Genomic DNA, 230,686 nt, shown 5'->3' with positions numbered 1-230,686 from the left:
GTACTCCATTCAAATCAACAACTCTAATTAGATCTGATGTATTCTCTGCTATAAGTCGATACTTCTCTTCACTAGCTTTTAAAGCCTCTTCTACTCGTTTTCGCTCTGTAATATCCACACAAGATGCAATGACCTCAACTATTTGTCCACCTTTTCGAATAGGTCGTAATGACGCTAAATAGTGAAGACCATTATATTCCATTTCAAAAACAACCTCTTCTTCCCCATTGAAAGCTCTTCGATAATAACTTGTGATCTCTTCAGCCACTTCAACACTTAAAACTTCAAAGTGGTCCTTCCCGAGAATTTGTTCTGGTACGAATCCTAATCGATACAGTAATTCGCCATCACACAAAGTATGGATATACCTTCCGTCCTGCTCCTTGACTTTTAACGTCATACCTTGCTGCTGACGTATAGTGTCATGCAGTTCTTGTTGCGCTATCCTAAACGCTTCTTCCATCCACTTTTGTTCCCTTATTTCTTGTGGAACTCCAAGTTGGTCGACTAGTTGCTCAAGTTCAGCAAACTTCTTCTCAATCTCTTCTATTGGCACAGGTTTACTGAATAAGTAGCCTTGTGCTTTATTACATAGATGCTGTTGTAAGAATATAAGCTGTTCTTTTGTTTCAACACCTTCAGCAATGACTTCTAGTTTAAGTTGGTGTGCCATCGCAATAATGGTTTCTACAATAGTAGAATCATTTACATCTTCTAAACAATCTCGAACGAAGGATTGGTCAATTTTCACAATATCGATTGGGAATTTTTTCAAGTAATAAAGCGAACTATAACCCGTCCCGAAATCATCTAAACTAATTGTTACTCCTAGCTTTTTCAGCTCAGACACTATCTTGAGCGCATGATGTGTATCAATCATCATACTTTCGGTAATCTCAAGCTCCAAAAATGCTGGAGGTAAACCAGTTTCATTTAGTATATGGCTAACCATTTTAATTAAATTGGGCTGATAAAACTGCCTTACTGAAAGGTTAACAGATACAACAGGTGTCATAATACCTTTATCATGTAAGGCCTTCATCTGAGTACACGCTTGTCTTAATGCCCATTCCCCAATTGGAACGATCATACCGGTTTCTTCTGCCAAAGGAATAAAGCGTGCGGGGGAAATTAATCCTTTATCAGGATGTTGCCAGCGAATTAGAGCTTCTAGTCCAGATAGTTCACCTGATTGGATATCGACCTTTGGCTGGTAATATAAAACAAATTCTTCATGTTCAATTGCTTTTCGAAGATCCGCTTCCATAGTGAATACTTCATTTGTGATTTCAGCTGATTTATTTTCATAGAATTGGATATTATTATTTCCTAATTGTTTTGCTTGGTGCATAGCTATGTCAGCATTTTTCAGTAAGGTTTCACTATTACCTCCATCCTGAGGATATAAACTTATTCCAATACTTGGGGTTATAAATAACTCATAACCTTTTAAGTTGATTCCCACATTTAAACAATCTAGAATTTTTCCACTTGTATTCAAAGCGCCCTCAGCATTTTTGTTCGGAAGGAGAAATATAAATTCATCACCGCCAAGCCTTGCTATACAATCATCAGTGCCAATGCAGTCTAGCAATTTATTTGAAACTTCTTTTAACAACAGATCACCAATATCGTGACCAAGCGTATCATTAATCAATTTAAATCGGTCTAAATTAAGGTATAAAACAGCTGCAGTCTCTACATTTTGATTTGTTATAGCCTTATTAAAATTAGAAATAAAGTTGAACCGATTTGGTAAACCAGTCAAGACATCATGGTATGCCAAATATTTAGCCTTCTCTTCGGCAAGTTTTTGTTCCGTAATATCAATAGCGCTACCAATTACAGCTGGCATACCTTTATACATAGTTTTTGAGGCATGCACGTCCAAATGCATAATGCTTTTATCTTTTTTGATTACGCGATATTGGAAACGATTACCTTTCAGCTTACCCATTAGCCTTTTTTGAAGATTTTCTTTTACCAACGGTAGGTCTTCTGGAAAAATATGAACAGCAACCTCAGTATTGATCAATTCTTCTTTTGTATAACCAGAGAAGTTTATTAATTGTGGATTCACATAAACGAATTTTCCATCCTGAATAATATAAATACCTATTAAAGAATCTTCCACTAAAATACGATATTTAAATTCTGCTTCAACTAAAGCCATTTGGTCATTTTTATAACTCGTAATATCTTTACAAATTCCATAAACCCCGATAATTTCTTTATCTACTATCATCGGGATAAGGGTTACATCTAATTCGATTCGATTACCAAATTTACTTATAAAGGCCGTTTCAAAGTTTGTGGCTTGACCACTTAATGTTTTTCGGAAATTTTCCATAGCCTTTTCTACTTGATCAGAAACAAGTAAGGGGGCAAAAGGGCGATGTAATATTTCCTCAAGTTCGTACCCATATGACTCCACAATTTTATTTGTGTTCAAAAAATTACCTTCAGTATCAAAGGTTAAAACAAGTCCAGGATTATGCTGATAAAGCGGTAGATAATACTGGTCATGAATTTTTTGTTTTTGCCTTTGAATATAATATTTACTTTCTTGATGGCTTATAAGTGTGAATACACATAAAATAATAAGAGTTGCAACACCAATACCAAATCCTAACATCAACATATCCACGCTAATTTCTAACGTTGTTTTCTCCTCTTGAGGAAATGTATTTAGTGACAAATACATATGGGTAATGTAAAATCCAACAACTCCTAATCCCATAACTATTGCACTACTAAGCAAATACATCCTACTATGTCTACTATTAAATAGGTCTTTTCGCTGATCACGTTCAAATGCAACGTAAAGAGTAATCATTGGTATACTTATTAAAAATATGACCAAGTACATATTAAATGTATCCCTGAATCCCATAAAGCCACCGTCCATTATTATTATCTTGTTTTAAGTCTTAACAAAAATATTTTTCTTCTCATCCCAATATAAAATGATCAGTCCTTAACAACAATGATCACTTATTGGAAATAACAAAACTATTGAAATAGGTAAAATTGACTATCCTGTACGCCAACCAACTTTATGAATTACATTAAAGTGAACGAAATTCGGAAGATGATGTTTTCTTCTTTAAATTTACAGATAATTAATTTTTTATAGGTTATGATATATTGTGAATGATTTAGGAAGAAAAAGTTATCCCCTTCTATTCCCATTAACAGCTTTTATCCCAATTCAGGAATAATTTCCTATTCCAAAATATATATCATTTTTAGCTTGTAAGCATGAAATAAACCTATATTAAAAGCAATGGAATTAATAGTGAATTTACTAATACTTACCTACTTAAACACTGAGTTAACATTATACAATTCTAAATTATTAAGGAGAATTCGCATGAACGATTACAAACTTGTTTTTCTAGATATAGACGGAACAATCTTAAAAGCGAACCATACCATTGAGGTTTCGACTAAGAATGCTATTTCACAATTACAAGAGAAAGGTATCGAAGTTGTTTTAGCTACCGGTCGTCCTTTACATAATATTAAAGACCTTGCAAATGAATTATCGATTACATCTTTTATTTCATATAACGGGGCACATGGTATTTATCAAGGCGAAGAAATCTATCGAGAGCCTGTCGATCATAAAGATATTGAAAAGTTTGTTGAGATTGCAAACGCCCATAATCATGAACTGGTGCTATATTCTGATAAAGAAAATTTATTTACTTCTTTGGAAACCGATTTAGTACAACAATTTATCAAAACGTTTGAAATGAACCTAAATCAGATTTTTACTTTCGCTAATATCCATAGTATCTTAGGCTTAACTATTATCACATCGGAAGATAAAGCAGATACGTATTATCAAGATTTTGAAGGAATTCATTATTCAAATGTGAATGTTACTGGCTTAAAAAATTGCTTAGATGTCATCAGGGATAATGTAAATAAAGGTATAGCCGTTCAAAAGCTAATTGAAAGGTTAGGCTACTCAAAAGAAAACACCATTGCTTTTGGAGATGGGATGAACGATAAAGAAATGCTAAGTGCTGTTGGAGAGGGTATTGCGATGGGCAACGCACATCCAGATTTATTTCAATACGCAAAGCATGTAACAACGGATGTTGAGAACTCAGGTATTTATAATGGGTTAAAAATATTAGGTTTGGTTGATTAATCAAACTTCGCGATGCATGAAAACTAATTGGCTGACAGCACTTCCTAAAATAATAATAGGTGCCCTCAATACACAACATGGAGAGGGCACCTTTATTGATAATTTTAGCGAATTCGTAAGCCTGAATCTTTATCAAAAAAATGAGCTTTATTCAAATCTAAATTTATAGGAATACTTTCGCCAACAAGAACGTCTTCATTGGCGCTAACCTTTGCAGTAAATGTTTGACCACCCAACTTCAAATATAAAAGTGTTTCACTGCCCATTAATTCAGCTACATCTACTGTAGCATGGATGACATCCAAACTATGCTTACTATTATCTTCATATATTCTATGTACATTTTCAGGACGGATTCCTATAACAATTTCACAGTTCTTATAACCATTTCCTTTTAAAGTAAAGAGCTTTTCTTTCGGTATTACAATTTCAACATCACCAATTTTAAACTTCCCTTCTTGAACAATACCGGTTAAAAAATTCATGGCAGGAGTTCCAATAAAGCCGCCGACAAACATATTTTCCGGATTATTATATACCTCTTTAGGTGTTCCTACTTGTTGAATAACACCATCCTTCATTACAACAATCCGCGTAGCCATCGTAATAGCCTCAGTCTGATCATGAGTAACATAAATCGTTGTCGTTTGCAGGCTCTGGTGTAGCTTGATAATTTCAGCTCGCATTTGTGTACGAAGCTGCGCATCTAGATTAGATAATGGCTCATCCATTAAAAAAATTTTGGCATCCCTGATGATCGCACGTCCTAAGGCAACCCTCTGCCTTTGTCCACCAGATAATGCTTTCGGTTTTCGATATAAATACTCTTCCAATCCTAGCATTGTCGCGGCAGCTTGAACTTTGTTTTTGATTACATCCTTAGGAACTTTCTTAAGCTTTAATCCGAATGCCATGTTATCAAACACATTCATATGTGGATATAAAGCATAATTTTGAAATACCATAGCTATATCACGGTCTTTTGGAGATACGTCATTTACTCGTATTCCTTCTATATATAAATCCCCCTTCGAGATGTCTTCAAGCCCTGCAATCATTCGCAATGTCGTTGATTTGCCACATCCTGAAGGCCCAACAAATACAACGAACTCCTTCTCTTTAATATGTAAATTAAAATCATTTACAGAAGCCTTATTGCTGTCATAATACTTAAATACATGCTCCAACTTAAGTTCGCCCATGATTATCCTCCTCCATAGATAGGTATGTACAATCATTCAGTGGAAATGATCAGGTTATTCCCGAATCATTTCCACTTCCCGTTATCGTATTAATTGATTTGCTTCCTTCGCTGCACCATTTAAAGCTTCCTCGACTGACTTTTGCAGTGTAAGTGCAGCCTGAATATTATCTTGAACAATCTTGTAAATACGTGTTCCACCTTCACCAGGATAGTTATACCATGGGACCATATCATCAACCTGTGTATAAGTTGTGTAGGCTACCGGATTTTCTTCCTTTAAATACTTTCCTAATAGCTCATCCTTTTCTATCGCACTTTGACGTACAGCCATATAACCGATTCCTTCTGAGATTATCGTCGTTCCTTTAGGAGAAGTTGCAAACTTAATAAAATCCCATGCAGCTTCTTCTTGTTCTGTGTTAGATTCAATCATGTAAATGGCATTTCCCCCAGCAGGTACTTTACGGGGATGTGTGCCATCAACCGGGAATGGGGCTGTTCCAATTTCAAAATCACTTTCTGCCTGAAGTTGACGTAGTGAAGCTGTTGTATTTACGTACACGCCTAGCTTTCCGCTTGTAAAGCTTTGCACGGCTTGTTGATTATCAACGTTTGGCATTGTTTGATCAACATTAATTAAATCAACCCAATATTGTAATGATTGTTTACCCGCAACATTGTTAAAAGCTACCTGTGTTTCATCAACCGCAATCATTTGTCCGCCTAATGTCTCCGTCATCGCTTGGAATAACCAATTTCCTGTAATGCTATAGTTAAAATAAATTCCTTTTTGGTCTCCATTGGTTAATAATTTAGCGACTTCACGCCATTCATCAAATGTCTTTGGAGGATTTTCTGGATCTAAACCTGCCTGTTCAAAAAGATCTTTATTGTAATAAACAACCGGTGTACTCACTACAAATGGAAGTCCGTAAATACTCCCATCTGCTACTTCACCCATTCCTTTACCTAGTTCAAGCATTTTGGGAAAGAAGTCAGATAGATCCATATTCTCTTTATCTATGAACGTTTGTAATGGAACAATAGGCATATTTTTAATCATATAATTTGTATATGTAAACCCTGATAATACTAAGTCTGGCAATTGGTTTGAAGTCGCTAAAATCTGAAGCTTTTCCAGTATTCCTTCATATGATCCTTGAACAAAGACCGGTTTGACATGCACTTTATCCTGACTTTCGTTGTATTCTGTAACTAAACGATCTACTGCTTCTCCTGCACTTCCTCCCCAAATGTGCATAAATTCAATTTCAATAGGATCTCCATTTGAATTTTCGGATGGAGTGACTGGCTCTGATGAACTGGATATATTTGAACAACCTAGTGAAAATAATAAGAATAGAATAGCTATACAAGTTAATAACTTACGTTTCATGTTTTCTCCTCCTAATAGATAGCTAAATGATTTAGCCTTTAAGACCTGTATTCGTGAATCCTTCAACAAACTTTTTTTGACACATAAAATATAAAGCTAGTACTGGAATTGTAGATAATGTTGCTACTGCCATAGTTGGTACAGTTTCAAGCACGCCTTCATTTTGAAATTGAACAAGCGCAACGGGTAATGTAAACTTATTTTCATCCATCAATATCAGTAGCGGCCAATAAAATTCATTCCAATTATTCACAAATAATATTATGCTTAACGCAGTAAGTGCTGGTATTGAGGCTGGCAAATATATATACCATAAAATCCTTAAAGGCCCACAACCATCGACCTCAGCTGCCTCAGCTAAACTTTTGGGTACTCCTAAAAAGAACTGCCTTAGAAGAAAAATAGCATAGCCACTTGCTAAAAACGGAACAATCACACCTGTTAATGTATTCACCCAATTAAACATATTAACTGTAATATATGTAGGCACCATCATAGCTTGGTGAGGGATGATCATCGTGGCTAGCACTAAATAAAATAGCCAATCACGTCCTGGAAATTCGAACCTTGAAAAAACATACGCAGCAAAAAAAGCTAATACAACCTGACCTAATGTCTGTAAAGATGTGATCAATACGCTATTTGTTAACCACATAAGAAATGGTGTATGTTCAAACACTTGGGCATAACCTTCAATCGAGAAGGGTACAGGTAAGAACCACCAATTACTATAAATCTCGTTAGACGGTTTAAAGGAAACACTGATCATCCAAAAAATTGGCAATAGTGCTATACAAGTAAACAATATTAGAAATCCGTGCAGAATGAATGAATGTGTAGGGTCTTTTACTATAATCTTCACTAATTGCACCCCTTTTAAGAATAATGTACCTTTGAATCAATCAATCTTATTTGGATAACAGCAATTACTAGAACGATAATAAAAAGAATCATAGAGAGTGCACTTGCCCTCCCAATATCGAAAAATTGAAAGGCTTCTTGCCATACTTGGTAGATCAATACATTTGTTGCATTATTGGGACCACCGCTCGTCATAATATGAACCGTTGCGAATACCTGAAAAGAATTAATAATACTAACAACAAGTACAAACATATTTACCGGAGAAAGTTGTGGTAACGTTATTGAAATAAACTTCTTCCATGAGCCTGCACCATCGATTTCGGCAGCTTCATACAGTTGCGTATCAATCCCTTTCAAACCTGCTATATATAAAACCATGTTATAACCCACCGCTTTCCAAACACCAACAATCATTAAACTCCACAATGCCCATTTGGGGTCATTCAACCAGTTTGGGCCCGTTAATCCGATCATACTTAAATAATTATTAATAAGGCCCGTATCGGGATTCATAAGTAGCATCCACACTATACTAGTTACTGCAATTGAAGCAACAACAGGTATAAATAATAGAAAGCGATAAATTTCACGAATGCGCCGACCTGTACTTTCTATTAATACTGCTAATCCAATCGCAATGATCATCGATAATGGCACGGTACCAAATACATATAACATCGTATTTTTTAAGGCCATCCAAAAGACATCATCAGTCAATAAACTAGAGTAATTAAAGAATCCAACAAACTCTTTAGTTGGACTTACCAGATTCCATTGCATAAAACTTAAATACAATGAAAAGAAAAAAGGAAAAACGAAAAAGATAGCTAAAATCACGAGTGTAGGAGATAGCATGGCATACGGCCAAATATATTTCTTTAGATTTAAAAATTTTAATATGCGCCTATTAACCTTTTGCCTCTCTCTTACCTGTACATTCGTAACTGCAGTACGCATTTAGAGTAACCCCCTAATTTATTTGATATTAGAGAAACACACGTAATTTGCCCGTAATGGCAAATTACGAAGTACCTAAAGGGATGCCCAAGGCCCTCTTTTCTTATACTTTAATCCTTTAGGAAGTTAAACTTTATTAAAGTATAGAAGAAATAATTCCTCAATACTCTTCAATATAAAATCAGGCTTTATATGAATATTTATATTAACCTTTTCATTTTGAATCCAAGCGGTTTTTATCCCCATACTGTTTCCGCCCACAATATCTGTATTCAAATTATCACCCACCATTAACATCTCATGAGCATGAGCTCCACTCCGTCTTAAGGCTTCCTCAAACAAATACGGTGCGGGTTTTCCTATATAAGGGACTTTTATATCAAACATACTCTCTACAGATGCAACTAGGGAGCCAGTTTCAGGTACCATTTCTTTAGCATCATTAAAGTGATAACCATCCGGGTTGGTGCTGATAATAAGTGCCCCATTACTAATTTCTAAAGCTATTTTCCTTAACTTTTCATAGTCAAAAGATATATCCCTCCCAACAATAACTGCGTCTGCCTTTTGATGGTGATCTAGTGATAAAACATTATGCCCGCTCGTTCGGACCTGTTTTTTTAACGCATCACTTCCAAAGACTTTAACAGCTAAACTCCCAAATTGATTTTTTAACAATCTACCTATTAGATCAGTTGTGCAAATCATTTCATTTTCATTTGCTTTTATGCCAAGTTGAAATAATTTATCAACGATTTCAGGAGCTGTTTCAGTAGAATTATTTGTAACAAATAATATGACTTTATTATCAGCTCTCAAAGTTGCAAGAAGTTCAGCTGCCCCTTCCGCAGGACGCTTACCAAAGTATAAACAACCATCTAAATCAAAAAGAAATACTTTTATCTCTTTTAAATTTGGAACCATCAGTGTATCCACTATTATCCTCCTTCCATCCTTTTGATTTTAAGCTGTGCTCTAACAAGCTAGTGGATCATCCTTATCTCTTTAAATAATGCCTCAATCACCTGTCCATCAGCATTTTCCAATTCAACATCTAATAACTTTGCAATAGTTGGTGCAATATCCACTACGTTCATTTCAGGTATAATATGATTTGAATGAAAAGATTTTCCTACAGCTATAAACATCGCCTTTAATTGTTGGTGTGAAGGTAGATAGCCATGCATACCTTTAATTTTCGACTCATTTACTATGACTTCATTTCCACTATCTTCGAAATGGACAAAACAATCCAACTCACATTCGAGCACAAAATCTGGCCGCTGATTATCATGTTCACCCAGCCCAGGCAATCCTAATTCAGCAAAGCGATCAATTTCATAGACATCACGAATTCCATCTGTATCATTCAGTAAATTCCGAACAACTACTCTTAATCGCTCTCGTTCTATGTTGTCTTTTTCTAAAAGATACACATAGCTAGAACCTCCATTTGATACAGCCAAAACTTTACTATTAGAAGGATTTTGAGAATCATACAAACCATTTAGTTTAAATAGTACATTTGGATATAATGTACGTTTTGTATCAACAAATCCATGATCAGAGCAAATGAACAAATGGCTATCTTCCCATAGTCCCTCAGATTGTAAAGTCTCAATCAGGTCCCCAATTCTTTCATCTATATATTCCAATGCCCAATAAACCTCTTTTGATTTGGTTCCGTAGTCATGCTGAAAGCTATCAGGCAATAAATAGTGCAGCATAATAAAATTAGCTTGTCGCTTTTGGATTAAATACTTAGTGATTTCTGTTGTAAGCCAGTCTTGCATCTGTCCCCGTGAATGATCTGTGCTCCATGAACCATACTGATCTACCGGAAACCCCGCATCTTTTAATTCATTCCAAAATGGTTGAGAAGAATATTTCTCAAATAAATCTTGTTCATAAAACTCTGGAATATTGAAATCAATTGATTTTGCTCCCCTTGTAACAGGCCAACAGATTGATGCCGTTTTATAACCAAGCCTTTTAGCTGCATCATAAATAGTTTCTCCAATAAGAACATCCTCTTTGTCCCACATGCGGTCTCCAAAATATTCACCTATTTGCTTTATGTCCTTTCGCACAACACGATTCCCAAGAACACCATGTTTATTTGGATATTTACCTGTTACCATACTTGTATGAATAGCCCATGTAGCTGTCGGAAAAATACTATTCATTCCTTGCGCAACGGTTCCGCTTTCTATTAATTTTCTCAGGTTTTTCATTTTTACCTTTGGATCTTCAAGATAGTAGTTTGCCAGTCCATCGATGCTTAACAAAATAATAGTTGATTGATTTTGTGATAACATGTAAATTCCTCCTAAAAGGTTTATTAGTTTTAGTAAAAAAAAGGGAGAGAACACATTGAATAACAATAGACATAGTTAAATACACTTCTATCCTATTGTTGATTCAGAGCGTTCTCTCCCTCTCGTCACTCTATCAACAGTTGATTGTTTATTAGATTCAATAAAAAGTTCATCAAATGTCAAATCCCATAAATCTTTTTCACTGACTGACAGTGATGTGGCCCCTGCTTGCAAGCTATCAGAAACCTCTGCTTTTGACTGAATTAAGCCGCTTGCAATCACCGGGATATTTTCATTTACCATCGAAAACTCTCTCGTTGCTTTTGATAAAATACCTGGCATGATTTCAATACCGTCTGGTTGAATATTTGCAACCATCTCTTTCCCTTTATATAAAGCATTTGAATCTAAAACAAATAAATGTAAAATACCATACAAGTTTGCTTTTTTAGCTTCACGAACAAGATGGCTTTTAGGAGTTATTATTCCATCAACACCAATATATTCAGACACAAATTCAATAACTTCTTTGTCTACACTTGATAGGCCTTTGATAAGATCAAGATGAACAAACGCTCCTTTATTGGATGCTTTGGCAAGTTTGACTGACTTGATTACTTCCTGAACATTTCCACCCATAAAGAAAATGTTATCCACATTGCTTTTGATTGCTGTTTCTACTTCTTTAGGATCTCTTAATGCAGCGATAATAGGTTTCTTTCCAATTTTATGTAGTAGTGTCACTCAGTGTCCCCTTTCATTTATTTGATATGTCTATCATAAATAACGATTTTTAATTCCATATTAATCTAATGTAAATAATTGCTAAGTAAATATTAGGGCTACTTTACAAACCTCAGGAAACTAGCTTTATAAAAAAAACGCCCAATCCCAGTTTTTAGGGATTGAGCGTTTCCGTTTCGATTGTAACTCGTAAAAGTTCCTATTAATGACATCTACTTGTTTCTAGCAAAAGATAATAAAACAAAATGGTAATGAGAAATATTAGTTATTTAATCCATTCATTTAAAATATTAATAGTTAAATCTACTTTTGCTTGTTTAAACATATATGGGATATCCAAACGCTCGCGATGAAGCAGTAACATCCGTTTTCCCCATTCACAATCTGAAGAGGATTTCCAATGAACACATGCTCGAAGTCGATTAAGAATAATATCTTCGATTGCTATAACGTACACCTTTAAATCTTTTTCAAGAGAAAGCTCAATAACCCTTTCTTCATCTGCATCTCTTAAAATATCATTAGGAATTTCGATACTTACCGACAAGTCCTCATGATACCAATGTCTTCCTACCTTCGTGAAACCCAATTCTAACAATAGTGCGTTAGCAACCTCTCGATCACTTAGGATTAAGTCGATATCTGTTGTCGTATAATCACTTCGAGTATAGATTTCAACAGCTAATCCTCCTACCACAATAGGACGTAATCGTCTTTCTTCTAATAAATATGTTAAAATGGCTGTTACTTTTAACATCTTTTCAAATTGATTTCTAGACTGAAGTTGTTGTAATTGTTCCTTCGCCTTTTCAATCAAGCTCATAGTACCACACTCGATCTGATAGATATTTTATTTTCCCCTCTTGCTCTGCTTTTTCCCATTTCTTTTTACACAAAATATCTAAGATTTTTATTTCATCAGGATCCCTGGGTCTTGTTCGAAAATTACGATGGTTAGCTTTTTCTTGAAGTAATCGACGTTCTACTTCAGGCTTTTTTGATTGAATCCATACATTTAAATCAGAGAAGTCAATCTGCTTCACGATACACCATCCTTTCCAAATCTTAACTATATTTTAGCATTTTTGCTAAGCCTTCGCACTTTTGATTACCTTTGTTGGTTTGAATCAATTAATTGGGCTTACTTTCTTCTGATGGTCTAGAACCTCTTACAGGTAACTCCAATCCAAGTTCAGCCATTTGTTCTTGAGCTTGTTCTTTAGTTATAGTCCCTGCTCTTTCTTGTTCCATAATAGCTTGTACTTTTACCATTGTTTCTTCATCTAAATTACCAATCATACCCGCCGGATTTCCTCTTTCAGGTTGAGTTTGCCCTTCCCTCATCAATAGTATTTCGAAGCAAGCCTGCCCAATTTCCACCAATCTTTCGCTTATTAATCGGTATTCTTGCTAATAATACCGTGGTCCAAAGACACGAAATGAATCCACTTCAACTGTAATAAAATTCTTCTTTCTATTATCCTTCTATATGTTATTATTTAATAGGTTATTTTTATCAGGAGGAAAACTTCATGTATGATATCAAAATAATTAATTCCTTTATAAAGAAACAAAAGGTGATGAGAGAATCTTCCACATGTGATTTTGACCTTCATTTTGACCAATTAATTTCTCTATTAAAAGAAAAAAGTGGAAATCATGTATCACATCTCATCTTCTTACGGGATAAAGAAATTTTTTGGACAAAACAACGAGATGTTTTTCTAGTTTATAAACGAATTGCAAATAAATTAGTTGTATTAGGTGATCCAATTGGGGAAGAAACTAAAATAAAAGATTCTATAAAGGAATTTTTTGAATTCAGTAAAAGCAAGGGACTTAAACCTGTTTTCTATCAAATTAGCCCACGTTATATGCAATATTATCATGATTCAGGTTATAGATTCGTCAAGTTAGGGGAAGAAGGGTTAGTTGATCTAAACCAATTTTCTTTAGAAGGCAAACAAGGAGCAAAATTGCGGACCAGATTTAATAAATTTGCTCGTAATTCATATAAATTCAGCGTATTACATCCACCTTATTCGAAAGAGTTACTTTCCGTGTTAAAACTTATCTCCGATTCATGGTTAGGAGAACAGAAGGAGAAAGGATTTTCAGTCGTATCTTTTAGTAAACAATATGTATCCCGATTCCCTATAGCACTTTTACATGACCCCGACGGGAACGTAATTGCCTTTGCAACATTAGCAACAGATTACAAAAATACAATTAGCATTGACCTGATGAGAAAGTCCTCAGAAAGTCCTCATGGAACAATGGATGTCTTATTTATTCATATCTTTAAATGGGCAAAAGATAACGGTTATCATACCTGTAGCTTAGGGATGACCCCACTTGCAAATGTCGGGAATTGCAAGCATTCATTTACAAGTGAAAAACTTATTCGCTTGGCCTATCTCTACGGCAATACATTGTATAATTTTAAAGGCCTTAAAAAGTTTAAAAATAAATTTACATCGAACTGGGAGCCTAAGTATTTAGCATACAAAAGAACTCTATTGCCGATTACTTTTTTACAATTACTTCTGCTGATTAATAGTAAACAAACTACTAAAAACAAAGGTTCTTTACCTTCTTAAGGAAAGCACCTTTGTTTTTTTTCATTTACTAGCCCTTATTTTGTTTTGTCAATTCTCGGCGATCACTTGCTTTTGGCGGCTCTTCTAACCATCCCATATCGATCATAAGATTTGCTCCATCTTCAGCATATTTTGCAAGTTCAGCAGTAAGTGTCACATATTTAAAAGCAAGGTCTCTTCTTGACGTAACACTTAAAGCAGTGCCATAAAAGGCGACAGCAATTTGCGTTGACAATTGTACTTGATACATCAGTAACTTATCAGAGAAAGGTGATGTAGTTGAATTGGTAACTTGTGATTGCCATGACATTGGGGAATTAAGCTTTTCTTCACGGAATATATCATCAAAGTTCTCGAGATGTTTATTCGAAATCTCAATTCCTCTATTTATATATTTACGTATCTTATCCGATTCAGCAACCTGACTAAAGCCAACCTTCAAAGCTACATGTAGATGCATTTTATTCATATTAAAAGTTATATCGCCAATTTCCATAGCTGTTAATGGACGCCGTTGTCCAAACCATCCTGTTAGAAAACTTTGGTGTTTTACAAATTCTGCAGAAGTAGGGGGCGTGAGGACTGGGGGCCGTGAAAACAGACCCTTTGACAATAACGTTTCCATTGTTTTTTCAAATAGATTCGTAACTTCAGCATTACATGTTATGTAATATTTTCTTAAATCCGAGCGAATTGATGTACTAAGTGATAGTGCATAGGCGGTAATTCCTTGTAATGACATAATATACATATAGTACAAGTAAAAAGGATCCTGAAAAAGACGCGGTGCTTTTATATTCACATCTTGGTCAGAAAAGCCATATGGAATAGGAAAGTTTTCACCCATAAAGAAATCCTTAATTTGTTGAATATGTCGCTCTGAATAGCCTAAAGCTTTTATGTATATGTCTTTGATTTCGTGATCTTCAATATGTTCGAGTACATATTTTATAAAGCAAATTGACATTGAATCAAACAAATATTGCGTCCAAAGACTCGATATTTCTGGTGCTGTTAATTTGATGCTTTCTTTATCCATAGCCCTCCTCCTTCTACTTAAATATTCCCTTTTCCTTAATTACCTATTCTTGTTTAAAAAATAATGTTCGCTAACAGTATATTAATTAATATTGATATACATGATGTAAAGCGCTTGATCATTTCTTTCGACAATAATCAAGCGCTTTATTATTGGAATCAATGCATCTATTTGAACAAAAAATTCTTTAGGTATTACTCTGTTAAATGAGCCGTTATGATATATCGTTTAGGAGCTGGCCCGATAAAATTGAAGGGATAACAGGTCACGAGTGTAAGCGTGGCTTCGTTTGTTGGCACAATTATTGTTCGATCATTTTCATCGACTATTTGTTGTTTACTAATCTTATAGGTATAAACTCCAGTAATTGTCTCTACTTTTATCAAATCTCCATTATTCAATTGGTTTAGATTTTGAAAAACTCCATCACGATGTCCAGCTAATACAGAATTATCCTTCATTCCTGGTAAGACACTTCCAATATAATGCCCAACACCACGGGATAATTGTTCTTCATTTGTACCTTCAATGATTGGAAATTCTTCTGATAATTTTGGGAAGATTATTTTGCCTACAACCTCGCCTTGTTTTGGCGTGTTAGATTGTATCGCATTATTTTCCCTCTCATCATCAACGCCTGCGGCACTAGCATGAGAGGGTATTATTGATATACTTGCAACTTTTTCATTCCACTCTTTAAGTGAATGCTCTATTTTTTGGTCTGATAAAAAAATTTGTGTAATCGAAAAAAATATTAAAGACAAAGATAAGAAACACAAGACACTACATAAAACAATCATTATTTTTTTCATATATGCACCTATACTCTTACCTTGAAAGTTTCAGTTTTAAAATCACTAGTATAGAGACTATCAACAAAATACCGCCAATTACTAATAAGTTATACCAAACGCTTGCTGTATCTGGTAGTTCACCGCCGCTAATTGTAGCTGTTGGACTATTGTTTTCGTTGGTTTCAGTTTGTTCAACTTTCGAGCTAGCATTATGAATACCTATAGTTTCATCATTTACGGAATCTTTGCTTGTACTTTGACTGTCATTGACCTGAACTAATCCTTGAGAATCGCTTGTTTTCGCAGTTGAACTTGTTGCTACGCCTGCTGTTATTGTCGACTTATTCTCCTCTTTCGTTTCTATTTTAGTAGTTATGTTGGTAGTTGATTGAGAATTATCTTTAACAGCAGTTGTTGTTCTATTTTTCTCTACTTCTATTGTTGTTTTATTTCCATTGGATTTATCCTTCTTAATTTCATTAGTTTTCTTTGCTTTTACACTATCCTTATCTATTTCTTGTTTTATAGATTTAGCTTTCGTAACGCTCTGGTCAACTTTATCTGCTACTTCGATCCAATAATTGATCGTTCCATTCCCTTCGACACCGGCATAATTAATAGCAGGACTATACACATGTGTTGAACCATCGTTAAAAGTAACAATAATTTTTGAAATATCCGGTTTTACAATGTCGGCTGGCTTTTTAATACTGTATAGTTTCTTATTCTTTGTTTCAAGTACAATCGTTGAGTCAAGATGTTCAATCGAAACAGATGAAATGTTAGCTGTATCTCCTTTAACATGAACATGTACACTAGTATTCTTTGCAACTACATTATCCTGAAAAAGAAAACTCCCGATTATACTAAAAATTAATGTTAATGATGTGAGTACGAATACAAATTTAGATTTAGTCAAAAATTTCCCCTCCTCACATTTTCATATTCACACTTATACTTTATGAAAATAATTGTCGGAGATTGTTTGTCCTTTCTGCAATTGAGAATTCAGTAATAGGAAACCTTAGGCATCAGGAACCCTAATGGTTCAATTGTTATGTAGGATTTTAGACACTAATGAATACTTTTAGTAATAAGGTAGGAGCCGGTGGTCCTATTTTCGACAGAAGTTGCATAACTTGGACCCTTTCCTGGGGTTATCTAGTAAGAAACCACCCAGTACTAGATTAAGCCCATACTGGAACTCTTTAAGTGGGCAAACCATATTATAATCAAACTTAATTTTTAGGAGGAATTAGTTGATGAAAAAAAAATTAGTTAAAGGAGTCGAAAAACTTTTGCAAGATCGAATTAATAAGATCCTCCAAAATAAAGAAATTGAAAACTACGACAAACTTCCAGGATTAGTTGAGTCATTAAAACTTATTAAAGACAATGCTAAGGAGTGATTAAGTAATATTAATCACTCCTATGTAATAAAATAGAAAACTCACTTATTAAATTTTTAAGCAGCGACTTGATATAAATAAATTTTCCACGCTGAGTCTCCATGTTCAAAGGCTTTCAATAACAGTAGGTTGTTTGATTGCGCATTTTCAATTGGTACAGAAGAAATTATAAACTTTCCTCCCATTTGTTTAAATACATTTGTATTTAATTGCAAATTTTTAATAACTTTGTTCGAGTCTTTTCTGAAGTCATATTTTTTACCGAGCTCATCAACAAATATATAGCAGCGGCTTCCCCATTCATCAAAATATTCCTGAAGTTGGTGATTTTTAGCTAATTCTTTTTCAATAATTTTTCGAAATTTATACTTGTATGAAAGTGGATAAAAATTATTATATGTATCGATTGTGAAAAAGCCATTATATTGGGCGATGGCAGGATGAAGTCCAATACTTGCAACCCGATAGGAATGCTGCGGCAGATTGATATAGTCCCGTATTTCTGTAAACTGTTCTGTTGCATAATATTCTTTAAAGGATGGCGTCCCTAACACTCGAAAAACAAATTCCTCATTGCACAGAAAAAGAATGACAACCTGGGCAATTATCAATCCTTTTACTAATCGATGCCATCTATGTCTATGATGCCAAAGGATTAAACAAGACAATGCAAAAATTAAATAAATTACAAGCGGTCTTAAAAAGTGAAAGCGTGCAAAATTGAATGTAACCGCAATATCGAATGTTTCCTTGACTGGAATCCATATTTTATTAAACCAAAAAGCGTACCATGCAGATAGAACTAAGTTGATCAGCATTAAACTAATAAAAATTCTATGTCTCCTCCAACGTTTGGTCCATAATACAATCCAAAGCGCTACAAAGGATAGCGGCAAAATGACAAACGTATGTACAGTCATAACATGATGATGCCCGAGAACATAATTTTTAAATGTAAGACGCAGCGAACGCCAAAACTCGTGCCTTGATGAAATAAATTCACTTCGCTGGGTAGGCTCATGCGGAATAATTAAAGAATAAAACAAGCGATAGTCGACCACAAAAAAGACGGCGGTCATAAAAATAATACTACCTAGAAACACTAGGTTTATATCCCGTTTGACTATAATATCACGAATCCATAAGATACTTACCATAACAAGGAAAAAGACGAAGCCAAGAACAATGCTTGAATAGATGGGCAACAATCCTAATGTTAACCAGTCTTTCCATGAATGATTCCTTGCCCTGATGTTCAAAAATGCCCATAAAGCAAGAGGATGTCCAAGTGTACTTAACATCCCTGACGGCCAAAATGGGGTAAGCGCAAAGGCTAATGCTACTCCAATTCGAATAAAGTAGGCGCTGTTATCTTTTATAAAATGATCCCTTAATAATAAATACATTCCTAAAAATGCAAATACTCGGGTAATTGTTTGACTTATTGCATAAGCCAGCATCGATGGAAACCATACATGCAGCCAAACAATCCCCGTATATTCAGAACCATAAGCACCTCTCGATAATTGGCCATTGATGATCTGTTGAACAGTTGCATCTAAACCTCCAAATAATTCTCCACTGTTAACTAGAACCTTATACCAAGCAATATTCGAATCCAAATTATCGTGGTCCCGAATATGGGCGTTCTCTCCTAATATATACAAGGGTGATAGATATACAATAATTAATAGTACAGCATATATTAAGTGCAGCCTTTCTTTTGATGCTTGCATTCCTTTAATCAAGTTTAAACCCCTATCTTTTCAAGATTAGTAAAATAATTAATACTACTGAGGAATTAATTTAATAAATTAACGTTAAAAGCCAATCCTTAATATCTACAATGCGTAGATGTTTAGGCTGTGATTCTGTTCCACAGATAATCATTGATACTAAAGAATCTTGCTTGTGTAAGCCGCCATGACTAGCGCCTGCTACATGTTTAGGCGAACCTTCCCCTATAAATTCATAGCCACGATTGGCGCTTACCATAATAAAATCACCACTGTGTGATAAAAATGGAGCATATAATCGTGCTAACGCGTCAGGATAATTTCCATACTTTATATTATTATTAACAATCTCCAGATCTAATATTTCAAAGTTCCCTTCCACATGCCACGACTTTCCATATTCATCCATATATTTTCCTTCGGGATAAAAATGTAGTTCTCCGTCATTGATTCCAGATATGACCGTAACCGTTTCTCGATTTTTTTGAGCAATTACATCAATTCTTTTATCTGTTCTCATAATCTGAACTATATCAGTTAATGGCACCTTTTCTGGATTTAGCGTATAAATATATGACATTCTTTGATTAACACCTAAAACAATTTCATCCTCAGCCTTTATGCCCTTGCTTAACTTTACTATTCGATACTGATTTAATAGTTTCCTTAAATCTATTAATGTTTCATTCCGATCTGCATCAGTCCATGCTTGCCCGTTATCTCCAAGAATAATCCAGATGTTATCATTAAGCGCTGATTCCCATGAATTAAACTGATTTAGTATGTTCTGTAATTCTTCATCAACCTTTTGAACACCTTTAACATCTTTTCTTCCATGTTTATGTACACTTTGGTCCAGATCCGGAAAATAAGCTATTGTAAAAGCAGGTAACTTGTTTTCCCTAATTAAATACGACATTTCATTTGATGTAAATTTATCGTTGAATCCATATCTTTGCCAAAAAAATGCTTTCTTTTTATTCGGATTTAAATGGTGCATGCGTCCATAGGAAAATAAATCCGGCGAATAGGAGTCCATTTCTCTTTTTAAACCTGTTATCAATGATAATAGGAATGGTATCTTCAATCGGCAAGGATTATTTCCCCGATAAAGTAATGCGTTTATGGTGGCAGTTTGAATCCCTTTTTCATTTAAAGTTTCATGAATGGTTTTATGCTGCTTACTTAAATGCTCATGATTTAGATTATAAAAAATATCTTTCATCGATTGCTTCAGACCTAATTTATAAAGCTCTCTAACATGACTTCCATAATTCACAATCCGATTTTCAGCTTGGTTATACCAAACAAGCCCAGGAATTTTGTGCTGATCACAAGCAACACCCGTTAACAATGTACTATCCACATTAACAGACATGGTTGGAAAAGGACTAATTAAATTAGAAATATAACACCCTTTTTCTATAAAAAATTGAAGAGCAGGTGCTTTTCCTTCCTTTACAGCAGCTTGTAATGAAGAATCCATGAGGGTATCCACTATAAGCATAATAACCTTTTTTTTTAGAGAGTCAGTTGACTTCATTTCTATTTCTCCTTTGATGTGATCAGATTACATATAGAAAGTGTTTGAAATAAGGTTTATTCTTAGTCTCTATTAGCATTGACTCTTAACCATTCTTTTTCGCATTCATAGAGATAATCCCACTTCTTTTGCCATATCCAATCAAAAATTGTGGTAACTTCTTTCATATATTTATAGCGAAGTAAAAACTGTACTATATTTATAACATCCGAATCCTCTGCTGTTGCTGGTTCAACATTTCGTTTTGTTTTAAGAATGGTTTTCAACCGCTCGAAAAGTACCTCTATTATGCTCTCATCTCCATGTTTAAGAAGTGCATCCAGTGCATTTAATTTCACTTCTCGAGATCTATCCTTTAGGCATGCAATATAGGTAGGCAGAAACTCTTTTCCTCCCAATTCCTTTGCTGTTGCAATCGCAGAGGCTCTTACCTCTCCTTTATCATGTTGGAGATATTCCCCAATTACATCTAATACTTTTGCGGAACGGATCTTCCTTAATGAGCTTAAAAGGTGGCATATTTCATATTGGTCCTTTACATCTGCTAATTTATGAATTAAAAGGTCTTCTACCTCCTGTTTTGGATAATTTCCAAGCATTTTTATAACCATGTCCCTTACCTGCCATCTTATGTCATCGGATAACCTTAGAATTATGTCAAGCTTAGGTGTATATTGATTTCTATCAAGATATAGTAGTAAGCAATCCCCTAGTATATATTTATCAGATTCTTTGTCCAATCGATCTGCAAAGTACTCAAATATTTCACGTATTTCAGTATTTATCGCAAGCTTTTCAAGAATATGATAAGCCTTTCTCCTTATATCTTTTTCTTTTGTTTTACTAGAAGAATGTTGTTCAATGATGTTCTTTAAGGGTTGAATATATTTCGCATCTGCTAATTTTTCAGCTTCCTTATAGGCGCTATTAGCTATAACATACATAGAACCGTTAACATCAGGAACATATTCAAGTGTATCGTCAAGCATTCTTTGAATTAAATCTAATAAATACTTTTGTGTGTCCATATGACCTCCAGTTTCCATTCATGCTTAATATAAAGTGTTCCCGTAACACCCGTTAGTCTTACACTTACCTAGTAATAAATTTGTTTTTAATCTTTACAAAAATTAATTGCAGGAGTAATATAACATTTGTTAATTGAATAAAATTGTTTTCTACTATCGCTGAATTCTTTAAAAGAAGCGGAGGAACCATATTTGTAACAGTATTGTTACTTGGGGTGAATCCTTTTTAGGTAGGGCTACTCTCATAGCCCGAATCCGACAGCTAACTTCGTAAGCGTTTTGAGAGAGGATGATGAAAACTTGTAATCGACATCGACTACAGGGGAATTCTGCCTCTGTAGTTTTTTGTATTCTTTTTTATAAAAGGTTAGAAAGGGATTTTGAGAGATGGATAAAAAACAATTTGCTGTGATTGGCTTAGGGCGTTTTGGTGGGAATCTTTGTAAAGAATTTTATAAGTCTGGCTTAGAAGTATTAGCTATTGATAATGATGGAGATAGAGTAGCGGATTATTTAGAATTCAGTACACATGCCGTTCAAGCTGATACGACAGATGAAACGGTAGTGAGAGATTTAGGATTAAGGAATTTTGACTATGTCATTGTTGCAATAGGAGAAAATATTCAAGCAAGTATTTTAACAACACTATTATTGAAAGAAATAGGAGTAGAACGAGTTTGGGTAAAGGCCCAAAATGACTATCATCAAAAGGTGCTTGAAAAAATTGGCGCAGATCGCATTATTCATCCCGAACGTGATATCGCTAAGAGAATTGCTCATCATATTGTATCTGAAAAAATCATTGATTTTATTGAACTATCCGATGAATATAGCATTGTTGAAATCATTGCGTCAGGTAAAGTCGATCAAAAAACACTTCTAGATTTAGATATAAGAGCTAAGTATGGGTGTACAGTTGTTGCTATTAAAAGAGCACATGATATAACCGTTTCACCAGCGGCAAATATGGTAATTAACCAAGATGATATTCTTGTAGTTGCAGGACATAACAGAGATATAGAACGTTTTGAGCGTGAAGGAATCTAAAATGAAAGATCGAATTATAAAATTAAGTCCGCCACAAGTATTACTTTTTGTCTTTTTAATAGGCATAATCATAGGTACTATATTACTTAAGTTGCCTTTTTCAACAACAGATTCTATTTCTTTGTTAGATGCGCTGTTTACTGCGACTTCTGCTATGACAGTAACTGGCTTAGCCGTAGTTGACACTGGGACTGCATTTACAACATTTGGACAGGTGGTAATTATGGTACTAATTCAAACTGGCGGACTCGGAATTATGTCCTTTGCAATTCTTGTATTTATAGCACTTGGTCGTAAAATTGGGTTTAAACAACGAATCCTTGTCCAACAAGCTCTAAATCAAACGTCTATTGGCGGTGTTATTAAATTAGTACAAAAACTATTTATATTCTCGATTATCATCGAAAGTATTGCGGTTTGCTTATTAGCAATAAGATGGGTACCAGCGTTAGGATGGAAGGAAGGAATTTTTGCCAGTGTTTTTCATTCTATATCTGCCTTTAATAATGCAGGATTTTCGATCTGGTCAGATAGTTTAATGGGCTACGTAGGAGACCCTCTCGTAAATATCATTATAAGTTCCTTATTTATTATAGGCGGTCTTGGATTTACAGTACTAGCCGATCTTTGGAGTAGCAAAAAATTTCAAAGACTATCTTTACATTCTAAAATAATGATTGTGGGGACGTTTTCATTAAATTTATTATCTTTTTTTTTAGTATTTTGGTTTGAGTATAACAACCCTAATACTTTAGGTAAGCTGCCTTTCTTAGATAAAGTTTGGGGAGCATATTTTCAGGCCGTTACAACGAGAACAGCCGGTTTTAATTCCGTGGATATAGGCAGTCTAGAAGAATCAACAATATTTCTTATGTTAATCCTAATGTTCATAGGTGCTGGAAGTGCATCGACAGCGGGTGGAATAAAACTAACTACGTTTATAGCTATGTTTCTATCTGTTCTTACCTTTGTTAAAGGTAAAGAAGATGTTACGATCTTTAGAAGAACTTTAAATCCAGTAATTATTGTCCGTTGTTTAGCTATAACTATGATTAGTATTTCCATTGTTTTTATAGGTATTTTCGTTCTAGAATTTTCTCAAAGTTCCCCATTTCTGCCAATAGTTTTTGAAGTGATATCTGCATTTGGAACAGTCGGTTTATCAATGGGGCTTACAGCAGATTTAACGTCAATTGGTAAAGAAGTTATTATTATCATTATGTTTATTGGTAAAATCGGTCCATTAACATTAGCCTTTTCATTAACGAAACAAGAACGTACAGCCATTAGATATCCTAAAGAAGAAATTCTTACTGGTTGATATATGTAACACGTTTTTAGGGGAGAAATATAATTATTGATAAACTTATTAAAAGGCCAAATCTATACAAGGTTTGGTCCTTTTCCTTTTTTTTGAATAACAGTGATATTTTGCACCGATTCGCACTTGTTCTTGTGGGTTTATCTGGACATGTCAGAATTCTACCTAGATTCTGACTCATTTTTGAAATTTTCGCTTGCTCCTATCCGAATTCAACCTGTATTCTGACTCGTTCTACTCTTTTTATCGCATTACTGTCAGAATCGAACCCGGATTCTGACTCATTTTTGAAATTTTCGCCTGCTCCTGTCCGAATTTGATCTGTATTCTGACTCGTTTTACTCTTTTTCTCGCGGTCCTGTCAGAATCTAACCTGTATTCTGACTCGTTTTACTCTTTTTCTCGCGTTCCTGTCAGAATCTAACCTGTATTCTGACTCGTTCTACTCTTTTTCTCGTGTTCCTGTCAGAATTTAACCTGTATTCTGACTCATTTTTGAAATTTTCGCCTGCTCCTGTCCGAATTTGATCTGTATTCTGACTCGTTTTACTCTTTTTCTCGCGTTCCTGTCAGAATCTAACCTGTATTCTGACTCGTTCTACTCTTTTTCTCGTGTTCCTGTCAGAATCTAACCCGTATTCTGACTCATTTTTAAAATTTTCGCCTGCTCCTGTCCGAATTTGATCTGTATTCTGACTCGTTTTACTCTTTTTCTCGCGTTCCTGTCAGAATCCAACCCGTATTCTGACTCGTTCTACTCTTTTTCTTGCGTTCCTGTCAGAATCTAACCTGTATTCTGACTCGTTCTACTCTTTTTCTCGCGGTCCTGTCAGAATCTAACCTGTATTCTGACTCGTTCTACTCTTTTTCTCGCGGTCCTGTCAGAATCTAACCTGTATTCTGACTCGTTCTACTCTTTTTCTCACGTTCCTGTCAGAATCAAACCCGTATTCTGACTCGTTCTACTCTTTTTCTCACGTTCCTGTCAGAATTTAACCTGTATTCTGACTCGTTCTACTCTTTTTCTCGCGGTCCTGTCAGAATCTAACCTGTATTCTGACTCGTTCTACTCTTTTTCTCACGTTCCTGTCAGAATCCAACCCGTATTCTGACTCATTTTTGAAATTTTCGCCTGCTCCTGTCCGAATTTGATCTGTATTCTGACTCGTTCTACTCTTTTTCTTGCGTTCCTGTCAGAATCTAACCTGTATTCTGACTCGTTTTACTCTTTTTCTCGCGTTCCTGTCAGAATCCAACCCCTATTCTGACTCGTTCTACTCTTTTTCTCGCGTTCCTGTCAGAATCCTACCTGTATTCTGACTCGTTCTACACCTTTTCTCGCGTTCCTATCAGAATCAATCCTGAATTCTGCTACGACTCTTTAATTTTACCCTTCTTTACGACTTTGTGTTGGAACCCAACTTCTTAAAACCGCTTCATCTAGAACTTTTTCAATTAATATCAGAACATCTTCTGGAATATCAACTCCATCCCAATGTAATCCTCTTTTAACACATATATCTTTTAAACGAACTTGAATAGACTCTTCTGTACTGCGTACATTTGTAAGTCCTAAAATATAGTCGACTGAAACCCCATATAGCTTAGAAAAGCCTTTGAGTTTTTCCAGTGGAGGTTGCCGGTATCTCGATTCATATGATGCATAACTAGACTTTTTGATTCCAACCTTTTTACCAACTTCCTCCATCGTATAACCATGTTCAATTCTTAATTCTCTCAAGCGATTGGCGTACATGATCAAACCTCCTTATGCCTTTTTTTCAGTTAATTTGTTAATCATACATAAGGTCTCAACCTGATATTGAGCAACCTTCTGTTGCACAAGCTGAATCTCTTCCTCAGTAACTTGCTTATTATACTTATGATATATAGCGAATGTTCCAAACACATCTTTGTCTCTAAAGAAAGGAACCGACCAACCGGTTTGAAAGCCCCAGCCCATTACATAATCACGTAAAGGCTCCCAAAGATAACTAGTTTCTATATCAGTTACAACCACCTTTTGTTGATATACCGCATTTCCGCATGAACCGCAGTTTTCATTAAAAGCATTACTATAGTTGATGTCATGAAAAAAATTAAAAAAATCCGCCGGAATGCTCGGTGCCGCACCATGATATATTTTGTTTTCATTATAATTATAAAATAGCACCGTCACAAAACTATCTGGGATTAGGCTTTCTAAGTCTAAACATAATTTTCCTAGCATCATTTTTGTTTCAATTACAAGATACTCTTCTTCAGTTATCACATTATTTAAAAGTGCAGAAAGATGTACACGAATATTATTTTCCTTTTTAGCTAAACGAGGATTTATTTTCTTTAATAAATCTTTTACTTTCTTATTTGTGGCGTACTCCTTCATATAAACCACAACATCTGTTCTTTGCATCAAAGGCCTCCGGATAAAATTGTTTACTATCAGTATCGACAGACAATGCTTTGCACAAACAATTACAGATGATATCTTCGTATTTTCCTTTAAAATACCTTATAAAACAAAAAGTTAAATTTTTGTTCGCGGATAGCGTATTAAAAAAGTCAATTTGCGCATGATATGATTGTGCAAGAAATTCAGAAACATTCCCCAATACCCCACCGTTAGGGTAACTGTATTTCTTCCACACCAAGGAGGTCCTCCCTTCTTAATGTTTTTTGTTTACGTTTTTTGTTTTACAACTGTCATGGTTTTCGCAAAAGTCTTACACCACTAATACAGCGGTGTAAGGCTTTTTGCTTTAACACCGGCCACAGACCACCAATTCAAGGATCTTTCCTTCACTTTGTAGAAACACAATTCCCCCCCCTCCCATACTAAAATGATACTATTAAATTTTTTCCATCTCAGTAAAGGATATACTCTACTTAATGTATAGAAACCATTCAATTTAATAAACTAAGTGCTGCTTGGTTATCGGTATACTTTCAAATGTTCAGGATAAACTATTAAAAAATTTGGAAAAGGAATGTTGAGCCTTTGACTAACAATACATCACCAAACCTAACATCATCCGAAATGGGCAAACTATGGGCCATTTATATCGGAAACACAATGTCAACATGTATCCTTAGTTATTATTTAAGATGTGTCGAAGACCAGGACATAAAAAAAGTTCTTGAGAATGCTCTGCAGCTAAGTGAGAAATTTGTAAAATCAATAAAAGAGATGTTTATCAAAGAAGGTTTTCCAATTCCAGCTGGTTTTAGTGAACATGATGTAAACTTAAATGCTCCAAAACTTTTTTCAGATGAATTTTATCTTCATTATTTGAAGTATCTTGGAAAAGCTGGTATGAGTATTTATTCTGTTGCGGTTCCATTGGTAACTAGAGAAGATGTAAAGAAATTCTTTGTAGATGTTGTTCAAGCTACAGTACAGCTCTTAAATGATGTAAATGAGACTTTAGACCAAAAAGGTTATTTAATGAAATCTCCGCCTATACCTATACCCGAAAAAGTAAAGTTTGTCCAAAAACAAAGTTATTTAAATGGATTTTTTGGAAATGTTAGACCACTGCATGGTCTCGAAATTGCGCATCTTCATGACAATATTGAAAATGATTCAACAAGCAAAGCGTTGCTAATTGCTTTCAGTCAGACGGCTAAAGATGAAAAAGTAAAACAGTACTTTATTAGAGGAAAGGAACTTACCCATAAGCATGTAGAAATATGCTCACAGCATCTTCATAAAGAAAATTTACCTTCACATCCATTGCTTGATCATTTAGTAAGTACTTCGACAGAAGCACCTTTTTCAGATAAATTAATGCTATATCATAAGATAGATATGTTTTCGATGAAAATAAGATCTTATGCGAATGGTATGTCCTTAAATGGGCGCCGTGATATTAGTGCTATGTATATTCGTTTCTTAACAGATGTTGGTCTCTATCTCGAAGATGGAATGAATATAGGTATTGATCATGGCTGGATGGAGCAGCCTCCAGAAGCCGCCGATAGAGATCGTCTTACTTCAAAGTAAATATCTCACAAAGCAAGCCACTTTACCTCCTAAAGATGGATTAATGGAGGTGAGTGGCTTTTTTTATGCAAAAAATCCATAATACCCCAAAATTAAATAGGTATATACTACTATTAATCCTAAATTATTATTGTTAAAATAATACTATAGTAGGTAATTTTACTTACTATCGCAAAAAGGGGGACATGGTTATGTCAATAAAAAAAGGGATAAAACTAAATTTTGCGATAGGCTTACTAGTAGTGTTTATTACCTGCAGCACGACGATTATAAATTGGTATTTATCGGTTCAAGCGCTAAAAAGTAATTTAACTGAAAATCATCTTGAAAGTAACTATCGTTACGCAAAGAAAGTATCATTAAGTACTAGTGATTTACTTTATGATATGCAACAAAACCTTAGCACTTTAGCGCGAATAATTTGGGAACGGGAATTTAGTCAGTCTGATTTGGATGATTGGAAGTCTGCCAATAGCAGCTATTTTAATTCGATATTTACAACTGATACTAATGGTGTCGTTCAATTAATGAGTCCTCAGGCAGTGCCTAATAATCCAGGTGGGGTAAGACCTGGTACGAAAATCACCTCGGATTTAATGAAACAGGCTCTTAAAAATAAGAAATCTTTTATATCAGATCCATATTTAGCACAAACAGGAAACTTAGTTGTACTTATTTCTTTCCCTATATTTGATACGAGTGGCAACTATAAAGGTGTTGTAGATGGAACGATCTATCTTGAAAGCAATAATTCACTTAAAAGAATTCTTGAGAATCACGACTTTTTAGATGAATCCTCTGTTTTTGTAGTTGATCGATTAGGGCGGATCATTTACCATCCGGATTCTAGTCGAATTAATGAGTCGATTGCTTACCACCCACTTGTAAAAAGCGTAATGCAGGGTGAAAACGGTGCAGCACAAATTATCAATAGTAGAGGGCATGAATATTTCTCTGGATATGCATATGTAGAGCAAACAGGCTGGGGCATTATTGCCCAAACGCCAACTTCAGTGATAGAAACTCCTCTTCGCAGCCTAACACACAATATCATTGCTCAGTCGCTTCCATTATTATTGTTAATTTTGATACTTGCTTGGTTATTTACAAATAATCTTTCTAAGCCGATTAATACGTTAGCACGATTTTCAGAAGAAGCCATATTATCTAAAAAAGAAGCTCAGTCGATTCATCGCCTAGAATTAAAATCGTATATATATGAGGTTCGACAACTATGTCACCATATACAAAGGCACTTTCAGCTATTAACCAATCAAATTCATCAAGATGGTCTTACAGGATTATCTAACCGTAGAGCCTTTGATTTAGAAATAAAAAAGTGGGCCCTTAATCAACAACCATTTTCTTTAATTATGCTTGATATAGATCACTTTAAAAATGTCAATGATCAATATGGCCACCTAGTCGGTGATGATGTATTAAGATTTCTTGCAAATAAAATGGTAGAAGTAACGAGGGAAGAAGACTTATGTTACCGATATGGCGGTGAAGAGTTTGCAATTCTCCTAAAAACTAATGATGTTAAAGATGCTTTCATTTTAGCAGAACGATTGCGAACAACCATTGCTCAAACACCAAGCCCGTCTGGGCAATATATCACTGTTTCATTAGGAATTTCATGTTATCAAGTACAAGATGAGTCACCACAATCTGTCATTAGTAGAGCGGATTCCGCACTCTATCTATCTAAGAATGGCGGAAGGAATAAAACTACCATATATGAATAAACAACAAACAACCTGTATCGGATTGTATAACTAAGTCCAGTACAGGTTGTTTATTTAATTAATCTGGTTTCAGCGTTAATTACTTAGTACAAAGTTTTCCGAGAACAACGTCTCTTTTTCTAGCTGCAATTGTTGTAGGCGTTCAATTTCAGCTCTTCTTTGTTCCTCAAAGAGTTTCAATCGTTCCGCACGAAGGTCATTTTCACGAATCGCTGCTGTTATAATTGGTGTTAAAACATATGCGTCCTTTAAAGCACAATTAATTCCAATTGCAGCAGTAGGGGTCATTGTATGTGCGGCATCCCCTATTAGTACTAATCCATCTTTAACCCATGTCTCAGAAAGCGAGCTATGAACTTTAAGTAAGACAAAATCTTCCCAAGTATGAAGATGCTGCAAAACGATCTTTCTCAAATGCGGACAGAGCTCTAACAATGGTGTTAGAAATTCTAATAATGCAGTCTTTCGTAGTGATGGAAAGGATCCTTCCTCAATATTCCATCCTATTTGAATATATCCGCCTGTTTGGGTAAATAAAGCAAGCTGATGACCATTAACAAGCAACATTCTCGTAGTCGGCTCCCAATTTGATGGGGCTGGTATTTTTGCCCATAATACATCATATCCATGACTTTTTTGTACCACAGGGATTTCTGCAAGCTTTCTAACAGTGGAATATCGACCATCTGCACCCACTATTATGGAGCAGGTTATGACAAATTCCTCTCCATCCTTTTTCGCTTTAATACCTGTATAGCGCCCTTCCACATCTTGGATCAAATTTATCACAGCTGCGTTAAAGATATGTTGGTAATTGTTATACCGCTCTGATTCTTCAATTAAAACATTTAGAAGGTGAGGCTGTGGAACATGGATGCCTACATGATCATCGGGAAAAGTTGGTTTGATCGTTTTTACAATCTCATTTCCAACAAAGTATTCAAGCTTTTCCATTTTAAGAAGGCCATGTTCCTCAACCTTTTCGTACAAGCCATGTTCTTTTAGTAGGTCCTCTGTTTCCGAATTAATATGTTCGCCTCTAAATTCTCGATCATTTCTAGACGCACGTTCAATAATAATTGTAGATATTCCGTTCTTAGCTAGTAAATAACCAAGAAAAGCCCCAGCTGGCCCACCTCCAACAATACATACATTCGTTTTATATTTCATTATCCATACCTTCTTTTTCAACTAGGTGCTATTATACTTTGCATTTTCAAACAGTCTAGATTTTCTGGTCTAATTCTTACGCCTTAGTCTACTGGACAAGTTCCTTCATCCTCAAGGTGACCAGATTTGTTTATTTTCGTTTGTAAATACTTTTGGTTATATTCGGAAACATCACCCCATAGTGGCTGTCTTCCAGATAATTCTAATCCTGCACTTTTTAATGCACTTAATTTTTTAGGATTATTTGTCATAAGTGTAACAGGTTTTGAACGCAATGCCTTTAGAACTAACATTGCATCATCATAATTTCTAGCATCATCTACAAATCCAAGACCTTGATTTGCTTCAACGGTATCATAGCCGTTTTCCTGAAGAACATATGCCATCGCTTTACTAAATAGCCCAATTCCTCTTCCTTCATGGTTAGCCAAATAAAATAAAGCACCTGTACCGTGTTCAGTAATCATCTTCATTGACTGTTTTAATTGATAACCACAGTCACATCGCTTACTACCAAATATATCTCCAGTATGGCAGATTGAATGCATTCTGATAATTGCATCCTCAGCATATTCAAAATCTCCATACACTAAGACGCTTGATTGTTGGTATTCCGCTAAGTTAACTGATGATAATTTTTCAATAATCTTTTCAAAATCCTCTGTCACTTCGTTACAGTTTAGCCAGCAATACCATTTAAAAACAACCGTTTCGTCAAACAAATTAACGGGAAGACGAATTGGACCAACTAAGTAAATTGCACCTTTCCCTGTTTTAATTAATTGTATTTTATCCTCTAGAACAGAGAGAACTTTAGAATCTAATTTCGTCTGATACATAGCGCACTCCTTTTTTTTATTAGTTTTTACTATACGTTCAATTACATGCGACGATAAAGCTTTGTAATATTTTACTTATATAACAATTGCTCGTGCTTTCTTTATTAATATTTATCAGAATAATTGTAATCCACAGTATGTTTCCCTATATGAATAATTGTATTATAAATGTTAACAAGTTCATAGTAGTTTGTTCAAGAAAAAAGTATTACATTATACTAAAAAAAGTGAAAGGCATTGTTACCCTTCACTTTGGTATTTCTATTTATTTTACATCATATCCTTGATCATCGATTGTTTCTTTAATTTTATCAAGAGAAACCTTTGATTCGTCATATGATACTGTTACTGTTTTAGCTCCTAAGTCAACCTTTGCTACAACGCCAATTTCCTTTAAAGATGACTCAACTGCATTTACACAATGTCCACAAGACATGCCTTCTACTGTTAATGTTTCAGTTTTCATGATAACCTCTCCAATCTTTTTATTAAAATTTTATATATAAAAGGTCAAAGGAGGATACTCCCCCATCCTATTATATTTTAGCTTTTTGTAATCGTAATGCATTTAATACAACCGATACAGAGCTTAATGCCATAGCTGCACCCGCAACCCATGGTGCCAATAAACCAATTGCTGCAACTGGAATTCCCAAGGAATTATACGCAAGGGCCCAAAATAAATTTTGCTTAATATTTTTCATTGTTTTTCGACTCATTAAAATAGCATCAGGAATGCTTTCTAAGTCGCCGCGCATCAATGTAACATCAGCTGCTTCCATTGCAACATCTGTACCTGTTCCAATTGCCATTCCAATATCTGCAGTTGCTAATGCAGGTGCATCATTAATTCCATCGCCGACCATCGCCACTTTTTTACCCGCTTGTTGAAGTTTTTTCACTTCTTCAGCTTTACCTTCAGGAAGAATTTCTGCCCGGACATGTTCGATTCCAACTTGACTCGCAATCGCTTTGGCCGTGCGCTCGTTATCACCAGTAATCATAATAACCTCAATGCCCGTATCTTTCAGACGAGCAACGGCCGCTTTAGATGTCTCTTTAATCGTATCTGCTACTGCAACCATACCTGCATATGCGCCATCAATGGCAACTAACATGGCTGTTTTTCCATTGGATTCTAGTTGATTCATTTTTTCATCAATAGTTCCAATATGAATGTCTTGTTGAGCCATTAAGCGTCGTGTCCCAATATACAATTCTTTACCATCAACAACTGCACGGATACCATAACCGGGTATAGTCTCAAATTGATATGTTCTACTTAACTGGATGCCTTTTTCTTTTATACCCGCTACAATGGCTTCAGCAAGTGGATGTTCTGAGTTGTTTTCAGCACTACCAACTAGTGTTAAAAACTCCATTTCATCAAAATTGTCAATAATAACATCTGTTAATTCTGGTTTTCCCTTTGTAACAGTCCCTGTTTTGTCAAGGATGATCGCATCGATTTTGTGTGTTCCTTCTAGGTGTTCTCCTCCTTTAAAAAGGATCCCTAATTCAGCAGCACGACCAGATCCAGCCATTATAGAAGTTGGCGTAGCTAAACCAAGCGCACAAGGACAGGCGATGACTAATACTGCGATTAGTTTCTCCAAAGAATTAGCAAAGTCACCTGGGGTTACCCACAAGAACCAAACTAGAAATACGATTACTGCAATCCCAACAACAATTGGTACAAATACCCCTGAAATTTTGTCCGCCACCCGTTGAATCGGTGCCTTTGAGCCTTGCGCATCCTCAACCACTTTAATGATTTGCGCAAGCGCTGTTTCCTTGCCAATTTTAGTTGCTTTAACTTTCAATAATCCATTTTTATTAATGGTTGCCCCAAACACGCTATCACCTATTGTTTTATCTACAGGAATGCTTTCACCGGTCAGCATCGATTCATCGATTGTAGATTCACCTTCAATGACTTCACCATCAACTGGAATTTTTTCGCCTGGTTTAACGATTACAATATCACTTACTATCACTTCTTCAATTGCAATTGTCATTTCTTGACCATCTCGAATAACTGTGGCTGTTTTGGCCTGAAGACCCATTAATGTTTTAATGGCTTCAGACGTGCGGCCTTTTGCAAGTACCTCGAACAGCTTACCAAGTAAAATTAGCGTAATCAAAACTGCACTAGTTTCGTAGTATAACTCAACCATATGGTGTTCATTACCTATCGCCACCAGCGTTTGATACAAGCTATAGAAATAAGCTGCAGATGTTCCCAATGCAACAAGTACATCCATATTGGCACTTCCATTTTTAAGTGCTTTATATGCACCTACATAAAACTGTTTTCCTATATAAAATTGTACTGGAGTGGCTAATGCAAATTGAAACCACGGATCCATAAATATATCAGGAACCCAGATGAATGATGTAAACGTAAAGTGTGTAACCATCGCCCATAATAGTGGGAGTGATAATACAGCTGATAGAATAAACTTCTTCTTTTGCTTACTGATCTCTTTAGTACGGTGATCTGAGTCATTATTTGTATCGTCAGTCTTTATAGCTGCATCATATCCAAGTGCCCTAACCTTTTTTATTATGTCCTCAACAGAAACTTCTCCTGAAGCGTATTCAACATGTGCTGTTTCAAGTGCTAAAATCACAGTTGCATTTGACACACCGCTTAATTTATTTAAACCCTTTTCAATGCGAGCCGAACAGGCTGCACATGTCATCCCCGTAATGATGAAATCAGTTGATTCCTTTACCGTTCCATACCCTAGCTTTTCGATCTTTTCTTCCATTGCAGCAATATTCGTTAGCTCTGGATCAAAGGTTACCGTTGCTCTTTCTAATGCAAAGTTTACGTTTGCCTCTTGAATGCCTTCCATTTTACTAAGTCCTTTTTCAACGCGGTTAGCACAAGCTGCACATGTCATCCCAGTTATTTGAATCGTTGATTGCTTAGCTTGAGACATGAATGTTCACCTCAATTTAGTTTTTCTATTTACCATGATTTTCAATAGACTTTACAAATTACTATACCCACCTATCCTATAATAGATATTAAAAAAGTTGAGCATATTTTTTTAACCTATATATGCCCTATTATATGATGATTTATTTTTTCATCAATTTTGTAATAGTAGTTAATAATTCATCTATAACTTCATCTTCACCAGCCTGAATGCGCTCAATTACACAGCTTTTCATATGGCCTTCAAGTAGCATTTTCCCTACACCATTAAGTGCTGATTGAACGGCAGCTATTTGATTTAAAACATCATCACAATAAACATCCTTTTCAATCATGCCTTTAATACCGCGAATTTGACCTTCAATACGATTAAGACGAGTAACTAAGTTCTTTTTTGTTTTATCTGAATGATGACTATGTCTTTCGTTACAGCACGTTTCATTTTCACACTCGACATTTGTTTCATTGAAAGGGTCCAAATTAATCATCTCCTTTTTCATATTTTGATAATAGCATACCCTACTACCCTATATCAAGCCCGTTTTTGTGATAATTCTTAAAGCTGCAAAAAAACCAGCTCAACTCGCAAATAAAACTTTATAACATGCAAATATATTTACAAAATCTGAAAATAAAATTGAAATAGTTCAGATTCATTATAATTAAAAAAGTACCTGAGTTCCATAGCGTATAAAATTGACGCTACAGTACTCAGGTACTTAAATTCTTCATTCAATAACTTTAACTAGTATAATTCAAAGCAATTTGACATAGCAATTCTGTTGCAATTGGCAATGATTTTTCTTCAAAATCAAACTTAGGGTGATGATGAGGAAAAATCGATTTATCCATTGGCGCCGCACCTACAAAGCAAAAAGAGCCTGGCACTTTCTCTAAATAATACGCGAAGTCCTCGCCAGCCATATTAGGTGGCATGATGTACGTATTTTCTTCACCAAATACAGATTTAGCAGCTTCCATAAATGTTAGCGCCTCATTCTTGTGATTAATTAGCGGTGGATAGCCGCGCTCATAGCGGACATCAACATCAGCACCATTTAAGTCAGTGATTGAGTGTGCCAATTTTTCAAGATCTATTTGTAGCTGATCCCGAACTTGAGGCGCAAAACTTCTTGCTGTTCCTTCAATCACAGCTTTATCAGCAATTACATTAAATGCAGTCCCTGAATGTAACTTCCCGAACGTTAGGACACCAGATTCTATAGGATCTATTTTACGGCTTACAATTTGTTGCGCAAGCGTTACGAGCTGTGATGCAATGACAAGTGAATCAACCGTTTTATGTGGCAGTCCACCATGTCCACCTTTTCCGTTAATTTCAATTGTGAATTTATCTGATGCAGCCATCATTGGACCCAATGTAGTATGAAACGTACCTGTTGGCAGCTCAGACCATAGATGAAGTCCATAAATTACATCAACTCCTGCTAATGCCCCAGCTTCTATCATTCCTTTTGCTCCACCTGGAGTCAATTCTTCTCCTGGTTGGAATATAAAGCGAATTTTCCCTTTTATTTTATCTTTACGTTTCGATAAAATCTCGACCGCCCCCATGAGTGCAGCCATATGACCGTCATGTCCACAGGCATGCATCACACCGTTATGTTTAGATGCAAACGGAAGATTCGTTTGTTCAACGATTGGTAAGGCATCCATATCAGCTCTTAAAGCAACTGTTGGGCCAGGAAAATTCCCCTCTAAATCTGCTATGATACCGTAGCCAAATACATTTTCAGTCACTTTTAAGCCACGTTCTTTTAAAAAAGCTGCTATCAATTTAGAAGTATGCTTTTCTTCAAAGGATAACTCCGGATATTGATGGAACTCTCTTCTCCACTTAATTAGTTGTTCAGTTATTTGTTCACATGCTTCTTTTAACATGCCAATCTCCATCTCCTATGTGTATATAATCTCTATTTAGCAGATTGGTAGATGATTTCTCCGTCTACAAAAGTTACTAATGCTTGGCCATTTTTCATAATTGGATCATTGTCCCAAATTACGATATCTGCATCCTTGCCCACTTCAATTGAACCAATGCGATTTTGCAATCCTAAGTTTGTAGCAGGATTAATTGTTAGGCTTCTCCATGCTATTTCTTCACTTAGACCTGCTTTTACTGCTTTATTAGCCGAAGTAAGTAAATCTTGAATTGGGATAACTGGATGATCGGTTATCATCGCAAAATCAATTCCCTCTTCTGCCATGACACGATATGTTTCCCAGCTGCTATCTTTTAGCTCTACTTTACTTTTACTTGACAGTGTAGGCCCAACTGATACAAGAACACCGGCATCTGCGAGGTATTTTGCAACTTTACGACCGTCAGTCGCGTGTTCAATGCTTAAATTAAGATCAAACTCTTTCGCAATACGAACTGCTGTCATAATATCATCTGCACGATGTGCATGGGCACGTACTGGAATTTCCTTTTTTAATGCAAGCGCTAATGCTTCCATTCGCAAATCAAAGTCACACTTACCATTTTCTCGTTTTTCAATATATGTTCTTGCTTTTGAAAATTGCTCACGTAATAATGCAGCAACACCCATTCTTGTTTGCGGCGCTCTGCCATTTTTTCCATGGAATTTCTTTGGATTTTCACCAAGGGCAATCTTTAAGCCAGATGGATTACGAATAATTAATTCTTCAACGGTGCGATTTGGTTTAACTTTTATACATGCCATTAAACCACCGATTACATTTGCGCTTCCTGGCATCACTTGCACAGAGGTAATTCCAGCTTGGACGGCATCATGAAATCCGCGATCGTATGGATTAATTCCATCGATGGCTCTCATATGTGGGGTAACAGATTCGGAAGACTCATTATAATCGTCCCCTTCCCAGCCAATCCCTTCTTCATCAATGCCAAGGTGTGTATGGGCATCAATGATACCTGGTGTCACAAGCCGACCACCTCCATCGATTACCTTATACGAGTCAAGAGGTTCTTGACACTCTTTTTGCTTTCCAACGAAAGCTATTTTGCCGTCTTTTATTAGAACGATTCCATTTTCAATAACAGAACCTGAAATTGTAAGTATTTTTGCATTCGTAATTGCGTACATATAATCCATTCCTTGTTATTTATTTTCAGTCGAACCTTCTAAGTATTCATAGACCTGACATGCAAGCTGTATATTAAACCAATCATCATGATTATCAAACGAGACTGCTAATATCTCTTGGATTCTATTTATACGATAATAGAGTGTGTTATAATGAATATTTAATTCTGCCGTTAGTTTATTGATTTCTTTATCAAACTTTACATACATAATCAATGTTTCTAAAAGCGTACTTTTTTTACGCTGATCATAGTTTATTAATGGTCCTAGTATATCCATTAAAAAGAAACGCAGCTCCTCACGGTCGTGCTGGAGAAAGAATCGATATACCCCCATTTCTGCATAACTAAGAACACCTCTATCCCGCGTGCTATCTAAAACCTTTAAACATTGTTCTGCATCCGTATATGATTTTTTGAAGTTTAATAATCCTTTATGAACACGCCCTATCCCGATTTGTACTTTTTCAGGCAACTTTTCTAATTTAGGCAACAAGTCTTTAATGATTTTTCTAGCATCGCTTTTTGGCTTTTTGGCAGAGAATGATACAATGCCAACAACCATCGAACCACGTTGAAACACTAACCCTGGTAAGCTATGCTCTGTTAATATATTTTCTAAGTGGTCAACCCATCTTTGCCGTTCCATTCCAACGATATAGGGTGTGTGACTGGCTCCACGTCCCCCTGATTTTCGTTGACATAGTATGACCGTATAATAATCATCAGGCTTAAGCCCTAAATTTTTGGCTTGCTCATATAACTGAACATTCGTGTGCCCTGAAAGAACTTCTTCAAAAAACTCACCCTTAATCCGCTCTTGCACTTCACGGATGGCTTCTTGTTTAGTCCACTCTAAAGCTAAAACAGTTGCGCCATATTCAAACAAAACACTATTACTGCCTAGTAATTCTTCACTGTCAGTCCAAATTAATAAAAAACCTAATATTGTTTCAGCACCTACAATCGGAAACACGATAAGCATTTCTTTTTCCGTTAAATCTATCTTTTGCCACTTTTTTGTGCTTAACAATTTTTTGATAGCAGGATGTTTAAAAAAATTGGTTGGGGGACGTCGCCGTTTCTGTTCAACTTGATCTGAAACATAAAGCGGTTTTAATAAGCTATCATAAATGGCAAAAGGAACTTCAACCATAGCATCTAACGTTTTAACGATCGCTTCAATCCCCTCACCTTGTGCTGCAATATTCGTCAGACGGTTATGAAGGTCAGTTGTACGTTGTAGTTGTTCATGCTCATGTCGTAAAGCTACATGTGTTAACTGTAGTTCTTCACGGTATTTACGTTCTTTTTGAAAAAGTTCAGACTGCATAATTGCAACTGCCACATGATCAGCAAGCGCTTCTAGAATCTGCAGATCTTCGTTCGTAAATTTCGCTTGTTTAGTAAAGCTATCTATAGTTAAAACCCCGATAACTTCTTCTTTAAAGATTAGCGGGGCGGACATCATGCTATTTGGGAATTCACCCAGCATTGTAGAATTAATATAATGGCTAAAGTTTTGGCTAGACATATTGGCCATCTCATCAGAAATTTTCTTTTTATCGTTGATCATGATTGATTTTCTACTACTAAATACTTTACCAGTGACACCTTCACCTGGTACAAGCCGGGTTCTCTTATAGCTTTCTTCTTTAAAGCCCACTGCAGATTTGACAAGCAGCTTATTAATTTTTTTGTCATATAAAAATAGAAATCCCGTATCAGCGTTAGGGATTGTTTTGACAGCAGATTCTATGATTATTTTTAAAATATCTTCATTTTGTAAGGATGAGGCAATCGTATGTGCAACATCCATTAGCAAATGCAGTGATTTTTCACGCTGAATATTTTTTTCTAATTCAACCAAAGTATTTATCCATGGATACCATTCATTTAGGTAATGAAAAGTCTCATAGCGATTTATTTTTGTTTTACCGTGCAAAGCAATAACAAAATCATGAACTTTGAAGAGATGGGAGTTTTCTAATTGAAGTTCTTTTTTGTCTTTCTGAAAAAAATGAACAACGTCCTGATATATATCAGGACAGCCGTTCCATTCAGAGATACATGAAATTGTTTCATCCTCATTTAACCATATCGATATCCCATCTTGATTAAATTTTGTTGCTATAGAAGCTAGTGCTGTTTCTTTCATTCATACACCTCTGAAGAAAACCTAATTTTACGTTGGTGTTACGTTTTACATTCGAATGAATTATAATTTATTGCCTTCTTTTACAGCGTCTACCCACTCATGATAACGATCAATTAAAATATGTTTATTCTTCTCATAGATTCTTCTTAATTCTCCAATAGGATTATCATGATCATCCACGCGAAAATCCACATAGGGAAAACCGTCTATTGCCTCAACTTTTATAACAGCCGATTGCTTTCCGCGCTTATCACCACCGGCTGCTTGTCCTGCTTCCAATGCGGCTAAAAGTCGATTTTCTAACAATCCTTCTGTAAATTCAAACGTTTCTAACATTGCTTCCAATACAGCAGGACTTGTTAGAAGATTGCCTTGTACAGAGCAATTTCTCCCGATAATATGACCTTTGTATTCATCATTTTCGATTCCAGTGTATGCGGCTGTATTTCCATAATAATCAAGGACTGCAATTTGCCTTAACTCCCTACCCGGATCATTCAGCATGAGTCTATTTAACGTTTCATTAGCAGTTTTCCCTGACTTTAGCAATTGTAATCCTTTCTTTCCTAACATTGGATTTACCCAACCTTGAGTTACGATAATTCCAACATCCGCTTCTATATGCGGCGAATGCGCACCTACTCCCGGAAAACAGGTTGCAACTGCTGCACCTAAGTGGCCTGTATCTGGACAACGGGCGATAATTGAAAAAGTGTTTAATTTCATCAATACATCCCCCTCCTTATACTTCATGACATGCGACAAAATGACCTGGTTGCACTTCACGGAAAGCTGGTACTTCTTGTTTACACTTTTCTGTTGCAATTGGACAACGTGTGTGGAAACGACAGCCAGATGGCGGATTAACCGGACTAGGAATTTCACCTTTTAATGGAATTCGTTCACTTTTTCGCGTTGGATCTGGAACAGGAATAGCCGATAACAAAGCTTTTGTATACGGATGAAGTGGATTATCATACAGTTCATCGCTTTCAGCTAACTCGACCATTTGACCAAGATACATAACCCCAACACGATCACTTATATATTGAACAACGCTTAAGTCATGAGCAATGAATAGATACGTAAATCCGTATTTTTCTTGCAGATCAACCATTAAGTTAATAATTTGAGCTTGAATGGACACGTCAAGTGCAGCAACTGGCTCATCTGCAACGATAAATTTTGGATTTAAAGCTAATGCACGCGCAATTCCGATCCGCTGACGTTGCCCTCCAGAAAACTCATGTGGAAAGCGCTCCATATAGCTTTCAGGTATTCCAACTGCATTTAACAGCTCTTTAATTTTTTCAAGTCGATTTTCTTTATATAAACCATGCGTCTTCATTGGCTCCTCAATAAGCTCTTTAACCGTCATACGAGGATTTAATGATGCATATGGATCTTGGAAAACCATTTGAAAGTCTTTACGAGAATTTTTCAATTCTGCTTTAGATAAAGACATTAAGTCTTTACCATCAAAGTATACCTTTCCTTCTGATGCATCTAATAAGCGCAGCAATAAACGACCAGTTGTAGATTTACCACAACCCGACTCACCAACAATCCCTAACGTTTCCCCTTCATATATGGAAAAGTTTAAGCCATCAACCGCTTGAACAACTGCTTTATTACGAGAAAGAAAGCCGTTAGAAAGTGTAAAGTGCTTTTTTAAGTTTTCGATTCGTACTAATTCTTTTGTACTCATACAACTTCCTCCACTTCTTCTTCTTCAAGCCAGCATGCTACATGATGATTTTTAAAGCTGCTTTCAATTAGTTCAGGTTGCTTTTCGCGACATTTACTCATAACAAACGGACAACGATCTGCAAAGCGACACCCTTGAGGTAAGTTATGAAGGTTTGGCGGTTGTCCTTCAATCGGCGTTAATCTTTCTCTTGAACCCGGTTTTGGTAAAGAAGCAAGCAAACCTTTTGTATATGGGTGCTGTGGATTTGCAAATAACTCTTCAACAGATGCTTTCTCTACAATTTTTCCAGCATACATAACCGCAACAGTATCACAAAGCTCAGCAACAACACCTAAATCGTGGGTAATCATAACGATAGCTGCGTTCGTTTCATCGCGTAAGTCGCGGATTAAATCTAATACTTGTGCTTGAATCGTTACATCAAGAGCTGTTGTTGGTTCATCACATATTAACAAATCAGGATTACCAGCCAGTGACATTGCAATGACACCACGTTGGCGCATCCCACCACTAAATTGATGAGGATATTGCGTTGCACGTGATTCCGGTGATGGAATACCAACCTTCTTAATCATTTCAATTGCTCGTTTCCAAGCGGATTTTTTATCAGCTTTGTCATGGATTCTTGGAACTTCAGCAATTTGCGCCCCAACTGTGTAAACAGGGTTCAATGATGTCATAGGATCCTGAAAAATCATTGATATATTTTTACCGCGCAGCTCTCGCATTTCAGATTCGGACTTGTCTAGTAAATTATCACCTTTATATAGAACTTCACCGCTAATGATTTCGCTTTTCTTCTGTCCAATTAACCGCATGATAGATTGTGATGTTACACTTTTCCCACAACCTGACTCGCCCACTATTGCAAGAATTTCACCTTTTTTCACATCAAAATCAACACCATCAACTGCTTTAACTAAACCGTTTCTCGTATTAAAATAGGTTTTTAAATTTTTTACCTCAAGTACTTTTTGTTCCATTAGATTAACCTCCTTTCAAATCATGCTTAAGCTGATTCATTCTTTAATCTTGGATCAAGTGCATCACGAACTCCGTCTCCTAACACATTAAAACTGAAAACAGCTAACGTAATCGCAATTCCTGGGAATACCGCTGACCACCAAGCCATTTCCATCCAATCCTTCGCCTCACTTAACATAATTCCCCATGAAGGTGTATCAGGTGAAACGCCTAATCCTAAGAAACTTAGCGCTGCTTCAGAAAGAATCGCAAACGCAAAAGATAAAGTTACCTGGACAATAATAGGAGCTAGTGTATTTGGAAGGATATGACGTAACATGATTTTTATATTACTAACGCCCATTGACCGAGCTGCTTCTATATATAAGGAATCTTTAATTTGAAGAACCGAGCCCCTGGCAATCCGTGCAAATGTTGGTGTATACACGATACCAATTGCTATCATTAAGTTTGTTAAGCTAGGTCCTAAAATCGCCATGATTACTAATGCTAGTAAGATATCAGGAAAAGCAAACATTACATCAGTGATTCTTGAGAGTAATCCATCCACCCATCTTCCGTAATAGGCAGCAACGATACCAATAATCACACCGCAAATTAATGAAATCCCAACAGAAATTAAACCTACTTTTAATGAAATTTGAGTTCCATAAATAATTCTACTAAATATATCCCTTCCAAATTGATCCGTGCCAAACAGATGCTCACCGGAAGGTGCGCTTAACATTTGACCAGGATTCATCTCATAAGGATCATATGGTGAAACAAACGGAGCAGTTAGCGACAAAACGATAAATGTCATAATGACAATAAAGCCGAATAAAGCTAGCTTATTTTTTCGAAATCGAAACCATACCTCGCCCACTTTATACATCTCCTTTCAACTTAGGTACCGTAGTTGGACCATATACCAATAATTTTTAACTATGCTAATAGATTCTTAGATTAATAGCGAATTTTCGGATCTAAGAGTCCATAAATAATATCAACGAGTAGATTTATAACAACAAAAGCCCCAGCAATAAATAAAATTGTACCTTGTAGCAATGCATAATCACGGTTAGTGATAGCTTGTAGTGCTAATTGGCCAATCCCTGGCAGGGAATAGATTTGTTCTATAACAACCGATCCACCTAAAAGGTAACCTGTCTGAATACCCAATACAGTTACGACAGGAATTAAAGCATTTTTTAGTGCATGTTTCCAAATAAGCGCACCCTTTGAAACACCTTTAGCTCTTGCCATTTTGATATACTCCTGGCCAATAACTTCTAGCATTGATGATCTCGTCATTCTCATCGCAACAGCAGCAACAGTAGTTCCCATTGCAATACTTGGTAACACCATTGTTTTTAAGTTTTCAATCAGGCCTTCTGATAGAGGTACAAATCCCCCAGAAGGAACCCAGCCTAATCCTAAAGAAAATAATAAAATCATCAATGTTCCAAACCAAAAGTTAGGAACTGAGATCCCAAGGATACCAATAAAACTTGATGAATAGTCAATTCCACTACCTCTACGAACAGCAGCTAAAATGCCTAGTGGAATTGCCAATACGACGGCAAAAAGAACACTTAAGACCGTTAACTCTAATGTTACCGGTAATCTTTGAATGATTGCAGTTAGCACCGGTTGATTCGTAAAGTTTGAGTAACCAAAATCACCTGTTATTACATTACCAATCCAAATTCCATACTGAACGATGACTGGTTGATCTAATCCAAGCTGTGCACGTAAAATAGCCGCTTGCTCTTCGTTATAGTTAGAACCAAGCATAGCAGTTACTGTATCACCTGGTACGACTCGAACTAAGAAGAAAGCAAGTATGGAAATTCCGAAAAGCACCGGAATTGAAACTAGGATTCTTTTTAACACATACATTACCATTCTAGTAGTCCCCCCATTCAATGAAGTTTATAATAAGAAATAAAAGGATAAAATTTAGGATAAAATTGGAGAATTGTAATTGAAATGAAACGAAACTAGCTGTTGAGCTAGTTTCGTTATGTTATTATTGTTGTTTCCATGTATCTTCAAGTGAAATTGTAGATACTGTTGGATTTACATCAAATCCTTGTACTGATTCAACCATTGCTGATGTTTGTGGGTTAGCATATAAGAATACCATTGGTGCATCTTCAGCAATAATTGTTTGAGCTTTTTTATAAATTTCAGCTCGTTCGTTTTGATCCATTGTTGTACGGCCTTGATCTAATAACGCATCAAGCTCTTTATTTGAATAGCCTTGTTGATTATAAAGCTTGTCAGTGTAGAAAATGTTGTATAAGAACTCATCTGGATCTACAAATCCTACCCAACCAACTACAGCCATTTCAAAATCTTTCTTTCCTAACGCTTCGAAAAATACACTTTTTTCTTGTGATAATAATTCAACGTTAATTCCTACTTCTTCTAATTGCTGTTTAATTACTTGTCCTGCTTGAACTTGTGGTTTGTTTGGACTAGTTTTCAATGTTAGACTTAATCCATTTTCGTAACCAGCTTCTTTAAGAAGTGCCTTAGCCTTTTCTAAATCACGATTCGGATAAACAGCTTCTTCATTATGCGCCCAATGTCCCGGTGGGATCGGACCATTTGTTAATACCGAAGCTTGTCCAAATTTAATTACATTATTTAACGCTTCGCGATCAATTGCCCATGCAATTGCTTGACGAACTTTCTTATCTGCCAATGGACCTTCAGTTACATTTAAACCAAGGTATTCCCAATATGTTCCTGTCACTGATTCAACCTTTAATCCCTCTTCTTTACCTAAAAGCGCTACATCTTTAGGTGATACTTGAAGGACGATATCAATTTCCTTATTTCTTAAAGCAGTTGTTCTAGATGTTTCATCTGGAATAGAGCGCCATACCACTTTATCAAGATACGGCTTACCTTCCTTAAAGTAATTTTCATTTTTCTCAAGTGTTAATGCTTGGTCCTTTTTCCATTCAACTAGCTTAAATGGTCCACTACCAGCATCAGCATTATCAAGACTTCCACCGTTTTCTTCAACAACCGTTTGATTTACGATAGCATTAACGGGATAAGCTAAAAACGTTAACAACGGTGCAACAGGCTCTGATAAATTAAACACCACTGTATTAGGTGCTGGTGTCTCAATAGACTCAATTGATGCAAATTGTGCTGCACGAACTTCTTTATCAATAATTCGTTCAATTGAATACTTTACATCTTCAGACGTTAACTCATCTCCATTGTGGAACAGCACGCCTTCATGTAAATTGAATGTGTAAACTTTCCCATCTTCAGAAATAGTGTAATCCTTTACAAGATCACCTTCTAGTTCACCATATGTTCCATTTTTATAACGAAATAATGTATTGTACATATTTTCAATATAACGCATTGACGCAGCATCTGTTACCACGTGTGGATCTAGACTTTGCCCATCTGATAAATCTGCTAGTGTTAATGTACCGCCATATTGTGGTTCACCACTAGGTGCGCTTTCATTTGCATTAGTTTTTGTCTCTTCATTGGCATTTTCAGTTGAATTAGTGCCACAAGCTCCCAATATTAATACAAAAGCAAGAGACGTCAGCATTAATAGTTTCTTCAAAATGTTTCCCCCTTTTGTCAATTTTTGTCAGAATCTTATAGTAATTGTACTTTTATTATAGTTTGAACATATTATGACAAACTATGTGGAGATTCACAGACTTTTTATTCACAAATTGTGAGGAATCACAAAATATTTATTGTAGAATAAATGGGTCAAAGTTCCCCTTCTGTTCTGAGGAAAGTGAGGAATAACATGATAATGAGGGAGATTGGCTTTGTTGTTTCTTTTCAACAACTAGATCTGAATACTGACAGTTTGATTGGATTGTAGGTTTTCACGATTTACTTTGCAAGCAAAGTTTGTGGTTATATACATAAAGAGAAATATGATTTGAAAATTTATATTATTTTTCCTCTTTAGTGTAATATTATGAATGAAAGTTCCGTAATGTATCATAGTGGAAATTCCTATTATATATTTTTCATTGAAATCACGATTCGTATATTTTTTCTTCAACTATCTCTTGGATAGGATCCTGAAATTATACTTCTAAATGATGTATCTAAAAGGTGCAATAATCGGTGTATTACAATTTAATGCAGCGGTAATTAGCACTTTTTTTATTACATTAAATTATCTCGTAATATATCATTTTTAATATTTCCATTCATTTGTATTTTTGCTACAATTTATAAGTTATTAATAGGTAAATTTTAATGACTCTAATGAAGATACACTAGGAGGTAAAAGCGATTATGTTTGACCAATTGTACAACATATTGTTTGTTCTGATCCAATTGGTAGTTGGGATTATCGGTATATACCAAATCGTCTTAGGCTTTGCTGGCCTATATAAAAAGAAAGAAATGAATCCTCCTTCACCTAGCAAATCTTTCGCTGTTGTAGTTGCGGCACATAATGAGGAATCGGTGATAGAGCCTTTGTTGAAAAATTTAAAACAGCTGGACTATCCTGCGCATCTTTACGACATTTTTGTTATTTGTGATAACTGTACTGATAAAACGGCCGACATTGTGAGAAAGCACGGACTTAATCCAATGGAGCGTACAGACCTCGTAAATAAAGGGAAGGGGCATGCAATTGAGTGGATGCTTACGAATCTATGGAAAAAAGAACGTTCCTATGATGCAGTTATTATTTTTGACGCAGATAATCTAGTAAGTCTCAATTATCTAGCTGAAATGAATCGTAAATTACTCCAAGGCCATAAAATCATACAAGGATTCCTAGAAACTAAAAATCCTTATGATTCATGGGTATCGATTTCATATGCGATTGGTTATTGGTATATCAATCGTGCCTGGCAGTTGGCGCGCTATAATCTTGGCATGGCAAATATCTTGGGTGGTACCGGCATGTGCTTTGACGCCAAATTATTAAAAGAAATGGGGTGGAATTCCCACTCCTTAACTGAGGATGTAGAATTCACAGCCCGAAGTATTATTAATGGCATATACCCTACATGGGCTAATGAAGCCATTATATATGATGAAAAGCCAGTTACCTTAATGAGTTCCTATCATCAACGAATACGATGGATGCGCGGTCATATCGATTGTGCCAATCGATATATGTGGCCGCTAATCAAAGTGGCTTTTAAAAAAAGAAGTTTAAAAATATTCGATGCAGCCCTATATATGTTCCAGCCATTCCGACTTTTAATGGTTGTCTCCATATCGTTGTTGCTTTCGTTACATCTCGCAACATCGGTGTTCGAGCAGCTTGGTGTTTATCAGATTGTTCCTTTCTGGGTCTTCTGGGCTTACCATATAATCGTCTATCTTCAAATCCCTCTAATAATGGCACTAGAGAAGAAGAAGTGGAAGGCTTTTTTAGGCTTGCTCATATTTCCTATTTTCCAATTAACTTGGTTCCCGATTACATTAATAGCACTTCTAACTACAAGAAATAAATCTTGGAACCACACAATTCATACCCGCTCAATACAGATTGAAGACGTTACACGACCGTAATTAATACTTTGGGGGAATCATGCTTTGAAATCTGCAAATTCACTTTATACGATCCTGAACAAACATAAATTATTTAATAATCTAACAGATGATGAGTTAGCCATACTATCTTCAATAGCTGAGATAATAGAATATAATGAACAAACTGATTTTATTAAAGAGGGAGAGTTGGATAAGAGCGTTTATTTAATAGAAGAGGGTAGTGCCGACGTTCTAAAAATCAGCGAAGAAACCGGAGAAATTTACTCACTCGGTGTATTGCAAGCAGGAGATTGCGCTGGTGAAATGGCATTGATCGCAGGGTCCACCGGTCGAACTGCAACTGTTAGAGCTCGTGAAAAATCATTGATCGTTAAAATTGACTTTGATCAACTGATTGAGAGAAAGGAAAACGAATCCCTTTATATTAAGCTGTTAAGTAATATCTCAAAGGATCTTTCGAATAAATTAAATTCAACAAATCAACTCACTATTAATACGCTAAAAAAGGAACTGGAAACGAGTAAAGCACGAATCGCTATGGGGATGTTTACTGTCTACATACTTTTTATCCTTAGCATTTATACATTATCTTTTCGTTTTCTCGTTGATTTAGTTATTAAGTGGGGATCTGCTTGGATCTCTGTTACTATTCTTGCCATTTTTGCATCTGTAATGTTTATTCTTATTCTTAGAAGTGGTTATCCACTACGCACTTTTGGTCTAACCCTTGCAAACTGGAAAAAGGTACTACTAGAATCCTTTATTTTAACAATTCCACTTCTAATCGGTATCGCCATCGCCAAATGGATCATATTGCAACATCATCCTAACATCAATGATTCAGTTTTTCGGATTGTGTCAATGGTGAAAGAAGGAGGTATTGATTCGAGAATCCTGATCTATGGATCTGCTTATGCTTTGTTTTGTCCAATCCAGGAATTTATAACCCGCAGTGGCATACAATCTGCTCTGCAGAATTTCCTGCCCCCGTCTAAAAAACGGGTTTGGATCGCGATTATTTTATCTAATCTTCTTTTTTCAATGGCACATGCCCATGTTAACTTAACTTTCGCATTATTAACTTTTATCCCTGGATTGTTTTGGGGCTGGATGTATGCACGGCAACAATCTCTATTAGGCGCAGCCTTTTCCCACGTATTAGTTGGCGTGTGGATTTTCTTTATTATAGGTATCGATAAAATTTGGAATGCTTTATTTTAATAATGACAAAGGCGGCCTTCATCATTGGATGAAGGCTTTTGTTTACTTTTTAATACTCTTCATTCCGCAGTTGAAGAGATTTTGCAATAATTTTGACCTACGTAAAACCCTTCATTCCGCTGATGAAGAGGTTTCAACTCCATTTTGTACCGTGGAAAACCCTTCATTCGCGCGATGAAGAGGTAATTTTCCCAATTTGTACTGCGGAAAACCCTTCATAGCAGCGATGAAGAGGTTTCTCCTCCATTTTGGACTGCAGAAAACCCTTCATTCCGCTGATGAAGAGGTTTCAACTCCATTTTGGACTACAGAAAACCCTTCATCGCAGCGATGAAGAGGTTTCTCCTCCATTTTATACTGTGGAAAACCCTTCATTCCGCTGATGAAGAGATTTCTCCTCCATTTTATACTGTGGAAAACCCTTCATTCCGCTGATGAAGAGGTTTCTCCTCCATTTTGGACTGTGGAAAACCCTTCATTCCGCTGATGAAGAGGTTTCAACTCCATTTTGTACCGTGGAAAACCCTTCATTCCTGCGATAAAGAGCTTTCGCCTTCCATTTCAACTCCTAATTATCCTTCATTCCCACAATGAAGAATTACAATCTCATAAAAATACCTAACTCAAGCAGAAACGCCTGATCACGATACTATCGGGATCAGGCGTTTTATATTTTTAAAATGATTAGATAATACGAGTTGTAACGATACCCTCGATTTGATTGATTTTTTCTTCTAAACCAGGAATTACATCGCCGTTTACTTTGTTATCAATATCAATTAATGTATATGCGTAATCTCCACGGCTTCTATTTACCATGTCTGCGATGTTCAAGTTATAGTTTGATAATGCAGAGGTAATTTGACCAACCATGTTCGGTACATTTTTGTGGAACGCAGCCACTCGACGTTTTCCAGTATACTCTAAAAATGCATTCGGGAAATTCACTGAGTTTTTAATGTTTCCTGTTTCTAAAAATTCCTTTACTTGGCGTGAAGCCATAATTGCACAGTTTTCTTCAGATTCTACTGTAGATGCACCAAGATGTGGAATTGGAACTGCATTCTTCATTTTTAATACATTTTCATTTGGGAAATCAGTTATATACTTACCCACTTTACCACTTTCAAGTGCAGCTGCCATATCTTCTTCATTTACAAGGCCTCCACGAGAGAAGTTTAGGATATGAACGCCATCCTTCATGATGCTGAATGAATCTTTATTAAACATACCTTTTGTATCATCCGTTAATGGTACATGTACAGTAATATAATCAGAGTTAGCAAATAATTGTTCAAGTGTCATTGCGCGTTGTACATTACGTGATAAATTCCAAGCTGTATCAACTGAAATGAACGGGTCAAAACCGATTACATCCATATCTAGATCAAGTGCATCATTTGCTACAAGGGCACCAATCGCACCTAAGCCAATAACACCTAATGTTTTACCTTTAATTTCTTTACCAACGAATTGTTTCTTACCTGCTTCTACAAGCTTAGGAATTTCTTCGCCTTGTCCTTCTAAACTCTTTGTCCAAGCAATACCAGCAAAAACGTTACGAGATGAAGCCATTAATGACGTTAATACAATTTCTTTTACAGCGTTAGCATTAGCACCAGGAGTATTAAAAACAACAATTCCTTGTTCTGTGCATTTTTCAACGGGAATATTATTAACACCAGCTCCTGCACGTGCGATTGCTTTTAAATTACTGCCAAGTTCCATTGAGTGCATGTTAAAGCTACGAACAACTATTGCATCAGGATTTTCACTGTCGTTATCAATAGCAAAGTTACCTTTACTGAAAACATTTAGCCCACTTTCAGCAATATTATTTAAGGTTTTAATTGTTTTAACATTATCTACAGCTACTGTGCTCATTATAATTTCTCCTCTTTCCTATTTTTGATGGTGTTCATATCTAAAAAAATAATAACTTCAAGCAAGAGAACATCGAACATTTTTATATTAGTTTACTATAAAAATGGAGTCTATAGTAGATTTCCTATAGCAACCTCTGCTCGGAAACATAAAAAGGCAAGGGGATCTTCCCTTACCTATGCCCAGGCGAACGGCTTCGAAACTATGTGCTCCCTCACGGTTCCCCGTTTTTTCGCCAGTTACACATAGCCTTTTTCTTTGCTTTTATTTTAACAAGGTTTTCGACAAGATTCAACCTTCATTTTAAGATTATTCATATAATTTATCTAAATAGAGTTTTACTAGTAAAATTTTTTCTAGACTATCACGTTCCACTTTCCTCTTAACCTTGTTTATCGTTTACCTCCCTTTACTGAAAGGCTCTTTTCAACGCATCCGTATATTGGTCAACAGCTCGTTGACTTACTTCTGCATCAGGCACCATACATTCAAATGCATGAAAACAACCGGGATAGAGATGGAACTCGGTAGGGACACCCGCTTGACTTAATTTTTTTACAAAATCCAGTGTATCATCGCGGAATAAGTCCAATGTACCAATGCAAGTATAGGTTGGTGGCAAGCCTGATAAATCTTCGGCAGAACTAGGTACCGCATATTGGGTAACTTGTTCCCCAGTTAGGTCACCAAGATAAAATTTCCAAGCTCTTTCATTTAATTCCCGGTTCCAAATCCTTTTATCAGTAATTTCAAAGCTTGATGGTGTATTATGTAAGTTATTTATCATGGGGTATAGCGGCATCTGGAAGATAATTGGATACTGATTACGTTCTCTATTTAGTAATGAAAGTGCCAGGGTAAGTCCTCCACCTGCACTAGCGCCAGCAACAGCTATCCTCGTAACATCAACACTTAATTCTTTAGCATTACTAAACAACCATTCTAACGCAGCATAACAATCTTCTAATGCAGCCGGATATGGATGCTCCGGTGCTAAGCGATAATCAACAGATACGACTAAACAATTTGCTTTTTCCACAAACTGCTGACAAAGGTTATCATCCATTTCAGGTGCGCCATATATATAACCACCACCGTGAATCCAGAGTAATCCTGGCGTTCCATCTTTTTTAATAGCCGGCTCATAAATTTTAATTCGGATACTAGTTTCAGCCTTTTCCACGTTAATATAACGTTCTTTAATTAATACCTTTGAATTAGATACAGCTTTTTGCTTTTCATATTGCATGGAAAGAAATCTTCTTCTTTCTACAATATCTTCATCTGCTGTTCTAGTTTTAGGCAACTTTAAAAAGAACTCTTTTAATTCGGGATTTATTTTTTTCTCCATATGTCAAATAAGCCTCCATATTTATTAGCTGACCTTAGTATGACTTATTTTAATTCATTTTTAAACTTTTTTGTAAAATGGATACTTCAAATTAACTGTAGGCTAATATTTAAATTTATAGAAGGATTATCGGGAGTAACTGTCTAATTTAAAATATGGTAGGAATCCCCATAAAAACTCCCTGCCGAGAAGGAGATGGAGCTATCGTGGCGAAAGAGGCACGAATTGGTAAATCAGATTTGATTGTAAATCCTATTGGACTTGGAACCAATGCTGTTGGAGGGCATAATCTTTATCCAAACCTAGATGAAGAAGTAGGTAAAGATTTAGTACGTACCGCTTTAGATCATGGTATTAACTTATTGGATACCGCTTATATGTACGGTCCTAAACGCTCAGAAGAATTAATCGGTGAAGTGCTAAAAGAAAGAGGAAATCGTTCAGAAGCTGTCATTGCAACAAAAGGGGCTCACAAATTCGTTGGTAATGAGGTTTTGATAGATAACTCACCTGCTTTTTTAAAGCAAGCAGTTGAGGATAGCTTAAAAAGACTTCAAACTGATTATATTGACTTATTTTATATTCACTTTCCAGACAAAGATACGCCAAAAGCAGAGGCTGTTGGTGCTTTAAAAGAACTTAAGGATGAAGGAAAAATCCGAGCTATTGGTGTCTCAAACTTTTCCCTTGAACAATTGAAAGATGCAAACAAAGATGGCTATGTTGATGTTTTTCAAGGAAATTATAACTTACTAGAAAGAGACGCGGAAAAAGAATTACTTCCATATACAGCGGCAAATGGTATTTCATTTATTCCTTATTTCCCGCTTGCATCTGGACTGCTAGCTGGTAAATATAACAAAGACACGACATTCAATGATTCACGTGCAAAAAAGCCACACTTTCAAGGTGAAACATTTTTACGGAACCTTGAAAAAGTGGAACAATTGCGTAAAATTGCAAATGAAAATAACATTGACATAGCAAATATTGTACTTGCTTGGTATTTAACGCGCGATGAAATTGATATTTTAATACCAGGAGCTAAACGCGCTGATCAAGTACTCGCAAATTTAAAAACATTAAATGTCCAACTGACAGCTGAACAAGTTACAGAAATTGATCTTATTTTTAGTTAATTCGTTAATTGCCTGCCAGCACATCGCTCGAGCACACTGCTCTCTGGCAGGCATTAAAATAAACCTATTCGATTAGGCTATAATCACTTTAATATGTCGTCGCTGAATAAAACTTAAACGTACAACAAAGCCGATTGCAGCACTAGTTAGGCCAATTGTTATCCCAACCCAATATCCAAATGCACCCAACTCCGTGTATGTCGATAACATATACCCAACTGGCAATCCAATACCCCAATATGAAACAAGGGCTGTAATAAAAGGAATAGTTACATCTTTATAACCTCGTAACACGCCCTGAAGAGAGGCCTGTGTAGCATCGGAAAGCTGATAAATAATTGCAAATATAATAAACTTCATTGTCATTTCCACTACTTCATGATTATCAGTGTACAAATAAGCAATATGTTCCCTATAAAAATAAAGAAAAACCGATGATATGGCCAAAACTAGAATAGCAGAAGACACACCTAATAGGCTGTATTGTTTTGCATCCTCGTAATTTTTAGCTCCTACCTCATATCCAACTAAAATAGTCAATGCCATTGAAATACTTAGTGGCACCATAAAGATTAGCGAGGTAAAATTTAAAGCTGCTTGGTGGGCTGCAACGGTAACTGTATCAAACATAGAACCGATTAACAAAGTAACAGCTGAAAAGATACTGGCCTCAAAAAAAATGGAAAGACCCATTGGAACACCAATCGCAAGCTGTTCTTTCCACGCTTGCATGCTCGGTTTACACCAATGAACAAATAACTTATATGATTGCACTCCTTTTATATTAAAGGTCATCCAAATGCTTATCAATAATAACAACCAGTAAGTGATTGCTGTCGCATAACCGGCTCCAATACCTCCAAGCTCAGGTAAACCGAATTTTCCAAAGATAAGACCATAATTCAACACAATGTTGATCGGTACTGCCACAATCGTAATGACCATTGTTATTCGTGTCTTGCCTTGAGCATCAAAGAAGTATCTTAGAACATTAGCTGCAAACAATGGAATAATTCCAAAAGATAAGCCAATTAAATAGTGTTTAGCAATATGATGAACTGCAGGTTCAAGTTCCATAAACGTTAATATTGGCTCCAAACTAATTGCACCAATACCTATAACTAAACAAGCGATCAGCACCGAAAGGTATAAACCTTGCGTCACTGTTTGGGAAATTTTGTCTCGCTGTCCTTCGCCGATATACTGTGCAACAATTGGGGTCACTGCCAGTAAAATGCCGTTAATCCCTGTGAAAACAGGAAACCATAGACTAGAGCCAATGGCAACTCCTGCCAAATCGTCAGTCCCTGCTCGCCCGGACATCATCGTATCAAATAAATTCATTGCATAAAGTCCCATTTGAGTTACCAAAATTGGCCACAATATTATAAAGAATAAGCCTGTCTTTTTCTTAAATGTTTTGGCGTGGTGCATATATTTCCTCCGAGTTTTCTATTATGTGAGTATGCGTCTATTTTATTATGATATAAGGAAGGATGTTGTAGTAAAGTTTAAGTTATTTATTCGCAAGAAAATATAATACCACAAAAAGGTGACTTTCTAATAGTTAAACGTAAATAGAGGTATAAAAAAAGACCTTGTAATTATTTTTTAACAATTACAAGGTCTCTACACTTTTATTTTTTTCATACTCTTATACCCTTTCATCTGACTCTTTTGAATTACAAACGTTTAGCTGTGCACGTTGAAAATGATTAAATTGCTTAAATAATGAAGTAAGATACTTTTTTAATTCAAAACGATTATCTTTAACGAAATCCTCCAAGTGAACCTTCTTGTTGCTCATTGTCTCCCTCCTTATTAATAATTTTTATATAACTGTTCTAAATTTATATTATTTAATACTTTTCAGATGAAAGGGCTTACAAACCCTTTCGTTGATTTCATTTTACTATAAAATGGGAATTAAGTGGTACCTTTTTATAATAATTCTTAAACAATTTTTTAACCTCTTTTTACAATAGTATGAAATTGATACAGATTTGGGAAATGAAATTTATTTTAGGTTAGCAAATTTAGGCAAATAATATCGATATATCTGTTAATACTAACAATACCTAAATATATATAACTGAGAGGATATTTTTATGGATGATAAGACAAAAGTTCGTTTAACAGCTGCGGAAATGTCTAGTCTATGGTCGCAATATATAAATGATACATTAGCAGTATGTATGAATACATACTTTCTAGAACAAGTTGAAGACGAAGAGATACGCCCAATAATTGAATTTACTTTAAAAACTGCGAAAGACAATTTATCTATAATGGAAGAGATTTTTAATAAAGATGAATTCCCAACGCCGATTGGCTTTACAGATCAAGACATAGATCCAAAAGCACCGAGATTATTTTCTGATAGCTTTATGTTAATGTATTTACGACATATGTCCATACTTGCTTTGGGAGCAAATACCGCAGCATTAGGAACTGTTACACGACCAGATGTTGTTTCATTTCATAAACGTGTTTTAAATGCAGCAGTTGACCTACAGGATAAAACACGTGAGTTAATGTTAAAGCAAGGTACTTATATGAGACCGCCATTTATAACAATTCCCGATAAAGTAGACTTTGTAGAAAAACAGCATTTTTTAGTTGGCTTTTTTGGTAAGAAGAGGGCTGTTACATCTGTAGAAATCACGCATTTGTTTTTAAATGTTCAAGCAAATGCTATCGGAAAAGCAATTATAACAGGGTTTGCACAAGTGGCCCGTGATGAGGAAGTTAAAGAATATTTAATGCGCGGGAAAAAACTTTCTCAAAAGTATGTTGACTTATTTTCAGACCTACTATTTAAAGAGGACCTACCTGCGCCAATGAGCTGGGATTCAGCCATAACCGATACAACAACGCAAATTTTTTCAGATAAATTGATTATGTTTCACATTTCAGCGATGATTGCCGCTGGAATTGGAAACTTTGGAATGGCCTTGGCCGCAAGCCCTCGAAGAGATTTAGGTTTAAAATATGCATCTTTAATACCAGAAATATCTCTATATGCGGAAGATGGTGCAAACATCATGATTAAGCACGGCTGGTTGGAGGAGCCACCACAAGCAGACGATAGAGATAATTTAATAAAAGAAACGCATTGAAATTTAAGGAGACGCCTGTTTTGTTTATTACAGGTGTCTCCTCTTCTAATATTACTTATTATGCATCAGCTCTTAAGAGATGTAATTTTGTCCATAAATTCTCGCGCTACATTTTGAACTGAGCTATAATCACCCTCTGTAACACCTTTCGTTAGCGCACTACCGATTCCTACGGCAAAAGCTCCATTCTCTATCCACTTTGAAAGATTGTCCAAACTTACACCTCCAGATGGCATTAATTGAACATGCGGAATAGGTCCTTTAACGTCTTTAATAAAGCCAGGTCCTAGAAGGCTACCAGGGAACAATTTCACAACATCTACACCGTACTTTAAGGCCTCCATAATATCTGTAACATCGCTGCATCCAGGTAAATATGGAATGGCATAGCGATTACACATCAGAGCAATAGCTTTGTCAAAGTGTGGACTTACAACGTAGCGAGCACCTTTCATGATTGCAATTCTTGCTGTTTCTTCATCTAAAACTGTTCCAGCACCGATAATCATCTCGCTGTTGCCAGAACGAGTTAGCTCAGCAATCGCATCTTCTGCACCAGGAGTAGAAAATGTGATTTCTAGTGAACGTATTCCACCTTTAAATGCTTCCTTAGATATCTCAACTGCATCCTCTTTATTTTTGCCGCGGATTACGGCAACTAAATAGCCTTTATGCATTTCATTAAGTATTTCGTATTTTTGTAACATACCTTTCACCTCATATGTATCAAAATAAAACTGCTTTTTCGATCAGAAAACGTCCTGCTAATACAATTATGTTTTATGATATTTAGGATGTATTGAACCTGCTAAAATATACTAGATCGCATATTTATTTTATCCCCTAAGCATACTAGTATACTAACATACAAGATTTTCTTGTACAAATAATTTTCTGTGCAAAATAAAAGATGCCTGCACGTTGTATGCAAACACCCGATAATATACAAATACTATTATTTTAATTCTCTTTTAGCATCCTCTTCTTTTTCTTCATGCAAATAATCTACATATTCATCTGATAATTCACCTAAATGAATCATCTCTTCACCTTCAAGAATCATTTCCTCTAACTCATACATCCATTTCGGTAGAGTGAAATCTATAAGTAGCTCTCCAGATTTACTATAGATGCTAATAAAAAGATTTTTTGGCAGCTTTTCCATCTTCAGAAGTTCTTTCAATGTGATCTCTTTATTATCCGTACTATATTTAACTTGAATCTCGTATAGCTCCTCCGATTCAGTCAATATTTGTACTAACTCATCTAATTCCTCATCACTTAGATCTGCGGTATTTGATATATCTGAAAATTGTTCAAGGCGATAATCAAGCATTTCCATTTGATCTAGTTGATTTTTGTTATTCTCTTCAACCTGCGTTAAATATTCGAAGAACCGCTCCGTTTCTTCCTCGGTTAGACCCATTTCAGCTAATTCATTTTCAATTTCAGCCATATATTCATCATGGTTCACATAAAAATCCACAGCCGCTTCTAAATCCTCAATGAATTTATATTCAGCTAATGAATCACCAAAATGATCTAATAGCTCTTTTAATTCAGACTCAGTCATATTATATCGGTTTAACATATCTTGTAAATTTTGAGCAGTAATAGGCGTTCCAAGTATCCATTTTAAGTCTTCAACTGACTCAAATTCCTCCAAAGGTATCTCATAAAAATCTAAATACTCAAGCAGTTCTTGTTTTGTCCAACCAATTTCTGCTAAGTATTGGTTTAGCTCCTGTTCAGGAGGAGCAGCAGTAGCTATAGAAACATTCGATAGGTATAAAGCAAGTAACAAAATAAGCCCAAACTTCAAGAACTTCATTCATTAACCTCCTTCTGTATTGTTTGTATTATATTATCAACAGTAATGTTCCCTATAAGCTGAATGGCAAGTAGTGAAAGTAACTACCTTAACAGGCACAAACTCCCTTCATTAGAAACGTTTGAGGTATGTGGGAGGTTTTTAAGAGCTAGTAGTAATATTTTTTGGCTTTATTCGTTTTTTTGTGACCGTTAGACTACTTTTTTGGCGTTTGCGGGCACGATTAGTGACTATTCGTTACCGCTTGTCTGCTTTTTTGGCGTTTGCGGGCACGATTAGTGACTATTCGTTACCGCTTGTCTGCTTTTTTGGCGTTTGCGGGCACGATTAGTGACTATTCGTTACCGCTTGTCTGCTTTTTTGGCGTTTTCGGGCACGATTTGATGCTATTCGTTTCCGCTAGCTTGCCTTTTCGACGTTTGCGGGCACGATTTGATGCTATTCAGTACTACTTGCTTGCCTTTTTGGCGTTTGCGGGCACGATTTGATGCTATTCGTTTCCGCTAACCTACTTTTTTTACGGTTTCGGGCACGATTAGACTCTATTCGTTACCGCTAACCTACTTTTTTGGCTTTTACGGGCACGATTAAACGCTATTCGGTACCACTAGCTTGCCTTTTTGGCGTTTTCGGGCACGATTAAACGCTATTTGTTACCGCTTGACTGTTTTTTTGGCGTTTCCGGGCACGATTTGATGCTATTCGTTTCCGCTAGCTTGCCTTTTCGACGTTTTCGGGCACGATTAGACGCTATTTGTTACCGCTTGACTGTTTTTTTGGCGTTTTCGGGCACGATTTGATGCTATTCGTTACCACTAGACAACCTTTTTGGCATTTGCGGGCACGATTAGTCGCTATTCGTTACCACTTGACTGCATTTTTTGCGTTTAGGGGCACAATTACTGTATCCCCTAACGTTTTTCCATGTTCGCAGGCATAATTTGATTCTATTCGTTACCGCTTGCTTACCTTTTCGACGTTTTCGGGCACGATTTGACGCTATTCGGTACCGCTAACCTACTTTTTTGGCATTTTCGGGCACGATTAGACTCTTTTCGGTACCGCTAACCTACTTTGTCGACGTTTGCGGGCACGATTAAACGCTATTCGGTACCGCTAGCTTGCCTTTTTGGCATTTGCGGGCACGATTTGACGCTATTCGGTACCACTAGACAACCTTTTTGACATTTGCGGGCACGATTAGTGACTATTCGTTACCACTTGCTGCATTTTTTGCGTTTAGGGGCACAATTACTGTATCCCCTAACGTTTTTCCATGTTCGCAGGCATAATTTGATTCTATTCGTTACCGCTTGCTTACCTTTTCGACGTTTGCGGGCACGATTAGTCGCTATTCGTTACCACTTGACTGCATTTTTTGCGTTTAGGGGCACAATTACTGTATCCCCTAACGTTTTTCCATGTTCGCAGGCATAATTTGATTCTATTCGTTACCGCTTGCTTACCTTTTCGACGTTTGCGGGCACGATTTGACGCTATTCGGTACCGCTAACCTACTTTTTTGGCATTTTCGGGCACGATTAGACTCTTTTCGGTACCGCTAACCTACTTTGTCGACGTTTGCGGGCACGATTAGATGCTATTCGTTACCACTAGACAACCTTTTTGGCATTTACGGGCACGATTAGGCCATTCTATATGGTTTTCCCATGTCCGCCGATCACGATAAATCTTTATCATTGCAGTATCTAATAGTTTACTTTTCTGACATCCTCTTAGAAAAACCCCACAAAAAAGCTGAACTTCACTAATGTGAAATCCAGCTCCTCCAAATAGCTAATTAAATTTGAGATTGCAGTTGACTTTGGATGTTAGAGTCGTTACGAATTGTTGCCTGTGCTGCAGCAAGTCGAGCCAATGGCACACGGTATGGTGAGCAACTTACATAATCTAATCCTGTATTGTAGCAGAACTCAATCGAGCTTTTCTCGCCTCCATGTTCGCCGCAAATACCTGTTTTTAACTTTGGATTTGTTTGACGGCCAAGCTTTACTCCTGTTTCAACAAGTTTACCTACACCTTCCTGATCCAGAACTACAAATGGATTTTCTGGCAATATCTTTTTCTCAATATATGCCTGCAGGAACTTGCCTTCCGCATCATCACGGCTAAATCCAAATGTTGTTTGTGTTAAGTCATTCGTACCAAATGAGAAGAAATCTGCTTCTTCAGCAATTTGATCGGCAGTTAAAGCAGCTCTCGGAATCTCTATCATCGTCCCGATTAAATAATCGAATTCCATGCCGGTTTCTTCTTGAACTTGAGCAGATGCATCAATAACAAGTTGACGCATTTGTTTCAATTCATTGACATGACCAACAAGTGGAATCATAATTTCCGGCTTAACTTCTAAACCTTTTTTAGATAACTCAGAAATCGCATAGAAAATAGCCTTTGCCTGCATTTCATATATTTCTGGGTGAATCATTCCTAGACGGCAACCGCGATGTCCTAACATTGGATTAAACTCATCTAACTGACGAACTTGCTTTAGTAGACGTTCTTTTTCTGTTAATTCTTCAGAATTTGGTGCAGTTAGTTGAAGTTTTGTGACTTCCACTAGCAACTCTTCCTTATCTGGTAAGAATTCATGTAGTGGTGGATCTAGTAATCTAATCGTAACTGGCAAGCCTTGCATCGCCTCAAATATACCTTCAAAATCACCCTGTTGCATCGGTAACAGCTTATCTAATGCAGATTTACGCTCTTCATATGTTTCAGCTAAAATCATACTTTGGACAATAGGAATTCGCTTAGCATCCATAAACATATGCTCTGTACGGCATAACCCAATACCACCGGCACCAAATTCAAATGCCTTTTGTGAATCTTCTGGATTGTCGGCATTTGCACGGACCCCAATTTTTCTAATTTCATCTGCCCATTGCAATAACAATTGGAATTCATCTGATAGCTGTGGATCAATCATCGGAATTTCACCAAGCATGATTTCACCAGTACCACCATCAATCGTAATAATGTCACCGTGCTGAACTACTGTATTTCCAACACTAAATTGCTTAGCTTTTAAATCAATTTTTAAAGTTTCACAGCCACAAATACATGCTTTTCCCATACCTCTTGCAACAACAGCTGCGTGGCTGGTCATCCCACCACGGCTTGTTACAACTGCTTGGGCAGCTACAATTCCGTGAATATCATCAGGCGTTGTTTCTGGGCGTACCAAAATAACCTTTTTACCTTCGTTTCCTAAAACTTCAGCCTCATCTGCATCAAATACAACTCGACCAGTTGCAGCCCCAGGTGATGCAGGTAGTCCTTTAGCGAGTTGCTTACGTTCAAATGTATCATCAATTCGGCGATGAAGCAGTTGGTTTAACTGGTCAGGATCAACGCGCAGGATTGCAGTGTTTTTATCAATGATGCCTTCTTGTACCATTTCTACTGCGATACGAATAGCTGCTTGGGCTGTTCTTTTACCTGTTCGTGTTTGTAAAATAAACAAGTTTCCGCGTTCAACCGTAAATTCAATATCCTGCATATCTTTATAATGCTGCTCAAGGCGCTGGCATGTATCTGTAAATTGCTTGAATACTTCAGGCATTTCTGCTTGTAGTGTATGGATTGGTTGTGGTGTACGAATCCCCGCCACCACATCTTCTCCTTGAGCATTAATTAAATATTCACCATAAAGAACAGACTCACCTGTCGATGGGTTACGAGTAAAAGCAACACCTGTTCCAGAATCATTACCCATGTTACCAAACACCATGCTTTGAATATTAACTGCTGTTCCAAGGTGATCTGGAATTTTATTCAAACGGCGATAAACGATGGCACGCTGATTATTCCATGAGTTAAAAACAGCATTAATAGATAGGAAAAGTTGTGCTTTTGGATCTTGCGGGAAGTCTTTTTTAGTACGCTTTTTGACGATATTCTTATAGCCTTTAATAACTTCCTTCCAGTCTTCAGCGGTTAATTCCGGGTCTGACGAATAGCCTTTTTCCTCACGGTATTCCTCTAAGAGCTGTTCGAAGAAATACGTATCCACCTCTAGCACTACATCAGAAAACATTTGGATGAATCTTCGGTATGAATCATATGCGAAGCGTGGATTATTCGTTAACTTAGCCATTCCCTCAACAGTTTCATCGTTCATTCCTAGATTAAGAACAGTATCCATCATCCCTGGCATTGAAAATACTGCACCTGATCGAACTGAAACAAGCAACGGATTCGCTGGGTCACCGAGACGTTTACCTGTTTTTTCTTGAAGAGTTGATAATGCTTGTAAAATTTGATCTTGAATTTCAACAGAAATCGTTTTTCCCGATTCATAATAAGCATTACATGCTTCAGTTGAAATCGTAAATCCAAATGGAACTGGCAAACCTATTTTTGTCATTTCAGCTAAATTTGCACCTTTTCCACCTAATAACTCCTTCATCTCACTGTTTCCTTCATTAAACAGGTATACAAACTTCTTCATCATCAAGAACCCCTCTCTTTTTTCAAGATATCTAATATATAGTCGGCTGTTTCTTCTACTGCCTTGTCGGATACATTGATGATCGGACAGCCAATCCGTTTCATGATTTTTTCAGCGTAATCTAATTCCTCAAGAATACGCTCAAAGCTGGCATAATTTGCTTCTGATGCTAAACCTAAATTCTTTAGACGTTCTTTTCGAATGACATTTAGCTTATCTGGGGAAATAATCAGCCCCACACACCTGTTTCTTGGGATTTTATATAATTCATCAGGTGGCGAAACTTCTGGTACCAATGGGACATTTGCCACTTTATAACGCTTATGTGCTAGATACATAGAAAGTGGAGTTTTAGATGTTCTGGATACACCAACTAACACAATGTCAGCTCGCAGAAGTCCGCGTGGATCTCTGCCATCATCATATTTTACTGCGAATTCAATCGCTTCTATTTTTCTAAAATACTCTTCATCCAGCTGTCTCATCATCTTTGGTTGATAATTTGGTACTTTGTTAAACGTTTTCATAAAAGCTTCTATTAGAGGGTTTAATAAATCAACTACTGTAATATTTTCTTCTTTTGCTCGTCTATCTAAGTATTCCTTTAGTTTAGGCACAACAATTGTATACGCAATAATCGATGGAGTTTGTTTAGCCATCAGTAATAAGTCTTCAATATCATCAAAGTCTTCTACGTAAGCATTTCGTTTCGTTTCAACATATCCAGTATTAAACTGGGTAGCAACTGCTTTTACAACAAGGTCAGCTGTTTCACCAACTGAATCGGACACCACATAAACTATTTCTCTTTCTTCCAACTCGCTCTCACTTCCAATCGTCAATTCTCACCCATCTCAACAAATGCACGTGAAATAGTCGTTTTTGTGACTCTGCCAATCACCTTATAGGCATGATCTTTTGGATCAATATCTTCAACTACTGGTAAAGAATCAATATGATACTCAATCATTCTTTTGGCTGCTTCAAACAGCGTGTCTTCAGGTCTAATCGTAATGATATTTGGCATTCTTGTCATAATCACACTAACAGGTAATTCTTGAAGATTCTGATTCCCCATAGATGCTCTAAGTAAGTCTTTTCTAGAAATAACTCCTGCAAGGTAACCTTTTTCGTCAACTGCATATAAAGTTCCAACATCCACCAAAAAAATCTGAACAATTGCATCGTAAACAGACGCAGATTTTTTTATGACGATTGGGTGTGCTTTATATTCACTGACTAGTTGCTTAGAAATCCAATCAGTCACCTGCTCAAATTCTGCGCCCTTATAATAATAACCAACTCGCGGCCTAGCTTCGAGATTTCCGACCATTGTTAAAATTGCTAAATCGGGACGAAGTGTAGCTCTTGTTAATGAAAGCTTTTCGGCGATGTCTTTACCAGGAATGGGGCCTTCTTTTTTCACAATTTGCAGTATTTCCTCTTGCCGTTTTGTTAGTTTAATAGTTTCCACCACCTCTACTAAAAGATCAATAATGTGTTATATTAATAGTCCTAATTTTTAAATATGTTATACTTATTAATATATAGTATATTATATTTAAATTCAATCCATTAAAATCCCATAATTTTAAAATTTTGTGACAATATTCAAATTTTTTAAAATTTCATTGTCCTTATATGCTAAAAGGGGTTAAATGAGGATACACTCAGTGTAAAAAAGGTGCCTGTCCATAGATGAAACATCTAACGAACTGGGCACCTGATAATATGCATATATTTTATTTCAACAATTGATTCACTTTGTTGATTACTTGCTTAATTTGAGATTCTGAGACATCATAATGTGTTGTAAATCGAACAGTAAAAGGTCCAAATGAAACGGCCAAAATATCATTGCTTTTTAACAGCTCTATAAATTGCTGTGATGATAAGCCCGTATTTTCAGTATTTACCAACACGATATTAGTTTCCACGACATTTTCTAGTCGTAATCCGTTAATTTGTTGTAGACCGTCAGAGAGGAGCTTAGCATTTTGATGATCCTCAGTTAAGCGATCGGTCATTGTTCGTAACGCTACAAGACCTGGAGCGGCAATTATTCCAACCTGCCTTAAACCACCCCCAAGACGTTTTCGCCACTTGCGAGCTTTTTTGATAAAAGTTTCAGAGCCAGCAATGATCGAGCCAACCGGAGCTCCTAATCCTTTAGATAGGCAAAATTGAACTGTATCTGTATAAGCTGCAAATTCCCTTACATTTATTCCAGTTGCTGCTGCCGCATTAAATAAACGAGCTCCATCTAAATGGATAGGAATATTCTGCTTTGACGCAACAGCATGTACTTCCTTCATGTTTGCTAACGGAACAACGGCACCGCCCGCACGATTATGCGTATTCTCAATGCAAATAAGTCCTGTTTCTGGAACATGGATATCACTACTATCACGAATCGCAGCTTCTATATCCCTAGGATCCATCGCACCACGTTCCCCTTTTATTGTCCGTGGCTGTACACCTGCAAAAGCAGAAATAGCTGCACCCTCATAATAAAAGATATGTGATTCTGCCTCTAAAATTATTTCTTGCCCTGATTGACAATGAGTTAGGACAGCAATTTGATTTCCTTGTGTTCCACTTGGTACAAACATAGCTGCCTCTTTACCAAGGATGGTCGCAGCTTCTTTTTCCAAAGTCAACACTGTAGGATCTTCATTATAAACATCATCACCCACTTCTGCTTCAAACGCAGCTTTTCTCATTTCTAGTGTCGGTTTTGTAACTGTATCACTTCTTAAGTCGATCATAGTATCCTCTCCGTTTAGCTAGATTTTAGTGTGTAAAAATTTCCGTCACTATGGCTATGGTTGGTAATTAAAATAGCTGTGCAGCAGGCAACAATACTTTTGTCGGAGTTCAAAACATGTACTTTGTTTCACTATATATTATTCTAGTATACTGTAAATCCCTAACAGATCGAATTATAGTAGTACTTTACAAGAATTGCAATATATATTCACTAAGATTGCTAGTATTAAAACAAAACTCGACAAGTGCCAGGCACTTGTCGAGTTTTAGGGTTTGTTAAAATCTATGATTACATACTTTTATGGAATATTTCTAATACCGTTCTTAAGTCCGCTGCTGGTATTTGACCTGGCGCGGATGCAGCTTTACCAGCACCAAAAGTGAAAGCAGAGCCAAACAGTTCGCCAGCCAATCGGCTAATAACGCCCGTACCACCCATTGACATTGTAATAATCGGTACATCAGGATACTTTAGTTTCATACTATTTGTTGCGTCCAATAACGTAAGGACATCAGCAACAGATGTTGGCATAACAGCTATTTTCGGAATATGGGCACCATATTCATGCATTTTGATTAAACGGCTTACAATTTCTTCTTTTGGAGGTGTTTTTGCAAAATCATGATTAGACATAATAACAAAAACACCATGCTCCTTTGCGGTTGCAACGAGTTTCGTTACTATTTCCTCAGTATTAAACAGCTCCACGTCCACTAAGTCAATGTTTTGTGTACTGATCGCCATTTCATTTAACTGTGTATAGTAAGCATGGCTGATTTCTTTGTTTCCACCTTCCTTGTGGGTTCTAAATGTAAAAAGAATCAGCGTCTTGGTCAAGATGTTTCTTATTTTTTTTAGAGTTATTTGAACTGCATCTAAATCCTCAACATGCTCATACGTATCTACACGCCATTCAACAACATCAGGATTTAAATCATTCACGATCTTAGCTTCCTCAAACAGATCCGATGCTGTTTTGCCTACTAGAGGAACGATGACCTTAGGGATACCTTTTCCAATTGTTAAATTTTTTATTGTTAATGTACTCATATACACCTTCATCCTTTTACTTTTAATAAAAATAACCGCAGCAATTTTTTACTTATGTAAATACATCCTTATGAATATACCGTTCCGATTGAGTTTGTATAAAACTACCCCACATTAATGTTTAGAAACCTTCCTTCAATCATGCAGCTCCCATGCTAATTTCAAAGAGTCTACAATATAGTCAGCGATTTCTTCAACCTCGAGATTGTCCATGCTAACCTTGGAATGGTGTAGTGAATATATTTCCTGCCTTTTATTAAAGAGCTCAAGTATATCATCTAAACTACGTCCCTGCAGCACTGGACGACTATCAATAATTAAACTAATTCTATCCTTCCATGATTCCCATGATAAATCTAAAAAGAAAACAATACAGTTTTGTAAACAAGCATGTCTTATTTCCTCTTGTAGAAATGCGCCGCCACCAACTGAAATAATGCCCAACTTTTTCTTAGATAACGATATAATCAGTTCTTTTTCCTTTTCTCTAAATGCTTTTTCGCCAATTTGCTTAAAAATTTCTGTAGTAGGCATGTTATATTCATTTTCAATCACTTCATCAATATCTATTAAATCACGATACAGTTTTTTAGCAACGACTTTACCGATCGTCGTTTTCCCAGCACCCATAAATCCTATAAATACAATACTCTTTTCTCTTAAAGAAACTTCGCGGTTAAACATTTGTGTCCCTCCCACTTCGGCTACATCATTTATTAATCAGCAACGAAGATTATATATAATTGTTACATTATTTCTGAAGTTAAAAGTTAATAAAGCGCAACAAAAGAGTTTACTATGTAGCCATGGCTAGAAAAAATCATCTAACTTTTTGTTCTATAGCTAAAAAATTATTTCTTAATACACTATTCTTTTCATTATATATCTCCTCGTTTACGTATTAAAGCAATAAATATATTTTATATAGGTATTAAATAATACGAATGATGCCCTTAAAAGTCAAAAATCCTACCAAACTAAATCTGGAATTTGTAACTGTAATCTGAAGAGCCTATTCCTTTTATTAGTACCAATAAATAGCAAATAGTCAACCCTATAAATAAACATTATATATGAATGAACAGAAGTCCTAAGGGCAAACTATTTTTGATAATTTAAACAAAGGAGTTAATGCAAAATGACTCAATCTAAACGACAAGCAGAACGCCAATGGACTAAGAGAAAACAAGCTCAAAATCCGCATGGCAAAGTAAAATCGTTTGAACAATTAGCCAATGAAACAGGCAATAACAACTCCAATCAATAAGTAAAAGGACCGAGGGTAATCGGTCCTTTTTATATTAAACTTCATTGTATTTAATTATGCTAGCGCTACTTTATTAATTCTGTAGCTTGAACCTACATGGTTTTCTGGTAATGCAGCTGTTTTACCAAATAACTTCTCACGATACGTACCTTCTTGGTAATCAGATTGCGTTAACCCTCTTTCTTGCAATATTGGAACAACTAATTCAATAAAGTCTTTCATAGTACCAGGCGCAAGAGCATAGGCAATATTAAAGCCATCAATACCTGTTACCTCAATCCAGCGCTCCATTTCATCTGCGATTTGCTCAGGTGTTCCAATTGAAACAGGACCAAAACCCCCAACACCTGTAGCAATTGCAAGCTCACGAACCGTCCATTTTTTATTTGGACTTGCCTTAGTATAGCCTTCAAGAATGGACTGCATAGCTTGCGTTTCAATATATTTTAGCTCTTGGTCAGGATCATATTGTGAGAAATCAATTCCAGTCCAGCCGCCTAATAATGAAAGAGCCCCTTCATAACTAATATATTGTGTTAACTCCTCATACTTTGCTTGAGCTTCTTCTTCTGTTTTACCGACAATTGGTGTAAATACTGAGAATATTTTAATATCTTCATGGCTGCGCCCTTCCTTATCGGCATCGTCCCTGATCTTCGATACACAGCCCGCCACAATTTCCGGCGTTAATCCTGCAATAAACATACACTCTGCATGCTTAGCTGCAAAAGCTCGGCCTTTTGTAGATGCACCAGCTTGGAATAATACTGGCGTTCTTTGCGGAGAAGGCTCACAAAGATGTCTGCCTTGAACATTAAAATATTTCCCTTTATGATCAATAGCATGAACCTTACTAGGATCAGTAAACACTCGCTTTTCCTTATCTCTTACCGCTGCTCCATCTTCCCAGCTGCCTTCCCACAGCTTATAACAAACCTCTAAATACTCATCCGCAATATTATAGCGCTCGTCATGAGCAATTTGATTTTCTAAGCCAAAAGCTTTCGCCGCACTGTTTAAATATGAGGTTACAATATTCCAAGATACACGACCTTTTGTAATATGATCTAATGTAGACATTCTCCGAGCAAGCTGATATGGATGATCATATGTTACCGCAGCAGTAACCCCAAAGCCTAAATGCTTGGTTGCATGCGACATTGCTGAAATAATTAACATAGGATCATTAACCGGAACTTGCACAGCGTTTTCAATTGCCGCATCTGGTTTACCCTCAAATACATCGTAAATTCCCACGACATCAGCTAAAAATAGTCCATCGATTTTACCCTTTTCCAATAACTGTGCTAATTCCACCCAGTATTCAATGTCATTGTAACGCTGCGATTCATCCTCAGGATGAGCCCACAAACCCGGAGATTGATGACCAACACAATTCATGTCAAATGCATTTAAATAAATACGTTTACCCATTTCATTTTCCTCCTCATTATTTCACATTTTTCAAATAGGAATAGTTGGTTATATAAAAATACAAGCTTTCTTCTTTGACGTTTCTTATCTAAAGCATTTCTGTCATGTATTGTGGAGAAATAAAAAAGCCCCTTCCCTCAAAAACGAGAGAAGAGACTTAGTATCCTAAAAATAAAAGTCCATTCTTCTCATCTTCGGAATTTACAACATTCCTCTGAAATTGGCACCGTGCAAATTGATTGTCGGTTGCCGAGGTTTCGTAGGGTCAGTCCCTCCACCTCTCTTGATAAGAAACAACATTGATTAAGTTTTATGATTATTAAATTACTATAAAAAATTACCAGTGTCAATTGTTTTTTTATAATTTTCATAAAATTCATTTTACTTCAAGAACTTCATTCATCGATAACGACGGTATTAGCAGATCCAATGCGTTTTTTACCCCGATAGGCTAGGCGCAGGAGCTGGACAAATACTCACATAATCTGCCTACCGCTTTAAAAAGTTCAGGATAACCATACCATTTCTAGATTTATAGCTTTATCATCCTGTACTTTCTTCTACAGTGTCCGTTTCCATACTGTATTTTTTTTCTTGTAGTAGTTTTTTTAAATGAGCTTTATTTTTTCTAGAAGAAAGAATATATAGCAAATCTCCTGCCTCAATAGTCGTGTTCCCTTTTGGTGTAATAAGCTGATTATTTCTAATGATTGCATTTACTAAGGAACCTTCTGGAAAAGGAATTTCTAACAATGTCTTGCCTACTATTGCATGGTCTTCCATCATTTCATACTCAAGCATTTCAGCATCGGCCTTACCAAGAGATACGAGCTCTAAAGAATGCATTGGTGTAGCTTTTTCTGGACCTGTTAAGCCAAGCCTTTTTGCTAAATAGGTAATGGTAGAACCGTGGATTAAACAGCTTGTTAATACAACGAAAAATACTACATTAAAAATTAGATTACTTCCTTCCACATTAGCTAAAAGCGGATAGGTTGCAAGTACAATCGGCACAGCTCCTTTTAAGCCGGCCCAAGATAGAAAGACTCGCTCTTTATTAGTATATTTCATCTTAATCGTTGATAAATAAACTGCAATTGGTCTAGCAATTACCATTAAAATAAACGACATCAATAAACCCTTTGTCAGAATATCAACAGTCAACAATTCAGATGGAAATACTAATAAGCCTAAGATCACGAACATTAATATTTGCATCATCCATCCTAAGCCTTCCGAAAACCGGAAGATAGATTGCCTAAAGGCGATTTCCTCTGCATTCCCAATAATTATGCCTGCAATATAAACAGCTAGAAGTCCACTGCCATTTAAGAAAGCTGTAAATCCATAGGTTAGAAGAGCAAACGCAGTGGCAAATACAGGGTAAAGTCCACTTGAATCTAGATTTATACGATTTAAGGAAAAAATGGCCAATCTACCAAAAAAGACACCTAACACTAGGCCGACAATCATCTGTACAAAAAACGTGCCAACCATACTTAAAATACTTGCACTTGGATTTGTAATTAATTCAATTGTTGCAACAGTCAAAAGCACTGCCATCGGGTCGTTTGAACCGGACTCCGCCTCTAAGGTAGCAGCAAGACGTGGCTTGATATTTTGGCCTTTTAAAACAGCAAATACAGCGGCGGCATCAGTAGAGCCCACGATTGCGCCGAAGAGGATTGATTCAAGCCAACCAATATCAAGAATGAATCTAGCGGCAACTGCAACAATTCCTGACGTCAATAGTACGCCAAATGTAGCTAAAGAAAGGGAGGGAACGATAACAGGGCGAACATTTTTCCAGGTGGTCTGCAAGCCGCCTTCAAACAAAATGATAACAAGTGCAGTAATACCAATCATCTGGGCAAGCTGCGCATTATCAAAATATATAATGCCAAGAACATCGCTTCCCATAATGATCCCAACCATCATAAAGAGAATAAGGGATGGGACTCCTAAACGCGACGAAAATTTGGTTGTTAATACACCAACGATAAAAAATGTTGCAGCAAGCAAAATAAATGAGTCTGTTTGGGACATAGAATCAACTCTCTTTCTTTATAGATTTACATCAAGAATAATGGTTTGCAAATGCTTTTCTCCTTGCAAACCAATGTAGTGAATTGTTTCGGAAGGGCTTGAATGCTGTAATCTTTTTTGAATTAATGAAATGGCTATTCCTTTACAATAAGCATGATAGCCGAATGTTTTCCGGAGCGTGTGTGTACCAATTGAACCTTCGATATCTGCTTGTTTTGCAGCTTCATTAATAATTCGGTAGGCCTGTTGTCTTGTGATCGGTTCATTCGTTTTTCTAGACTTAAAAAGGTAATCATCTATGGTAAGACAGCTATCTTGAATCAAGTTTTGGATAGCCTTACGAACATTTTCATTCAAATAAACAGGTGGACTATGATGAATGGTGGATAAAATAAAAGGAGAAATACCACCTGTTTCCGACATGACATCTTTAACATGTATATTTAGCAATTCTTGAAGGCGAATTCCGGTATTAATTCCAAGTAAAAATAAACAATAATCTCTAGATGAACGACTAGATAAATAGTTCTTCATCTCTCTGAGCTGTTTGAAATCCTTAATAGCTTCAACGGTTTTCATCCAATACCCTCCTATGTTACATAACATTATTATATCACAGTATTATGTAACATTGGAATTTTAAATCAAATATTTTTTGAATCTTTTCATAATGTAAAAGGTTGGGAGGAGCTTACATGGGAATACCTGAAATAGCCGCTTAGGTTTAACGATCTAACAACTAGATCAAATAATTTATGATGATAATTTGATTATAATGAGGATCGGGACCTGAGCCTGTTATTACACTAATTAATTTTCCATGAATCCTATCATTTATAAAATAAAAACAGCCCCGTCTACCATAAGTAGCTGGAGCTGCTGTTATTAATGTTAATGCTGTTTTTTATTTTGCTTGATTACTTCTTCGGCACGAGCGCGCAACTCATAATACTCTTCGATCATTTCATGAATTTTTGAAAAGAATTTTCTCATCAAAAAACCCTTCTTTCATTGATTATTAACCTAATTCTGCTCCTTTTGTAATATTTTTACTAATCCCCTAAATGAACAAGAAAACGGAAACAATCCGCAAGAAAGCGCATATCATTGCCAGTTATCTTGTAATTTCATAATTTTTCTCTTTATTAATAGGATTTTCATTTTACTTATGTAAATTAACTACTTAGCAAAGAAATTTTATGAACTTATAAATGCCGATAAGTTTGCAAACACTTATATTTGTAAATCCTTCCACATAGTTGTGCATTTCATATCGTTACCAATTGAAAAAAGGTGTGTAAACATGATTAATATTATCGCTATTGATGAAAACAGGAGAGTTATTGAGGGTGTTTCACTTGCAGACTTATATTCGGATGGGACTATCTGGTTTTGGGTTGATTTTAGCACGCCTACTCCAGAGGAACTTATGGTAATGTCCGATTTTTTTGAATTCCATCCTCTTGCGATTGACGATTGTATCCACCGATTACAAAGGCCGAAACTAGATTATTATGATGATTATACTTTTTTTGTCACTCATTCAATTAAAACAGACTTTACTAAACGGGAAATTAACTTTTTTATGGGAGAGAATTCTATTATTTCTTTTCATCACGAGGAATCGAAGGAAATCGATCTTGTTTGGGATCGTTTAAAATCAACAAAGAAAATAGACCAGTGGGACCACTACTATACGTTTTATCAGATATTAGATAAGATTGTCGACGATTATTTTCCAATCATATACGAGATGGAGGATAAGCTTAATCAATTTGAGGATAATCCTAATAATAAACCAATGGAAATCCTGTTAGACGAGCTATTTGATATTCGCAGCCAATTGTTAACATTAAGACATACAGTAAACCCCATGCGCGACTTGCTATACAGAATGTTAAACTCCCATCATTTACAAGGTATCCTTAATCGCAAAGTATATTTTGCAGATATCTACGATCATCTCCTAAAACTATCTGAAATGGTCGAATCAAATCGTGAAATCACAATGGATATAAGAGACAGCTATATTTCCCTAACGTCACATAAAACAAACAAAATCATGCAAGTTCTTACAATTATCACATCTATCTTTGCGCCACTAACTTTCATAGCAGGCATATACGGAATGAATTTTGAATACATGCCTGAGCTAACTTGGAGGTATGGCTATTTTATAGCACTTGCTATAATGGGGGTTCTCAGCATATCCATGTATATGTGGTTCAAAAAAATGGGCTGGTTTAACTAAAGGCGGAAGTCGATTGGTCAGCCCTGAATGGAAAATGTTCTTTCGGAGGATATGAGGTGTTTTTCCTCATTATCCTACGAAAGGTTATTTTTCCCGAAGGGCTATCGACTGGAGCTAGATAAACTAGAAATGCGGAAGCGCCTTGGTCAGCCCCGACAGGCAAGCATTGCCTACTAATTTGCGTCTTTTAAAGCTATCTTCCTTTTACATGCTGGACTAGTATTACAAGTAAAACGGCAGTCTTTATTCAGGCTGCCTAGTTTAAATGTTTTTCTTTTTCCCCTAAGCCTACCACCGTACTTCTTCCGAAGAACCATCTGAAGAATAAAGGAACTATAAATAAAATAAAAAGGATACGAAAAAGCTGATAAGCCGTTACAATTGATACATCAGCATTAACTGCATGAGCTGTTACCCCCATCTCAGGTAAACCACCTGGTGCTATACTTAAAAAGGCTGTGCTAAGGCTCATAGGATGAATCAAGGTCAAAATATATGAAACAACAAAAGAAAAAAATACAATGATGACACCAGCTACTATTGAATATGGTAGCAGAGCTTTCCAATTACCAAGTGCGTGAAACTTAATACCTAACCCTAAATAAACGCCCATACAAAATTGCGCAAGAATAATCATTGTTTGTGGAAGGTGGGGTGGATTCCAGCCAGTTACAGTTAATATCGCTGATGTAAGTAATGGTCCAACAATCCATGGGGTCGGAAATTTAAATTTCACAGCTAAACTAGCGACAATTAACAAAATAATAAGAACTAACATACCATTTGCTAATGTTAGCTGCGTAAAGCTCCCTGATTCTATAGGCTTTGTAACCTGAACGATTTCATTACCTGCACTATGAAAGACAATCGTCGGCACCAAAAAAATGACAGCTAACATCCGAATCGTTTGCATAAAAGTAACAATTGTCTGATCGGCTCCCTTTATTTCTTCACTTAATAACACCATTTGCGTTAAACCACCCGGTGTTGTTCCCATTACACTGCTAGGCAAGTTAATATCCGTAATTTTTGCGACAAAAAAAGCTACTGCTAAACACAAACCAATCATTGCTACGGTTGAAAGGAACATAGATGGTAATTGCGTTATAATTCTCCTCCCACTTTCTACTGTAAAAGATAATCCCATACTATAGCCTAAAAGTAATTGTCCTGAATTCCTGAAACTTATCGGCCAATTTAAGCTGCGTTTTGTAAACGTTTGGTATAACAATACACTAGTCAATGGACCAAGCATCCACGCTAGCGGAAGATCTAGTAAGTTAAACACTACTCCTCCTACGATCCCGATAAATATCGTTTCTATGATTGAAGCGATTGTCACAACAGTTTTCCCAACTTTTTCATTTCCAAAGTCGAACACACATAACCCTTCCTTCTGTGTACACGATACAGCCACTTTAAAAAACAAGTAACTGTATCTATAGGCAACAAATCCTTATTCACTACTTTTGATAGATTACAAACGTACTATACGGTTATAGCGTAAACTATTATCTGAAAGCTGTAAATGATTCGGCATTACTTCTTTGTTTGTATATTTTAGCTGTAAAACATATAATTTCAATGTTTCCATTGGTATAATAGTTATGGGAAATAGTAGATTTAATACAATATAGGCCCAAATAAGGAAAGGGGTGGGAGTACATGAACACAAACTTCTCATTCATCAAAGGAATACTCGTTGGTGTGATTGGTACAACAATACTCATTTCATCCATATCATCTGTAGATGCGGTTACTCCTTACTATAAAAGCATTAAAGCGCTTGTTTCTTCTATTAATATAGTAGTTGATGGACATAAAATCGAGCAAAACGTACAACCTTTACTCATTGATAATACAACTTATTTACCATTACGGGCAATTGGAGAAACTTTGAGTAAGGAAGTTAGCTGGGATGAATCAACTAATACTATTTTTATAGGTAATCAGGAAGAAGGCTCCTACCGGCCATCGATAGGTTTATCACAATTAAAACCTCTTCATGGCGAAACCTATTTAAATGTGGGCTATGGTGGAGAAAGCTACTTAAGATCACCTAAAGATGGGGGCAGAATCACTTTATTCAAACAAAACTATTATCCAGCCGATACTATTGCCTTTCTTAATAGCAGCTCAGTCACTTATCATTTATTTGATAATAAATATAATCGTATTTATGGCTTGGCTGGCGTTGATGACTCTAACAACAATGATCAAGGTGTTGGAATCATAAGATTTTATGGTGATGGAATTGAAATTGCTAGTATTAAAACTGGAACCAAAAAAGCCCCGCCAGTTCCATTTGACATTGATATTAGCGGTATTGAAAAGCTTGAAATTAAAAATATAAAGGCAGAAGGTACGGCATCTAGAGTAGCCTTGGTTGAAGTTATCTTAGATGCTGTTCAAAACTAAGTGGAATCAAAGAAATTAACAATTATGCATTTCGCACAAACTTAGAGAGGAGTTTTTCAACATGTTGAGAAAAATATTGGTCATACTATGCTTTTCGATGATGTTATTACCTATCATTGGAAATGCTGAAGCCCTTTACAATCAGGAGGACGGCCATCATTACTTTTTTGATAAATCTAGTGGCTTTTATATTCGCTTAGATACTCCAAGCCAAAATAATATTAGTACAAACTTTTTGGAGGAAGTAAAATTCACCGTTCTTTGGTACAATCGCGAAAATAGTAAACCTAATTTCGGCTATAACGGTATAGCTTATGGAGTAATGGATGTAAGTTATGCAGGTAAAAGTCCATACTTAAAAATCACAAGGGAACGATATAATCATGTATATACCATCCATGACCTTGATACACAATTAACTAAAACAACAACAGGTTACAAAATCCCAATTGAAATTAAAAACTATGACCCTAAAGATAAGTCAATTCAAAACTTTAAAGGGGAAAGTGGCAAGATTGATATTGAATTAAACTACTTTAATGTTGATCACTCGAACGCTAAGTATTATGTTAATTTTAAAGATGGAGCAGATATGAAAATGTTTGGGGACAAGCTTATGCTGCGTTTTCCAAAAAACAGTTATATTGCTGATAATAGCTTAATAGCACCTATCATGCTTGATCAAAGACTAATCGTTAATGTTAATGAAAAGCCACAACCATCCAATGAGTATGTTTTTCTCAGTCAGCAATTTACCATCGATGATTCGAATGGAAGTTTATTTGCTCAACCTAGTACGTGGGGAGATATAACAATAGCGTATGATGGCGTGGTACCAAAAGCAATGGAAGGCTATAATCTTACTGTTCTAAAAAATAATTACGGTGCTTGGACACCCATTGGTGGAGTTGTAAATAGCGCAAACAAAACTGTTACAGCTGCCTTAGATGGATTTGGTACATATGCAATTGGGCTTGTATATAAAGACTATGGTTTAAAGCAGCATCCCGCTAAGAAGGAAATACTGGGGCTTGCTTATAAAGGCATTATCAAACCCGACGTTAACCAAAGCGACAAAGCTCTATTAACCAAATTAGACAAGCCGATCGACCGATTTACATTTACTGTTTTATTATCTAGAGCATTAGGTTTTCAACCACTGGATTATACAGGTGTATTTTCTGATATACAAGAACTGAACTATAGCCAGGATGAATTAGGTTACTTAATGGCAGGTGTAATGAACGGACTTGTTTACGGAAAGGAGTCTAGTATTCCTGGTTATTTGGTAATGGATCCAACTAAACAGTTAACTCGTGAAGAGGCAGTAGCATTTTTAGCACGTGGTATTGAATTAGGCTCTACTGCTACCGATACTAAAAAGAAGAAAATTGTTAAGAAAAAGAAAAATGAAGTGGAACTAACGCCTAAGCAGCAATTACAACAAATTTATAAAGATGGTAATGCTATATCAGATTGGGCTGCAACCGCCGTACTTGCTGTTACAAATGAGAAGATTCTAGATTCGACAACTCGTTTCAATCCAAAAGGGAAGCTTACAAACGCTGAAGCGATGACCATGATTTATAACTTAATGGCAGCTAAAAATTTAAAATAGCTTTGGAAAGAGGGATTAAGCATTGTTGCTAATCTCTCTTTTTTATTTTTCAGAATTTTATCAGTTTATAGCATCTATTTTCTTTAACCACGGTGGAAATTATGTAAAATTTATCAATTTCTTGGTGTTTTTTGTTGGAAAATGAAACCAAATCTAGTAGAATGACGTCTGTATAGTGTTGGCTTTTAAATCTATTAATTTATTTTAAGGAGGAAATAGTAATATGCGATTTATCAAGAAACCAATTGCTGCTTTGTCAGCTGGAGTTCTTATCTCTGGTATTTTATTTACACATAGTGTGGATGCATCACAAGCAAGAAAATCCTTAGATGCCCATTATAACAATATTAAGATCATGAATAATAATCAACTCGTAAGTGTCGAGCCTAGTGATGAACCGTTTATCGTAAATGGAACCACGTTTATTCCACTTCGAATGATGGGGGAACTTTTTAATAAGAGTGTAATTTGGGATGGTGTTACACAAACAATTAAAATTGCAGATAACTCTACCCCGATCAGTCAAGCTACTATTGATTCGTTAAAAGCGCAAATCTCTGCAAAGGATGCACAAATTTTAAAGCTTCAAACCGAGCTTAATAATTTAAAAGGAAAAGAAGTTGATCTAGGTGATCTAGAAGATCAACTAAATGATGATTATGGAGATTATGATGATATTGACGATGTTGAGATCTTTTTAGCAGGTGATGAGGATTTAATTGATATTCGAATTGATGTTGATTCTCGTGATTGGGATGATTTATCTGATAGCGAAAAAGAAGATTTTCTTCAGGAAATCGTCGATGATATTTTAGATGATTATGAGGATGCTGAAATTGAAGGCACTATTAAGGATGGCTATAATTCTGATACACTTGCAACCTTCGAATCTAATTCAGATGGCGACATTGAGTTTGAAAACACCGGAGTTGATTTAGATGACTTAGAGGATCAGTTAAATGATGACTATGAAGATTTCCGCGACTTAGATGATGTCGCCATCTCATTAAGCGGTGATGAAGAAGATATTGATATCACTATTGAGGTAGATAAAGCAGATTGGGACACGTTAGATGAGGATGAAAAGCTAGATTTCCTTCAAGATATTGTTGATGATATGTTAGACGAATTTGAGGATGCATTCATTGATGGAAGAATTAATGACAGTGATAACGCCAGTCGCTTAGATACATTTTATGCTGACGGCGAAGACGATGGAGATGTAACGATTGATTAATAGTTTATATTTATAAACCCACCTAAGTTGGTGGGTTTTATTTTATATGAAAAATTTTCTTGTAAATATAGCAGTTAGCTCATACTATTAATTTGAAGTGAATACTATATTTGAATGGGGATGCAAATATGCTTATTAAGTCTCGCTACGAACCAAAGGAACTAAAGATTCTAAGAGCTTTAAAGAATCGAATGGATTTATCAGCATCTGACTTAAATTATTACCAAAACCTCGACAAAGGCTTTAAAGGTGAATTGGCATTTGATGAAAGATTGAAGAATCTTTCCGATGACTGGCTGATTTTAAATGATTTACTACTTGAACAAAACAAAACCCACTTTCAGGTCGACACATTATTGATTTCGCAGGACACGAACTATTTGTTTGAAATCAAATACTTTGACGTAGACCTTTATATCGAAGATGATCGTTGGTATACTGTAGCCACAACTGAAATCAAAAATCCGATCAACCAATTGAGCCGCACTGAGTCGTTATTGCGTCGCCAATTACAAAACTTAGGGCTGCACGCCCCTATTGAGTCGTACGTTGTCTTAATGAATCCGGAGTCCTATATATACAAAGCCCCTCGTAACTTACCAATTATTTTCCCTGCACATCTAGGTCGTTTATTGAACAAGCTACACACGAAATCTTCAAAGCTAAACGCTAAACATTTAAAATTAGCAAACCAACTTGTATCTCTTCACATAAAAGAATCACTTTATACTAACATACCGCCCTATACTTATGAGCAACTAGAGAAAGGAATATCTTGCTTGTCTTGTGACTCGTTTAAGCTCACCGTAGTAGATGAAAAGCTACTATGCAATGTATGTGGCAACAAAGAATTAGTAACACCAGCAATTTTACGAAATGTTGAGGAATTTCAGTACCTATTCCCTGATAGAAAAATTACCACAAACACAATACACGAATGGTGCAAGGTAATTGGTTCAAAGAAGACGATTCGTAGGGTCCTAGCCAATAATTTTAAGCTATTGAATAAAGGACGTTCTTCTTATTATGTCAAGATGTAGCGAGCGATAAAATCCTGTAAGTTATAAACTACGGCACATATATATTAATATAGTATTTGTTAGCGCTTGGGTTTACGTACTGATGGGCACGATTAGTTGCTTTTCGTTACCTTCGTACCTTGATTTTCGCTCTGACGGGCACGATTAGTTGCTTTTCGTTACCTTCACGCCTGGATTTTCGCTCTGATGGGCACGATTAGATGTTTTTCGTTTCCGGCGTGCCTGGATTTTCGCTCTGACGGGCACGATTAGCTGCTATTCGTTACCTTCGTGCCTTGATTTTCGCTCTGACGGGCACGATTAGATGTTTTTCGTTACCTTCGTGCCTTGATTTTCGCTCTGACGGGCACGATTAGATGTTTTTCGTTACCTTCGTGCCTTGATTTTCGCTCTGACGGGCATAATTAGCTGCTATTCGTTACCTTCGTGCCTTGATTTTCGCTCTGACGGGCACGATTAGATGTTTTTCGTTACCTTCACGACTGGGTTTTCGCTCTGACAGGCACAATTAGCTGTTATTCGTTACCTTCGTGCCTTGATTTTCGCTCTGACGGGCACGATTAGATGTTTTTCGTTACCTTCATTAGATGTTTTTCGTTACCTTCACGACTGGGTTTTCGCTCTGACAGGCACAATTAGGTGTTATTCGTTACCTTCGTGCCTTGATTTTCGCTCTGACGGGCACGATTAGATGTTTTTCGTTACCTTCGTGCCTTGATTTTCGCTCTGACGGGCACGATTAGATGTTATTCGTTACCTTCGTGCCTTGATTTTCGCTCTGACGGGCATAATTAGCTGCTATTCGTTACCTTCGTGCCTTGATTTTCGCTCTGACGGGCACGATTAGATGTTATTCGTTACCTTCGTACCTTGATTTTCGCTCTGACGGGCACGATTAAATGTTATTCGTTACCTTCGTACCTTGATTTTCGCTCTGACGGGCACGATTAGATGTTTTTCGTTACCTTCGTGCCTTGATTTTCGCTCTGACGGGCATGATTAGCTGCTATTCGTTACCTTCGTGCCTTGATTTTCGCTCTGACGGGCACGATTAGATGTTTTTCGTTACCGGCGCGCCTTGATTTTCACTCTGACGGGCACAATTAGCTGCTTTTCATTACCGCTACTGCTAGATTTTCGTGTGCATGGGCACGATTAGACACTGAACCCATCGTTATTATTAGTTAATGGAAAGTCTTTACTTTTTTCGTTACCTTCACGCCTTGATTTTCACTCTGACGGGCATGATTAGCTGCTTTTCATTACCGCTACTGCTAGATTTTCGTGTGCATGGGCACGATTAGACACTGACCCCATCGTTATCATTAGTTAATGGGAAATCTTTGCTTTTTTCGCTACCGTTACGCCTTGATTTTCGCTCTAACGGGCACGATTAGATGATTTTCTTTACCTTACGCCTAGATTTTCGCTCTGACGGGGCATAATAGAAACCAAAAAAAGAAGCTGCCCCCACAGCTTCTCACCAAAACCCAAAACCCAATTCCCACATACTCTCTTTAATGCTAGCACTTAACTTCTGCATTTTTACGAACATAGAAATACCAACAAACTACTAAACTCACAGCATAATAAGCTAAGAATAAATATAAAGCCAAATGTCCACTTCCTGTTGTGTCAATTGACCAACCGAAAATTTTCGGAATTAAGAATGCACCATACGCTGCAATGGCTGCAATAAATCCTAATACTGGCGCAGACAGCTTGGCCTTTTCTCCAGTAAAGATAAATGGTACCATTTGGAATGTTGAACCATTCGCGATACCAGTTGCTAAGAACACGATGATAAACATTAACAAGAATCCTACAAAACTTCCGGCATTCAAGAAGAAGATTACACCGATAGTTGCAGCTATCATTAATACTGTTGAGTAAAATGTTACTTTTGCGCCACTGCCGATTTTATCTGATAAAAAGCCACCTACTGGTCTGAAAGATGCACCGATTAATGGCCCAAGGAACGCTAAAGCTGCGCCGCCACTCTCAGGAAATGATGCATTGATTAATAACGGAAAGGCTGCTGCATAACCAATAAATGAACCAAAACACATTGTGTAAAGCCATGCCATAATCCACATATGCTTTTCTTTGAATATTGCAGATTGTTCTTTAAACGATTGCTTAGCTCCTGGTAGATTATCCATTCCGAAAAACGCAACCACCGTTAAAATAATGATCGGTACAACCCATACAAATGCTGCATTTTGAATAAATACTTCTGAGCCATTTGCCATTTGTTGTGAACCGCCAGTCATCATACCTAACCATGGTACGGTGATAATAACTGGTGTTACGAATTGGACAATACTTACACCTAAATTTCCAAGTCCACCGTTGATGCCGTTAGCTGTCCCTTTTTCTTTTTTAGGAAAAAATGGACTAATGTTTGCCATTGAAGAAGAGAAATTACCTCCACCAATACCACAAAGTGCAGCTAAAATTGCCATTGTCATAAAAGATGTTTCTGGGTTTTGTACGGCGATACCAATTCCGATTGCTGGAACTAATAAAAATCCAGTACTAATAACTGTCCAGTTACGACCACCGATCATCCCAGGCATAAATGTAAAGAATATTCTTGCTGTTGCCCCCACTAAACCTGGTAATGCAGCTAACGTAAATAATTCGTCTTTTGAAAAATTAAACCCAACATCATTTAAGCGTACAGCCACGACTGACCATATTTGCCAGATGATAAACGCAAGCATTAATGCAAATACTGAAATCCATAAGTTGCGTTTTGCATGTCTTTTTCCTTCTGTTTCCCAAAAATGCGTATCTTCAGGATTCCATTGTGTAATACGTGCCATCGTTGAAACCTCCAATTAACTAAATCTATTTTTTTAAATAACTTTTCACTTATTTGCTGTTTTTCTATATGATTAGGTTAAGGGAATTTAAAAGTTAAAGGTGTGACAATGTTCACATATAATTTGAATAAAAAGTGACAAAATAAAATGAAGAAATAAATAGGAGGTCAATTACTTGCTAAGTACTGATATAACAACGTTTAAGCCATTAGATCAGATAGATTTAAGTTCAAAAAATATACATAAATCCGACAAAAAGTATTCAATTTTAGACGACAAGACTCAAAAAACGATCGGTTCAATTACGATGGATCATGAAGATTCTAAAATAAAATTCGAATACGGTGGAAACCTCACCATGGATCAATATGAGATTATCCACAATAGTATTTTATATGTTAACGAGTTAGTTGAAGGAAAGATCGATGATTCTAACAGTTTGTTAGGATACTTAGAGAATGGTGAAGGAGCTTATGTCGTTACGAATTGGAATGAGTGGTATACCTTTTTACATAAAGCCAAATTTAAAACGATGGAAGGTCAAAAAGTAAAGGTTTTAGATGAGGATGGTGTAGAGATTGGCACTGGTTTATTAATGGATTATAAATTAGCTAGCGATAGCAGTGATTCATTTATTGTTACAGAATGCACACTCATTACAACTGATGGTGAAGAAACCTTTTCTACAACAACAGGCTTTAAAGTCATCGCCGCAAAAGATTGGTAAGTCTATTTATGCGTTACTAACTACTATTTAAAATTAATTATCGGCTCTCCTCCACTGTGTGGGAGAGTCTTTAAATTGGAAAACAACGAGTGTACTAATGCTTAATAGCCAACATGTGCACATCTACCATGTAATAATTGCTCTTTTTTTCAACATCAAAATAAACAAAAAACCGCACCCTATTGTTAGCCGTAACTAATTATAGAGTGCAGTTTGCCTGTTACTTACTATATTCTTTTTTTCTCCAGCCAAAATAGACAATTAACGAAATGAAAACTGAGACCATTGCAACTGCTGTATTTCGATAGACAATATGATATTCCTGACCATAATAAGCCTCAATCGTCTGATGCAGCATTAAAACATTTACTGCTAATGTAAGGAAAATTAAAACCCAATAAATCCGTCGTTTATCCATGGCGAATCTTCCTTCCGATTGCGTAGATCGTATCATTTTCAACTTCTAATTCGATTAGTGGAAGTTCACGTTGTGGAGGTCCTGCTACAGGGTGGCCTGTTGCTATGCTGAAATAGCCTTTATGACATGGACACAAAAGAATTTCTTCTTCTTTTTCATAAAAAACAGGACACTGTAGATGTGTACATTTATTATTATATGCTTTAATATCGCCATCTTTAGTGTGCACTAAAATAGCTTGATCATGTTCTGTCGGGTAGTTAAAATTAATCGAACTTCCCTTCGGAATATCGGCTAATTTCGCCACCTCAAATTTTTCAGCTGCTTCTTCCCCCTGTTTTGACATTGATTTAATTGTAAATGGTAATGTTGCTAAACCTAATGTAACTGAAGCACCTACTGCGGTTTTTAAAAACGCACGTCTATTATATGTTAAATCATCATCACGATTTAAATTATCAACAAGGTTAATCATATCGTCATCGGTATTTTTTTTATTACGACCTAATTTCTTTTCCTCTGACATCCCATGCACCCCTCTCTATAAATCTAAAAACTCAATTTTCTTCTATAAATAATGTTTGCTCAGCCAATTGTAATTAAAAGGAAGACAAAGCCGAACTATGTCCTCCTTAATCTGGCAGCAAATAATTAATCTGTATAAACTCCAAAGAATTCAGGTACATAATCCCACTTGTTGCCTTCTTTCGGTTTCTTACCTTCTACTAAATTCATTTGTGTACGTCTACGGCGTAATAATTGCATTTCTTCAAAGTCAATAAAACGAATCGCATCACTCGGACATACAGATGCACACATCGGTGCTATATCATGCTTAGAACGGTCATAACACATATCACACTTGTACATTTTATTCTCTTCAAAGTCGAACTTCGGTATTCCAAATGGACATCCAAATGTACAATTTCGGCAGCCGATACACTTTTCTTCCATTGCCGAAAGAACAACGCCTTCTTCTGTAATTTGGATCGCATTTGCAGGACAAACTCGAGCACATGCTGGATCCTTACATTGCATACATAACATTGGAAACGTTTGACGGCTTTCCATAAAATCAACATATTCAACATAGTTACGTTCTTTCGCATCATGTCCACCACACTCACGGCAAGCCGCTTGACATGAACGACACCCGATACAACGTTCAAATTCAAGATACATAATCTTATTCATAACTTCCCACTCCCTTTTTCATTCTTTCCGCACAAATCATTTCTACGCTTTAGATAATTTCACCGCACAAACTTTAAACTCTGGCATTCTAGATGTTGGATCTAATGCCGGGTTTGTTAATTGGTTAACTGATAATTCTTTTCCCCAGTGATACGGAACAAATACAGTATCATTACGGATTGCTTTTGTATGACGAACATCTAATGTCATTGATGACCGACGAGTTGTTAACTTCACTTTATCGCCATTTTGTAAATTATATTGACTTGCTAATTCCGGATGCATTTCAGCATATGGTGTTGGACATTGCTCCATTAAAAATCCCACACGACGAGTTTGATTACCAGATAAGTAATGGAACACGACGCGACCTGTTGTTAAAACATGTGGGAAATCCGGTGAAGGCATTTCCGCAGGTTCATTCCAATCCACAACAGCTAAATTTGCCTTTCCATCCGGCGTTGCAAACTTCTCTTTATACATCGTTGGTGTTCCTGGATGGTCTTCAGATGGACATGGCCAGAAAACACCATCTTCTTTATCAATACGCTCCCATGTGATACCCGAATAATCCGCTTTACCACCCTTTGAAGCGATTCGTAACTCTTCAAAAATTTCACTTGCATCATTATATTGGAAGTGCTTGCCTTTACCCATGCGTTCGGCAATCAAACTTAAAATTTTCCAATCTGGTTTCGATTCACCGATTGATTCTTTAACTTTGCGAATGCGGATAACTCGACCTTCTGTATTTGTAGTTGTGCCATCATCCTCAGCCCATGTTGATGCTGGTAACACAACATCTGCAAACTCAGCTGTTTCCGAAAGGAAGAAATCACTGACTACTAAGAAATCAAGTTTCTTAAAGCCTGCCCAAATATGTTCAACATTTGGTGCTGATACTGCAGGGTTACTACAAATCACATGCATCGCACGAATATTGCCCTCTTGAATTTCATCAAACATTTCATAAGCTGATACACCAGGCTGCGGCATATCCTTTGGATCGATTCCCCATACACCTGAAATATATTTAACAGCTTCAGGATCAGTAAGCTTACGATAGCCTGGAAGTAAATCAGATTTTTGACCATGTTCACGTCCACCTTGGCCGTTACCTTGACCAGTGAAAGTTGAAACACCTGATGCAAACTTACCAATTTGACCACGTAATAAAGCCATTGAAGTATAAAGTGCTACATTATCCACACCTTTTGTTTGCTGCTCAACACCACGAGCGAACATTACAACTGACTTTTGAGCCATGCCGTAAATATGTGCAGCCTTAATAATTTTATCAACCGAAACACCAGTAATCGCTGATGTATAATCTGGTGTAAATTTTTCTACATTTTGCTTTAGCTCTTCATAGTTGTTACAACGATTTTGAACATATTCTTCATCAACATAACCATCTTGAATTAAAATGTTCATGATTCCGTTCGCTAGTGCAGAATCCGTACCCGGAATTAAATCTAGATGCACATCTGCAATACGTGCAGTAGGCGTTTCGCGTGGATCCGCAACAATTAACTTTGCACCTTTGTCTTTTGCACGCCAAAACCATTGAATACTTGTTGGATGACATTCTGCTGTATTCGTACCAGCCATAAAGAAACAGTCTGAATGTTCTAGCTCCGGATACGGTAATGTTGAACCTCGGTCCATTCCTAACGTCTTATTAAAACCACCCGCTGCTGAACTCATACAAAAACGTCCATTATAATCAATATAGCGAGTTCCTAATGCAACACGTGCGTATTTTCCAACAAGATAGCACTTTTCGTTTGTCATCGATACACCGCCAAAAACAGACAATGCATCTTTGCCGTGTTCAGCTTGAATTCTTTTAAAGTTCTTTTCAATTAAATCAAGCGCTTCTTCCCAGCTCGATTCAACGAATTTACCATTCTTTTTGATTAATGGACGAAGAATACGGTCTTCGTGATCAACAGTTTGATAGGCTGTCACACCTTTTGGGCACATTTTACCCATTGTAACCGGCCAGTCGTAACGCGGTTCCACACCGACAACTTTGCCTGTTTTTTCATTTAAACGTATATGCATTCCGCATTGCATACCACAATAACAGCAATGCGTAGTGATTAATTTTTCGCCTGGATTTAATAGGTTTTTTACACCTGGTTTAACAAGATATTTACTCACGATATTCCCTCCTAGTTTTCTTTACCACTAGTTACTAATTGTTTCTTTACATGTTCTGGTAGGTTATAGTAATCATCTGAACGTTTTTTACCAAATCCGGATAAATGAATTCCATTATTTGTTTGAACTGGATTGAACGGATTTCCTAATGGAGATTCCATATTTAGCTGTTTCATAACACGAATGCGGCGACGGCATGGTAAGCAATAATCAGCAAGATAGCTTCCATCTTCAAGCTGTAAATCAAAAGCTTGCGCGCCTAAAATTTCTTTAACATCCTCTATTTGATCATCACTGCTGTATGTTGTTCCACATTTTTTACAAGGTCTTGTATCCACCTGTAACTCCTCTTGATAGTTCATTGGAACTGCTGTTGCCAGCGGGCGAATCGGTAAGTGGAACAGTTTCCCAAACGGAAAGTATACTAACAAAATAACTACTGTAATTTGATGAATTTGTGTTAAATAAGGGTGCAGCCAGCCATCTAAAAACGTGTAGGATACTGTTAAAAATAAACCAGTTGCAGTTACAGCTAATAGTAGGTATAACGGAAACAAATCAAATTCTGCTCGTTCTGTTACTTTCGTATCTTGTGATGTAATTCTTCTAAACAACGCCATGCAAACGCCGATTAACACCATGATTGCAGTAATGTTTAAACCGTTGTAAACCATTTCTGCAAAAAATCCATGTGCAGGCATTGTAATCGTTGGAACGCTCATCACCACGATGGCATACGTAGAGGGATCCACAAGTTTAAAATGGAACCAACCAAATGTAAGTCCAAATGTTATGACGAAAGATCCAATACATCCCCAAGCAATTAAAAAGTGCTGTAGGCCACGATATATACCGCGTTTAAAAATAAACTTTTGTAAGAAAATATTTTCGAAAGCTGTTTTAGCAATAGATTTGAAATTACGTTTTTGTCTTGATTTTGTCTTTAAGTTTTTGAAACTACGTTTAACAACCTGGTGGGTTGCCGGACGTATAAGCCAAGACCCTAGTCGTACTGTCAATCCAATCGCAAATATAAAGGAAGAAATCATGTATCCTAATAACGCCATGTCGATGTGTAGAAACTGCGAAGTAGCAATATACATTGATAAAAACAATACCACTACTACAAAGAACGAATACATGCTAACTTTTGAATAAAAAGTTCGTTCCAGTGCTTTCACTATTTATCACTCCTATAATCAAAATTAAATCATTCAAGGTCTGTTTAAATTCAATATGTCTAATGTAGTTGATGTTGGTTTCTCAGTCTGTGAACATAGTCACAATGTATTTCTTTCAAGCAACTCCTTTTTCGGTTAACAACATTACCAAGTTGTTTATGTACTTATGGTAACTGAGGTTCACAATTATGAATGTGATAGTTGTCACACTTAAAGGCCATATACTGTACATGTCAAAATTTGTTCACATTTTGACATTTTAAAATGATTCAATTTCTAACCCCACCCTTGCTCATCGTTGTTATACTTATCGTAAAAAAGATTTATTTAGTTTCCTGTTAACTTCATCACTATTTAATGAAAAGACAAATTTTTGTCATAATTTGTTCGTGTGCTGGATTACTACAACTTCACAAAACTATTCATTACTTTCAAGAGATAAAAAAAATGGCTAAATCCAATTTGGATTTAGCCATTTTTTTTGGTAGGTAGTTTACTTTTCTCTTTGTTTAAGTAACATGATCTCTTCTTCTAGTTTTGCAATCCTTTTAAGTTGGGTGTCGAGTCTGCTAGAAAGTGTCTGGATATCATCAGGTACGTAATGTTTATCCGCTTTATGATTATTTTCTTCAATTCGATATAAAATTTCCTTAATATCAGTTAAATCAATTTGGTTTACGCTTACATGGTGTTCGATGCTATCCATTTTTTCTAATCTTGCTAAGCGGCGTTCAATGGAATCAAGTTTAGCTATGAGATTTGTATTTAAATCATTTAAAAAGGTATGTATCGAGTTCATTGAAGTATCCATTTCGTACCTCTCTCTTTTGTTAATGTGATTGCTAGAAATAGGATGTAAAAGTTCACTTGTTTTAGACAATGGTTTATATTCTATTCAAAAGTCCCCATTTCTAGCGTTCCACAAATTTTGCTCATTTAATACAATAGGTTAAGAATCATCATAGTTTGAGCTTATTATTCTTCAGGCAAATTGAATTTTTCATAATATATGATGGTATCCCTGGCTAATAACTTTTTAGGCTGCGGCGGGGTATCTTGATAACCTAAACCCAAAATAGCAACGATTCTTCGGTCACTTGGAATAGAAAGCTCAGCTCTAACATAATCTTCTCGTTTCTTTGACTCCACAGGATCTTCTGAATGATAAATAGCTCCGAACCCAACACCTAATCCAGATTCAACTGCTTGTAACCAAATAAAACCGCTTGCAATTGATGCATCCTGTAACCAATATTTACTTACGTCTGGTCGACCAGTAATAACAATAGCTGCTTGAGATGTCGTCAACCAAGGCACATAAGGTGTAGAATTCGACAATGATAATAATTTTTCCTTAGCGGTGACTACTATAAATTCTCGTGATGGTAAATTATTCCCTGAAGGTGCCAAATAAGCAGACTGTAACAACTTTTCTAAAATGTCTGTTTGAATCTTTTTGTCAGTAAAGCTCGTGATTTCTCTTCTTTCTTCAATGGCTTTGAATACATCCATAAAAGATACCTCCTTCTAAATGATGACATTATAACACATTAAACCGACTTGTTTAGTTGTACTAATCTACTTCTATGAATTTTTTTAAAAAAATTTTGACAGTTTAGTGAACTTTTTGTTACAAATTTAAGAACATTTTGGTATTATTAATGTAAGATAGTTATTAAATCAAAAGGTGGCGTTTTCAAATGGAATATTTACAATATTTATTACCAACAACTTGGACTGGCGTTACATTTTTTGTTAGTTATCTTGCTTTAGCTGTGTTTATTAATATCAAACTTAATAATGCTATGAAAAAGGAACAAACAGCCGAGTAAAGCTAAAATATAGTCGGAATAATTCTCACTTTTTTATATAAAAATCTGCTTACCTCTACCATTTTGTCGAACATACATGTAACCATATTTAGATACCTTCTCAACGAGATATACATTATTGTTATCTTGACTCACATATTTTCCAAACTCAATTCAATAATACTTCTGCACTAAAAGAGCAATAAAGTTAGGTTTCTCAAAATTAGCAACAATATCAAACCCCGGATACATCAAATTATCATCAATTTGGTGTAATTCCATGTCATCTCCCCCTTTCCGGTTATTATATCTGAATTTTCCAACAATATATATGATCGTTATCACGCTTTAAAAAATTTTCAATATCGGGCATAGTCAATAAAAGACAGTTTCACACCCCTTACTGTTTCCCATATGATTTATTTCACAGACAACGTTTTACACGATAATTTAAAATGTTGTGAAAAAGGGAAAAGGTGAGATTAAATGAATACCTCTAAAAGAAATACGGTTTACGGAGCAGATCTAGTTGTTCGATCACTAGAAAGTTTGGGTTATAGAACCATTTTTGGATGTCATGGAGAAACATTACTCCCCGTTCTTGATGTCCTGAACGACTACCCCCATCAACGCTATTTGCAAATGCAACATGAACAAGCTGCTGTCCATGCTGCAGATGGCTTTGCGCGAGCATCTGGTAAACCAGGGGTTGCTTTATTAAATACTGGCGCTGGACTAACTAATGCTTTAACTGGAATAGCAACAGCATATAGTGATTCCGTTCCATTAGTTATAATCGTTGCTCAACTCAACAGAGACAAAATTGGTAAGGATGCTTTCCAAGAGGTAGATATCGCTGGTGTAACAATGCCAATCGTAAAACATAGTTTTAAAGTTAATTCAACTTCTGATATTTATGAAATGATCATGCAAGCTTCAACAATTTCAATGGAAGGTCGACGTGGGCCAGTATTAGTAGAAATATCACTAGATTTCTTGACAGAAAAAGTGGACAATCCGGCTTTTTTCACTAGAAAAGCAACTTTACCAGTAAATGCAGGTAAACCATTACCCTTAAATTCTATTAAAGCAGCTCGAAAAATGATTGAAGTAGCGAGAAAACCTGTATTATTTATTGGGGGAGGTGCAATTCTATCGGAAGCATCAGATTTATTACGTGAATTAGTTCAAACCACAGAAATACCAGTTGTTAGTTCGTTAATGGGCATCGGTGCTTTCGATGGAAATAATCCACTTTATCTTGGTATGGTAGGAATGCATGGAACTTTTGCAGCAAACAAAGCTGTTCATCAAAGTGATTTACTAATTTGTTTAGGGGTCCGATTTAGTGATCGCGTCACAGGAAAAATTAGTGGATTCTCACCAAAATCCATAAAGATTCATGTTGACATAGATGCTTCTGAAATTAATAAAATTATTGCTGTAGATTTACCGATAGTTGGCGATGTACGTTCCTTTTTAGAGAGTATTTTAGATACCCTAGATGTATATACTGTAAAATCTAATGTTGCTGATTGGAAAAACGAAACTACTCAATGGAAACGTACTGTTCCTAGATTCGAGCATTCCAATAGTATCTTGTCTCCACAAGAGGTCATCCAAATGCTAGATCACTATTCTAGCAACAACACAATAGTCGTTACTGATGTGGGCCAACATCAAATCTTCACTGCACATAATTTTAAATTTTCAAAACCACGTACCTTCCTTTCTTCTGGTGGGCTAGGAACAATGGGCTATGGATTACCAGCAGCAATTGGAGCAGCTGTCGCTATGCCGAATCATCAAGTTATCTGTGTTACAGGGGATGGCAGTTTTCAAATGAATTTGCAGGAACTAGCAACGGCAGTGAATAACAACCTTTCTTTAAAAATTGCTGTTTTAAATAATGGCTACTTAGGAATGGTTCGACAATGGCAAGAGCTGTTTTATGATCGTCGTTATTCCTCAGTAAAAATCGGCTCACCTGATTTTGCTAAATTAGCTGAAGCATATGGTGCCAAAGGGATTAAAGTAACCTCAAAAGAACAGGCAGAGCAAATTATACCAGAAGCAATACAACATCAAGGGCCAGTTTTAATGGAATTTAATGTGGTCGAAGAGGAAAACGTATATCCGATGGTTCCCCCCGGTCAAAGCAATCACCAAGTATTGCTATCGAGGTAGGTAGAAAAGCGGAAACAAGGCTATCTGTTAGATACACAGACAGCCTTGTTTTTTCAGTTAAGCAATTTTTCCTTTTTGAATTCCTTTTTTTCTTTTTGGCCGACAAGGATGGCATATAGAATAATAGAAATAACCGTAACAGGCACCATAGTCATGAACATAGAACGATAGCCTATAAGCGGTACTAAATAACCAAGTAAGAATGGGCCTGCCCCCAAACCTAGATCAAACAAAATAAAATAGGTTGTAGTAGCATGTCCTAGACGATTAGGTTCAATATCTTTAATTGCTAATGCTTGAGCAATAGAGTTAAAATTCCCGTAACCAAGTCCAATAAGAGACGCAGACAATAAGAACACGAAACTACTCGAAGCTTTGCTGAATAGTAACATGCCAACCGCTAAAAGCACCAACGCAGGATAGACAACAATATTCGCACCACTTCGATCCATAAGAGGTCCAGTAAATGGTCTAGATACTAAAATAAATATTGCATAGATAAAGAAGAATAAACTCCCTGCTTCTACTAAATCAATTTCTTTGCTATAAAATGATAAAAATGACATAACGCCTGAATATACAAACCCTATAATTAGAGCGATAAATGATATGGGTATAGACTTTGGCTCTATATAATTGTTAATTGAAAAACCTGATTTAAGTCCTTCATAATTTGATTCTTTTTTTCGATCATGATCGGCTATTTTTAACAACATGGACGTCGCTATACAAATAGCTAGAAGTCCCGTATTAAATATGAAAATGATTTTAAAATCATCGGATACTTGCGTTAATAAAATACCAATAAATGGCCCAACTGCCGAAGCAAGCACAAGACTCATACTAAAATACCCTATACCTTCTCCACGTCTCGACTTTGGGATTATTTGAGCCACAACCGTACCAGTAGCCGTGCTTATGACCCCTACAGAAAATCCATGCAGTAAACGAATGATCATTAATAAAGACAAGTTCCCTGCAATAAAATACGATAGAGTGGTTATACTAAAAAAAACTAAACCAACGAAGAATGTTTTTTTCGTTCCAATTGAGGTCATGATCCGTCCTGTTACTAATCGACCAAGAAGAGTACCAATAATAAAAATACTTGCAACTAAACCAGCTGTACTCGTTGATGCACCAAACTCAATAACAGCATATTCAGCAATTGTTACGATTAATAAATAAAAAATTAAGATAATTAAAAAATTAACAGCTGAGACAATAATAAAATTTTTAGTCCAAAGTGGTTCTTTCCCTAAATTTTCCATAATATCCCCTTAATCGCTTTAGTTTTCCTCATTTGGTTCGGCACAAAATATTTTGCAGAAAAACTAATAGTTTGTATCTAAACTGAAAATATATCTTCCACTTTGAGTTAGATATCTGCCACTTTAGGATTATATCGACCCTTTATCAATATATATCATCCATTTCTTTCACATATCAGCAACTAGGAATGATTCCAAGTCCAACCATATTTTAAATAAAATTAAGACCAACCTCACAATGTGCACAATAATAATACTATACTACACTACTCACAAAGCAATGAAACGCTCAGATTAATCCAAGCGTTTACTTGGCTTATTAGTATGCATGAAATTCACTTAATTTCGTTTTAAAAAATATCATCATATTTTACACTTAAGGTGCGAGTCCTTTTTTTAATATATTTAATTCGACCTTATATATTTCGACAGCTTCTTGATCTGAAAGATTTTTAGCAAACTTCTCAATTAAATTTCTAAATGTAACGGCTGTTATTATTTGCATGATATGAAATAATTCCGTATGATTGGTAAAATTTAATTTACTTCTATCTAACATTCCGACCATCTCGTTAAAGCTTTTACTATAGGCCTGTTCACTAAAAATCCCCGAAAATGTATTTTCAACCTTATGTGTCATATTTAAAAAAGCATTTCTCAAAAAATTCAAATGGCACTCTTTCTTAATAATTAATAGGTAAAATTCAACCAATGCATTAAATAAATCGCCATTATGGCTCTCTAAGATTGAGATAAATTGATTATTTTGTTCTGCTACATAATCTTTTAGTAAAAAGAAAAAGGCATCCTCTTTATCCTCGAAATATTGATAAAAGCTGCCTCGAGGAATGCCCGCTGTTTTTACAATATTAGCAATTGAAGCTTCAAATAAAGGGACCCTTGAAAACTCTTCTTTAATAGCCGCCATTAATGTTTGCTTTTTATTTTCATGTAAATTGTAAAAGGTTTCCTTCGGCATGATTCAATCGCCCCCTCATTCCACACACCATAACAGTAAAAGTCCATCAACCAACAATTATCATTATCTAAATTGCTCTTTCTTCCTCCAAAAACTTAACCAAATGTTGAATTGCCAACAACGGCTGGTCTTTAACTAGTGAGATATACCTCATTTTTGTCGTTTCGGTCACAAGGTCACTTCTTCTCATTCGTTCAATAATAAAATTAGTACTCAAATTTATAACCTCTTTTTGTTTAAACTTTGCCTCTTTCGAGAATGCCATTCCAACTGCACCAATTAAAGCGTACATAAATATAGATAGCCTCATACCTTCAAGTGTTGGGCTCACAAAAAGTAAAATAAATAAATTTACTACCGATATCGAAATCAACAGAATTGACCAGATGGCATACCTTGACGCTTTTTTCAAAAAGGGAGAAACCATTTGCTCAAGCTTTTCTAATTCTCTCATTACAAAAGATGGCATATCAGCTTTATATAACATCATACTTTCTCCTTCCTATTGGTAAGTCGAATTTATAAAGTTTTTAAATTAACGAGGTCTCGTCATTAGAATTAACTGCTTTATCTTAATTGCGGGGCGTTTACACAAAGTTGCATTTACACCGCGTAACTGTAAATCACACACCAGTTTCTTTAGTTTTTGTTGATACCGATTATTATTATTCATAGGTAAAACCCTCCACTATGACATCATGTCATCTCAATCTACCTTTAGTGTAAGTGACACGGTGTCATATGTCAATCTCATTCAAGATTCGAAGTTATAGTTTACCTGTGATTGAAATCACGAAATTTTCTAAAAAAACAGTCTATAATATCCTTAATAAAAGTTACATAAAGGAGGAGAATTTCATGATTGATTCCTTTATTCGAAAAATATCAATCCTAAAAGGAGTTAAGGAAGAACACTATCAATACATCGAGAAGTTTATAAAAATTGAAACGTATTCTAAAAATCAGCATATATTTTATGAACATGAACAAGCAAAAGCAATCTACTTTGTGAAAACAGGAATTGTTAAATTAAAAAAAATGAATCCTCAAGGAAAGGAAGTTGTTGTTTGTATTAAGCGAAGTGAAGAAGTGTTTGCGGAGGCATCTTTATTTTGTTCTGGGGACATTCATTATCCTGCAACTGCCCAGATGTTAACAGATGGTGAAGTTGCATTCATTTCTACAGCCGCACTAGAAGAAATTATTTTAGATAGCCGTGAACTATCTGCTGAGATGATACGAATGATGAGCTTAAAGCTGCGGGAATTTACAGAAACATTGAAAGATATGACTTTGCTAGATGTATACGGCAAAACAGTTAAAACGCTTGAAAGACTAGGTAAAGAGTATGGAAAGCATTCAAACTGTGCTGTTCAAATTGAAATACCATTAAGTATTCAAGAACTTGCTAATATTATTGGCTCTTCTAGAGAAACAGTTAGTCGGGTGGTTTCTAAATTAAAAGATGATGATATTATCCTTGTAAGTGAAAAAATAATTAGCATTAACAATTGGTGTCATTTCTGTACGATGTCAAGTAAACTTTAGTTTACCATATTATACAGCACTTAATGGTAGTGCATATTTCAAACCATAATCTTAGAAACAAAAAAGCCCTTTCTAAGAACGTAAAAGAAGGGCTTTAATCCTTTATTTAGTTAAGGCCTTTAAGTCTTCCATGATTGACTCATAAGGAACACTTAACCCATTGTAACTTTTAACAATCGTACCTTCCGCATCAATAAGATATATACCAGTAGCATGTATAAACTGATCGGTGCCTTCTTCTTGTTCAGCTAGTGTTTTGAATGACTTAGCAATTCTTTTAATCTCTGTTTCATCATAACCGGTCAACATATTCCAATTGCTATGATCCACATTAAATTTCGTAGCATATTCTGTCAGAGCTTCTGGCGTGTCTCTTTCTGGATCTACACTAAATGAAACTAATTGCACATCTAGTTCCTCATTTTTAATTTCTGTTTGTAACTTTGACATATTGGCCGTCATTGGCGGACATACAGTTTCACAATTCGTAAAGATAAAGTTAGCTAACCAAACCTTTCCTTGCAGATCATCCGAAGAAAATTGTTCATTATCTTGATTTATAAATGAGAACTCCGGTGCTGGCCAGTCATACTCTGCATCGAATTGGGATTGTGAGCATGCTGATATGATGATCAGCATTACACTCATGATTGCAATTAAGGCAGTTTTTTTACTCTTGTTCATTTTATCACTCCAAGATTTATATCTATTTGCTAACATGCAGACTAGCCCAATTATAACTGATTATTAATTTTTATGTCTAACGTACTTACTTGAGAAACTAATAGCTCCTCATACTTTTTCTGAGCAAGCATGTTAACTTCTTTACTTTCTGCGTTAGGATTTTCTTTTTTAACATTATTTAGTACATCTTGTTGGACCTTTGAAGATAGCACAATTAGCTCATATTGCTGTTCCTGCGTTGACCAAAATTTCTCTTCACCATATTCTTTAATCATAGCAGACGCTGCCGGACTTTGCTCGTAAGTTGCTCGAACTTTGTCGATTTCAGCCTGAATTTCTTCTTTTGTTACGGTATGTCCTTTTTCTTCAGATAATAGGGCAATTGCACGTAGACGAATGATTTGGGTAATTAAAGTATTTGGATGTTTCGTTGCTTCTTCTTGTGCATCCCAATATTTCATCGCTTCTTCTAACTCTGCGCCTTTATAATTTTGCTTATCTTTTTCTCGGTACATTTCTATTTGCAGTTTGTTGATAAACTGATAGAAGTCCAAATCCGATTGGACTATTTCATCTCCGTTTATCGTAGCTAAAACACCGCCACCTAAATCCGCAGCCGTTATTTTAGTACCTTCAACAGCTGTAAAATCAATTACTTTCTCTGCATCAATGCCCTCACCAGAGACAGTTACAATCGCCTGCCATTCGCCTGCCATCGGCAGTTCTACATCGGCACTATATATTCCTTTGCCTTCTTCTTCAAGATTGATCTCAATTGAACCATGATCCATCTTCGCCATTTCAAATAATACTGATACATTTACTCCCTCAACAGCTTCTTCCCCATTTGTAATTGCGAATGATACTTTGGACGTTTGGCCTTGTGCATACGTTGGTTCTTCTACTATTTGTACATTTATATTGCCTGATCCAGCACTGCAGCCTGTAAGGATAATTATTCCTATCAACATCATTAGAATTTTTTTCATCATCTTAATGCACCTTCTTTTATGATCTGATTTTCAAAGTCTTCCATTGTATATTTAGATATTTGCCCATCTTTTAAATACGCAACATGTGAACAAACTTGTTTAATTTCTTCGATATGATGAGATGATAATAGAATTGTTTTTCCTTTTAATAACTTAAGTATCGATAAAATTTCAATTCTACCAACTGGATCTAGTCCACTTGTAGGTTCATCCAAAATTAAAATGTCTGTATCAAAATATAGCATGACACCTAAGCCCAATCGCTGGAGCATTCCTTTTGAATATCCTTTGACTTGCTGGTCCTTGTCTTCATATAATCCTACCAATTTAAGTTTTTCAGCAATCTTTTCTTCATCTGGTTCTTTATCCGTTAATGATGCAAAAAAGCGGATATTTTCCTCACCTGTAAGATGTGGATATAGCTGAAATTTTTCAGGTAAATACGACACGACCTTTTTCCATCCAGATTTCTTTACATGTATTTCATTTAATTGAATACTTCCTGTTTTTAGTGGCAACAAGTCTAGCATTAAATGAATTAATGTTGATTTACCAGCACCATTACGTCCCACTAGAGCACATAATTCATTTTTCTCTACTAATAAATTTACATTATTTAATACATTTTTTTTATTATAGAAGTGGGTAACATTTTCAATTTTAATCATGCTCGTTCCCCCTTGTTACCAAAATAAACAGCAATTTCAAATGAAAGAATTACCCATACAATGACATCAATTGCTAGAAATACTGTCGGTGATGCCCAAACCATTTTATCCATCAACCGGGATAAATGATCCATTGATACAACACCTAATGATGTGTCTAAATAAAACGGAATTGTTTGTAGTGGATCTAGAAAGAAAATCATTGAAAATGCTCTTATATTTTCATAGGATACGCTAGGTAAAATATAAAGAAAGAATAGATCCAATAAGAATACAAAGAAAAACCAAATGAAAATATTAGCACCAATTAATTGCATTCTCGTATTACAAATACTCCCTAGTGATAACCCTATTTGATTAAAAATAATAATAAGTACAAAAACAGTGGATAAAAAGGCGATAAATTGGCCTACATTAAACTGGAAGAAAAATTTCATCAAAACTGCTAGCAAAAAATACCATGATCCAAAAACAGCTAAGGTAATCGCTTGAATTGCAATGCTTTTTTTAAATAAAAAGCTGCGATAGGATTCACGTTTTGTAATTAAAATCATTAATGTTTTTAATTCTTTTTCTTGAATAATCGAAAAGGATGCTATAAATAAACTTAGCAATGGGAAAATGTACATATTCATCTCGTATAGTGACAGCAATAGGACTGGAAAGCCTTGCTCTGATGGCAATGTACGAGTTTGTAATACTAATAGCAATGAAATTAACACAACCATTGCAAGCGAAAGCCATATACCTTTTCCTCTTGACTGCTCGATCCATTCCTTCCATACGTAATTCATCATGTTCTTCTCCTTTTCAAGCTAATAAATCCTAGAATAAGTAGTAGTACTACCGGAACTAGCAATTTGCTAAAGTTGTATGTTTCCTTTTTCTTTACAAGCGGGAATTCATCAATAAACATCGCTTGATCATTATTTAGAAGTTCATTCATTTTTTCATAAATACGAATGGCAGGACTATCTAAAAATAAAAAAGCTAATTCGTTTTCTTCTACTAATTGATATAACGACGATTTATGTTCAATCGGGTAATCACCAATTCCATTTTGATCTAAATCTAAAACTGGTACTGTATGACCCCAATCGTTTCCACGCCCATTTTCATTCCACTTACTTTTATCCTTACCACCTAGTGTTAAAACACCAGCAATGTTATTCGAAAATTTATTTTCCGTAAATAACTGATCCGCTGAAGATGCCCAAATCTCAACACCAATTTGATTTTGGAGAAAATCATTTTCAGTAATGGTATTCCGTTGCGATTGATCAATGAAAATCCCACGTTGATTTTGAAAAAATAAATTCTCGCTTACGGTGCTATCATCGGCTGCTTGTAGCAGCAAGCCATAAGAACGGGTTCCTTGATTTAAAGTAAACTCATTGTTTTTCATAATAGTTCGTCTGGAGTGCATAATAGCTGCACCGCCAATGTTAAAGGTAAATACATTTTGATAAAATTGATTATCATCTGAATACATATAATGAAGACCATATCTAGTATGGCTAATCTTATTTTCAATTGTTTCATTTTCATTCGAATAGTCAAAAAAGATTCCATCACGAGTACCAGTTATCTCATTTTTTTCTAAAATGTTATGATTTGAATAATATAAGTGTAAGCCGTTACCTTGACCACCAATTTCTCCTTTTTTCAAACCTCTAACATGAACATTACTTACCTTATTATGGTGTGCTTGGCTTAAGTAAACACCATGAAAGCTTTCTGTAATCACAATATTACGTATCACGTTATGGTCAGCCATTATTTTGATGGCGGCATATTCTTCACCTGAATTTCTGTCATAACCACTGTGTGTAACTGTTAAATTCTCTAGATGAACATTAGGTGATTGAATAGCAATAACATTACTATTTCCATCACCCTTAATGACTGTATCTTCTTGACCGATAATTGTAATCGGTTTTGTAATAATTACATTTCCCTCATATGTTCCATTATTTAATTGCAGCGTGCCATTTTCAGGTGTTTTCTCAACTAGCTTTTGCAAGTCTTCTTCAGCACTAACACTGTCAGCTGCAAATAAGAGAAAAACACCTATCAATAAGGTGCTTATTCTTATTATCATCGTGTTCTTTCCTTCCAGATTGGAATTATTAATAGTAGAAATACAATACCTAATAAAAACGAACCATACGTAAAATAACTATTAGTCAGAAAGTTCGCTAGTGTGTTTTCACCAATAATCGGTGGAATAAACGGATCCACCTCAATAGGTGCTTGTGGACTTAAATCTGTACCATAATCTTTTAACCAACGATGAATATCATAAATCCCAACGATTCCACCAACCACAAACATACTGACCAAACCGTATAACACCTTTTTATTACGCATTAAGGCAACAACCACAATAAGTATAGCCATAAAGCCAATAATATATGGTAAATAGGATAATTCCGGAAAGCTTTCTTCACTAAATGGTTTCATACCAATATAATGATTTAATCCATTTATAATTGAAATCTCACCTTCCATCTTATATGGATAGACGATAATGTTTAAGCCTTCTGGATATTGCGGTGCAAAAAATTCCATTCCCCACCAAGGTAAAAAAATTGAAACTACAAGCAAAGCAGCTGCAGTTAATAAAATAGCAATTGACGTTCCTGATAGCTTTTTGCTCATGCCACTCACCCCTTAATTAATCAAAGAGAAGGGAGCCATCTACTGCTCCCAGTCTCTCAACTAGTTGTTTAGTGCTTAATTCTTTGGTTTTACTAATAGATATCCTGACATTTCTTGGTGTAATGCAGAACAGAAGTTTGTGCAATATAATGGCCACGTACCAGCTTTATCAGCTGTAAATGTAATTGTTTCTGTTTGACCTGGTTGTACCTCAAAGTTTAAGTTATGTTGGTTAATCGCAAAACCGTGTGTAATGTCTTCATCGAAATCAATATTTGTTAAATGAATCGTAACTTTATCGCCTTCGTTAACTTCAATTACATCTGGACGATCTGATTTTGAATCAAAGATAAATTTCGAACGCATTGCGATACCGTAAACAGTTACTTCATTACCATTACGTTCAATACGTGTTTGATCTTGACTGTAAACTGCATGTGGATTAGATTCATCTTTTTCATAAACTTCAAATGTTTTGATTTTATCTGCTTTAATCATTTGAGCATAGTGTGGCTCTGGATTTACTGGAGCGGACATAATAACTTCCATCTTTTCTCCACTTAAATCAATTAACTGCATTGCTTCTGGATGTGACGGACCAACAGATAAGAATAAGTCTTTTGCAATCTTGTTTAATGCGATGATATATTTTCCATCTGGTGATGCTGAGTCACCTTCAGCAGCAACTGAGTGACCTGGTGAATATTGAACAGGTACACGATCTAACGTTTCGCCTGTATTTGGATCCCATTTAACGATTTCAGAAGAAATGAACATTGTTGTATAAGCCATGCCTTGATCGTCAAATTGAGTGTGTAATGGTCCAAGTGCATTTTCAGGGTTAACTTCACGTTCTACTATTGAATCGTAATTGATAACTGGCATACCATATTTTTCGCCAGCGAAATCACCATTTTCAATAGCTTGGAATGCTTTTTCAAAAGAAAACACTGTCATAGCTGGTGCTAATTTACCTGAGGCAATAAAGCGTGTACCATCTGGAGTTACGTCAACACCATGTGGTGATTTTGCTACAGGCACTAGATATAATCCACCTTTATGTTTTTCAGGGAAGATGATCTTTTCACCATTTATTTCTTCATATTGTCCTTCAGCTACCATTTTTTCAAGCTCTTTCCAGTTGAATAAAACGATATAGTCACGGTCTGCTTGAGACGCGTTAATTTCAAGATTAGTTGTTCCTTCTTCAGTGTTGTAAGTTGTGATTACACCCCAACCATGTGAAGGGCCTTTACCAGCATCTGATAAATCATAGCTCCATGGTGGAAGAGCTACTTGCCAAGACACACCTAACTTTTCAGCTTCTTCATCAAATTGTACAGCGCTCATTACTCCATAGTATTTTGAGCTATATTCATCTAGTGAAGCATACTCACTTCCTAATGGTACTGAGAAACGAGTTGGTAAGAACATATACTCTGTGTTTTCAGTTACGAACATCGCGCAGTGCGGACCACTTGTGTTCGGAACCTCTAGAATATCTTTAACTTGGAAGTTTTCTAAATCCATTACGGCTGCACGGCTGTTCGCTACGTCAGTTGCAAACATCCATTTACCATCATATTCACCTTTTGTTTCAGAGAAAGCTGGGTGGTGAAGATCTCCCCATGTGTAGTCGCCCATTAATTCCTTTGAATGCTCTGACCAACCGTAACCTGTTGCTGAGTCTTGTGAGAAGACTGGAACAGTACGGATATGTCTCATTGACGGTACACCATAAATGAACATTTGACCTGAGTGACCACCTGATGCAAATAAGTAGTACTCATCAAGTTCACCTGTTGGAACATAAACCTTTTCTGCATTTGTACTAGCTGGTGATGACGTACTTGCGGTTGTTCTCGGGCCAATGTCGTTCCCTGCAAAGAATACTGTCGATGCAACAACACCTGCTACAAGCCCTGTTAAAGCTGGGACTAACCCTTTCTTCATGTAAAGCACCTCCTATTTTTCACTCGCAATTTTTAATGCTTCTACTATTGATGTAACTTCTTCATCTGTAAGTGGGTTTCCACTGATTACACTAGACATAACTGCTGAAGTTGGTTCTTTTAAAAACTCATCAATTGGTTTGCCATGTTTACCTTCTACATTGTTAAAAGCCTGTGATAAGTCAGGACCTGTTGCCCCACCTTGTAAGCCAAGATTTTCAACTGCGTGACATGCTAGACAGCCTTTGTCAGTAATAATTTGAGCTTCTGCAGAAACGGTTTTCGGTTCTTCAGTAGTTGCACTTTCTTGTGGAGTTGTTGTATCAGTTTCAATTTCAGTAGCTTCAGGTGCAGGTGATGCAACATCAGCGGTATTACTATATTGGAAGAACACATATCCCCCACCGAAACCTACTAATAAAAATACTAAAAAGATAATGACCGAGTTTTTCATTTCGCATTGCCCCCCTTTCAAACATTGTTATGTTAGTAAAACTTGCTACACCCATATAGTAATCGGTCGTCAAATGTTTAGGGTGTGATATACCTCACACATAATTAGCTATTCACAAATTCAACACAATTAGGTCAAATATCAGTCACAATTAGCACGAATGTTTGCTTGCTTATTCAGGTGTGATCTTACTCACACCTGAACTATGATTTACAATACTTGAATAGTTTTAATTAACATCAATTCCGTTAAAAGCTTCTCAAACAAATAGAGTATGGACGTACTAACTTTAATTATTAGAGGAATTCTGACTTCTTTCTTGCAATACAACCGGTTCCTGTCAGAATCCTTGGTTGATTCTGACTCGATCTCCCAAAAACGACTTGAGCTGCTCAAAATTGAACAGCAATTAAAAAAGCACGATAAAAAAAGACCAAATCATACTCGATTTGATCTGCCAAAACACTTAATTAATTTACCGTCCTCTTTTCTGTCGTAACTTGAACATGTATTTTTGTTCGATTCGAAAAAACACTGTGCAAAATCATACCTGTAATAACTATGAATAACCCAGCCAACGACAGCATACTAGGAATGGACCCACCTAAAAATATTATTTCTCCTAGTACAGAAAAAATAACAGAACCCGATAGTGTAGCATCTACAGCAGCCATATGTTTATTATTATTCCGCGCCAAGTCGGTTGCATAGAAAAACAGAACGGTTGCTATGACCCCTGCAGTAATAGCCAATATTAATGTTTGAATAACCTGACTTAACACAGGGGTGCCATGAGCCATATAGCCAAATGCGGACACGATTATCCAAAAAGGAAAACTAGCTATTGTCATGCCTAAAACTCGTTGAAAAGTATCCAGACGTCCATCGCAAATTTCCATCATCTTCCTGTTCCCTAGAGGATATGCAAAAGCAGCGAATACTATGGGCAATGAGATTAACAGCATTGAGTTCATATTAGCCATTGATGCTTGCTGCGCTTGCAAAATAATCACGCCTAATAATATGACTGATGAAAATAATAAGCCTCTTACAGGGATTTCTCCCTGTACAAATCTTGGGCCTTTTTCCGTTTCAACTCTAGTCTTTAAAAAAGGAACAAGTAATGAACCAGCAATAATTGTTATTTGCCATGTTCCAGACACAAGCCAACCAGGTCCATACGCTGCTGCAAATGTTATTGGAGTATAAAATAATCCAAATCCTACAGTACTCCATAGTAACCATTGAGTCGGCCTTTCCTTCATTTCTTTGAACAATGGCTTTAAATTCCCCCTAAACCACACGATAAGTAATAAAAAGGGAACCATAAAAATAAAGCGTAGTGAAGCACTCCATAGCCAACTTCCACCTTCTAGCTCCATTGCTCGATTAATAATAAAAGTTGATGAAAAAAAGAACGAAGCCACTATTCCAATTAATATTGCCTTCAATTTGCCCTCCTTCTATACTGAATGTTCCAACATTTCAGAATTTATACGTATATTATAACGGATTGAAACGATTCAATCTAGAAAATTAACAATTAAGAACACCTTTAACTACTATTTATAATTAAAAGAACCTTTCTTTGATACACCCTTGATCATAGTAGTGCCTCTATTAGATAACGCACTATGTAATATCATCCCTATGACCACTAATGATAGTCCAACCAATGATACATTGCTTGGAATCGCTGCGCTTAAGAAAATCATTTCTCCCAAAACGGAAAATATCACCGATCCTGACTGAGTTGATTCAACAGCAGCCATTTGTTTAGTGCTATTCCGAGCAAGGTCGGTTGCATAGAAAAATAGAACTGTAGCAATAACACCTGCACAAATCGCTACTAATAAAGATTGTGTTAACTGGCTTTTAGATGGTGCACCATGTGCTAAATAGCCAAACACTGATACAAACAACCAAAAAGGCATGCTTGCGATGGTCATGCCTAGCACACGCTGAAACGTATCAAGACGTCCATCACAAATTTGCATCATCTTCCGATTTCCCAACGGGTAAGCAAAAGCAGCTATAATAACGGGCAAAGCTCCTAATAGCATCGTGTTAATATTTACAGTTGATGCTTGCTGCACTTGTAGGATAATGACACCTACTAAAATTACTGATGAGAACACTAGACCTTTTACAGGGATTTCTCCCTTTATTAAGATAGGACCCTTTTCTGTTTCTACTTTAGTTTTTAAAAAAGGGACTAGCAATGAGCCAGCAATAATCGTTGTTTGCCATGTACCTGACACAAGCCAGCCAGGTCCATAGGCTGCAGCAAATGTTATCGGGGTATAAAATAAACCAAACCCAACAGAACTCCATAATAACCATTGAAACGGCCTTGCCCTCATTTCTTTGAGCAAAGACTTGAAATTACCTCTAAAGAACACGACAACCATTAAAAATGGAATCATAAAAATATAACGGAGTGAAGCGCTCCATAACCAACTTCCACCCCCAAGCTCCATTGACCTGTTGATAATAAAAGTCGATGCAAAAAAAAATGAAGCAACCACTCCAATAAATATAGCTTTCAAGATAACCTCTCCTGTTCCCGTAAAATTCCAATTATTTCGAATACACTTGACTATTATAAAACACTTACATTTGTCCTGTATACAAACTATTTTCGAGATATAACAAAAGAACCTTTCCAACGTAGAGCCCGCGTTAGAAAGGTTCTTCATTTATCTATTCATCTGAGTCTTCACCTAGAACTGCTTCTGCTATGTTAACAGCATGGTCGCCAATTCTTTCCAAATTACTAATTATATCCACAAATACAATACCTGCAGTACCCTGACATATTCCTTCATTTAGACGAATAATATGCTTTTTCCGAAGATTGCGTTCCATTTTATCAATTTCAACTTCTTTTTGAATAACATCTTGTGCTAATGTCATATCTTGTTTTTCAAGAGATAGCATTGCCTCTTTTACAGTCGCAATCGTTAATTCAAACATTTCCTCTAAATCTGTAATTGCTTGATCTGTCAATTTAACTTTATTCGCAATCTGATAATCTACTAATTCGATTATATTTTCAAAGTGATCTCCAATTCTCTCGATATCATTGACTGTATTCATTAAAATAGAATGCACTTCTGAATCTTGTGCGGTAATGTCTCCACTTGATGCGACATCAATTAAATACTGCGTAATTTTACGGTCTAAATTATTAATCGCTTGTTCATACTGTAAGCCTAATTCAGAATGTACTGGGAGTTTAGTATTCAAGTACTTATGTGACTCTTCTAAACCTTTAATTGAAAACTCACCCATTCGAAGCAATTCCTTTTTCGCATTAGCTAATGCTATCGACGGTGATTGTTCAATAAACAATGGATCCAATCCTTTTGTATTATATTCAACTGTTATCTCCTGACCTGGAATTAACTTTGTAACGATTAAGGCAAGCACCGCAATAAATGGAGCCTGAATGATTGTATTCGTAACGTTGAAAATACCATGTGCGAAGGCAATTGTCATTTCTTCGTTTAAATTCATATTCGCTTGTAGTGCGGCAATTAATTTCGTAAAGAGTCCTAAAATGATCAAGAAAATTGTTGTTCCAACTAAGTTGAAAATAACATGTGTTAAAGCCGCACGCCTAGCTGCAACTGAAGCACCTAAAGATGCTAAAACAGCTGTGATGGTTGTTCCAATATTATCCCCGAATAATACTGGTAGCGCTGCTTTTAAGTCAATTGCACCTTGCGCAAATAATTCCTGAAGTATACCAATAGTTGCACTTGAGCTCTGTACGATTACTGTAAAAACAGTACCAATTACCACCCCTAAAATTGGGTTGTCACTCATGCTAACTGTTAAATCATGAAAAGCTTGTAATGAACGCAACGGTTTCATTCCGGCACCCATTAATTCTAAGCCGTAGAATAGTGCCCCAAAACCAAAGAATAATTGACCTGCATAATTGGCTTTTTTATGTTTAAAGAAAAAGATTAAAAATGCACCTATAGCTATAATCGGTAGAGAATATGCGCCTACGTCAAATCCTATAATAAATGCCGTTACTGTTGTACCAATATTGGCCCCCATAATAACCCCAATGGCTTGTTTTAGGGTCATAAAGCCGGCATTAACTAAACCAACCGTTAGTACAGTTGTACCTGAACTTGATTGAATTAAAATGGTTACGATAATTCCTGCTAGTATTCCCATTATCGGATTAGTAGTAAATTTGTCTAAAATATCTCTAAGTCTATTTCCGGCAAGCTTTTGAAGACCATCGCCCATAAATTTTATACCGAATAAGAATATACCTAGACCACCTAGAAACTCAAATATCATACTCTGTACATCGAGTTCCACTTTTCCAACCCCTTTAAATTCTTAGTTTTTAATTATTACTATTCTATTCACCGCCTACAAGATTCGACATGTAGACACGCCTATCATAGTATGTAAGAAGATTAAGATATTGTAAATAAGTTGCGATTAAAATTTACACTAAATTTACAATTCGTTTTTTTAATATTACTAGCACAAACTTCAAAAAAAAATCGCCTGTTCACCTTACTTTAAAAGGAAACAGACGATTTAACGGTTTAAAACATATAATCGAAATAGCTCATTGACATCACTTTTCATGTATTCTCTCCTAAGATACTTGACTTAATTTCTCAATTTGCTCACTTGTTAGTTGCTCAAGAAATTGTTTAAAATCAATAACTCTATCAATTTCATACCTTTCACAATTTTTTAGATAGTTATTATATGCTTGTTGGTACATTTCCATTATATCTCCCCCCTATTAGTCCTCACCACTGTATTATAACAGATATATCGGTAATTCGTATTATATAACAGTATATTGTGTTGCGCAACAGATTTTTAGAAATTTTTCAACCTCATGTTTATGAACATCGCACCTGTAAATAATGATAATATCCCGCATTTAATACGGAGGTAAACATGCGACTTTATTTTAGTGCGATATATACAAGTTTTCTACGGTCACATATGATCATTCGCTTACTCACTGTTATATTCGTTGTAGCTATTATTATGGGAATTGCCATACATTTCGTAGAACCTGAGGAGTTTCCAACTATCTTCGATGGATTATGGTGGGTCATTGTAACAACATCAACAGTTGGATACGGTGATTTTGTTCCAACGACCACTATTGGGAGACTAATGGCTATTCTGTTAATTTTTATTGGAGCAGGTTTGGTTACTTTTTATATGGTTACCCTTTCTACAGCAGTAGTAAATATTTTTAGCGGTTTAAAAGAAGGCAGTGCAGCATATAAGGGAGAAAAACATCTCGTTATTGTCGGCTGGAATGAAAAATCCAGAAATACAATCAATCAAATTATATCATTAGAACCTTCAACACATATCGTACTTATTGATGGTACACTCGAAGAACACCCATTAAATAATAAAAATATTTATTTTATTAAAGGAGACTCTTCTCTTGATGAAACCTTAAAAAAAGCAAATATAATGGATGCTGAAACTGTTTTAATAACAGCGGATGCAAATCGAAATGAGCATGAAGCGGATATGCAATCCATATTAACATTGCTAGCAATTAAAGGATTTAATCCGACTGTTTACTGCATTATTGAAATTTTGACTCCACACCAAGTTAATAACGCCAAACGAGCTGGAGCAGATGAGTTAATTGAAACATACCTATTATCTAGTTATCTTATGATCGATAGTCTACAATCACACGGAATCTCAGATGTCGTATTTTCATTATTGAATTACATTAAAGGTAGTAAGATAAAATTAATGGAAGTTCCAAATAATCTAGTTAACAAAACCTTTGCAGAATGTGCCCATACATTAATAGATGACTATGACCGGTTACTTATCGGTATTAAAAGAGGAGAAGAAGCCTTTATTCATCCTCCTCCCGCTCGTACAATTACAGAAAATGATTTATTATTAGTTATTGTCCCTTAGCGGAGTATATCTTCTAATTCATTCACAAGAGACTTTCCCATATCAACAAGTTCAGGTGGATATTCTGCATCAGGATCTTGAGGTTCTTGAAATTGGTCGGTCGTACCAGAAAAAACGCCTGTTCCTGCGTGATCATCCAAACCTTCTTGATAATTATGTGAAAGTAAAAACGGTTGTCGCAGCTTTACTGTTGTTCCATTAGAATCTAATTGTCCATCAACGGCTTCAAATGGAACTCTTAAATACTGATAACTTCCATGATCATCGGCAATTTTATAATCAAAATAACCATGATCATAATCCCAATTACCACCGATAACATATCCTAGCGGTTTTAGCTTTGATTCAAGGTCAATTAGTTGAAATGTACGATTTTCTATAGAAGATGAAATTGGTATCATCTAGCTCACAACCCCTTTAAATATTATCATTCATTTATTTAATAGGTTGTCCAAGCTCGATCATTATCATTCGATTAGAAAAACACGTCATTCGCCCACAATATCAAATGGCGATGTCCCAGGAGATGACCAATAGGACCTCTTTTCTTATACTTTAATTCTTTACTAATGGTAAACTTTACTAAGAATGTGCAAGAAATATTACTAAACTGGTGCAAGCAAAAAAGCATTCAAACGCCATATGGTATTTGAATGCTTTTTTCATTATAATCTTTTTTCTAATGCTTCTTTTTCTTTTTCGAATCCTGGTTTCCCTAGCAATGCAAACATATTTTTCTTATATGCTTCCACCCCTGGTTGATCAAATGGGTTAACTCCCAATAAATAACCACTCATTGCACATGCTTTTTCAAAAAAGTATACGAGATATCCAAAAGTATAAGCACTTAACTCTGGTATATTTACAATTAAGTTTGGAACATTCCCGTCTGTATGGGCAAGCATGGTTCCTTGAAATGCTTTTTTATTAACAAAATCCATTGTCTTTCCCGCTAAATAATTAAGTCCATCTAAGTCGTTTGCTTCTTTCTCAATCGTAATTTCATATTTAGGTTTTTCAACATTAATAATAGTTTCAAATAAATCACGACGACCCTCTTGAACATATTGACCTAATGAGTGAAGATCGGTTGAGAAGTTTGCAGATGCTGGAAAGATCCCCTTTTGATCCTTTCCTTCACTTTCCCCAAATAACTGTTTCCACCATTCAGAGAAATATTGAAGTGCTGGCTCATAATTGATTAACATTTCGATCGTTTTACCTTTATTGTATAAAATGTTTCGAACAGCCGCATATTGATACGCAGGATTTTCTACTAATTCAGACTTGCTAAAATCGTCCTGTGCCTCGCGTGCTCCGCTCATCATTTCTTCAATATTTACACCACTAACGGCAATTGGCAACAGTCCAACTGCAGTTAATACTGAATAACGGCCCCCAACATCATCGGGTACAACAAACGTTTCATAGCCTTCTTCAGTCGCTAAAGTTTTCAATGCACCTTTTTCACGATCTGTCGTTGCATAAATTCGCTTTCTCGCTTCTTCAACACCATATTTTTCTTCTAGATGCTTTTTAAAGATCCGGAAAGCAATCGCCGGCTCAGTTGTTGTTCCTGATTTAGAAATAACATTTACCGAAATATCCTTCCCTTCTAGTAAATCAAATAGTTCTTGAACATATGTAGAACTTATATGATGACCCACAAAAAACACTTGTGGCGTTCCTTGCCGTTTTTCTTTAGATATGGCATTGTAGAAAGAATGGTTTAACATCTCGATAGCCGCCCGTGCTCCTAAGTATGAGCCACCAATACCAATGACAAGCAGTACATCTGAATCTGCTTTGATTTTGCTTGCGGCTTTTTGAATGCGGGCAAACTCTTCCTTATCATAATTTGTAGGCAATTCAACCCAGCCTAAATAATCGTTACCTGCACCCGTCTTTTCATGTATTGAATGATGTGCGCACTTAACAAAATCACTTAAGTAATTTAATTCATCCTCATTAAAAAAAGTTAGAGCCTTTGAATAATCAAAACTAATATGTGCCATAACCAGCCTCCATTTTTATTTAGAAAAACACGCTATTTCCTGATGAAATTCTGATGTTTTTGTTTCACATATTTCTTCACCTTATAAAGACATTTTCAGAATTTCCAATACGTCGTGCTTATTCAATTTCTTAATAGTTCCAAACTCTCCATTTGCCATAGCCTTATCTGCCATTAAATCTAATTGTGAATCATCAATGTTATAATCTGCTAATCTCGAAGGAGCTCCTATTGAGGACCAAAATACGCGAAGCTTTTCAATTCCTTCTAGCGCAATGTCACGATCTTCTTTCCCTGTTGGATTTACATCAAAAACTCTAATGGCCAGCTGTTTAAACTTCTTCACGTGCTGTTCTAAAACATGAATCATCCAATTGGGCTGTAAAATGGCTAATCCACCTGCATGCGGAATATCATAAACAGCAGAAACTGCATGTTCAATATTATGTGTGGCCCAGTCACCGCGAGATCCCATTGATAATGAGCCATTTAAAGCTATCGTTCCTGCATATAAAATTGTTTCTCGTAATTCGTAATTGTTCAGATCATTTATTAATTTTGGCGCTGTCTCCATTACCGTTTTTAAAACAGACTCACACATACGATCCTGCAATGGTGTGTTTTCTGTTTTATGAAAATATTGTTCTAAAACATGTGACATCATATCTACGATGCCATAAACGGTTTGATTTTGGGGAACAGAATATGTAAACTCTGGATCTAATATAGAAAACTTAGGATATACGGCAGGGCTACCCCATCCATACTTTTCCTTTGTCTCCATGTTAGTTATAACTGATCCTGCATTCATTTCAGAACCTGTCGCCGCTAATGTTAACACTGTGCCAATTGGTAAAGCATCAGTTGCTACTGCCTTTTTCGTAATTACATCCCAAATATCAACGTCAAGCTTTGCACCAGCTGCAACAGCTTTTGAACAGTCAATTACACTTCCACCGCCTACAGCTAAAACAATCTCAATTGATTCTTTTTTACAAATTTCAATTCCCTTATGTACAGTTGACAATCGCGGATTAGGTTCGACTCCTGATAGCTCATAAATCTCAACATTAATTTCTTTAAGGAGCGAGGTCACTTGGTCATAAAGACCCGATTTCTTAATACTGCCCCCACCATACACTAACAATAGTTTTGTACCAAATTTAGGTACCTCTTCCTTTAGCGCCTGTAATTGTCCTTTTCCGAAAATTAACCGAGTTGGGTTTTGAAAAATAAATGAATCCAACAAATACACTTCCTTTTCTAAGATGTAAGCGTAGTGCATGTTTTTCCACCATTACATAATAATACCAAATGATATTTTATAATCATAGTCAACCATAACAACGTTATTTCACTAAAAAACGAGAAATTACGCGAATAATTGACAGCTTTTTTAGTATTCCAAGAAAAGCGTAAAATAAAAGGGATAGTGGAAATCTTAATATATATATGTACTTGTTCATTTGTTCATTTTTATTTAAGATACTTCTTAATTGTTATAATATGTTGATTCATTAAATAATTTGTTGATAAGTTTTTGTGCTAATCTTAAAAAGTTCTTTGGAATAATTTTTTTCCTAAAAAAAAGAAGAAACCCCGTCGAGTTTCTTCTATCGCTATTTACTTCTTTAATAGTTTTTCACGATCTGATGATTGTTTAATCCAATCTTCAAGCTTGTCTTTAAGTGTATTGAAACCTGAAGTAGCTGCTGTGTCCACTTGTTGTTGTGGTTGCTTTTTAGCTTGTGGACGTGCTTTTCTTTCCTTCTTTGGTTGTTGAGCTGGTACTTCAGTTTGTTCCGGTGCCTCTTGAGTTGCTTTAATAGAAAGACTAATTTTACCTGCCGCTTCGTCAACAGATAGAACTTTTACACTAACTTCGTCTCCCACTGCTAAATGCTCGCTCACGTCCTTTACATAGCCATGGGTAATTTCTGAGATGTGAACTAATCCTTGTGTATTTTCATCTAAAGCTACAAAAGCTCCATATGGTTGAATTCCGGTAACTTTACCAGTTAACTCTTGACCGATTGTGTATTTTTCTGACATGGAAACACTCCTAATTTATTCATTTTATGTGCGCATTGTAGAAGTATACCACAAAGTACTTTCATTATCAAAGCTTGGTTTTCCATAACACCTATATTTTATACAACTTGCCTCACATTTATTAGGTAAAGAATTGTTATTGTTGGAAATATTTCAGCTATTTTAACAGTAAACTGAAAGATTTTGGGGTAATTATTTGTTCTCATTTATATTAAGTAACCAACGGACAAAAAAATATGGAATAGTGTTGTTAAACACAAATAGGGCAACCTAATGTTATTCATTTATAAGGAATTGTATATCTATTACCGGAAAATCACACCAACTATGGAAGTTTCACTTTATCAGAAAATTATACAAATATATCTTTCATATTTCGACAAAATACTCTATTATATTTAAATGGAAAGGAGTCGAATGCTTATATGGAAAAACGTGACCAATGGTCATCAAAGCTTGGCTTTATCTTAGCGGCTGCAGGGTCAGCGATAGGATTAGGAGCCATCTGGAAATTCCCTTATATGACTGGTACGAACGGAGGAGGAATCTTCTTACTCCTTTTTATATTATTTACGATCATTCTTGGAGCTCCATTATTATTTGCGGAATTTATTATTGGTAGAAATACTCAAAAGGATGCAATCACTGCTTATAAAAAGCTTGCACCTGGAACAGCTTGGCACTGGATCGGAATATTAGGTGTCGTCGCGTCATTTGTACTACTATCTTTTTACAGCGTTGTTGGTGGTTGGATTATATCCTATACAGTCCGGGGCATACTCGGTATGACAAGTGGCCTTACAAATGAACAATATGGTGAGCTTTTTGGACAGATCATTTCTAATCCGTTTGAAGTAATGATTACACAAATGATCTTTTTAATTATTACGATTCTAGTTGTTCAAGGCGGTATTAAAAATGGAATCGAAAAAGCAAATAATTATATGATGCCTGCTTTATTTATCTTATTTATTATTCTTGTTATTCGCTCGTTAACTCTTGAAGGAGCGATGGAAGGAGTAAAGTTCTTCCTAAAACCAGAATGGACTGAAATAACGTCAGAAACGTTAATAATGGCATTAGGACAATCCTTTTTCGCATTAAGTATTGGGATTTCTGTAATGGTAACTTACAGCTCTTACCTTTCAAAAAAGGAGAGTCTCCCACGCTCTGTTAGTTCGATTGTTAGTTTAAACATTTTCATTTCATTATTAGCTGGCTTAGCCATCTTCCCAGCAGTTTTTGCACTTGGTTTTGAACCTAATAGTGGACCCGCTTTAATCTTTATCATTTTCCCTGCGGTTTTTGAACATATCGCATACGGCCATATTTTCTTTGTCGCATTTATGATCCTAATGTTGTTTGCAACATTAACTTCTGCTTTCTCGATGATTGAAATTGTGATTGCAACCATCTCTAAAAATCAACCTGAGAAACGCAAAAAAATTGCATGGATATCTGGAATCTTGATATTCATCGTTGGTATTCCGTCCGCATTGTCCTATGGTATTTTAGCTGATTATAAACCGTTAATGAACAGAACTATTTTTGATTTAGCAGATTACTTTGTAAGTAATATTGCACTGCCTGGCGGTTCTTTACTCATTGCCTTATTTATAGGACTAAAAATACCGAAACAAATTCTTAAAGAGGAATTTTTACGATCAACTTCTGTAAGTGCAAAAGTGTTTACACTATGGTATTGGTCGATTCGTTTTATTGTTCCTATTGGAATAATCATTGTATTTCTACATGCTTTAGGATTGCTAAGTGTTTAATCAGCACAAGCACCGGCAAGACATATCCTGTTGAAGGATGAGCATGTTATAACAACATATAAATTAACTATAAGAGGATTATGAGACTTAATTTAAGTTCTAATAATCCTCTTTATTATGCCATTGAGCAAACCCAATTCTTCTCCCCCTTCTACATTCCCCTAATTATTTACTAGGCTTTTACTAAATAAATTTACCCGTATGGAATTTTCTTCTTCTTTTTACAGATAATAAAATGAATAAACTTACTTGAAAGAGGAAAAAGATGGTGAAAAAGTTTCGGTATACTAAAAAAATTGAGTTATTCAGAAAAAATGCCGCTCAAAATAAGCAAGCTGCTCCAAATTCTAATACTGTCGAACAGCTTCCTACAACACAAGATCATAATCTTATTGATAAAAATTTAAACTATAATATAAATACTCTTAAAAGCATATTAGGCAAAAGTGATGATGTGAAGTATAGAGAAATTGAATTTGTATCAACAAAAAAAGTTAATGTCTTTATTTGTTTTATTGATGGGCTTGTTAGTGAGGCTTATATTAATTTACATGTAGTAAAGTCATTAATGGAACCCGATTTCACGGTAATGTCCAATAGGTATTCCTTTGCTGAAACCGAGGACTTTCTAACAATTCTAAAAAAGAGGATATTAAGCACATCTAGTATTAAGGAAGAACGGAAAATAGATGCGGTTACAGAAAGTATTTTAATGGGCGAAACACTTGTTTTAATAGAGGGATATGATACCGCACTACTTGTAAGTACCCAAGGATATGAAGCTAGAAATGTTGAGGAACCGGATACAGAATCAAGCGTTAGAGGGCCACGAGAAGGTTTTAATGAAATTTTAAAGGTAAACACTTCTTTAATTCGTAGAAAAATCAATAATCCGAATTTAATCTTTGAGGGTATGAAACTAGGGAAACAAACAAAAACGAATATTCGAATTGGCTATATAAATGGTATTGCAAATCCCAAAGTAGTAGATGAAGTAAAAAAACGATTAAACGCAATTGATACAGATATTATTTTAGAATCAGGCTATATCGAACAATTTATTGAAGATCATCCTTATTCTATTTTTCCAACAGTAGCGAATAGTGAAAAACCTGATAAAATAGCTGGTAAGTTGCTAGAAGGAAGAGTTGCCGTATTTTGTGATGGCACACCATTTGTATTAACCGTTCCGCATGTTTTCGTTGAAAATCTTCAGGTTGGCGAAGATTACTATTCACGGCCATATTTATCATCACTCATAAGGCTATTACGCTTACTATCATTATTTTTAACTGTTGCAACCCCTGCAATATATATAGCCCTGACAACCTTCCATCATGAAATGGTACCTGCTCTCCTACTTACAACAATGGCCGCAGCGGAAGAAAAAGTACCGTTTCCAACATTTATTGAAGCAATGCTAATGGCCATTGTCTTTGAAATTCTTCGCGAGGCGGGGGTTAGGATGCCACGGCCAGTTGGAGCAGCAATTAGTATTGTTGGAGCATTAGTAATAGGCGAGGCAGCAGTGCAAGCTGGATTTGTCAGTGCACCGATGGTAATCGTGGTAGCTCTTACTGGGATTTGTGGTTTCGTTGTTCCATCATTAAATGATGCCAATATACTATCACGCTTTCTACTTATGATCTTAGCAGGTGCATTAGGTTTATATGGAATATTAATGGGATTTTTAATGTTGTTAGGACATATGTGTTCTTTACGTTCATTTGGTACTCCCTATTTATCTCCACAAGCTCCCATTATCTGGAGTGAATGGAAGGACTCTTTGATTCGGATGCCCTTATGGTTCCATAAATCCAGACCCCAGACGATAACGTGGAAAAAGTCAAAAAAACAAAATTTACAAAATAAGCCTACTAAACCTACTACTGAAGGGGATGGGCAAATTTGAGACGGACTATATTCGTTATCCTATGTATACTTTTATTATCTGGATGTTGGGATAGAAAAGAACTAAATCAAATTGGAATTGTGGCAGCGATCGGTATTGATAAAGATCAGGATACGGGAGATTTTTTATTTACTTCGCAAGTTTTAAAACCTGCTGCTGAAAGCACACAAACACCTAGTCCCGATAAGCCATTTTTACTTGTATCTACAACTGGAAAGACAATTTTTGAAGCGATAAGAAAAACTAATCAAATTGTCGATCGGCGCGGATTTTATGCTCATAATAAAGTGATTATCATTAGCGAGGAATTGGCAAAAGAAGGACTGCTGCCAATTTTGGATTCTTTTCAAAGAGGAAAAGAAATAAGAGGATATGTTTGGATTGGTATTACGAAAGATACAAGTGCAAGAAAAATATTAGAAACTAAAACTATGGGAGTATCCCGCATTCCAGCTAACTTTTTAAAAAATGTATTTGAAAACACGCCGCATCATTTAAACTCTACCTCCATCAATATGCTTTCGTATTATAAAGATTCTTTAGCAGAGGGAATTGATCCTGTAGCTGGTGTTTTAAATATTGAAGACAATGAAAACAGTTCACAGAAAAAAAACGTAAAGCTTTCTGGTGGCGCTGTATTTAAAGGAGATAAATTAGTAGGGTTTTTGAATGATAGTGAAACAAGAGGGTATAGATGGGTAAAAGGTGATATTGAGACCGGTGCAATTTCCCTTCCATCACTATTACATGAGAACAAGTACGCAACGGTAGAAGTAACAAAAATGGATGCCACCATTAAACCTGAAGTAAACGGTGAGCGAATTTCCTTTACAATTGATATCACACAAGAAGGATTACTAACAGAACAACAGGCAACCGAAACCTTTGAAAGCTCAAAACAATTAGTAGATTATCTGGATGCACTTGAAAAAGAAAATAAAAAAATCATCGAAGAAGAAATTAATAAGGCAATCAATAAAGCCCAATCACTTCAAGCCGACATATTTGGATTTGGTACAACATTAAATAAAGAGGATCCTGATACATGGAATCGTGTAAAAGAGGACTGGTCAGAAAGATTTGCTGAGGTACCCTATTCCTTAAATGTGAATGTAAATATAACAAGTTCAGGCTTAATGAAAGGACCGTTTAAACCAGAGGAATAAACGGTCTTTACCGTTTCATGATTGAAACAATCAAACGGAAGAATATTACAAATACTAATATCAAAACATAAGTGCCACCGCCTAGAAGCATAACGCCTGAATGAATATCTTCTCTAAATATTGTCTGTATGTTTTGCATTTGAATTCTCCTTTTGAGGATAACCCCAATGTCTCTTTCTTTTAATATATATAAGGATTAAAAGCAGAATGGGTATAAATGAATATAATAATATAGTATACATATCTATATCGCCTTTCCAATGTTTATAATCTAGCCCTGGAAATCGGTAGCTAACGTATAAAGGAAACAGCATTCCTGTAACGATCATAATTTTTTTAGAACTTTTAGTATTCAATAGCCAGGTTATCGCTAGAACAAATCCATAAAAATGGATAGACATTTTATAGAAACCACCAATAAACATAATTAATACAGCGATCATATCTAAATTTGTAATAATATCCGCTATATTTATTGAAAGTATGGTTTCTAACAATGGAATTTCGGCGTTTCCAGCAAGATTTACACCTAATACAGCAATGATCGCAATCAACGTTAAAATAATAGCTAATGTGGATAGAACTAACGCTGAAAATGCTACTTTTTTTATTACTTGTGGTTGCTCTACATAGTGCCAATACATTAGAAATACGAGCATCTCTCCATAAGGAAAAGCAATTACTCGATATAATTCCGATATGACCGGAGATAAACCATGACCTAGTACTGGAAGCAGTTCACTAAGATTAAAGTTACCTGAGATAAGCGTGATAATATAGATGGCTGCTAAGAAAATTAAAAAAACCGGAAATAAAATCTCTGCAGTACGAGCAAAAACTTCAAATCCTAAATTAAGAATATAGATAGCAGCTATGATATATAAATACAAGATAACTAAAAGTGGAGTCTTCGGCAGCGCTGTCACTTTGATTAAATGACCAAATTCGTAAAAATTATGGCTAGCACCACTTAAAAAATAAAGTCCAAATAAAAGCAGCAACGGTGCCGCTAATCTTTTTCCTAGAACCTGATTTAAAATTTCAGCAAAGTTCTGATTTGGGTAATACTTAGAAACTTGTGTATATACCCATAAGAGGAGTCCTCCTACAAATGAAGAAACTAACACAACAATCCATGCATCTTGTTTCGCTCCAATCCCTAAAGCAAATAGAGTTGTACTCCCAATTTCAAATAACATAATTAGTGAAAATAATTGGATTTTAGTAATACGAACCATACTGTTGAAATCCACCTTCTATTTCTAGATGTAACGAAATAATAGAAAGAAAATAAAGACTATTTTCGATACTACTAAATACGACTTGATTCGTTATTCTTTTCATAATCTCAATAGCATTTTAGCCACAACATAAAGATAATAATCTCTTGTAATGAACTACATAAGAAAAAAGACCTAGAAAATTAATCCCAACTTAACAAAAAGGACATTACATAAACTAAACATGTAATGTCCTTGCTAATATAATATTATTTATTTTAAAACCACTGTGTATGGAATGTTCCTTCTTTGTCTACACGTTCATATGTGTGCGCACCAAAGTAATCTCTTTGTGCTTGTAAAAGGTTAGCTGGTAAACGTTCTGAACGATAGCTATCAAAGTAAGATAATGCACTTGCCAAGCCTGGTACAGGTATACCATGGTTAACAGCAACATTCAAAACTTTACGAAGTGATTCTTGATATTCTGTAACGATATCTTTAAAGTATGGATCTAATAATAAATTGGCAAGCTGTGGATCTTTGTCATATGCTTCTTTGATTTTTTGTAAAAATTGTGCACGGATAATGCATCCACCTCTGAAAATCATCGCGATATTCCCGTATTTTAGATCCCAGTTATATTCTTCAGAGGCAGCTCGCATTTGCGCAAAACCTTGTGCATACGAACAAATTTTACTCATATAAAGTGCTTTCCGAATAGCTTCAATTAACTCGGATTTATCGCCCTCGTATCCGTTAGTTGATGGACCTGTTAAAATTTTGCTTGCACGAACTCTTTCATCTTTCATTGCTGAAATAAATCTTGCAAATACAGATTCTGTAATAATCGGAAGTGGTACACCTAAATCTAATGCACTTTGACTTGTCCATTTTCCCGTACCTTTTTGTCCGGCCGTATCTAAAATGACATCTACCATTGGCTTACCAGTTTCATCGTCTGTTTTTGTAAAGATATCTGCTGTAATTTCAATTAAATAACTGTCTAACTCGCCTTTGTTCCACTCAGAAAATACTGAATGTAACTCATTCGCATCTAAACCAAGAACATTTGCCATAATTGAATATGCCTCACAAATTAATTGCATATCACCATATTCAATTCCGTTATGGACCATTTTTACATAGTGACCCGCGCCATCCGGTCCAATATATGTTGTACAAGGCTCGTTATCAACCTTTGCAGAAATCGCTTCGAAAATTGGACGTACAAACTCATAAGCTTCTTCTTGGCCACCTGGCATTATCGATGGTCCTTTTAAAGCACCTTCTTCACCACCAGAAACCCCTGTTCCGATAAAATGAAGGCCCTTTTCCGCTAATTCCTTACTCCGTCTCATTGTATCTACAAAATAGGCGTTCCCGCCATCAATTAAAATATCACCTTTATCTAATAGAGGTACAAGTTGCTCAATCGTAGCATCAGTTGGTACACCCGCTTTGACCATGATCATAATTTTTCGCGGTGACTCTAATGATTGAACAAATTCCTCTAGGCTATATGTATCCTTTACGTTCTTTCCACTTGCTTCAGCCATCATTTCTTTCGTTTTTTCAGGTGAGCGGTTATATACGGCAACTGAATAGCCTCTGCTCTCCATATTTAAAGCAAGGTTTTTACCCATTACTGCTAATCCTACTACCCCGATTTGTTGTTGTTTCATATGTAGCTACATCCTTTCAATAAATATCATATTTGTTATCTTTACCATAAAATATAAATCAATGCTATTAAAGAAATAAGGAATTCCTCATTGAAACGTATAAAGGCCATATACATATTTAGTTTACACATATCTACCATTTATTAACGACCCTTTATTATACTTTAAGTATGTTTAACTTCACTAAAGAATTAAAGTATAAGAAAAGAGGGCCTTGGTCATCCCTTTAAGGACATCGTAATTTGCCATTACGGGCACACGTGTTTTTTAATGAATTTTTATTTCTCAAGCACCACATTATTAATAAAAAAAATTTCATAGAACGGTAAAATGAATGGGATGCCATGAAGACACCCCATGTTAATACTTCTTAGTATGCAAACCCCATAAACATATTATCATACATTAATCTGTAATTGTTCAATAAAATGTTTCATTCGCTTGATCGCTTCTTGGAGCTGCTCAATTGATGAAGCATATGAACAGCGGATATGTCCTTCACCGCTTGCTCCAAAAACGTTACCAGGCACTACCGCAACCTTTTCTTCTTTTAAAAGATTCTCAGCAAATTCTTCCGACGTCATACCTGTTCTTTTAATGGAAGGAAATGCATAAAAAGCTCCGCCCGGCATATAACAATCTAAACCGATTTCATTTAGTGATTTAACAAAATAATTTCGGCGGCGATTATAGCTTTTTTTCATGTCAGCCACATCTTGCATGCCGTTTTTCAACCCTTCAATCGCACCATATTGCGCCATTGTTGGAGCACACATCATTGTATGCTGATGAATTTTTAACATCGCTTGGATAAACTCTTTAGGACCAACAGCGAAACCTAGTCGCCAGCCTGTCATTGCAAAGCCTTTAGAAAAACCATTGATTACAATCGTTCTTTCGTGCATTCTATCAATCTTCGCGAAACTCGTATAATCTTGGTCATAGCATAGTTCTGCATAGATTTCATCAGAAATAACAAGAAGATCATACTTTTCAACGATTTCCGCTATTTTTTCGAGCTCTTCTTTTACAAGAACTGAACCTGTTGGATTATTTGGTGTACAAATCAAGATCGCTTTTGTACGTGGCGTTATAACAGCCTCAATTTGTTCAGGCTGCAGTTTAAATTCATCCTGACTTGATGTTTGAACCGAAACTGGAACTCCACCAGCTAGCTTAACTATCGATTCATACGCAACGAAACATGGTTCAACAATAATGACCTCGTCACCAGGATTAAGAATCGCACGGAAAGTAATATCTAATGCTTGGCTTGCACCAACTGTTACGATCACTTCCTCTTTTGGACTATACTTAACACCAAATTTGTTAACCATATACCTTGAAATTTCTTCACGTAATTCTAATAGTCCTGCATTTGCTGTATAAGCCGTATAACCTTCCTCTAATGAAAGAATACTTGCCTCACGAATGGACCACGATGTCACAAAGTCTGGTTCACCTACGCCTAAAGAAATAACACCTTCCATACCGGCAGCTAAATCGAAAAAGCGGCGAATTCCTGATGGTTTTAAATCGATTACTGTATCGGAAAGATAGTGGTGCTTACTCATGGTGTCACCACAATTCGACGATCCTTCTCGTCGTCACCAAAAATTGTTCCATCATGCTTATACTTTTTCATTATGAAGTGAGTAGTTGTCGATATAACAGAATCTAATGTAGATAATTTTTCAGAGACGAAACGCGAAACCTCATGTATACTTCTACCCTCAATAACGATTGATAAGTCATATGCACCTGACATTAAGTAGACAGACTTCACTTCTTCGAATCGATAAATACGTTTAGCAATATCATCAAAACCAACGTCCCGTTTCGGGGTTACCTTTACATCGATCATCGCTGTTACACCAGGGTCCTTGTTAACTTTATTCCAATCAACAATTGTTAAATAATTTAAGATGATGTTGTCATCCTCGAGTTTCTTGATAATCGTTTCCGTTTCTTGAACTGTTATGTCTAGCATTTTAGCTAAATCTTCTATCGGTAAACGACCATTCTTTTCAAGAATCTCTAGAATTTCAATTTCTTTTTCACCCACTGCTATTTCACGCCCCTCAAGAATCGTTTTTGTTTTTAGACCCATTATAACAGATACAAGCAATTTTTAGCGGTAATTTATTTTAAAGTTAATAAAATTTAAATAGGTTTAACTATACCGCTATTTTAACCTAATTGTTCGATTATCTTTCAGGATATCTTTAAAAAGGTTAACCAAGTCTAACTCGTTGTCAAACGTTCAGATACCGTAAAAATCATACTCCTTTACGATATGCAATTTTAGAAATATGGTTGCCTGTATACCGTACTACGCCAATTATAGCAGATGATGTGAGATTTTATTCCTAATGAGGGGGATCGGATCAATCCATAGAAACTAATAACTGACTGAACCTAACACCGCTAACGGAAAAAAGCTTGAGGAATGACCTCAAGCAAGGTAAGCATGAATATCCTCTGTTATCATCGGCGAAAACCCTAATGTTTAGATTATCCGAACGTTTTCAATTGTAACAATAATGTTTCCTTATCTTCTTCACTCAAGTTTTGTTCTGCTAGAGGAAAAATAACAGCCTCTTCTTTTCGAAAATGCTCGACGATCGTAAAATAAGCAACTTCCAAACAAGATAATAAAGACAGGGCTTCTATTGGGCTAAGCGGATGAGTTCGATTTTCTACTGTTTCAATAAACTGTCTTATTGAACGTTTTGCATTTTTATGTTCGTAATCCATCACCATAATCATACCCGAATCATCCTGTAAATACCGATTGAGCAACGGATAAAGGAAATGATCTTCACGATATGTGTGGGGCTTTAACTCACTTAAAAACGACACAACAGACTTATACAATTGATAATATTTTTTATTCCAGTTTTGATCGACAAGACAATTTTGTTGCAGCTCAACAACTAAATCATAAATACCCTGAACCTGCTTTAATAATGGTTCATGCTCAGCTTTTAATTGTTGAATTGGCACAGATAATTTTATATTTTGATTGTCACCACCATATTGCGAAGAGGTACCAAAATCTTTAACCTTTTCCATATTTCCATCCCCTTTTCCTCACATAACATATAACTGCAACCTAATGGATAGTATAAGAATACTCTCATTTAATAAAAATCAAAATGAACTTTGTCACATGCAAACCATTTGATTCTGAAGATTGGTTGAATGTTTAATAAAGCCACAACATCATGTGAAAGGTTGAGATAGCACAAGTGGTTACAAAACAAAATGCATTTCTGACCGTAGAAAACATCGACATTTACTATGAGCTAATTGTAAATAAGCAAGCCCAAAACTCTAGCTTTACTATCGTTTTACTTCATGGTTCCCTTTCCTCAACATTTTGTTATCGAAAATTAATCCCTTATTTTGAGAAAGACTATAACATTGTCAATATTGATTTACCGCCTTTTGGGAAGAGCGAGAAATCGAGAACATTTAAATATACATATAAAAACTTAGCAATGCTTGTTATAGAATCTGTAAAAAAACTGGGTTTTACAAGCTGTATTGTTGTTGGACATTCGATGGGTGGACAAATAGCATTAATGGCTGGACAAAAGGAACAACAGCTAGTTAAAGGAATCGTGTTATTAAGCAGCTCTGGGTACATGCCGAGGTTTAAAAAAAGCTTTATTTTAGCAACGTATATTCCCTTCTTTTCATTCGCCATCAAGCGCTATTTAGAGAGACAGGGCGTTGCAAGCAACTTGTTAAAAGTCGTCCATGATCAAAAAATGATTGATGATGAAATGATTAAAGGCTATGAAGAGCCTTTTCATGATCGAAAAATATTTTTTCCATTATTAAGATTAATACGATACCGCGAAGGTGATCTTACCCCCGAAGAATTAAAACAAATTCATACCCCTACGTTATTAATATGGGGAAAGCACGATCGAATTGTTCCTGTTCGAATTGGCAAGCAACTCCACGAAGACCTACCAAATTCTAAATTTATTGTATACGAAAAAACAGGCCACCTTGTTCCAGAAGAGCGACCTGATTTAGTATACCGGGATATTCAAGTGTTTTTAGAAAGTCTTCCAGCATTAATCTAATTTGGACAACGTAATGAACACCGTTGTCCCCTTTCCTTTTACATACATAAGCGCAAACCAAGAATTGCATCAAACTCTTTTTTGAAGCAAAAAAATAGAAGCGCACTGTTATAATAAGAGTCGCTTCTACCTATACCGCATATGGAATTGTTTCTTTTAGAGCCAATACCTTTTTTGCAACTTCCTGACATTCAGCAAAAGGAATCAATTGTTCAAATGAAAACTCATAAATAAATTGAATTCGCTTTGCTAAGTATTTTAGATCGTTAATTTCATGGACTGCTTGGATAACATCAACCACTTCAACTTCATATGAGCCAGAGCCATAGCCTAATGGATCCCAGTCATTAATCACTTCTCTGATTTTTTCATTTAACATTTTTGATCCTTCCATCCCCATCACCTTATATGAGTGTTGACATATTTGACTACAATACTGCTTTTATACTTCTATTTTAAGCGCAATAAGTTCAAGTAACACACTCAGATTCTTACAGATTTACGACAATAATTAAAGCGATTTAATGTCTTTATATTAAACTTTAAGTTTTAGTAACAAACACACAGTGCTAACGCACTAAAGTATTTTACCACAAAAAAGCGATTTTACATATAGGCAAAATCGCTATTTCTTGAAATATTTGTAAATAACCTTTTTATTCTTTCACGACAACTTCATTAATTAAAACCGGCTCAACAGGAGCACTTGTAACAGAATCTACCTCAACACTCGCAATTTTATCAACAACATCCATACCCTCTATTACTTGTCCAAATACAGTATGTTTTTGATCAAGCCATGGTGTTCCGCCCAATTCTTTATACTTTTCGATAGCGTTAGGTGGGAAACCAGCCTGTTGCATTTGATTAACTAATTCCTCGTCCACGACTTTAGCCTGAACGATGAAAAATTGACTACCATTTGTGTTCGGTCCGCTATTCGCCATTGATAATGCACCACGGAAGTTAAAAAGTTCTGTAGAAAACTCATCTTCAAACGGTTCTCCCCAAATACTTTCACCACCTGTTCCGTTCCCACTCGGGTCACCACCTTGAATCATAAAATCACTGATTACTCGATGAAAAGTTAAACCGTTATAGTAGCCATTTTTACTATGTGTTAAAAAGTTTTCAACCGCTTTTGGAGCATGATCTGGAAATAGTTTAATAACAATATCCCCTAAACTAGTTTTCATTGTCACGATAGAATCCCCTTCTGCTGCTGGCTCCAATTGTGGTAGATTAACTTCTTGACCTTGATTTTGATTCTCTTGATTTTGAGTTTCCTCTTGATTTTCTGTAGACTCGCCATTATCCGTATCCGCTGGAGCTTCATTACCACCACAAGCCCCCAATAGTAATATCCCGAAAACTACTAACAAGCTAATCAATGATTTTTTCATTTATATCTACCTTTCATCTCAAATTTCTCTTTTGTCCTTTATCTATGATAAAATTTTTTACATAGGAATGTCAAAGTTAGATGTGAATTTTTTACAAAGGAGAGTCAAAATATGTCTAATGAGTTTCAATTAGGTCAAATTGTAACCGGGATATATAAAACCGGAAAGTATATTGGAGAAATTACAGCTATAAAACCTCAGCTCTATACAATTCGCGTCAAAGCAGTTCTTAAACATCCGCAACAAGGTGATTTACATGCACCAAAAGAAGCGGATGTCCTATTTTTTCATGAAAGACGTGCTTTAGCTTTAAATGAACAAACGAATATTCCAAAAACACAGGTAAGAGAATATACAGAAGATGTCCCAGACTATACCGAATCTCTAAGGATAGCAATCAGTGAACAAAAACAAAAACTCCAAAGTGAAAAATCAGATTGGGCTAATAAATCAATTGAAATTCTTGAAAAGCTTGAGCTTGATTATTTTAAATAAGCTCTTATATACATGAAATTTTGGGCCATCGAATATGTCTTTAGAGACGCATCGCGATGGCCCAATATTTTCAACTATACGTTGGGTTAATATAAGAATTTGCCCAACTTTTATAATCATATCATCTTAGACATCGTTCACTGAAATCATTTTTTTCATGAATAATTCAACATAATCCCCATTTTTCATCACTTTTACTTCATCCATAATATGTTTAATTAACTGTAATCCGCGACCTCTATTGCCGTGATTCAGTTCTTTTGGTTCCTCGGCAATGGGAAATATTTCACCTTTATGTTTTATACAAATATCTAGTAATTCAGAAGTTAAACTCCACCTTACCTGAAACACATCTTGATCAGTTTTTTGACAATACTCATAGGCATTCATGCAAGCCTCTTCGATCACAAGCTTTAAAAATAGCGTCTCTTCATTTCGAAACCCCATATTTCTAGCGATATTTTCAGTTAGTTCAATAACTTGAAAAATATCCATCTCTCTTTTAACTAGGAAACTAGATTGATTATCGGATAGTTTCATGGAATAAGCACTCCTTATTAAGAAAAAAGTAAATCAATAGCAGCAAATCCTATCATTATTTGTTTTTATTACAAGAACTATAACTATAAAGGTGCTTAAGCCCGGTGCAAAACAGACTATAAATAGAACCACACCTAAGGCATATCCTAAAGATAAATATGTATATAAATATATAAAATATAAATTCCCCTTCTCCACATAGAAGGGGAATTCTTATTAAGCAGTTAATGAAACACGTTTAGATTTTTCAAGAAACTTTTGAGCTTCATTATCTGTAGGAAAGATTCGAATAATTGAATCAAAACGAACGATATCAAATATTTCTTTCATTGATTTTTGTATATGGGAGATTACAATTTGTTTTTCCAATCTTGCTGCTTCCTTCACTGCATCTGCAATCACTCCGAGTCCACGGCTATTCATATATGAAACACGATCTAGATTTAAGATAATACCACTAGCATTCGATTCCAATAGATTTTGAATAGCTAATTCGAAAGCTTTTACATTTACAATTGATATATTATCATCCCATATTAAAGTTTGAACCAAAACTAAATTCCCCCTTCACCTGCATTAATACAATAATATTTATTCAATATTATTATTATTCAATTATTAATCATCTATGACTACCCCTATTCCTTCGTAAAATTCATACAAATACTGACAGTTTTTTTTAATATGTATTTAATTTTATTTTTGATGATTTGCAAAAATTCCACAATAACACTCAGTATACCGGTGTTTCTTAAACACTAAGGTAGGTTTGAAGAAGGTTTATTTTTTAAATAAATTGTCGAAATTTTGCTTATATGTGAACAGGATAATTTCTCACTTAACCTTAAATTTCTTGTTTATGCAGAGTAAATCGTTCGCAAATTTTCTTCAAGACAAATCCAACTATTATTCCCGGAATTAAAAAGAGCATGGGTAACCAAACGGGCCCCAATAAAACATCAAATATCGTTATTTTTGTAGAATAAAAAACTCCTACTGTGACTGAATAAGCTGAAAATACAAAAGGAAAAAATGCCCACGGCGATAGCGGTTCATCGGAAGCAAATCGGTAAGCATCCCAAATGGCAAACATATAAATACAAGGATAAAATAATAACCACTGAAAATTGGTAACAAGAATAGCCTGGTCAATTTCGCCCAAAAAACTAAATCGAATAGCGCTATTAAAATTACTCATAACATTAACGATAATTTCCAATATAATAAATACAGTTCCTTTAAAGAGATGACTATTTAGATATTGACCAAATCCAGGAAAAGCAATACTCCAAAATAAGACCTCAAAGCGCTTAAATTTTTTCATACGTACCCCTCGTACCATGTTATATAATAATAATCTTTTTCTAATTCACACATTGTTATACCTAGATAATAATTTTTGTTTTATTTTCACATCAGACTTAATACCCAAATAATAAATAGTTTTTCAGTATGGATTTAATACTTTTTTATGGACAAACTAAATTTAGAAATTAAGTATATTTCGAGGTGATAGTGAATGGATTTAAAAAAAGAGGATATTTCCTATTCTATCGTTGGAACAAATATAGATGATGTCAAGCGAGAGAATGCCCAATCCGGGCTTTCATATAATGAAGTAAAAGCTCTATTAGCACAGCAAGGCGGCTTTAACACTAAGATATATTCAGACACTAATGTGGACGAGATCCGTAAACAACTAAATAACAATAACAAGTAGCCAAACCGGGTAATATGTAAAAAGAGCTTGGAATGTAGCTTCCAAGCTCAATATCTATTAGAAATTTTATTGGACCACAAAATCCATTTTTACATTGTCCTTAAGCTGCTTACCTTTTACAGACTTGATATTTTTTATATATAGGGTATATGTTTGCCCTGATACGTATGTTTGCAAAGGTTTAATACTAATCTTTTTAGCATCGGCACCTAAAGATAATTCTACTGCTACATCCTTCTTAGTAGAATCTTGTATATAGATGTTTGTAGACTGAATAGAACTAGCAGCAATCTCCGTATCTAACTCTACATTCCAAACTTTGTCTTTCGCAACTTTTTGAGCTGTGTTCCATTCTTTCCACTTTTCAGTTACTGGAGCATTAGTTTCTGATTTACTCAAATAACTTCCCGCTACATATCCTTTTGTTCCATCTGATAACTGTACCGGATACCATGTAAAATGGTTAGCTGGATTCACCACATCATATACAAAAGAACCAGTTACTATCCCGGTCTCATTTTGTTTTACAGTCTTTACAATTGAACTCGATGTAGTTGGTTGCTGACGCACCTTCACATCTGCTCGATTGAAATAAACTTCTTCATTTTGTTTGAAAAAATATTTACTAGTATGCAATGGTCCGTTCGTTAGATTAAAAAACATCGTTGCAAACTGTATATTTTGAACATCTTCAGTATTATAAACAAAATCGGTAGATTTAAATGAACTAGGTGCTATATCTAGTAAACTTTTAGCCCTGATAATTTGCATAACTTGCTCTTGGTAGGCATCTTCATTTCGCTTACCACTTGCTTGATAAACTGGGCTATTAACAGGCTTAATGCCATTATAAGCCATAATTGCAAAGTACCAGTTTTCAATAATATGTCTTGAGCCATTATTAATGGTAGGTAAGTCTTTGCGAGCAAAACTATTATTTAAGTTTTGAACCCCCGCTTCAATGTTATAAAGCAAATCGCTTTCAAGCCTTTCCACATCTAAACCTGTTGTTAGCGTTACTTGCATAATCCCGATGCCGCCATCATCACTAATAAGTGGAACCTCTTGACTAGTATAATGTTGCCAGCCACTTTCCTGTTCAGCTATCGCTTTAACTATTTCCGGTGGTACATCATAAGATAATGCCACTTCTGTTAACAAACAATTAATAGTTTGGGGTGAAGGATTCACTCCCTGCTCCGGTACATATCCACATTTAGTAGCTATTGATGTTTCAGCATATGTATGAATAGGATTAAAATTTACCGGAAGTAAAATTACAAATGCCACAACAGTAGCCATCCATGATTTAGACAAACACTTCAAGGTATTCCCTCCTCTAAATTCTTTCACTCTACTAGTCTACCATATTGTTTACTATTAATAATACTTTAAACCATAATTAAGATAAGAACATTAAAAAACGAATAATTAAAGAAAATGCATTTATCTTAAAAATTCTATCCACATTTTAATACATCTTAAGTAATAAAGGTATTATTTTTATATTGACGTAGACTAACAGCGTTGACTATACTCAATAAAGACGAATGGATATCTATTATTCTTTTAATAATGTTCGTGATTACACTAAAACGAATCTAGGAGGAAATATAATGTATGGAGCTCCGCTTTCTCAAAACTCAAAAAAATTAATGTTATTAGGGTCAGGGGAACTAGGAAAAGAAGTCATCATTGAAGCCCAAAGATTAGGTGTCGAAACGATTGCTGTTGATCGCTATGAACACGCACCTGCTATGCAAGTAGCACATCGTTCTTATGTAATTGATATGCAGGATCCTAGTCAGCTTTCAAAAGTTGTTTATCAAGAAAAACCTGATTTGATCGTTCCCGAAATTGAAGCGATTGCAACTTCTGCTTTAATTCAATTAGAACAGGAAGGTTTCAATGTTATTCCGACCGCCAATGCAACCCGTTTAACAATGGATCGTGAAGGCATACGTCGACTAGCGTACGAGGAACTTAATGTGCCAACAGCACAATATGAATTTGCAGATACGCTTGACGAGTTAAAACAAGCTGTAGAGAAAATAGGCACACCTTGTGTAATTAAGCCATTAATGAGTTCTTCTGGAAAAGGTCAAAGTGTTTGCAAAACACCAAATGATATTGAAGCAAGTTGGACATACGCTATGGAAGGTAGCCGCGGTAAAAGTACGCGAGTAATTGTGGAAGAATTTATTAAATTTGACTCTGAAATTACTTTATTAACAGTTCGGTCTATTTCTGGCACAAGCTTTTGTGCGCCAATTGGTCATGTTCAAAAAGATGGTGATTATATCGAATCATGGCAGCCGCATTTTATGAGTGAAACACAATTACTTCAAGCGCAAAAAATTGCTAAAACAGTCACCGATGCACTTGGCGGTTATGGAGTATTTGGAGTCGAGCTATTCCTTTGTGAAGACGGCGTTTACTTCAGTGAAGTGTCACCACGTCCACATGATACAGGTATGGTAACACTTGTTACTCAAGATTTATCAGAATTTGCATTACACGTAAGGGCGATTCTCGGCTTTCCAATTCCATCTATTAATCTGCTTACACACGGAGCTTCACATACATTAAAAGCTACAGATGAAACATCTGAATTTATCCTAACTGGAATTGACAAGGCACTTGCCCTACCAAATACACATGTACGAGTATTTGGTAAACCTGAAACAAAAAAAGGCCGAAGAATGGCCGTTGCATTAAGCACAGCCAAAACAGTCGACGAAGCGCGTAAACTCGCAGAACAAGGCGCACAATGTTTACAAATTCAACAACTTAGCACAATAAATTAGAAATGCGAATGCGCCTGTATTTTCCCTAAAGGCAGCCCACGTCCTGTGGGCAACGGGAAAATCCTCGCCATCCTGGCTCTTCCCGCAGGAAAGCATCGGCTAAAACCGAGACATCCTGTCGCAACGCCGATACTAGCACGTCCTGTGTCTCTTTGACCCCGAGGAGCTGGCGCTGAAGCTAGACAATCACATACAATTTTTACCTTTTAAAAAAACAATCAGATATAATACTTGTATTTATTAACCAGATTGCTATATAGTTAAAGAAAGTAAATAAAATTCCTTCGGGGTCGGGTGAAATTCCCAATCGGCGGTGATGTAGTAGGTAATGTACATACTAACAAGCCCGCGAGCCTTTTTAGGCAGGATCTGGTGTGAATCCAGAGCCGACAGTTACAGTCTGGATGGTAGAAGGAGCGAGTGGTTGATTGAACATATCTTTATGTTCATTTTTAACCGTTTATTTGTTGTACTTAATTTGTACATCTGCTTTCATTTATCAAAGACCCGAGGAATATTTCCTTGGGTCTTTTTATTTATTCGTTAATAGATAGAATTGTTTTCACTACATGTCTAATATTGAAAAGGTGATGTAATGACAGACGAACAGTATATGCGACTTGCGATTGAACTTGCAGCTAATACAAAAGGACAAACAAGTCCAAATCCATTAGTTGGTGCTGTAGTTGTGAAGAATAACCAAATTGTAGGCATGGGGGCGCACTTAAAGGCTGGTGAACCACATGCTGAAGTACACGCTATTCATATGGCCGGCGAAAAGGCAAAAAATGCAACGATTTATGTAACATTAGAGCCATGTAGTCATCATGGCCGGACACCCCCATGCGCTGACCTATTAATTAAAAACGAAGTAAGTCGAGTTGTAATTGCCTCAACAGACCCGAACCCTCTTGTTGCTGGCAAGGGTATTAAAAAATTAAGAGATGCAGGAATTGAAGTTGATGTTGGCGTACTTAAAGAAGAAGCGGAAGCGCTGAACGAAGTCTTTTTTCATTATATTTCAACTCGTACACCATATGTAACCCTTAAATCGGCAACAACCCTCGATGGGAAAATTGCTACGGTTACAGGTGAGAGCAAATGGATTACTAGCGAAGAAGCTAGATTGGATGTTCATAAATATCGACATCGTCATGATGCAATCTTGGTCGGGGTCAATACGGTCATTAAAGACAATCCTCAACTTACAACAAGATTACCATTAGGTGGTAAAAACCCGATAAGAATCGTTCTAGATACCAACCTAAGGATTCCAGAACATGCTGCATTGCTAAATGATGGTTGTGCACCCACATGGGTTGTCAGTGGAAAAAATGCACCTTTAGAAAAAATACAGCTATTAAAAGAAAAAAATATTGAGATGATCCAGCTACCAACTGAGAAAATCAACATTCCATCTTTCCTAAAAGCCATAGCTGAAAAAGGAATTTCCTCACTGTATGTAGAAGGCGGAGCAGAAATTAACGGCAGTTTCATTAAAGAAAAAGCTGTTAATCAAGTTATTACGTATATCGCTCCAAAAATAATCGGCGGAACAGCCGCACCTACCTCTATCGGTGGTGAGGGATTTGAAAATTTAAGTGATAGTTTGCAGCTTGTTATCAAATCAGTAGAACAAATTGGGCCTGACATTAAAATTATCTCGGTACCAGTTAAGGAGGCATAACTATTGTTCACGGGAATTATTGAAGAAAAGGGTACTGTTAAATCAATCGTGCAATCTGGTGAGGCAATTGTCATGACAATTGCTGCTCCAAAAATATTACAAGACGTTCACCTAGGAGACAGCATTGCAGTTAATGGAGTTTGTCTGACTGTAACTTCTTATGACTCGCAAGTGTTTTCTGTAGACATCATGCCTGAAACTGTCCGTGCAACTTCACTTAAAGATCTTAAAATGGGATCAAAAGTAAATCTTGAAAGAGCAATGGCCGCCAATGGGCGCTTTGGTGGTCACATTGTTTCAGGCCACGTGGACGGGATTGGTACCATCATTAAAAAGCAACCCGTATCAAATGCTGTATATTATGAAATTGAAGTGGATAAGAGCTTACTCCGCTATATGCTATATAAAGGGTCCGTTACTGTTGACGGAACAAGCTTAACCATTTTTGGACTAACCGAAAATTCATTTACATTATCTTTAATTCCACATACATTATCTGAAACAATTATTGGTGATAAATCTCGAGGTGACATTGTTAATATTGAATGTGATATTTTGGGGAAATATATAGAAAAGTTCATCTCTAAAGGAAATTTACAAGGTACAGAAACAAAAATTACAAACTCATTCCTTGAAGAGCACGGTTATAAGTAGAAATACGAAAGCGCCTTGGGCAGCCTTATTCGATTTTCGATTAGTTGGATATAAATACACTGAATGAATAAAAATATAAAATAGCATTGCCGGGAGGATGAAATCATGTTTGATCCAATTGAAGAAGCCATATATGAGCTTATGCAAGGGAACGTGGTCATTGTTTGCGATGATGAAGACCGTGAAAACGAAGGGGACTTTATTGCATTAGCTGAGAAAACGACACCCGAGGTAATTAACTTTATGATTACCCACGGACGTGGATTAGTGTGTACTCCAATTACTGAAGAATTGGCACAAAGTTTAGATTTAGTACCGATGGTGAACGTGAATACGGACCCACATGGTACAGCTTTTACAGTAAGTGTCGATCATAAATCATCAACAACAGGTATTAGTGCTAGTGAGCGAGCGGAAACGATTCAACAATTAATTAATCCAAATTCTAAAGCCGCAGACTTTAAGAGACCTGGACATGTTTTTCCTTTGATTGCAAGACCAGGTGGCGTACTTCGAAGAGCAGGTCATACCGAAGCTGCTGTTGATCTTGCAACATTAAGTGGAGCGAAACCTGCTGGTGTTATTTGTGAAATTATAAAAGATGATGGCACAATGGCAAGAGTGCCTGATCTCCGAAAAATTGCCGATGAATTTGATTTAAAAATGATTACAATAAAAGATTTAATTAGTTACCGTAATCATAAAGAACAGCTGGTAAATCGTGAAGTGGAAATCACACTTCCTACAGAATTTGGTGATTTCAAAGCATATGGTTATACAAATATTATTGATTCAAAAGAACATGTTGCCCTTGTAAAAGGTGAAATAAACGCTGATGAGCCTGCATTAGTTAGAGTTCACTCTGAATGCCTAACTGGGGACGTTTTTGGATCATTCCGTTGTGATTGTGGTCCACAATTACACGCTGCTCTTTCTCAAATTGAGGAAGAAGGTAAAGGTATTCTCTTATACATGAGACAAGAAGGTCGTGGCATTGGTTTAATTAATAAATTAAAAGCCTATAAGCTACAAGAAGAGGGCTACGATACAGTTGAAGCAAATGAAAAGCTAGGTTTTGCACCGGATCTTCGTGATTATGGTATTGGAGCCCAAATCTTAAAAGACCTAGGTGTTAAGAGCATGAAATTATTAACAAATAATCCTCGTAAAATTGCCGGCTTAGAAGGATATGGAATAACGCTTGTCGAAAGAGTTGCATTACAAATGCCAATGAAAGAAGAAAATGAAAAATATTTGAAAGTAAAATATGAAAAACTAGGACACATGCTTAAATTTTAATACAACGTTATATTAGGAGGAATTTTAAATGGGGAAAGTATTTGAAGGAAATTTAGTAGGAACAGGATTACGAGTAGGTATTGTTGTGGGACGTTTTAATGAATTTATTACAAGTAAATTATTATCAGGAGCATTAGATGCTTTAAAACGCCATGGCGTTGAAGATGATAATGTAGACACAGCTTGGGTACCAGGTGCATTCGAGTTACCGTTTGTAGCAAAGAAAATGGCCGAGTCAGGCAATTATGATGCGGTTATTACATTAGGAACTGTTATTCGCGGCGCAACTACACATTATGATTATGTTTGTAACGAAGCTGCTAAAGGGGTAAACCAAGCTGCACTAACAACTGGCATTCCAGTCATTTTTGGACTCGTTACAACAGAAAATATTGAACAAGCGATTGAGCGTGCAGGAACAAAAGCAGGTAATAAAGGTTGGGATTCTGCAATCACTGCAATTGAAATGGCTAACTTAATGCGAAACTTTTAAGAATAACCCTATAATAACTTTTGAATAAATAATAATAGATCAGCTTCCGCTCTTATGTAATTGTGGGAGCTCATTTTTTTGGTTATATCAATAATAAAAAGATTGGAACTTTTTTATGATAAATTCTTATGTATTACTAATAATGGTTGCTATTATTTATGCTAGCAATCTAGTGCTTGGAAAATCTGTAACGACAGCAGTCCCTCCTTTTACATTAGCATTTTTACGAATATTCATTGCGACAGTATTTATCTTTCCAATTGGATTTAAACAGTGGCACAAAAACAAAGGGCTGTGGCTAAAGGAATGGAAGGCATTAGTCGGATTATCATTAACTGGGCTTGCTTTATTTAATGGACTTGTTTATTTATCATTGAATTTTACAACCTCGATTAATGCGGGGATCGTCGAATCAACTACTCCGATTCTCTCAATACTAATAGGATTTTTTATACTAAAAGAACGGTTTACACCATTACAATATGTCGGAGTCATATTGTCGTTAATTGGTGTTTTGTGGGTGTTATCTCGCGGTTCACTTGAAACAATCTTGAACCTATCGTTTAATCGTGGAGATTTAATTATGTTAGTTGCTATTTTTTGTTGGGTGTTTTATTCCATCTTCGTTAAACAGCACGCAGCCAAATTTCCCGTGTATGGTGGTTTATTTATCATGAATTTAATTGCTTTAGCCTTTCTTTTTCCATTAACGTTGATTGAATGGCCCAGGATTGCGATGATAAGTTGGGATACTTCAATACTATTAAGCTTGCTTTATTTAGGCACTTTCCCTTCAGTACTCGCTTTAATAGCTTGGAACCATGCAGTTGGAGATATCGGTCCATCAAAAGCATCGATATTTTTAAATCTTATTCCCGTCTTTACGGTAATTGGTGCAATTTTGTTTCTTGAAGAAACAATTACTTGGATGCAGTTAATTGGCGGTGCTCTTGTTTTATGTGGTGTTTTTTTGACAACAAAAGAAAAACAAAAAGTTGAGGAAACAATCGAAATGTGATGATTCCTCAACTTTTTAGTATGTTATGGATTTAAGAACTTACTGTACTAGTGCTAGACGCATTTAGCTCTGCGCATTTCTGTTTTCTTGTGAATAAATAAAACAATGGTGTATCTAATAAAGCAAGCACTAATTTTACAGCAAATTGAGAAAGAATCATCATCCAAATGTTTGGAACGGTTCCGATAAATGCAATCGATATAAAAATTGTCGTGTCAATTAACTGTGACGATAGTGTACTTAAATTGTTTCGGAGCCACTTATGCTTCTCTTTCGTGACTTTTTTCAAAGTGGAAAAAATATACACATCAACATGCTGTGAAATAAAATAAGCTGCCATACTTGCAATCATAAATCTAGCATTTTGTCCAAGTAATGTATCATAAGCCGCTTGTGAATCGGCTGCAAATGGTGCGACAGGTAACATTTGGCCAATTATAATCATAATGCTAGCGAAAACTTGGGCACCAAAGCCGTATAAAATAGCTTGTTGTGCTTGTTTCGTGCCATAACGCTCATGAATAATATCCGTCAATAAAAATGTAAAAGCGTACGTAATAACAGCGGCAGGCACTGTAATAAACTCACCAAACATTACAATTTTACCTGCAAGAACATTTGCAACCACGAGGGAAGTTGCAAATAAGACATTAAGAATAAGTAAATCCCTCGGAACTGTAATCGTGTTATTCTGCATTATTAAGCCTCACGAACTGCTGTTGTTTGCAATTCTATTCCACCGCGTGCTGTTTGATATACAGTAACAACCACTTTCTTAGGGTTAATCGCGTACACCACATCATCAGCTATATTAGCTGCTAACGACTCACAAAAAGCCCCATGATCACGATACGACCATAGATAAAACTTAAGAGACTTTGATTCAATACATTTTTGATCTGGAACATATGTGATTTCAACTCGACCAAAGTCCGGTTGACCAGTCTTTGGACAAACAGCTGTAAATTCTAATGCTCTAAACGTGATTTCCTGAACATTTGGGGCATCAAAGGCTTCATTTTTTAAAACCTCACATGCCTCTTCTACGCTTTTAGGCCTTGGCATCGGACCTGATCGTGGTAAATAGTAATTCTCTTTCATTTATACATTCACTCCCTAGTTTTGTTTTAGCAGGATTTTACGAACTGCTGACACACATTAAAGTGTAGTGCCTTGGTTTGCCCTATATAGCAAAAACTAGCCTACAATAATATTTATGTGCGACTTATCTATTATAACAAAATGTTGAGAAATGTTAATTGGAAAATCACTTATTTTTAGATAGTACAAAATTATGAATAGTTCCAAGAAAAATTTAATATGCTATTGCAAAAAAACATACACAAAGGTGCAAGAAATTAAAACATTAATTAGGTTTGCCACCTTTCTAGTGGTGTTCACAAAATATTCAAAATTGATCATTGTTTTTTACTTTATACTTAATGCAAGGGGAGTACTAATTGCTATAAATTAAAGGGGAGTTTGTTATGACAATAACTTATGGAATTATGATGATGGCTACTTTGATAACATTATTAATCTGTGGTTTCGCAATGGGTAAAATCTCTGAAAAGTATGGAAGAACACATTTACTGCAATTCATACCCATTACAATAGCCATTCTTATGATTAACATTGTGTTTGCAGTAGTCGAAATGTCACGTGCAGGTAGAATATAGTAAAATTGTCATTAGGGCAACATTTTTATTTTAAAACTTTCAAAATTAAGCAATGCCAAAAAAGGCTCCCACTATCTTTACTTCGCGGGAGCCTTTTTTTAATAATATGGAGAAATCATTAAGTAAACCACGACACCAGTAAAAGCCACATACAACCAAATTGGCATTGTCCAACGTGCAACTTTTCGATGCTTTTCAACTTGCATATTAAATCCCCTTGTAACACTTATGAGTGCAAGTGGGACGATTGCGATCGATAAAAGAATGTGTGTTAATAGGATAAAGAAATACACATAACGAATTGAACCATCGCCACCAAAGGCAGTTGATTCTGCTAAGCCATGGTAAATGACATACGTAACTAAAAATAAGGTTGTTGTCGTAAACGCAGATAAAATAAATCTTTTATGAAGCTTAATATTTTTTTGCTTAATGCTCACTAATGCTGCAACTAAAAATACAAATGTAAAACTATTAAATACAGCATTCAAAAATGGTAGTATAGTTAAATCGACATCACCTAACGTATTATATTTCGGCATAAAATATAGCACAGCTATAAGACCATTAATAACAATCGTTAAAATAACAATTAATGGGGTAAAGTTTCGCTGCTTGGCAACTTGTTCATTCATTCACATTAACCTCCCTTTATGATTACTTTGATAGTTAATATCTAAATGGCAACTTAAATTATTACAGGAAACGACAGTATTTCGTCTACTATTAACTTTATTAAAGTATAAGAAATAACGTGTTAAATTACAACTATATTTGGCATTTGAGCATTTACTTACAATTCACTTACAATAAAACATCATATTGCCATCAATAGTGTAACCACTCTTTTAAATTATCAAATTGGCCTTCTATCTCTTTATACCCCTGAAGATAAAGATCAGTTAATTTATCTTTATTTCTTTCAACACGACTAACTTTTAAAGATTGCGTCGGACGGATTACAAATACATGTCCCTTCTTTTCCTGATCTTCAATATAATCCATGGTATCGTTATATATTCTGTAGCGATTTTCCAATGCCAATACTAAACCTGGATAGTTCCTATATGCTCTTTTTATTAACCATCCAAGCTGACCTCTACTTTTTCGATACCCTTTATTTCTAGTAAGAATTAATACATTCTTTTTGCAGCCATCAAGTTCTAGCTTTTTAATAGGTAGTGGGTCTGCTAGGCCACCATCTAATAATTCCCTACCTTCAATCTTTACAATTGGCGCCATAAATGGTAGAGAACTAGATGCCCGTAATAATTTTAGTGTTCGCTCACTATCATTCCCTTTTTCAAAATAAACAGGTTCACCGCTCCTACAATCTGTTGTGACAGTAATAAACCTTTCTTTTGCTTGATGAAAGGTTAGAAAATCAAAAGGTACATGTTTTTTAGGCAGCTCATCAAATATAAAATCCATACCAAATAATTCTCTATTTTTAATTAGATTTCGATATGAAATATATTTAGGATGGTCTATATAATCAATTGTAACCTTTTTGTTGCGCCCTAATTGTCGTGAAATATATGATGAACCTTGACAAGCACCTGAAGAAACACCGATTACATTTTGAAAGTATAACTCCTGTTCCATAAAAAAATGCAAAACTCCTGCTGTAAAAACACCGCGCATTCCACCACCCTCAAGCATTAACCCAATATTCTCCACGCCGTCCTCACTCCAATTTTTCAACTAAGATATAATAATTTTAACGATAATTAAGATAAATTGCATGTATTTCAGACTTCATAATTCGAGCTAATTTTTTCTAGTAAAAAATATTCAAAAAAAACTGACTAGTTTTGTCGAAACTATTATTTTATTTTCTAGAATATGTAATAATAAATTTACATATTACTACAGCATTTTTCGTTTGATTTTTGATGGAAGATTGAGGAGATGAATCGGGGATGGAGTTAGGTTCAATTACTAATGTAATTAGAAAACAAATAGAAGTTAAAAGAAAAGAGATGATTGAGTTAGCGTCGGTTCATGGAATTAATAGTTTACTGACAGTTCAATGTAGTCAAGAACTAGACCGTTTACTAAACCACTTAGATCGGCAATTATACAAAAGAAGAACAGCATAATAACGTACGTTATGATAATGATAAGCATTTTCTTGTGGGAAAAGAGTAAGCCTTTAGAACTACTCTTTTTTACACATGTTAAAATATATAAATGCCAGGATCGATTAGTTTAGCAATATGTTAACCTCTGGTTATTTTAATACTTTTGAGCTAAAGAAAAAACACGTAATTTGTTCGCAGTGACAAATTACGTGTTTTTTTGTTACCAATAACCTTTATAAGGTGGGTACGGATATCCGCCATATCCGCCATACCCGCCATACGGAGGTCCGTAATAATATCCCGGATAAGGTCTTGGCCCATAAAAATATGGACTCATTAACGTACCTCCTAAAAATCCTCCTAGCAAGCCACCCAAAAACGGTGCTCCTAGAAAACGCTCATCATGTCTGCCATAATAAGGATTCGCTCCAACCATAGGGCCACGCATCATACTTAATCCTCCCTTTCTGTTGTATAAAAGCCTATACTTCAATGTATGTAAAGTTTTGAAATTGGCTTAGGCACCTATCACATTACTTCGAAAAAACTTAGGATTAGGTGCAGCACACAACTAACGAATCATAATGTTAACCTTTTACATACAATGATTGGAGGTTTTGGGGTCGCATAGTTATAGCATTGTTTTAATAAAACCCCAATAAATACAACATTGAAACGAAAATCGCCACCGCAATTGTTCCGGCTGAAATAATTTCCATAAATTTCATCCATGAAATATGCCAATAGCATTTTATATTAGTAGCTAAAGCTAAACATAAGGCCATCCCAAACAAAATACTTACTAAGAATGATGTCACATGAAATAGGCTCGGAATTAGTTCCATATAAATCCCCACTTTATATCTCAATTTGACAACTATATTAAAGTACTAGTTTTATAATAATTTTATATTCCAATATTCCAGATAGATAGTATGTCTTAAGTTAATATTATGTTGTTTTAGCCAAAGGTGTAGTGATTTATTTCACATTTTGTAATTATAGGTGGTGCGTTACATTTGTAAACCTATTTTAAAATAAAGTTGACATAACTACCTCGAATTTTATAATATAGTGTTAATCATACATATATAGGGGGAGCGTTTATGTCAAATCGAAAATTTAGAACCATTGATTTAACGATGGTGGGAGTGTTCGTTGCACTTATGGCAATTGGTGCGAATACAACGTCTTTTCTCATAATTGGTGGCGTCCCAATAACATTACAGACCTTTTTTTCAGTGCTTGCAGGGGCAATCTTAGGAAGTAGACTCGGGGCTATTTCAATGGTTGTTTATACTTTAGTAGGTATTGCTGGGGCACCAGTATTTGCCCAATTTACAGGGGGAGCAGCAATCCTTGTAAAGCCTACATTCGGTTTCATTTTATCTTATATTCTAGTTTCTTACCTTACAGGACTTATCATTGAAAAAGGAAAGAATCCTACAGCTAAATTATTTATTACAGCATCACTTGTAGGAATGGTAGTTAACTATATACTTGGAACAAACTATATGTATTTCGCATATAAGCTTTGGGCAGAAGCTCCAGATGGCTTTTCTTATGGTTTGGCTTGGGCTTGGATGCTTGCACCATTACCAAAGGATATTATCCTCTCTATCTTCGCCGGTGTGATTGCGCCACGTATTTATAAAGCTCTACAAAAGTCGAATAGCTCATATAAAGAAAATATTGCTTAACCTAAATTTGAAGAACTTGTTTAAAATTCGAAACTAGAAAAAAGAGTTTCCAGCCGGAAACTCTTTTTTATTTATAAAATAATTGCTGCAAGCCAACCAAAAATTATTAATGGAATATTGTAATGCACAAATGTAGGAACACAAGTATCCCAAATATGATTGTGCTGCAAGTCCACATTCAAACCAGATGTCGGTCCAAGTGTACTATCAGATGCAGGGGAACCAGCATCTCCAAGTGCTGCAGCTGTGCCAACTAATGCGATCGTTGCCATCGGACTAAAGCCGACCTCCATTGATAACGGAACGAATATAGTTGCAATAATTGGAATGGTTGAAAAAGATGAGCCAATACCCATCGTAACAAGCAAGCCAACGATTAACATTAACAGTGCTGCTAAATGTTTATTATGTCCAATCACGTCTGCTGCTTGATTCACCAATAAATCAACATGTCCAGTTTCCTGTAATACACTGGCGAAACCTGATGCCGCTATCATTACAAAACCAATGAATGCCATCATCCTCATACCATCAGTTAATAGTGCATCAGCTTCCTTCCATTTCATTGCACCGCTAAAATAGATAACCGCTATTCCTGCTAATGCCCCAAAGATCATTGAATCAACTTGAGGTAGCAACTGAACGATTAATGCCACGATAATGGCTACAATTGAAAATGCAATACTTCTAGTTGAGTAACCAGTTTTTTTCTCAGTTTGATCTGTTTCTACCGCTATATCAATAGTTCGATAATTTCTAGGTTTACGATACGTAAGAAAAGCAACAAGTAATCCTACAACCATACCGCCAACAGGGATAACCATTGCCGTCGGGATATCACTCAAATTAACTTCCAGTCCACTTTGTGCCATATTACTTTGGAGAATATCATGAAAAATAGCACCAAAGCCTGTCGGTAATAAAATATAAGGTGCTGTTAACCCAAATGTGATTATTGTAGCCACCAAACGACGATCTACTTGCAATTCATTTAACACCTTCAATAATGGCGGAATTAAAATTGGAATAAAAGCTATATGAATTGGAATCACATTTTGAGAGAAGATCGATATAATTAAAATTATGATTAAAATAAGTACTTTTGATAATGATTTTTTCTTACTCTCACCTTGTTTTCCAACTGTTTTTAAAGCAACATCCACCAATAAATCTGGCAAGCCAGTTTTTGAGATTGCAATGGCAAATCCCCCAAGCAACCCATAACTTAATGCAACTTGTGCACCTCCGCCGAGCCCATCACCAAAAACTGAAATGGTCTCAGATATCCCAAGCTCCCCGATTATTCCACCAAAAAAGGCGCCAATAATTAAGGAGAGCACTACATTCACTCGTAATAAGCTTAAAATTAACATAATTAATACTGCAATTACGACAGCATTCATGATGCTCCTCCTAATTCTTTAGTGTGATAAATCACTAATACATTAAAGTCCTCCTAAAAATTATCATAGTATAATATAACTGTCAATGGTAATTAGTAGGTCTCTGGTAGATTCTATGGATTAAAGGTTAGCTTTCTTTTGTGTGTTTATAGGGATGATAATGTTGATGTTGATGTGTTATTCGTTACCGTTGTGCCTGGTTTTTCGAGTTTATGGGCACGATTTCACACTATTCGTTACTGCTGGACCTGCTTTTTCATATTTTCGGGCACGATTACTTCCTATTCGTTACCGCTTGACCTATTTTTTCATGTTTACGGGCACGATTACTTCCTATTCGTTACCGCTCGACCTATTTTTTCATGTTTACGGGCACGATTTCCTCCTATTCGTTACCGCCAAACGGGCTTTTTCCTTTACACGGGCACGATTTCACACTATTCGTTACCGCTGGACCTATTTTTTCATATCTACGGGCACGATTACTTCCTATTCGTTACCGCTCGACCTGCTTTTTCATATTTTCGGGCACGATTACTTCCTATTCGTTACCACTGGACCTATTTTTTCATGTTTACGGGCACGATTACACCCTATTCGTTACCGCCAAACGGGCTTTTTCCTTTCCACGGGCACAATTACACCCTATTCGTTACCGCTAAACCTGCTTCTTCATATTTACGGGCACGATTTCCTCCTATTCGTTACCGCTGGATCTATTTTTTCATGTTTACGGGCACGATTTCACACTATTCGTTACCGCTCGACCTATTTTTTCATGTTTACGGGCACGATTACTTCCTATTCGTTACCGCTGGATCTATTTTTTCATGTTTACGGGCACGATTACACACTATTCGTTACCGCTGTGCCTATTTTTTCATGTTTACGGGCACGATTTCCTCCTATTCGTTACCGCTGGATCTATTTTTTCATGTTTACGGGCACGATTACACACTATTCGTTACCGCTGGACCTATTTTTTCATATCTACGGGCACGATTACTTCCTATTCGTTACCGCTGTGCCTATTTTTTCATGTTTACGGGCACGATTTCCTCCTATTCGTTACCGCTGGATCTATTTTTTCATGTTTACGGGCACGATTACACACTATTCGTTACCGCTGGACCTATTTTTTCATATCTACGGGCACGATTACACACTATTCGTTACCACTGGACCTATTTTTTCATGTTTACGGGCACGATTACACCCTATTCGTTACCGCTAAACCTGCTTCTTCATATTTACGGGCACGATTTCCTCCTATTCATTACCGCTGGACCTGCTTTTTCGTAGTTACGGGCACAATTACACCCTATTCGTTACCGCTAAACCTGCTTCTTCATATTTACGGGCACGATTACACCCTATTCGTTACCGCTAAACGGGCTTTTTCCTTTCCACGGGCACGATTACACACTATTCGTTACCGACAAACGGGCTTTTTCCTTTCCACGGGCACAATTACACCCTATTCGTTACCGCTAGACCTATTTTTTCATATCTACGGGCACGATTTCACCCTATTCGTTACCGACAAACGGGCTTTTTCCTTTCCACGGGCACTATACCTCCTATTCGTTACCACTCTATACCTGCCAGACACGCTACCCCCTTTTCGTTAACGTATTTTATCGCTTTCATCACCTGACACACGCTAGCGCTACACCATTCATTCACCCAAAGCCATTCTATGGATACATTCAACTCTGCCAACATACAAAAACCAGCCACCGCCCCCACACTTGGGCAATGCCTGGTCTTTTTCAGAAACCATAAATCACTGTTTCTCTCTATTCTCTCCCATTCGCTCCGCTAATGTAGCTAATGTCCGAACCATAACCCCGGTAGCACCTGCGGGGCCTAAATCATGATCATTTTTCGAGGTTGCTGTACCCGCTATATCCAAATGCACCCATGGTGTATCTTCTGCAAATTCCCCCAAAAATGCACCAGCCATAATCGCGTGGGCTTCACGGCCCGGTGAATTGCTTAAATCGGCTAGCTTACTATGGTTTCTCACTTTCTCTTTATATACTTCAAAATATGGTAACAACCAGATCGGTTCTCCTGTTTCATGAGAGGACTCCAAAACCTCTTCAAAAAACTCTTCGTGGTTCGTCATAGCACCCGTAGTACAATCCCCTAAAGCTATAATCACGCCACCTGTGAGTGTTGCAATATCAACAATGTAATTCGCACCATGATGCTTGGCATATGTAATTGCATCACATAGCGCAAGACGCCCTTCAGCATCTGTATTGAAAACCTCAATTGTTTTGCCACTCATTGATGTGATTACGTCATCCGGTTTAAACGCATTTCCACTGATCATATTATCTGTGGATGGAATCACAGCTACTACATTTTGTTCGGGCTTAAGCTCACCAATCACTTGCATTGCCCCTAATACAGACGCCGCTCCGCCCATATCAGTTTTCATCCCCACCATACCCTCTCGTGTTTTCAAGCTATATCCACCTGTATCGTAGGTAATTCCTTTACCTACAAGAGCAAGTACATCTTCCCATTTATCTGTTCCACGATATTTTAAAACAATCATTTTAGGCGGTTCAACTGAACCCTTATTGACAGCTAATAAGGCCCCCATTCCAAGCTTTTCCATATCTTCTTTTTCTAAAATTTCATATTCCATACCATACTTTTTTGCAATTGCAATAGCTTGTTGAGCTAAATCAGTTGCAGTTAACATGTTCCCCGGTAAATTAACTAGTCCTCGAGCTGTATTTGTTCCTTCACCGTGTGCGCGTCCGACAATTAAACCAGCTTTAACATCTTCTTGCTCTTCTCCAGAGTAAACAAAAACAGTCTCAACTTCTTTTTCAGGCATATTAGGCTTACGTTTATACGTATCAACTTTATAAGTAGCTAATGAGAAAGACTCCCCGATTGCATGGGCAACCTCCATTGCATCTAAGCTATCTGAAATAAAAGTATCTAACGCAATTGTAATCGAAGTTAATCTATCCTCATTGATTGCCTTAAATAGGCGCCCTAGTGCATCCCTCAACACCGGAAACTTTATATCTTTTTCCTTTCCCAACCCAACAAAATATATTCTTTTATATCCTAGCTTTCCCAACGTATGTATTTTGGAAATTGCTTTCTTCTTGCCTTTGATATCACCTTCGCGCAATAAATCAATTAGTTGATTTTCCATGATATCATTTAATTCTTTTGTGAACCCTTCAAATTTAGGTTGATCAAACACTCCTATAATTAGTGCATCTTGCTGTTCATTTAACGGCAGCTCATGGATAATTTGAAACATCATTACACCTCCACAGTTTTTTTGGGACACATCTTTACTATTAAAATATCCAATACTTTCCTAAGATTATCAACTAAATCGTTTTATGCTTGAAAATTCAGATAATAATTTCACCTGATGAATCTATGACACAATTTCATATGTTATAATCATATAAAAGCATAAAAACTAAGAACATGGAACTAGTTGTATTTCGCTTACTAGTATATCCATCTATAAAAAAATGTTAAGGCAGACTAAAAATTAATATTTTAAAGTGAACTCGAAAGGGGCATTATTATGATTGACTTATTGCACAATTTTCCGCTATGGGCAGCCTTACTATCCATATTTTTTGCCCAATTTATTAAAGTTCCGATAACATATATAGCAACCAGAAAGTTGGATTGGTCCCTCTTAACTAGTACAGGCGGTATGCCAAGTTCACACTCTGGCGCTGTTACTGCTTTAGCAACTGGACTTGCCCTTGAAGAAGGTCTAGGTTCACCTCTATTTGCAATTGCAACGATTTTTGGAATAATCGTCATGTTTGACGCAACAGGCATACGATTTCATGCGGGGGAACAAGCGACCGTATTAAATCAATTAGCAGCGGACTTTCAAAAGCTTGTTAATGAAGTAAAAACATGGCCACAAAAGGAAGAAGTCGAAAAAAGAAAAGAACTTAAAGAATTGCTAGGTCATAAACCGATTGAAGTTTTTTTCGGGGCACTTTCAGGAATTTTACTCACATTAGTTTTACATTATTTCATTTCCAATTATTAAGTAGGGGGAATGCAATTGCGGTTGATATCCATTTGTCCAAGTAATACAGAACTTGTTGGTTATCTTGGGCTGACACATATGCTAGTTGGAGTAGATGATTATTCTGATTGGCCGGAAAGCGTGCGAACTTTACCGAAACTAGGTCCTGATTTATCAATTAATATGGACCGTGTACAAAGCTTAAAACCAGACCTTGTACTGGCATCCTTAAGTGTTCCTGGAATGGAGAAAAATATAAAGGAACTAGAGAAACGAAATATTCCTCATCTCATCTTTGATCCAAACACACTTAATGAAATTGCAAATGATTTGTTAACACTTGGAAAACATACAGGCACAGAGACAAGAGCTGTTAAGGTCGTGAGTCGATATAATGAATTCATTAATGACTACGCAACGAAATCAAAACAACTCCCAGCAAAATCTAAGCTATACTGGGAATGGTGGCCAAAGCCTATTTTTACACCAGGTGGGTTGAATTGGTTAACAGAAATAAGTGATCTTGCCGGCGGTGTTAATATATTTAAAGATGTTGAACTTGCGAGCGTACAAACAAATTGGGAAGATATTATATTTCGAAATCCTGACCATATATGTTTAGCATGGGTTGGGGTCAAACAAGAAAAAATGAAACCACAATCTATTTTTTCAAGAGAAAACTCCATGTCTATTTCAGCAGTACAAAATAAACAAATTCATACACTTGAGGAATACCTATACTGTAGACCTTCACCAAGATTGCTCCTTGGTTTAAAAAAACTAGCAGCAATTATACATCCTGAACATTTCCCCTCGTTTGATGGTAAAGATCCCTTACTAGGTTAGGGGAAGCCAAACATTTTTTTCAATGAAGAAAAGCACATCATTTTCTTCCTATAGCCGCAAATGACAATACACTTAACAATAGATGACCTGCTCCTCCTAAAACAGATGTTCCCAAGAGGAGATAGGAAGATCTTTTCTTAGCGTGATGCGAAAAAAAAAACCTACTCTCTCTTTTTAAGAAAGTAGGTTTTTTTATAAATAATTACCGTTTATTAAAATTATATTAAAATTTAGTAGTACAAATAATAGGGCTTTTACACTGTTATAAATATTTTTTCAATTAACTTTTGATAAGCTGTCGCCTAAACGCTTGCATTGACTCTTCTTCATTTAAGGATTTTAGCTCTTCTTCTGTTAAAGAGCCATCGCCTTTTTCAACTACGTATACTTCAACTTCTTTTTTTCCCCAATTACTGTAGACATCATCAACTGTTTCATAATATAAATCAAGTTTATGGCCCTTAATGGCGCCACCTTTATCCGCTACGACTCCATAACCATATCCGGGAATAAACAGGATTGTCCCTATTGGGAAGACATTTAAATCTGCTGCGACCGTAGAATATAAATCGCGCTTAACCCGAACGCCTGAGTATGTAATTCCATATTCCGGATGACCCTCTGATTTTCCTGTTGATTCTACCCCAGCGGTATAACCAGTTGCAACTACTTTTTTCGAGGGATATTTATCCCAATCAAATGCATCCTCTAACCGTTTTGGCAATGCCACTGCTTCACTCGAGATGACTTTTTGATCAACCTTTACTCTCGATAGTGCTTTTACACCTAGTGATATTCGTCTTTCAGAATGGTTTCTGTGCTCGTATACTTGTGCTTTTTTATTTTCTTTAGATTGATTAAAAAACCATATAGAAAAGTCCTTTGCTTGAACGCCTGAAATTGATTGAAATGTAGTAAATAAAGCCACAACTACTAAGCACGACATCACAATCCTTCTAATTGTTTGTTTCCAAACATCCACTATTAAAACACGCTCCTCTCTCGGACTATTTATTTCCAAACAGGAAGATAAATATACTTGAGAGGTACTAAATTTTCTTGCAAGGACGAGTGTAAATCATGAAAACCTTGAAAGAAAAGCTTTTTTAATAAATAAAAGAAAATGCTTTTATCCAAAAAAAACGCTTCTCATTTCGCATAATTATCAAAGCTTTAACTAACTATAATTTGGAACATATAACAGGTTAACTCCTTTTTTAGGCTAGGGTAGAATAAAAAAACTTCTCCCATTTGGAGAAGTTTTTTTAGAACATCTGGTATCCATTTTTTCTCAAGTATCTGATAACAATTCCAGATAGAATTGCCCCAAATAAACCGCTTGACAAAATAAAAATATCAGCAGCACCTAGCGCAGTTAAATTAGACCACAAAGACGGAAAGGACTTGTTAGGTTCTGTGAAATATTCAAAAATACGCACTTTATCCACAATCAAAATTACCACCAACGGGTACATTATCGCCATGATCCAAGTTTGTCTAAGTAGCATATTTAAAAGAAAACCTATTCCTAAAAAAAGAATAATAAATAACAACATTGAAACTATCAGCTGTGGAATTCCCACACCGACCACCTCCGTTACACATCATAGTAAGTGTACTTAAACAGAGGGTTGTCGTCAATAATTGCGCGTTACTTATTTTAAACAAGGCCCTAACTAAACTTTGTGCTGAACAATCTTAATATTCTACCAGTGGAGTAATTACATACATACTCGCTCTATTATTCTAGACCTAGTACATTTGCTATCTACTTATTCTTTTCCGGTTCCTTCACAATTCGGACAAGTTTCTGAACCACCTAGTAATAGTTGAAAATAGCCCTGTCCTGTACAGTACATACATTCAAAATCTTGTTGTTGATTATTCACCATCACGCACCTCCGCCTAAAAATATATTATAATATTCTGATAGTTATTATTAAAAATTAGCAAGTCTATTAGTGATCAGCAAGATGCCGATGCTCGTTATAATAATATATAGCTTTTAACAACAGATTCTAAATTTTAGTTAAAAAGTAAACAACTTATAAGTGGTATAGCCAAAATGGTCACCCGGGTTAATTGAAGATGCCTGTTTTAACTTTTGTACTGCTCCATTTTTAATTAAATATATAAGTAACACTGATGTGTCAGGATCATTCAAAAGTGCTTCTGGTGACAAAAAGGCTACTTCATATAGCTCTTTTTGCTCTGCTTTTAGCTCACCTTCAATTGGTTCCATCGCAAAAATTAGTAAATTATCACTTATCTCCTCATCAATAACACCAGATCTCATCGCCAATAAGCCCGTTACTCTACAACGAATACCTGTTTCTTCAAGAACTTCTCTAATCGCAGCTTCGTCAACTGTTTCACTTTTATCTACAAAACCTGCGGGCAGTGACCATTTTCCTTTTAAACCACCATACCTTTTTTTTACTACAAGCCATTTGTTGTTTTTAACTACTAATCCAGCTGCTGCCAACCACACTTGCCCTCGTTCCTTTTTCATGCTACCACATCCTTTCAACAGATTTTGAAAGATCTAGGCTTATCTGCATATGAGATAATAAGTACATGTACTATTTTATTTTAACATTTCGATTTTCATTTCAATAACTTTTAAGTTGCTATATAGAAGTCAGAAAAGTTCAATCAAAAAAAGTCTGAGAAACTGTTCTCAGACCACTTTTTATACTTATGAAATATTAACGTCAGTAAAGGTTTAAGAAAAAACACGTCATTTGCCCTCATCGACAAATGACGTGTTTTTCTAAACTATATTAAAACATTTTTAATTTACCTTTTTTAAGAACCATGCCTGCTCCGCCAAGCTTTAATAAATAGCGGTTATCAATTACTTTTTTCATAAATGATGCTGATGATCCAAATAGCTCTTTGTTACCTACAACACCCATTGCATCATCATGGCCTAATGAACATACTGTTCCTTTAATATCAGGTTTGAATGATTGTAGTTCGCCTTTTCCTCTAACAACTGAGATTATGTTAGCAGCACAAACATCAGCCTGTTGGATAGCTATTTGAGCTGTTGGTGGATATGGGCGATTAATTTCTTCATTGATAATTAATGCACAATCTCCTACAACAAAAATTTCTTCGTATCCAGGAGCTCTTAAATCTGGCTCTACCTTAATACGACCGCGCATTGCTTCGAATCCAGACTTATCAATAACTGAGCTTCCACGTACACCCGCAGCCCAAACTACTGTTTCAGCCTTAATTTCTTCAACTTGATCTTCTTTTGCAACAATGATCCCAGTTTCAGTAGCTTCTTTAATCGCAGTACCTAGCTTGAATTCTACACCTTTACGCTCTAACTGATCCATTGCATATTCTACTAATGCAGGGTTAAAGCCTGGTAGTGCTGAGGGACCAGCCTCCACGCAAATAACACGGACCTTACTACGATCAATATCAAATTCTTGGCAAAGCTCTGGGATTCTATTTCCTAATTCACCTAAGAATTCAATACCAGTGAAACCAGCTCCACCAACTACAATCGTTAGTAATTCATCACGTTTCTCTGGTTCATTATTGTAAGTAGCAAAACAATACTCAATATGTTCACGAATTTGTCGAGCAGAGTTAATACTACTAATTGAAAATGCATGTTCTTTTAACCCTTTAATACCAAATGTTTCAGATTCAAAACCTAGCGAAATAACTAAGTAATCATAAGTTAATTCTCTACCCTCTAAAATAACTCTTTTTTCTTGAGGCTTTATTTCAACAACCGTATCTTTAATAAAGTTAATTTTATTTTGCTGAATTACATCTGTAATTGGAATTCGAATACGGTCATGATGAAGTGTACCAGCTGCACCTTCATGTAACCATGTTGACTGATAATGATAATTATGTTTATTTACTAGGGTAATGTGAGCTTCATCTATCCCTAAATTTTTTTGTAGATTTACAGCAGTCATCATACCGCCATATCCTGCGCCTAGTATTAATATCTCTGGCTTCTTCAACCCTATCACTTCCACCTTTTTTTTGTAATATTATTAAATTTGACTTGCTTTTGTAAAAATATTTGTTTTTAACTTATTGTTACCTATTTCACGTAATTAATCACAAAATAACAATTCAATGAAATAAAAAAAGGAAATGGTAAAATTTTCACAAAATATTCATGGATTTGTAACATAAAATTAAATATATTGTATAGACATCATAATATGCCTTTTTTAAGTTTTAATCAACCATTAAATAAAAAAAGGGAAATATATAGAATATTCTAATTATTTTAGAAAAATAATCATATGATGAATTAAATCTATTACTCTATAGGATATTAAAAAGGGATTTTCTACCAACTCATGCTAAAATGAAAAGGATGGTTTTGACTAATACATTTAACTTGGGGGGAAAGACGTGAAAGTAGATAATCAAATGTATGATATCACCATTATTGGCGGAGGACCTTGTGGTTTGTTTACAGCATTTTATGGCGGCATGCGACAAGCAAGTGTTAAAATTATCGAGAGTTTACCTCAATTAGGTGGTCAATTATCGGCTTTATACCCTGAAAAGTACATATATGACGTTGCAGGCTTTCCTAAAGTACGTGCCCAAGAATTAATCGATCGTTTAAAGGAACAAATGAGCAAGTTCCAACCAACCATTGCCCTAAATCAATCTGTTGAAAAAGTTGAAAAACAACAGGATGGTACATTCAAACTAACAACAGATACAGAAATGCACTTCTCAAGGACTATAATTATCACAGCCGGAAACGGTGCATTCCAACCAAGACGATTGGAGCTTGACGATGCTGCACAATATGAAGGCAAAAACCTTCACTACTTTGTTGAGGATATGAATAAATTTTCAGGTAAACGTGTTGTTGTGCTTGGGGGAGGCGATTCTGCAGTAGATTGGACTTTAATGTTAGAGCCAATTGCAGCTGAGGTTACAATCGCCCATCGCCGCGATAAGTTCCGAGCGCATGAGCACAGTGTAGAAACACTTATGTCGTCAAAAGCAACTATCCTAACTCCTTATAATCCAGTTAAACTACTCGGTGATGGAGAGAAAATTACAGCCATCGTCCTTGAAAAAATTAAAAGCGGTGAACAGGAAACAATTGAAATTGATGATTTAATTGTTAACTATGGATTTGTATCTTCTTTAGGTCCAATTAAAGAATGGGGACTTGAGATTAATAAAAATAACATCGTTGTTAACTCCAAACAAGAAACAAACGTACCTGGCATTTACGCTGCAGGTGATATTTGCACATACGATGGTAAAATAAAACTAATAGCATCAGGATTCGGTGAGGCGCCGACTGCTGTTAATAACGCAAAATCATTTATGGACCCTAAAGCGAAAGTCCAACCTATGCATTCCTCTAGTATGTTTAACAATTAAAAATTATATTTAAATAATAATATGATTTGATACTACACCTTAATAAATATTCCTCATGACATATCTACTTAGCTATCAGCACCTCGATAATCATCCAGTAAGTGATAAAAATTAAGAGCTGATCAAAGTCAGCTCTTTTTTGGTTTCTAATATAATTATTCTAACATTCCTCTGGCGTACCTGCATTTGTTGCCGTCTTAAATGAGCTTCCACAGCCGCATGACGCAATCGCATTCGGATTATCGATCGTAAAGCCGCCGCCCATCATATTTTGCTTATAATCAATAGTTAGACCTTCTAGAATTGGGGTATCTTCTTTATTTACGATTACCTTTAAGCCATGTAGTTCTAATTCGATATCATTATCAGACTTTTCTACTTCAAATCCCATACCATAAGATAATCCGCTGCAGCCACCGCCTTTAACGCCAACCCGTAAAAATAGATCGTCATTTCCTTCATCTGACATCATGTCTTTAATTTGAGAAGCAGCCGCTTCAGTAATTATTAATTTCATTTTATACCTCCCATAATGTAGGTGTTGTTATTAGTATACTAAATTGTTGTTCAACAACCAAAAAAACTGCTTACTATATTTAGTGTATGAAATTTCCTAAATTTGGCCATAATAATAGCATCCCCCGTTTCTCTAATATAGACACAGAACTCCAAGTGTACGTCCACTTGGGGTTTTTGTGCTTTTATAATGTTAAAGATGCTATGGGGATTTTATAATGATGAATTAAATGCCGTTGTTCTCTATAACAACACCTTTAAAACATTGGATTTTCATCTATAAATTTATAAATATTTTCAACTAACTCATCTGGTGTATCACCTTCTACAAATTCACCCTCAACTAATGCAAAAAAGGTATTAGCACATTTGCCACAGTAGCTCAAACAGCCATATTCAATCACATCAAGGTTTACATCTTTCTCTAATTTTTCTCGCGCCTTTTGTGCGCCACTTGCTAAGTTGCTAACACAAAATTCGACTAATGGTTTAATCATAATAATACCTCTTTCTACTATTCTGCCGTATATCCTTGTTTCTCCATTGCTTCATATATTGTTTTTAAACGAGGATCCCCTTCCGCTACTAGTTCACCATTGATTACAACTGCAGGATAAAAAACCTTTCCCTCGATAATTTGTTTCAATATCAAATCGTCCTTGCTCGTAGCTTTTTCAATATCTATATAGTTGATGATAAAAGGTTGATTGGGAAATTTTCTCGATAAAGCTGCTTGAATCCATTCAAATGTATCTTTTGATGATGGTGAATGCAAGCAACTCGAACAAGGTACATCACTGCCGTACACATCAATTGTTACCTGTTTGTTCATCAATGATTCCCCCTATTTACGGTATAGTTTTAATGTTACTAGCTACGCCATAAACCGACTATGCAATGCTGTTGCCAGGGTGGAATGAATCGTGTTGCTATATTTATTAGCTAACAGTAATACTATCATTTATACCTTATTGTACTAAAAAAGTATCTAAATATAAACACTATGACCATGTTAGAAAAATATATTGGAAATGAGGTGTTTGAATAGATTTTTGGACCGATTACAATTATAATAAGTATTGAAAGAAAGGAGTAGATAAGATGAGTGAAAATACAATGCTTACGCAAGTTGCTGAAGTATTAGATAAACTTCGTCCATTCCTACAACGTGATGGCGGAGATGTTGAATTAGTAGATGTTGAGGATGGAATTGTTAAGCTCCGTTTAATGGGTGCTTGCGGAAGCTGTCCAAGTTCAACGATTACTTTAAAAGCTGGAATCGAACGAGCTTTACTTGAAGAAGTTCCAGGAGTAGTTGAAGTAGAGCAAGTATTTTAATTTTAAGAGTAAACAGTCAGTCGCAATTTATTAATTGCGGCTTTTTTTTAGCCTATAGCCGTGTTTAAGTTCCCTGTTGATTTTTGCTTCATTCGCGCGGCTGGCGATTGAACTTCCTCAATGCTCCGTACTTGAGGGGACTCTCATGTATCCCACCAGATATCCCGCAGGAGACGTACCTTTCGCTATGGTAGTTTTATCAACAATAGGTTTTCACAGCCAATTCTTAAGCTTAAAAAAGGCAAAAAGCCCTCAGGGAGTAAGACACCTAAGAGGGCTGTTCTTGCGTTATAAGCTGCTTACTATTTACAGTTAAACCAAATTGGTCAACACTTAACATTTCGATGCTATCGTTTGGAAAGCTTTCCTGTAGCTTTTGCTGGATTGTTTCACCTTTACCTTTTGGTGCAAAACAAATTACTGTTGGACCTGCACCACTAAGTGCTACTCCATAAGCTCCCAACTCATCTGCTAGCGAATAAACCTTTTCTAACTCAGGTACTAATTCACCGCGGAAAGGCTGATGGAACAAATCCTTTGCCATCATTTTACCTGCTAGCTCCCAATTATTTGTTAAAAGAGAGGCAACAAGGACGTTGCTAATTCCACTAGCTTGGACCGCTACTTTGTAGTCCATTTCGCTCGGCAGCACACTTCTAGCTTTTTCAGTCTTTAACTCATAGGAAGGAATAAATACAACTAAATCTATATCAGGAAAACCACCATGAACCATATCTGTACCATCTTCACGATGACTTCCGATCACCAATCCACCATATAATGATGCGGCCACATTATCAAGGTGACCTTCGCAATTACTAGCGCGACGTAACTTTTCATCCGCTGTCATGTTTAAATCAAGAAGCTGATTAGCTAGTTCAATACCAGCAACAATTGCGACAGCACTGCTGCCAAGTCCTCTTGATAAAGGAATGTCACTTGAAACTTCTACTTTACAAGCTGGAAGGTCAAGGCCATAGTCTTTAGCAACCTTATCAGCCACTTTATAGACAAGGTTTTCTTTTCCCTCAGGTATGCCTTCAAGATGACTTGTTTTTGGTATAAAAAGCCATTTCTCATGAGGTGTAACATCTAATGTTAAATAACGATTAACGGCTAGTCCAACTGAGTCGAACCCAGGGCCAAGATTAGCCGTACTTCCTGGCGCACTAATACTAAAAGATTTTCCAGTCATCATTGTGTAACACGTCCTTGAATATGATCAAATACAACTTCTTCATCGTTCGGGAGAACAATTGGCTTTATAATTGAATGATTAACTGCGGTATCAGGATCTTTTAATCCATTACCAGTTAAAACTGCAACGATCTTTGAGCCTTTTGGAATTTCTCCGCTCTTCACTTGTTTAATAACACCGGCAATCGACGCACATGATCCTGGTTCTGCAAATACACCATCTTTTTGTGCGATTAATTTATAGGTTTCAAGAATTTCTTCGTCTGTTACCTCATCTATTTTGCCGTTTGAGTCATGAGCTGCAGCTACTGCATACTCCCAGCTTGCCGGGTTACCGATACGAATTGCTGTTGCAACCGTTTCTGGATTTTCAACTACTTCACCACGAACAATTGGTGCTGCACCTGCTGCTTGGAACCCTCTCATTACAGGTAGCTTTGTACCTTTCTTATCATGGTATTCATTAAAGCCTTTCCAGTATGCGGTAATATTCCCTGCATTACCTACCGGAATTGCTAATATATCTGGTGCCTCTCCTAGCTGATCAACCACTTCGAACGCAGCTGTTTTTTGTCCCTCAATTCGGTAAGGATTTACTGAGTTCACAAGCGTAATAGGTGCCGTTTCACTCAATTTACGAACCATTTTTAATGCCTGATCAAAGTTACCTTTAATTGCATAAATTTCAGCACCATACATAACAGCTTGTGCTAATTTACCGGCAGCAATTTTACCATCAGGAATTAAAACGATGCAGCGCATCCCACAACGTGCTGCATATGCTGCAGCAGCTGCTGATGTATTGCCTGTAGATGCACACATAATCGCACTTGAGCCTTCTTCTTTTGCTTTTGCAACTGCCATAACCATTCCACGATCTTTAAAGGATCCAGTTGGATTAGCACCTTCATATTTTACATATAGCTCCACACCAAGAAGTTTACTTATATTTTCAAGTGGTACTAACGGTGTATTGCCTTCGTTTAATGTGAGCAGAGGTGTATTTTCAGTTACCGGTAGGAACTCCCTATAGTGGTGAATTAAACCTCTCCACCAAATCATAGAATTTCTTCTCCCTCTACCCGGTAGCTACTTTTTATACCCTCAACCACTTCTAAATCATTCAATTTTGTCAATGTATCGTTATAAGCTTGCTTACTAGCTTGATGAGTAATAATTACAATTTCCGCTAATTTACTATCTTTTATTGGCAGCTGTAATATTTTCTCGAAACTTACATTATGGCTTGAGAATAGTGATGTAATTTCAGAGAAAGCCCCTGCCTTATCTTTAACCTGAATACGCAAGAAATATTTAGATAAGATTTCTTCATCTGATTTTAAGTTCTTTTGATATTGAGGTGTTACAAAACGACTGCCATTTACACCCAATCTCATATTTTTCATAACTTCAACTACATCAGATACAATGGATGTTGCTGTTGGTAGGCGACCAGCTCCTGGACCATAAAACATTGTTTCTCCAACCGCTTCACCGTACACATAAACCGCATTAAATACATCATTAACAGATGCCAGTGGGTGCGAATGCGGCAATAATGTTGGTTGTACACTTACCTCAATTTTATCATTATCACGACTAGCAATTCCAATTAATTTCATTGTGTAGCCAAGGCGTCTACTATATTCAAGGTCTTCCTCTGTAATTTGAGAAATACCGTTTACTTTTACGTCATCTAAGTCAACAGGCATTGAAAAACCTAATGTAGCAAGGATTGTCATCTTTCGTGCAGCATCTAAGCCTTCTACGTCTGCTGTAGGATCACTTTCTGCATATCCTAATTTTTGGGCTTCGGCTAGCACTTCACCGTAGGCGCTGCCTTCTTTATCCATTTTTGTTAAAATATAATTTGTCGTACCGTTCACAATTCCCATCATTTTAGTAATACGATCGGATGAAAGGCCCTCAACTAAACTGCGGATAATTGGGATTCCACCTGCAACACTAGCTTCAAAGAATAAGTCACAACCATTTTCTGTCGCTTCTTTTAATAATTCTGCCCCATAAATAGCCATTAAATCTTTATTAGCTGTAACTACATGCTTTTTATTGCGAAGTGCTTTTAACACAAGATTCCTAGTTTTTTCAACTCCACCCATCACTTCAATCACTACATCAATACTTGGATCATTTAAAACTTCTTCAGGATCAGTAGTTAGTTTAGCAGGATCTATATCAATATCACGTTTCTTATGAACGTCTTTTACAACTATTTTAGTTATTTCAACCGGACAACCAATTTGATGCATTAATTTATCTTGATGTTGTTCAATGATTTGGACAACACCACTTCCGACTGTCCCCAAACCTAACAAACCGACTGAAATAGATTTTTCCATAATAATTTATCTCCCTTTCCCTTTATGTCTATATACGAGATACACTTGTTTTCACCATACGGACATTATAGAGGACATTTGCTATCTATACAAGTGTTTTTGCTAAATTTTTAGAAAACAATCCAACTTTAAACCTTGTTACTAAGTTAACAACTGGATTTCATTGCGTAGTTAAATCATTATTAAATAGCTTAATCACTCTTAATGATGGCGGTATGAAAGCATTGTTCAATTAACTCAAATATATAAAGCCGTTACGTCTTTCTACTTTGATAGCAAGAGACACAATAGAAAGATTAGTCTACTGCTTGTCCAATTGAATTAGAATTGTTTCCTCGGTATATCTTTTCCACAAAATTTGAGAATCGTCATTACCTCAAATTTTGTATTAGAAAAACATGTAATTCGTTACAATGTTTTTCTAATACAATTGACTATAAATTTTGATAGTAAGTCTTTTTTTAATATTAGCACAAAACCGCTATATTTTGACTCTTTTATTTTTCAACCAATCTAATTCAGGGATGCGCAATTTTTCAACCGGCAATCCTAAAACCGGATAAAAAGAACTTAAGAATTGTTCATACTGATCTGCACGCTCAACTAATTCAAGGAATTTCCGTTCATAGGAGTCTGTTCGAGCTTGTGTAGCCGCAGAATAATATCCCTCAATGCTTTCAAAGTAGGTAACTGGAAACAATAATCTTCCATACACTAACTTCCAAGATGTTTCAGACAATGGATATATTTGTTGGTAATCATTAAAGAATTTTATAATATTATCCGAACGCTCGCCTTCCAAATAATAATGTCTTACCCATTCGGCCAGATCTCGAGATGGATGGTCATAAACAAGATCTGTCGGAAAGATTACTGGGTCATATGCATGTTTTGGTTTAAACCTCACATAACAGATCGTCCCTACCTGAATTTCATTCCGTTGATCCTCATATTGACAGTCAGCTATATATTGAATGGCGTTTTCTGTTAGTCCCAGATAATAAGGAAAAGTTTCAAAAAATACCTTTTCAAATTTATTAGCAGGGCGATCCTTAAGTTTTTGAGCCCAAAACTTTTCTAATTGATCAAGGCGGCGTTCCCAATAGGTTTTCCATTGGCCAATTCGACTTGATTTTTGCGGTGGATTCGGTAGAAATCTTCCTTTTTTATGAAAATTGGCTAATAGGGCACCTGATGAATGGTTGTTGTTTCGAACGCCTTGTTCATTTAATTTCAATAAAACAACCATTTGTTGATTGACACTTGCTACTAGCTCTTGAGTTATTGTAGGAACGAACACAGCTATTCGGTGTTCTCGTTGATACTGTAAGTAATCACTCATTTGCTTGAGCTCTAACAACTCTTCTTGCTCTAATCCATTTACAGGAACGATGACATAAAAGTTCCCTTGGTAACTAAATGCTTTATACCCCTTATACTCTGTCATATTAAATTGACTAATACGATAATTTTCATATAAATCACGTTCTAGCACATGATCCGCTCCTCTCATGAATACCTTACATAATATATATGTTAGTTATAGAATTACTTGGCATAAATTAGCTAAGTTTGGAAAAAATTATATAAAGAAGTTATTCTGCACATTAGCTACTTATATAACGTATAAATAATGTAAGAAATAGGTGAAATTCATTATGAAGGATGAACAAAACATGGACGCAATTGAAAAAAAGGCAAGAACTTTATTAAGTGAACGTGGTGTGGAGATTGAAGATATTGCGCAATTAGTACATTACCTTCAAAACAAATACCATGATGATTTAAAAATAGAGGATTGTTATGAGAATGTGGACCGTGTGATTGCTAAACGTGAAGTTCAAAATGCGATCATAACAGGAATTGAATTAGATATTTTAGCAGAAAAAGGGTTAATCTCAGAACCACTTCTCTCAACACTAATGAGGGATGAAGGTTTATATGGTGTTGACGAGATCATTGCCCTTTCTATTGTAAATGTATATGGATCGATTGGTTTTACAAATTATGGATATATCGATAAACAAAAACCTGGAATTCTAGAAAAGCTAAATAAAAAAGTACCTGGTGTTTGTCACACCTTTTTAGATGATATAGTTGGCGCTATTGCAGCTGCTGCCTCAAGTAGGCTAGCACATCGTGCCGCAAATACTGAGTGAGAATCAGGAACGCCTTGAATAACGATGGCATGGGAAATAACGGTTTAGCCCATGCAGCCTGTTGTTGAGTGAAGAAGTAAAAGGAGACTTAGTAAAGTAAGTCTCCTTTATATTTTATCAAGCCATTCTTCTAGTGAATTAATGACATAAGTAGGCTGGATTTCGTATGTTTTTAAATGTTCTTTTGTCGTTACGCCTGTATGCACAAGAAGTGTATCTATTCCAGCATGAATCCCCGCTAAAATATCCGTATTATAATTATCTCCAATCATTAAGGTCTCCTCTTTTGTTGTTCCAAGAGTATTTAATGCTAATTCCATAATGATCGCTTCTGGTTTCCCAATCAGCAGTGGTTGGACCCCCGTCGAAACGGTTAGGACAGAAGAAAGTGCACCGTTTCCTGGCAGAAAACCACGCTCTGTTGGAATTGCGATATCTGAATTGGTCGCAATATATTTTGCTCCTGCCCTTATATACAGGCAGCCTTTTGCTAGTTTTTCGTATGTAATTTCACGATCAATGCCCATAACAACATAATCTGGATTTTCGTCCACAACGGTGAGCCCCGCCTGCTTTAGTGCGTATTCCAACCCTTCTTCACCAATAAAATATACACTAGCATGGTTGTTTTCTGCTGCTATAAAATTCGCCGTTGCCATACTTGATGTAAATACTTGCTCCGTTGTTGCCGGAATTTCCATTGATATCAACTTGGCCGCTACTTGTTCAGGTGTCCTTGAGGAATTATTAGTTACAAACAGATACGGAACGTCTTTTTGTTTAAGCATGTTTACAAAATGCACAGCCTCCTCAATCCGTTCCTTTCCCCGGTACATCGTACCATCTAAATCAATTAAATAACCTGCGTATTGTTTCATTTTTTTATTTCCACTCCGTAGCAGTACTATCTCAAAGAGATAGTAACATATGATTACTCGTTACTATGGCTATTGTTTTAATAAATGATTGTAATGATATGTGTTACAGTTACGTAGTTATGACCTTAGTATGAGCATTTTTAGAATCTATTTGTTATCCCCCGTGGTTGTTCACTTAGGGTTCGGATTAGTTTTGCTTTTTTTGTATTTATGGGAACGATTTGCGCTGGTATTCGTTACCGGCTCTTTGCTTTTCTTGTGCTTACGGGAACGATTAGCGGGTATTCGTTACCATCTCTTTGCTTTTCTTGTGCTTATGGGAACGATTAGCAGCTATTCGTTACCGGCTTTTTGCTTATCTTGTGCTTATGGGAACGATTAGCGGTTATTCGTTACCATCTCTTTGCTTTTTTTGTACTTACGGGAACGAATAGCGGGTATTCGTTACCTTCTCTTTGCTTTTTTTGTGCTTATGGGAACGATTAGCGGGTATTCGTTACCGGCTCTCTGCTTTTTTTGTGCTTACGGGAACGAATAGGGGTTATTCGTTACCATCTATTTGCTTTTCTTGTGCTTATGGGAACGAATAGCTGGTATTCGTTACCATCTCTTTGCTTTTCTTGTGCCTATGGGAACGATTAGCTGGTATTCGTTACCATCTCTTTGCTTTTCTTGTGCCTATGGGAACGATTAGCAGCTATTCGTTACCGGCTCTTTGCTTTTTTTGTACTTACGGGAACGATTAGCGGGTATTCGTTACCATCTCTTTGCTTTTCTCGCACTTACGGGAACGAATAGCGGTTATTCGTTACCATCTCTCTGCTTTTTTTGTACTTACGGGAACGATTAGCGCCTATTCGTTACCTTCTCTTTGCTTTTTTTCCACTTATGGGAACGAATAGCGGTTATTCGTTACCGGCTCTTTGCTTTTTTTCCACTTATGGGAACGATTAGCGGCTAATCGTTACCGGCTCTTTGCTTTTTTTCCACTTACGGGAACGAATAGCGGTTATTCGTTACCGGCTCTCTGCTTTTTTTGTACTTACGGGAACGATTAGCGGTAATTCGCTACCTTATCTTTGCTTTTTTTGTACTTACGGGAACGATTAGCGGGTATTCGTTACCTTCTCTTTGCTTTTTTTGTGCTTACGGGAACGATTAGCAGCTATTCGTTACCTTCTCTTTGCTTTTTTTGTATTTACGGGAACGATTAGCGGTTATTCGTTACCGGCTCTTTGCTTTTTTTCCACTTACGGGAACGAATAGCGGCTATTCGTTACCATCTCTTTGCTTTTTTTGTACTTACGGGAACGATTAGCGGTAATTCGCTACCTTCTCTTTGCTTTTTTTGTACTTACGGGAACGATTAGCTGCTATTCGTTACCTTCTCTTTGCTTTTTTTGTGCTTATGGGAACGATTAACAGCTATTCGTTACCGGCTCTTTGCTTTTTTTCCACTTACGGGAACGAATAGCGGCTATTCGTTACCATCTCTTTGCTTTTTTTGTACTTACGGGAACGATTAGCGGTTATTCGTTACCGGCTCTTTGCTTTTTTTTGTACTTAAAGGAACGATTAGCTGGTATTCGTTACCTTCTCTTTGCTTTTTTTGTACTTACGGGAACGATTAGCGGTTATTCGTTACCGGCTCTTTTCTTTTTTTCCACTTATGGGAACGATTAGCGGCTAATCGTTACCGGCTCTTTTCTTTTTTTCCACTTATGGGAACGATTAGCGGCTAATCGTTACCTTCTCTTTGCTTTTCTCGCACTTATGGGAACGATTAACAGCTATTCGTTACCGGCTCTTTGCTTTTCTTGTGCTTATGGGAACGATTAGCTGCTATTCGTTACCTTCTCTTTGCTTTTCTTGTGCTTATGGGAACGATTAACAGCTATTCGTTACCGGCTCTTTGCTTTTCTCGCACTTACGGGAACGAATAGCGGGTATTCGTTACCATCTCTTTGCTTTTCTCGCACTTACGGGAACGATTAGCAGCTTTTCGTTCTCTTTGCTTTTCTCGCACTTATGGGAACGAATAAGAACTATGTAATTAAACTGATCAACGAACTGTTTCAGGTAAAAAACTCGTTTAATGTTATACCAGAACTCCTACCTATATCCATATCTCAGCACTTCGCATACAATTAAACTACAGTTTATTGTACTGATTGCCCATGAACCAAGCAAATTTATAAATTAAAAACGCCTCCATTCCGGAAGCGTCGATATATCATTTACTTTTTTATAACATAATTACAACAGTTATCACCATTACTTATGCATGACTGCTGTTTAATATTTTCTGTTTCTAAAACTTCTTTGAATAAGGTTAACTCGGCTTTACATGGTGAGCTATATTTATTGGCCACTTGATGGATTGGGCAATTATATCCATACAATTGGTAATTCCCGTCCTCATCTTTTACTAACTTAGTCATATAGCCATTTTCATTTTGAATCTGTGCCAATTCTCTAACCTTTTCATCGAAAGAAAGATCTTCTAATCGATCTAGATAGCGGTCTTTCATTCGTTCTTTTCTTCGATTGAATAGCTGATCTACAACAGCTTTTCCGCCAATTTCATTAATATCATCAATGAAATCTAGCGCTACTGATTTATAATTTCGTGGAAATAATTCCTCACCGGCAGCAGTTAACTTATATATATTTAAAGGCCGTCCCATCGGTTGTCTAACTAAGATCGTTTCAACATAACGGTCTTTCTCTAGAGTATTCAGGTGGCGGCGAACTGCCATCTCAGTAATTTCTAATTGTTGAGCCATTTCTGTGACGGTCATTTTCTTTTGAAACTTTAACATTTTTAAAATTTCGTCTCTAGTCGAAGAGGAGTTTACTATCATTTTACTCACCATCCTCTTCTTATTATAACACTGTTTATTACCATTTCTAAACTTAAATGTATCAAAAGATTGAAATATTTGTTACAACAATGATTAACGTTTAAAAGCAGAAACAGGTCCTAATTCATTTTCGATATAGCTGCGAACTTTAGTTGGAAACTGTTCTAAATAGGTAAGGGAACCGTTTATTCCTTCAATAATTTGTGCATGATTAATTTCCAAATAATTTTGTACTAATGGCTTGCGGAATGCAATCACTGCCTTATATGGTTCTTCATCGTCTGCACTCAATACCTTTTCATCAAGTAAGATATCAATTATGTCTTCATAGCTCCCAGGGTCGCGCATAATAAACCCATCAATCATTGCATTACCTACATCTAGAATAGACTCGATGACTATATGAACTAGCCGTTCTAAAGCCAAGCTTTCAATTCTTCCTTCCCATGATGATTGGCTTTTATAAAATTCAAGAATATCTTCCATCTGACGCAACAGTTGTTCAATTTTTTCACGATCAACAAAATACAATGTACACACCATCCCTCAATTTTTTTACTATTATTATTGGTTAGAAACATCAACTTTTTGTATTTATTAAGTAAGAGCCACGGCTTTTTTCATTTCCACAGGTTTAGCGTAATAGTAACCTTGGGCAAGATCCACTTTATTTTCACTTAAAATGAACGCTTCTTCCTTCGTCTCAATCCCCTCAGCCACCACTAATGACCCAGTTTCTCTTGCTATTAATAAAAGACCTTTTAACATCGACTCTTTGACTTTGCTAGAATCAATATCTTGAATGACTGACCGATCTATTTTTATTATGTCTGGCATGATTTTCGAGATTGTATGTAAGCTTGCATAACCTGCTCCTGTATCGTCAACCGCAAATCGAAATCCCTTCTCACGCAGTAAACGAATAGTAGTTGTTATATGTTTGATCTCATCAATCGATTCTCTTTCTGTAATTTCTAAGACAATTTGTTTCGGATTCAAAAGCGGATACTTATACAATAACTTCGTAATATCTTTGCAAAGCTGAAGATTACCAATGGTCATTGGAGTTAAATTAATAAATACCAAGTGTTTACAACCAGTCTCAATAACCTGTTGAAATGCTTTTTCTAGAACCAGGATTTCTAACTCATAGAGCATGTTTGTTTGCCGTGCAACCGAAAAAAGGTGCATCGGATTTTCAAAAGGTGTATCTTTAGGCCCTCTTGTTAACATCTCGTATGCATGGATGTTTTTACTCGAAACATCAATAATCGGCTGAGCAAGTAATAAAATGTTTTTTTGATTTAAAATTTTTCGAATATCAAACAACAGTTCATTATACTGGGATTGTTGTCGTTTTTCGGTAACTGCTCGGGCTTGCTGGTATGCTTTTTGAATAACTTCTTCAATATCGGATTGACTTTTTTCAACAATCATATAGCCTGTTCGTAATTTAGGGGCTTTAGCACTGACTTGAAACTTCTCAGACACAGTCCCACCTATGTCTTCAATGTATTCTTCAATATCACTTAAAGAATACATTTCCTCGTTTACTTTCAGGATTAAAGCAATTTCTTCACTATTATATTGGAATAATGAAAGCAACATATCATCAGGGAGTTTTTTATGTATCACTTCTTTAAAAGCCTGTTTAATTCTTTGTTTAAATTTATTAATATATTCATCCCCATATTGCCCTTTAAGATCTATAATATTCTTTACTTGAAATAAAATCAAAATAACTTGGCGTCCATCTTGAAACGCTTTTCTTACAAGCGCTGTCCGAGGAGCCCGTACAATAAATGATGGCGGAAAAAATCGTAAATATTTATTTGGCAAAAAAAGCTGAACAGATTCTTTAATGACTCTCATGAAATAATTGAGCTGAATCCCCATCCCAAGATCTCTCCTAGTCCGCTACTTGAATTTAATCTTATTTTATCACATGGGCTGCTAATTTCGATATTTTTTTGAATTAATCGACAATTTTACTAACATAGCCAATATATTCCTGACAATATTCGTTATAATTGTATAAGAGTAATTTAATCCTTATAATAGGACATGAATCTTTTCATGTAACAATAAAATTACTGGTATTCTGTTGTAACATTGACAAATCTACCTGTATGTAAAAAGAGGAGGAATTACTATTTCGGAGCGTTTTTTTCTTTATGATGAAACTGTAGAATCAAAAACAAGGTTTGTTAGCTTTATGGGCGAGAAACAACGATTTGACCTTGCCATTCTCCAAACGGATCGTCACTACGGTAAAGCGATTGTCCTTGATATACTAAGCCATCGTTTTGCAATTATTGGTAGCGATGATTTAGATGAACCTGGTTACCTTGAACATATCTATGACTTAGATGAAGAGAATGCCGAAGAGCTGCGTTCTTTTTTAAGAGAGATAATAAACGTATAACGATAATGGCAATTTGTTTCAATATGACGACCCAACTTCTACTACAATAGAACGAGGGCAAAAGCGTATTGGATGATTGTATCGGGATAAAAGTGCCTTCTATAGATCAACCTACCTATAGGAGGTGTTTTTTTTGGCAGAAAAAGAAAAACGTAATGAATATACTGACTTTGCAAACGTAGAAACGCAACAAAATTATCTTGTTGCCGAGGAATTTCCAGAGGGGCCTTATGGTTCACCGATCAATCAAGATAAACCCGTTGAAAACAAAAGTACACCTTGGAAAGAAGGACAAAGATATTATAGTAATTTCACATATGAAAATAGAACCCTTCATCAGGATCTACCAAGACAATTCCCAGGGGCACATCCACCTCATGATGATAAAGACACAGACCATGAACTGCCATATACTAAACCATAGGCATAATTAAAATAACACTTGCGATTGCAAGTGTTATTTTATCAAAAAGCGCTTACTTTTTTACCTTTTTAAGAACAAAATATGCACAGCCAAAGTTACAATATTCATACAAATACTCAGACAATGTGCCAATCTTTGTTTCAGGTGTAGCCTTTTGATTTTGGTCATCAAAAAATCCTTTAAGGCGAAGCTGGTTATATCCCCAATCTCCTACTATATAATCATATTTATTTAAAATGTCACTATAGCGTTGTTTTATGGCCTCTTCATTAAATCCTTCACGGTAATTTTCAATAAGTTCGTATGTATTTCCATTAATAAACATTGTCTCACCTCATTTTCATTTTAGCACATTTTTTTTAGCATACAATAAGTAAACTCCTTTGGTGGATGTTTTAGTTAAAATGCGCTTATACGAGGTAAACACACACCACCCATAAGGTAGTACCTTACACAAACCATAAGGCACTAAACTTACATACACGGCCTTCTTGTCCATCTTGAGAAATGAACCAACAATTTCTAGGCAACTCCTTCGAACAAACGGTCATCCTACTAGTAGGAGGTGTACTGATGATAAAAAAACCATTGGCTCTAGCTTCAGTCATCGGAATTTCAATCTTAACCGGCTGTAATTTCCAAGCAGGTGAAGATATTTACCCTGAAAACGGAAATACCATTCAAGTTAGACAATCCGAAGAATTGTATCAGCCTAAAAATAATGAAGACCCTAAAAACTATGGCTATGTCCGCCATGTAAAAAGCCCAGTACCGAATGATACGAATGCTAACCTTACAAATTTCTCTGGAGTAAACAGAGAGCAATTTGCAGATATGATTGGCCGGTTAGTTGTACAAATTCCTAATGTAAACGATTCTGCTACATTAGTAACAGACGAGGAAGTATTGGTTGCATATCAAGCAACAACTGATGATCGTGATTTAACAGCGGATCAAGTAAGGCGAACCGCATTGTCAGTTGTCCCAAGGTACTATCATGTATATGTTTCTGATAATCCATCGTTAATTCCTGATATCGAGCGCTTTGCATCATCTGGACCAGATGGTGGTCATTTACAAGTCGATAGCACCATTCAAGAGATGCTAAAATCACCACAAGGTAAAACGATGACTACTGAAGATATTGGCAATGCAAATGGAAATAAAGAAGGACCAGCCAATAACTTGGATAATAATATCAAAAATGTAACTAACAATAGAGCGGCCGAGCGCGAAGGCGCTGACTATAAGACAAGGTAAATAACATAACTGAAATATCACGTAAAACAGGCTATTCCAAGTAGTAAAGCTCCTCCAATGGTGCTTTATATCTTGAACAGCCTGTTTTACATTGTGGTCTATGCCTCTTTCTTTGTTTCGATATCTTTTTTAGATGCAGCATTTACTTGTTCATCCGCATGGTAGGATGATCGAACTAATGGCCCAGATTCGCAATGTTTAAATCCTTTTTGAAGTGCAATCTCCTTTAATTGTGCGAATTCATCTGGATGGTAATACTTCTCAACCTTCAAATGTTTTCTACTAGGCTGTAAATATTGACCAATCGTTAAAATATCTACATCATGAGCTCTAAGGTCATCCATCGCTTCAATGATCTCATCTACGCTTTCCCCTAAACCCACCATTATACTTGATTTAGTCGGAATCGTTGGCTCCATTTCTTTGGCATTTTTTAAAAATGTCAAGGACCGTTCATATTTAGCTTTGGAGCGAACTTTATCAGACAAACGTCTTACAGTTTCAATATTATGATTAAGAATATCAGGTTTAGCTTGCATTAAAACTTCAAGGTTTGCTTTTTCTCCATGTAAATCAGAGGGAAGCACCTCAATGGTTGTAAAGGGTGAGCTTTTTCTAATTTCTCTTATCGTTTCAGCAAAGATAAACGCACCGCCGTCTTTTAAGTCATCTCTTGCTACAGCTGTAATAACAACATGTTTTAGGCCCATCGCTTGTACAGACTCAGCCACTCTTTTAGGTTCCTGATAATCGGTTTCCGTTGGCAAGCCTGTTTTAACCGCACAAAAGCGGCAGGCTCTTGTACAAATGTCACCTAGTATCATAAAAGTTGCCGTTTTTCTTGAGCCCCAGCACTCATGAATATTTGGGCATCTTGCTTCTTCACATACAGTATGTAGTTCTTTTTTACGCATTAATTTTTTAAGGCCTGTATAATTATCATTTGTATTTAATTTAATTTTCAGCCAATCTGGTTTCCGTAGATATTCTTCTTTTCTGTCCACAAAACTTCACTCCAAACCATATTGTTGTACTGTCAAATTTATCACATTCCTGTTGTCATTGCTAGTTGTGAACCTTTTTAGCCAAAATTGTGAATTTATATAAGATAATTCTTATCATTTTGGTTCAAGCTAAGATTAATAATCCTTCATTTACCATTTATGAAAAAAGAGAATCTTTACAAACTAATATTATGATTGATAACCCGGAAAGGAGACTTTACCATTGTGAAAAACGCGATCATTTTTTTACTTCTATTACTTATAGGAATGAGTGCAGTGCCAAGCGTTTATGCAAAAGAAGAAAAAAATGAAATTTACGATGAACGTATGGCCTTATATGAAAAGGTTGAAACTCTAACCCAAATACCTTGGTACTATCTAGCGGCAATTGATCAGTATGAACGGAACATACGAAATGCAAGAAAAGATCTACCTAAGGAAGAAGGGTTGATTGGCATTTACTTCTCTCCACGCCAATGGGTTGGACCTCTTAATCCAAATATAGATGATAATAGCGCTAATCTTATTAAGGTCTTTGGCGGTATGGGGTTAGATGGAAACGGAGATGGTATCGCCGACCGTAATAATGATGAGGATGTTCTTTTTACATTTGCAAATTATTTAGCATCTTATGGTTTTGATAAAAACCATATAAAAATCGGGCTTTGGGAATATTACCAACGCGATAAAACGGTCGGAATGATTACCAATTTCGCTAAATTATATGAGACATATGGTTTAAAATTAAATAAAAACGCCTTCCCGGTTCCCTTAACTAGAAACTATTCGTACAAAAATACATGGGGTGATCGCCGCGGCTGGGGTGGTCTTCGCATTCACGAGGGCACCGACATCTTTGCAGGCTATGGCACACCTGTACGATCAACTACGTATGGTGTCATTGAACTAAAAGGCTGGAATAAATATGGAGGATGGCGGATTGGTATTAGAGATATAAACAACGTCTATCATTATTATGCACATCTGTCCGGATTCGAAGGAAAACTTAAGGCAGGACAAATCGTTGAGGCTGGACAAGTTATTGGATATGTGGGCAGCTCCGGCTACGGTCCACCAGGTACTTCAGGAAAATTCCCACCTCATCTTCATTATGGAATGTATAAGGATAATGGTATCTCAGAATGGTCATACGATCCGTATCCTTCTCTGAAATCTTGGGAAAGACAAGAACGGCAAGCAAGAAAACGAAAAAAGTAAGCAAGGACATAGTAAAGCACTCTGAACAAATACGTGCAAATTATATACTTTATATCTTTAACTGGGGTAACCGTTTAATAGCGGAAACTCTGGTTTTTTTTACGAAAAATACAAATTTGCTTATAACCAGACGTTCTACTAACACATTAAAAAGGGCTCGGGTACTAGCCCCAAGCCCTTTATCTATATTTTATAACCCCTTTAATTTGAACGTGATTTCTTCACCGCATTAGCAATACTTGCAGCTAATCCACCCCAAAGAATGATCATACCAAGAACCATCATAAAAATTGCACTTCCAGTCATTAGTTTGAACCTCCTTTGTCATAGTTCTCAATCTTTCCTTCATCCCATTTCTTCAATGAGAATAAGAAACCAACTATAATTGCTAAGATGACCGTACCCCAACCAAATATAAGCAAGAATCCGTGTGGATAGCCTCCATATGGCTCTGTAACATCTTTCATAATTGCATTAACCATCATATATCCTAAGACAATTGGTGTAATGAAGCTTAAGCAAATATTCCACCAGCTACCAAGGCGAATATCAGATAAATCATTTGCATGTGTTTTAAGGTTATTAAGATTTCTAATAAACCAAGCAACTGCAACTACTTCAATTAATCCCGCTAATGCAACACCATAGTTATTAATGAATGCATCTACAACATCTAAGAACTGTAAGCCACCTTGCGTTGCATATAGAATTGAGATGATTGCAGAAAGTCCGCCACCAATTAAGACTGATTTAGTACGGCTTACATTGAACTTATCTTGAACGCCGGCAACAAATGTTTCAACTATTGAAATTAACGATGTTAACCCTGCTAATACAAGTGATGCAAAGAATAGGAATCCAAAGAATCCATTTAATGCAGGGAATTCATTGATAATTGATGGGAAGACAACGAAAGCTAATCCAACGCCGCCTGCAACAACATCTTGTACGGCTACACCTTGTTGAGCTGCCATAAATCCTAAAATACTAAATACCCCAATACCTGCTAATAACTCAAAGCTTGAGTTTGCAAAACCAGTAATGAATGCGTTGTTTGTGATATCGCCTTTTTTAGGTAAATAACTAGAATAAGTAATCATAATTGCAAAACCGATTGATAAACTAAAGAAAATTTGGCCATATGCTGCAACCCATACACTACCATCCATAATTTTATCCCAGTTTGGTTGGAAAAACGCATTTAAACCTTCTGCTGCGCCAGGTAATGTTATTGCACGAATTACGATAATTAAAAATAGAACGAAGAGTAATGGAATAAAGATTCTGTTAGCTGCTTCAATTCCTCTCTTAACACCTTTAACGAGAACTCCTAAAACAACAATCCAAACTAAAACTAACGGTAAAAATACACCGGGAACAATTCCACCGGTTTGACCTGGATCAACAGACAATTTCAAATATTCACCAAATAAGAAACCTTCTGTATCCGTACCCCAGCTTTGATTAAGAGCAAAAATACTATAAGAACCCGCCCACGCTATAATAACTGCATAGTAAGTAGCAATTACGAATGAAATAGCTAATTGCCACCAGCCAATCCATTCTGCTTTTTTATTCAATCTTGCGAAAGAAAGTGGTGCAGAACCACGAAACTTTTGACCTATGGTAAATTCCATGATTAGAAGTGGAATACCAGCTGTTAAAAGAGCAAATAAGTACGGAATAAAAAATGCTCCACCTCCATTTTCATAAGCTACCGCCGGGAACCTCCAAATGTTCCCTAGTCCAACTGCTGAACCAATTGCCGCAAGGATGAACCCTGCTCGTGTTCCCCATTGTGGACGATTATCCATTTTCTTTACCTCCTCTTAATTTATTATTCTTCGAGAAGTGACAAATGTCGACTTAGTGGGAAGAATTAAATTATTATGTTTTTTCTGATAATTAGGATATCTATTAACAGTATAGCTAGATAATATAATATTGTCAAAACATTATTTTAGTTTTGTCCAAAAAATATTATTCCAAAATAAAAGATTTTTATTCCTATAAATATAATGAAAATACAAAAAAAGGTAGAACAATATATCTTCTACCTCTTTTTACTCTTATTTTCACTGCACTGATTCGCCATCAAATTTCCTTATTACAATAATAATTAATATTAATAGAGCTACAACTATCCCGATACCAATAAACCAATTATTTGTTATCCCTACAATAATATAACCAATAAACGAAATAGCTGCTGCAATTAACGCATAGGGCAGCTGTGTTAATACATGATCAATATGATGGCTCCCTGCTCCTGTAGAAGACAGAATTGTTGTATCAGAAATAGGTGAACAATGATCACCGAAAACAGAACCTGCCAATACTGCACCCAGTGTCGGTAATAAAATGGAGATATCCGTAGATGCGGCTATTTCTCCAGCAATCGGAAGCATAATTCCAAAGGTTCCCCAGCTTGTACCTGTAGAGAATGCCATTAATCCTGCGATAATAAAAATAACGGCAGGTAAATAGGCAATATTCATATTAGACCTTTCAACAATCCCAGCTAAATACTTACCTGTTTCTAGTGCACCAATTATATCAACAATAATCCATGCAAAAACTAGAATATAGACAGCTGGTAACATTGATTTAATCCCTTCCCAAATGCCAGTAAAAAACAACCTACCACCCATATTATGACGCACATACATTATAAAGGAAACAATCACACCCATGATCCCACCATAAAATAGTGAGGTTGCAACATCAGTGTTTTCAAAAATAGTCAATAAAGTTACTGTACCCTCTACTGCTTTTGCTCCTGTATAAATCATGGAGCCAACTGTACCGATAACAAGGATTAAGATTGGAATGACCAAATCGATAATTTTCCCCTTTTTACTAGAAGGTAAATCACCTTTTAACTCCCCTGGTATTCCTCCTTTTTCCGGATCAACAACCTGTCCTTCACGAACAGCTCGTGTTTCATGTGCTTTCATCGGACCAATATTGATATTAAATATGCTAACCGCAAACACCAATAAAATGGTTGCTATTACATAAAGATTCATCGGAATAATTTGTACAAAAGCTGAAAATGCACTCATATCCGTAATAGCGTGAGTTGTTAAAATCGTACCTATAATCGCAATAATATAAGCACCCCAGCTTGATATTGGTGATACTACACATATTGGTGCCGAAGTGGAATCTATAATATATGCGAGCTTGGCACGAGATATTCGTTGTCGGTCGGTTAACGGACGACTGATTTGACCAACAGCAAGCGCATTAAAATAATCGTCAATAAAAATAATAATTCCTAAAAAAGCAGCTACTAATTGTGCACCTACTCTTGTTTTAACACGCTGCTCAGCCCATTCACCAAACGCACGACTACCGCCGGTTATTGAAATAAAAGCAGTCATAATACCAAGTAATAGTAAAAATAATAGAATATATACGTTCCATGTGTTTATTTCCCATGCTCCAGTTTCTTCGTTTTGTCCTGCAAATATTGCTCGAAATCCTTCCCATACACGCTCAATCGATGCCATTACTGAAAAGTCATTTAAAATAAGAGCCCCAACAACGATTCCGATTCCTAATGATAATAAAACACGACGAGTGAGTATCACCATCAAGATCGCAACGATTGGTGGTATAAGAGAAAAAATCGTCCCTTCCATTGTCTTCCCTCCATTTTTCTACAAATTTCGCCACAAACATATAAGAAAAAAATGTGATTAACATGTTTTTCTTATATGAACCTTCCTTAAACAAGCTACTAACCCTTCTTTTACTATCATGCACATTTATTAAATTTTTGATTAAATATGCCAATATCTACGACCCTATCAGTGTAGGCATATAAAGATATTACTTTTCCTACAAAAGTCCCGAAAATTGATAATAAAAAAAGAGCTAATGATAGAAAATAACCTATCATTACCTCTTGTAATGTTATGTTATCCTCCATGCAGATCTGTAGCTCTCCGTTGTATGTGGAAAAACATGTAATTGTTCATTACAATGTTTTTCAAAAAAAGTATTATCACTTCTTCGTGATTAATAAACCTATACACTATACAACGACAGTATTATCCTATTATCAAGATAATACCAGCAAAAATAAGCTTGACTCTTATTTTTACTTCGGCAGGAAATCCTTTCACTAATGGTCATCGTTGTCATCCTTACATTAGTTACTTATATTTCTTGCGACCTCTACCCCATCGCAATGACGGTGATAATATTAAGTTGACTATATTATATTATCAAAATATTATTTTTACCTCAATTACTTTTTCGATCTAATTGGTTCTATATAATTCCAACTATCGAATGGTATGTTTATCTATCTACAGTTTTTTCTGCATATAAAACTTATAGAAATGTACTCTTTTATGGAAGCGGCGCTTCTATAGATGGCTCTCCACCTTCACCACTATTATAAAAGTATGGAACTTCTCCTTGTATCGTACGAATATCAACCGGAATATCAGACGTTACTGTTACCGTATCACTCGCAAAAGGAATAGTAACACGAATATCTACCTCAATATGAATAGAAAGCTCGACTAGGACATTATTGATTCCGTACTCAGTCACTTTCTTTCTCATATCGGTATTAACATCCCCGATTACTGAAAAGCGAACAGGAATGACAGGGCCCAAGTTAGCTAATAATATGTTATTTGTTGCTTGCCCTAAAGGAATTTCAGCAATAACCCCTTTTTTACTAGGATCGTTATATGCTGCAATTTCCTCTGAATTGAGGTCCGGTGGCGGCATATTCCCTTTTTCAACAGCATGTAAATAATCTTGAACATTTTTAGTTGTATGATTTAATAACAATTGCACAATTGGAGCATTCCAACCTATAGTAGTGATTTGGCCTTCTGTATCTTTTTCGATGAGAACTAAGTTATCTAAATTTAACTCTTCTGCTGTGTAGGATTTGATGGCTTCATTAATGGCGAGAGTGGCCATTTGCGCAATTCTTGTTTCGGCAATCGCCATTAAAGTTGGTTCGATACCTTTATTAATAATCCATAGACCTTGGAAGGTGAACAAGTTAAAAATCACGAATGTTATTAAAAAGACATAACGAAACGGCAATGGCCCTTTACGCATTATAGGTCGCCTAATTTTCCGCAAAAAAATCCCTCCTTACAAACTATACATATGCTTGTATCGAGGGACTATTTCATTTAATTCGTTTTTTGTTTACCCATCAGCGTTGTATCTGTTTCAACAATCACTACTGAAAGTTCTTTCCCTAAGTCTAATTCATATGGTCGATCTAAAATCCGGCCATCTGCATGTTCTAAAATCCTTATAATCGGCCGTTCATTCATACCCGGATTTTGTTTAACTACAACACCTTTTCGACCATCACCTAAATAAACAGTAATCCCAACAGGGTAAACAGCAATCGCTCTTCTAAAAGCTTCGATCATTGGCTGTTCAAATTTAGTACCTGCTCCTGTATATAAAATCTCCAAACCTTCTGTTGGAAGCATAGCCTTACGATACACACGATTAGAGGTAACCGCATCGTAAACATCAGCAATAGCCAGCATGCGACCAAAATGATGGATTTGATCTTTAACTAGTCCCCTCGGATAGCCACTTCCATCTAGCCGTTCATGGTGCTGATAAGCACAATGTGCAGATGTTAATGGAATGTTTGGCACTTTTCTCAAAATACTAAATCCATCCTCAGAATGCTTTTGGATAATCTTAAATTCTTCGTCCGTTAAACGACCTGGTTTCGTCAATATTTCAACTGGCACCATCATCTTCCCGACATCATGGAGCATGGCGCCCATACCAATATCTTCTAACTGCTTTTGGGTAAGCTTAAGTTCAAGCCCCAGCGCTAATGTATAAATGGTTACATTTAGCGAATGGGTAAAGATATAGTTATCATACGAATATACATCTGATAATAATGAAATAACATCTTTATGATTTTTTATTTGATTTAATATATCACGAACAACAGCTGAGAATTGTTTTCCAAGTCGTTCATATACAAACACTTTTGACAGCTCTTTTTCCTTATGAACAACATCAAACGTTTCTTCAATTGTATCGATCGCTTCTTTTTTAGTTTTTTCTGTAATTGGAGATGTAACAATGATATCTTTTGTATGAGGATCATCTATATACACATATGTAATGCCTAAATCTGCTAAGCGCTGAATCATTCGTTGGGTTAGTGGTACACCTTCACCAACCAATATTTGTCCTCTTCCATTATATATAGGTTTCGCTAGTTTCATATTTGCTTTTAAAGAATTCGTTGATAACAATCTCATAAGCTTTGCCCCTAACTAGTCAGGTTTTTTCTATATTAACAATTATAAGTGATTAACACACTATTTTTATAGTATAATACCAATAATTTTTTTGTCTACTCTAGGATATAGAGGCTCTCAAATGTAAGCTTGTCCTATTTGAAAAAGTGAGACCCCCCTGGATCTTACATTTAGCAGTAAAAGTTATGTTTTGTTACTAAATGTAAACCAGAAGGTATAGTCTCATTATTCCTGACGCCATATTTACTTATAACATTTTTAATAAAGCGTCTTTACCTGTCATGCCGGCTGTTATTCCCCGATTTTCAGCTTCAATCGTAACAGATTCTAATGGGGCTTCTAGCAGCTGTTCAATAGTACGTACACCAACTGCACGACCGGCAATAATTCCTCTATCTTTTAACTTCTCATTAAGAAGGGCAACATCTAACGCTCCACACATTATATAGCCGTTGTCACACATAACCGCCATAAAATTAGTTTTCGGCAGTTGAACTGTTATTGCTGTAAATTGTTGATTATCTATGATAATGGGTTTCATAGTAACCATCTTCTCATCCCACTCTCCTTTCCACTACTACTGTATGAGGGAAAAGGAGATATGTGATAGGTGTTTGTCTCTAAGCCAAAAAGATTATTGAATGCCTTGATATATTAATTGTAAGCCGATAATAACTAAGATCCATCGTAATAAAAGAACCACGGTGTCGCTTTTCAATTTGCTATTAATGAAGACCCCTGTTTTTCCCCCAAACCAAGCACCAGGAATTAATGCTAATGCGTATACCCAATCTACATTGCCTAAGAAAAGATGTGTGCTTGAACCTACAATGGCTGATAAAAAGACCATAAACATGGAAGTGGCTACTGCTACACTAATTGGAAAGCCAAATAATAAAATCATTGCTGGTACCATTAAGGAGCCGCCACCAATTCCGATAAAACCTGACAGAAACCCTACTACAAAAGTTAGACAAATTGCAATCCACGGCTTAAAGCCATAAATAACCGTAGTACCATCTGTTTCCTTGTACTCTCTTGTAAACTTGACATCTTTGCTAATTAAAAGAGGCTTTACCCGATTCCTAAACATTAATACAAACGACAATACAATTACAAAAACACCAAAGAAAACGGAAAAAATATCCTCTGTTAAATATTTATTTAAGAAAGAACCTAATATCGCCCCCGGACCCGATCCAATAAAAAAAATCAAGCCGCTCTTATAGTCCACTCTTTTATGCTTTACATAAGCTAATGTTGAAGATAATCCTGTAAAAATCATCACTATTAAAGAAATTCCAACAAGTACTTGAGGAGATATAGGCGTTACTAATGTTGTATAAGCTCCTAAAAATAATAAAAAAGGAATTAGAATGACGCCGCCCCCAAGTCCTACTAAACTGCCAATCATTCCTGAACAAAACCCAACAAATACTAAAATAATCCATTCCAATCTAAACACCAGACTTTCTTTTTTATCAAACCGTTATTAGATTATAACGCTACTTGAATAAATAGTAGCATACCACAAAGACAAACTCTATGGGCAAGACAATCATTAAGGAACTTTTCAGCAACATCGGCATGAGTTCTTGCCTATTTTTGTTTATGATGTATGGCGAAAATTGGTCGGGAGTATTATTTGTAGATTGCGGTTTTGTGGAACATAAGGCATACTTTGAACGCTTAGGATTGAGCTGATTTTGCAGGGAATAACGGATTATTTGTCCGGTAACACTTTCGAATGTGTGGTTTTGGTCAGAATAAGGCATCCTATGTCCGCTAAGTATTGTGCTGATTTTTTCGCGGACATTTGGTTCGCTATTCACCTCAAAACGGGCTGTTTCTGGACTTTACCGGACAACGGGGCCTTTATTTTAGCTTTTGACAGCTGTTTTTGGGGATTTAGCACGGAATAACGGCTCTTATGTCCGTGAAACTTTAGTAGTTTGCCGTTTAGGGCAATATAAAGAACTTAATGTCCGCTAAGTATTTCGCTGATTTTTTTGCGGACATTTGGTTCGCTATTCGCATCAAAACGGGGTGTTTCTGAACTTTACCGGACATTGCAGCCTTTATTCTGGCTTTTAACAGCTGAATTTGAGGATTTAGCAGGGATTAACGGCTCTTATGTCCGTGAAACTTTAGTAGTTTGCCGTTTAGGGCAATATAAAGAACTTAATGTCCGCTAACTTCTGCGCTAGTTTTTTCGCGGACATCTGGTTCGCTATTCGCATCAAAACGGGGTGTTTCTGGACTTTACCGGACAAGGCGGCCTTTATTCTGGCTTTTGACAGCTGTTTTTGGGGATTTAGCACGGATTAACGGCTCTTATGTCCGTGAAACTTTAGTAGTTTGCCGTTTAGGGCAATATAAAGAACTTAATGTCCGCTAACTTCTGCGCTAGTTTATTCGCGGACATTTGGTTCGCTATTCGCATCAAAACGGGGTGTTTCTGAACTTTACCGGACATTGCAGCCTTTCTTCTGGCTTTTGACAGCTGAATTTGAGGATTTAGCAGGGATTAACAGCTCTTATGTCCGTGAAACTTTAGTAGTTTGCCGTTTCGGGCAATATAAAGAACTCAATGTCCGCTAACTTCTGCGTTAGTTTTTTCGCGGACATTTGGTTCGCTATTCGCATCAAAACGGGGTGTTTCTGGACTTTACCGGACATGGAGGCCTTTATTTTGACTTTTGACAGCTGAATTTAAGGATTTAGCAGGGATTAACAGCTCTTATGTCCGTGAAACTTTAGTAGTTTGCCGTTTCGGGCAATATAAAGAACTCAATGTCCGCTAACTTCTGCGTTAGTTTTTTCGCGGACATTTGGTTCGCTATTCGCATCAAAACGGGGTGTTTCTGAACTTTACCGGACATGGAGGCCTTTATTTTGGCTTTTGACAGCTGAATTTGAGGAATTAGCAGGGATTAACGGCTCTTATGTCCGTGAAACTTTAGTAGTTTGCCGTTTAGGGCAATATAAAGAACTTAATGTCCGCTAAGTATTTCGCTGAATTTTTTGCGGACATCTGGTTCGCTATTCGCATCAAAACGGGGTGTTTCTGGACTTTACCGGACATTGCAGCCTTTATTTTGGCTTTTGACAGCTGAATTTGAGGAATTAGCAGGGATTAACGGCTCTTATGTCCGTGAAACTTTAGTAGTTTGCCGTTTAGGGCAATATAAAGAACTTAATGTCCGCTAAGTATTTCGCTGAATTTTTTGCGGACATCTGGTTCGCTATTCGCATCAAAACGGGGTGTTTCTGGACTTTACCGGACATTGCAGCCTTTATTTTGGCTTTTGACAGCTGAATTTGGGGATTTAGCAGGGATTAACGGCTCTTATGTCCGTGAAACTTTGATAGTTTGCTGTTTAGGGCAATATAAAGAACTTAATGTCCGCTAAGTAGTGCGCTGATTTTTTTGCGGACATTTGGTTCGCTATATACCTCCAAAACAAGGTGTTTCTGAACTTTACCGGACATTGCAGCCTTTATTTTGGCTTTTGAGAACCAGATTTGGGGATTTAGCACGGAATAACGGCTCTTATGTCCGTGAAACCTTAGTAGTTTGCCGTTTCGGGCAATATAAAGAACTCAATGTCCGCTAAATATTGCGCTGATTTTTTTGCGGACATTTGGTTTGCAACCGCCCCATAAAAGGGTTTTCCGAAAATCCAAATAGACAAAAAAAGCTCGGGACAGTTAAAACAGCCCGAGCTTTTATTTATATATTATCCAATTGAACCTTCCATTTCGAACTTGATTAAACGGTTCATTTCAACCGCATATTCCATTGGAAGTTCACGAGTGAATGGCTCGATAAAGCCCATAACGATCATTTCTGTTGCTTCTTGCTCAGAAATACCGCGGCTCATTAGATAGAACAATTGCTCTTCAGATACTTTAGAAACCTTCGCTTCATGCTCTAATGAAATGTTTTCATTTAAAATTTCATTATATGGAATAGTATCTGACTTAGACGCATTATCCATAATTAATGTGTCACACTCTACATTTGAGCGAGAGCCATCTGCTTTACGTCCAAAGTGAACAACACCACGGTATGTTACGTTACCGCCATGTTTAGAAATTGATTTTGACACGATCGTTGAAGATGTGTTTGGTGCTAAGTGAATCATTTTTGCTCCTGCATCTTGGTGTTGGCCTTTTCCAGCAATTGCAATAGAAAGAGTAAGGCCTCTTGCGCCTTCACCCTTCAGAATACAGGCAGGATATTTCATCGTTAACTTAGAACCGATGTTACCATCAATCCATTCCATCGTGCCATTTTCATCAACAGTAGTACGTTTTGTAACCAGGTTAAAGACGTTGTTTGCCCAGTTTTGAATCGTTGTATAACGGCAATATGCATTCTTTTTAACGATAATTTCTACAACCGCACTATGAAGGGAGTTTGTTGTATAAACTGGCGCCGTACAGCCTTCTACATAATGTACAGATGCATCGTCATCAACGATGATTAGTGTACGCTCAAATTGTCCCATATTTTCAGAGTTAATACGGAAGTAAGCTTGAAGTGGTGTATCACACTTTACGCCTTTTGGCACGTAGATGAATGAACCACCAGACCAAACAGCCGAGTTAAGCGCCGCAAACTTATTGTCTGCTGGAGGTACAACTGTACCAAAATGCTTTCTAAAAATATCTTCGTTTTCACGTAGCGCTGAGTCTGTATCCTTGAAGATAATTCCTAGTTCTTCTAGGTCTTCCTTCATGTTGTGGTATACAACCTCTGATTCATATTGAGCTGAAACCCCAGCTAAATACTTTTGCTCTGCTTCCGGAATACCAAGCTTATCAAATGTGTTCTTAATTTCTTCAGGAACTTCATCCCAAGAACGCTCTGATTTTTCAGATGGTTTTACATAATACGTAATTTCATCAAAGTTTAATTCATTTAGGTTGCCGCCCCATTGTGGCATTGGCATTTTGTAAAAAAGCTCTAATGATTTTAAACGGAAGTCTAACATCCATTGCGGTTCTTTTTTCATTTTAGAGATTTCTTCAACGATTTCCTTAGTCAGACCTTGCTTTGAACGGAATATCGAAACGTCTTTATCTCTAAAACCGTATTTATAATCGCCGATTTCAGGCATTTTCTTAGCCATCGTTTGGTCCCTCCTTATTTTGAGGTAATATTGAATTACCCTTCAAACTACAATTTAATAAGAAAAACACATATCTGCCGGTCAATATAAGGTGTTTTTCCATCAAAATAATAAATCTTTTATTCTTTATCTTGAGAAAGACCTTTTTCCATAGCCTTCCAAGCTAATGTCGCACATTTGATTCGTGCTGGAAATTTCGCCACACCTGCTAAAGCCTCAACATCACCTAAATCGATGTCACCTTCATAGTCATTGCCTAACATCATTTCGGAGAAAATACCTGACATTTCAATGGCTTCTTCAATTTTGCGACCTTTAATTGCCTGCGTCATCATTGATGCGGAAGACATGCTGATGGAACAACCTTCTCCCTCGAATTTAACATCTGTTACAACCCCATCTTCAACCTTAAATTGGAGCTGAATGCGATCACCACAGGTAGGATTATTCATATTAATCGTTACACTGTCACCATCTAATTCGCCACGATTTCGTGGATTTTTGTAATGATCCATGATTACTTGGCGATATAATGTATCAAGATTGATATTTTTATCAATAGAGGACATTTCCGAAATACTCCTTTGTTTTAATTAACCCTTTTACAAAGGTGTCAATTTCTGATTCGGTATTATATAAATAAAAGCTTGCACGTGCAGTTGCAGATACCTTAAGCCACTTCATCAATGGTTGTGCACAATGGTGGCCAGCACGAACTGCAATTCCTTCTGCATCAAGAACAGTAGCCACATCATGCGGATGTACATCGCTGATGTTAAAAGTTACAACGCCTGCTCTCTTTTTAGGACCGTAAACCGTTACACCGTCTACATCTTTAAGACGCTCAATGGCATATTCAGCTAGTTTATGTTCATGCGCTAAAATATTATCTAAACCTACTTCTTCAAGGAAGTCAATCGCAGCACCTAAACCAATTGCACCAGCGATGATCGGCGTACCGCCTTCAAATTTCCAAGGTAGCTCTTTCCATGTTGAATCATATAAGTTTACAAAATCAATCATTTCGCCGCCAAATTCAATTGGCTCCATCTTTTCTAAAAGTGCCTTCTTTCCGTAAAGAACACCAATACCAGTTGGTCCACACATCTTATGACCTGAAAAGGCAAAGAAGTCACAGTCTAGATCTTGAACATCAATTTTCATATGTGGCGTACTTTGTGCGCCGTCCACAACCATAATAGCACCGTTTTTATGGGCAATTGCTGCGATTTCTTTTACCGGGTTAATCGTTCCAAGCACGTTTGAAACATGCATCACAGATACTATTTTTGTATTTGATGTTACTGTTTTTTCAACATCTTCTAAACTGATACTTCCATCTTCTTGCAATGGAAGATACTTTAATGTTGCTCCAGTAGCTTTAGCAACCTGTTGCCATGGAATAATATTGCTATGATGCTCCATTGGTGTAATAACAATTTCATCGCCTTCACCTACGTTTACACGACCATAGCTTGCTGCAACAGTATTAAGTCCAGTTGTTGTACCTCTAACGAATATAATTTCTTCAGTCGAGTTGGCATTAATAAATTTTCGAACCTTTTCACGTGCGCCTTCATAACCATCTGTTGCTAATGTTCCTAAAGTATGAACACCGCGGTGAACGTTTGAATTATATTCGCGATAATAACGATCTACAGCCTCGATAACCTTCACTGGCTTTTGTGAAGTAGCCGCGCTATCTAGGTATACAAGCGGATTGCCGTTTACTTCCTGATGAAGTATTGGAAACTGTTTGCGAATTTCTTGAATATCCATTAGCGAACTTTCCTTTCAATAACTTCGCGAAGTTGATTTTTTACACTTTCAATAGCTAATTCGTTTACAACTGGTGATAAGAAACCGTGAATAATTAAGCGTTGTGCTTCTTTTTCTGAGATACCGCGACTCATCAGGTAGTAAAGCTGTACCGGATCTAGACGTCCAACTGATGCAGCATGACCTGCCATTACATCATCTTCTTCGATTAAAAGAATAGGATTAGCATCGCCGCGAGCTTTTTCACTTAACATTAGTACTCGTGATGTTTGCTCAGCATTTGACTTAGATGCACCATGCTCAATTTTACCGATACCATTGAAAATAGCTGATGCGCTATCCTTCATTACACCATGGTTTAAGATATTGCCTTCTGAGTTCTTACCATAATGAATAACCTGTGTTGTAAAGTTTTGTTTTTGTTCGCCCCGTCCGATTACAACTGTTTTAGTATCAGCATATGAGCCGTCACCAATTAAGTTCGTTGTATTGTCAGAAATGGTGTTTCCATCATTCATTTGTCCAAGAGCCCATTCGATACGTGCATCGCGACCTACAACACCACGACGATTTACGTAGGTTGTCATACCTTTTGCAAATGTATCAACCGCACCGTAGTGAACTTTTGCATTATTTCGAGCAATCACTTCAGCGATAATGTTGGAAACATTCTCTTTTTCACCGAAAGAAAGATAATTTTCGATATATGTTACAGAGCTATTGTCCTCTGCTACGACGATCACATGATTGATTAAAGCAGAGTCGTTATCTTGCCAATAAATAACTTGAACAGGCTCTGATACTTCAACATTTTTCGGAACATATAAGAAAGTTCCACCGTTCATTAATGCAGCGTGTAAAGCTGTTAATTTATGCTCATCGACCTTAACTGCTTCTGTCATGAAATATTTTTGTAAAAGATCAGAATGCTCCGTAGCTGCTGTTGCAATATCAGTTAAAATAACACCCTGATTCTTTAGATTTTCAGAAACTGCTGAATATGCTAATGAACCGTTGCGTTGTATTAATAGATTTTGGTTTTGTGAATCCGCATTGATAAGTACCTTAACTTCCTCAGGAAGTTGATCTAAAGATAGAGATTCTTTTTTAACACCGTGCTCAAAGTTTACAAAATTCCAATTATCTATTTTTGTTTTATCTGGTCTAGGAAGAGGTAAATTCTCTGCCTTCTCTAAAGCTTGCACACGTAGGTTTGTTAACCACTCAGGCTCCCCTAATCCCTTTGAAAACTGGCTTATATATTCTGCATCGAATGGAAGTTTTGTTTCGACTGTCATCAAATTTCCTCCTAACTATTACGCTTCTTGGCCGATTGTTTCGTCTTCAATTCCGAGTTCTTTTTTGATCCAATCGTAACCTTCAGCTTCCAAACGTTCAGCCAATTCAGGACCACCTGATTTCACTACTTTACCTTGCATCATAACATGAACAAAGTCAGGAGTAATGTAATTTAAAAGACGTTGATAGTGAGTAATCATTAAACAGCCAAAGTCCTCACTGCGCATTTCATTGATTCCTTTTGAAACTACTTTTAATGCATCAATATCAAGACCAGAGTCAATTTCATCTAGAATTGCGATTTTCGGCTCTAACATCATTAATTGTAAAATTTCGTTACGCTTTTTCTCCCCACCAGAGAAACCTTCATTTAAATAACGTTGTGCCATATTTATGTCCATATCTAAAAATTCCATTTGCTTATCCATTTGACGAATAAACTTCATTAATGAAATTTCATTTCCTTCACCACGACGAGCATTAATTGCAGAGCGTAAGAAGTCTGAGTTTGTTACTCCACTAATTTCGCTTGGATATTGCATTGCTAAAAATAGTCCAGCACGTGCGCGCTCATCTACTTCCATCTCTAGCACATCTGCGCCATCTAATGTTATACTGCCACTAGTGATTTCATATTTAGGGTGACCCATGATTGATGAAGCAAGTGTTGATTTACCTGTTCCGTTAGGTCCCATGATTGCGTGGATTTCTCCACCTTTTATTTCTAGATTTACACCTTTTAAAATTTCCTTGCCGTCAATTGCTACATGTAAATCTTTAATTGATAAAGTAGATGCCATATTTATACCTCCAATAATATCTAGGTGCCGATTAATAAGGGCACATTCCATTCTCAATCTATTCTCATTCCAATCTTATACTAAAAATAAAAACATATCAACCATCAAGAGTGCGTATATTATATTTTTTAAACAAAAAAGTTTAAAAACCCCTTTTCATACAAAATTCATTTCAGTTAGTTTCTGTACTATCCGATAAAACATTCCTGAAAAGTGAAACTTCATAAGTAGGGATTAATTCCTAGCTACTAGTATAGTTCCTATAAAAGCTAGCCTAAAAAGCCTTGAACTAATCAGTTGTAAGCTTTCCTGTTAGCCACGACTTTACGATCTCTTTGGATTGAGGATATGTAATCATGTTGGAAAAAGAAAAAACAGCTGGATTAGTTCTCCAGCTGGATTTCTATTTTATAGGTTAAAAGTTAAGATTTCCACCCATTTGATATAAAATTCGTTGACCCTTCTGATATTCTTTCTCGCGCTGCCTTTCGACCTTCATTCGTAGCTCTAATTTTCGACTATATTCAGCATAACCCATACCATGAGATTGTTGCATCGCCTTTTCCATCTCACTCGTATACTTCATATTGAGCTTACTAATAATAAATCATTCCCCTCAAATTATTTACCACTTCTTTATTTTAATAGTCCTACCGAATATCTACAAAGTGGCTATACCGTGTTAACTATTGACTTTTGCTCTTCAGCATGGCTGTGGTTGCTTCAGCTTTTATTTGCATAAAATTCCGCTAATTCGCTTTAAATAAGAGCTTAATTATGTTTTTGGGAATCTCGTCGTGGATTTCAATTGTGTGATTAATGTTGGAATTTTTTTGACATTTGACTTATGAAGAGGGTTCCGCCACTTTTTGCTGCTCGGTTTCCTCTTCATTCGCCTTATGAAGGGGTTTCTACCGCTTTTTTCTACTCTGTTTCCTCTTCATCCGCCTTATGAAGGGGTTTCTACCGCTTTTTTCCGCTCTATTTCCTCTTCATTCGCCTTATGAAGGGGGTTCCTCCGCTTTTTTCTGCTCTGTTTCCTCTTCATTCGCCTTATGAAGGGGTTCCTCCACTTTTTTCTACTCTGTTTCCTCTTCATTCACCTTATGAAGGGGGTTCCGCTGCTTTTTTCTACTCTGTTTCCTCTTCATTCGCCTTATGAAGAGGGTTTCGCCACCTTTTGCTGCTCGGTTTCCTCTTCATTCGCCTTATGAAGGGGTTTCCGACGCTTTTTTCTGCTCGGTTTCCTCTTCATTCGCCTTATGAAGGGGGGTCTACCGCTTTTTGCTGCTCTGTTTCCTCTTCATATGCCTTATGAAGGGGGGTCTACCGCTTTTTGCTGCTCTGTTTCCTCTTCATATGCCTTATGAAGGGGGTTCCGCCGCTTTTTGCTGCTCTGTTTCCTCTTCATTCGCTTTATGAAGGGGGTTCCGCCACTTTTTTCTGCTCGGTTTCCTCTTCATTCGCCTTATGAAGGGGGTTAGGCCACTTTTTGCTGCTCTGTTTCCTCTTCATTCGCTTTATGAAGGGGGTTCTACCGCTTTTTTCTGCTCCGCTTCCTCTTCATTCGCCTTATGAAGAGGGTTCCGACGCCTTTTTCTGCTCGGTTTCCTCTTCATTCGTCTCATGAAAGGGGTTTTTCCATAACCCAGACAGATTTTCTTTCTCTTGAAAATGAAAAACGGTCCACCTACTAAAGGTGGACCACATTCCTACTATATCTCCTATCAAGAGAAAGGAGTCATGATAAATCCCTCTTGACAAAAGAACTCACTATTGCTGAATCTCTGTTAACTCGTCCATCGTATCCTGTACAAGTGTTACAATTTGGCTCATAGCGGCTCCACCGCCAAACGCTAAAGATACTCCTACAGTTTCTAAGATCTCTTCCTCTGTACATCCTTGATCTAAGCATCCTTTTAGATGATAAATAATGCAATATTCATCTTGGGAAAATACGCTAATTCCCAAAGCTATCATTTGCTTTTCTTTTTCTGAAACAACTCCACCTTTAAAGCAAGCTTCTGTTAAAGCATTAAAGTGCTCTGCAATGTTAGGCATCTTTTGAGTAAAAGTACCTAAGCCAGCCTTGAAATCATGGAGAGTCGCTTCCGTATAATTTGCAAATTCCTGATGTTGCATATCCATTCTGCTCACACCTTTCTTTCAGCATTACAGAGTTATTTTCCACAATCGTTTTAAAAAAGAAACCGTGAAGTTGTTTCCATATAGACAATCATTTTTAAAAGTAAAAGAAGTGACTAGCCGACGCTAATCACTTCTTTAAAATAACGATTTATTATTTTGCAGGAATTACAGCACCTTTATATGTTTCTGTTATGAAGTTTGCAATCTCTTCTGATTGTAAAACTTCAACTAAAGCTTTTATTTCTTCACGGTTTTCGTCACCGCTACGCACAGCAATTAGGTTAACATATGGATTGTTTTCTGGTGATTCAACTGCAATTGGATCGTTTGCAGGATCTAAGCCAGCATCCAACGCATAATTCGCATTAATTAATACTGCATCGCCTTCGTCGTTATTATAAACTTGTGGTAAAAGACCTGCTTCTACATCAGCAACAAATTCTAAGTTCTTTGGATTTTCAGCAATATCATCAACAGTCGCAGTTGTTTTGTCAACATCAGCAGCTAATGTGATTAATCCTTTTTCTTCAAGCATTGATAAAATACGTCCATGGTCCGCCACAGAGTTACTCATAATAATTTTTGCGCCATCAGGTAGTTCTTCAAGTGATTTATATTTCTTTGAATACACACCGATTGGTTCGATATGAATTCCACCAGCATTAGCAAAGTCATAACCAAATTCAGCTTTTTGTGCCTCTAAATAAGGTACGTGTTGGAAATAGTTTGCATCTAATTCACCATCGTTTAATGCTTGGTTCGGTAAAATATAATCTTGGAAAGGAACGATTTCAAGCTCAATACCTTTCTCTTCTAAAAGCGGTAATGCTTGTTCTAAAATTTCTGCATGTGGTACATTAGATGCACCAACGACTAATTTTTTAGCTTCTGTTGTTTCTTCTTGATCAGCACCTGCATTTTCTTGTGTTTCCTCTGCTGGTGCTTCAGCATCATTGCCACCACCACATGCTGCAAGCGCAAATATTACAAATAATGTACTTAAAAGAAGTAATAATTTTTTCAACTGACTAACCTCCAACTATTGTTTAAATTATCTTTTATCTATTTTAGAAGTGACTGCGTCACCAATAAACTGAAGAATAAATACTATAACTAAAATTAAAATTGTTGCCACCATCGTTACATCATTATTATTTCGTTGAAATCCTTCTAAATAAGCCAGATTCCCTAATCCACCTGCGCCAACTACACCAGCCATCGCAGTATAACCAACTAAAGCAATTGCAGTTACCGTTATGCCTGATACAAGCGCTGGCATTGACTCTGGCAGCAGCACTTTAAAAATGATCGTACTCGTTTTGGCTCCCATTGCCTTAGCAGCTTCAAGAACACCTTTATCAATTTCACGCAGTCCAATTTCTACCATTCTTGCGTAAAACGGTGCAGCACCGATAATTAATGCTGGTAACGCAGCTTTAGCTCCAAGCATTGTACCTACTAAAAATTTAGTAAAAGGAATTAGCAATATAATAAGAATAATAAACGGAATTGAACGGAATATATTGACATATGCTGCAATAATCCCATTTAATAATTTGTTTTCCCAAATGTTACCCTTTGATGTTAAGAACAATAGTAATCCAAGTAAAATACCAAATATAAATGTTAGAAGTACCGATATTCCTGCCATATAAAGTGTTTCGACAGTTGCCTCCCACATATTATCCCATTTCACATTAGGTAGTGTGGTTTCAAGCATGTTCAATCACCTCCACTTCAACTTGGTGCTCGCGGATGAATGAAATTGCTTTTTCAACCTCATCATTATTACCTTCAAGATGGACAAACAACGTACCATAAGCACCATTTTGTGTTTGTGAAATCTTCCCTTGAAGTATATTAACATTAATATTGAAATTACGAATTAAAGACGTAATTAATGGTTGTTCTGTTTCTTCACCAACAAATGTAAGTTGGACAACTTTACCATTCGGGTAATTTTCCAATAAATGCTCAATAGTCTCTTTTGTTTCCTCTGGCTCTGTTACTTGTTGAACGAAACGTTTTGTGATGGATTGCTGTGGTTTTCGGAATACCTCTAAAACATCACCTTGTTCAACGATTCGACCATTCTCCATTACAGCTACACGATGACAAATTTTGCGGATGACATGCATTTCATGTGTAATTAATACTATCGTCAGCCCAAGTTTCTCGTTAATATCAACAAGCAGGTCTAAAATAGAGTCAGTTGTTTGCGGATCAAGAGCTGATGTTGCTTCATCACATAGCAGTACTTTCGGGCGATTTGCCAATGCACGCGCAATCCCAACTCTTTGCTTTTGTCCGCCACTTAGCTGTGAAGGATAGGCATTCTCCCGGCCTTCTAAGCCTACTAGCTTAATGAGCTCGTCCACTCTTTTTAGACGTTCCGCTTTCCCAACACCGGCAATTTCAAGAGGAAACGCGATATTATCCCGAACGGTTCTTGACCATAATAAATTAAAGTGCTGGAAAATCATCCCGATTTCTTGGCGAGCTTTTCTTAGGTCACTTCCACCAATTTTTGTTAAGTCTCGCCCAGCAACTTCAATGGACCCGGCTGTCGGTTGTTCTAAACGATTTAAAAGTCGTATTAACGTACTTTTACCTGCACCACTATAGCCGATAATTCCAAAGATTTCGCCTTGGCTGATTTGTAAATCTACATTGTCAACGGCATTGACAAGACCACTGGCTGATTTAAATATTTTTTGTATCCCTTTTAGTGTTATCATGTTGCGACCCACCTTCTCTCATACCTATTATTGCATTAATGGAACTAGGTTAAACGCAATTTTTATCACCTAAATGAAACTTAGTATTTTTATTCTAAAAAAATTAAAGCCTTTCTGCAGACAAGCAGAAAGGCTTCATGTTGTAACCTTTCTCTCATCTTCCAAAGTAAATTACTTTGTGTGAATTGGCACCATTTCAAGTTTCCTTGACGGTTGCCGGGTTTCATCGGGCACTTCCCTCCACCTCTCTTGATAAGAGTTTTACTATATTCTATTAAACTTTTATTTAGGTTGATTGTTTTATAAGCACGATTGAAATTTTAGCATTTCTATATTTGGGTGTCAACAACAATTGCTATATCGGAATAACTGTTTAAATATTTATAATACTTTTACTTTGCCGCCGCTTGTGATCGTAATCCTGTTGCTTTTTCTAATCCTTGTTCAAGATCTTCTATAAGATCTTCGACATTCTCAATACCAACTGAAAGTCGAATTAAATCTTCTCTTACTCCAGCGCTCTTTAAGCCTTCCTCATCTAGCTGCGAATGTGTTGTACTTGCTGGATGAATAATTAAGCTTTTTGAATCTCCGACGTTTGCTACATGTGACCAAAGCTCAACAGAATTAATCAGCTTTTGCCCAGCTACTCTTCCACCTTTTATACCAAAAATAAGAACAGAACCGGCACCTTTAGGGAAGTATTTCTTAGCTAAATCCTTGGAAGGATGACTGTCACTTTCCGGATGTAGAACCCACTCAACACCTGGATGCTTTTCTAAATAGTCTACAACTTGACGTGTATTGGAAATATGCTCTTTCATACGTACATGTAATGTTTCAAGTCCTAGAGCTAATTGGAAAGCATTAAATGGACTTAACGCAGGTCCCATGTCACGTAACAATTGCACGCGCGCTTTAATAATATATGCAATAGCTCCTAAAGCTTCAGCGTAAACCAATCCATGGTAACTTGGATCAGGAGTTGTAAAACCTGGGAACTTCGGTGAATTCCAATCAAACTTTCCACCATCAACGATTACTCCACCTAATGTTGTTCCATTACCACAAATCCATTTTGTTGCCGAGTGTACGACGATGTCAGCACCAAACTCAATCGGACGGCAAAGGTAAGGTGTTGCAAACGTATTATCTACAATTAAAGGAATACCTGCTTCATGAGCAATGTTCGCTACCGCTTCGATATCTAAAATTTGTAAGCTAGGATTTCCGATTGTTTCTGCAAACACTGCTTTCGTTTTTTCAGTGATTGCTGCACGGAAATTTTCCGGATCTGTCGGATCAACTAAATGCACTTTAATACCTTGTTTCGGCAGCGTTTGTGTGAATAAATTATATGTTCCCCCATAAAGAGTCGATGCGGCGACAATTTCATCACCAGCTTCGGCAATATTCTGAATAGCCATCGTAATAGCTGCAGAACCACTTGATACAGAAAGAGCACCCACACCACCTTCTAGAAGAGCAATTCTCTCTTCAAACACTGTGTTTGTTGGATTATGTATTCTTGTATAGATATAACCTGATTCGGAAAGATTAAATAAATTGGCCGCATGTTCTGTGTCTTTAAACAAATATGCATTTGTAGGATATATAGCCGTACCTTGAGAACGTGTTCCTTCATCTAATTGCAATCCACCATGAATACCTAATGTTTCAATTCGATAATTTTTTTGTTCACTCATTTTACCCAGCTCCCTTTTTACATAATGTTTAGTTGATCATCAAAATAGACGTGACATCTATTAAGATGACGATGTCTATCCTAGACTAGACTTTTTTGTAACAAAATTCTGTTAGCATTAAAAAAATCCCACTTCGATAAGAAGAGGGATTGTGGTCCATATGCTCAACTTATCTTTCAGAGTGTCAACTCTGTAGGAATTGGCACCGTGTTTTAATAGTTAAAACCGGTTGCCGGGTTTCATAGGGCCTATCCCTCCACCTCTCATGATAAGAATACTATTAAGTATTAAATTACTTTCATACTAGCATCGCAATTCTCAATTGTCAATTTATTTTTTTGAGAATTAGGCCACTTTAGAGCAACAATATAAAATCGATTCAAATCGCAATATATATTTGTATCTACCATTAATTTGGATGTCGCCTCTTTTATATAATTGCTGCAGACGTGATTTTCCCTCAATTAATTCAATTAAAGTAGAGTCATCTCCTTTAATAATTAGTGCTGAATTATTGTAACCATGTTCGATCAAAATTTCTTCATTGGTAATAACTAAAGTAATGTTCTCAGTGTTTGTACAAAAAGTAATTGGAAATATTTCATGCTTTAACAAAGGTCCAATATGTGTTGCACCTCTTAATCGATGACAAAACTCTATCAACACATCCTTAATCAAGTACATCACCTCTTTCAACAAATTATAGTTATTATCACTTTTCGCCAAACCTTGTAAATATCCTTGAAAAAGATTTCAACAAAAAAAGACAAACATCACTAGTTAGCAGTGATGTTTGTCCCTATTTCCCGAGAAATAACATTTTTTGTTTCTCGTAGTCTCTTTATTTGTAATTTTTCATGTTATTATGACTAAAATTGTTGCTTTTATACTGATGTTTATGGTTTATTCAGGAGTCGTTCTATGTTTTTGTTATTTTGTTAAGACAATATCTTGTTTTAAACTGTCTATTAATGTTTTGATACCTTCATTACGTTTGTCTTCAGTCTGAATGTTAGCGTCTATGGTAATTTCAACATCTTTTTTATTCCCGTTATTTTGATTATTGTTATGATTGCCGTTACCGCGGTTTTTTTCTTTTTCCTCGCTTGGCCCTATCTTAATCTGTACACCATTTTTGTTGCCGTTATTGTTTTGATTGCCTTTATTAGTTTTTTTTTCTTTTTCCTCATTTGGGCCAATCTTAATCTCGACATCATTTTTGTTGCCGCTATTTCGATTATTGTTTTGATTGCCATTACCGCGGTTTTTTTCTTTTTCCTCGCTTGGCCCTATCTTAATCTCGATACGCTTATTGTTTTGATTTTCATTGCTGCTTTTTTTAGCATTGCCATTTGCACCATTGTTGCCGTTGTTATTATTTTTGTTGCCGTTATTTCTCTTATAATCATCATTCTTGTCTTTCTTGTCATTTTTATTATTGCTATTATTTGCATTTTTGTTTGCTGGGGTTTCGTTTGACTTTTGTTCTTTCTTATTCACTTTCTTACTTTTTTGCTTTTGTGCAATTTCCTCGATATTAACTTGCTTATTCAATTCAGCAACAGATAATTGTTTAACAGTTTCTAGTGTAAGCCCAGAATTTTCTTTCGCTTGCTGTGAAGTATACACAATATATTTACCTGTTGAGACCCCATTCTCAAGAGCTTCCGCCCGGGTATTTTGATCTCCTTCTAACGTATTCACAACAATTTCTTCTTTTTGCAAGTTCGTTTTAAGAGATTCAACTTGTTCAACAATACGTTCACTTGATTCAGCATCAACAGCAGTAGTGGTAATTAAGACATTTTTACTAGCCTGGAAATATCCGCTGTCATCTGCCAATTGAATTACCCTATTAATAAATTCAGAAAGTGGTTCAACTTGTTCCTTCTGTTTTAGTGCTGCTATTAACTCTTCACCGTCTTCGTTTAAAGGAATTGCTTCAACAACATTCAAGTTTGCATCAACTCCAATCTCGATGCTTGGATTGATGTCAAGATCCACGTATGCTGCTACAGCAAGATTTGTTTCTTTAAAAATAGAGAAATTAAATATAAATACCAGTAATACAGCTGCTGCAACGACAATTGGAAAAGCATATTTTAATGACATGAAGTTGAAATTAATTCTCGATGATGGAAGATCAATTTCGGCTCCTATTTCAACTTGTTGATTTTTGTGAAGCCGAACATTTTCAAATGCACCATCCCTAGTTAAGACAACTGCTTTTCGCTTATTAATTTCCATCACAATTCCACGTTTCATTTAATTATTCCCCCCCTTCCTCTGGCTCGATATATGATCGTAATGCATGGAATTCACCAATATAAATCAGTGCCATCGCAATGATATATTTGCGATTTCTCTCGATTGTTTTTCGACTACTGCTAACTAACAGCTCTATCTCTTTTATAGGTAGTCGCTTTTTTTCTTTTAAATAAGATCTTATTTCTATATTATCTGCAACCAATTTTGCAATTTGTTTTGCATTTTCCCTAGCATCATAATGTTTTGGACATTGTGTGGTTAAAACTTTAAAGGTAATATCATAGTCACTTAATAAACGTTGATATTCTTTAATCTCCTCAACTCGTGATCTACTTTCAACTTCAGCGTTAAAGCTGTCGATTGACATTTTTTGCTCTAAATAATTTTCCTGACTATTCCCCTCTTCATCTTCCTCTTCAGCTAGCAGGATATGATTGTGTTTACTTTCTTTGCGTATAAAATCGATAATTCTTCTTTTGATTACAACGGTAGCGAAAGTTAAAAATTTACTACCTTGTTTATTATCAAATTTATCAATGGCTTCGTTAAATGCCATTAATCCGATACTAAATTCATCCATCGACTCAGATATATAACGTCGACAAGCCTTTGATAAAGTTTTTTTAACAAATGGCTGATATTGCCTAATCAATTGTTCACGAACGAGTTGATCGCCGTTTTGTGCATGAACGACCTTAGTCTCAATATCATCGTCCGATTTTGAACGAAGCGTATTGAACCAAGATTTAATACGTGTCGGTCCCATGCATTCACCTCATTCCCTATAAATATTCGTAGAACAAATTTATTTTCGGGTATATTCCTAACTTTTTTTTAATTATTTAATTATATGTTGTCTCTATCTATTCTTTCATCTTCTTTAGGTGGATGAAGAAGATGTTAATAACAATAACCCATTAATAGTAGCAAATAACCGCAACGTTTTCATTGCACAATTATTTCATTCTCTTTACAATTAAAAGTCAAAATGTAAAAAAAATCCCACAAATCAAGTTATTTTCCTTATAGATAGCTAGTTCCAGCTTATTTATTATAATTCTAATCATGTGAAAAGGTGCCACTATTTACTAGCGGCACCTTCAATCTTCCAGTATTTTTTTACCATATCATATAGATAATGCACTGAATGAAATGCATAAATCTTTTCCACTATTTTTTGATTTTGCCAAATAATTAAACACGGTACGCTTTCAATTTTAAGTTCTTCCCCAAAACTTGCAGCATAGTTTAAATTACATTTATGAATGGGGAGATCAGCAAACATCTCCGTAATAACATTAAGCATTTTAGCTGCTAATTGGCATGTACCACATAACGGTGTAAAAAAATAACCAAAATACACATTATTTTGCTCGATATTAGATGATATCTGTTCCGATGTTATTTCTTCCATAATAAAGCCTCATTTAGTTAAATATTTAGGGTCCACATCAATATTTTTGCTAATCAATACTGTAGCAAGATGGTATTCAGGGGCAGTTGCTACCTCTCGATACATTTTATCAATGTATATATGCGATGCATTAGGTAGTTCTCGCAAAAACTGCCTTCTAAGTTTATCACCTGCATCATCTGCATCTGCAAGAATATAAACCTCTTTATTATCGAGACTGTGGTTATCCACAAGCTCTTCAAGTTTTTGTGCGCTAATCGTACCATTTGTGCAAATAATTTCAATTGGTTCCTGTATCAAAGGTGCAATTTTCTTTTTATCTGAAGTCCCTTCTACAATAATAACCTTATCAAAATTATTATCAAAACCAAACAACTCCATGTTTCTCCCACCTTGCAAAAGTCACTTTATTATACAATATTTCAGTTAATTTTCATTTGTGCTAGTTTTGTACACTAATTATACCTTAATTTAAAAAATGGTTTATAGGACATTATATTCAAACAGAAGGCCTGTCAATTACACAAATTTTTTATAAAGTATAAGTCCCATTAATATACAATGTGAAAAAAGGCAGCGGAAATCCACTGCCTAACACCATCCATCCTCACAATGATCAACGTATTGCTCACCGGGTTTTACGGTTGACTCTATCGTTTCAAAAAAACGATCCTGACTATACTCATAACCAGGAAGTAAATTCACTTCATTTTTCCCATTATACTGGCCGATTTGCGTTTCATCAGCATATAAGGCCATTTCGCCATTTGTTAATTTCCCATAAACACGCTCTGTTATATCTATCTTCTCTGTTGGATTCATAATAAACACTTCCTTTCTTGGAAACGTTACTATTAACATCTCCTAAAAGGGAAGGTTTTTTACTGGAATTACATACCACTAATCTTCTTTAATCATTTCTTCGTATTGATCAGCTGTCAGTAGCTGATCTAATTCAGAAACATCTGACGGCTCCATAACAATCATCCATGCTTTATCATATGGTGATTCATTCACCAATTCTGGGCTATCTTCAAGCGCACTATTTATTTCAACAACTTTACCGCTAATAGGGGCATATAGCTCAGATACTGTTTTAACGGATTCAACACTTCCAAATGATTCATTTGCTTTTAGCTCTGCACCAACTTCAGGCAGTTCAACAAAGACAATATCCCCTAATTCTGATTGAGCAAATTCAGTAATGCCGATTCGAACTTTATCCCCTTCAGTTTTTGCCCACTCATGCTCTTTTGAATAACGTAAATCTTTTGGTAATTCCATGTTAATCCCTCCATTTAGATAGATACTATTTTTGTCAAAGTACTCATAAGTAAGTTATGACCAAACTTCCTTAAATTCATCCTCTTTAAAACCAACCGTTACTTTTTCTCCGTCAGTTACAATAGGTCTCTTAATTAACATTCCGTCAGATGCCAATAAGTTTAGAAGCTCGTCCTCACTAGCTGTTTTGATCTTATCTTTAAGTCCTAATTCCCGATATTTTTGACCACTTGTATTAAAAAATTTCTTTAACTCTAATCCACTTTTTTTATAAAGCTCTTCAATTTGCTCGCGGGATGGTGGCTGTTCTACAATATGTATCGTCTCAAATGAAATATTTTGATCTTCTAGCCACTTTTTTGCTTTTCTGCATGTACCACATTTAGGGTACCAGTAAAAATGAATGGACATGTTTCCCCTCCTTCTCCAATTTTAGATAATTTTAACATATTCGCGATTTCAATCTCAATTTTTGAACATTACCCCACCTTTTTTGTTGCTAGTAAAAAAAATTAATTATACAAAAGCCCCTATAACAGGGGCTCTAAAATAGTACAAATATGTTATTTCCTTTAAACAAACGTTTAATTAAATTTTATTAGATCCTTATTAGATCAAGGTTTCTAAACAATATATCTCTGTTCTTCGATGATTCTTTTAGCAATTTCTCGTTTTTTACCTATTACGTTAATTGGAGTATGCCGTGTTAGTTTACGCAACGCTGATAGCATAATCCGCAGTGTGTCCCCTTCCTCGGCAGCAAGCAATGTTTCTTTCGCATGTGCTTCGATTCGATTAAAAGCCTCTTGGCAATACACCTGCGTATATAAACATTTAAGATTATTCTTTTCCGTACCATTACGATTAATTGCTTTTTCGGTGCGCAGTAACGCAGATTCCATTCCATATATTTCACTAACTATATCTGCAATGTTGGCCAAAATTTCTTGTTGCTTTTCAAGGGCAGGGCCAAATTTTTGAGCGGTTAACCCCGCAACGACTAAAACAATTTTTTTTGCATTTTTCACAAGATATTTTTCTTGCTCTAATAATTCATCACCAATTTCGTCTGGCATCATCATCATGAGCTCTTCTTGAAGCTGCTGTGCTTTTTGCAACAGCGGAAGTTCACCCTTCATAGCTTTTTTCATCAATGTACCTGGGACAATTAATCGGTTAATTTCATTCGTTCCTTCAAAAATTCGATTAATTCGTGAATCACGATATAATCGTTCAATTTCATATTCTGCCATAAAGCCGTAACCGCCATGAATTTGAACTCCTTCATCCACAATATAATCCAAGGTTTCTGAACCGAATACTTTTCCTAACGAACATTCAATGGCATACTCGGCAATCGAATTGGCAACGGCCTTCCCGTCATTTGTTTCTTCTTGTGAAAGTGATCCTAACCTTTCTTCAAAAAGGCCTACCGTTCGCCATACCGAGCTTTCCATTGCGTATAACTTAGTTGCCATGGACGCCAGTTTTTCTTGAATCAATCCAAACTTGGCAATCGGTACTTTAAATTGCTTACGCTCGTTCGCATACTTAGCCGAGAGCTCTAAGCCCCGTTTCGCGGCACCGATCGTTCCAACCGCTAATTTATATCGACCAACGTTTAAAATATTAAAAGCTATAATATGTCCTTTGCCTATTTCGCCAAGTAAATTGTCTTTAGGAACTACTGCATCTTCTAAAATTAACGTACGTGTTGAAGAACTCTTAAGCCCCATTTTCTTTTCTTCAGCACCAGTTGAAACACCTTGAAAATCCCGCTCCACAATAAAGGCCGAAAAATGCTCACCATCTACCTTTGCATAAACAATAAATATATCTGCAAAACCTGAATTTGTAATCCACTGTTTTTCCCCATTTAAGACATAATGAGTACCCGGCTCATTTAATCTTGCTGTTGTCTTCGCACCAAGTGCATCTGAACCAGAACCTGGCTCTGTCAACGCATAGGCTGCAATTTTTTCACCTGTTGCAAGCTGCGGCAAGTATTTTTGTTTTTGTTGTTCATTTCCGAAAAATACGATCGGCAACGATCCAATTCCAACATGGGCTCCATGTGTAATAGAAAATCCACCTGCTTTTGAAAACTTCTCCGCAATTAAGGCAGAGCTCACTTTATCTAACCCAATGCCGCCATACTCTTCCGGTACATCGGCAGCTAACAGCCCTAATTCACCAGCCTTTTTCAATAATGCGACCGATTTATCAAAATCCTGCTTTTCTAAATCATCCAGATGTGGCATCACTTCATTTTCAATAAAATCCTCCGTCGTTTTTGCAATCATCTTATGTTCATCAGAAAAATCCTCTGGTGTAAAAATGCGTTGTGCAGCTATATCATCAACTAAAAATCCGGCTCCTTTTATCAGTTTTTCTGTTTGATTAGACATCTAACTACCTCCATTCCGTATTATCAGAAAGCCCCAGGTACTTCCTGTTCTCACTCCGGGTAGCTAAACAATGATTGGAGCGATTCTATTTTGAAAAGTATAAGAAGCTTGTTTTCGCTAAATCTGTACTAAAAAAAATGCCAACATTTAAATCTACTGTTTTATAGTAATTCAAACACACCGGCAGCACCCATACCACCGCCAATACACATTGTCACTACACCAAATTGTATGTTTTGACGTTTCATTTCATGAATCAAACTCAAGGTAAGCTTTGTTCCTGTACAACCTAACGGATGACCTAATGCAATTGCACCGCCGTTGACATTTACCTTTTCTTCATCTAAACCTAGCACTCGAATGACAGCAAGCGCTTGTGCAGCAAATGCTTCATTAAGTTCAAACAACCCGATATCAGCTAATTCTAATCCTGCTAACTTTAATGCTTTTGGAATGGCCACAATTGGACCAACGCCCATTATTTCAGGGGGCACACCGCCAACAGCAAATGACCTAAATTTAACAAATGGAACTAGACCTTCTGCCTTGGCCTTGTCATGTTCCATTATAAGAACACTTGCCGCACCATCACTCATTTGCGATGAATTTCCTGCTGTAACAGAACCTGCAATATGGAATGCAGGTTTTAATTTTGATAAAACTTCCATGGTTGTATTAGGCCGAACACCCTCATCTTGATCAAAGAACAAGGTTTTCTCTGTAGCTTTATTATTTTCATTAATAGTACGAGTTACGATCTCAACCGGAACGGTTTCATCCTTAAATTTCCCTTCAGCAAGCGCAGTAGCAGCACGCTGATGACTTCGCACTGCAAATGCATCTTGATCTTCCCTACTAATCGCATATTTCTGTGCAACAGCTTCCGCCGTATGTCCCATCGACATATAATAGTTGGGTGCACTTTCAACAAGCCGCACGTTAGGCTTAATCACATGGCCGATCATCGGAACTAAGCTCATTGATTCCGCACCACCTGCTACGATTGTTGTAGCATGACCTAGCATGATTCTTTCTGCTCCATATGCTATAGATTGAAGGCCAGAAGAACAATATCGATTAATGGTAATGGCTGGTATTTCATGTGACAATCCTGCTAATGCAGCTATTTGTCTCGCCATGTTCATCCCTTGCTCCGCTTCGGGTGTTGCGCAACCGATAATTACATCGTCGATTTCTCCTTGGTAATTCCCAGCACGTTTCAATGTTTCTTTGATAGTTAGTGCCCCTAAATCATCAGGCCGTACATTGGCAAGGGATCCTTTTTTCGCTCTTCCCACTGGCGTCCGTGCACCTGCTACGATCACCGCTTCTTTCACAGCATTCCCTCCTCAATTTCTTTATGGTTTATACCGATACATATCTACCAATTGTGCTTGATCACGAATTTGACTTTACTTACACCGTTCGCAACTATTAGATCGCATAATAAATGGTTCAAATCCACAAGTCTACTCACTAGATAAAACTCGCAATCTACTAACTCCTTTAATTTCTCAGCGGTTTTCCCCTCATCAACATATGTTGCATCCGTTGCTGTGTTTTCGGCTCAGCTACTAAGCTTAAAAACGCTTCGCGCTCGAGGTCGAGCAAATATTGTTCATCTACTAATGTACCTTCAGGAACACGACCGCCAGCAATCACAAACGCAAGTTTTTCAGCTATTTTCATATCATGATCAGAGATATAACCAGAGTTTTTTAGATTTAAAGCTCCGAGCAGCATCGTTGCGTAGCCCGATTCTCCTACCACCGGGATTTTCTTGCGCTGCGGCGGTTTATATCCTTTAGCTGCAAGTGCCAATACAGTTTGTTTTGCATCATGAATTAAATGATCACCATTAAAGCTAATTCCATCGGATCGACGAAGATAGCCATTTTCTTTACCTTCATGTGCAGACGTAGAAACCTTTGCCATCGCTATTGTTTCAAAAGTATGGTTTGCAATTTTTTGTAAGTCCGCCACCTCAGCTGCTGCGCCTTTCGGTAGCATTTCTAAATGCCTTAGGTACAACTCTTTATTACCACCGCCACCCGGAATTACCCCGACACCAACTTCCACTAAACCAATATATGTTTCACTAGCTGCTTGAATAGCTGCAGCAGGCAAGCAAACCTCAGCGCCGCCACCTAACGTCATTCCAAATGGTGCCGCGACAACTGGTTTAGGGCTATATTTCACTTTCGTCATCGCATTTTGAAAATGACGTACAACAAGTTCAATCTCAAAGTAGTTATCATCCTGCGCTTCCATTAGAATCATCGCAAGGTTGGCACCTACGCAAAAGTTTTTGCCTTGATTGGCAATTACCAGTCCTTGATAATTTTTTTCAACCTCGTCAACTGCATAGTTAATCATTTGGATAATATCTAAGCCAATCGCATTGTTAGGTGAATGAAATTGTAAAGCCGCTATTCCATCCCCTATATCTATTAAGCTAGCGCCACTATTTCGTTTAATCACTCCATTTCGGTCTTTCAAGCGATTTAAATGAATAACCTTTGGATTTTCGTGAAGGGATCTTCTTTCTCCTTTATGAAAATAGGTCACATCCCCATTTACTTCATCGTAAAACGAAGTAAGTCCAGCATTGAGTAATTCATGAATCCAATTCGGTATAATTTCCCCATCTTGTTGCATTCTTTTTATAGATTTCTCTAAACCTATTGCATCCCATATTTCAAATGGACCAAGCTCCCAGCCAAAGCCCCATTTCATCGCTTGATCGATCGAAACTATATCATCGGCAATTTCACCGACTAATTGGGCTGAATATAATAAAGTTGGCTTCATTATATTCCATAACAACATGCCGGCCCGATCATCATTATAAATGAGCGCTTTTAACTTGTTTTGAACACCTTTTACCGTTTTAACCGATTCGGTAGCTGAAGTTATTAACTTTTTTCTTGGCTCATATTCAAGTGTCTTTATATTTAATTCAAGAATCTCTTTACCTTGTTTCAAATAAAATCCCTGTCCTGATTTACTGCCTAGCCAGCCTTTATCCAACATGCTACTTAAAAAGTCAGGTATTTTAAAAACCTCTTTTTCTTGACCATCAACCTTTTCATATACATTGTTTGCCACATGTGCAAATGTATCTAAGCCCACAACATCAAGCGTTCGAAAAGTTGCACTCTTTGGTCTACCGATCATTGGCCCGGTAATCGAATCCACTTCTCCAACGCTATATCCACCTTTCACCATTTCGCGAACTGTTACTAATAAACCGTATGTGCCAATGCGATTGGCAATGAAATTAGGTGTGTCTTTGGCTACCACAACACCCTTACCAAGCACATCCTCCGCAAACTTTTTAGTAAAATTTGTGACTTCTATATCTGTTTCTTTTGTCGGAATAACCTCTAATAGCTTTAAATATCGCGGGGGATTGAAAAAGTGCGTTCCAAGGAAATGTTTCTTAAAATCAGCAGATCTCCCTTCAGCCATCGCCTGAATAGAAATCCCTGATGTATTTGAACTTACAATACTTCCTGATTTCCGATGATTATCAATAATTTCAAAAACCTTTTTCTTAACTTCTAATCTTTCAACTACCACTTCAATGATCCAATCTGCGCTATGCAGTTTATCAAGATCGTCTTCCAAGTTTCCAACTTCAATTAAGTTAAGATTTTCTCTGGAGGTTAGTGGCGCTGGTTTATGTTTAAGCAGTTTTTGTTTAGCTTCTGCTGCTAAGCGATTACGAACTTGCATATCCTCTAATGATAAACCCTTTGATTCTTCACTAGCCGTAAGCACTTTCGGAACGATATCAAGCAAGACAGTTGGAATCCCAACATTTGCAAAGTGTGCTGCAATACCTGACCCCATTACACCAGAGCCAATTACAGCTACCTTCTTCATTGTACGAGTCATTCTTTCTCCTCCTATCTAGGCCTGTAATGAACACTCATTCATTCATGCATTTATATACTAAAAAAATATGCCTACAAGCATGAATATATATCTATCTTTTTTGATAGCTTTAATTTTCTCTCATCTATTAGCCATAAATTTTGGTCGCGTATCTTTATTTACTTTTCAAAAAAAATTTGGCAGGATTCCAATAATCCTGCCAAATTTAAGTCTGTTTTTATTTTAAAGGAACCTTTATTTAAATAAGCCTCTAAGCACAAACGCCACATTTGCTGGACGTTCGGCGAGCCTGCGCATAAAGTACCCAAACCAATCTCTGCCATATGGTACATAAACGCGCATTTTATAGCCTTCTAAGACGAGCTTTTCCTGCAGCTCAGGACAAACTCCATAGAGCATTTGAAATTCAAATTGATCATATGGAATTTCATATTCATCAACAATTTCTTTTGTATAATTTAAGATTTTCTCATCATGGGTGGCGATCGCAGTGTAACTTCCGTTCAATAAATGAGTTTTAATTAACTTTTTAAAATTTTCATCAACATCAGCTTTTTTCGGGAAAGCTACCTCCTCTGATTCCTTATATGCGCCTTTTACTAAGCGCAAATGAGGATATAATTCACTCAATGCACTGAGATCAGATTCAGCTCGATATAAATATGCCTGCAGCACCGTTCCTAAATTGTCATACTGGGTTCTTAATAGCTTATAAATATTTATTGTTCGTTCATATCGTGAATAGTCTTCCATGTCAATCGTCACAAACACACCATGTTTCGTGGCACATTGAAGAATGCGAAACATATTAGCAAGTACGACTTCATCTGAAATATCTAGACCCATCGACGTCAGTTTTACTGACAACTGTGCACCTGAAACCTCTTTAGAAATTTGCTCAATCGCTTTAATGCACTCATTCGTCCGCTCTGTGGCTTCCTCAACACGATCCACAAATTCACCCAAATAATCAATTGTTACATCCTTGCCACTCTTATTAAGCTGCTTTGTAACCTCGACTGCCTCATAAATCGTCTCACCTGCTACAAATCTATGTCCTCCAAATCGTAATCCATACTTTTTTGCTACTTTTATAAAAAATTTGCTTTTTGATAGGCCTAAAAAGATCCTTCGCAATATTCGCTCCATTATAATCTCCCCTTTTTTGCATATTCATCAATCCTTCGTGGAAAGATAAGGCATGTATATGTAACGTAATGTATTTGACGATTCTGAAGGAGGGCAAACATAACATGCAACAACAACCACAAAATACACAAAACCAGCAACAAGGCGTCATGCAGCAACCACCAACAGTCATCACAACAAAAGATGAGCTTTATATTAAGGACATGCTGTCATGGAATTTATTAGCTATGAAAAAAGCGCATTTCTACGCAAATCAATGTACAGATCCCGATGTTAAAGCAGCTCTTGATCAAGCTGGGCAAATGCACCAACGCCATTATCAGAAAATCCTTGGTCATCTCCAAAATCCAAACCAACCTACACAACAAATGCAATAATTGGAGGGTAAAAAATGAACCAAAATAATCAAAACCAAAATCAAATAAAAAATCCTAAATCCCCTGAAGGGCCAAAAACCCCAATGATGAATGACCGTGATTTTGCTAATGATATGTTAACAACAGGCAAATACATGACTGATGCATACAGTACGGCACTAAATGAAGCAAGCCATGAGCAACTCTACCAAGATTTGGCGTTAATTTTTAAAGAAACCCAAGATTGTCAGCGAAACTTCTTTAATCTTATGTTTCAAAAAGGCTGGTATAAACTTGAAGCTGCACCACAACAAAAACTTCAACAAGATTATCAGCAGTTCCAAGGATACGCTACAACGCAATTCCCATACACTAATAATAATATGATGCAATAATGAAATATGTTAGGTGTTCTTAAAAATTAGTGAATACTTAGGACCTTTTGGGTAGCAATTTTAAAGATTCACTATATTAATAAATAAAACGAGAGCAGGCTCCTGTGTAATATCCACTAGAGCCTGCTCTCTTTTTTATATTCTAGCTTAATATTTGCTAGCTTTTGGATTTTATCTGCGACTTTCTAAATATATCTGCCACTATTCACAGTATTTCTGCAACTTTTAAAATATATCAGCAACTGATAATTAAAATCAGCAAAACTCTACCTTGCTTAGTTAAGTAAATTAGACTAGCGCAAGTCCAGGGCAAGGCGCTGATTTGACTTGGTTCATAAAAGCCTATTGCTCCGGCGCAACTTCCTCTAATCAGGTCTAGTCCGTACAAAATGAACAAAGGCGCGGTCTCAGACCACGCCTTTGTGTTATTCTTCAGGATTATTCGAATCTGATGATTCTGCCTGTACTACGCCACCTTCTGATTCTAGCTGATCAATAAAGCGTAATAAATCGCCTTCGATTACCTTATCAGAAAGTTCTAATGCGCGTTCTGTTTCTTCTGTATATGTTTCACAGAACTTATCGTCCGTTGGCATTCCATCAATTTTGCGGTAGCATGTTCCTTCCGTATATAGATATTGCTTTGTCACAAAACCGCCATCACGGAATACTACCAATTCTTCACGATTTTCGTTGAATAAATCTTCACCAAATTGAATATCCTTATCCACTTCAATTCCAAGTAAGTTTAAAATCGTTGGTTTTAAATCAATTTGACCACCAATTGTGTGCAGTGTTTCCCCTTCCATTCCAGGGATGTGAATAATTAATGGTACCTTTTGTAATTGTGTAAATTCATATGGTGTTACTTCCTTACCAATCACACTAGCCATTGCCTTGTTATGGTTCGCAGAAATTCCGTTGTGGTCACCATACATCACAATAATTGAATCTTCATATAAGCCGCTTTCCTTAAGTTTTTCAAAGAAAACCTTCAATGATTCATCAAAGTAACGGATCGTTTGAACATATCGATTAACTGTACCACTATTTGTTTCAAGTGTTGGAATCATGATGTCTTCTTCATCTAAAACAAACGGATAGTGGTTCGTTAATGAAATAAACTTGGCATGGAACGGTTGATTCAAGCTTTGTAGTAACGGTATCGATTGTTCAAAGAACGGAATGTCCTTCAAACCATAGTTTACAGAATTTTCTTCTGTTACATCAAAATACGTTTCATCAAAGAAATAATCATATCCTAGCGATTGATACATTAAATCACGGTTCCAGAAACTCTTATTATTTCCATGGAACGACGACGTTGTATAACCATTTTCCTTCAAAATTTCAGGCAATGCATAATATTCATTTTGCGCATTTGTAGTAAATACAGATCCTCGTGATAACGGATATAACGAGTTATCTACTAAAAATTCTGAGTCGGACGTTTTACCTTGACCTGTTTGGTGATAGAAGTTATCAAAGTAAATACTTTCATCAATTAATTGATTTAAGAACGGTGTTACTGGTTGACCTTCAACCTCGAAATCAATTACAAAGTTTTGTAGTGACTCCATTGAGATGATAATAAGGTTTTTATCCTTTGCAATACCTGTTAGCATATTGTCTTGTTCAAAACCATCATTCGTAAAGTTTTCAACTTCAATAATGTCACTGCCTTCAGCAAGTGCTCGCTGAGCCGATGCTTTTGAATGCATAAAAAGATCATATACATGGTAATTATAAACACCAAGATACTTTACAAGCATTTCTCGGTCAAATGTTCTTGTTAATAACTGCGGACGCTGTGTTTCAGCTAACAGCACATTAAAAACAATTAAACCAATTGAAACAAGCACAAGGAAACGTTGTGCTAACTTAGGAAATGTTATAGATTTAATTTCATTTTTCCTAGCAACTAAAGCTAAGACTAAAATATCAAGAAAAAATACTGCATCCCATGGCTCCATTAAGCCTTGAGCACTTCCGCCTAAATCACCAAAGTTCTTAAATTGTAATAAAACTGGAATGGTGATAAAGTCATCAAAAAATCGATAATATACAAGGTTCGCATAAAGAACGAATGTATAAACAAAACTCATAAATAAAATAGTTCGTTTGCTTAATTTTTTTCTAAATGCAAATCCTAATAAAAACAATATAATTATTGAACCGAGCGGATTTATGAATAAGATGAACTCTTCCACCATATTTTCTAGTGGTAGGTCAAAAATAAATCGACTAATTAAATAAGCTTTGATCCACAGTAATAATACCGTTACCCCAAGAAACTTATGTTCTTTATTAAAATGAAAGCTTTTTATTTTGTTAATGATGCCTTTCATTTTAGTATTCCCCCTTCACTTTCTCTATATCTCTAACTCTTATATCATCCATTTGGAATATCGAACCTTTCAAATAAACATATAATTTAACGATTTTGAGTATTAGTTGAACAATTTTCACATACTATCGTTTATAAAATTAATTAGGTAAGCAGTAAAAATAAAATTGTTCAATGAAATGTATATTACTACTTTCTTTTTAAAGATGCAACTAAATCTTATTGCAACTTTGTCAAATCATGGTATACTTTTACATTTATTACCTCCTCGATACCTTGTCTATTTTTTCACATTATTATTAGACGTTTGAGTAGCGAAAAGGTTTCATGTTTACATAAGTTTTTCGTCATTTACTACCTCATTATGACCATAATTTATAAGATTAAGACCTTTTACCTAATTGCGCAAATATAATAATTACCAATACATATTTTGTCCAAAAGCAGTGTTTTTCGCTGTAGAATGACAGAAAAATTAAAATAGCCCCGATGGAAGTTTACCACCTGGGGCTTCATTATAACTTTATTTAAAGGAATTTCCTTTGGTTTCATACTTTAGTCCGAGATAGTCTTCCACAACGACATGTAGCTCAGCATTGTCTCCAGCATCCTCCCCAAGATTCAGCATTTCATGATAAGAAATTCCCTCATTATATGGGTCCGAATGGTGGTTAAAGTTTTCTTTTAATAAATCCCATTCTTTCGTTAGCTTTCCATCAACATAAATGAAAGCCTTGGCGGTTTTTATTTTAAGATCCTTTCTATTTTCTGAAAAGATAAACTCCTGGTCGATATGATTTCCTATATCGATATTCATATCAAACCGACCATTCCCAATCGGATGTAAAAAGGCATGGATATTCATTCGTGAATATAATTGCTCTTTAAAATTTAACCGCAACAATTCTTCGCTTCTTTTACCCTCTTCAGAGATTGCCACAATTTGTGTTTCATAATTCCCTTGAAGAGGAAACGTGCGCTCTATAGAGTAGTTGAGACCATTATTATTTTTCACTTCTAGTTGAGACCAATTTGGCTCGCTTTCTTCACGATATAGAAGCATAACTTTCTCTTGCTGCCCTAGTTCTCGCAAACTCCATTGTATACTTACATCAATTGTATTTTGTTTTAGGTCAATATCAGTAATTTCATAGTTCTTTACTGGAATCCATAATTGTTCTTGCAAAAATTCATCCAATTTTGTATGCACCTGTGAAGATACATCCTGAACGGAAAAGTCAACATTTTGGATTTCATGCTGCAAATTATCAAGCACGTACATTCTTTGTTGCAAATCTGAGATCTTGTTATAATTTATTATCGAAAAAATAATAAGAATTCCAACAGCAACACTTAAAATTATTTCTCGTTTTGTCAATTCTCTTCCCCCTCTTGTCGGTTGAATGGCTATTGACCTTTTCAAACTTTGGAATCATAGCATTTTACCCGGTCACACATAGTTCACTATGATATGTATGCACCGCGATATCTTTCCAATTTACTTTCCTATAATCCTTGCATTCTCCTAAACTATTTTTAAAATATCTGCTGGGTTATTAACCATATATTCAGGCTGGCTTGATTGAATCACTTCAACATCATCATAGCCCCACCCAACCCAAATCATTTTAATTCCGGCTTTTTTGCAAGCTTTAATATCTCTCTGTTCATCACCTACATAAATAACCTCAGATGCTTTCAATTTGTGATTTCTAAGAAATCTTTTGATCAATCGATCTTTTCCAAAAATTCGATTTGAGCATAGAATTGAGGATATCCCTCCAATTTTGTTACGTTCTAATATTTCAATAATATTATCCTGTGAATTAGAGGAAATAATTGCGATTTTGTAACCTTTTTGCTTTAGTGCACATAATAATTCATCGATACCCTTAAACAGCTGAATTTGATCTAACGATTGTCGATATAATTGAAATAGCTGTGGTAAGAGAAAGGGTAGTTTGTACAAAGGGAATTGCAGCTGTTTCGCGCGCTCTTTAATCGATAATTTTTTTAACATTTCTAAGTCATCTAAGCTTATTTTTTTATATTGGTGCTTGTCAGCAAGTGCATTATAGGCGGCAATAAATACTAGTTTCGAGTCAGCAAGCGTTCCATCAAAGTCAAAAATAACGTATTTTAACATTATTGTACTCCTTTACCACTCAAGTATATTGTAACATTTGAAATTTTCATTGCATTCATTACATCTTCACATAATATTCAACTAAACATGGCGATGTTAGTTTTAAATGAAAAAGGCGCCCTACAAACGTAGAAACGCCGACATTCTATTTAATTTGCATACTCCTCTGCTCGACGTTTTGGAATCCAAACGGTGACAATAAGACTAATCACACTGATAATTGCTGAAATCACAAAAACAGTATGCAAACCATTTGCGATAAGCTCAGGTGCATTAGTAGTTGCACCATTTTGCATACTAATCGTGTAATGCATGGCAGCGCCCAGTATAGCTACACCAATAGTCTGCCCTAATGTCCGCAATAATGTATTCAAGGAACCTGCCGAGCCGCGCATATTCATTTGAACGGATGATTGTATGATAACCGTATAAGCAGTTGTTGCAAATCCGAAACCAAGCCCCGTAACAAGAATAATAATAACGAGTAGCCACATTGGTGTTGACGGCACGACCATCATTAAAAAGCAGGATCCAACCGCTATCAAACTTGCGCCCAAAAGCGCGATATTTTTTATTCCGAAACGGGGTATTAACCTACCGCAAATCATTGCCCCTGCAGGCCAGCCAATACAAAGTGGAATTAACGTAAAGCCTGACGATGTGGCCCCCATTAACAAAACGTTCTGAGTCCATAATGGCAGGTATGCCGTAAGGCCGATTAAAATAATACTTGTTAAAAATCCTCCTGTAATTGGGATCGCTACATCTTTATTTTTAAATAATCCAATCGGCATCATCGGTTCTGGATGCTTAACTTGAATTATGAAAAATAAAATAAGAAAAATGAATGCGGCGCCAAACAACATATATAGATTGGCAGAGCTAACTGAAATACCAACACCCTCTTCATTATTTAACGTAAGCATTGCAAACAATAATGCTGTGATTCCAATCGTAAAGGTTACCGCGCCACCGTAATCAATTTTGCGTTTCCGTTTTTCCACCGTCTCTTTAAAATGTTTTGCAATCATCCACATAGAGATAAACCCAAATGGGATATTGATAAAAAAGATCCAACGCCATGATAAATAATCTGTTAATAGCCCACCAACTAAAGGACCAAATATGCCAGCAATACCCCACATCGAACTAACCAGCCCTTGAACTTTTGCTCGTTGTTCGAAATTAAAAGCATCGGCAATAATTGTAAAGGTTACCGGATTAATGGCTCCCGCACCAATACCTTGCAGGGCTCGAAAAAAAATAAGCTGCTCCATGTTTTGTGAAAAGCCGCATAAAGCCGAACCTATAAGAAAAATCGTAACGCCCATTATGTAAACTTTCTTTCTTCCGATAAGATCAGCCAGTTTCCCCCATATTGGTGTCGTCACGGCTGTAGTGAGCAAGTAAATTGCAAAAACCCAACTCATCAGCTCGAAACCGGACAAATTCTCTACAATTTGTGGCATCGCAGTACTTATAATTGTAACTTCAATTGCAGCTAGAAATGTTGATATCAATAAAGCGATCATGATCTTGCGCTGAACTGCATCCATCATAAAAATCCTCCCCTCATCTCCCACTATTTTACTATTTTCTGAAACTTTTTAAATCAAAAAGTTTCAGACGAGTACATAATATTTATTAATTTGCTTAAAACAAATAAAGCCGGGAAGCTATTAGACTAGTTCCCGGCTATTTGAAAGTCCGACTATATATTTTTTAACTTAAGTTTTGGGCACAATTTGTTTTAGCTTTTTTAATAATTCGCTTGAATTTCCAGCTTTAACCATTTCACCATCGACGATGGCATAGGGTGTTTGACTGCAAATTTCGCATTTACTTTGACATTGATACTCTTTATACATCACATTTTTTTGAGTTAAAAATTCATTATAAATGGACATATTCTCTTCAATAAGGAAACGATCCAGATTTTTCTCACAAAACTCAATTTGCACTTTTTTATTTTTTGCTAATAGGTTTGTTATAAATTTCACGATTAAACCCATCCTTTTGAAAGATGTACTATTGAAAGTATAACATACCTTTTAAAAACAGCCGTAATGATTTCTTCTCAATATCCAACGTTCTGTATGGGATGGATTACTTCTCGATCAATTCTAATTTAAAAACACCAACCGCGTCCTCTTGGTATAAGTTGGTAATAGATGTTGAATAAGAGGAAATTTCAGCATTAAACTCAATTCCCCGTTCAGGTACATTTACAATAAAATCATTGGTATATAGCATAGTTGTAATGGTATGATACTCACTACTTTTTACTTTAAAATCAAATCCTATTTTCAGACGATTAACCCCGGTTGGCCCTTCAACCATTTGCTCGTAAAAATTAGTAGTTTCGATAGTAACACCATTTATGATGACAGCTTTAGTCACTTTTATATTCCCCCTGTTTTATATAGGCTCCTAACGGTATCTTAACAATACCATTGCTGAAATACAAAACTTTGTATTATGATGAGATAACTATCATAAATTGTGCAAATTAACAAATTATGATACCTTTCTTTTTCTATTATCCATAGAAGACAATTTGATAGTATAATAACAAAATAGTAGTATTGTTTTAACGGCAATGATAATTGTCACAGACAATGTTATTGAATACTTGCAGAATAATGAAATGATATAAGTGCCAATTGAAAGTTTGACGCTCTTAACTGAATCGGAAGTTAGAATAAAACGATGAACTCTAAAATAAATGACCAATCATAGTAATCTATTGTCACTATTTGTGACTCTTTTATACGTACTAGCATGAAAGGAGATTTTCACATGAACAAAGATATTATTAAATTTATACGACAAAAGTACAATATGACACAACGTGAATTTGCCAAAACAGTAGAATGCAGCTTTGCTCTCATTGCCCTAATTGAAGTTGGTAAAAGAAGAGTTACCGATAATCTAGAAGCAAAAGTTAAGGATGCATTCAACCTGAATGATGAACAATTATCATCAATCGCAACTATGGTTGAGCAACTACGTCATGGTTTACCGCCAATGTGATATCTATCATTTTTGCTAGATTAGTAGTAGATTTGTTTATTATAGCATCAGATCATAAATCTGGTGCTTTTGTGTTTTTTACAAATGGTATCTAATCTAAAAAAGGAGCGAGTTAAGTATGTCACAAATTGAACATTCAAAGGACCATTGGGATGCAAATTTTTATGATAGCAATCATTCATTCGTTTCGAAGTTCGGTTCTGATTTAATAGAATTATTGGCACCTTTAGATGGTGAGCAAGTACTAGATATCGGCTGTGGAACAGGAGACTTGGCCGCAAAGCTAACTAAACTTAATGTCCATGTTACTGGTATTGATAAATCGGAAAATATGATTTTACAAGCACAAAACAAATATCCACATTTAAACTTTTCTGTAAAAGATGTATTAAGCTTAGATTATTATAATAAATTCGATGCCGTTTTCTCTAATGCAACACTGCACTGGGTTAAATCACCCAAACAGGCACTACATAGTATTTATAATAGTTTAAAATCTGGTGGAAGATTTGTTGCAGAGTTTGGTGGAAAAGGGAACGTTATTTGTATTACTAATGCAACTATACATGCAATTGAGACTAACGGAATAGAATATGATGCAGAAACCTTTCCGTGGTATTTTCCTAGTATCGGCGAATATTCCTCTTTAATGGAAGAAGTCGGATTTAACGTAAAATTTGCACACCATTTTAGTCGCCCAACACCTTTAATAGGCGAAGAGGGTTTAAGGAATTGGATCCAAATGTTCTGCGGCAGTATGCTCGAAGATATCCCAGAAGAAAAAATGGAACTTATATTTTCTACGATTGAAGACAGTCTAAGAAGTGATCTGTTTATTGACGGTACTTGGGTCGCTGATTATCAACGAATTCGTGTGATAGGAGTAAAATAACGCAGACTTATAAAAGCTCTTCCCTGTAGTAATCTAGGAAGAGCTTTTTTTAATGACTGACATAATAAACACTTATATTACTTCACGTTAAAAAATACTTAGAAATTTTCCAATTACCCCGAACACAAACAATATTGTTAAGTTTAGGAAAACAATTATTATCATATCATCAAGTTCTTCATCCATTACTGTCTCCTCCTAATACCATCCCTAATAATAATTACTATTGCTTTCTATTTAATATATTTGGACAAGTTAACTAATATGAAAAAATCTGTATAAATACTACTAAATAACTAACAAATTTATTCCACCACTAAAATCTGAAACCTTTTATTTAAAATGACCGTAATAAACAATGTCTATCGCTTGCTTAATTTCAATTTATAACCAATTGGAGGGATAATAGATCACAGTATAAGATGCTTTCCTGAATTTTTGAATTGACTATTTTTAAACTGGGCACAATTAAAGTAAAAAGAACTTTATCCTTTGAGGAAAAATCACTAAGAACCAGAAAAATTTATTTTCTATTTATACAGGAGGTGTATGTCTTACTATATGGTAAGACTACTCATTGACAACAATTAATTTACTCTTAATCGCATTATTAATTGCTTTAACAGCATTCTTTGTCGCAACCGAATTTGCTATTGTGAAAGTACGTATGTCAAGGATTGACCAACTTATTGCTGAAGACAAAAAAGGCGCACTTGCTGCCAAAAGAGTAGTATCTCACTTAGATGAATATTTATCTGCTTGTCAATTAGGTATTACGGTGACAGCATTAGGATTAGGTTGGTTAGGTGAACCAACTGTTGAAGAACTATTACATCCATTATTCAAGAGCTTGAATTTAAATGAGTCTGTGACACATATTTTATCTTTTGGAATCGCTTTTGCTCTTGTAACCTTTTTACACGTTGTTGTAGGTGAATTAGCACCGAAAACAGTTGCTATTCAAAAAGCAGAAACGATTACAATCTTATTTGCAGGTCCAATTATTTGGTTTTACAAAATCATGTATCCGTTCATTTGGCTTTTAAACGGTTCTGCACGATTGCTTGTTGGCATCTTTGGATTAGAACCCGCTTCAGAGCATGAGGTAGCTCACTCCGAAGAAGAGCTTAGGATATTATTATCCGAGAGCTATAAAAGTGGTGAAATTAATAAAAATGAATTAAAGTACGTGAACAATATTTTTGAGTTTGATGAGCGAACAGCTAGAGAAATTATGGTTCCTCGTACTGAAATCGTCGTGATTTCGATTGATGATACCTTTGATGATGTTATTAAAGTAATTGAAAGTGAAGGCTATACACGATATCCTGTGGTGGTAGACAGTGATAAAGATAATATTCTAGGTTTTATAAATGCAAAAGAACTTTTGACTGCGAAAATCATGAATAAAACCACTGATAAACAGTCATTTATTAAGCCGGTAATTCGGGTTATTGATACGATTCCGATTCACAACTTATTAGTCAAAATGCAAAAAGAGCGCATCCACATCGCCATTTTAATTGACGAATATGGCGGTACGTCTGGATTGGTTACGGTCGAAGATATCATCGAAGAAATTGTTGGTGAAATCCGAGATGAATTTGATGAAGATGAAATTCCAGAAATTCGTAAATTAAAAGAAGGACACTATATATTAGACGGAAAATTACTGGTTGAAGACGTCAATGACTTATTAGGAACGAATTTATCTGAAGATGAAGTAGACACAATCGGCGGTTGGTTTTTAACACAAAATTTCGATATTAAAACATGGACTGAAATCGAAACGGAAGGCTATCTATTCAAAGTTCATGAAAATGACGGCCATCATATTCATTATATAGAAGTCAAAAAAATAGCAGATAAACCATACATATAAAGTGAAACTACCATTAGTGGGGAGAATTCCCGAAGGTATGTCCTACATCCCCACTAATGCCCAACCATCAAATATCAGCCACTTTTAGGTTATATCTGCAACTTTTGGTATATATCTGCCATAATGAATCGTATATCTGCCACTTTCTACATATATCAGCAACTAATAAGCATTCTCAATTAAGTAGTTGAATCCAAATAAAAAAGATCCCAAAAAGGATCTATTTTAATTGTTCTAACATCTTTAAAGCTCCGGGTGAGCCATTTTGAATACAGCGTTTTCGGAAATCTTCTTTCAGTTTGTCATCAAGTTTCTCATACAGCCAAATTGCTTTGATTTTGTCTGCAGTAATAATCTTTCTATAAACTTTTGAAAGCTTCCTATCGTCTAATGTCATACGGAACGGACAAGCTCCTTTCAGGTGGTTATAGAAATAGAAATTCTTATTACTTAGTATTATATATAATTTTCAGACAATTTTCCAGCAATTATTAAAAATTTATTATCTTGCCAATAAGAAAAGGCGCTCTCGATTAAGAACACCTCTAATACATCATAATGAATAAATTTCGTTTATAATGGCTTTAATAGTCGCAAGCTCTAATTTAGCTTCAGTTGCATCCTCTTCCTCTATAGTAATAAACAGTCTGTTAATACTTTCAACTATTCCTTCATACTCTTCCTCATCACCTAGCAGTTGGATTTTCCACTTATGACTTTCATACAAGCTTTTCAGCTCAGTAACTTCAGACTTTAAAGAATTCCATTCTTCTTGATCCATTAATTGTTCTATTATATTGATCTTTGTAAGGAAGACGTTCTCTCCATTCCAGTTTGAGCAACCTGATAAAATGAGCAAAATCAAAATAATCACTAGACTTTTTTTATACATCGTTGCCACCCCCAATGATTGCATGTTTAACCTTATATTACCCAATACTAATAAAAGCTTACTCATATCATACAAATGGAGGATTTATAAGTGCCAGAGTTTATATTAATTTTAATTCGTTCAGTCGGTGCTTTCCTTTTATTATTGATCATGACACGCATAATGGGAAAAAAGCAGCTTTCACAGCTTACTTTCTTCGATTACTGTGTAGGCATTACAATTGGTTCTGTCGCAGCAACAATGTCGGTCGATCAAAATGTTAAAATTATAGATGGCTTAGTTTCATTAGCCATTTGGGGTATATTTCCTGTTATCTTAGGGATTATTGGCTTAAAGTCTCGAAGTATTTTACGGTTAACAGATGGAAGACCCGCTATCATAATAAAAAATGGGAATGTGCTTGAAAAAAGTATGAAAAAAAATCAATTAGCGATAGATGAGTTAATGATGCTATTAAGAGAACGAGGGGTTTTTAAAGTCGCCGATGTTGAGATGGCCGTTTTAGAAACAAACGGTGAATTGAGTGTAATGAAGAAAATAGACCAAGCACCGATTACACCACACATTTTAGGGATGGCACTTGAACAAGAACATGCTCCAACTCTTTTAATCGTAGATGGAAATATTTTAAATAAAAACCTCTCGACATTAGGATATTCGCATGGATGGTTACTTCAAGAAATTCAAAAACAAGGAGCTGCAAATTTTGATGATGTATTTTTGGCACAAGTAGATTCAAAAGGTAATCTTTATGTTGATTTATATAATGAAACGATTAAAGACAAGATGATTGAACAAAGGCCATCATTAGCAGCTACTTTAAGGAAATTACACAACGATTTGGATAGCTTTTCTCAGCAAACCAAATCGATTAACGGAAAAAATTTGGAGCATCAGCAAGCAACTGTTTCTAAGTTGAAGGATACGATTAATTCTATATTGCCGTATTTTCAATAGTTATATAAAAGAATAAATATGTAGAAGTGAAAAAGAGCCATATAAGTGGGCTCTTTTTTCGAATAGCTATTAAAGGTTTAGCAATAGAATGATGCACCAACAATAATTAAAAGGATAAATAACACAACAATTAATACAAAGCTATCGTTGTAACCTCCATAACCATATCCATACCCGTATCCCATAGAAGATCACCTCCATTGTTAAGGTTATAGTCCATGTTATGTAAACTTTAATGACCTTGACAGAGACAAAAGTACAAATTTTAAAAAAAATCTCTAACAATAGCACTTTAAAGATGGTGAAGTTTCTCCTAAAAAAAACATTCCTTCAAAGAAGGAATGCTTTGTTTAGCTTGGCGTGTCTCCCAAAACAGATTCAGCGATATTCACTGCATGATCCCCAATCCGTTCAAGGTTACTTGCGATATCCACAAAAATTACACCTGCATCACCTGTACAAACACCTTCGTTCATACGGCCGATATGTGTTTTCCGTAATGTACGTTCCATTTCGTCGATACTTTTTTCTTTTATTAAAACTTTTTTCGCCAGTTCTTTATCATTGTTCATAAGTGAATTTAATGCATCTTGTAAGGTTTCTATCGTAAGATTAAACATTTCATTTAATTCACCTATGGCTTCTTCAGAAAGGTTAACCCTTCTTGCTAAACGAAGTTCAAGTAATTCTATAATATTTTCCGTGTGATCTCCTACACGTTCAATGTCTCTGATTGTATTCATTAAGCGATTATGCTCTTCTGAATCAGCTGCTGATAATGACTTTCTTGATATCTTTACAAGGTATTCAGTGATCTCTCTATCAAATTTATTAATGGCCTCTTCATATTGCATAGCAAGCTCTGCATGTCTTTTTTCTTTTGTATTTAAAAAGTGGATAGATTCAGAAACGGCATTACCCGCGTATTCACCCATACGTTTAACTTCTTCTTTTGCTTGACCTAAGGCAATTGATGGAGATTGCTCAATGATTGCTGGATTAAGATGTTTAGTTTTTACATCAACCTGTACATCTTGTCCAGGAATAATTTTTGTAACAATCCATGCTAAAGCCGCAATAAACGGAAACTGGATAATTGTATTTGACACGTTAAAAATACCATGTGCAAACGCGATCGTCATTTCAGGATTTAAATTCATGGAAACTTGTAAAAAGCTGATAAACCTCGTATACAAACCAAGGATAATTAAGAATATGGTCGTTCCAATTATGTTAAATAAAACGTGTACCAACGCAGCTCTACGCGCAGAAATTGAAGTTCCGATAGCTGCCAATACAGCTGTTATTGTTGTACCAATATTATCACCAAATAACACAGGCAAGGCTGCTTTTATGTCTATAGCCCCTTGGGAAAATAGTTCCTGCAAAATACCGATCGTTGCACTCGAGCTTTGAACGATAACAGTAAAAACAGTTCCAACCACTACCCCAAGAATAGGGCTGTTACTCATACTAACTGTAAGGTCTTGAAATTCCTGTAACGAGCGAAGCGGTTTCATTCCGGCACTCATCAGTTCTAAACCAAAGAACAAGGCACCAAACCCAAATAATATTTGTCCAAGTGCATTTATATTTTTATTTTTAAAGAAAAATAAAAAAAGCGCACCTGCCCCCATAATGGGTAAAGCATATTCTCCAATATCAATACCGATGATAAAGGCCGTTACCGTTGTTCCAATATTAGCACCCATTATAACGCCAATAGCTTGTCTTAACGTCATAAATCCTGCACTAACCAATGCAACTGTTAAGGATGTAGTTCCCGAACTAGACTGGATTAATACTGTTATAAAAACCCCTGCTAATACGCCCATAAAAGGATTTGTAGTTAAACGGTCTAAGATGTTTCTCAAACGGTCTCCTGCTGCTATTTGGAGACCATCACCCATGTATTTAATACCAAATAAAAAAATACCGAGACCGCCAATAAAACCAAATATCATTTCTTGAAGATCCATCATTTCAACTCCCTATGCTTTCTAGCATGCTATTACTCAGTTTATTATTTTCTCTATAGACATCATCTATTCTTTTCTTATAACAACTTTCTAATTGCTCATGACTATAGAATGTCTTTAAAACTTTATGTACACTGCTCCAAACATTTTTCCACAAATTACAGCATAAACTTTCTTAAAAATAAAGTAAAGAAAAGTTTACCAAACTCTTTTCGAAAATTTTTAAGAATCCCAGTTACATTGTGTAAAGTATGAATCCCAGTTCCAACCTCTTTGGAATAAAATTTAGGCTAATCTAGTACAACCAAGAATTCTAGTTGTTTTTAGGTTTTTTGTCCTACAAACTGAATAACATGTGATAAACCATTATGCAGTTCGCCCTCTTGACGAAAAACTTCCCCAGTAAAAAAGTGTACAATCCGCCAGTCTGAAAAAGCATTTAAGAACTCTTCAGGCTTGTAGAGTAACTCAACATCCTGTGGTCCACCACTTTTATATGGCAATTGATACACCGAATATACCTCAGTAATAAAATACCCACCAGGCTTTACCGATTCCTTAACGGCTCGTAGTGTTTTTTTACGTAATTGTTCTGGAAAATGACCAAAAATACATACAAGTTCATCCCATTGCTCTTTTTCCCATTGCGCTTCATTTAAATCTACTAGTTTTGTTCTTAACTTAACCCCCCGAGTTTCAGCGAGCCTTTTCGCTTTTTCTAAACCTGATTCCGCGTAATCCCAAGCTGTTACATTCATTCCCTGTTCAGCTAAAAAAACTGCATTACGGCCCTCACCTTCTGCTATCGCAAGTGCTTCACCTTTAAGCTGAAGTTTTTTCTGCATTTCCGCTAAAAATACATTTGGATCTGTGCCATAAACATAGTTCTTATCTTGAAAAAGTTGATGCCATGGATTCATAGCCATTCTCCCTCCTTAAAATTTCATAGCTCATGCTAAAAAGTAGACTTTAGATAGATAAAATCTTGCCATAATCCCTATATATATAAATACCTATATCAGCTAAATAACTTTTGAGGTTTTAAATAACCATGTGTATCGTTTTGATGAATGATTGTAATCGTTTTTGCCATTATCTTACTCCTTCAAACATTTCCATACTTATTTGTTTACCCTGATAAGTACAAAATTATTTATGTATGAAATAACGTAATTTACCGGTCAGGGCAAATTTAGCCTTAATTACGAAAATAGTTTTTTATATACAAAAAAAAGGCTAAATAGCCCCTACAGTTTATACGCGCAGCACTTTAAATTGCCCGCCACCCAATAAATTCTTTATATAATCAATCTTCACATTATCAAAATAAGGCTTACTTGCTTCATTCACTAAAAACAGTATGCCGTCTTGTTCGATGATTTCATCTTTTTCTAAAGCTGACTCTTCCAGAGCCAGACGAAGCTGTGGCCCCCCTCAACCTATTCCCATTGCAAGCCGGATAAAAGGCTTTTTTCCTTCACTAATAACGTCCGCTATTTCTTTTTTTATGGCTGATATAGCCGGTTCTGTAACTTTTATCATAATCATTTCTCCTTATCATATAGTTGCTATCTCTTCTACGTATTGCTAGTTATCCAAAGTCATTCGAGCATGAATAGTTTCTCACTTTTTTATAATATATCGACCCGTTTTATACGACTGTCGTTATAAGTTAGACTTAGAAGGTTGGATATAGCTCTATTTTTAGTTACAGGGAACCATCATAGGTTCCCTCATTCTACTCTTTTTTAATTTATTAATTTGTATCTTTTACTTATAATAATAAAAATTTTAAAACATTATCGAACCGCACAACGATTTGGCCCAATTTCCATTTCGCGTTGCTTTTCTTCGTCAGGGTTGATTTTCCCCATATTTGTTTCACGAATTTCTTGATATGCATTTGGTTGCGGTGGTAAATTTTCAGTTACAAGCTTTCTAAATTCATTTTCGTCTTCAATGTTTAAGCCATGATTTTTAGCAAATAACGTTCCTAATCTTTCTGACACACTGCCATCATCATTTAATTCATCAATAATCATGAAGTGAGCGGGTAATACAACTAGTTCTTCTGAAAGCTCTCTGTATCGAGAGTATAAGCTTTCTCTTAAATCAGCCACCCAGTCTTCAGCCATTCCAGCTAAGTCTGGTCTTCCGATGGAATCGATGAATAAGATATCGCCTGAAAGTAAAAACTTCTCATCGACAATAAATGAAGTCGAACCAATCGTATGACCTGGTGAATATAGTGCATGAATATCAATTGCTGTTTGTCCGATTGTTACAAGATTTCCACCTTCTAAAGGCATGTAATTATATGTGATCTCTGTTGCATCCTTAGGCGGCAACCAATATGTTGCGTTCGTTTTCGCAGCAATCATTCTTCCACCTGAAATATGATCAGCATGAAGATGTGTATCAAATACATGCGAGATGGTTGCACCCTTTTCTTTCGCAAAATCAAGATAAATGTTAGTCATACGAGTGGCATCAATGATGGCTGCTTCGCCGTCCGAAACAACCATATAAGATAGACAACCTTTTCCGATGCGAACAAATTGATAAATTTCACCACCATCAGCTAAATTGCCAACCTTAACAGGCTCTAGGTGTTCACTCCAAGCTTTCATGCCGCCTTGTAAATAAGAAACGTTTAAGCCTTCTTCTGAAAGCATCTCTGCCACCATCACAGACGAGCCTTCTTTTGCACAGACTACCAATACATCCTTATCAGTAGGGATTTTATCTAAAATGGCTTCTACACCATCAAGTAATTCGAAGTATGGAATATTAAAGTAATCAAAGTTTTCCCCTTCTATTTTCCAATCTTTAAAATCAGTTTCGTTACGTACATCTAGAATAAATAATTCTTCTTTATTAAATACCTTTTTTGTTATTTCCTTTGAAGTCATTGCTTTTACAGTCACCGTTTTACCCCCAGTAGTATATAATTAGTTAAAAAAATTTATAGATTCTTTAAGCGATCTAGCCTTCCCATGAAAGCATGCCGCCTGTCATATTAATCACAGAAAACCCCTGACTTTCAAGAAATTGTGACGCCCGGCCACTTCTAGCACCAGAACGACAAACCATAATATATTCTTTAGATTTATCTAACTCATGCATACGAAATTCTAACAATCCTAACGGAATATGCATCGCACCAGGAATTTTCCCCGCTGCCACTTCCTCTACTTCTCTAACATCAATAATGTTTAAGTTTTTTCCTTCAGCTATTAAGTTTTTTATTTCACTTGCATTCATCTGTTTCATAAATTTCCTCTTTTCTATTTTTTATTACCGTACGGGGTATAATTATATCCAAAAAAAATATGTTGATATTTATTCACAAATACCACTATGGGTATAAAGGTAACTTAAAATAAAAAAAGTGTCAACCTGTTTTTATTTTAACTCTATTAAACGCTGATGTTGGATGATGATTTCTGCTCCAATCAACATCGATTTTAAAATCATCATTAAGCTTTAACTCAGCCTTATTTTTAGTTACATAAGTTAACCTTTTAATTTGAATCGAAAAGGATAACCACATGACTTATAATATACCACATAGGGTATAATGTCAACTGAAAATATAGAAACCGTTTAAGCCCATGAATATATCAGTGTATTCATGAGCTTAACTTCGTGTTTATTTCACCTTAGCATACAATGTTTAATATTTCAGTCCTTCTCCACACGATCTTTCCAATTAAGCATGCCACCAATCATATTTTTAACTTTGTACCCTTTATCTTTTAAGAACTGTGCTGCTATCCCACTGCGATTTCCAGATCGACAAACCATAATATGTTCCGTATCTTTATCTATTTCATGAAGGCGGCTCTCAATCTCCCCTAATGGAATATGAAAGGCTCCGGGTATTTTCCCCTGTGCCACTTCATCATGTTCACGAACATCAATGATGGAAACATCGCCTTCCTTTGCCTTTTTTGAAACTTCATCTGGCAATATTTCTTCGATTAATGTAGCTGAACTCATCGTATCACTCCTTATTGAAGTTATCGGTATACCAAATTAGGATTTGTTTTTAATGGTTAAATATGTTTTCATCCAATCACCAGATAAAACCAATCAAAGTTTTTAACCACAAAAAAGCTGTCAAAAAGATTAAGTCGTTTAGAAAAACACGCTAACGTTACTTAATACTTTTATGACAGCTATAGAAAAACAACTAATTATTATGTACCACAGTACCTGTCCCTCTGGCCCATGGCGCAGTCCTTTATAAAATACCAAACTTGTCAAAGATTTCTTTTATTGAAGCTCCTTTTCTCACTTCATCGCGAACTGTATTTTCTCCTGATACTTTTTCTAAAGCTTTTGCGATTACTTCATCTTCAATTTGATTTGGAACTATTACTACTCCATCGTAATCAGCGAAGATAAGGTCACCCGGGTAAACCTTGACACCGGCACATTCAATAGGAACCCGACTTTCTAGTATGATATTTCTCCCTTTACTATCACGTGGTAGATAACCAGAAGAAAAAACAGGGAATCCAAGTTCCTCTATTTTTTTCGTATCACGTATACACCCATCAACTATTGCCCCTCTTCCACCTCTAACCAGGGCTGCATTGGAAAGCAGTTCACCCCAAACAGCAGTTCGTTTCGAAGGCAGACTGACAATGTAGACATCCCCTGGCTGTATACCATCTAATGACTCTATTAATCCATCATATGGATTATCAGGAACTTCATATATATCGACTGCCAAAACCGGATAAGCTCTGCCGACAACTACCATATCTCTTAATAATGGTCTAACCGTATGATCCATCGTTTGGTTACGATAGCCTAAATCATCTAGAATATCTGCTATGACAGCTGAATATAGATGTTCCTTTAATTGGTCGAATTTATCATCTAATTTCATTACATTATCTCCCCTCAAAAAAAATATTAACTATCTTTAATTGAACCAAGAAGATACATGCTTTTTCCCGGAGATATCATGAGTTAAAATAATTTATGCTTTGTCTGTACCCCATGATCCCCGGACAAAAACATGTGTCAGGATTCTGGAATTCCCGGGATAACGTGCCCCGTGATCCACTTGCTCACAAACTACTCCCTTTCGAGGAATGGATATTTTTCGCAGTTCCTTTTATATCGTTTTCTGACTCAGTAATATGGTTCATCATTACACGTTGAGCTTTTTCTTCATCTCTATTCTTTATTGCATCCAAGATGTTTTGATGAGCCTCGATTGCTAACTTAGGATTAGCTGGAGGTGAAAAAGCTTTGCTGCGGTATTCATGTAACAAAGGAATAAAGTGGGAGTAGATTAACTCAAGACCTTGGTTTCGTGCAGCCTTAAGGATTGCACTATGAAAGGCCTCATCCTGCTCAACGATATCCTCGGATATTTCTTTATTCACAAGCTTTTTAAATTCGTCATGAATATCTTCTAATTGTTTTATCTCTTCTTCTGTTATTCTTTTCGCTGCTAATGATGCAGCTATAGGTTCAATTCCCATCCTAACTTCAATAAGCTCTTGAATTTTAAACTCATTACTTTCAAACCATTCTAAAAACTTATTTCGATCAAATTCAGCCTTATCAATAACAAAGGCACCAATTCCTCTTTTTATTTTAATAAAACCCTCTGCTTGAAGTGTGATAAGGACCTCTCGAATCGTTGATCTACTAACACCTAACTCCTCCACAAGTTGAGTCTCGGTCGGTAGACGATCACCAACTGAAATTTTTTTTGAAGTAATCATTCCTTTTAGTGTTTCATACACTTCCTCTGTTAATGGAGTTCTTGACAAACGTTTCAACATTCCATTCCACTTCCTATCGAAATTTTCCAACCTGTTTCCATTTACAACCTAAATCCCGATACAATCATACATACAAATTCTGTTCATCATCATCATTCTAAAGAAAAGAAAGTCTATCTCCGTTTTACTACAATCATATCATTCTAAATCAAAAAAGTTTCTACTCAAATACTCATGCTACGTAAAATTCCTACTGAACTTAACCATGAAACTTTAAAGTCCTAATAACCTATCCTTTATAATCCAACCCCGACGCATTTTTAGACTTTTTATGATTAGTCCAAACAGATGACACAATCGTTAAAATTGAAATAATTAAAAACGCTGCCACGATTGGACGATCGTATAAGAAAGAATAGCTGCCGTCATTTAGAATAACAGCCCGGCGGAAATTCTCCTCGGCCATCGGCCCTAAAATGATAGCTAAAATGATTGGAGAAACCGGAATATCAGCTTTATGCATAAAATAACCAATAACTCCAAAAGCAAGCATTACATATACATCAAATAATGTATTATTCATAGCATATGCGCCAACACCGCATAAAACTAGGATAATCGGCATTAAAATTCTTGTATCCAATTCTAATATTTTTGCAAACCATTTAATGAATACCAATCCAAGTATTAACATGAAGATATTTGCGAAAATCATTCCCGCGAAAAGCCCATAAACTAGCTCTCCATTTTCTGTAAAAAGCTTAGGACCTGGCTGTAAGCCATGAATTAAAAACGCTCCTAACATAACAGCAGCTGCTGCATCTCCCGGAATTCCTAACGTCAATAACGGAATCATTGTACCACCGGTAACACCGTTATTACCAGATTCAGGAGCAGCAATTCCCTTCAGTATGCCCGTTCCAAATTTTTCAGGCTTTTTGGACCATCTCTTCGCTTCATTATAACTAATAAATGCTGCCATATCAGCACCAGTACCTGGGATAGCGCCAATAAAGGTCCCTATTAAAGAAGAGCGCAGGATTGTTCCAATCAAGCCTTTACCCTCACTTAAGGTGATAAGTTTTGTTTTAACCTTTGTCAAAACTTTTTGTTTTAAATCGCCGATATTTTCCATAGCAATCAATATCTGGGCTGCCCCAAACAAACCAATCAAAACTGGAATTAAGTTAAAACCATTCATTAACTCCGTCGTTTCAAACGTGAACCGAGGAAAACCTGTCAAAGGATCCATACCAACCATCGCAATAAAAAAGCCAAAGCACGCAGCAAGCAAGCCTTTTAACAAGCTTTTTCCGGATACACTTGTAATAATACTTAATCCAAAAATCGCTAAAGCAAAAAACTCAGCAGCACTAAAATTTAAAGCTATTTTCGCTAAATAAGGTGAAAATAAAATTAAACAAATTGTGCTGATGATCCCCCCACAGAAAGAAGCAATTGTTGAAGTACTGATGGCTTTTCCAACTTCACCACGCTGCGCTAAGGGATACCCATCAAAGGTCGTAGCAGCTGCTGCCGGCGTTCCTGGAATTTTTAAAAGAATGGCTGCTATGGAACCGCCATAGATACCACCGATAAAAACTGCAGACATTAGTGTAATCGAGGCTACCGGTGTTAAACCAAAGGAAAATGGCAACAACAGGGCGATCGTCATCGTTGCTGTAAGGCCGGGCATTGACCCAATCACTATTCCGAGAAAAACCCCTGCAAATATAATAATTAAATTGTAGAATGATAGAATGGATAAAAAACCTTCTACTAACATCGTACTACCCCCTTACCAGATTCCTGAAGGTAACTGAACATTTAATAATTGATAAAATATATAATAGACTACCCCAGTTGTAACCACTGAAGTTATGATATTTTTCGCAAGCTTAATTTCCAAAACCTTAAAAAATACAAATAAAAATAGTAATGAAGAGATAATAAAACCTGCAAAATTCATGACAACATAGTAACCGATAAATAAAACAAATGTTTTCCCAACATTCCATAAGTTGGTCTTACTAAAAATATCAGAAAGACGTGACGTGTCTTTATCCTTAAAGTAAGTCGTTATTGCTAAAAGGACCGCTAAAATAATAGTGAAAACTGAGATTCCCTTCGGAAAAACAGATGGGCCAATATCATTCGGATCGTAATTTACAAAACCGCTTGATGAAAAATAGGCAAATATAGAGAGCATAATCGCAGCAATACTAATTCCATAATTAATAACTTTCATTGATCCTCTCCCCTTTGATATTACAGAAAAGGCGAAGAACCGCATTGATTTCCTCGCCCTTTCTTTTCATAAATTATTTTTTACCTTGGCTTTTTGCAATTTCAATAATTGGTGTTAATGCTTCAATATCATTTTTTACATACTGTGTGAACTCTTCAGAATTCATATATCCAATTCCTAGGAATGAATTGTTCATGAATTGTTGGAACTTTTCAGTTTGTGTAGAATCTGCAATTGCTTTTTCTAAAATATCAACAATCTCTTGTGGTGTTTCAGGCGGAACAGCAATACCTCTATATGTTCCAGATACTACATCAATACCCTTATCTTTAAATGTAGGAGCATCAGGGAAACCAGCGAAACGTTCTTCAGCCATAACTGCTAAAGGAACTAAGTCCCCGCTATCAACAAATGACTTAATTTCGCCTGGGTTGTAAATACCAAAATCCGCTCCACCACCTAGAATTTCAGTGATTGCTGGTGCCGCACCTTGATATGGTACAGTTGTAAAAT

Annotated in this window: 214 protein-coding genes and 7 riboswitches (2 of these 221 running past the window's edge); of the genes, 52 read left to right on the top strand and 162 right to left on the bottom strand. The window is 36.1% G+C overall.

Going from position 1 to position 230,686, the window contains the following annotated elements; genetic code table 11:
- Positions 1 to 2,893, bottom strand: the 5' portion of a protein-coding gene (locus C1724_RS02325; RefSeq protein ID WP_180994100.1) for an EAL domain-containing protein. The gene continues 347 nt to the left of window position 1, outside the view; only the first 2,893 of its 3,240 coding nucleotides appear in the window; the start codon lies at positions 2,891 to 2,893; its stop codon lies off the left edge, out of view.
- A 480-nt stretch (positions 2,894 to 3,373) separates the two neighbouring features.
- Here C1724_RS02325 and C1724_RS02320 point away from each other — a divergent pair, with 480 nt between their 5' ends.
- Positions 3,374 to 4,162, top strand: a complete 789-nt coding sequence (locus C1724_RS02320; RefSeq protein WP_102345135.1) for an HAD family hydrolase — start codon at positions 3,374 to 3,376, stop codon at positions 4,160 to 4,162.
- Positions 4,163 to 4,266: 104 nt separating this feature from the next.
- On the opposite strand, the gene C1724_RS02315 is transcribed toward C1724_RS02320, so the two are convergent.
- From C1724_RS02315 to C1724_RS25405, 10 genes are all read right to left on the bottom strand, one after another.
- Positions 4,267 to 5,364 carry an ABC transporter ATP-binding protein gene (locus C1724_RS02315; RefSeq protein ID WP_102345134.1) on the bottom strand — a complete coding sequence of 366 codons (1,098 nt, stop codon included), beginning with the start codon at positions 5,362 to 5,364 and terminating at the stop codon, positions 4,267 to 4,269.
- 81 nt (positions 5,365 to 5,445) lie between these two features.
- Positions 5,446 to 6,762, bottom strand: coding sequence for an ABC transporter substrate-binding protein (locus C1724_RS02310; protein WP_102345133.1), 1,317 nt, complete (start codon positions 6,760 to 6,762; stop codon positions 5,446 to 5,448).
- Between the two features lie 31 nt (positions 6,763 to 6,793).
- Positions 6,794 to 7,624, bottom strand: a complete 831-nt coding sequence (locus tag C1724_RS02305) for a carbohydrate ABC transporter permease (RefSeq protein WP_258000263.1) — start codon at positions 7,622 to 7,624, stop codon at positions 6,794 to 6,796.
- 14 nt (positions 7,625 to 7,638) lie between these two features.
- A complete protein-coding gene (locus tag C1724_RS02300; RefSeq protein ID WP_102345132.1) occupies positions 7,639 to 8,583 on the bottom strand; it encodes a carbohydrate ABC transporter permease in 945 nt (314 codons plus the stop codon).
- A 126-nt stretch (positions 8,584 to 8,709) separates the two neighbouring features.
- Positions 8,710 to 9,519 carry an HAD-IIA family hydrolase gene (locus C1724_RS02295; protein ID WP_102345131.1) on the bottom strand — a complete coding sequence of 270 codons (810 nt, stop codon included), beginning with the start codon at positions 9,517 to 9,519 and terminating at the stop codon, positions 8,710 to 8,712.
- 47 nt (positions 9,520 to 9,566) lie between these two features.
- A complete protein-coding gene (locus C1724_RS02290) occupies positions 9,567 to 10,901 on the bottom strand; it encodes an alkaline phosphatase family protein (RefSeq protein ID WP_102345130.1) in 1,335 nt (444 codons plus the stop codon).
- Positions 10,902 to 10,988: 87 nt separating this feature from the next.
- Complete coding sequence (locus C1724_RS02285) at positions 10,989 to 11,645, bottom strand: glycerol-3-phosphate responsive antiterminator (RefSeq protein ID WP_102345129.1); 657 nt, start codon at positions 11,643 to 11,645, stop codon at positions 10,989 to 10,991.
- A 265-nt stretch (positions 11,646 to 11,910) separates the two neighbouring features.
- A complete protein-coding gene (locus C1724_RS02280; RefSeq protein ID WP_102345128.1) occupies positions 11,911 to 12,468 on the bottom strand; it encodes a DUF6036 family nucleotidyltransferase in 558 nt (185 codons plus the stop codon).
- Entirely contained in the window at positions 12,455 to 12,688 is a 234-nt protein-coding gene (locus C1724_RS02275) for a hypothetical protein (RefSeq protein ID WP_102345127.1), read from the bottom strand. The genes C1724_RS02280 and C1724_RS02275 overlap by 14 nt, the downstream gene beginning before the upstream one ends.
- Before the next feature lie 88 nt (positions 12,689 to 12,776).
- Positions 12,777 to 12,989, bottom strand: coding sequence for a hypothetical protein (locus C1724_RS25405; RefSeq protein WP_102345126.1), 213 nt, complete (start codon positions 12,987 to 12,989; stop codon positions 12,777 to 12,779).
- Positions 12,990 to 13,177: 188 nt separating this feature from the next.
- Between C1724_RS25405 and C1724_RS02265 the strand changes: the two genes are divergently transcribed.
- Positions 13,178 to 14,245, top strand: a complete 1,068-nt coding sequence (locus C1724_RS02265; protein ID WP_102345125.1) for a phosphatidylglycerol lysyltransferase domain-containing protein — start codon at positions 13,178 to 13,180, stop codon at positions 14,243 to 14,245.
- A 28-nt stretch (positions 14,246 to 14,273) separates the two neighbouring features.
- Here the strand turns inward: C1724_RS02265 and C1724_RS02260 are convergent, their stop codons facing one another.
- The 3 genes from C1724_RS02260 to C1724_RS02250 form a co-directional block, all read right to left on the bottom strand.
- Positions 14,274 to 15,284: a DUF3231 family protein gene (locus tag C1724_RS02260; RefSeq protein ID WP_102345124.1), complete on the bottom strand. Its 1,011-nt coding sequence runs from the start codon at positions 15,282 to 15,284 to the stop codon at positions 14,274 to 14,276.
- 194 nt (positions 15,285 to 15,478) lie between these two features.
- Positions 15,479 to 16,048: a class D sortase gene (locus tag C1724_RS02255; RefSeq protein WP_258000262.1), complete on the bottom strand. Its 570-nt coding sequence runs from the start codon at positions 16,046 to 16,048 to the stop codon at positions 15,479 to 15,481.
- Positions 16,049 to 16,112: 64 nt separating this feature from the next.
- Positions 16,113 to 16,997, bottom strand: coding sequence for a hypothetical protein (locus C1724_RS02250; RefSeq protein WP_102345123.1), 885 nt, complete (start codon positions 16,995 to 16,997; stop codon positions 16,113 to 16,115).
- 343 nt (positions 16,998 to 17,340) lie between these two features.
- On the opposite strand from C1724_RS02250, the gene C1724_RS25400 reads away from it, so the two are divergent.
- Positions 17,341 to 17,487 carry a hypothetical protein gene (locus tag C1724_RS25400; protein WP_180994099.1) on the top strand — a complete coding sequence of 49 codons (147 nt, stop codon included), beginning with the start codon at positions 17,341 to 17,343 and terminating at the stop codon, positions 17,485 to 17,487.
- Between the two features lie 56 nt (positions 17,488 to 17,543).
- Here the strand turns inward: C1724_RS25400 and C1724_RS02245 are convergent, their stop codons facing one another.
- The 3 genes from C1724_RS02245 to C1724_RS02235 form a co-directional block, all read right to left on the bottom strand.
- Positions 17,544 to 19,223: a DUF6044 family protein gene (locus C1724_RS02245; RefSeq protein ID WP_102346703.1), complete on the bottom strand. Its 1,680-nt coding sequence runs from the start codon at positions 19,221 to 19,223 to the stop codon at positions 17,544 to 17,546.
- 70 nt (positions 19,224 to 19,293) lie between these two features.
- The gene (locus C1724_RS02240) at positions 19,294 to 20,766 is read right to left on the bottom strand and encodes an alkaline phosphatase family protein (RefSeq protein ID WP_102345122.1); all 1,473 of its coding nucleotides are present in this window, start codon (positions 20,764 to 20,766) and stop codon (positions 19,294 to 19,296) included.
- Between the two features lie 62 nt (positions 20,767 to 20,828).
- On the bottom strand, positions 20,829 to 21,794 hold the full coding sequence (locus tag C1724_RS02235; RefSeq protein WP_102345121.1) for a HEAT repeat domain-containing protein: 966 nt from the start codon (positions 21,792 to 21,794) through the stop codon (positions 20,829 to 20,831).
- Positions 21,795 to 21,941: 147 nt separating this feature from the next.
- Positions 21,942 to 22,087, top strand: a riboswitch (cyclic di-AMP (ydaO/yuaA leader).
- Between the two features lie 94 nt (positions 22,088 to 22,181).
- Here C1724_RS02235 and C1724_RS02230 point away from each other — a divergent pair.
- Complete coding sequence (locus C1724_RS02230; RefSeq protein WP_102345120.1) at positions 22,182 to 22,841, top strand: potassium channel family protein; 660 nt, start codon at positions 22,182 to 22,184, stop codon at positions 22,839 to 22,841.
- A 1-nt stretch (position 22,842) separates the two neighbouring features.
- Entirely contained in the window at positions 22,843 to 24,162 is a 1,320-nt protein-coding gene (locus tag C1724_RS02225) for a TrkH family potassium uptake protein (RefSeq protein ID WP_102345119.1), read from the top strand.
- Between the two features lie 1,387 nt (positions 24,163 to 25,549).
- Here C1724_RS02225 and C1724_RS02220 read toward each other — a convergent pair.
- Together C1724_RS02220 and C1724_RS02215 are read right to left on the bottom strand one after the other, a co-directional pair.
- On the bottom strand, positions 25,550 to 25,918 hold the full coding sequence (locus C1724_RS02220) for a helix-turn-helix domain-containing protein (protein WP_102345118.1): 369 nt from the start codon (positions 25,916 to 25,918) through the stop codon (positions 25,550 to 25,552).
- 12 nt (positions 25,919 to 25,930) lie between these two features.
- Positions 25,931 to 26,575 carry a GAF domain-containing protein gene (locus C1724_RS02215; RefSeq protein WP_102345117.1) on the bottom strand — a complete coding sequence of 215 codons (645 nt, stop codon included), beginning with the start codon at positions 26,573 to 26,575 and terminating at the stop codon, positions 25,931 to 25,933.
- A 585-nt stretch (positions 26,576 to 27,160) separates the two neighbouring features.
- Between C1724_RS02215 and C1724_RS02210 the strand changes: the two genes are divergently transcribed.
- Complete coding sequence (locus C1724_RS02210) at positions 27,161 to 28,165, top strand: DUF3231 family protein (protein WP_258000260.1); 1,005 nt, start codon at positions 27,161 to 27,163, stop codon at positions 28,163 to 28,165.
- Between the two features lie 191 nt (positions 28,166 to 28,356).
- Positions 28,357 to 29,913: a sensor domain-containing diguanylate cyclase gene (locus C1724_RS02205; protein WP_102345116.1), complete on the top strand. Its 1,557-nt coding sequence runs from the start codon at positions 28,357 to 28,359 to the stop codon at positions 29,911 to 29,913.
- 75 nt (positions 29,914 to 29,988) lie between these two features.
- Here the strand turns inward: C1724_RS02205 and C1724_RS02200 are convergent, their stop codons facing one another.
- The 14 genes from C1724_RS02200 to C1724_RS02135 form a co-directional block, all read right to left on the bottom strand.
- Complete coding sequence (locus C1724_RS02200) at positions 29,989 to 31,083, bottom strand: FAD-dependent monooxygenase (protein WP_102345115.1); 1,095 nt, start codon at positions 31,081 to 31,083, stop codon at positions 29,989 to 29,991.
- 83 nt (positions 31,084 to 31,166) lie between these two features.
- Positions 31,167 to 31,922: a GTP cyclohydrolase II gene (locus tag C1724_RS02195; RefSeq protein WP_102345114.1), complete on the bottom strand. Its 756-nt coding sequence runs from the start codon at positions 31,920 to 31,922 to the stop codon at positions 31,167 to 31,169.
- A gap of 265 nt (positions 31,923 to 32,187) precedes the next feature.
- On the bottom strand, positions 32,188 to 32,388 hold the full coding sequence (gene copZ, locus C1724_RS02190) for a copper chaperone CopZ (RefSeq protein WP_102345113.1): 201 nt from the start codon (positions 32,386 to 32,388) through the stop codon (positions 32,188 to 32,190).
- A 70-nt stretch (positions 32,389 to 32,458) separates the two neighbouring features.
- A complete protein-coding gene (locus C1724_RS02185; protein WP_102345112.1) occupies positions 32,459 to 34,870 on the bottom strand; it encodes a heavy metal translocating P-type ATPase in 2,412 nt (803 codons plus the stop codon).
- A 142-nt stretch (positions 34,871 to 35,012) separates the two neighbouring features.
- The gene (locus tag C1724_RS02180) at positions 35,013 to 35,357 is read right to left on the bottom strand and encodes a metal-sensitive transcriptional regulator (protein WP_102346701.1); all 345 of its coding nucleotides are present in this window, start codon (positions 35,355 to 35,357) and stop codon (positions 35,013 to 35,015) included.
- Between the two features lie 253 nt (positions 35,358 to 35,610).
- Positions 35,611 to 36,771 (bottom strand): M20 metallopeptidase family protein, encoded by a 1,161-nt coding sequence (locus tag C1724_RS02175; RefSeq protein ID WP_102345111.1) that lies wholly within the window; start codon positions 36,769 to 36,771, stop codon positions 35,611 to 35,613.
- Between the two features lie 32 nt (positions 36,772 to 36,803).
- Positions 36,804 to 37,961, bottom strand: a complete 1,158-nt coding sequence (locus tag C1724_RS02170; protein ID WP_102345110.1) for an amidohydrolase — start codon at positions 37,959 to 37,961, stop codon at positions 36,804 to 36,806.
- Positions 37,962 to 37,976: 15 nt separating this feature from the next.
- On the bottom strand, positions 37,977 to 40,118 hold the full coding sequence (locus C1724_RS02165; RefSeq protein ID WP_102345109.1) for a helix-turn-helix domain-containing protein: 2,142 nt from the start codon (positions 40,116 to 40,118) through the stop codon (positions 37,977 to 37,979).
- A gap of 60 nt (positions 40,119 to 40,178) precedes the next feature.
- A complete protein-coding gene (locus tag C1724_RS02160) occupies positions 40,179 to 40,844 on the bottom strand; it encodes a DUF1028 domain-containing protein (RefSeq protein ID WP_102345108.1) in 666 nt (221 codons plus the stop codon).
- A 16-nt stretch (positions 40,845 to 40,860) separates the two neighbouring features.
- Positions 40,861 to 41,826 (bottom strand): ABC transporter ATP-binding protein, encoded by a 966-nt coding sequence (locus C1724_RS02155; RefSeq protein WP_102345107.1) that lies wholly within the window; start codon positions 41,824 to 41,826, stop codon positions 40,861 to 40,863.
- Positions 41,823 to 42,812 (bottom strand): ABC transporter ATP-binding protein, encoded by a 990-nt coding sequence (locus tag C1724_RS02150; protein WP_102345106.1) that lies wholly within the window; start codon positions 42,810 to 42,812, stop codon positions 41,823 to 41,825. The genes C1724_RS02155 and C1724_RS02150 overlap by 4 nt, the downstream gene beginning before the upstream one ends.
- A gap of 26 nt (positions 42,813 to 42,838) precedes the next feature.
- Positions 42,839 to 43,678, bottom strand: coding sequence for an ABC transporter permease (locus C1724_RS02145; protein WP_374703414.1), 840 nt, complete (start codon positions 43,676 to 43,678; stop codon positions 42,839 to 42,841).
- Positions 43,679 to 43,758: 80 nt separating this feature from the next.
- Positions 43,759 to 44,700, bottom strand: a complete 942-nt coding sequence (locus C1724_RS02140) for an ABC transporter permease (protein ID WP_102345104.1) — start codon at positions 44,698 to 44,700, stop codon at positions 43,759 to 43,761.
- A 124-nt stretch (positions 44,701 to 44,824) separates the two neighbouring features.
- On the bottom strand, positions 44,825 to 46,399 hold the full coding sequence (locus C1724_RS02135; RefSeq protein ID WP_102345103.1) for an ABC transporter substrate-binding protein: 1,575 nt from the start codon (positions 46,397 to 46,399) through the stop codon (positions 44,825 to 44,827).
- Between the two features lie 698 nt (positions 46,400 to 47,097).
- On the opposite strand from C1724_RS02135, the gene C1724_RS02130 reads away from it, so the two are divergent.
- The gene (locus C1724_RS02130) at positions 47,098 to 48,336 is read left to right on the top strand and encodes a glycosyltransferase family 2 protein (RefSeq protein WP_102345102.1); all 1,239 of its coding nucleotides are present in this window, start codon (positions 47,098 to 47,100) and stop codon (positions 48,334 to 48,336) included.
- 24 nt (positions 48,337 to 48,360) lie between these two features.
- Positions 48,361 to 49,539 carry a CPBP family glutamic-type intramembrane protease gene (locus C1724_RS02125; RefSeq protein ID WP_102345101.1) on the top strand — a complete coding sequence of 393 codons (1,179 nt, stop codon included), beginning with the start codon at positions 48,361 to 48,363 and terminating at the stop codon, positions 49,537 to 49,539.
- A gap of 684 nt (positions 49,540 to 50,223) precedes the next feature.
- Here C1724_RS02125 and C1724_RS02120 read toward each other — a convergent pair.
- Together C1724_RS02120 and C1724_RS02115 are read right to left on the bottom strand one after the other, a co-directional pair.
- The gene (locus tag C1724_RS02120; protein WP_102345100.1) at positions 50,224 to 51,423 is read right to left on the bottom strand and encodes a phosphoglycerate dehydrogenase; all 1,200 of its coding nucleotides are present in this window, start codon (positions 51,421 to 51,423) and stop codon (positions 50,224 to 50,226) included.
- Between the two features lie 173 nt (positions 51,424 to 51,596).
- Positions 51,597 to 51,676, bottom strand: a riboswitch (ZMP/ZTP riboswitch).
- A 156-nt stretch (positions 51,677 to 51,832) separates the two neighbouring features.
- Positions 51,833 to 52,774: an alpha/beta hydrolase gene (locus C1724_RS02115; RefSeq protein WP_102345099.1), complete on the bottom strand. Its 942-nt coding sequence runs from the start codon at positions 52,772 to 52,774 to the stop codon at positions 51,833 to 51,835.
- Between the two features lie 206 nt (positions 52,775 to 52,980).
- On the opposite strand from C1724_RS02115, the gene C1724_RS02110 reads away from it, so the two are divergent.
- Positions 52,981 to 53,913 (top strand): aldo/keto reductase, encoded by a 933-nt coding sequence (locus tag C1724_RS02110; RefSeq protein ID WP_102345098.1) that lies wholly within the window; start codon positions 52,981 to 52,983, stop codon positions 53,911 to 53,913.
- A gap of 72 nt (positions 53,914 to 53,985) precedes the next feature.
- On the opposite strand, the gene C1724_RS02105 is transcribed toward C1724_RS02110, so the two are convergent.
- Both C1724_RS02105 and C1724_RS25395 read right to left on the bottom strand, forming a co-directional pair.
- Positions 53,986 to 55,347, bottom strand: coding sequence for an MATE family efflux transporter (locus tag C1724_RS02105; protein ID WP_102345097.1), 1,362 nt, complete (start codon positions 55,345 to 55,347; stop codon positions 53,986 to 53,988).
- 220 nt (positions 55,348 to 55,567) lie between these two features.
- The gene (locus tag C1724_RS25395) at positions 55,568 to 55,720 is read right to left on the bottom strand and encodes a hypothetical protein (RefSeq protein ID WP_180994097.1); all 153 of its coding nucleotides are present in this window, start codon (positions 55,718 to 55,720) and stop codon (positions 55,568 to 55,570) included.
- A gap of 301 nt (positions 55,721 to 56,021) precedes the next feature.
- Here C1724_RS25395 and C1724_RS02100 point away from each other — a divergent pair, with 301 nt between their 5' ends.
- Positions 56,022 to 57,032, top strand: coding sequence for a DUF3231 family protein (locus C1724_RS02100; protein ID WP_102345096.1), 1,011 nt, complete (start codon positions 56,022 to 56,024; stop codon positions 57,030 to 57,032).
- A gap of 65 nt (positions 57,033 to 57,097) precedes the next feature.
- Here the strand turns inward: C1724_RS02100 and C1724_RS02095 are convergent, their stop codons facing one another.
- From C1724_RS02095 to C1724_RS02060, 8 genes are all read right to left on the bottom strand, one after another.
- Positions 57,098 to 57,739 carry a bifunctional 2-keto-4-hydroxyglutarate aldolase/2-keto-3-deoxy-6-phosphogluconate aldolase gene (locus C1724_RS02095; RefSeq protein WP_102345095.1) on the bottom strand — a complete coding sequence of 214 codons (642 nt, stop codon included), beginning with the start codon at positions 57,737 to 57,739 and terminating at the stop codon, positions 57,098 to 57,100.
- A 248-nt stretch (positions 57,740 to 57,987) separates the two neighbouring features.
- Positions 57,988 to 58,863: a processed acidic surface protein gene (locus tag C1724_RS02090; RefSeq protein ID WP_102345094.1), complete on the bottom strand. Its 876-nt coding sequence runs from the start codon at positions 58,861 to 58,863 to the stop codon at positions 57,988 to 57,990.
- A gap of 1,801 nt (positions 58,864 to 60,664) precedes the next feature.
- The gene (gene ppdK / locus C1724_RS02085) at positions 60,665 to 63,337 is read right to left on the bottom strand and encodes a pyruvate, phosphate dikinase (RefSeq protein ID WP_102345093.1); all 2,673 of its coding nucleotides are present in this window, start codon (positions 63,335 to 63,337) and stop codon (positions 60,665 to 60,667) included.
- Between the two features lie 2 nt (positions 63,338 to 63,339).
- Positions 63,340 to 64,155: a pyruvate, water dikinase regulatory protein gene (locus tag C1724_RS02080; RefSeq protein WP_102346700.1), complete on the bottom strand. Its 816-nt coding sequence runs from the start codon at positions 64,153 to 64,155 to the stop codon at positions 63,340 to 63,342.
- A gap of 20 nt (positions 64,156 to 64,175) precedes the next feature.
- On the bottom strand, positions 64,176 to 64,811 hold the full coding sequence (locus C1724_RS02075; RefSeq protein WP_102345092.1) for a helix-turn-helix transcriptional regulator: 636 nt from the start codon (positions 64,809 to 64,811) through the stop codon (positions 64,176 to 64,178).
- Positions 64,812 to 65,079: 268 nt separating this feature from the next.
- Complete coding sequence (gene ltaE / locus C1724_RS02070; protein ID WP_102345091.1) at positions 65,080 to 66,105, bottom strand: low-specificity L-threonine aldolase; 1,026 nt, start codon at positions 66,103 to 66,105, stop codon at positions 65,080 to 65,082.
- Positions 66,106 to 66,395: 290 nt separating this feature from the next.
- The gene (gene aroD, locus C1724_RS02065) at positions 66,396 to 67,157 is read right to left on the bottom strand and encodes a type I 3-dehydroquinate dehydratase (RefSeq protein WP_102345090.1); all 762 of its coding nucleotides are present in this window, start codon (positions 67,155 to 67,157) and stop codon (positions 66,396 to 66,398) included.
- A gap of 135 nt (positions 67,158 to 67,292) precedes the next feature.
- A complete protein-coding gene (locus C1724_RS02060; RefSeq protein WP_102345089.1) occupies positions 67,293 to 67,841 on the bottom strand; it encodes a shikimate kinase in 549 nt (182 codons plus the stop codon).
- A gap of 454 nt (positions 67,842 to 68,295) precedes the next feature.
- On the opposite strand from C1724_RS02060, the gene C1724_RS25890 reads away from it, so the two are divergent.
- Complete coding sequence (locus C1724_RS25890) at positions 68,296 to 68,424, top strand: DUF6254 family protein (protein WP_219723252.1); 129 nt, start codon at positions 68,296 to 68,298, stop codon at positions 68,422 to 68,424.
- A 54-nt stretch (positions 68,425 to 68,478) separates the two neighbouring features.
- Here C1724_RS25890 and C1724_RS02055 read toward each other — a convergent pair whose 3' ends face one another.
- The 3 genes from C1724_RS02055 to C1724_RS02045 form a co-directional block, all read right to left on the bottom strand.
- Complete coding sequence (locus tag C1724_RS02055) at positions 68,479 to 69,858, bottom strand: LLM class flavin-dependent oxidoreductase (protein ID WP_102345088.1); 1,380 nt, start codon at positions 69,856 to 69,858, stop codon at positions 68,479 to 68,481.
- A 185-nt stretch (positions 69,859 to 70,043) separates the two neighbouring features.
- Positions 70,044 to 70,151, bottom strand: a riboswitch (SAM riboswitch).
- A gap of 250 nt (positions 70,152 to 70,401) precedes the next feature.
- Entirely contained in the window at positions 70,402 to 71,904 is a 1,503-nt protein-coding gene (locus C1724_RS02050; protein ID WP_102345087.1) for a potassium/proton antiporter, read from the bottom strand.
- Positions 71,905 to 71,922: 18 nt separating this feature from the next.
- On the bottom strand, positions 71,923 to 72,483 hold the full coding sequence (locus C1724_RS02045; protein WP_102345086.1) for a tyrosine-type recombinase/integrase: 561 nt from the start codon (positions 72,481 to 72,483) through the stop codon (positions 71,923 to 71,925).
- A 724-nt stretch (positions 72,484 to 73,207) separates the two neighbouring features.
- Here C1724_RS02045 and corA point away from each other — a divergent pair.
- The gene (gene corA / locus C1724_RS02040; RefSeq protein WP_102345085.1) at positions 73,208 to 74,155 is read left to right on the top strand and encodes a magnesium/cobalt transporter CorA; all 948 of its coding nucleotides are present in this window, start codon (positions 73,208 to 73,210) and stop codon (positions 74,153 to 74,155) included.
- 256 nt (positions 74,156 to 74,411) lie between these two features.
- On the opposite strand, the gene C1724_RS02035 is transcribed toward corA, so the two are convergent.
- Complete coding sequence (locus C1724_RS02035; RefSeq protein ID WP_180994096.1) at positions 74,412 to 75,536, bottom strand: AbrB family transcriptional regulator; 1,125 nt, start codon at positions 75,534 to 75,536, stop codon at positions 74,412 to 74,414.
- 284 nt (positions 75,537 to 75,820) lie between these two features.
- Between C1724_RS02035 and C1724_RS02030 the strand changes: the two genes are divergently transcribed.
- The 4 genes from C1724_RS02030 to C1724_RS02015 all read left to right on the top strand — a co-directional run bounded on the left by C1724_RS02030 (position 75,821) and on the right by C1724_RS02015 (position 80,468).
- Positions 75,821 to 76,573, top strand: coding sequence for a stalk domain-containing protein (locus C1724_RS02030; protein ID WP_102345083.1), 753 nt, complete (start codon positions 75,821 to 75,823; stop codon positions 76,571 to 76,573).
- Between the two features lie 61 nt (positions 76,574 to 76,634).
- Positions 76,635 to 78,191: an S-layer protein gene (locus C1724_RS02025; RefSeq protein WP_102345082.1), complete on the top strand. Its 1,557-nt coding sequence runs from the start codon at positions 76,635 to 76,637 to the stop codon at positions 78,189 to 78,191.
- 223 nt (positions 78,192 to 78,414) lie between these two features.
- Positions 78,415 to 79,428 (top strand): stalk domain-containing protein, encoded by a 1,014-nt coding sequence (locus C1724_RS02020; protein ID WP_102345081.1) that lies wholly within the window; start codon positions 78,415 to 78,417, stop codon positions 79,426 to 79,428.
- A 128-nt stretch (positions 79,429 to 79,556) separates the two neighbouring features.
- Positions 79,557 to 80,468 (top strand): nuclease-related domain-containing protein, encoded by a 912-nt coding sequence (locus tag C1724_RS02015; RefSeq protein WP_102345080.1) that lies wholly within the window; start codon positions 79,557 to 79,559, stop codon positions 80,466 to 80,468.
- Between the two features lie 1,523 nt (positions 80,469 to 81,991).
- On the opposite strand, the gene C1724_RS02010 is transcribed toward C1724_RS02015, so the two are convergent.
- Positions 81,992 to 83,296, bottom strand: a complete 1,305-nt coding sequence (locus C1724_RS02010) for an MFS transporter (protein WP_102345079.1) — start codon at positions 83,294 to 83,296, stop codon at positions 81,992 to 81,994.
- A gap of 175 nt (positions 83,297 to 83,471) precedes the next feature.
- Here C1724_RS02010 and C1724_RS02005 point away from each other — a divergent pair, with 175 nt between their 5' ends.
- Complete coding sequence (locus C1724_RS02005) at positions 83,472 to 84,023, top strand: hypothetical protein (protein ID WP_102345078.1); 552 nt, start codon at positions 83,472 to 83,474, stop codon at positions 84,021 to 84,023.
- A gap of 220 nt (positions 84,024 to 84,243) precedes the next feature.
- Here the strand turns inward: C1724_RS02005 and C1724_RS02000 are convergent, their stop codons facing one another.
- The 7 genes from C1724_RS02000 to C1724_RS01970 all read right to left on the bottom strand — a co-directional run bounded on the left by C1724_RS02000 (position 84,244) and on the right by C1724_RS01970 (position 90,494).
- Positions 84,244 to 84,441, bottom strand: a complete 198-nt coding sequence (locus C1724_RS02000; RefSeq protein ID WP_102345077.1) for a hypothetical protein — start codon at positions 84,439 to 84,441, stop codon at positions 84,244 to 84,246.
- Entirely contained in the window at positions 84,434 to 84,967 is a 534-nt protein-coding gene (locus C1724_RS01995; protein WP_102345076.1) for a ubiquinol-cytochrome c reductase iron-sulfur subunit, read from the bottom strand. Before C1724_RS01995 ends, C1724_RS02000 begins: the two co-directional genes overlap by 8 nt.
- A 125-nt stretch (positions 84,968 to 85,092) precedes the next feature.
- On the bottom strand, positions 85,093 to 85,635 hold the full coding sequence (locus C1724_RS01990; RefSeq protein ID WP_102345075.1) for a 4Fe-4S dicluster domain-containing protein: 543 nt from the start codon (positions 85,633 to 85,635) through the stop codon (positions 85,093 to 85,095).
- 42 nt (positions 85,636 to 85,677) lie between these two features.
- Positions 85,678 to 87,801, bottom strand: coding sequence for a formate dehydrogenase subunit alpha (gene fdhF, locus C1724_RS01985; RefSeq protein WP_102345074.1), 2,124 nt, complete (start codon positions 87,799 to 87,801; stop codon positions 85,678 to 85,680).
- Between the two features lie 11 nt (positions 87,802 to 87,812).
- Positions 87,813 to 88,982 carry an MFS transporter gene (locus C1724_RS01980; protein WP_102345073.1) on the bottom strand — a complete coding sequence of 390 codons (1,170 nt, stop codon included), beginning with the start codon at positions 88,980 to 88,982 and terminating at the stop codon, positions 87,813 to 87,815.
- Between the two features lie 493 nt (positions 88,983 to 89,475).
- Positions 89,476 to 89,793 (bottom strand): hypothetical protein, encoded by a 318-nt coding sequence (locus C1724_RS01975; protein ID WP_102345072.1) that lies wholly within the window; start codon positions 89,791 to 89,793, stop codon positions 89,476 to 89,478.
- Between the two features lie 164 nt (positions 89,794 to 89,957).
- Entirely contained in the window at positions 89,958 to 90,494 is a 537-nt protein-coding gene (locus tag C1724_RS01970; RefSeq protein ID WP_102345071.1) for a nitroreductase family protein, read from the bottom strand.
- A gap of 188 nt (positions 90,495 to 90,682) precedes the next feature.
- Here C1724_RS01970 and C1724_RS25960 point away from each other — a divergent pair, with 188 nt between their 5' ends.
- Both C1724_RS25960 and ilvB read left to right on the top strand, forming a co-directional pair.
- Positions 90,683 to 90,814 carry a hypothetical protein gene (locus C1724_RS25960; protein ID WP_258000259.1) on the top strand — a complete coding sequence of 44 codons (132 nt, stop codon included), beginning with the start codon at positions 90,683 to 90,685 and terminating at the stop codon, positions 90,812 to 90,814.
- A 465-nt stretch (positions 90,815 to 91,279) separates the two neighbouring features.
- Positions 91,280 to 92,980, top strand: coding sequence for a biosynthetic-type acetolactate synthase large subunit (gene ilvB, locus C1724_RS01965; protein WP_102345070.1), 1,701 nt, complete (start codon positions 91,280 to 91,282; stop codon positions 92,978 to 92,980).
- Between the two features lie 53 nt (positions 92,981 to 93,033).
- On the opposite strand, the gene C1724_RS01960 is transcribed toward ilvB, so the two are convergent.
- The 3 genes from C1724_RS01960 to C1724_RS01950 form a co-directional block, all read right to left on the bottom strand.
- Entirely contained in the window at positions 93,034 to 94,251 is a 1,218-nt protein-coding gene (locus C1724_RS01960; RefSeq protein ID WP_102345069.1) for an MFS transporter, read from the bottom strand.
- Between the two features lie 376 nt (positions 94,252 to 94,627).
- Positions 94,628 to 95,230 carry a TetR/AcrR family transcriptional regulator gene (locus C1724_RS01955; protein ID WP_102345068.1) on the bottom strand — a complete coding sequence of 201 codons (603 nt, stop codon included), beginning with the start codon at positions 95,228 to 95,230 and terminating at the stop codon, positions 94,628 to 94,630.
- A gap of 67 nt (positions 95,231 to 95,297) precedes the next feature.
- Positions 95,298 to 95,720: a DUF5392 family protein gene (locus C1724_RS01950; RefSeq protein WP_180994095.1), complete on the bottom strand. Its 423-nt coding sequence runs from the start codon at positions 95,718 to 95,720 to the stop codon at positions 95,298 to 95,300.
- Between the two features lie 368 nt (positions 95,721 to 96,088).
- Between C1724_RS01950 and C1724_RS01945 the strand changes: the two genes are divergently transcribed.
- On the top strand, positions 96,089 to 96,778 hold the full coding sequence (locus C1724_RS01945) for a Crp/Fnr family transcriptional regulator (protein ID WP_102345066.1): 690 nt from the start codon (positions 96,089 to 96,091) through the stop codon (positions 96,776 to 96,778).
- A 102-nt stretch (positions 96,779 to 96,880) separates the two neighbouring features.
- On the opposite strand, the gene C1724_RS01940 is transcribed toward C1724_RS01945, so the two are convergent.
- The 12 genes from C1724_RS01940 to C1724_RS25390 all read right to left on the bottom strand — a co-directional run bounded on the left by C1724_RS01940 (position 96,881) and on the right by C1724_RS25390 (position 108,960).
- A complete protein-coding gene (locus tag C1724_RS01940) occupies positions 96,881 to 97,462 on the bottom strand; it encodes an SCO family protein (protein WP_102345065.1) in 582 nt (193 codons plus the stop codon).
- Positions 97,463 to 97,512: 50 nt separating this feature from the next.
- Positions 97,513 to 98,454 carry a FixH family protein gene (locus C1724_RS01935; RefSeq protein WP_258000258.1) on the bottom strand — a complete coding sequence of 314 codons (942 nt, stop codon included), beginning with the start codon at positions 98,452 to 98,454 and terminating at the stop codon, positions 97,513 to 97,515.
- On the bottom strand, positions 98,451 to 99,122 hold the full coding sequence (locus C1724_RS01930; RefSeq protein WP_102345064.1) for an ABC transporter ATP-binding protein: 672 nt from the start codon (positions 99,120 to 99,122) through the stop codon (positions 98,451 to 98,453). The genes C1724_RS01935 and C1724_RS01930 overlap by 4 nt, the downstream gene beginning before the upstream one ends.
- Complete coding sequence (locus C1724_RS01925; protein WP_102345063.1) at positions 99,119 to 99,916, bottom strand: copper ABC transporter permease; 798 nt, start codon at positions 99,914 to 99,916, stop codon at positions 99,119 to 99,121. The genes C1724_RS01930 and C1724_RS01925 overlap by 4 nt, the downstream gene beginning before the upstream one ends.
- Positions 99,916 to 101,223: a nitrous oxide reductase family maturation protein NosD gene (gene nosD, locus C1724_RS01920; protein ID WP_102345062.1), complete on the bottom strand. Its 1,308-nt coding sequence runs from the start codon at positions 101,221 to 101,223 to the stop codon at positions 99,916 to 99,918. The genes C1724_RS01925 and nosD overlap by 1 nt, the downstream gene beginning before the upstream one ends.
- Positions 101,220 to 101,783, bottom strand: coding sequence for a hypothetical protein (locus tag C1724_RS01915; RefSeq protein WP_102345061.1), 564 nt, complete (start codon positions 101,781 to 101,783; stop codon positions 101,220 to 101,222). Before C1724_RS01915 ends, nosD begins: the two co-directional genes overlap by 4 nt.
- A gap of 75 nt (positions 101,784 to 101,858) precedes the next feature.
- Positions 101,859 to 103,736, bottom strand: a complete 1,878-nt coding sequence (gene nosZ / locus C1724_RS01910; protein WP_102345060.1) for a Sec-dependent nitrous-oxide reductase — start codon at positions 103,734 to 103,736, stop codon at positions 101,859 to 101,861.
- Between the two features lie 12 nt (positions 103,737 to 103,748).
- Entirely contained in the window at positions 103,749 to 104,189 is a 441-nt protein-coding gene (locus tag C1724_RS01905; protein ID WP_102345059.1) for a cytochrome C, read from the bottom strand.
- A gap of 470 nt (positions 104,190 to 104,659) precedes the next feature.
- Entirely contained in the window at positions 104,660 to 105,640 is a 981-nt protein-coding gene (locus tag C1724_RS01900; protein WP_102345058.1) for a DMT family transporter, read from the bottom strand.
- 111 nt (positions 105,641 to 105,751) lie between these two features.
- On the bottom strand, positions 105,752 to 106,738 hold the full coding sequence (locus C1724_RS01895; RefSeq protein ID WP_102345057.1) for a DMT family transporter: 987 nt from the start codon (positions 106,736 to 106,738) through the stop codon (positions 105,752 to 105,754).
- 154 nt (positions 106,739 to 106,892) lie between these two features.
- Positions 106,893 to 108,533 carry a Na/Pi cotransporter family protein gene (locus C1724_RS01890; protein WP_180994094.1) on the bottom strand — a complete coding sequence of 547 codons (1,641 nt, stop codon included), beginning with the start codon at positions 108,531 to 108,533 and terminating at the stop codon, positions 106,893 to 106,895.
- Between the two features lie 289 nt (positions 108,534 to 108,822).
- Positions 108,823 to 108,960: a hypothetical protein gene (locus C1724_RS25390; RefSeq protein ID WP_180994093.1), complete on the bottom strand. Its 138-nt coding sequence runs from the start codon at positions 108,958 to 108,960 to the stop codon at positions 108,823 to 108,825.
- 176 nt (positions 108,961 to 109,136) lie between these two features.
- Here C1724_RS25390 and C1724_RS01885 point away from each other — a divergent pair, with 176 nt between their 5' ends.
- Entirely contained in the window at positions 109,137 to 110,141 is a 1,005-nt protein-coding gene (locus tag C1724_RS01885) for a potassium channel family protein (RefSeq protein WP_102345056.1), read from the top strand.
- Here C1724_RS01885 and C1724_RS01880 read toward each other — a convergent pair.
- From C1724_RS01880 to yugI, 4 genes are all read right to left on the bottom strand, one after another.
- Entirely contained in the window at positions 110,138 to 110,542 is a 405-nt protein-coding gene (locus tag C1724_RS01880) for a YugN-like family protein (RefSeq protein ID WP_102345055.1), read from the bottom strand. The genes C1724_RS01885 and C1724_RS01880 overlap by 4 nt on opposite strands.
- Positions 110,543 to 110,806: 264 nt before the next feature.
- On the bottom strand, positions 110,807 to 112,156 hold the full coding sequence (locus C1724_RS01875) for a glucose-6-phosphate isomerase (RefSeq protein WP_102345054.1): 1,350 nt from the start codon (positions 112,154 to 112,156) through the stop codon (positions 110,807 to 110,809).
- An 81-nt stretch (positions 112,157 to 112,237) separates the two neighbouring features.
- Positions 112,238 to 113,440: an iron-containing alcohol dehydrogenase gene (locus C1724_RS01870; RefSeq protein WP_374703413.1), complete on the bottom strand. Its 1,203-nt coding sequence runs from the start codon at positions 113,438 to 113,440 to the stop codon at positions 112,238 to 112,240.
- A gap of 338 nt (positions 113,441 to 113,778) precedes the next feature.
- Entirely contained in the window at positions 113,779 to 114,207 is a 429-nt protein-coding gene (gene yugI, locus C1724_RS01865; protein ID WP_102345053.1) for a S1 domain-containing post-transcriptional regulator GSP13, read from the bottom strand.
- Between the two features lie 425 nt (positions 114,208 to 114,632).
- Here yugI and C1724_RS01860 point away from each other — a divergent pair, with 425 nt between their 5' ends.
- The 3 genes from C1724_RS01860 to C1724_RS01850 all read left to right on the top strand — a co-directional run bounded on the left by C1724_RS01860 (position 114,633) and on the right by C1724_RS01850 (position 119,063).
- Positions 114,633 to 115,985: a sodium-dependent transporter gene (locus tag C1724_RS01860; protein WP_102345052.1), complete on the top strand. Its 1,353-nt coding sequence runs from the start codon at positions 114,633 to 114,635 to the stop codon at positions 115,983 to 115,985.
- 265 nt (positions 115,986 to 116,250) lie between these two features.
- On the top strand, positions 116,251 to 117,897 hold the full coding sequence (locus C1724_RS01855; protein ID WP_102345051.1) for a spore germination protein: 1,647 nt from the start codon (positions 116,251 to 116,253) through the stop codon (positions 117,895 to 117,897).
- On the top strand, positions 117,894 to 119,063 hold the full coding sequence (locus C1724_RS01850; protein ID WP_102345050.1) for a Ger(x)C family spore germination protein: 1,170 nt from the start codon (positions 117,894 to 117,896) through the stop codon (positions 119,061 to 119,063). The genes C1724_RS01855 and C1724_RS01850 overlap by 4 nt, the downstream gene beginning before the upstream one ends.
- Positions 119,064 to 119,176: 113 nt before the next feature.
- Here C1724_RS01850 and C1724_RS01845 read toward each other — a convergent pair whose 3' ends face one another.
- The 5 genes from C1724_RS01845 to C1724_RS01825 form a co-directional block, all read right to left on the bottom strand.
- Positions 119,177 to 120,301, bottom strand: coding sequence for a GerAB/ArcD/ProY family transporter (locus tag C1724_RS01845; protein ID WP_102345049.1), 1,125 nt, complete (start codon positions 120,299 to 120,301; stop codon positions 119,177 to 119,179).
- Positions 120,302 to 120,561: 260 nt separating this feature from the next.
- On the bottom strand, positions 120,562 to 121,968 hold the full coding sequence (gene gndA / locus C1724_RS01840) for an NADP-dependent phosphogluconate dehydrogenase (protein WP_102345048.1): 1,407 nt from the start codon (positions 121,966 to 121,968) through the stop codon (positions 120,562 to 120,564).
- 398 nt (positions 121,969 to 122,366) lie between these two features.
- Positions 122,367 to 123,542, bottom strand: coding sequence for an aminotransferase (locus C1724_RS01835; RefSeq protein WP_102345047.1), 1,176 nt, complete (start codon positions 123,540 to 123,542; stop codon positions 122,367 to 122,369).
- Positions 123,539 to 124,039 (bottom strand): Lrp/AsnC family transcriptional regulator, encoded by a 501-nt coding sequence (locus C1724_RS01830; protein ID WP_102346696.1) that lies wholly within the window; start codon positions 124,037 to 124,039, stop codon positions 123,539 to 123,541. The genes C1724_RS01835 and C1724_RS01830 overlap by 4 nt, the downstream gene beginning before the upstream one ends.
- 443 nt (positions 124,040 to 124,482) lie before the next feature.
- Complete coding sequence (locus C1724_RS01825; protein ID WP_102345046.1) at positions 124,483 to 125,043, bottom strand: hemerythrin domain-containing protein; 561 nt, start codon at positions 125,041 to 125,043, stop codon at positions 124,483 to 124,485.
- A 176-nt stretch (positions 125,044 to 125,219) separates the two neighbouring features.
- Between C1724_RS01825 and C1724_RS01820 the strand changes: the two genes are divergently transcribed.
- On the top strand, positions 125,220 to 126,068 hold the full coding sequence (locus C1724_RS01820; protein WP_102345045.1) for an alpha/beta fold hydrolase: 849 nt from the start codon (positions 125,220 to 125,222) through the stop codon (positions 126,066 to 126,068).
- Positions 126,069 to 126,198: 130 nt separating this feature from the next.
- Here the strand turns inward: C1724_RS01820 and C1724_RS01815 are convergent, their stop codons facing one another.
- Complete coding sequence (locus C1724_RS01815) at positions 126,199 to 126,447, bottom strand: YugE family protein (protein WP_258000257.1); 249 nt, start codon at positions 126,445 to 126,447, stop codon at positions 126,199 to 126,201.
- 277 nt (positions 126,448 to 126,724) lie between these two features.
- Positions 126,725 to 127,471, bottom strand: a complete 747-nt coding sequence (locus tag C1724_RS01810) for a peptidylprolyl isomerase (protein ID WP_102345043.1) — start codon at positions 127,469 to 127,471, stop codon at positions 126,725 to 126,727.
- Between the two features lie 111 nt (positions 127,472 to 127,582).
- Between C1724_RS01810 and C1724_RS01805 the strand changes: the two genes are divergently transcribed.
- On the top strand, positions 127,583 to 127,966 hold the full coding sequence (locus C1724_RS01805) for a kinase-associated lipoprotein B (RefSeq protein ID WP_102345042.1): 384 nt from the start codon (positions 127,583 to 127,585) through the stop codon (positions 127,964 to 127,966).
- Between the two features lie 126 nt (positions 127,967 to 128,092).
- On the opposite strand, the gene C1724_RS01800 is transcribed toward C1724_RS01805, so the two are convergent.
- From C1724_RS01800 to C1724_RS01790, 3 genes are all read right to left on the bottom strand, one after another.
- Positions 128,093 to 128,506 (bottom strand): ATP-binding protein, encoded by a 414-nt coding sequence (locus tag C1724_RS01800; RefSeq protein WP_102345041.1) that lies wholly within the window; start codon positions 128,504 to 128,506, stop codon positions 128,093 to 128,095.
- A 216-nt stretch (positions 128,507 to 128,722) separates the two neighbouring features.
- Positions 128,723 to 129,058: an STAS domain-containing protein gene (locus tag C1724_RS01795; protein WP_102345040.1), complete on the bottom strand. Its 336-nt coding sequence runs from the start codon at positions 129,056 to 129,058 to the stop codon at positions 128,723 to 128,725.
- Between the two features lie 292 nt (positions 129,059 to 129,350).
- Positions 129,351 to 129,830 carry a hypothetical protein gene (locus tag C1724_RS01790; protein WP_102345039.1) on the bottom strand — a complete coding sequence of 160 codons (480 nt, stop codon included), beginning with the start codon at positions 129,828 to 129,830 and terminating at the stop codon, positions 129,351 to 129,353.
- A gap of 195 nt (positions 129,831 to 130,025) precedes the next feature.
- Here C1724_RS01790 and C1724_RS01785 point away from each other — a divergent pair, with 195 nt between their 5' ends.
- Positions 130,026 to 130,226: a gamma-type small acid-soluble spore protein gene (locus C1724_RS01785; RefSeq protein WP_102345038.1), complete on the top strand. Its 201-nt coding sequence runs from the start codon at positions 130,026 to 130,028 to the stop codon at positions 130,224 to 130,226.
- 66 nt (positions 130,227 to 130,292) lie between these two features.
- Here C1724_RS01785 and C1724_RS01780 read toward each other — a convergent pair whose 3' ends face one another.
- Entirely contained in the window at positions 130,293 to 131,552 is a 1,260-nt protein-coding gene (locus C1724_RS01780; RefSeq protein ID WP_102345037.1) for an SH3 domain-containing protein, read from the bottom strand.
- A 290-nt stretch (positions 131,553 to 131,842) separates the two neighbouring features.
- Between C1724_RS01780 and purT the strand changes: the two genes are divergently transcribed.
- From purT to C1724_RS01750, 6 genes are all read left to right on the top strand, one after another.
- Positions 131,843 to 133,033 (top strand): formate-dependent phosphoribosylglycinamide formyltransferase, encoded by a 1,191-nt coding sequence (gene purT / locus C1724_RS01775; protein WP_102345036.1) that lies wholly within the window; start codon positions 131,843 to 131,845, stop codon positions 133,031 to 133,033.
- A gap of 276 nt (positions 133,034 to 133,309) precedes the next feature.
- Positions 133,310 to 133,453: riboswitch (FMN riboswitch) on the top strand.
- Between the two features lie 175 nt (positions 133,454 to 133,628).
- Positions 133,629 to 134,720 carry a bifunctional diaminohydroxyphosphoribosylaminopyrimidine deaminase/5-amino-6-(5-phosphoribosylamino)uracil reductase RibD gene (ribD, locus tag C1724_RS01770; RefSeq protein ID WP_102345035.1) on the top strand — a complete coding sequence of 364 codons (1,092 nt, stop codon included), beginning with the start codon at positions 133,629 to 133,631 and terminating at the stop codon, positions 134,718 to 134,720.
- 3 nt (positions 134,721 to 134,723) lie between these two features.
- On the top strand, positions 134,724 to 135,374 hold the full coding sequence (ribE, locus tag C1724_RS01765; RefSeq protein ID WP_102345034.1) for a riboflavin synthase: 651 nt from the start codon (positions 134,724 to 134,726) through the stop codon (positions 135,372 to 135,374).
- Between the two features lie 105 nt (positions 135,375 to 135,479).
- Entirely contained in the window at positions 135,480 to 136,673 is a 1,194-nt protein-coding gene (locus C1724_RS01760; protein WP_102345033.1) for a bifunctional 3,4-dihydroxy-2-butanone-4-phosphate synthase/GTP cyclohydrolase II, read from the top strand.
- A 28-nt stretch (positions 136,674 to 136,701) separates the two neighbouring features.
- Positions 136,702 to 137,166, top strand: a complete 465-nt coding sequence (ribH, locus tag C1724_RS01755) for a 6,7-dimethyl-8-ribityllumazine synthase (RefSeq protein WP_102345032.1) — start codon at positions 136,702 to 136,704, stop codon at positions 137,164 to 137,166.
- A 115-nt stretch (positions 137,167 to 137,281) separates the two neighbouring features.
- Positions 137,282 to 138,184: a DMT family transporter gene (locus tag C1724_RS01750; protein ID WP_258000255.1), complete on the top strand. Its 903-nt coding sequence runs from the start codon at positions 137,282 to 137,284 to the stop codon at positions 138,182 to 138,184.
- 31 nt (positions 138,185 to 138,215) lie between these two features.
- Here C1724_RS01750 and C1724_RS01745 read toward each other — a convergent pair whose 3' ends face one another.
- A complete protein-coding gene (locus C1724_RS01745; protein WP_102345031.1) occupies positions 138,216 to 138,881 on the bottom strand; it encodes a queuosine precursor transporter in 666 nt (221 codons plus the stop codon).
- A 2-nt stretch (positions 138,882 to 138,883) separates the two neighbouring features.
- Positions 138,884 to 139,285 (bottom strand): preQ(1) synthase, encoded by a 402-nt coding sequence (gene queF, locus C1724_RS01740; RefSeq protein WP_102345030.1) that lies wholly within the window; start codon positions 139,283 to 139,285, stop codon positions 138,884 to 138,886.
- Between the two features lie 386 nt (positions 139,286 to 139,671).
- On the opposite strand from queF, the gene C1724_RS01735 reads away from it, so the two are divergent.
- Complete coding sequence (locus C1724_RS01735; protein ID WP_102345029.1) at positions 139,672 to 139,863, top strand: hypothetical protein; 192 nt, start codon at positions 139,672 to 139,674, stop codon at positions 139,861 to 139,863.
- Between the two features lie 98 nt (positions 139,864 to 139,961).
- On the opposite strand, the gene C1724_RS01730 is transcribed toward C1724_RS01735, so the two are convergent.
- Together C1724_RS01730 and C1724_RS01725 are read right to left on the bottom strand one after the other, a co-directional pair.
- The gene (locus C1724_RS01730) at positions 139,962 to 140,498 is read right to left on the bottom strand and encodes a DUF420 domain-containing protein (RefSeq protein ID WP_102345028.1); all 537 of its coding nucleotides are present in this window, start codon (positions 140,496 to 140,498) and stop codon (positions 139,962 to 139,964) included.
- Positions 140,499 to 140,691: 193 nt separating this feature from the next.
- Entirely contained in the window at positions 140,692 to 141,525 is an 834-nt protein-coding gene (locus C1724_RS01725) for a patatin-like phospholipase family protein (RefSeq protein ID WP_102346694.1), read from the bottom strand.
- Between the two features lie 260 nt (positions 141,526 to 141,785).
- Between C1724_RS01725 and C1724_RS01720 the strand changes: the two genes are divergently transcribed.
- Complete coding sequence (locus C1724_RS01720) at positions 141,786 to 141,965, top strand: aspartyl-phosphate phosphatase Spo0E family protein (RefSeq protein WP_102345027.1); 180 nt, start codon at positions 141,786 to 141,788, stop codon at positions 141,963 to 141,965.
- Positions 141,966 to 142,167: 202 nt separating this feature from the next.
- Here C1724_RS01720 and C1724_RS01715 read toward each other — a convergent pair whose 3' ends face one another.
- Together C1724_RS01715 and C1724_RS01710 are read right to left on the bottom strand one after the other, a co-directional pair.
- Positions 142,168 to 142,398, bottom strand: a complete 231-nt coding sequence (locus C1724_RS01715; protein ID WP_374703412.1) for a hypothetical protein — start codon at positions 142,396 to 142,398, stop codon at positions 142,168 to 142,170.
- Between the two features lie 193 nt (positions 142,399 to 142,591).
- A complete protein-coding gene (locus tag C1724_RS01710; RefSeq protein ID WP_102345026.1) occupies positions 142,592 to 142,792 on the bottom strand; it encodes a hypothetical protein in 201 nt (66 codons plus the stop codon).
- A gap of 261 nt (positions 142,793 to 143,053) precedes the next feature.
- On the opposite strand from C1724_RS01710, the gene C1724_RS01705 reads away from it, so the two are divergent.
- On the top strand, positions 143,054 to 143,647 hold the full coding sequence (locus C1724_RS01705) for a biotin transporter BioY (RefSeq protein ID WP_102345025.1): 594 nt from the start codon (positions 143,054 to 143,056) through the stop codon (positions 143,645 to 143,647).
- Between the two features lie 71 nt (positions 143,648 to 143,718).
- Here the strand turns inward: C1724_RS01705 and C1724_RS01700 are convergent, their stop codons facing one another.
- A complete protein-coding gene (locus tag C1724_RS01700; RefSeq protein WP_102345024.1) occupies positions 143,719 to 145,050 on the bottom strand; it encodes a Na+/H+ antiporter family protein in 1,332 nt (443 codons plus the stop codon).
- A gap of 1,786 nt (positions 145,051 to 146,836) precedes the next feature.
- Positions 146,837 to 148,348 carry a leucyl aminopeptidase gene (locus C1724_RS01695; RefSeq protein ID WP_102345023.1) on the bottom strand — a complete coding sequence of 504 codons (1,512 nt, stop codon included), beginning with the start codon at positions 148,346 to 148,348 and terminating at the stop codon, positions 146,837 to 146,839.
- Positions 148,349 to 148,630: 282 nt separating this feature from the next.
- Between C1724_RS01695 and C1724_RS01690 the strand changes: the two genes are divergently transcribed.
- Positions 148,631 to 149,113, top strand: a complete 483-nt coding sequence (locus tag C1724_RS01690; RefSeq protein WP_102346692.1) for a divergent PAP2 family protein — start codon at positions 148,631 to 148,633, stop codon at positions 149,111 to 149,113.
- A 15-nt stretch (positions 149,114 to 149,128) separates the two neighbouring features.
- Entirely contained in the window at positions 149,129 to 149,938 is an 810-nt protein-coding gene (locus C1724_RS01685; RefSeq protein ID WP_102345022.1) for a cobalamin-binding protein, read from the top strand.
- 280 nt (positions 149,939 to 150,218) lie between these two features.
- Here the strand turns inward: C1724_RS01685 and C1724_RS01680 are convergent, their stop codons facing one another.
- The 5 genes from C1724_RS01680 to C1724_RS01665 form a co-directional block, all read right to left on the bottom strand.
- Complete coding sequence (locus C1724_RS01680) at positions 150,219 to 150,920, bottom strand: 3D domain-containing protein (RefSeq protein WP_308410484.1); 702 nt, start codon at positions 150,918 to 150,920, stop codon at positions 150,219 to 150,221.
- Positions 150,921 to 151,203: 283 nt separating this feature from the next.
- Positions 151,204 to 151,521, bottom strand: coding sequence for a YuiB family protein (locus C1724_RS01675; RefSeq protein ID WP_102345021.1), 318 nt, complete (start codon positions 151,519 to 151,521; stop codon positions 151,204 to 151,206).
- A 189-nt stretch (positions 151,522 to 151,710) separates the two neighbouring features.
- Positions 151,711 to 151,830, bottom strand: a complete 120-nt coding sequence (locus C1724_RS25385) for a YuiA family protein (RefSeq protein ID WP_180994092.1) — start codon at positions 151,828 to 151,830, stop codon at positions 151,711 to 151,713.
- Between the two features lie 137 nt (positions 151,831 to 151,967).
- The gene (locus C1724_RS01670; RefSeq protein WP_102345020.1) at positions 151,968 to 152,450 is read right to left on the bottom strand and encodes an NUDIX hydrolase; all 483 of its coding nucleotides are present in this window, start codon (positions 152,448 to 152,450) and stop codon (positions 151,968 to 151,970) included.
- A 271-nt stretch (positions 152,451 to 152,721) separates the two neighbouring features.
- Positions 152,722 to 153,945, bottom strand: a complete 1,224-nt coding sequence (locus C1724_RS01665; protein WP_180994091.1) for an NAD(P)/FAD-dependent oxidoreductase — start codon at positions 153,943 to 153,945, stop codon at positions 152,722 to 152,724.
- 394 nt (positions 153,946 to 154,339) lie between these two features.
- On the opposite strand from C1724_RS01665, the gene C1724_RS01660 reads away from it, so the two are divergent.
- Positions 154,340 to 155,338 (top strand): NAD(P)/FAD-dependent oxidoreductase, encoded by a 999-nt coding sequence (locus C1724_RS01660; protein WP_102345018.1) that lies wholly within the window; start codon positions 154,340 to 154,342, stop codon positions 155,336 to 155,338.
- Positions 155,339 to 155,498: 160 nt separating this feature from the next.
- Here C1724_RS01660 and C1724_RS01655 read toward each other — a convergent pair whose 3' ends face one another.
- The 3 genes from C1724_RS01655 to C1724_RS01645 form a co-directional block, all read right to left on the bottom strand.
- Positions 155,499 to 155,855, bottom strand: a complete 357-nt coding sequence (locus C1724_RS01655) for a HesB/IscA family protein (protein ID WP_102345017.1) — start codon at positions 155,853 to 155,855, stop codon at positions 155,499 to 155,501.
- Between the two features lie 256 nt (positions 155,856 to 156,111).
- Entirely contained in the window at positions 156,112 to 156,351 is a 240-nt protein-coding gene (locus C1724_RS01650; RefSeq protein WP_102345016.1) for a YuzB family protein, read from the bottom strand.
- Between the two features lie 17 nt (positions 156,352 to 156,368).
- Positions 156,369 to 156,686, bottom strand: a complete 318-nt coding sequence (locus C1724_RS01645) for a YuzD family protein (protein ID WP_102345015.1) — start codon at positions 156,684 to 156,686, stop codon at positions 156,369 to 156,371.
- A 269-nt stretch (positions 156,687 to 156,955) separates the two neighbouring features.
- On the opposite strand from C1724_RS01645, the gene C1724_RS01640 reads away from it, so the two are divergent.
- Entirely contained in the window at positions 156,956 to 157,192 is a 237-nt protein-coding gene (locus C1724_RS01640) for a NifU family protein (protein WP_102345014.1), read from the top strand.
- A gap of 268 nt (positions 157,193 to 157,460) precedes the next feature.
- Here the strand turns inward: C1724_RS01640 and thrB are convergent, their stop codons facing one another.
- The 4 genes from thrB to yutH all read right to left on the bottom strand — a co-directional run bounded on the left by thrB (position 157,461) and on the right by yutH (position 162,244).
- Positions 157,461 to 158,390, bottom strand: a complete 930-nt coding sequence (gene thrB / locus C1724_RS01635; RefSeq protein ID WP_102345013.1) for a homoserine kinase — start codon at positions 158,388 to 158,390, stop codon at positions 157,461 to 157,463.
- Positions 158,387 to 159,451, bottom strand: a complete 1,065-nt coding sequence (thrC, locus tag C1724_RS01630) for a threonine synthase (RefSeq protein ID WP_102345012.1) — start codon at positions 159,449 to 159,451, stop codon at positions 158,387 to 158,389. Before thrC ends, thrB begins: the two co-directional genes overlap by 4 nt.
- Positions 159,448 to 160,749, bottom strand: a complete 1,302-nt coding sequence (locus tag C1724_RS01625) for a homoserine dehydrogenase (protein ID WP_102345011.1) — start codon at positions 160,747 to 160,749, stop codon at positions 159,448 to 159,450. The genes thrC and C1724_RS01625 overlap by 4 nt, the downstream gene beginning before the upstream one ends.
- Before the next feature lie 481 nt (positions 160,750 to 161,230).
- Positions 161,231 to 162,244, bottom strand: coding sequence for a spore coat putative kinase YutH (gene yutH, locus C1724_RS01620; protein ID WP_102345010.1), 1,014 nt, complete (start codon positions 162,242 to 162,244; stop codon positions 161,231 to 161,233).
- A 163-nt stretch (positions 162,245 to 162,407) separates the two neighbouring features.
- On the opposite strand from yutH, the gene C1724_RS01615 reads away from it, so the two are divergent.
- A complete protein-coding gene (locus tag C1724_RS01615) occupies positions 162,408 to 162,908 on the top strand; it encodes a phosphatidylglycerophosphatase A family protein (RefSeq protein WP_102345009.1) in 501 nt (166 codons plus the stop codon).
- A 107-nt stretch (positions 162,909 to 163,015) separates the two neighbouring features.
- Here C1724_RS01615 and C1724_RS01610 read toward each other — a convergent pair whose 3' ends face one another.
- The 4 genes from C1724_RS01610 to C1724_RS01595 form a co-directional block, all read right to left on the bottom strand.
- Complete coding sequence (locus tag C1724_RS01610) at positions 163,016 to 163,786, bottom strand: TIGR01457 family HAD-type hydrolase (RefSeq protein ID WP_102345008.1); 771 nt, start codon at positions 163,784 to 163,786, stop codon at positions 163,016 to 163,018.
- 2,237 nt (positions 163,787 to 166,023) lie between these two features.
- A complete protein-coding gene (locus C1724_RS01605) occupies positions 166,024 to 166,650 on the bottom strand; it encodes a helix-turn-helix transcriptional regulator (protein ID WP_102345007.1) in 627 nt (208 codons plus the stop codon).
- Positions 166,651 to 166,743: 93 nt separating this feature from the next.
- Positions 166,744 to 167,181 (bottom strand): DUF86 domain-containing protein, encoded by a 438-nt coding sequence (locus tag C1724_RS01600; RefSeq protein WP_102345006.1) that lies wholly within the window; start codon positions 167,179 to 167,181, stop codon positions 166,744 to 166,746.
- Between the two features lie 66 nt (positions 167,182 to 167,247).
- Complete coding sequence (locus C1724_RS01595; RefSeq protein WP_258000254.1) at positions 167,248 to 168,546, bottom strand: EAL domain-containing protein; 1,299 nt, start codon at positions 168,544 to 168,546, stop codon at positions 167,248 to 167,250.
- A 256-nt stretch (positions 168,547 to 168,802) separates the two neighbouring features.
- On the opposite strand from C1724_RS01595, the gene C1724_RS01590 reads away from it, so the two are divergent.
- Both C1724_RS01590 and C1724_RS01585 read left to right on the top strand, forming a co-directional pair.
- A complete protein-coding gene (locus C1724_RS01590) occupies positions 168,803 to 169,075 on the top strand; it encodes a DUF3055 domain-containing protein (protein WP_102345005.1) in 273 nt (90 codons plus the stop codon).
- 133 nt (positions 169,076 to 169,208) lie between these two features.
- Positions 169,209 to 169,499: a cytosolic protein gene (locus tag C1724_RS01585; RefSeq protein ID WP_102345004.1), complete on the top strand. Its 291-nt coding sequence runs from the start codon at positions 169,209 to 169,211 to the stop codon at positions 169,497 to 169,499.
- A gap of 52 nt (positions 169,500 to 169,551) precedes the next feature.
- Here the strand turns inward: C1724_RS01585 and C1724_RS01580 are convergent, their stop codons facing one another.
- Positions 169,552 to 169,824, bottom strand: a complete 273-nt coding sequence (locus C1724_RS01580; RefSeq protein WP_102345003.1) for a YutD family protein — start codon at positions 169,822 to 169,824, stop codon at positions 169,552 to 169,554.
- Between the two features lie 248 nt (positions 169,825 to 170,072).
- Between C1724_RS01580 and C1724_RS01575 the strand changes: the two genes are divergently transcribed.
- Positions 170,073 to 170,759: a YhcN/YlaJ family sporulation lipoprotein gene (locus tag C1724_RS01575; RefSeq protein ID WP_180994090.1), complete on the top strand. Its 687-nt coding sequence runs from the start codon at positions 170,073 to 170,075 to the stop codon at positions 170,757 to 170,759.
- A 98-nt stretch (positions 170,760 to 170,857) separates the two neighbouring features.
- Here C1724_RS01575 and lipA read toward each other — a convergent pair whose 3' ends face one another.
- Positions 170,858 to 171,763, bottom strand: coding sequence for a lipoyl synthase (lipA, locus tag C1724_RS01570; RefSeq protein ID WP_102345001.1), 906 nt, complete (start codon positions 171,761 to 171,763; stop codon positions 170,858 to 170,860).
- A 267-nt stretch (positions 171,764 to 172,030) separates the two neighbouring features.
- Between lipA and C1724_RS01565 the strand changes: the two genes are divergently transcribed.
- Complete coding sequence (locus C1724_RS01565; protein ID WP_180994230.1) at positions 172,031 to 172,981, top strand: M23 family metallopeptidase; 951 nt, start codon at positions 172,031 to 172,033, stop codon at positions 172,979 to 172,981.
- 201 nt (positions 172,982 to 173,182) lie between these two features.
- On the opposite strand, the gene C1724_RS01560 is transcribed toward C1724_RS01565, so the two are convergent.
- The 30 genes from C1724_RS01560 to C1724_RS01420 all read right to left on the bottom strand — a co-directional run bounded on the left by C1724_RS01560 (position 173,183) and on the right by C1724_RS01420 (position 207,296).
- Positions 173,183 to 173,287 carry a methionine/alanine import family NSS transporter small subunit gene (locus C1724_RS01560; RefSeq protein WP_102344999.1) on the bottom strand — a complete coding sequence of 35 codons (105 nt, stop codon included), beginning with the start codon at positions 173,285 to 173,287 and terminating at the stop codon, positions 173,183 to 173,185.
- On the bottom strand, positions 173,287 to 174,795 hold the full coding sequence (locus C1724_RS01555; RefSeq protein WP_102344998.1) for a sodium-dependent transporter: 1,509 nt from the start codon (positions 174,793 to 174,795) through the stop codon (positions 173,287 to 173,289). The genes C1724_RS01560 and C1724_RS01555 overlap by 1 nt, the downstream gene beginning before the upstream one ends.
- 261 nt (positions 174,796 to 175,056) lie before the next feature.
- Entirely contained in the window at positions 175,057 to 176,628 is a 1,572-nt protein-coding gene (locus tag C1724_RS01550; protein WP_102344997.1) for a Na+/H+ antiporter NhaC family protein, read from the bottom strand.
- A gap of 291 nt (positions 176,629 to 176,919) precedes the next feature.
- Positions 176,920 to 177,177: riboswitch (Lysine riboswitch) on the bottom strand.
- A 166-nt stretch (positions 177,178 to 177,343) separates the two neighbouring features.
- Positions 177,344 to 178,099 (bottom strand): sporulation protein YunB, encoded by a 756-nt coding sequence (gene yunB, locus C1724_RS01545; RefSeq protein ID WP_308410483.1) that lies wholly within the window; start codon positions 178,097 to 178,099, stop codon positions 177,344 to 177,346.
- Positions 178,100 to 178,152: 53 nt separating this feature from the next.
- Complete coding sequence (locus tag C1724_RS01540; RefSeq protein WP_102344996.1) at positions 178,153 to 179,265, bottom strand: HD-GYP domain-containing protein; 1,113 nt, start codon at positions 179,263 to 179,265, stop codon at positions 178,153 to 178,155.
- 247 nt (positions 179,266 to 179,512) lie between these two features.
- Complete coding sequence (locus tag C1724_RS01535; RefSeq protein WP_102344995.1) at positions 179,513 to 179,815, bottom strand: YunC family protein; 303 nt, start codon at positions 179,813 to 179,815, stop codon at positions 179,513 to 179,515.
- 84 nt (positions 179,816 to 179,899) lie between these two features.
- Positions 179,900 to 180,721, bottom strand: a complete 822-nt coding sequence (locus C1724_RS01530; RefSeq protein WP_102344994.1) for a sulfite exporter TauE/SafE family protein — start codon at positions 180,719 to 180,721, stop codon at positions 179,900 to 179,902.
- Between the two features lie 2,284 nt (positions 180,722 to 183,005).
- On the bottom strand, positions 183,006 to 184,403 hold the full coding sequence (gene sufB / locus C1724_RS01525; RefSeq protein WP_102344993.1) for a Fe-S cluster assembly protein SufB: 1,398 nt from the start codon (positions 184,401 to 184,403) through the stop codon (positions 183,006 to 183,008).
- Positions 184,404 to 184,522: 119 nt separating this feature from the next.
- Positions 184,523 to 184,972 (bottom strand): Fe-S cluster assembly sulfur transfer protein SufU, encoded by a 450-nt coding sequence (gene sufU / locus C1724_RS01520; RefSeq protein WP_102344992.1) that lies wholly within the window; start codon positions 184,970 to 184,972, stop codon positions 184,523 to 184,525.
- Entirely contained in the window at positions 184,959 to 186,182 is a 1,224-nt protein-coding gene (locus C1724_RS01515) for a cysteine desulfurase (protein ID WP_102344991.1), read from the bottom strand. Before C1724_RS01515 ends, sufU begins: the two co-directional genes overlap by 14 nt.
- A complete protein-coding gene (gene sufD, locus C1724_RS01510) occupies positions 186,182 to 187,480 on the bottom strand; it encodes a Fe-S cluster assembly protein SufD (RefSeq protein ID WP_102344990.1) in 1,299 nt (432 codons plus the stop codon). The genes C1724_RS01515 and sufD overlap by 1 nt, the downstream gene beginning before the upstream one ends.
- A gap of 18 nt (positions 187,481 to 187,498) precedes the next feature.
- The gene (gene sufC / locus C1724_RS01505) at positions 187,499 to 188,281 is read right to left on the bottom strand and encodes a Fe-S cluster assembly ATPase SufC (RefSeq protein ID WP_102344989.1); all 783 of its coding nucleotides are present in this window, start codon (positions 188,279 to 188,281) and stop codon (positions 187,499 to 187,501) included.
- Between the two features lie 415 nt (positions 188,282 to 188,696).
- Positions 188,697 to 188,849: a hypothetical protein gene (locus C1724_RS25380; protein WP_374703437.1), complete on the bottom strand. Its 153-nt coding sequence runs from the start codon at positions 188,847 to 188,849 to the stop codon at positions 188,697 to 188,699.
- Positions 188,850 to 190,054: 1,205 nt separating this feature from the next.
- Positions 190,055 to 190,423, bottom strand: a complete 369-nt coding sequence (locus tag C1724_RS01500) for a carboxymuconolactone decarboxylase family protein (RefSeq protein ID WP_102346688.1) — start codon at positions 190,421 to 190,423, stop codon at positions 190,055 to 190,057.
- Between the two features lie 157 nt (positions 190,424 to 190,580).
- Positions 190,581 to 191,453, bottom strand: a complete 873-nt coding sequence (locus C1724_RS01495; RefSeq protein ID WP_102344988.1) for a MetQ/NlpA family ABC transporter substrate-binding protein — start codon at positions 191,451 to 191,453, stop codon at positions 190,581 to 190,583.
- Positions 191,454 to 191,480: 27 nt separating this feature from the next.
- On the bottom strand, positions 191,481 to 192,149 hold the full coding sequence (locus C1724_RS01490; protein ID WP_102344987.1) for a methionine ABC transporter permease: 669 nt from the start codon (positions 192,147 to 192,149) through the stop codon (positions 191,481 to 191,483).
- Positions 192,142 to 193,167 carry a methionine ABC transporter ATP-binding protein gene (locus tag C1724_RS01485; RefSeq protein ID WP_102344986.1) on the bottom strand — a complete coding sequence of 342 codons (1,026 nt, stop codon included), beginning with the start codon at positions 193,165 to 193,167 and terminating at the stop codon, positions 192,142 to 192,144. Before C1724_RS01485 ends, C1724_RS01490 begins: the two co-directional genes overlap by 8 nt.
- Before the next feature lie 151 nt (positions 193,168 to 193,318).
- A riboswitch (SAM riboswitch) is annotated at positions 193,319 to 193,426 on the bottom strand.
- 133 nt (positions 193,427 to 193,559) lie between these two features.
- Positions 193,560 to 194,873 (bottom strand): O-acetylhomoserine aminocarboxypropyltransferase/cysteine synthase family protein, encoded by a 1,314-nt coding sequence (locus C1724_RS01480; RefSeq protein ID WP_102344985.1) that lies wholly within the window; start codon positions 194,871 to 194,873, stop codon positions 193,560 to 193,562.
- Positions 194,874 to 195,039: 166 nt separating this feature from the next.
- A riboswitch (SAM riboswitch) is annotated at positions 195,040 to 195,148 on the bottom strand.
- Positions 195,149 to 195,218: 70 nt separating this feature from the next.
- Positions 195,219 to 195,551, bottom strand: a complete 333-nt coding sequence (locus C1724_RS01475) for an SCP2 sterol-binding domain-containing protein (RefSeq protein WP_180994089.1) — start codon at positions 195,549 to 195,551, stop codon at positions 195,219 to 195,221.
- 252 nt (positions 195,552 to 195,803) lie between these two features.
- Positions 195,804 to 197,138 carry an anti-sigma factor domain-containing protein gene (locus C1724_RS01470; protein WP_102344983.1) on the bottom strand — a complete coding sequence of 445 codons (1,335 nt, stop codon included), beginning with the start codon at positions 197,136 to 197,138 and terminating at the stop codon, positions 195,804 to 195,806.
- Between the two features lie 4 nt (positions 197,139 to 197,142).
- Positions 197,143 to 197,907 carry an RNA polymerase sigma-I factor gene (gene sigI / locus C1724_RS01465; RefSeq protein ID WP_102344982.1) on the bottom strand — a complete coding sequence of 255 codons (765 nt, stop codon included), beginning with the start codon at positions 197,905 to 197,907 and terminating at the stop codon, positions 197,143 to 197,145.
- Positions 197,908 to 198,222: 315 nt separating this feature from the next.
- The gene (locus C1724_RS01460) at positions 198,223 to 198,555 is read right to left on the bottom strand and encodes a thioredoxin family protein (RefSeq protein ID WP_102344981.1); all 333 of its coding nucleotides are present in this window, start codon (positions 198,553 to 198,555) and stop codon (positions 198,223 to 198,225) included.
- 9 nt (positions 198,556 to 198,564) lie between these two features.
- Positions 198,565 to 198,936, bottom strand: a complete 372-nt coding sequence (locus tag C1724_RS01455) for a toprim domain-containing protein (protein WP_102344980.1) — start codon at positions 198,934 to 198,936, stop codon at positions 198,565 to 198,567.
- 210 nt (positions 198,937 to 199,146) lie between these two features.
- Entirely contained in the window at positions 199,147 to 199,377 is a 231-nt protein-coding gene (locus C1724_RS01450; RefSeq protein WP_180994088.1) for a DUF2553 family protein, read from the bottom strand.
- 78 nt (positions 199,378 to 199,455) lie between these two features.
- Complete coding sequence (gene gcvH, locus C1724_RS01445) at positions 199,456 to 199,839, bottom strand: glycine cleavage system protein GcvH (protein ID WP_102344978.1); 384 nt, start codon at positions 199,837 to 199,839, stop codon at positions 199,456 to 199,458.
- 54 nt (positions 199,840 to 199,893) lie between these two features.
- The gene (locus C1724_RS01440; protein WP_102344977.1) at positions 199,894 to 200,250 is read right to left on the bottom strand and encodes an arsenate reductase family protein; all 357 of its coding nucleotides are present in this window, start codon (positions 200,248 to 200,250) and stop codon (positions 199,894 to 199,896) included.
- A gap of 212 nt (positions 200,251 to 200,462) precedes the next feature.
- Positions 200,463 to 202,247, bottom strand: a complete 1,785-nt coding sequence (locus tag C1724_RS01435) for an acyl-CoA dehydrogenase family protein (protein WP_102344976.1) — start codon at positions 202,245 to 202,247, stop codon at positions 200,463 to 200,465.
- Positions 202,248 to 202,408: 161 nt separating this feature from the next.
- Entirely contained in the window at positions 202,409 to 203,584 is a 1,176-nt protein-coding gene (locus C1724_RS01430; RefSeq protein WP_102344975.1) for an acetyl-CoA C-acetyltransferase, read from the bottom strand.
- Positions 203,585 to 203,753: 169 nt separating this feature from the next.
- Positions 203,754 to 206,147, bottom strand: coding sequence for a 3-hydroxyacyl-CoA dehydrogenase/enoyl-CoA hydratase family protein (locus tag C1724_RS01425; RefSeq protein ID WP_102344974.1), 2,394 nt, complete (start codon positions 206,145 to 206,147; stop codon positions 203,754 to 203,756).
- A 234-nt stretch (positions 206,148 to 206,381) separates the two neighbouring features.
- Complete coding sequence (locus C1724_RS01420) at positions 206,382 to 207,296, bottom strand: proline dehydrogenase family protein (RefSeq protein ID WP_102344973.1); 915 nt, start codon at positions 207,294 to 207,296, stop codon at positions 206,382 to 206,384.
- A 104-nt stretch (positions 207,297 to 207,400) separates the two neighbouring features.
- Between C1724_RS01420 and C1724_RS01415 the strand changes: the two genes are divergently transcribed.
- Positions 207,401 to 207,673: a hypothetical protein gene (locus tag C1724_RS01415; protein WP_102344972.1), complete on the top strand. Its 273-nt coding sequence runs from the start codon at positions 207,401 to 207,403 to the stop codon at positions 207,671 to 207,673.
- A gap of 14 nt (positions 207,674 to 207,687) precedes the next feature.
- Positions 207,688 to 208,047 (top strand): spore coat protein, encoded by a 360-nt coding sequence (locus tag C1724_RS01410; RefSeq protein ID WP_102344971.1) that lies wholly within the window; start codon positions 207,688 to 207,690, stop codon positions 208,045 to 208,047.
- Between the two features lie 425 nt (positions 208,048 to 208,472).
- On the opposite strand, the gene C1724_RS01405 is transcribed toward C1724_RS01410, so the two are convergent.
- The 6 genes from C1724_RS01405 to C1724_RS01380 all read right to left on the bottom strand — a co-directional run bounded on the left by C1724_RS01405 (position 208,473) and on the right by C1724_RS01380 (position 214,940).
- The gene (locus C1724_RS01405) at positions 208,473 to 210,395 is read right to left on the bottom strand and encodes an LTA synthase family protein (RefSeq protein WP_102344970.1); all 1,923 of its coding nucleotides are present in this window, start codon (positions 210,393 to 210,395) and stop codon (positions 208,473 to 208,475) included.
- 522 nt (positions 210,396 to 210,917) lie between these two features.
- A complete protein-coding gene (locus tag C1724_RS01400) occupies positions 210,918 to 211,772 on the bottom strand; it encodes a hypothetical protein (RefSeq protein WP_102344969.1) in 855 nt (284 codons plus the stop codon).
- A 147-nt stretch (positions 211,773 to 211,919) separates the two neighbouring features.
- On the bottom strand, positions 211,920 to 212,540 hold the full coding sequence (locus C1724_RS01395; RefSeq protein WP_102344968.1) for an HAD-IA family hydrolase: 621 nt from the start codon (positions 212,538 to 212,540) through the stop codon (positions 211,920 to 211,922).
- Positions 212,541 to 212,689: 149 nt separating this feature from the next.
- Positions 212,690 to 214,099, bottom strand: a complete 1,410-nt coding sequence (locus tag C1724_RS01390) for an MDR family MFS transporter (protein ID WP_308410482.1) — start codon at positions 214,097 to 214,099, stop codon at positions 212,690 to 212,692.
- A gap of 168 nt (positions 214,100 to 214,267) precedes the next feature.
- Entirely contained in the window at positions 214,268 to 214,540 is a 273-nt protein-coding gene (locus C1724_RS01385) for a YuzB family protein (protein ID WP_258000253.1), read from the bottom strand.
- 106 nt (positions 214,541 to 214,646) lie between these two features.
- Positions 214,647 to 214,940: a DUF3219 family protein gene (locus C1724_RS01380; RefSeq protein ID WP_102344966.1), complete on the bottom strand. Its 294-nt coding sequence runs from the start codon at positions 214,938 to 214,940 to the stop codon at positions 214,647 to 214,649.
- 399 nt (positions 214,941 to 215,339) lie between these two features.
- Here C1724_RS01380 and C1724_RS01375 point away from each other — a divergent pair, with 399 nt between their 5' ends.
- The 3 genes from C1724_RS01375 (at position 215,340) to C1724_RS01365 (ending at position 218,347) form a co-directional block, all read left to right on the top strand.
- Positions 215,340 to 215,573, top strand: coding sequence for a helix-turn-helix transcriptional regulator (locus C1724_RS01375; RefSeq protein ID WP_102344965.1), 234 nt, complete (start codon positions 215,340 to 215,342; stop codon positions 215,571 to 215,573).
- Between the two features lie 118 nt (positions 215,574 to 215,691).
- A complete protein-coding gene (locus C1724_RS01370) occupies positions 215,692 to 216,465 on the top strand; it encodes a class I SAM-dependent methyltransferase (protein ID WP_102344964.1) in 774 nt (257 codons plus the stop codon).
- Between the two features lie 577 nt (positions 216,466 to 217,042).
- Complete coding sequence (locus C1724_RS01365; protein WP_102344963.1) at positions 217,043 to 218,347, top strand: hemolysin family protein; 1,305 nt, start codon at positions 217,043 to 217,045, stop codon at positions 218,345 to 218,347.
- 220 nt (positions 218,348 to 218,567) lie between these two features.
- Here the strand turns inward: C1724_RS01365 and C1724_RS25375 are convergent, their stop codons facing one another.
- Entirely contained in the window at positions 218,568 to 218,744 is a 177-nt protein-coding gene (locus C1724_RS25375) for a hypothetical protein (RefSeq protein ID WP_180994087.1), read from the bottom strand.
- 156 nt (positions 218,745 to 218,900) lie between these two features.
- A complete protein-coding gene (locus tag C1724_RS01360; RefSeq protein ID WP_180994086.1) occupies positions 218,901 to 219,239 on the bottom strand; it encodes a DUF4363 family protein in 339 nt (112 codons plus the stop codon).
- Between the two features lie 90 nt (positions 219,240 to 219,329).
- On the opposite strand from C1724_RS01360, the gene C1724_RS01355 reads away from it, so the two are divergent.
- Positions 219,330 to 220,196 carry a DUF421 domain-containing protein gene (locus C1724_RS01355; RefSeq protein WP_102344961.1) on the top strand — a complete coding sequence of 289 codons (867 nt, stop codon included), beginning with the start codon at positions 219,330 to 219,332 and terminating at the stop codon, positions 220,194 to 220,196.
- Positions 220,197 to 220,273: 77 nt separating this feature from the next.
- On the opposite strand, the gene C1724_RS01350 is transcribed toward C1724_RS01355, so the two are convergent.
- The 11 genes from C1724_RS01350 to C1724_RS01300 form a co-directional block, all read right to left on the bottom strand.
- Entirely contained in the window at positions 220,274 to 220,381 is a 108-nt protein-coding gene (locus C1724_RS01350) for a YjcZ family sporulation protein (RefSeq protein WP_102344960.1), read from the bottom strand.
- Positions 220,382 to 220,546: 165 nt separating this feature from the next.
- Positions 220,547 to 222,175: a Na/Pi cotransporter family protein gene (locus tag C1724_RS01345; protein ID WP_374703411.1), complete on the bottom strand. Its 1,629-nt coding sequence runs from the start codon at positions 222,173 to 222,175 to the stop codon at positions 220,547 to 220,549.
- Between the two features lie 323 nt (positions 222,176 to 222,498).
- The gene (locus C1724_RS01340) at positions 222,499 to 223,095 is read right to left on the bottom strand and encodes an SAM-dependent methyltransferase (protein ID WP_102346685.1); all 597 of its coding nucleotides are present in this window, start codon (positions 223,093 to 223,095) and stop codon (positions 222,499 to 222,501) included.
- Positions 223,096 to 223,974: 879 nt separating this feature from the next.
- Positions 223,975 to 225,087: an MBL fold metallo-hydrolase gene (locus C1724_RS01335; protein ID WP_180994229.1), complete on the bottom strand. Its 1,113-nt coding sequence runs from the start codon at positions 225,085 to 225,087 to the stop codon at positions 223,975 to 223,977.
- A 73-nt stretch (positions 225,088 to 225,160) separates the two neighbouring features.
- The gene (locus C1724_RS01330; protein WP_102344958.1) at positions 225,161 to 225,448 is read right to left on the bottom strand and encodes a rhodanese-like domain-containing protein; all 288 of its coding nucleotides are present in this window, start codon (positions 225,446 to 225,448) and stop codon (positions 225,161 to 225,163) included.
- Between the two features lie 411 nt (positions 225,449 to 225,859).
- The gene (locus tag C1724_RS01325; RefSeq protein WP_102344957.1) at positions 225,860 to 226,177 is read right to left on the bottom strand and encodes a rhodanese-like domain-containing protein; all 318 of its coding nucleotides are present in this window, start codon (positions 226,175 to 226,177) and stop codon (positions 225,860 to 225,862) included.
- A gap of 244 nt (positions 226,178 to 226,421) precedes the next feature.
- On the bottom strand, positions 226,422 to 227,075 hold the full coding sequence (locus C1724_RS01320; protein ID WP_102344956.1) for an RraA family protein: 654 nt from the start codon (positions 227,073 to 227,075) through the stop codon (positions 226,422 to 226,424).
- A gap of 184 nt (positions 227,076 to 227,259) precedes the next feature.
- The gene (locus C1724_RS01315; protein ID WP_102344955.1) at positions 227,260 to 227,985 is read right to left on the bottom strand and encodes a FadR/GntR family transcriptional regulator; all 726 of its coding nucleotides are present in this window, start codon (positions 227,983 to 227,985) and stop codon (positions 227,260 to 227,262) included.
- A gap of 229 nt (positions 227,986 to 228,214) precedes the next feature.
- On the bottom strand, positions 228,215 to 229,711 hold the full coding sequence (locus tag C1724_RS01310; protein ID WP_102344954.1) for a tripartite tricarboxylate transporter permease: 1,497 nt from the start codon (positions 229,709 to 229,711) through the stop codon (positions 228,215 to 228,217).
- Positions 229,712 to 229,723: 12 nt separating this feature from the next.
- The gene (locus C1724_RS01305) at positions 229,724 to 230,173 is read right to left on the bottom strand and encodes a tripartite tricarboxylate transporter TctB family protein (RefSeq protein ID WP_180994085.1); all 450 of its coding nucleotides are present in this window, start codon (positions 230,171 to 230,173) and stop codon (positions 229,724 to 229,726) included.
- A 73-nt stretch (positions 230,174 to 230,246) separates the two neighbouring features.
- Positions 230,247 to 230,686, bottom strand: the end of a protein-coding gene (locus C1724_RS01300) for a tripartite tricarboxylate transporter substrate binding protein (RefSeq protein WP_102344952.1). 583 nt of this gene lie beyond the right edge of the window; 440 of the gene's 1,023 nt are visible here — the last part of the coding sequence; its start codon lies beyond the right edge, outside the window — the gene reads right to left on this strand; the stop codon is at positions 230,247 to 230,249.

Source organism: Bacillus sp. Marseille-P3661, from assembly GCF_900240995.1.
Taxonomy (GTDB): domain Bacteria; phylum Bacillota; class Bacilli; order Bacillales; family Bacillaceae_J; genus OESV01.
The sequence above is the reverse complement of the archived record's forward strand: the minus strand, read 5'-3'. Positions and strand labels throughout refer to the sequence as shown.

Excerpts from the sequence above, each read along its gene's own strand:
- C1724_RS02320 (WP_102345135.1), top strand. The coding sequence starts at position 3,374 with ATGAACGATTACAAACTTGTTTTTCTAGATATAGACGGAACAATCTTA.
- C1724_RS02315 (WP_102345134.1), bottom strand. The coding sequence starts at position 5,364 with ATGGGCGAACTTAAGTTGGAGCATGTATTTAAGTATTATGACAGCAAT.
- C1724_RS02310 (WP_102345133.1), bottom strand. The coding sequence starts at position 6,762 with ATGAAACGTAAGTTATTAACTTGTATAGCTATTCTATTCTTATTATTT.
- C1724_RS02300 (WP_102345132.1), bottom strand. The coding sequence starts at position 8,583 with ATGCGTACTGCAGTTACGAATGTACAGGTAAGAGAGAGGCAAAAGGTT.
- C1724_RS02290 (WP_102345130.1), bottom strand. The coding sequence starts at position 10,901 with ATGTTATCACAAAATCAATCAACTATTATTTTGTTAAGCATCGATGGA.
- C1724_RS02280 (WP_102345128.1), bottom strand. The coding sequence starts at position 12,468 with ATGAGCTTGATTGAAAAGGCGAAGGAACAATTACAACAACTTCAGTCT.
- C1724_RS25405 (WP_102345126.1), bottom strand. The coding sequence starts at position 12,989 with ATGAGGGAAGGGCAAACTCAACCTGAAAGAGGAAATCCGGCGGGTATG.
- C1724_RS02265 (WP_102345125.1), top strand. The coding sequence starts at position 13,178 with ATGTATGATATCAAAATAATTAATTCCTTTATAAAGAAACAAAAGGTG.
- C1724_RS02260 (WP_102345124.1), bottom strand. The coding sequence starts at position 15,284 with ATGGATAAAGAAAGCATCAAATTAACAGCACCAGAAATATCGAGTCTT.
- C1724_RS25400 (WP_180994099.1), top strand. The coding sequence starts at position 17,341 with ATGAAAAAAAAATTAGTTAAAGGAGTCGAAAAACTTTTGCAAGATCGA.
- C1724_RS02245 (WP_102346703.1), bottom strand. The coding sequence starts at position 19,223 with ATGCAAGCATCAAAAGAAAGGCTGCACTTAATATATGCTGTACTATTA.
- C1724_RS02240 (WP_102345122.1), bottom strand. The coding sequence starts at position 20,766 with ATGAAGTCAACTGACTCTCTAAAAAAAAAGGTTATTATGCTTATAGTG.
- C1724_RS02235 (WP_102345121.1), bottom strand. The coding sequence starts at position 21,794 with ATGGACACACAAAAGTATTTATTAGATTTAATTCAAAGAATGCTTGAC.
- C1724_RS02230 (WP_102345120.1), top strand. The coding sequence starts at position 22,182 with ATGGATAAAAAACAATTTGCTGTGATTGGCTTAGGGCGTTTTGGTGGG.
- C1724_RS02225 (WP_102345119.1), top strand. The coding sequence starts at position 22,843 with ATGAAAGATCGAATTATAAAATTAAGTCCGCCACAAGTATTACTTTTT.
- C1724_RS02220 (WP_102345118.1), bottom strand. The coding sequence starts at position 25,918 with ATGTACGCCAATCGCTTGAGAGAATTAAGAATTGAACATGGTTATACG.
- C1724_RS02215 (WP_102345117.1), bottom strand. The coding sequence starts at position 26,575 with ATGCAAAGAACAGATGTTGTGGTTTATATGAAGGAGTACGCCACAAAT.
- C1724_RS02205 (WP_102345116.1), top strand. The coding sequence starts at position 28,357 with ATGTCAATAAAAAAAGGGATAAAACTAAATTTTGCGATAGGCTTACTA.
- C1724_RS02200 (WP_102345115.1), bottom strand. The coding sequence starts at position 31,083 with ATGAAATATAAAACGAATGTATGTATTGTTGGAGGTGGGCCAGCTGGG.
- C1724_RS02195 (WP_102345114.1), bottom strand. The coding sequence starts at position 31,922 with ATGTATCAGACGAAATTAGATTCTAAAGTTCTCTCTGTTCTAGAGGAT.
- copZ (WP_102345113.1), bottom strand. The coding sequence starts at position 32,388 with ATGAAAACTGAAACATTAACAGTAGAAGGCATGTCTTGTGGACATTGT.
- C1724_RS02185 (WP_102345112.1), bottom strand. The coding sequence starts at position 34,870 with ATGTCTCAAGCTAAGCAATCAACGATTCAAATAACTGGGATGACATGT.
- C1724_RS02180 (WP_102346701.1), bottom strand. The coding sequence starts at position 35,357 with ATGATTAATTTGGACCCTTTCAATGAAACAAATGTCGAGTGTGAAAAT.
- C1724_RS02175 (WP_102345111.1), bottom strand. The coding sequence starts at position 36,771 with ATGTTAAAAGAAGCATGTGAACAAATAACTGAACAACTAATTAAGTGG.
- C1724_RS02170 (WP_102345110.1), bottom strand. The coding sequence starts at position 37,961 with ATGTACGCAATTACGAATGCAAAAATACTTACAATTTCAGGTTCTGTT.
- C1724_RS02165 (WP_102345109.1), bottom strand. The coding sequence starts at position 40,118 with ATGAAAGAAACAGCACTAGCTTCTATAGCAACAAAATTTAATCAAGAT.
- C1724_RS02160 (WP_102345108.1), bottom strand. The coding sequence starts at position 40,844 with ATGAAATTAAACACTTTTTCAATTATCGCCCGTTGTCCAGATACAGGC.
- C1724_RS02155 (WP_102345107.1), bottom strand. The coding sequence starts at position 41,826 with ATGAGTACAAAAGAATTAGTACGAATCGAAAACTTAAAAAAGCACTTT.
- C1724_RS02150 (WP_102345106.1), bottom strand. The coding sequence starts at position 42,812 with ATGGAACAAAAAGTACTTGAGGTAAAAAATTTAAAAACCTATTTTAAT.
- C1724_RS02140 (WP_102345104.1), bottom strand. The coding sequence starts at position 44,700 with ATGGTAATGTATGTGTTAAAAAGAATCCTAGTTTCAATTCCGGTGCTT.
- C1724_RS02130 (WP_102345102.1), top strand. The coding sequence starts at position 47,098 with ATGTTTGACCAATTGTACAACATATTGTTTGTTCTGATCCAATTGGTA.
- C1724_RS02120 (WP_102345100.1), bottom strand. The coding sequence starts at position 51,423 with ATGAGCACAGTAGCTGTAGATAATGTTAAAACAATTAAAACCTTAAAT.
- C1724_RS02115 (WP_102345099.1), bottom strand. The coding sequence starts at position 52,774 with ATGGAGAAAAAAATAAATCCCGAATTAAAAGAGTTCTTTTTAAAGTTG.
- C1724_RS02105 (WP_102345097.1), bottom strand. The coding sequence starts at position 55,347 with ATGCACCACGCCAAAACATTTAAGAAAAAGACAGGCTTATTCTTTATA.
- C1724_RS25395 (WP_180994097.1), bottom strand. The coding sequence starts at position 55,720 with ATGAGCAACAAGAAGGTTCACTTGGAGGATTTCGTTAAAGATAATCGT.
- C1724_RS02100 (WP_102345096.1), top strand. The coding sequence starts at position 56,022 with ATGGATGATAAGACAAAAGTTCGTTTAACAGCTGCGGAAATGTCTAGT.
- C1724_RS02095 (WP_102345095.1), bottom strand. The coding sequence starts at position 57,739 with ATGTTACAAAAATACGAAATACTTAATGAAATGCATAAAGGCTATTTA.
- C1724_RS02090 (WP_102345094.1), bottom strand. The coding sequence starts at position 58,863 with ATGAAGTTCTTGAAGTTTGGGCTTATTTTGTTACTTGCTTTATACCTA.
- ppdK (WP_102345093.1), bottom strand. The coding sequence starts at position 63,337 with ATGAAGAAGTTTGTATACCTGTTTAATGAAGGAAACAGTGAGATGAAG.
- ltaE (WP_102345091.1), bottom strand. The coding sequence starts at position 66,105 with ATGATCGACTTAAGAAGTGATACAGTTACAAAACCGACACTAGAAATG.
- aroD (WP_102345090.1), bottom strand. The coding sequence starts at position 67,157 with ATGAGTACATTAACAATAAAAAATTTAACAATTGGAAAAGGTATCCCT.
- C1724_RS02060 (WP_102345089.1), bottom strand. The coding sequence starts at position 67,841 with ATGTTTAACCGCGAAGTTTCTTTAAGAGAAAAGAGTATTGTATTTATA.
- C1724_RS25890 (WP_219723252.1), top strand. The coding sequence starts at position 68,296 with ATGACTCAATCTAAACGACAAGCAGAACGCCAATGGACTAAGAGAAAA.
- C1724_RS02055 (WP_102345088.1), bottom strand. The coding sequence starts at position 69,858 with ATGGGTAAACGTATTTATTTAAATGCATTTGACATGAATTGTGTTGGT.
- C1724_RS02050 (WP_102345087.1), bottom strand. The coding sequence starts at position 71,904 with ATGTCCCAAACAGACTCATTTATTTTGCTTGCTGCAACATTTTTTATC.
- C1724_RS02045 (WP_102345086.1), bottom strand. The coding sequence starts at position 72,483 with ATGAAAACCGTTGAAGCTATTAAGGATTTCAAACAGCTCAGAGAGATG.
- corA (WP_102345085.1), top strand. The coding sequence starts at position 73,208 with ATGATTAATATTATCGCTATTGATGAAAACAGGAGAGTTATTGAGGGT.
- C1724_RS02030 (WP_102345083.1), top strand. The coding sequence starts at position 75,821 with ATGAACACAAACTTCTCATTCATCAAAGGAATACTCGTTGGTGTGATT.
- C1724_RS02025 (WP_102345082.1), top strand. The coding sequence starts at position 76,635 with ATGTTGAGAAAAATATTGGTCATACTATGCTTTTCGATGATGTTATTA.
- C1724_RS02020 (WP_102345081.1), top strand. The coding sequence starts at position 78,415 with ATGCGATTTATCAAGAAACCAATTGCTGCTTTGTCAGCTGGAGTTCTT.
- C1724_RS02015 (WP_102345080.1), top strand. The coding sequence starts at position 79,557 with ATGCTTATTAAGTCTCGCTACGAACCAAAGGAACTAAAGATTCTAAGA.
- C1724_RS02010 (WP_102345079.1), bottom strand. The coding sequence starts at position 83,296 with ATGGCACGTATTACACAATGGAATCCTGAAGATACGCATTTTTGGGAA.
- C1724_RS02000 (WP_102345077.1), bottom strand. The coding sequence starts at position 84,441 with ATGGATAAACGACGGATTTATTGGGTTTTAATTTTCCTTACATTAGCA.
- C1724_RS01995 (WP_102345076.1), bottom strand. The coding sequence starts at position 84,967 with ATGTCAGAGGAAAAGAAATTAGGTCGTAATAAAAAAAATACCGATGAC.
- C1724_RS01990 (WP_102345075.1), bottom strand. The coding sequence starts at position 85,635 with ATGAATAAGATTATGTATCTTGAATTTGAACGTTGTATCGGGTGTCGT.
- C1724_RS01975 (WP_102345072.1), bottom strand. The coding sequence starts at position 89,793 with ATGGATACTTCAATGAACTCGATACATACCTTTTTAAATGATTTAAAT.
- C1724_RS01970 (WP_102345071.1), bottom strand. The coding sequence starts at position 90,494 with ATGGATGTATTCAAAGCCATTGAAGAAAGAAGAGAAATCACGAGCTTT.
- C1724_RS25960 (WP_258000259.1), top strand. The coding sequence starts at position 90,683 with ATGGAATATTTACAATATTTATTACCAACAACTTGGACTGGCGTTACA.
- ilvB (WP_102345070.1), top strand. The coding sequence starts at position 91,280 with ATGAATACCTCTAAAAGAAATACGGTTTACGGAGCAGATCTAGTTGTT.
- C1724_RS01960 (WP_102345069.1), bottom strand. The coding sequence starts at position 94,251 with ATGGAAAATTTAGGGAAAGAACCACTTTGGACTAAAAATTTTATTATT.
- C1724_RS01955 (WP_102345068.1), bottom strand. The coding sequence starts at position 95,230 with ATGCCGAAGGAAACCTTTTACAATTTACATGAAAATAAAAAGCAAACA.
- C1724_RS01950 (WP_180994095.1), bottom strand. The coding sequence starts at position 95,720 with ATGATGTTATATAAAGCTGATATGCCATCTTTTGTAATGAGAGAATTA.
- C1724_RS01945 (WP_102345066.1), top strand. The coding sequence starts at position 96,089 with ATGATTGATTCCTTTATTCGAAAAATATCAATCCTAAAAGGAGTTAAG.
- C1724_RS01940 (WP_102345065.1), bottom strand. The coding sequence starts at position 97,462 with ATGAACAAGAGTAAAAAAACTGCCTTAATTGCAATCATGAGTGTAATG.
- C1724_RS01935 (WP_258000258.1), bottom strand. The coding sequence starts at position 98,454 with ATGATGAAAAAAATTCTAATGATGTTGATAGGAATAATTATCCTTACA.
- C1724_RS01930 (WP_102345064.1), bottom strand. The coding sequence starts at position 99,122 with ATGATTAAAATTGAAAATGTTACCCACTTCTATAATAAAAAAAATGTA.
- C1724_RS01925 (WP_102345063.1), bottom strand. The coding sequence starts at position 99,916 with ATGAATTACGTATGGAAGGAATGGATCGAGCAGTCAAGAGGAAAAGGT.
- nosD (WP_102345062.1), bottom strand. The coding sequence starts at position 101,223 with ATGATAATAAGAATAAGCACCTTATTGATAGGTGTTTTTCTCTTATTT.
- C1724_RS01915 (WP_102345061.1), bottom strand. The coding sequence starts at position 101,783 with ATGAGCAAAAAGCTATCAGGAACGTCAATTGCTATTTTATTAACTGCA.
- nosZ (WP_102345060.1), bottom strand. The coding sequence starts at position 103,736 with ATGAAGAAAGGGTTAGTCCCAGCTTTAACAGGGCTTGTAGCAGGTGTT.
- C1724_RS01905 (WP_102345059.1), bottom strand. The coding sequence starts at position 104,189 with ATGAAAAACTCGGTCATTATCTTTTTAGTATTTTTATTAGTAGGTTTC.
- C1724_RS25390 (WP_180994093.1), bottom strand. The coding sequence starts at position 108,960 with ATGGAAATGTACCAACAAGCATATAATAACTATCTAAAAAATTGTGAA.
- C1724_RS01885 (WP_102345056.1), top strand. The coding sequence starts at position 109,137 with ATGCGACTTTATTTTAGTGCGATATATACAAGTTTTCTACGGTCACAT.
- C1724_RS01880 (WP_102345055.1), bottom strand. The coding sequence starts at position 110,542 with ATGATACCAATTTCATCTTCTATAGAAAATCGTACATTTCAACTAATT.
- C1724_RS01875 (WP_102345054.1), bottom strand. The coding sequence starts at position 112,156 with ATGGCACATATTAGTTTTGATTATTCAAAGGCTCTAACTTTTTTTAAT.
- C1724_RS01870 (WP_374703413.1), bottom strand. The coding sequence starts at position 113,440 with ATGCACTACGCTTACATCTTAGAAAAGGAAGTGTATTTGTTGGATTCA.
- yugI (WP_102345053.1), bottom strand. The coding sequence starts at position 114,207 with ATGTCAGAAAAATACACAATCGGTCAAGAGTTAACTGGTAAAGTTACC.
- C1724_RS01860 (WP_102345052.1), top strand. The coding sequence starts at position 114,633 with ATGGAAAAACGTGACCAATGGTCATCAAAGCTTGGCTTTATCTTAGCG.
- C1724_RS01855 (WP_102345051.1), top strand. The coding sequence starts at position 116,251 with ATGGTGAAAAAGTTTCGGTATACTAAAAAAATTGAGTTATTCAGAAAA.
- C1724_RS01845 (WP_102345049.1), bottom strand. The coding sequence starts at position 120,301 with ATGGTTCGTATTACTAAAATCCAATTATTTTCACTAATTATGTTATTT.
- gndA (WP_102345048.1), bottom strand. The coding sequence starts at position 121,968 with ATGAAACAACAACAAATCGGGGTAGTAGGATTAGCAGTAATGGGTAAA.
- C1724_RS01835 (WP_102345047.1), bottom strand. The coding sequence starts at position 123,542 with ATGAGTAAGCACCACTATCTTTCCGATACAGTAATCGATTTAAAACCA.
- C1724_RS01825 (WP_102345046.1), bottom strand. The coding sequence starts at position 125,043 with ATGGAAAAGGTTAAAGATTTTGGTACCTCTTCGCAATATGGTGGTGAC.
- C1724_RS01815 (WP_258000257.1), bottom strand. The coding sequence starts at position 126,447 with ATGTTAAATGAAAAAATCAGAGAAGTGATTAATGACTGGGATCCATTA.
- C1724_RS01810 (WP_102345043.1), bottom strand. The coding sequence starts at position 127,471 with ATGAAAAAATCATTGATTAGCTTGTTAGTAGTTTTCGGGATATTACTA.
- C1724_RS01805 (WP_102345042.1), top strand. The coding sequence starts at position 127,583 with ATGTCTAATGAGTTTCAATTAGGTCAAATTGTAACCGGGATATATAAA.
- C1724_RS01800 (WP_102345041.1), bottom strand. The coding sequence starts at position 128,506 with ATGAAACTATCCGATAATCAATCTAGTTTCCTAGTTAAAAGAGAGATG.
- C1724_RS01790 (WP_102345039.1), bottom strand. The coding sequence starts at position 129,830 with ATGAAAAAATTTAAGCGCTTTGAGGTCTTATTTTGGAGTATTGCTTTT.
- C1724_RS01785 (WP_102345038.1), top strand. The coding sequence starts at position 130,026 with ATGGATTTAAAAAAAGAGGATATTTCCTATTCTATCGTTGGAACAAAT.
- purT (WP_102345036.1), top strand. The coding sequence starts at position 131,843 with ATGTATGGAGCTCCGCTTTCTCAAAACTCAAAAAAATTAATGTTATTA.
- ribD (WP_102345035.1), top strand. The coding sequence starts at position 133,629 with ATGACAGACGAACAGTATATGCGACTTGCGATTGAACTTGCAGCTAAT.
- C1724_RS01760 (WP_102345033.1), top strand. The coding sequence starts at position 135,480 with ATGTTTGATCCAATTGAAGAAGCCATATATGAGCTTATGCAAGGGAAC.
- ribH (WP_102345032.1), top strand. The coding sequence starts at position 136,702 with ATGGGGAAAGTATTTGAAGGAAATTTAGTAGGAACAGGATTACGAGTA.
- C1724_RS01750 (WP_258000255.1), top strand. The coding sequence starts at position 137,282 with ATGATAAATTCTTATGTATTACTAATAATGGTTGCTATTATTTATGCT.
- C1724_RS01745 (WP_102345031.1), bottom strand. The coding sequence starts at position 138,881 with ATGCAGAATAACACGATTACAGTTCCGAGGGATTTACTTATTCTTAAT.
- queF (WP_102345030.1), bottom strand. The coding sequence starts at position 139,285 with ATGAAAGAGAATTACTATTTACCACGATCAGGTCCGATGCCAAGGCCT.
- C1724_RS01735 (WP_102345029.1), top strand. The coding sequence starts at position 139,672 with ATGACAATAACTTATGGAATTATGATGATGGCTACTTTGATAACATTA.
- C1724_RS01730 (WP_102345028.1), bottom strand. The coding sequence starts at position 140,498 with ATGAATGAACAAGTTGCCAAGCAGCGAAACTTTACCCCATTAATTGTT.
- C1724_RS01725 (WP_102346694.1), bottom strand. The coding sequence starts at position 141,525 with ATGCTTGAGGGTGGTGGAATGCGCGGTGTTTTTACAGCAGGAGTTTTG.
- C1724_RS01720 (WP_102345027.1), top strand. The coding sequence starts at position 141,786 with ATGGAGTTAGGTTCAATTACTAATGTAATTAGAAAACAAATAGAAGTT.
- C1724_RS01715 (WP_374703412.1), bottom strand. The coding sequence starts at position 142,398 with ATGATGCGTGGCCCTATGGTTGGAGCGAATCCTTATTATGGCAGACAT.
- C1724_RS01710 (WP_102345026.1), bottom strand. The coding sequence starts at position 142,792 with ATGGAACTAATTCCGAGCCTATTTCATGTGACATCATTCTTAGTAAGT.
- C1724_RS01705 (WP_102345025.1), top strand. The coding sequence starts at position 143,054 with ATGTCAAATCGAAAATTTAGAACCATTGATTTAACGATGGTGGGAGTG.
- C1724_RS01700 (WP_102345024.1), bottom strand. The coding sequence starts at position 145,050 with ATGAATGCTGTCGTAATTGCAGTATTAATTATGTTAATTTTAAGCTTA.
- C1724_RS01695 (WP_102345023.1), bottom strand. The coding sequence starts at position 148,348 with ATGTTTCAAATTATCCATGAGCTGCCGTTAAATGAACAGCAAGATGCA.
- C1724_RS25385 (WP_180994092.1), bottom strand. The coding sequence starts at position 151,830 with ATGGTGAATAATCAACAACAAGATTTTGAATGTATGTACTGTACAGGA.
- C1724_RS01670 (WP_102345020.1), bottom strand. The coding sequence starts at position 152,450 with ATGAAAAAGGAACGAGGGCAAGTGTGGTTGGCAGCAGCTGGATTAGTA.
- C1724_RS01655 (WP_102345017.1), bottom strand. The coding sequence starts at position 155,855 with ATGAAATTAATAATTACTGAAGCGGCTGCTTCTCAAATTAAAGACATG.
- C1724_RS01650 (WP_102345016.1), bottom strand. The coding sequence starts at position 156,351 with ATGATTAAACCATTAGTCGAATTTTGTGTTAGCAACTTAGCAAGTGGC.
- C1724_RS01645 (WP_102345015.1), bottom strand. The coding sequence starts at position 156,686 with ATGAACAAACAGGTAACAATTGATGTGTACGGCAGTGATGTACCTTGT.
- C1724_RS01640 (WP_102345014.1), top strand. The coding sequence starts at position 156,956 with ATGAGTGAAAATACAATGCTTACGCAAGTTGCTGAAGTATTAGATAAA.
- thrB (WP_102345013.1), bottom strand. The coding sequence starts at position 158,390 with ATGATGACTGGAAAATCTTTTAGTATTAGTGCGCCAGGAAGTACGGCT.
- thrC (WP_102345012.1), bottom strand. The coding sequence starts at position 159,451 with ATGATTTGGTGGAGAGGTTTAATTCACCACTATAGGGAGTTCCTACCG.
- C1724_RS01625 (WP_102345011.1), bottom strand. The coding sequence starts at position 160,749 with ATGGAAAAATCTATTTCAGTCGGTTTGTTAGGTTTGGGGACAGTCGGA.
- C1724_RS01615 (WP_102345009.1), top strand. The coding sequence starts at position 162,408 with ATGAAGGATGAACAAAACATGGACGCAATTGAAAAAAAGGCAAGAACT.
- C1724_RS01610 (WP_102345008.1), bottom strand. The coding sequence starts at position 163,786 with ATGAAACAATACGCAGGTTATTTAATTGATTTAGATGGTACGATGTAC.
- C1724_RS01605 (WP_102345007.1), bottom strand. The coding sequence starts at position 166,650 with ATGATAGTAAACTCCTCTTCGACTAGAGACGAAATTTTAAAAATGTTA.
- C1724_RS01595 (WP_258000254.1), bottom strand. The coding sequence starts at position 168,546 with ATGGGGATTCAGCTCAATTATTTCATGAGAGTCATTAAAGAATCTGTT.
- C1724_RS01580 (WP_102345003.1), bottom strand. The coding sequence starts at position 169,824 with ATGTTTATTAATGGAAATACATACGAACTTATTGAAAATTACCGTGAA.
- C1724_RS01575 (WP_180994090.1), top strand. The coding sequence starts at position 170,073 with ATGATAAAAAAACCATTGGCTCTAGCTTCAGTCATCGGAATTTCAATC.
- C1724_RS01565 (WP_180994230.1), top strand. The coding sequence starts at position 172,031 with ATGAGTGCAGTGCCAAGCGTTTATGCAAAAGAAGAAAAAAATGAAATT.
- C1724_RS01560 (WP_102344999.1), bottom strand. The coding sequence starts at position 173,287 with ATGACTGGAAGTGCAATTTTTATGATGGTTCTTGGTATGATCATTCTT.
- C1724_RS01555 (WP_102344998.1), bottom strand. The coding sequence starts at position 174,795 with ATGGATAATCGTCCACAATGGGGAACACGAGCAGGGTTCATCCTTGCG.
- C1724_RS01550 (WP_102344997.1), bottom strand. The coding sequence starts at position 176,628 with ATGGAAGGGACGATTTTTTCTCTTATACCACCAATCGTTGCGATCTTG.
- C1724_RS01540 (WP_102344996.1), bottom strand. The coding sequence starts at position 179,265 with ATGAGATTGTTATCAACGAATTCTTTAAAAGCAAATATGAAACTAGCG.
- C1724_RS01535 (WP_102344995.1), bottom strand. The coding sequence starts at position 179,815 with ATGGTTACTATGAAACCCATTATCATAGATAATCAACAATTTACAGCA.
- sufB (WP_102344993.1), bottom strand. The coding sequence starts at position 184,403 with ATGGCTAAGAAAATGCCTGAAATCGGCGATTATAAATACGGTTTTAGA.
- sufU (WP_102344992.1), bottom strand. The coding sequence starts at position 184,972 with ATGTCCTCTATTGATAAAAATATCAATCTTGATACATTATATCGCCAA.
- C1724_RS01515 (WP_102344991.1), bottom strand. The coding sequence starts at position 186,182 with ATGGATATTCAAGAAATTCGCAAACAGTTTCCAATACTTCATCAGGAA.
- sufD (WP_102344990.1), bottom strand. The coding sequence starts at position 187,480 with ATGACAGTCGAAACAAAACTTCCATTCGATGCAGAATATATAAGCCAG.
- sufC (WP_102344989.1), bottom strand. The coding sequence starts at position 188,281 with ATGGCATCTACTTTATCAATTAAAGATTTACATGTAGCAATTGACGGC.
- C1724_RS25380 (WP_374703437.1), bottom strand. The coding sequence starts at position 188,849 with ATGGAAAAGGCGATGCAACAATCTCATGGTATGGGTTATGCTGAATAT.
- C1724_RS01500 (WP_102346688.1), bottom strand. The coding sequence starts at position 190,423 with ATGCAACATCAGGAATTTGCAAATTATACGGAAGCGACTCTCCATGAT.
- C1724_RS01490 (WP_102344987.1), bottom strand. The coding sequence starts at position 192,149 with ATGCTTGAAACCACACTACCTAATGTGAAATGGGATAATATGTGGGAG.
- C1724_RS01485 (WP_102344986.1), bottom strand. The coding sequence starts at position 193,167 with ATGATAACACTAAAAGGGATACAAAAAATATTTAAATCAGCCAGTGGT.
- C1724_RS01480 (WP_102344985.1), bottom strand. The coding sequence starts at position 194,873 with ATGAGTGAACAAAAAAATTATCGAATTGAAACATTAGGTATTCATGGT.
- C1724_RS01470 (WP_102344983.1), bottom strand. The coding sequence starts at position 197,138 with ATGAAACGTGGAATTGTGATGGAAATTAATAAGCGAAAAGCAGTTGTC.
- sigI (WP_102344982.1), bottom strand. The coding sequence starts at position 197,907 with ATGGGACCGACACGTATTAAATCTTGGTTCAATACGCTTCGTTCAAAA.
- C1724_RS01460 (WP_102344981.1), bottom strand. The coding sequence starts at position 198,555 with ATGGAAGAAATAACATCGGAACAGATATCATCTAATATCGAGCAAAAT.
- C1724_RS01455 (WP_102344980.1), bottom strand. The coding sequence starts at position 198,936 with ATGGAGTTGTTTGGTTTTGATAATAATTTTGATAAGGTTATTATTGTA.
- C1724_RS01450 (WP_180994088.1), bottom strand. The coding sequence starts at position 199,377 with ATGAATCCAACAGAGAAGATAGATATAACAGAGCGTGTTTATGGGAAA.
- gcvH (WP_102344978.1), bottom strand. The coding sequence starts at position 199,839 with ATGGAATTACCAAAAGATTTACGTTATTCAAAAGAGCATGAGTGGGCA.
- C1724_RS01440 (WP_102344977.1), bottom strand. The coding sequence starts at position 200,250 with ATGTCCATTCATTTTTACTGGTACCCTAAATGTGGTACATGCAGAAAA.
- C1724_RS01435 (WP_102344976.1), bottom strand. The coding sequence starts at position 202,247 with ATGTCTAATCAAACAGAAAAACTGATAAAAGGAGCCGGATTTTTAGTT.
- C1724_RS01425 (WP_102344974.1), bottom strand. The coding sequence starts at position 206,147 with ATGACTCGTACAATGAAGAAGGTAGCTGTAATTGGCTCTGGTGTAATG.
- C1724_RS01420 (WP_102344973.1), bottom strand. The coding sequence starts at position 207,296 with ATGGAGCGAATATTGCGAAGGATCTTTTTAGGCCTATCAAAAAGCAAA.
- C1724_RS01415 (WP_102344972.1), top strand. The coding sequence starts at position 207,401 with ATGCAACAACAACCACAAAATACACAAAACCAGCAACAAGGCGTCATG.
- C1724_RS01410 (WP_102344971.1), top strand. The coding sequence starts at position 207,688 with ATGAACCAAAATAATCAAAACCAAAATCAAATAAAAAATCCTAAATCC.
- C1724_RS01405 (WP_102344970.1), bottom strand. The coding sequence starts at position 210,395 with ATGAAAGGCATCATTAACAAAATAAAAAGCTTTCATTTTAATAAAGAA.
- C1724_RS01395 (WP_102344968.1), bottom strand. The coding sequence starts at position 212,540 with ATGTTAAAATACGTTATTTTTGACTTTGATGGAACGCTTGCTGACTCG.
- C1724_RS01390 (WP_308410482.1), bottom strand. The coding sequence starts at position 214,099 with ATGATGGATGCAGTTCAGCGCAAGATCATGATCGCTTTATTGATATCA.
- C1724_RS01375 (WP_102344965.1), top strand. The coding sequence starts at position 215,340 with ATGAACAAAGATATTATTAAATTTATACGACAAAAGTACAATATGACA.
- C1724_RS01370 (WP_102344964.1), top strand. The coding sequence starts at position 215,692 with ATGTCACAAATTGAACATTCAAAGGACCATTGGGATGCAAATTTTTAT.
- C1724_RS25375 (WP_180994087.1), bottom strand. The coding sequence starts at position 218,744 with ATGACATTAGACGATAGGAAGCTTTCAAAAGTTTATAGAAAGATTATT.
- C1724_RS01360 (WP_180994086.1), bottom strand. The coding sequence starts at position 219,239 with ATGTATAAAAAAAGTCTAGTGATTATTTTGATTTTGCTCATTTTATCA.
- C1724_RS01350 (WP_102344960.1), bottom strand. The coding sequence starts at position 220,381 with ATGGGATACGGGTATGGATATGGTTATGGAGGTTACAACGATAGCTTT.
- C1724_RS01345 (WP_374703411.1), bottom strand. The coding sequence starts at position 222,175 with ATGGATCTTCAAGAAATGATATTTGGTTTTATTGGCGGTCTCGGTATT.
- C1724_RS01340 (WP_102346685.1), bottom strand. The coding sequence starts at position 223,095 with ATGAATCCATGGCATCAACTTTTTCAAGATAAGAACTATGTTTATGGC.
- C1724_RS01335 (WP_180994229.1), bottom strand. The coding sequence starts at position 225,087 with ATGACTTCAAAGGAAATAACAAAAAAGGTATTTAATAAAGAAGAATTA.
- C1724_RS01330 (WP_102344958.1), bottom strand. The coding sequence starts at position 225,448 with ATGAAACAGATGAATGCAAGTGAAATAAAAAACTTAATAGCTGAAGGA.
- C1724_RS01325 (WP_102344957.1), bottom strand. The coding sequence starts at position 226,177 with ATGAGTTCAGCTACATTAATCGAAGAAATATTGCCAGATGAAGTTTCA.
- C1724_RS01320 (WP_102344956.1), bottom strand. The coding sequence starts at position 227,075 with ATGAAATTAGATGATAAATTCGACCAATTAAAGGAACATCTATATTCA.
- C1724_RS01315 (WP_102344955.1), bottom strand. The coding sequence starts at position 227,985 with ATGTTGAAACGTTTGTCAAGAACTCCATTAACAGAGGAAGTGTATGAA.
- C1724_RS01310 (WP_102344954.1), bottom strand. The coding sequence starts at position 229,711 with ATGTTAGTAGAAGGTTTTTTATCCATTCTATCATTCTACAATTTAATT.
- C1724_RS01305 (WP_180994085.1), bottom strand. The coding sequence starts at position 230,173 with ATGAAAGTTATTAATTATGGAATTAGTATTGCTGCGATTATGCTCTCT.